General features: G+C 67.7%; 185 protein-coding genes, 1 pseudogene and 1 riboswitch (1 of these 187 running past the window's edge). Of the genes and pseudogenes, 52 read left to right on the top strand and 134 right to left on the bottom strand.

Translation table 11 applies throughout. From position 1 onward, the window contains the following. Nucleotides 1-405: 405 nt before the first annotated feature. From H8S61_RS14010 to H8S61_RS13980, 7 genes are all read left to right on the top strand, one after another. Nucleotides 406-1,488 carry a DMT family transporter gene (locus H8S61_RS14010; RefSeq protein WP_160942996.1) on the top strand — a complete coding sequence of 361 codons (1,083 nt, stop codon included), beginning with the start codon at nt 406-408 and terminating at the stop codon, nt 1,486-1,488. A gap of 34 nt (nt 1,489-1,522) precedes the next feature. Continuing rightward, entirely contained in the window at nt 1,523-2,083 is a 561-nt protein-coding gene (locus tag H8S61_RS14005; RefSeq protein WP_154334121.1) for a hypothetical protein, read from the top strand. A 70-nt stretch (nt 2,084-2,153) separates the two neighbouring features. After that, a complete protein-coding gene (locus H8S61_RS14000) occupies nt 2,154-2,984 on the top strand; it encodes a creatininase (protein WP_160942998.1) in 831 nt (276 codons plus the stop codon). After that, complete coding sequence (locus H8S61_RS13995; RefSeq protein ID WP_186939401.1) at nt 2,974-4,782, top strand: BCCT family transporter; 1,809 nt, start codon at nt 2,974-2,976, stop codon at nt 4,780-4,782. The genes H8S61_RS14000 and H8S61_RS13995 overlap by 11 nt, the downstream gene beginning before the upstream one ends. After that, entirely contained in the window at nt 4,779-6,086 is a 1,308-nt protein-coding gene (locus H8S61_RS13990) for an MFS transporter (RefSeq protein WP_186939400.1), read from the top strand. The genes H8S61_RS13995 and H8S61_RS13990 overlap by 4 nt, the downstream gene beginning before the upstream one ends. A 119-nt stretch (nt 6,087-6,205) precedes the next feature. Beyond that, entirely contained in the window at nt 6,206-6,469 is a 264-nt protein-coding gene (locus tag H8S61_RS13985; RefSeq protein WP_186939399.1) for a hypothetical protein, read from the top strand. Between the two features lie 89 nt (nt 6,470-6,558). Further along, nucleotides 6,559-7,770 carry a putative ABC transporter permease gene (locus tag H8S61_RS13980; protein ID WP_186939398.1) on the top strand — a complete coding sequence of 404 codons (1,212 nt, stop codon included), beginning with the start codon at nt 6,559-6,561 and terminating at the stop codon, nt 7,768-7,770. 41 nt (nt 7,771-7,811) lie between these two features. Here the strand turns inward: H8S61_RS13980 and crcB are convergent, their stop codons facing one another. Further along, on the bottom strand, nt 7,812-8,207 hold the full coding sequence (crcB, locus tag H8S61_RS13975; protein WP_186939397.1) for a fluoride efflux transporter CrcB: 396 nt from the start codon (nt 8,205-8,207) through the stop codon (nt 7,812-7,814). A gap of 285 nt (nt 8,208-8,492) precedes the next feature. Next, nucleotides 8,493-8,912 (bottom strand): hypothetical protein, encoded by a 420-nt coding sequence (locus H8S61_RS13970; RefSeq protein ID WP_160943003.1) that lies wholly within the window; start codon nt 8,910-8,912, stop codon nt 8,493-8,495. A gap of 315 nt (nt 8,913-9,227) precedes the next feature. On the opposite strand from H8S61_RS13970, the gene H8S61_RS13965 reads away from it, so the two are divergent. Beyond that, nucleotides 9,228-10,676, top strand: a complete 1,449-nt coding sequence (locus H8S61_RS13965) for a putative DNA modification/repair radical SAM protein (protein WP_186939396.1) — start codon at nt 9,228-9,230, stop codon at nt 10,674-10,676. Continuing rightward, nucleotides 10,673-11,518 (top strand): TIGR03915 family putative DNA repair protein, encoded by an 846-nt coding sequence (locus H8S61_RS13960; protein WP_160943005.1) that lies wholly within the window; start codon nt 10,673-10,675, stop codon nt 11,516-11,518. The genes H8S61_RS13965 and H8S61_RS13960 overlap by 4 nt, the downstream gene beginning before the upstream one ends. A gap of 17 nt (nt 11,519-11,535) precedes the next feature. Here the strand turns inward: H8S61_RS13960 and H8S61_RS13955 are convergent, their stop codons facing one another. From H8S61_RS13955 to H8S61_RS13885, 15 genes are all read right to left on the bottom strand, one after another. Further along, a complete protein-coding gene (locus H8S61_RS13955) occupies nt 11,536-12,495 on the bottom strand; it encodes a radical SAM protein (RefSeq protein ID WP_186939395.1) in 960 nt (319 codons plus the stop codon). Nucleotides 12,496-12,499: 4 nt separating this feature from the next. After that, nucleotides 12,500-13,480, bottom strand: coding sequence for an NAD(P)-binding domain-containing protein (locus H8S61_RS13950; protein WP_160943007.1), 981 nt, complete (start codon nt 13,478-13,480; stop codon nt 12,500-12,502). A gap of 67 nt (nt 13,481-13,547) precedes the next feature. Continuing rightward, the gene (locus H8S61_RS13945; RefSeq protein ID WP_154334133.1) at nt 13,548-14,477 is read right to left on the bottom strand and encodes a DegV family protein; all 930 of its coding nucleotides are present in this window, start codon (nt 14,475-14,477) and stop codon (nt 13,548-13,550) included. 57 nt (nt 14,478-14,534) lie between these two features. Further along, nucleotides 14,535-15,437, bottom strand: coding sequence for a DegV family protein (locus H8S61_RS13940; protein ID WP_160943009.1), 903 nt, complete (start codon nt 15,435-15,437; stop codon nt 14,535-14,537). Nucleotides 15,438-15,496: 59 nt separating this feature from the next. Next, the gene (locus tag H8S61_RS13935) at nt 15,497-16,957 is read right to left on the bottom strand and encodes a nicotinate phosphoribosyltransferase (protein WP_186939394.1); all 1,461 of its coding nucleotides are present in this window, start codon (nt 16,955-16,957) and stop codon (nt 15,497-15,499) included. Between the two features lie 39 nt (nt 16,958-16,996). Next, nucleotides 16,997-18,580, bottom strand: a complete 1,584-nt coding sequence (locus H8S61_RS13930; protein WP_186939393.1) for a PSP1 domain-containing protein — start codon at nt 18,578-18,580, stop codon at nt 16,997-16,999. Further along, a complete protein-coding gene (holB, locus tag H8S61_RS13925; RefSeq protein WP_186939392.1) occupies nt 18,558-19,709 on the bottom strand; it encodes a DNA polymerase III subunit delta' in 1,152 nt (383 codons plus the stop codon). The genes H8S61_RS13930 and holB overlap by 23 nt, the downstream gene beginning before the upstream one ends. Before the next feature lie 4 nt (nt 19,710-19,713). Continuing rightward, nucleotides 19,714-20,445, bottom strand: a complete 732-nt coding sequence (tmk, locus tag H8S61_RS13920; protein ID WP_186939391.1) for a dTMP kinase — start codon at nt 20,443-20,445, stop codon at nt 19,714-19,716. A gap of 37 nt (nt 20,446-20,482) precedes the next feature. Then, nucleotides 20,483-21,028 (bottom strand): fumarate hydratase C-terminal domain-containing protein, encoded by a 546-nt coding sequence (locus H8S61_RS13915; protein WP_186939390.1) that lies wholly within the window; start codon nt 21,026-21,028, stop codon nt 20,483-20,485. Continuing rightward, a complete protein-coding gene (locus H8S61_RS13910) occupies nt 21,015-22,064 on the bottom strand; it encodes a fumarate hydratase (protein ID WP_255466622.1) in 1,050 nt (349 codons plus the stop codon). Before H8S61_RS13910 ends, H8S61_RS13915 begins: the two co-directional genes overlap by 14 nt. A 157-nt stretch (nt 22,065-22,221) precedes the next feature. Continuing rightward, a complete protein-coding gene (locus tag H8S61_RS13905; RefSeq protein WP_255466621.1) occupies nt 22,222-23,403 on the bottom strand; it encodes a winged helix DNA-binding domain-containing protein in 1,182 nt (393 codons plus the stop codon). 4 nt (nt 23,404-23,407) lie between these two features. After that, complete coding sequence (locus H8S61_RS13900; protein ID WP_186939389.1) at nt 23,408-24,202, bottom strand: nitroreductase family protein; 795 nt, start codon at nt 24,200-24,202, stop codon at nt 23,408-23,410. 105 nt (nt 24,203-24,307) lie between these two features. Continuing rightward, nucleotides 24,308-25,225, bottom strand: a complete 918-nt coding sequence (gene mdh / locus H8S61_RS13895) for a malate dehydrogenase (protein ID WP_160943016.1) — start codon at nt 25,223-25,225, stop codon at nt 24,308-24,310. A gap of 121 nt (nt 25,226-25,346) precedes the next feature. Then, nucleotides 25,347-27,878 (bottom strand): DNA topoisomerase I, encoded by a 2,532-nt coding sequence (locus H8S61_RS13890; protein ID WP_186939388.1) that lies wholly within the window; start codon nt 27,876-27,878, stop codon nt 25,347-25,349. Nucleotides 27,879-28,136: 258 nt separating this feature from the next. Beyond that, complete coding sequence (locus tag H8S61_RS13885) at nt 28,137-29,651, bottom strand: response regulator transcription factor (protein WP_186939387.1); 1,515 nt, start codon at nt 29,649-29,651, stop codon at nt 28,137-28,139. 257 nt (nt 29,652-29,908) lie between these two features. Between H8S61_RS13885 and H8S61_RS13880 the strand changes: the two genes are divergently transcribed. Then, nucleotides 29,909-31,789: an FAD-dependent oxidoreductase gene (locus tag H8S61_RS13880; protein WP_186939386.1), complete on the top strand. Its 1,881-nt coding sequence runs from the start codon at nt 29,909-29,911 to the stop codon at nt 31,787-31,789. Between the two features lie 94 nt (nt 31,790-31,883). Here the strand turns inward: H8S61_RS13880 and H8S61_RS13875 are convergent, their stop codons facing one another. Together H8S61_RS13875 and H8S61_RS13870 are read right to left on the bottom strand one after the other, a co-directional pair. After that, nucleotides 31,884-32,156 (bottom strand): helix-turn-helix domain-containing protein, encoded by a 273-nt coding sequence (locus H8S61_RS13875; RefSeq protein ID WP_160943020.1) that lies wholly within the window; start codon nt 32,154-32,156, stop codon nt 31,884-31,886. Next, nucleotides 32,153-32,503 carry a type II toxin-antitoxin system RelE/ParE family toxin gene (locus H8S61_RS13870; RefSeq protein ID WP_186939385.1) on the bottom strand — a complete coding sequence of 117 codons (351 nt, stop codon included), beginning with the start codon at nt 32,501-32,503 and terminating at the stop codon, nt 32,153-32,155. Before H8S61_RS13870 ends, H8S61_RS13875 begins: the two co-directional genes overlap by 4 nt. 491 nt (nt 32,504-32,994) lie before the next feature. Here H8S61_RS13870 and H8S61_RS13865 point away from each other — a divergent pair, with 491 nt between their 5' ends. Next, nucleotides 32,995-33,462, top strand: coding sequence for a hypothetical protein (locus tag H8S61_RS13865; RefSeq protein ID WP_186939384.1), 468 nt, complete (start codon nt 32,995-32,997; stop codon nt 33,460-33,462). Between the two features lie 290 nt (nt 33,463-33,752). Here the strand turns inward: H8S61_RS13865 and H8S61_RS13860 are convergent, their stop codons facing one another. From H8S61_RS13860 to H8S61_RS13835, 6 genes are all read right to left on the bottom strand, one after another. Continuing rightward, a complete protein-coding gene (locus tag H8S61_RS13860; protein WP_160943023.1) occupies nt 33,753-34,415 on the bottom strand; it encodes an amino acid ABC transporter permease in 663 nt (220 codons plus the stop codon). Beyond that, on the bottom strand, nt 34,415-36,121 hold the full coding sequence (locus H8S61_RS13855) for an ABC transporter permease subunit (protein ID WP_186939383.1): 1,707 nt from the start codon (nt 36,119-36,121) through the stop codon (nt 34,415-34,417). The genes H8S61_RS13860 and H8S61_RS13855 overlap by 1 nt, the downstream gene beginning before the upstream one ends. Then, nucleotides 36,114-36,938: a transporter substrate-binding domain-containing protein gene (locus tag H8S61_RS13850; RefSeq protein ID WP_186939382.1), complete on the bottom strand. Its 825-nt coding sequence runs from the start codon at nt 36,936-36,938 to the stop codon at nt 36,114-36,116. The genes H8S61_RS13855 and H8S61_RS13850 overlap by 8 nt, the downstream gene beginning before the upstream one ends. A gap of 7 nt (nt 36,939-36,945) precedes the next feature. Then, complete coding sequence (locus tag H8S61_RS13845; protein ID WP_160943026.1) at nt 36,946-37,677, bottom strand: amino acid ABC transporter ATP-binding protein; 732 nt, start codon at nt 37,675-37,677, stop codon at nt 36,946-36,948. Nucleotides 37,678-37,896: 219 nt separating this feature from the next. Continuing rightward, complete coding sequence (locus H8S61_RS13840; protein ID WP_186939381.1) at nt 37,897-39,069, bottom strand: ABC transporter permease; 1,173 nt, start codon at nt 39,067-39,069, stop codon at nt 37,897-37,899. After that, the gene (locus H8S61_RS13835; protein WP_160943030.1) at nt 39,066-39,842 is read right to left on the bottom strand and encodes an ABC transporter ATP-binding protein; all 777 of its coding nucleotides are present in this window, start codon (nt 39,840-39,842) and stop codon (nt 39,066-39,068) included. Before H8S61_RS13835 ends, H8S61_RS13840 begins: the two co-directional genes overlap by 4 nt. 341 nt (nt 39,843-40,183) lie before the next feature. On the opposite strand from H8S61_RS13835, the gene H8S61_RS17765 reads away from it, so the two are divergent. Continuing rightward, nucleotides 40,184-42,166: a transporter substrate-binding domain-containing diguanylate cyclase gene (locus tag H8S61_RS17765; protein WP_366458479.1), complete on the top strand. Its 1,983-nt coding sequence runs from the start codon at nt 40,184-40,186 to the stop codon at nt 42,164-42,166. 25 nt (nt 42,167-42,191) lie between these two features. On the opposite strand, the gene H8S61_RS13825 is transcribed toward H8S61_RS17765, so the two are convergent. Further along, entirely contained in the window at nt 42,192-43,538 is a 1,347-nt protein-coding gene (locus H8S61_RS13825) for a DUF1385 domain-containing protein (RefSeq protein WP_186939379.1), read from the bottom strand. Between the two features lies 1 nt (nt 43,539). Continuing rightward, the gene (thyX, locus tag H8S61_RS13820; protein ID WP_154334154.1) at nt 43,540-44,220 is read right to left on the bottom strand and encodes an FAD-dependent thymidylate synthase; all 681 of its coding nucleotides are present in this window, start codon (nt 44,218-44,220) and stop codon (nt 43,540-43,542) included. Nucleotides 44,221-44,332: 112 nt separating this feature from the next. Between thyX and H8S61_RS13815 the strand changes: the two genes are divergently transcribed. After that, a complete protein-coding gene (locus H8S61_RS13815; protein ID WP_186939378.1) occupies nt 44,333-45,241 on the top strand; it encodes a class I SAM-dependent methyltransferase in 909 nt (302 codons plus the stop codon). A 42-nt stretch (nt 45,242-45,283) separates the two neighbouring features. Here the strand turns inward: H8S61_RS13815 and H8S61_RS13810 are convergent, their stop codons facing one another. Beyond that, nucleotides 45,284-45,973, bottom strand: coding sequence for a flavin reductase (locus H8S61_RS13810; RefSeq protein ID WP_160943034.1), 690 nt, complete (start codon nt 45,971-45,973; stop codon nt 45,284-45,286). Between the two features lie 105 nt (nt 45,974-46,078). Then, nucleotides 46,079-46,834, bottom strand: a complete 756-nt coding sequence (locus tag H8S61_RS13805; protein ID WP_186939377.1) for a P-loop NTPase family protein — start codon at nt 46,832-46,834, stop codon at nt 46,079-46,081. A gap of 115 nt (nt 46,835-46,949) precedes the next feature. Between H8S61_RS13805 and H8S61_RS13800 the strand changes: the two genes are divergently transcribed. From H8S61_RS13800 to H8S61_RS13780, 5 genes are all read left to right on the top strand, one after another. Then, the gene (locus H8S61_RS13800; protein WP_160943036.1) at nt 46,950-47,783 is read left to right on the top strand and encodes a DUF364 domain-containing protein; all 834 of its coding nucleotides are present in this window, start codon (nt 46,950-46,952) and stop codon (nt 47,781-47,783) included. Nucleotides 47,784-47,980: 197 nt separating this feature from the next. After that, nucleotides 47,981-49,087, top strand: a complete 1,107-nt coding sequence (locus tag H8S61_RS13795; protein ID WP_186939376.1) for a FecCD family ABC transporter permease — start codon at nt 47,981-47,983, stop codon at nt 49,085-49,087. After that, nucleotides 49,084-49,866, top strand: a complete 783-nt coding sequence (locus H8S61_RS13790) for an ABC transporter ATP-binding protein (RefSeq protein WP_160943038.1) — start codon at nt 49,084-49,086, stop codon at nt 49,864-49,866. Before H8S61_RS13795 ends, H8S61_RS13790 begins: the two co-directional genes overlap by 4 nt. 36 nt (nt 49,867-49,902) lie before the next feature. Further along, nucleotides 49,903-51,051, top strand: a complete 1,149-nt coding sequence (locus H8S61_RS13785) for an ABC transporter substrate-binding protein (RefSeq protein ID WP_186939375.1) — start codon at nt 49,903-49,905, stop codon at nt 51,049-51,051. Nucleotides 51,052-51,147: 96 nt separating this feature from the next. Next, nucleotides 51,148-52,362 (top strand): molybdopterin molybdotransferase MoeA, encoded by a 1,215-nt coding sequence (locus tag H8S61_RS13780; protein ID WP_186939374.1) that lies wholly within the window; start codon nt 51,148-51,150, stop codon nt 52,360-52,362. A gap of 107 nt (nt 52,363-52,469) precedes the next feature. Here H8S61_RS13780 and rpmE read toward each other — a convergent pair whose 3' ends face one another. From rpmE to H8S61_RS13750, 6 genes are all read right to left on the bottom strand, one after another. Beyond that, nucleotides 52,470-52,934, bottom strand: coding sequence for a 50S ribosomal protein L31 (rpmE, locus tag H8S61_RS13775; protein WP_154334162.1), 465 nt, complete (start codon nt 52,932-52,934; stop codon nt 52,470-52,472). A 116-nt stretch (nt 52,935-53,050) separates the two neighbouring features. Beyond that, entirely contained in the window at nt 53,051-53,953 is a 903-nt protein-coding gene (gene rhaD / locus H8S61_RS13770; protein ID WP_160943041.1) for a rhamnulose-1-phosphate aldolase, read from the bottom strand. A gap of 24 nt (nt 53,954-53,977) precedes the next feature. Further along, nucleotides 53,978-55,444, bottom strand: coding sequence for a pyruvate kinase (gene pyk, locus H8S61_RS13765; protein ID WP_186939373.1), 1,467 nt, complete (start codon nt 55,442-55,444; stop codon nt 53,978-53,980). 438 nt (nt 55,445-55,882) lie between these two features. Continuing rightward, entirely contained in the window at nt 55,883-56,161 is a 279-nt protein-coding gene (locus tag H8S61_RS13760) for a molybdopterin-binding protein (protein ID WP_160943043.1), read from the bottom strand. A 16-nt stretch (nt 56,162-56,177) separates the two neighbouring features. After that, nucleotides 56,178-56,978 (bottom strand): molybdopterin-dependent oxidoreductase, encoded by an 801-nt coding sequence (locus tag H8S61_RS13755; protein WP_255466620.1) that lies wholly within the window; start codon nt 56,976-56,978, stop codon nt 56,178-56,180. A gap of 13 nt (nt 56,979-56,991) precedes the next feature. Next, complete coding sequence (locus tag H8S61_RS13750) at nt 56,992-58,581, bottom strand: molybdopterin-dependent oxidoreductase (protein WP_186939371.1); 1,590 nt, start codon at nt 58,579-58,581, stop codon at nt 56,992-56,994. Between the two features lie 311 nt (nt 58,582-58,892). Here H8S61_RS13750 and H8S61_RS13745 point away from each other — a divergent pair, with 311 nt between their 5' ends. Then, entirely contained in the window at nt 58,893-59,627 is a 735-nt protein-coding gene (locus H8S61_RS13745; protein WP_186939370.1) for a Crp/Fnr family transcriptional regulator, read from the top strand. Between the two features lie 163 nt (nt 59,628-59,790). Here the strand turns inward: H8S61_RS13745 and H8S61_RS13740 are convergent, their stop codons facing one another. The 10 genes from H8S61_RS13740 to H8S61_RS17760 form a co-directional block, all read right to left on the bottom strand. Next, on the bottom strand, nt 59,791-60,171 hold the full coding sequence (locus H8S61_RS13740; RefSeq protein WP_154334167.1) for a desulfoferrodoxin family protein: 381 nt from the start codon (nt 60,169-60,171) through the stop codon (nt 59,791-59,793). Between the two features lie 179 nt (nt 60,172-60,350). Further along, a complete protein-coding gene (gene lgt / locus H8S61_RS13735; RefSeq protein WP_154334168.1) occupies nt 60,351-61,184 on the bottom strand; it encodes a prolipoprotein diacylglyceryl transferase in 834 nt (277 codons plus the stop codon). A gap of 96 nt (nt 61,185-61,280) precedes the next feature. Further along, nucleotides 61,281-61,499 carry a UDP-N-acetylmuramoylalanyl-D-glutamate--2,6-diaminopimelate ligase gene (locus H8S61_RS13730; RefSeq protein WP_154334169.1) on the bottom strand — a complete coding sequence of 73 codons (219 nt, stop codon included), beginning with the start codon at nt 61,497-61,499 and terminating at the stop codon, nt 61,281-61,283. 111 nt (nt 61,500-61,610) lie between these two features. After that, the gene (gene pdxT / locus H8S61_RS13725) at nt 61,611-62,207 is read right to left on the bottom strand and encodes a pyridoxal 5'-phosphate synthase glutaminase subunit PdxT (RefSeq protein ID WP_186939369.1); all 597 of its coding nucleotides are present in this window, start codon (nt 62,205-62,207) and stop codon (nt 61,611-61,613) included. A gap of 99 nt (nt 62,208-62,306) precedes the next feature. Continuing rightward, a complete protein-coding gene (pdxS, locus tag H8S61_RS13720; RefSeq protein WP_160943048.1) occupies nt 62,307-63,197 on the bottom strand; it encodes a pyridoxal 5'-phosphate synthase lyase subunit PdxS in 891 nt (296 codons plus the stop codon). A 136-nt stretch (nt 63,198-63,333) separates the two neighbouring features. Next, entirely contained in the window at nt 63,334-63,624 is a 291-nt protein-coding gene (locus tag H8S61_RS13715) for a hypothetical protein (protein ID WP_154334172.1), read from the bottom strand. Between the two features lie 40 nt (nt 63,625-63,664). Then, entirely contained in the window at nt 63,665-63,898 is a 234-nt protein-coding gene (locus H8S61_RS13710) for a NifU family protein (protein ID WP_101721966.1), read from the bottom strand. 59 nt (nt 63,899-63,957) lie between these two features. Then, the gene (locus H8S61_RS13705) at nt 63,958-65,448 is read right to left on the bottom strand and encodes an LCP family protein (protein WP_160943049.1); all 1,491 of its coding nucleotides are present in this window, start codon (nt 65,446-65,448) and stop codon (nt 63,958-63,960) included. 9 nt (nt 65,449-65,457) lie between these two features. Continuing rightward, nucleotides 65,458-66,747 carry a UDP-N-acetylglucosamine 1-carboxyvinyltransferase gene (murA, locus tag H8S61_RS13700; RefSeq protein WP_186939368.1) on the bottom strand — a complete coding sequence of 430 codons (1,290 nt, stop codon included), beginning with the start codon at nt 66,745-66,747 and terminating at the stop codon, nt 65,458-65,460. A gap of 186 nt (nt 66,748-66,933) precedes the next feature. Then, on the bottom strand, nt 66,934-68,403 hold the full coding sequence (locus H8S61_RS17760; protein WP_186939367.1) for a helix-turn-helix domain-containing protein: 1,470 nt from the start codon (nt 68,401-68,403) through the stop codon (nt 66,934-66,936). A 435-nt stretch (nt 68,404-68,838) separates the two neighbouring features. Here H8S61_RS17760 and H8S61_RS13690 point away from each other — a divergent pair, with 435 nt between their 5' ends. Further along, the gene (locus tag H8S61_RS13690; protein ID WP_186939366.1) at nt 68,839-70,428 is read left to right on the top strand and encodes an FAD-dependent oxidoreductase; all 1,590 of its coding nucleotides are present in this window, start codon (nt 68,839-68,841) and stop codon (nt 70,426-70,428) included. Between the two features lie 115 nt (nt 70,429-70,543). On the opposite strand, the gene tsf is transcribed toward H8S61_RS13690, so the two are convergent. From tsf to H8S61_RS13670, 4 genes are all read right to left on the bottom strand, one after another. Next, the gene (gene tsf, locus H8S61_RS13685; protein ID WP_101721963.1) at nt 70,544-71,410 is read right to left on the bottom strand and encodes a translation elongation factor Ts; all 867 of its coding nucleotides are present in this window, start codon (nt 71,408-71,410) and stop codon (nt 70,544-70,546) included. A gap of 111 nt (nt 71,411-71,521) precedes the next feature. Beyond that, on the bottom strand, nt 71,522-72,346 hold the full coding sequence (gene rpsB, locus H8S61_RS13680; RefSeq protein ID WP_114526942.1) for a 30S ribosomal protein S2: 825 nt from the start codon (nt 72,344-72,346) through the stop codon (nt 71,522-71,524). A 264-nt stretch (nt 72,347-72,610) separates the two neighbouring features. After that, complete coding sequence (locus tag H8S61_RS13675; protein WP_186939365.1) at nt 72,611-73,396, bottom strand: helix-turn-helix transcriptional regulator; 786 nt, start codon at nt 73,394-73,396, stop codon at nt 72,611-72,613. A 107-nt stretch (nt 73,397-73,503) separates the two neighbouring features. Beyond that, nucleotides 73,504-74,913, bottom strand: a complete 1,410-nt coding sequence (locus tag H8S61_RS13670) for an MFS transporter (protein WP_186939364.1) — start codon at nt 74,911-74,913, stop codon at nt 73,504-73,506. Between the two features lie 704 nt (nt 74,914-75,617). On the opposite strand from H8S61_RS13670, the gene H8S61_RS13665 reads away from it, so the two are divergent. Beyond that, nucleotides 75,618-75,998 (top strand): zinc ribbon domain-containing protein, encoded by a 381-nt coding sequence (locus H8S61_RS13665; protein WP_227100892.1) that lies wholly within the window; start codon nt 75,618-75,620, stop codon nt 75,996-75,998. Beyond that, nucleotides 75,977-76,780, top strand: a complete 804-nt coding sequence (locus tag H8S61_RS13660; RefSeq protein ID WP_186939363.1) for a protein kinase family protein — start codon at nt 75,977-75,979, stop codon at nt 76,778-76,780. The genes H8S61_RS13665 and H8S61_RS13660 overlap by 22 nt, the downstream gene beginning before the upstream one ends. Before the next feature lie 2 nt (nt 76,781-76,782). Here H8S61_RS13660 and H8S61_RS13655 read toward each other — a convergent pair whose 3' ends face one another. Next, a complete protein-coding gene (locus tag H8S61_RS13655) occupies nt 76,783-78,864 on the bottom strand; it encodes a heavy metal translocating P-type ATPase (protein ID WP_186939362.1) in 2,082 nt (693 codons plus the stop codon). 5 nt (nt 78,865-78,869) lie between these two features. Next, nucleotides 78,870-79,148: a DUF6110 family protein gene (locus H8S61_RS13650; protein WP_186939361.1), complete on the bottom strand. Its 279-nt coding sequence runs from the start codon at nt 79,146-79,148 to the stop codon at nt 78,870-78,872. A 146-nt stretch (nt 79,149-79,294) separates the two neighbouring features. Here H8S61_RS13650 and H8S61_RS17840 point away from each other — a divergent pair, with 146 nt between their 5' ends. Together H8S61_RS17840 and yihA are read left to right on the top strand one after the other, a co-directional pair. Further along, complete coding sequence (locus H8S61_RS17840; RefSeq protein ID WP_488174982.1) at nt 79,295-79,375, top strand: DUF6219 family protein; 81 nt, start codon at nt 79,295-79,297, stop codon at nt 79,373-79,375. Nucleotides 79,376-79,483: 108 nt separating this feature from the next. Next, entirely contained in the window at nt 79,484-80,065 is a 582-nt protein-coding gene (yihA, locus tag H8S61_RS13645) for a ribosome biogenesis GTP-binding protein YihA/YsxC (RefSeq protein WP_035586065.1), read from the top strand. A gap of 71 nt (nt 80,066-80,136) precedes the next feature. On the opposite strand, the gene H8S61_RS13640 is transcribed toward yihA, so the two are convergent. From H8S61_RS13640 to H8S61_RS13630, 3 genes are all read right to left on the bottom strand, one after another. Further along, complete coding sequence (locus H8S61_RS13640) at nt 80,137-81,258, bottom strand: coiled-coil domain-containing protein (RefSeq protein WP_186939360.1); 1,122 nt, start codon at nt 81,256-81,258, stop codon at nt 80,137-80,139. A gap of 147 nt (nt 81,259-81,405) precedes the next feature. After that, nucleotides 81,406-81,882 (bottom strand): ribonuclease HI, encoded by a 477-nt coding sequence (gene rnhA, locus H8S61_RS13635; RefSeq protein WP_154334181.1) that lies wholly within the window; start codon nt 81,880-81,882, stop codon nt 81,406-81,408. 70 nt (nt 81,883-81,952) lie between these two features. After that, the gene (locus H8S61_RS13630) at nt 81,953-83,461 is read right to left on the bottom strand and encodes a helix-turn-helix transcriptional regulator (protein WP_160943062.1); all 1,509 of its coding nucleotides are present in this window, start codon (nt 83,459-83,461) and stop codon (nt 81,953-81,955) included. Between the two features lie 345 nt (nt 83,462-83,806). Here H8S61_RS13630 and H8S61_RS13625 point away from each other — a divergent pair, with 345 nt between their 5' ends. After that, on the top strand, nt 83,807-85,606 hold the full coding sequence (locus H8S61_RS13625) for a molybdopterin-dependent oxidoreductase (protein ID WP_160943063.1): 1,800 nt from the start codon (nt 83,807-83,809) through the stop codon (nt 85,604-85,606). A gap of 9 nt (nt 85,607-85,615) precedes the next feature. After that, nucleotides 85,616-86,695, top strand: coding sequence for a molybdopterin-dependent oxidoreductase (locus tag H8S61_RS13620; RefSeq protein ID WP_186939359.1), 1,080 nt, complete (start codon nt 85,616-85,618; stop codon nt 86,693-86,695). A 622-nt stretch (nt 86,696-87,317) separates the two neighbouring features. On the opposite strand, the gene H8S61_RS13615 is transcribed toward H8S61_RS13620, so the two are convergent. From H8S61_RS13615 to gatC, 19 genes are all read right to left on the bottom strand, one after another. Beyond that, nucleotides 87,318-87,836 (bottom strand): methyltransferase family protein, encoded by a 519-nt coding sequence (locus tag H8S61_RS13615; RefSeq protein WP_186939358.1) that lies wholly within the window; start codon nt 87,834-87,836, stop codon nt 87,318-87,320. A gap of 116 nt (nt 87,837-87,952) precedes the next feature. After that, nucleotides 87,953-89,980: a methionine--tRNA ligase gene (locus H8S61_RS13610; protein ID WP_186939357.1), complete on the bottom strand. Its 2,028-nt coding sequence runs from the start codon at nt 89,978-89,980 to the stop codon at nt 87,953-87,955. Further along, nucleotides 89,961-91,016 (bottom strand): signal peptide peptidase SppA, encoded by a 1,056-nt coding sequence (gene sppA / locus H8S61_RS13605; RefSeq protein ID WP_160943067.1) that lies wholly within the window; start codon nt 91,014-91,016, stop codon nt 89,961-89,963. Before sppA ends, H8S61_RS13610 begins: the two co-directional genes overlap by 20 nt. Nucleotides 91,017-91,158: 142 nt before the next feature. After that, nucleotides 91,159-92,817 carry a transcription termination factor Rho gene (gene rho, locus H8S61_RS13600; protein ID WP_160943068.1) on the bottom strand — a complete coding sequence of 553 codons (1,659 nt, stop codon included), beginning with the start codon at nt 92,815-92,817 and terminating at the stop codon, nt 91,159-91,161. Continuing rightward, nucleotides 92,814-93,476: a fructose-6-phosphate aldolase gene (gene fsa / locus H8S61_RS13595; RefSeq protein WP_186939356.1), complete on the bottom strand. Its 663-nt coding sequence runs from the start codon at nt 93,474-93,476 to the stop codon at nt 92,814-92,816. The genes rho and fsa overlap by 4 nt, the downstream gene beginning before the upstream one ends. A gap of 254 nt (nt 93,477-93,730) precedes the next feature. Beyond that, the gene (gene hisI, locus H8S61_RS13590; RefSeq protein ID WP_186939355.1) at nt 93,731-94,048 is read right to left on the bottom strand and encodes a phosphoribosyl-AMP cyclohydrolase; all 318 of its coding nucleotides are present in this window, start codon (nt 94,046-94,048) and stop codon (nt 93,731-93,733) included. Between the two features lie 297 nt (nt 94,049-94,345). Next, entirely contained in the window at nt 94,346-95,110 is a 765-nt protein-coding gene (gene hisF, locus H8S61_RS13585; RefSeq protein ID WP_186939354.1) for an imidazole glycerol phosphate synthase subunit HisF, read from the bottom strand. Then, nucleotides 95,104-95,892 (bottom strand): 1-(5-phosphoribosyl)-5-[(5-phosphoribosylamino)methylideneamino]imidazole-4-carboxamide isomerase, encoded by a 789-nt coding sequence (gene hisA, locus H8S61_RS13580; RefSeq protein ID WP_186939353.1) that lies wholly within the window; start codon nt 95,890-95,892, stop codon nt 95,104-95,106. The genes hisF and hisA overlap by 7 nt, the downstream gene beginning before the upstream one ends. A gap of 5 nt (nt 95,893-95,897) precedes the next feature. Beyond that, the gene (locus H8S61_RS13575) at nt 95,898-96,722 is read right to left on the bottom strand and encodes an imidazole glycerol phosphate synthase subunit HisH (protein ID WP_186939352.1); all 825 of its coding nucleotides are present in this window, start codon (nt 96,720-96,722) and stop codon (nt 95,898-95,900) included. Continuing rightward, nucleotides 96,722-97,315: an imidazoleglycerol-phosphate dehydratase HisB gene (hisB, locus tag H8S61_RS13570; RefSeq protein WP_186939351.1), complete on the bottom strand. Its 594-nt coding sequence runs from the start codon at nt 97,313-97,315 to the stop codon at nt 96,722-96,724. The genes H8S61_RS13575 and hisB overlap by 1 nt, the downstream gene beginning before the upstream one ends. A 200-nt stretch (nt 97,316-97,515) precedes the next feature. After that, nucleotides 97,516-98,607, bottom strand: a complete 1,092-nt coding sequence (hisC, locus tag H8S61_RS13565; protein WP_186939350.1) for a histidinol-phosphate transaminase — start codon at nt 98,605-98,607, stop codon at nt 97,516-97,518. Then, nucleotides 98,600-99,958, bottom strand: coding sequence for a histidinol dehydrogenase (hisD, locus tag H8S61_RS13560; protein ID WP_186939349.1), 1,359 nt, complete (start codon nt 99,956-99,958; stop codon nt 98,600-98,602). Before hisD ends, hisC begins: the two co-directional genes overlap by 8 nt. A 3-nt stretch (nt 99,959-99,961) precedes the next feature. Next, entirely contained in the window at nt 99,962-101,629 is a 1,668-nt protein-coding gene (hisZ, locus tag H8S61_RS13555) for an ATP phosphoribosyltransferase regulatory subunit (protein WP_186939348.1), read from the bottom strand. A gap of 249 nt (nt 101,630-101,878) precedes the next feature. Beyond that, entirely contained in the window at nt 101,879-102,772 is an 894-nt protein-coding gene (locus tag H8S61_RS13550) for a DUF2797 domain-containing protein (RefSeq protein WP_186939347.1), read from the bottom strand. 159 nt (nt 102,773-102,931) lie between these two features. Continuing rightward, nucleotides 102,932-103,216 (bottom strand): holotricin-3, encoded by a 285-nt coding sequence (locus H8S61_RS13545; protein ID WP_154334201.1) that lies wholly within the window; start codon nt 103,214-103,216, stop codon nt 102,932-102,934. Nucleotides 103,217-103,306: 90 nt separating this feature from the next. Further along, nucleotides 103,307-104,821, bottom strand: a complete 1,515-nt coding sequence (locus H8S61_RS13540; RefSeq protein WP_186939346.1) for an alanine/glycine:cation symporter family protein — start codon at nt 104,819-104,821, stop codon at nt 103,307-103,309. Nucleotides 104,822-104,903: 82 nt separating this feature from the next. Next, entirely contained in the window at nt 104,904-106,478 is a 1,575-nt protein-coding gene (gene gatB, locus H8S61_RS13535) for an Asp-tRNA(Asn)/Glu-tRNA(Gln) amidotransferase subunit GatB (protein WP_186939345.1), read from the bottom strand. Nucleotides 106,479-106,480: 2 nt separating this feature from the next. After that, complete coding sequence (gatA, locus tag H8S61_RS13530; RefSeq protein WP_255466619.1) at nt 106,481-108,073, bottom strand: Asp-tRNA(Asn)/Glu-tRNA(Gln) amidotransferase subunit GatA; 1,593 nt, start codon at nt 108,071-108,073, stop codon at nt 106,481-106,483. Continuing rightward, complete coding sequence (gene gatC / locus H8S61_RS13525) at nt 108,073-108,384, bottom strand: Asp-tRNA(Asn)/Glu-tRNA(Gln) amidotransferase subunit GatC (RefSeq protein ID WP_154334204.1); 312 nt, start codon at nt 108,382-108,384, stop codon at nt 108,073-108,075. The genes gatA and gatC overlap by 1 nt, the downstream gene beginning before the upstream one ends. Before the next feature lie 593 nt (nt 108,385-108,977). Between gatC and H8S61_RS13520 the strand changes: the two genes are divergently transcribed. Genes H8S61_RS13520 through H8S61_RS13510 form a run of 3 tightly spaced genes read left to right on the top strand, consistent with a single transcriptional unit; the run spans nt 108,978 to nt 110,963 of the window. Further along, the gene (locus H8S61_RS13520; RefSeq protein ID WP_186939344.1) at nt 108,978-109,292 is read left to right on the top strand and encodes a PadR family transcriptional regulator; all 315 of its coding nucleotides are present in this window, start codon (nt 108,978-108,980) and stop codon (nt 109,290-109,292) included. Next, entirely contained in the window at nt 109,289-109,921 is a 633-nt protein-coding gene (locus H8S61_RS13515) for a DUF1700 domain-containing protein (protein WP_186939343.1), read from the top strand. The genes H8S61_RS13520 and H8S61_RS13515 overlap by 4 nt, the downstream gene beginning before the upstream one ends. Next, entirely contained in the window at nt 109,914-110,963 is a 1,050-nt protein-coding gene (locus tag H8S61_RS13510; RefSeq protein WP_186939342.1) for a DUF4097 domain-containing protein, read from the top strand. The genes H8S61_RS13515 and H8S61_RS13510 overlap by 8 nt, the downstream gene beginning before the upstream one ends. Nucleotides 110,964-111,034: 71 nt before the next feature. On the opposite strand, the gene H8S61_RS13505 is transcribed toward H8S61_RS13510, so the two are convergent. Continuing rightward, on the bottom strand, nt 111,035-111,742 hold the full coding sequence (locus H8S61_RS13505; RefSeq protein WP_186939341.1) for a pirin family protein: 708 nt from the start codon (nt 111,740-111,742) through the stop codon (nt 111,035-111,037). Between the two features lie 922 nt (nt 111,743-112,664). Here H8S61_RS13505 and H8S61_RS13500 point away from each other — a divergent pair. From H8S61_RS13500 to H8S61_RS13470, 7 genes are all read left to right on the top strand, one after another. Further along, nucleotides 112,665-113,489, top strand: a complete 825-nt coding sequence (locus tag H8S61_RS13500; RefSeq protein WP_186939340.1) for a 4Fe-4S dicluster domain-containing protein — start codon at nt 112,665-112,667, stop codon at nt 113,487-113,489. Between the two features lies 1 nt (nt 113,490). After that, entirely contained in the window at nt 113,491-115,707 is a 2,217-nt protein-coding gene (locus H8S61_RS13495) for a molybdopterin-containing oxidoreductase family protein (RefSeq protein ID WP_186939339.1), read from the top strand. A gap of 170 nt (nt 115,708-115,877) precedes the next feature. Further along, nucleotides 115,878-116,543, top strand: coding sequence for a TorD/DmsD family molecular chaperone (locus H8S61_RS13490; RefSeq protein ID WP_186939338.1), 666 nt, complete (start codon nt 115,878-115,880; stop codon nt 116,541-116,543). An 87-nt stretch (nt 116,544-116,630) separates the two neighbouring features. After that, nucleotides 116,631-117,428 carry a 4Fe-4S dicluster domain-containing protein gene (locus H8S61_RS13485; RefSeq protein ID WP_186939337.1) on the top strand — a complete coding sequence of 266 codons (798 nt, stop codon included), beginning with the start codon at nt 116,631-116,633 and terminating at the stop codon, nt 117,426-117,428. An 11-nt stretch (nt 117,429-117,439) separates the two neighbouring features. Next, nucleotides 117,440-118,318, top strand: coding sequence for an NrfD/PsrC family molybdoenzyme membrane anchor subunit (nrfD, locus tag H8S61_RS13480; protein ID WP_186939336.1), 879 nt, complete (start codon nt 117,440-117,442; stop codon nt 118,316-118,318). A 58-nt stretch (nt 118,319-118,376) separates the two neighbouring features. Continuing rightward, a complete protein-coding gene (locus tag H8S61_RS13475) occupies nt 118,377-118,757 on the top strand; it encodes a GntR family transcriptional regulator (RefSeq protein WP_160943091.1) in 381 nt (126 codons plus the stop codon). A 39-nt stretch (nt 118,758-118,796) separates the two neighbouring features. Beyond that, nucleotides 118,797-119,759 (top strand): slipin family protein, encoded by a 963-nt coding sequence (locus tag H8S61_RS13470; protein WP_186939335.1) that lies wholly within the window; start codon nt 118,797-118,799, stop codon nt 119,757-119,759. Nucleotides 119,760-119,906: 147 nt separating this feature from the next. Here H8S61_RS13470 and recQ read toward each other — a convergent pair whose 3' ends face one another. Further along, nucleotides 119,907-121,814, bottom strand: a complete 1,908-nt coding sequence (gene recQ, locus H8S61_RS13465) for a DNA helicase RecQ (RefSeq protein WP_186939334.1) — start codon at nt 121,812-121,814, stop codon at nt 119,907-119,909. Nucleotides 121,815-122,692: 878 nt separating this feature from the next. Continuing rightward, nucleotides 122,693-124,015 carry an amidohydrolase family protein gene (locus H8S61_RS13460; RefSeq protein ID WP_186939333.1) on the bottom strand — a complete coding sequence of 441 codons (1,323 nt, stop codon included), beginning with the start codon at nt 124,013-124,015 and terminating at the stop codon, nt 122,693-122,695. A 157-nt stretch (nt 124,016-124,172) separates the two neighbouring features. On the opposite strand from H8S61_RS13460, the gene H8S61_RS13455 reads away from it, so the two are divergent. After that, the gene (locus tag H8S61_RS13455; RefSeq protein WP_160943095.1) at nt 124,173-125,060 is read left to right on the top strand and encodes a proline iminopeptidase-family hydrolase; all 888 of its coding nucleotides are present in this window, start codon (nt 124,173-124,175) and stop codon (nt 125,058-125,060) included. Here H8S61_RS13455 and H8S61_RS13450 read toward each other — a convergent pair. The 5 genes from H8S61_RS13450 to H8S61_RS13430 all read right to left on the bottom strand — a co-directional run bounded on the left by H8S61_RS13450 (nt 125,044) and on the right by H8S61_RS13430 (nt 129,469). After that, nucleotides 125,044-125,610: a GNAT family N-acetyltransferase gene (locus H8S61_RS13450; RefSeq protein ID WP_186939332.1), complete on the bottom strand. Its 567-nt coding sequence runs from the start codon at nt 125,608-125,610 to the stop codon at nt 125,044-125,046. The genes H8S61_RS13455 and H8S61_RS13450 overlap by 17 nt on opposite strands. Continuing rightward, complete coding sequence (larE, locus tag H8S61_RS13445; protein WP_186939331.1) at nt 125,607-126,239, bottom strand: ATP-dependent sacrificial sulfur transferase LarE; 633 nt, start codon at nt 126,237-126,239, stop codon at nt 125,607-125,609. The genes H8S61_RS13450 and larE overlap by 4 nt, the downstream gene beginning before the upstream one ends. Then, nucleotides 126,236-127,360: an aldo/keto reductase gene (locus H8S61_RS13440; protein ID WP_186939330.1), complete on the bottom strand. Its 1,125-nt coding sequence runs from the start codon at nt 127,358-127,360 to the stop codon at nt 126,236-126,238. Before H8S61_RS13440 ends, larE begins: the two co-directional genes overlap by 4 nt. 30 nt (nt 127,361-127,390) lie before the next feature. Further along, on the bottom strand, nt 127,391-127,882 hold the full coding sequence (locus H8S61_RS13435; protein WP_186939329.1) for a hypothetical protein: 492 nt from the start codon (nt 127,880-127,882) through the stop codon (nt 127,391-127,393). Between the two features lie 201 nt (nt 127,883-128,083). Further along, a complete protein-coding gene (locus tag H8S61_RS13430) occupies nt 128,084-129,469 on the bottom strand; it encodes a hypothetical protein (protein ID WP_186939328.1) in 1,386 nt (461 codons plus the stop codon). 252 nt (nt 129,470-129,721) lie between these two features. Here H8S61_RS13430 and H8S61_RS13425 point away from each other — a divergent pair, with 252 nt between their 5' ends. Continuing rightward, nucleotides 129,722-131,560 (top strand): oleate hydratase, encoded by a 1,839-nt coding sequence (locus H8S61_RS13425; protein ID WP_160943101.1) that lies wholly within the window; start codon nt 129,722-129,724, stop codon nt 131,558-131,560. A 67-nt stretch (nt 131,561-131,627) separates the two neighbouring features. On the opposite strand, the gene ychF is transcribed toward H8S61_RS13425, so the two are convergent. The 6 genes from ychF to H8S61_RS13395 all read right to left on the bottom strand — a co-directional run bounded on the left by ychF (nt 131,628) and on the right by H8S61_RS13395 (nt 138,710). Further along, nucleotides 131,628-132,692, bottom strand: a complete 1,065-nt coding sequence (gene ychF, locus H8S61_RS13420) for a redox-regulated ATPase YchF (protein ID WP_160943102.1) — start codon at nt 132,690-132,692, stop codon at nt 131,628-131,630. A 139-nt stretch (nt 132,693-132,831) separates the two neighbouring features. After that, nucleotides 132,832-134,214 (bottom strand): sodium-dependent transporter, encoded by a 1,383-nt coding sequence (locus H8S61_RS13415; protein ID WP_160943112.1) that lies wholly within the window; start codon nt 134,212-134,214, stop codon nt 132,832-132,834. A 276-nt stretch (nt 134,215-134,490) separates the two neighbouring features. Beyond that, a complete protein-coding gene (locus H8S61_RS13410) occupies nt 134,491-136,026 on the bottom strand; it encodes an ABC transporter ATP-binding protein (protein ID WP_186939327.1) in 1,536 nt (511 codons plus the stop codon). Beyond that, complete coding sequence (locus tag H8S61_RS13405; RefSeq protein ID WP_186939326.1) at nt 136,023-136,892, bottom strand: energy-coupling factor transporter transmembrane component T family protein; 870 nt, start codon at nt 136,890-136,892, stop codon at nt 136,023-136,025. Before H8S61_RS13405 ends, H8S61_RS13410 begins: the two co-directional genes overlap by 4 nt. A 2-nt stretch (nt 136,893-136,894) precedes the next feature. Then, the gene (locus H8S61_RS13400; protein ID WP_186939325.1) at nt 136,895-137,518 is read right to left on the bottom strand and encodes an MptD family putative ECF transporter S component; all 624 of its coding nucleotides are present in this window, start codon (nt 137,516-137,518) and stop codon (nt 136,895-136,897) included. Nucleotides 137,519-137,717: 199 nt separating this feature from the next. Continuing rightward, nucleotides 137,718-138,710, bottom strand: coding sequence for a helix-turn-helix transcriptional regulator (locus H8S61_RS13395; protein WP_186939324.1), 993 nt, complete (start codon nt 138,708-138,710; stop codon nt 137,718-137,720). Nucleotides 138,711-139,063: 353 nt separating this feature from the next. Between H8S61_RS13395 and msrA the strand changes: the two genes are divergently transcribed. The 3 genes from msrA (at nt 139,064) to asnB (ending at nt 143,829) form a co-directional block, all read left to right on the top strand. Further along, a complete protein-coding gene (gene msrA, locus H8S61_RS13390; protein ID WP_436231608.1) occupies nt 139,064-139,717 on the top strand; it encodes a peptide-methionine (S)-S-oxide reductase MsrA in 654 nt (217 codons plus the stop codon). 180 nt (nt 139,718-139,897) lie between these two features. Further along, nucleotides 139,898-141,712, top strand: a complete 1,815-nt coding sequence (locus tag H8S61_RS13385; protein ID WP_186939323.1) for an amidohydrolase — start codon at nt 139,898-139,900, stop codon at nt 141,710-141,712. A gap of 164 nt (nt 141,713-141,876) precedes the next feature. Continuing rightward, the gene (asnB, locus tag H8S61_RS13380) at nt 141,877-143,829 is read left to right on the top strand and encodes an asparagine synthase (glutamine-hydrolyzing) (protein ID WP_186939322.1); all 1,953 of its coding nucleotides are present in this window, start codon (nt 141,877-141,879) and stop codon (nt 143,827-143,829) included. A 31-nt stretch (nt 143,830-143,860) separates the two neighbouring features. Here asnB and H8S61_RS13375 read toward each other — a convergent pair whose 3' ends face one another. The 6 genes and pseudogenes from H8S61_RS13375 to H8S61_RS17755 all read right to left on the bottom strand — a co-directional run. Continuing rightward, nucleotides 143,861-144,778: a hypothetical protein gene (locus H8S61_RS13375; protein ID WP_186939321.1), complete on the bottom strand. Its 918-nt coding sequence runs from the start codon at nt 144,776-144,778 to the stop codon at nt 143,861-143,863. A 41-nt stretch (nt 144,779-144,819) separates the two neighbouring features. Then, nucleotides 144,820-145,662 carry a tRNA pseudouridine(38-40) synthase TruA gene (truA, locus tag H8S61_RS13370; RefSeq protein ID WP_160943126.1) on the bottom strand — a complete coding sequence of 281 codons (843 nt, stop codon included), beginning with the start codon at nt 145,660-145,662 and terminating at the stop codon, nt 144,820-144,822. A 191-nt stretch (nt 145,663-145,853) separates the two neighbouring features. After that, a complete protein-coding gene (gene dnaE, locus H8S61_RS13365; RefSeq protein WP_160943127.1) occupies nt 145,854-149,315 on the bottom strand; it encodes a DNA polymerase III subunit alpha in 3,462 nt (1,153 codons plus the stop codon). A 187-nt stretch (nt 149,316-149,502) separates the two neighbouring features. Next, nucleotides 149,503-150,372, bottom strand: coding sequence for an EFR1 family ferrodoxin (locus H8S61_RS13360; RefSeq protein ID WP_186939320.1), 870 nt, complete (start codon nt 150,370-150,372; stop codon nt 149,503-149,505). A 183-nt stretch (nt 150,373-150,555) separates the two neighbouring features. Next, on the bottom strand, nt 150,556-150,876 hold the full coding sequence (locus H8S61_RS17515) for a TetR-like C-terminal domain-containing protein (RefSeq protein WP_255466618.1): 321 nt from the start codon (nt 150,874-150,876) through the stop codon (nt 150,556-150,558). Nucleotides 150,877-150,934: 58 nt separating this feature from the next. Beyond that, a pseudogene (locus tag H8S61_RS17755) lies at nt 150,935-151,051 on the bottom strand (helix-turn-helix domain-containing protein); the annotation flags it as partial. Between the two features lie 350 nt (nt 151,052-151,401). Here H8S61_RS17755 and H8S61_RS13350 point away from each other — a divergent pair. Then, a complete protein-coding gene (locus H8S61_RS13350) occupies nt 151,402-152,211 on the top strand; it encodes an NAD(P)-dependent alcohol dehydrogenase (RefSeq protein WP_186939318.1) in 810 nt (269 codons plus the stop codon). Here H8S61_RS13350 and H8S61_RS13345 read toward each other — a convergent pair. Both H8S61_RS13345 and H8S61_RS13340 read right to left on the bottom strand, forming a co-directional pair. Further along, entirely contained in the window at nt 152,208-152,675 is a 468-nt protein-coding gene (locus tag H8S61_RS13345) for a hypothetical protein (RefSeq protein ID WP_186939317.1), read from the bottom strand. The genes H8S61_RS13350 and H8S61_RS13345 overlap by 4 nt on opposite strands. 143 nt (nt 152,676-152,818) lie before the next feature. Continuing rightward, nucleotides 152,819-153,694, bottom strand: a complete 876-nt coding sequence (locus tag H8S61_RS13340) for a CPBP family intramembrane glutamic endopeptidase (protein WP_186939316.1) — start codon at nt 153,692-153,694, stop codon at nt 152,819-152,821. A 237-nt stretch (nt 153,695-153,931) separates the two neighbouring features. Between H8S61_RS13340 and H8S61_RS13335 the strand changes: the two genes are divergently transcribed. Continuing rightward, a complete protein-coding gene (locus H8S61_RS13335) occupies nt 153,932-155,311 on the top strand; it encodes an MATE family efflux transporter (protein WP_186939315.1) in 1,380 nt (459 codons plus the stop codon). A gap of 11 nt (nt 155,312-155,322) precedes the next feature. Here the strand turns inward: H8S61_RS13335 and H8S61_RS17510 are convergent, their stop codons facing one another. From H8S61_RS17510 to H8S61_RS13325, 3 genes are read right to left on the bottom strand one after another with little or no spacing between them, the layout of a single operon-like run. Then, nucleotides 155,323-155,457, bottom strand: a complete 135-nt coding sequence (locus H8S61_RS17510; protein ID WP_255466617.1) for a hypothetical protein — start codon at nt 155,455-155,457, stop codon at nt 155,323-155,325. Further along, nucleotides 155,417-156,079 carry a GNAT family N-acetyltransferase gene (locus H8S61_RS13330; protein ID WP_160943134.1) on the bottom strand — a complete coding sequence of 221 codons (663 nt, stop codon included), beginning with the start codon at nt 156,077-156,079 and terminating at the stop codon, nt 155,417-155,419. Before H8S61_RS13330 ends, H8S61_RS17510 begins: the two co-directional genes overlap by 41 nt. Continuing rightward, the gene (locus H8S61_RS13325; RefSeq protein ID WP_186939314.1) at nt 156,076-156,687 is read right to left on the bottom strand and encodes a MarR family winged helix-turn-helix transcriptional regulator; all 612 of its coding nucleotides are present in this window, start codon (nt 156,685-156,687) and stop codon (nt 156,076-156,078) included. Before H8S61_RS13325 ends, H8S61_RS13330 begins: the two co-directional genes overlap by 4 nt. 325 nt (nt 156,688-157,012) lie before the next feature. On the opposite strand from H8S61_RS13325, the gene H8S61_RS17635 reads away from it, so the two are divergent. Continuing rightward, on the top strand, nt 157,013-162,202 hold the full coding sequence (locus H8S61_RS17635) for a Cna B-type domain-containing protein (protein WP_186939313.1): 5,190 nt from the start codon (nt 157,013-157,015) through the stop codon (nt 162,200-162,202). Nucleotides 162,203-162,336: 134 nt separating this feature from the next. Here H8S61_RS17635 and atpC read toward each other — a convergent pair whose 3' ends face one another. The 15 genes from atpC to H8S61_RS13245 all read right to left on the bottom strand — a co-directional run bounded on the left by atpC (nt 162,337) and on the right by H8S61_RS13245 (nt 175,103). After that, complete coding sequence (gene atpC / locus H8S61_RS13315) at nt 162,337-162,747, bottom strand: ATP synthase F1 subunit epsilon (protein WP_186939312.1); 411 nt, start codon at nt 162,745-162,747, stop codon at nt 162,337-162,339. Continuing rightward, the gene (atpD, locus tag H8S61_RS13310; protein WP_160943138.1) at nt 162,747-164,198 is read right to left on the bottom strand and encodes a F0F1 ATP synthase subunit beta; all 1,452 of its coding nucleotides are present in this window, start codon (nt 164,196-164,198) and stop codon (nt 162,747-162,749) included. Before atpD ends, atpC begins: the two co-directional genes overlap by 1 nt. Then, nucleotides 164,199-165,107 (bottom strand): ATP synthase F1 subunit gamma, encoded by a 909-nt coding sequence (gene atpG / locus H8S61_RS13305; protein ID WP_154334243.1) that lies wholly within the window; start codon nt 165,105-165,107, stop codon nt 164,199-164,201. A gap of 12 nt (nt 165,108-165,119) precedes the next feature. Further along, the gene (gene atpA / locus H8S61_RS13300) at nt 165,120-166,688 is read right to left on the bottom strand and encodes a F0F1 ATP synthase subunit alpha (protein WP_160943160.1); all 1,569 of its coding nucleotides are present in this window, start codon (nt 166,686-166,688) and stop codon (nt 165,120-165,122) included. Next, nucleotides 166,688-167,266 carry an ATP synthase F1 subunit delta gene (gene atpH, locus H8S61_RS13295; RefSeq protein ID WP_154334245.1) on the bottom strand — a complete coding sequence of 193 codons (579 nt, stop codon included), beginning with the start codon at nt 167,264-167,266 and terminating at the stop codon, nt 166,688-166,690. The genes atpA and atpH overlap by 1 nt, the downstream gene beginning before the upstream one ends. Continuing rightward, nucleotides 167,256-167,876 (bottom strand): F0F1 ATP synthase subunit B, encoded by a 621-nt coding sequence (gene atpF / locus H8S61_RS13290; RefSeq protein ID WP_160943139.1) that lies wholly within the window; start codon nt 167,874-167,876, stop codon nt 167,256-167,258. The genes atpH and atpF overlap by 11 nt, the downstream gene beginning before the upstream one ends. A 52-nt stretch (nt 167,877-167,928) precedes the next feature. Continuing rightward, nucleotides 167,929-168,147 carry an ATP synthase F0 subunit C gene (gene atpE / locus H8S61_RS13285; protein WP_009304825.1) on the bottom strand — a complete coding sequence of 73 codons (219 nt, stop codon included), beginning with the start codon at nt 168,145-168,147 and terminating at the stop codon, nt 167,929-167,931. A 131-nt stretch (nt 168,148-168,278) separates the two neighbouring features. Further along, nucleotides 168,279-169,064 carry a F0F1 ATP synthase subunit A gene (atpB, locus tag H8S61_RS13280; RefSeq protein ID WP_160943140.1) on the bottom strand — a complete coding sequence of 262 codons (786 nt, stop codon included), beginning with the start codon at nt 169,062-169,064 and terminating at the stop codon, nt 168,279-168,281. Nucleotides 169,065-169,083: 19 nt separating this feature from the next. Beyond that, complete coding sequence (locus H8S61_RS13275) at nt 169,084-169,365, bottom strand: hypothetical protein (protein ID WP_154334246.1); 282 nt, start codon at nt 169,363-169,365, stop codon at nt 169,084-169,086. 252 nt (nt 169,366-169,617) lie between these two features. Continuing rightward, nucleotides 169,618-170,091 carry a deoxycytidylate deaminase gene (locus H8S61_RS13270; protein WP_154334247.1) on the bottom strand — a complete coding sequence of 158 codons (474 nt, stop codon included), beginning with the start codon at nt 170,089-170,091 and terminating at the stop codon, nt 169,618-169,620. A gap of 101 nt (nt 170,092-170,192) precedes the next feature. Then, nucleotides 170,193-170,828: a uracil phosphoribosyltransferase gene (gene upp / locus H8S61_RS13265; protein ID WP_154334248.1), complete on the bottom strand. Its 636-nt coding sequence runs from the start codon at nt 170,826-170,828 to the stop codon at nt 170,193-170,195. 41 nt (nt 170,829-170,869) lie between these two features. Further along, nucleotides 170,870-172,126: a serine hydroxymethyltransferase gene (glyA, locus tag H8S61_RS13260; RefSeq protein WP_160943143.1), complete on the bottom strand. Its 1,257-nt coding sequence runs from the start codon at nt 172,124-172,126 to the stop codon at nt 170,870-170,872. Between the two features lie 74 nt (nt 172,127-172,200). Further along, on the bottom strand, nt 172,201-172,641 hold the full coding sequence (gene rpiB, locus H8S61_RS13255) for a ribose 5-phosphate isomerase B (protein ID WP_154334250.1): 441 nt from the start codon (nt 172,639-172,641) through the stop codon (nt 172,201-172,203). Between the two features lie 15 nt (nt 172,642-172,656). Further along, nucleotides 172,657-174,144, bottom strand: a complete 1,488-nt coding sequence (gene glpK, locus H8S61_RS13250) for a glycerol kinase GlpK (protein WP_186939309.1) — start codon at nt 174,142-174,144, stop codon at nt 172,657-172,659. Then, nucleotides 174,126-175,103 carry an alpha/beta hydrolase gene (locus H8S61_RS13245; protein ID WP_160943145.1) on the bottom strand — a complete coding sequence of 326 codons (978 nt, stop codon included), beginning with the start codon at nt 175,101-175,103 and terminating at the stop codon, nt 174,126-174,128. Before H8S61_RS13245 ends, glpK begins: the two co-directional genes overlap by 19 nt. A 219-nt stretch (nt 175,104-175,322) precedes the next feature. On the opposite strand from H8S61_RS13245, the gene H8S61_RS13240 reads away from it, so the two are divergent. From H8S61_RS13240 to H8S61_RS13230, 3 genes are all read left to right on the top strand, one after another. After that, nucleotides 175,323-176,912: an FAD-dependent oxidoreductase gene (locus tag H8S61_RS13240; protein ID WP_186939308.1), complete on the top strand. Its 1,590-nt coding sequence runs from the start codon at nt 175,323-175,325 to the stop codon at nt 176,910-176,912. Between the two features lie 121 nt (nt 176,913-177,033). Then, nucleotides 177,034-178,413: a helix-turn-helix transcriptional regulator gene (locus H8S61_RS13235; RefSeq protein WP_186939307.1), complete on the top strand. Its 1,380-nt coding sequence runs from the start codon at nt 177,034-177,036 to the stop codon at nt 178,411-178,413. Between the two features lie 160 nt (nt 178,414-178,573). Beyond that, nucleotides 178,574-179,731 carry an ABC transporter substrate-binding protein gene (locus tag H8S61_RS13230; protein WP_186939306.1) on the top strand — a complete coding sequence of 386 codons (1,158 nt, stop codon included), beginning with the start codon at nt 178,574-178,576 and terminating at the stop codon, nt 179,729-179,731. 179 nt (nt 179,732-179,910) lie between these two features. Here H8S61_RS13230 and H8S61_RS13225 read toward each other — a convergent pair whose 3' ends face one another. The 12 genes from H8S61_RS13225 to H8S61_RS13170 all read right to left on the bottom strand — a co-directional run bounded on the left by H8S61_RS13225 (nt 179,911) and on the right by H8S61_RS13170 (nt 193,889). Next, a complete protein-coding gene (locus H8S61_RS13225; protein ID WP_186939305.1) occupies nt 179,911-181,056 on the bottom strand; it encodes an ABC transporter ATP-binding protein in 1,146 nt (381 codons plus the stop codon). After that, nucleotides 181,053-182,105 (bottom strand): FecCD family ABC transporter permease, encoded by a 1,053-nt coding sequence (locus H8S61_RS13220; protein ID WP_366458426.1) that lies wholly within the window; start codon nt 182,103-182,105, stop codon nt 181,053-181,055. The genes H8S61_RS13225 and H8S61_RS13220 overlap by 4 nt, the downstream gene beginning before the upstream one ends. Beyond that, entirely contained in the window at nt 182,105-182,647 is a 543-nt protein-coding gene (locus tag H8S61_RS13215; RefSeq protein WP_186939304.1) for an FmdE family protein, read from the bottom strand. Before H8S61_RS13215 ends, H8S61_RS13220 begins: the two co-directional genes overlap by 1 nt. 660 nt (nt 182,648-183,307) lie before the next feature. Continuing rightward, the gene (locus tag H8S61_RS13210; protein WP_186939303.1) at nt 183,308-183,916 is read right to left on the bottom strand and encodes an L-threonylcarbamoyladenylate synthase; all 609 of its coding nucleotides are present in this window, start codon (nt 183,914-183,916) and stop codon (nt 183,308-183,310) included. Between the two features lie 75 nt (nt 183,917-183,991). Beyond that, complete coding sequence (locus tag H8S61_RS13205; RefSeq protein ID WP_186939302.1) at nt 183,992-184,699, bottom strand: ECF transporter S component; 708 nt, start codon at nt 184,697-184,699, stop codon at nt 183,992-183,994. Next, nucleotides 184,696-186,165 (bottom strand): ABC transporter ATP-binding protein, encoded by a 1,470-nt coding sequence (locus tag H8S61_RS13200; protein WP_186939301.1) that lies wholly within the window; start codon nt 186,163-186,165, stop codon nt 184,696-184,698. The genes H8S61_RS13205 and H8S61_RS13200 overlap by 4 nt, the downstream gene beginning before the upstream one ends. Beyond that, nucleotides 186,153-187,028 (bottom strand): energy-coupling factor transporter transmembrane component T, encoded by an 876-nt coding sequence (locus H8S61_RS13195; protein WP_186939300.1) that lies wholly within the window; start codon nt 187,026-187,028, stop codon nt 186,153-186,155. Before H8S61_RS13195 ends, H8S61_RS13200 begins: the two co-directional genes overlap by 13 nt. A 141-nt stretch (nt 187,029-187,169) precedes the next feature. Next, a complete protein-coding gene (locus tag H8S61_RS13190; RefSeq protein ID WP_186939299.1) occupies nt 187,170-188,063 on the bottom strand; it encodes a DUF4430 domain-containing protein in 894 nt (297 codons plus the stop codon). Between the two features lie 12 nt (nt 188,064-188,075). Continuing rightward, nucleotides 188,076-190,115: a prenyltransferase/squalene oxidase repeat-containing protein gene (locus H8S61_RS17750; protein ID WP_186939298.1), complete on the bottom strand. Its 2,040-nt coding sequence runs from the start codon at nt 190,113-190,115 to the stop codon at nt 188,076-188,078. A gap of 135 nt (nt 190,116-190,250) precedes the next feature. Beyond that, a riboswitch (adenosylcobalamin (AdoCbl) riboswitch) is annotated at nt 190,251-190,395 on the bottom strand. A 77-nt stretch (nt 190,396-190,472) separates the two neighbouring features. Then, nucleotides 190,473-191,666, bottom strand: a complete 1,194-nt coding sequence (locus H8S61_RS13180; protein ID WP_186939297.1) for an ABC transporter permease — start codon at nt 191,664-191,666, stop codon at nt 190,473-190,475. Beyond that, nucleotides 191,663-192,367, bottom strand: coding sequence for an ABC transporter ATP-binding protein (locus tag H8S61_RS13175; protein ID WP_015760354.1), 705 nt, complete (start codon nt 192,365-192,367; stop codon nt 191,663-191,665). The genes H8S61_RS13180 and H8S61_RS13175 overlap by 4 nt, the downstream gene beginning before the upstream one ends. 4 nt (nt 192,368-192,371) lie before the next feature. After that, nucleotides 192,372-193,889, bottom strand: a complete 1,518-nt coding sequence (locus tag H8S61_RS13170; protein WP_186939296.1) for an efflux RND transporter periplasmic adaptor subunit — start codon at nt 193,887-193,889, stop codon at nt 192,372-192,374. Nucleotides 193,890-194,107: 218 nt separating this feature from the next. Between H8S61_RS13170 and H8S61_RS13165 the strand changes: the two genes are divergently transcribed. Continuing rightward, complete coding sequence (locus H8S61_RS13165) at nt 194,108-194,506, top strand: MGMT family protein (protein WP_015760352.1); 399 nt, start codon at nt 194,108-194,110, stop codon at nt 194,504-194,506. Nucleotides 194,507-194,508: 2 nt separating this feature from the next. Further along, on the top strand, nt 194,509-195,027 hold the full coding sequence (locus H8S61_RS13160; RefSeq protein WP_186939295.1) for a cob(I)yrinic acid a,c-diamide adenosyltransferase: 519 nt from the start codon (nt 194,509-194,511) through the stop codon (nt 195,025-195,027). On the opposite strand, the gene H8S61_RS13155 is transcribed toward H8S61_RS13160, so the two are convergent. The 8 genes from H8S61_RS13155 to H8S61_RS13120 all read right to left on the bottom strand — a co-directional run bounded on the left by H8S61_RS13155 (nt 195,024) and on the right by H8S61_RS13120 (nt 207,694). Further along, nucleotides 195,024-196,739, bottom strand: coding sequence for an NAD(P)/FAD-dependent oxidoreductase (locus H8S61_RS13155; RefSeq protein WP_186939294.1), 1,716 nt, complete (start codon nt 196,737-196,739; stop codon nt 195,024-195,026). The two genes, H8S61_RS13160 and H8S61_RS13155, sit on opposite strands and share 4 nt — an antisense overlap. Next, nucleotides 196,732-198,027 carry an aminoacetone oxidase family FAD-binding enzyme gene (locus H8S61_RS13150; RefSeq protein WP_255466615.1) on the bottom strand — a complete coding sequence of 432 codons (1,296 nt, stop codon included), beginning with the start codon at nt 198,025-198,027 and terminating at the stop codon, nt 196,732-196,734. Before H8S61_RS13150 ends, H8S61_RS13155 begins: the two co-directional genes overlap by 8 nt. Before the next feature lie 290 nt (nt 198,028-198,317). Then, the gene (locus tag H8S61_RS13145) at nt 198,318-199,733 is read right to left on the bottom strand and encodes an alanine/glycine:cation symporter family protein (protein WP_015760346.1); all 1,416 of its coding nucleotides are present in this window, start codon (nt 199,731-199,733) and stop codon (nt 198,318-198,320) included. A gap of 207 nt (nt 199,734-199,940) precedes the next feature. Next, entirely contained in the window at nt 199,941-201,470 is a 1,530-nt protein-coding gene (locus tag H8S61_RS13140) for a helix-turn-helix transcriptional regulator (protein WP_186939293.1), read from the bottom strand. 129 nt (nt 201,471-201,599) lie between these two features. Continuing rightward, nucleotides 201,600-202,673, bottom strand: coding sequence for a molybdopterin-dependent oxidoreductase (locus H8S61_RS13135; protein ID WP_186939292.1), 1,074 nt, complete (start codon nt 202,671-202,673; stop codon nt 201,600-201,602). 8 nt (nt 202,674-202,681) lie between these two features. After that, nucleotides 202,682-204,481 (bottom strand): molybdopterin-dependent oxidoreductase, encoded by a 1,800-nt coding sequence (locus H8S61_RS13130; RefSeq protein WP_186939291.1) that lies wholly within the window; start codon nt 204,479-204,481, stop codon nt 202,682-202,684. Nucleotides 204,482-204,727: 246 nt separating this feature from the next. Continuing rightward, the gene (locus H8S61_RS13125) at nt 204,728-205,327 is read right to left on the bottom strand and encodes a 4Fe-4S dicluster domain-containing protein (protein WP_015760342.1); all 600 of its coding nucleotides are present in this window, start codon (nt 205,325-205,327) and stop codon (nt 204,728-204,730) included. A gap of 3 nt (nt 205,328-205,330) precedes the next feature. Next, a complete protein-coding gene (locus tag H8S61_RS13120; RefSeq protein WP_186939290.1) occupies nt 205,331-207,694 on the bottom strand; it encodes a molybdopterin-containing oxidoreductase family protein in 2,364 nt (787 codons plus the stop codon). A 282-nt stretch (nt 207,695-207,976) separates the two neighbouring features. Here H8S61_RS13120 and H8S61_RS13115 point away from each other — a divergent pair, with 282 nt between their 5' ends. Together H8S61_RS13115 and H8S61_RS13110 are read left to right on the top strand one after the other, a co-directional pair. Continuing rightward, a complete protein-coding gene (locus H8S61_RS13115) occupies nt 207,977-209,671 on the top strand; it encodes an ATP-binding protein (protein ID WP_255466614.1) in 1,695 nt (564 codons plus the stop codon). Beyond that, complete coding sequence (locus H8S61_RS13110; protein ID WP_015760339.1) at nt 209,646-210,353, top strand: response regulator transcription factor; 708 nt, start codon at nt 209,646-209,648, stop codon at nt 210,351-210,353. The genes H8S61_RS13115 and H8S61_RS13110 overlap by 26 nt, the downstream gene beginning before the upstream one ends. Nucleotides 210,354-210,591: 238 nt before the next feature. On the opposite strand, the gene H8S61_RS13105 is transcribed toward H8S61_RS13110, so the two are convergent. Further along, the gene (locus H8S61_RS13105) at nt 210,592-212,124 is read right to left on the bottom strand and encodes a helix-turn-helix transcriptional regulator (RefSeq protein WP_186939288.1); all 1,533 of its coding nucleotides are present in this window, start codon (nt 212,122-212,124) and stop codon (nt 210,592-210,594) included. 237 nt (nt 212,125-212,361) lie between these two features. Here H8S61_RS13105 and H8S61_RS13100 point away from each other — a divergent pair, with 237 nt between their 5' ends. Beyond that, nucleotides 212,362-212,902, top strand: partial view of a 4Fe-4S dicluster domain-containing protein gene (locus H8S61_RS13100; protein ID WP_114538447.1) — the 5' portion only. Its footprint extends 254 nt past the window's final position; 541 of the gene's 795 nt are visible here — the first part of the coding sequence; its start codon is at nt 212,362-212,364; its stop codon lies beyond the right edge, outside the window.

Below are 212,902 nucleotides of genomic sequence, written 5' to 3'. Positions count from 1 at the left end.
TTCGGCGGCGGCCTGCACTGCTCCACGGCCGACGTGTTCCGCGAGGGCGAGTGCCTCGACTACTTCCCGAACCGCGTCGCCGACCCGACCCTCATCCATCCCGAGATGTGGAACGACTAGTTCGCCCTCAACCGTGAGCGCCTGCGCGCCAGGGGACACCGCGCGCAGGCGACACCGTTCGAGATCCGGCCCCGGAGAGCCCCGTCCTGACGCGCGAGCGGCACTCCTTGTTCGAGGTTTTCCGGGAGTCGGGCAGCCTTTCCCTATACGATACTTCAACACCCATGCGGCGCCGCAGCGCCCGCGTGATTCGTTGCACCCTCGAGCACGTCCGCAAGCCCGGACCTATAAGGGTTGACGTGTATCCAGGACCCGGACGACACGACGCCGCTCAAGGAGGGATACATGAACGAGCAAGCGAAATACAAGCTCAAGGGCTTCATCTTTATGTTCCTCTCGTCGTCCGCGATGGGCGGCATCGGAGCATTCGGACGCTACATCAACGCACCGGGCGACTTCATCTCGTTCGGCCGCAACCTCATCGGCTTCATCGCGCTCACCGTCATCTTCGTCGTGTTCGCGCGCGGCAACTTCAAGAAGGTGCGCAGCACGAAGCTCTCGCCCGCGATGGTGTTCTCGGGCATCTTCCTGGGCCTGCTGTCGGGCCTCTACGTCATCTCGACGCAGTACACGACGCTCGCGAACGCGTCGTTCCTCATCTACACCGGCCCCATCTACTCCACCATCCTGGCCGCCATCTTCCTCAAGGAGAAGATCAACGTCAAGGGCATCCTCTGCATCGCCGCCGTGGTCGTCGGCATGCTGTTCATCGTGGGCATCATCACGCCGACGGGCCTCACGCTCGACCTCGACCCGAAATGGATGTTCGGCAACATGATCGGCCTCTTGTCCGGCGTGGCCTACGGCCTGTACCTGTTCGTCGGCCGCTACCGCCAGGACTGCGACTCGAACGTGCGCTCCTGGTGGAACTTCTTGTTCGCCTCCGTCACCATCCTCGGCCTCATGGCCGTGGACAGCTTCCTGTCGGGCGGCCTCAAGTACACGGTGAAGGTCAACGGCGTGCAGCAGGTCGACGCGGCCGGGCAGATCATGACGGCCCCGTGGAACATCTTCACCATGGACGCCACGTCCTGGCTCGTGTGGATCGCCGCCGCGCTGATCACCGGCTTCATCGCCTTCCACCTGCTGGCCTACGCCACCAAGATGCTCAAGGCCGGCGAGCTGGCCGCCATCTCCTACCAGGAGACCATCATGGCGTCCGTCCTCGGCTTCTTCATGTTCGGCGAGATCCTCACCCCGCTGCAGCTGGTCGGCGGCGCCCTCATCATCCTCGGCGGCGTCTCGCAGATCTTCTTCTCCACGAAGGCCGCGGCCAAGGAGGGCGACAAGGTGCTGAAGGAGGCCGAGATCCGGGAGACCCTCGAAGCACACATCGACGAGGAATCGGCCAAGGAATCGCTGAGCTAGCCCACACGCCACCGACCCGAGGAGGGTGCGAACCATGAAGATCACATCCAACCTGACCCATATCGCCACCGAGGTGGAGTTCGAGGCCGCCAAGAACGCCGACGAGCTGCAAGCCGCGTTCGCCGCGCAGGGCCTGCCCGGCTTCCCGGCCGAGCTCGACATCGCCGAGCGCACCGAGGACCACGTGCAGATGCTGTCGCTCGACGCGATGCTGCAGTTCGCGCGCGCCGCCAACGCCGGCGCGGTCACCTACGACGTCACCTACTTCCCGCATGCCGACGAGGCCGAGGTCGACTACCAGCTGAACCAGCTGGCGCACGACCTGGAGATCAGCGCCGAGGTCATCCGCGACCTGTGCGCGGCCGAGATCGGCGAGTACCTGGCGCTCGACGCGAAGCGCGACGCGAACGTCCCGGTGCACAGCATCGTGGAGGCCTACGTCGGCGGCACGGCCGTCGCCTGGTACGGCATGAACGACTACCCGCGCCTCAAGCGCGTCATCCTGCGCAAGCTGGCCCAGGGCGGCGCCCAGGCCCGGCGCAACTTCATCCTGCGCGCGAGCAAGGCCCAGGTGGACCTGCTCGAAGACTACTGATCCAAGCGCTGACCCGACACGGCGCCCGCCGCGTGCGGCGGGCGCCTTCCCATTCAAGGAGGGACCCCTTATGAAACCCACTGTGTACATGGAGGAAATGGACGCGTTCACCTACCGCGAGAAGCTGGCGAAGGACGCCGTGGTGTTCATCCCCGTCGGCGCGCTCGAGCAGCACGGCTCGCACATGGCCATGTGCGTGGACGCCGCGCTGACCAAGGCGATGGCCGGAGCCACGGCCGAGGCGCTCGTCGCCGACACGGACGGCGCGCTCGAGGGCATCGTGGCCGCGCCCATCAACTACGGCTACCGCTCCCAGCAGCGCTCGGGCGGCGGCTTCCACCTCACGGGCACCACGTCGCTGTCCGGCACGACGCTCATCGCGCTGGCGAAGGACGTCGTGTTCGGCCTCATCCTGCACGGCGCGCGCAAGATCGTGCTCATGAACGGGCACTACGAGAACTACCAGTTCATCTTCGAGGGCGCCGAGCTGGCGCTGGAGAAGGCACGCGAGAGCGGCATCGACGACGTGAAGATCCAGCTGCTGTCGTACTGGGACTTCGTCGACGAGGAGACCATCGAGGCCCTCTACCCCGACGGCTTCACCGGCTGGGACCTCGAGCACGCCGGCGTCATGGAGACGTCGCTCATGCTGCTGTTCCACCCCGACCTCGTCGACATGGACAAGACGGGCGACGCGCTGTACGACGGCCTGCCCGCCGAGCTGCCGAATTACGACGTGCTGCCCATCGTCCCCGGCTACACGCCGCCTTCGGGCTGCCTGTCCTCGCCCGTGGAATCGTCGCGCGAGAAGGGGGCCATCCTGCGCAACGTGGCGGTGAAGCACATGGTGGAAGCCGTCAAGCACGAGTTCTCCGGCGAGGGAGACTACCATGAGGTCTAAGAGTTCGGACGACGACGCGCGCAGGCACGTCCACCCCATGGAGGTGGAGGACGAGTCGGGCGAGGTGGACCCCGAGCCGAAGGAGGCGCAGGCCGCGCGCCTCGGCCGCACGGTCAAGCACGACTACGTCATCCGCGCCGTGTCCGTGGCCATCGTGGCCGTCGTGCTGGGCATCGCGCTGGTCAGCGCCGACACGTTCATCAACGCGGTGGGCGCGCTGCGCACGTTCGTCACGCAGTACTGCAGCTGGTGGATCGTGCTGTGCGCGTTTTTGTGCTTCGCCGTGTGCGTGCTCGTGGCGGTGACGAAGCTCGGCACGATCAGGCTGGGCGGCAAGGACGCCAAGCCCGCGTTCTCGTACTTCTCCTGGTTCGCGATGCTGTTCGCCACCGGGCAGGGCGTGGGCCTCGTGTTCTGGGCCGTGGCCGAGCCCATCATGATGTACGGCGGGACGCCGTTCAACGCCCCCGATCCCCTGTTCGCCGGCGACACGGCGCTTGCGTGGACGTACTTCCACTGGGCCATCCCCGCGTGGGCCATCTACGCCATCGTGTCGCTGTTCATGTCCTACGCCCGCTACAACATGCACAAGGACACCACGTTCCGCGGCACGGTGGAGGACCTGTTCCCCGCCCGCGCGAAGCGGCCCGTCGGCATCGTCGTGGAGATCCTCGTGGTCATCGCCACCATCTTCGGCCTGACCACGTCGCTGGGGCTGGCGTCCTACCAGTTCAACACCGGCATCCAGCAGATCTTCAACATCCAGACCGGGCAGGCCCTGCAGGTGGCGTTCGTCATCCTGTTCGGCGCCATCGCCACCATGTCGGTGTGGTTCGGCGTGGTGAAGGGCATCAAGAACATCTCGAACGCGAACGCGATCATCTCCATCGTGTTCGTGGCGGCCGTGTTCATCTTCGGCCCGACGCTGTACATCCTCGGCGTGCTGCCCGAGTCGCTCAGCGTGTTCGTCGACCAGTTCATGCTGATGAGCGGGTTCACCGAGGCGACGAACCTCGCCGCGGGCATCGCCTCGTACGGCGACTCCTGGCAGGCGTTCTGGTCGTTCTTCATCTTCTGCTGGTGCTTCGCGTTCGCCACGTTCACGGCGGGCTTCGTGTCCACCATCTCCCGCGGCCGCACGCTGCGCGAGTTCGTGGGCGGCGTGGTGTTCGTGCCCGCGGCCGTCTGCATCGTGTGGACGTGCGTGGTGGGCGGCACCGGCGTGTGGGCGGCGATGTCCGACCCCGGCATCGTGGCGCAGACCACGGCCGACTCCTCGATGGGCCTGTTCCTCACCATCGACAGCATCCCCATGGTCGGCGGGGTGCTGACCGTCGTGGCCACCATCCTCATCGGGGGCTACATCGTGACCTCGGTGGACTCCGGCGTCATGGCGCTGTCGAACTTCGTGTCGCCCGCCGCGCGCCAGAGCCGCGGGTTCAAGGTGGTGCTGGCGCTGTGCATCACGGCGCTCGCCGTGCTGTTCATGGTGACGGCCGGCCAGGACTTCCTCAACACCATCCAGTTCGCCACCATCGCCGGCGGCATCCCGTTCAGCATCGTCGTGCTGCTGATGGGCATCCAGTTCTTCAAGTGGGTCAAGCACGACGAGCAGCTGGTTGAGCGCGGCATGGCCGAGCCGTTCCCCGCGGGGTCGCTCGCGGCCGAGCAGCTGCGGCGGTGGCATGAGGAGAAGGACGCGCGCGACGCCGAGGAAGCCTGGCGCGCGCGGCACGAGGGGCCCGACGCCCTCGACGGCCCCGTCGCCGACGAGCCGATGGCGGAGGGATCGCGATGAGCGCCGAAGCGGCCCGCCCGATGCCGAAGGTGCCGTTCAAGGTGGCCGCCTCGTCGTTTTTGGGCAACTTCATCGAATGGTTCGACTACGCCACCTACACGTACTTCGCCATCACCATCGGCATCGTGTTCTTCCCCGAGTCGGAGGTGAACTCCACGCTGCTCGCGTTCGCGGTGTTCGCGCTGTCGTTCGTGTTCCGCCCGTTGGGAGCCGCGTTCTGGGGCAGCATGGGCGACAAGAAGGGGCGCAAGTGGTCGCTGTCGCTGTCCATCTTCATGATGACGGGCGCGGCGTTCCTCATCGGCTGCCTGCCGTCGTACGAGACGGTGGGCCTGCTGTCCCCCATCCTGCTGCTGTGCCTGCGCAGCATCCAGGGGTTCTCGGCGGCCGGGGAGTACTCGGGCGCGGCGGTGTTCCTGGCCGAGTACGCGCCGGCGAACCACCGCGGCAAGTACTGCTCGCTCGTGCCCGCGTCCACCGCGGCCGGCCTGCTGGCGGGCTCCACCGCGGCGCTCGTCATCAAGCTGCTGCTGCCCGAGGCCGACGTGGTCTCCTGGGGCTGGCGCATCCCGTTTCTGCTGGCCGGCCCCCTCGGGCTCGTGGCGCACTACATCCGCACGAAGCTCGAGGACTCGCCCACCTACCAGGAGATGACCTCGGCGGCCGACCCGGCCAAGGAGGCGCCGCGCCCCACGCGCCTCGTGTTCAAGAAGTACAAGAAGCGCCTCGTGGCCAGCATCGCGGCCACCATGGTGAACTCGGTGGGCTTCTACCTCGTGCTCACCTACCTGCCCACGTACCTGACCAGCTACACGTCGATGGAGGCCTCGGCGGCGCAGCTGGCCACCGACATCGCGCTGGTCACGTACATCTTCATCATCTTCGGAGCCGGGAAGGTGTCGGACATCGTGGGCCGCAAGAAGATGCTGCTGGGCTCGTGCGCGGCGTTCATCGTGCTCAGCATCCCCGCGTTCATGATGCTGGGGACGGCCCAGCTGCCCATCGTCATCGCGGCCGAGCTCATCATGTGCGTGACGCTGTCGTTCAACGACGCGAACATCGCCTGCTACCAGGCCGAGATGTTCCCCACCGAGGTGCGCTACACCGGCGCGGCGCTCGGCTCGAACATCGCCTACGTGGTGTTCGGCGGCACGGCCTCGATGGTGGCCACCGCGCTCATCGACGCCACGGGCAACGGCCTCATGCCCGCGTACTACATGATGGGCATCTGCCTCGTGGCCGGCATCGTGCTGCTGTTCACGGCGCACGAGTACGCCGGCGTCAAGCTGAACGACATCGAGTAGGACGCGGAAGGGGCGCTCGGCGCGTGCCGGGCGCCCCTTCCCTAACGCGCCGCCATCCCTTGCGCTACAACTCGGAGCGGCCTCTGGCGCGCCGCCCGCCCGCATGGTTTCCTGCGGTCATGGCCTTTCGGAAGACATACGTGGAAGTGACGGCGCGCATCGACGTGGACGGGCGCCTCACGCCGCTCGCCATCGTGTGGCGCGACGGGCGCACGTTCGCCGTCGACCGCGTGCACGAGGCCATCCGGCGCGCGTCGCAGCGCGTGGGCGGCACGGGCGTCCGCTACCTCGTGTCGGTGAACGGCCACGAGAAGTACCTCTTCTACGAAGGCCCCCGCTGGTTCGTCGAGGAGATCGCCCCCGACGAGCCCCGCGCCACCTAGCGCCCTTCGTCGTAGTCGCCGCCGTACGCTTCCGCTCTTCCGCTATACTGGTGGGCGACCGTACGAAGCGCCAACGAGGAGACCACCGCATGAGCAAGCACGACCGCGTCGAGGGCACCCTCGACCTCGACGAGAGCACGCCCCCGACCCATCGCAAGATCCCCCTGCCGCTCAAGGTGTTCGGCATCCTGTGCATCGTCAGCGGCGCGGCCATCGTGCCGGTGCTCGTGCTGCTCATCGTCGGGATGGTCATCGCGTTCCAGCAGGGCATGATCACCGGCGAGCTGTCCACGGCCACGCTCGTCATCTTCATCGCCGACGCCGTGCTCATGACGGTGCTGGCCACCATGTTCGTCATCCTCGGCATCCGCCTGCTGCGCGACAAGCGCCGCCGCACGGCGCAGATCGCCGAGGTCATGATCGTCATCCTCATCCTGGTCATCCTCTGCGACATGATGCTCTCCGGCCTCACGCCCGACCTCATCCCCTACGGCGTGGTGCTCGTCGTGCTCATCGCCCTGTCGAGCTACGTGGACCCGTCGCTGGCCGACGAGCGCGAGCTGCAGCGCAAGCTGCGCGACATGGAGACGCGCGAGGCTGCCGAGGACGGCACGCTCGGCCGCGACGAGACCGGCAAGGGCTTCATCGCGCTCAACTTCTTCAACCTGTTCTGGATCTTCGTCGTGTGCTGCGTGCTGGGGCTCATGATCGAGACGGCGTACCACTTCCTCGTGGTGAACCCGGGCCACTACCAGGACCGCGCGGGCCTGCTGTTCGGGCCGTTCTCGCCCATCTACGGCTTCGGCGCCGTGCTCATGACCGTGGCGCTCAACCGCTTCCACGACAAGAACGTCATCCTCATCTTCCTGGTGAGCGCCGTCATCGGAGGCGCGTTCGAGTACCTCACCAGCTGGTTCATGCAGTTCGCCTTCGGCATCGTGGCCTGGGACTACACGGGCACGTTCCTGTCCATCGACGGGCGCACGAACGGCATGTTCATGGCCATGTGGGGCGTGCTGGGCGTGGTGTGGATCAAGCTCCTGCTGCCGTGGATGCTCAAGCTGGTGAACCTCATCCCGTGGAACTGGCGCTACGCGGTGACCACCGTGTGCGCCGTGCTCATGATCGTCGACGGCGGCATGACGCTGCTGTCGCTCGACTGCTGGTACCAGCGCGAGGCGGGCAACCAGCCCGAGACAGCCGTGGCCCAGTTCTTCGCCGACCACTTCGACAACCAGTACATGGAAGAGCGGTTCCAAAGCATGTCGATCGACCCGAGCAACGCCACCCGCGCGAGCTAGGCGGGAGAAGCGGCGCGATCGCGATCGGAGGGAGTCCGCGCCTACGCCTCGGCCGAGCCCGTGAGCGCCGCGCGCACGCCGCGCACCATGAGCCGCCCGAGCGCGACGCCGGCGAGGCACATGAGGACGCTGCCGCAGGCGTACAGCGCGCCCGTGGCGTACTTGCCGCGCTCCAGCAGCGTGAGCGTTTCGAGCGAGAACGCCGAGAACGTGGTGAAGCCGCCGCACACGCCCGTCTTGAGGAACAGCACGGCGTTGTCGGACATGCCGGGCCACACCGTGGCGGCCTCGAACACCGCGCCGATGAGCACCGCGCCCGCGAAGTTGATGATGAACGTCATGAGCGGAAAGTCGCCCTCGACCGGCACGAGGCCCAAAAGATAGCGGCCCACCGACCCGATGAAGCCTCCCATTCCCACGCACAGCACCGCCAACATCGCCCGCTCCTTCGCTCGCCTTCCCACGTCGTGCGGGCATCAGTATACTCCAGGCGCGCCGAAAACGGGTCGCGCGGCGCGCAGAGAGGCGGGGATGGGATGGGGATGAGGGCGCGAGGCGGAACGGGGCGAGGGAGCGGGCATCGCGGCACCGCTCGCCCGCGGCCCGAGCCGCCGCCCCGCGCGAAAAAAGAGGCTCCCCGGATCGTATCCGGGGAGCCTCCGAACCGAGACGAGCCGTGCGGCTCCGGCTCGGTCTAAACCGCCGTGCGGCTTCGGCTCGGCCTACGCCTGCTTCTTAATGGAATGCGCCAGGAAGGTGCACACCGCGATGATGACGATGCTCACGAGCGACGTCCACTGGAACGCGCCCTGCATGATGTTCATGACGATGCCGACGATGCCCAGCACGAGGCCGATGATGCACAGCACGAAGAACAGCCCGATCTTGTGCGGGTTCTTGGCGCCGCGCAGGCCCAGCAGGCCGATGATCAGGTTGATCACGCCGCCGATGATGGTGCCGACGCCGAAGGCGAGCGCCGCGCTCGACATGCTCATGGGGCCGGAGCCCATGTCGATGGATTCGGCGGACATCCCGGGCACCGCCGACCCTGCCGCCATGAACGCACCCAGCAGGATGACGATGATAGCCCAGACGATCAGGATGATGGAGATGATTTTCAGCGTTTTCTGGGAACCGGACACGGTCGCCCCTCTCTGTCGATGATGCGAAGTCTGCCGCGCCTTCCCGCAACGCGGGAACGAGGGCGCGGCGGGCCTCCCACCGTACGAAACGTGCACCCCTGCGCACGCTGCGCGGAGCGTACCGCGCAGCTGAAAGTGTAGCGCTGCGGATGCGGCCGCCCCTATCTCCAACAAGCGATTCAACCACATTTTGAGGAACGGAGGGCGGCGCACGGCAGGTCCTCCCCGCGGTTTTCCCTTGACTTCGAACACTCGTTTGCGTAGTATACGAACATACATTCTCGCGAACATTTGATCTGACGAACGGATGAACGAATGGACCTCGTTGGCAAGCTCGAAATCCTCGCCGATGCCGCGAAATACGACGTGGCGTGCACGTCGTCGGGCATCGACCGCGACGCGCAGAAGAGCAAGCTGGGCAACACGCTGGCCGCCGGATGCTGCCACAGCTTCGCGGCCGACGGGCGCTGCATCACGCTGCTCAAGGTGCTCATGACGAACGTCTGCGTGTACGACTGCGCCTACTGCGTGAACCGCGTGTCGAACGAGGTGCCGCGCGCCGCGTTCAAGCCGCGCGAGCTGGCCGACCTCACCATCGCGTTCTACCGCCGCAACTACATCGAGGGCCTGTTCCTCAGCTCGGGCGTCATCCGCAACCCCGACTACACCACCGAGCTCATGATCCAGACGCTCTCCATCCTGCGCGAAGAGCACGGCTTCCGCGGCTACGTCCACGCGAAGGCGGTGCCCGGCACCTCGCCCGAACTCGTGCAGCAGCTGGGCCATCTGGCCGACCGCATGAGCGTGAACATGGAGCTGCCCTCCCAGAAGAGCCTGCAGCTGCTCGCGCCCGAGAAGGACAAGCAGCGCATCATCGCGCCCATGCGCCAGATCCGCGACAACATCGCCGTGGACAAGGACACCCGCGCGCTCGTGCGCAAGCAGACCACCTACATGAAACAGGTCCGCCCCAAGAAGAAGGAGCGGGCCTTCGTGCCCGCCGGCCAGTCCACGCAGATGATCGTGGGGGCCTCGCCCGAGAGCGACTTCCAGATCCTCAACCTGTCGGCGGCGCTGTACCGCACGCTGTCGCTCAAGCGCGTGTTCTTCAGCGCCTACACGCCCGTGAACGACGACAAGCGCCTGCCCGGCACCGACGCCATCCAGCTCAACCGCGAGCACCGGCTCTACCAGGCCGACTGGCTGCTGCGCTTCTACCGCTTCGACGTGACCGAGATCATCGACGAGGACAACCCGTTCCTCGACCCCGACCTCGACCCGAAGGCGAACTGGGCCATCAACCACCTCGACTTCTTCCCGGTGGAGGTGAACACGGCCCCGCTCGAGGCGCTGCTGCGCGTGCCCGGCATCGGCGTGCGCGGCGCGAACCTCATCGTGCGCGCGCGACGCACCGCGTGCTTGCGCGAGCCGGAGCTGCGCCGTCTGGGCATCGCCTACAAGCGCGCCCGCTTCTTCATCACGTGCAGCGGCGGCTACGCGGGCCAGGGCGTCGACTTCTCCCGCGAGGGGCTGCGCGCGCAGCTGGCCGCGCCCATCAAGGGCGGCAACCACGGCCGCCGCGCCGACAAGACCACGCCGGGGCAGATGAGCCTGTTCGAGAGCGTCGAAACGCCCGAGAAGGCGCGCATCGCCGCCGGCGCGGGGCAGCGGGCGCTCGAGGCGGGGCCCGCCGCCGCGCCGGCGGCCGACGGGACGTACGGATGGCAGCGCGCCCTCGAGATGCCGGAAGCCGTGTGCGCATGAGCCGCGCGACCGCCGCCGACGATCCCCCGTTCGTCTCGGAAGAACCCCTCGTCGACGTCGCGTACGGCTACGACGGCACGCTCGAGGGGCTGCTGTCGGCCGTGTTCGAGGCGTACGCGCGCCGCGAGGACCCGCAGGACGTCGCGCCCGCCTCCGTGCTGCAGCCGCGCCTCGGGCAGACCGTGCGCATCGTCGAGACGGACGAGGAGCGCGCCGTGCGCGTGCGGCGCGGCCTGAGGAGCCGCTGCGGCGATGCCGTCTACGACGCCGTCAAGCACGCCTCGCTCAGCGACCAGCCCGACGCCGGCACCGTCGTCTACCGCTTCATCCGCTACGCGATGGCGCAGAACCGCCCGGGACGCGCGCGCCGCCGCGTGCTGAACGATCTCGCGCATCCCGCCGTCCAGCCGCTCCATCGCCTCGAGCGCTCCGTCCTGAACGAGCGCCACCGCATGCTGCAGTTCCTCCGCTTCGAGCACCTGGAGAACGGCGTCTGGTTCGCGCGCTGCAACCCCGCGGCCTCGGTCATCCCGCTGCTCATGGACTGGTTCAGCGGGCGCTTCAACACGCAGCCGTTCATCATCTTCGACGAGGCGCACAACGTCGCCGGCGTGTACGAGGGCCGCGACTGGTACCTCGTGGAGACGGAGCACGTCGACCTGCCCGACCGCGCGTCCGAGGAGCGCCTCATGCAGCAGGCGTGGAAGCGCTTCTACGACACCGTGGCCGTCGAGGCCCGCTACAACCCCGAGCTGCGCCGCCAGTTCATGCCCAAGCGCTTCTGGAAGAACCTCACCGAGATGCAGGAAGACCTCCCCGGCACCGAAATCTCCCCGCGGTAGCCCTGCGCCTCGCGGCGTCAGCTCCTCCGCGCCCCCGCCGGCCCTCGGACGCCGGTCAGGTCGAACGGGGGGATGAAGCTGTCCTCGGCGGCGCCGCCCTGCTGCCAGAAGTAGTCCTCCACGCCCAGCTCGTCGGCGTAGTCCAGCAGGCGCTCGTACTCCTCGTCGGAAACGCGCCCGGCGAGCTCGGGGCAGCGCCGCAGCGTCGCGGCCGCGCGAGCGTCGCCCGCAGCTGCGGCATCGGCGAGCACGGGCGTGTACTGGTTCATGAGCGACAGCAGCACCGCGTCGCCGAAGCGCTCGTGCACGAGGCGCACGACGCGCTTCGAGTCCTCGAGCGCGCCCGGCAGCATGAGATGGCGCACGATGACGCCGCTCGTCAGGCGCGGCGCGCCGTCCACCTCGTCGAACGCCGGCGCGCCCGCCTCCTCCACCATCGCCTTGAGCGCCTCAAGCGCCGCCGCGGGGTAGTCGGGCACCTGCGAATAGCGGCGCGCCAGCGCGGCATCGGCGTACTTGAAGTCCGTGAGGTACGCGTCCACGACGCCCGCGTTCGCCCGCACGGCGGCGACCGTCTCGTATCCCGACGTGTTCCACACGACGGGCAGCGCGAGCCCGCGGGCGCGCGCCCATGCCACGGCCGCGCGCGCCTCGGGCGCGTAGTGCGTCGGCGTGACGAAGTTGACGTTGAGGGCGCCCTGCTCCTGCAGCTCGAGGCACATCGCGCCCAACCGCTCGACGCTCACCGCCTCGCCCGCCTCCCCCGCGGCGATCACCGCGTTCTGGCAGTACGCGCACCTGAGCGGGCAGTGCGCGAAGAACACCGTGCCGCTGCCGCGCGCGCCGCTGACGGGAGGCTCCTCCCAGAAGTGCAGCGCCGCGCGCGCCACCACGAGGCGGCCGTCCGCCCCGCACGCGCCGCGCTCCCCCGCCGCGCGGTCGGCCCCGCACGAACGCGGGCAGAGGTCGCACCCCATGGCGCTAGTTGGCCGAGTACGCGCCGTAGCCGGGGTAGTCGGGGTAGGAGCCGTGGTCGTGCCCGTGGTCGTGGTCGTGCCCGCAGCCGTCGTCGAGGTCGTCGAAGTCCTCGGACGCGTCGCCGTAGGCCTGCTCGGCGCGGGTCCAGTCGAGGCCCTGCTCGGCGCACGCCTTCTCCTCCCCGTACACGAGCGCCAGCGCCGCGGGCGCCTTGTCGGCGCCGCCGATGACGGCCAGCAGCTCCAGGAGGTGCAGGCACGCCTCGGCCTGCGGCAGGATGAGGTCCACGTCGTCGGCGGCCGTCAGCGCAGCGGACAGCTCGGCCATGAACATCTCCACCGTGTACGTGCCGTCGAAGCGGCCCGTGTTCACCGCGGCCAGCACCTGCTCGGCGACGGGCGTCGCGGCGCCCACGCGCTCCACGGCCTGGTCGAGCGACGCCGACGAGCGGCGTACGGCGCGGTACAGCGCATCGGCCTCCACGGCCGAGATCACCTGCGCCGTGGTCTGCAGCGTGTACGCGGCGCGCGCGAGCTGCGCCGAGCCCGCCCCGCCCGTTTCCTGCACCGTGCCGGCGATCGCCTCGAGCACGGGGCGCGCCTCGTCCACCGCCTCCTCGTCGCCGCCGACGAAGCACACGAGGTTGTCGCGGTCGCCGAACGCGTCCGCGCGCGCCATGTCGACGACCACGAGCGGCGCTTCCACCGACATGAGGTCGCTCACCACGGCCACGGCGTTCAGCTCGCGCGCGAAGCTCGGCGTCGAGGCCGACAGGTCGATGAGCAGCGCGCCCTTCCCCGCCGCCTGCACGAGCCCCTCCTCGTCGAAGTACGCGTCCTCGAGCGCCGTCTGCGACGTGCAGAACGTGATGATGGCCTCGGCATGCGCGAGGTCCTCGGTGCGCGTGCAACCGGCGGCCTCGAGGCGGGCCGTCACCATGGCGCCCACCGTCTCGTTGCCCGAGTATACGAACGAAAGTTCCATCTAAGCACCTTTCCCGATGCGTCTGAGTAGCGTGCGTTGCACAGGGCGCGCGTCGCGCGCGTGCGGGCTATTCGCCGCCCTTGACCTTCTTCGCGATGCGGTCGGCAACCGACAGCTCCTCGCGCTTGTCGTTGCCCCAGAACACCACCGCGATCATGTCCGGCCCCACATGGCTTCCGATGACCGGCCCGATGCTGCTCTCCAAGAACAGGATGCTGTCGTCGGTCTTGCCGAGCGCCTCCTGCAGGCGCGCGGCGTCCTTCGGGCAGTCGGCGTTGCCGATGACCACGCAGCGGCCCGGCCGCGAGTCGGCCTTGCGCTTGTTGTAGTAGTCGGCCAGCTGCTTGATGCCCTTCTTGCGCCCGCGCGCCACGCCCGCCAGCGACAGCTTGCCGTCGGTGGTGATGGTCAGCAGCGGCTTCACGTCCAGCTTGGAACCCGCGTACGCCACCGAGCTGGGGATGCGGCCGCCGCGTCGCAGCGCCTCGAGGTCGTCCACCATGAACTCGGCGTCCACGAAGTAGCGCGCCTCCTCGGCCCAGCGCGCCAGCTCGAGCGCCGTCATGCCGTTGTCGCGCTGGCGCAGCGCCTCGTACACCAGCAGCGCCTCGGCCACCGAGGCCAGGCACGTGTCCACGAGGTACAGCTCGGCGTCGGGATGCTCGGCCATCAGCTGGTCGTGCACGAGCGCGGCTGCGTCGAAGCTGCCCGACAGCCCGCTCGAGAAGCTCAGGAACACGGTGGGCACGCCGCTTTCGATGGCGCGCTCGAACGCGTCGCGGAACACGGGCACGGGCACCTGCGCCGTGGTTGGCTCCTCGCCGTTGCGCATCGCCTGGTAGAAATCGTGCGCCGTCGACGCTTGGTACAGGTCGTCGACGTGCTCCCCGTCGCTCATGACGTAGGGGAACTTGATGAGCTCGACGCCTTCCCGATCAACGACCTCGTACGGCAGGTCGCAGCACGAATCGATGATGAGGTTGCACTGATGCTGCATAACGGTTCTCGCTTTCTGAGCGGTTTGCAAACGGTGTCTGACGATGGGCGCGGACGGCTAGGACGCGCAGGCGCGCGCCTGGGCCGGGCCGGAGAGCTTGCCCGCGAGGGCGTTGGCGCACTCGTAGGCGATGCCCACCGCCGGCCCCACGTGCAGGCCGATGACGGGGCTCACCGGCAGCACGCTCACCGAGCGCCCGATGAGCGGCTCGACGACCTCGCGCGCCCATTCGATGGCCGGCGTCTTGTCGCCGATGTAGTGCACCACGACGTGCTTGAGGCCGTGCTGCTCGATGTCGCTTTTGAACGTGGCCACGATCTTGTCGAGCGCCTTCTTGCGCGTGCGCACCTTCGCGAACGTCGTGGCCTTGCCGTCGCTCACCGTGAGCACGGGCGACAGCTGGATGAGGTTGCCCAGCAGCGCGGCCGCGTTGCCGATGCGCCCGCCCCGCTGCAGGAACGTGAGCGTCTCGGGCGTGAACAGGAAGCGGGTGGACGCGATGCCCTGGAGGGCGGCTGCGGCGCAGCCGGCGAGGTCCTCGCCCGCGTCGCGCGCGGCCACGGCGTCGAACACCGGCCACGCCTCGTCGTAGCCGCACGACGTGGAGTCCACGATGACGTAGGTGAAGTCGATGTTGCGCGCCTTCACGGCGCGGGCGGCCCGCACGGCACCCTCGTAGGTTCCCGACAGCTCCGAGGAGATGAAGATGCCCAGCACCTCGTCGCCCGCGCGCGCCGCCTCTTCGAACAGGCTCTCCAGCACGAGCTGGGACGGCTGGCTGGACGTGGGGATGTCGTCCACCATGTCGTAGATGTCGGCGTAGAACGCATCGAGGTCCATGTCCGCATCGGCGTACTCGGTCCCCTCGCGGTTCACGAACAGGGTGACCACGTCGATGCCGGCCTCGCGCGCCACGTCGGCCGGAATGGAAGCGACCGAATCCGTAAGTATCTTGATCATGACATCCTTCCTTGACATGGGGCGCATGCGCCCTCGAACAAATCGCGTATCCTCGTACCCTACGCGATGCCCCGCAGCTTCACAACCAGATCGCGGCGACGCTCAAAAAGACCATATTCGAGGCCTACCGGGTAGGTGTGCGCGTTCAACATGCGCTTCTGGCTCTCGTCGAGGGTGGCGAGCCCCGCCTGCGCGCGCTCGCGGGCGGCCCACGCGTCGCGCTCGGACGCGTCGAGCACCGTGCGCCCCTCGCGCGCGAGGGGCTTGAGCAGCGTCTCGGAGCACAGCCCCGCGAGATTCTTCTGCCGCAGGTCGTCGGAAGGGTCCACGATGACCTCGCGCTTGCCGTCGCCCGGCGCGTTCACGTCGAACACCATGTCGCCGGCCAAGCGCCCGCTGCCGCAGTAGAAGTAACGGCGCACGTCCAGCACGCCGGGCGTGGTCAGCTTGGCAGCCGATTCGGATATCTTCAGGCGATCGGTCCACGCCGCATCGCCCGGGGCGCGCGTGGCCGACAGCTTGTACACGCCGCCCAGCGTGGGCTGGTCGTAGGCGCAGGCCAGCTTCGTGCCCACGCCCCACGAGGTCACCTGCGCGCCCTCGTCGCGGATGGACTGGATGGTGAACTCGTCCAGGTCGTTCGACAGCACGATGCCGCAGTCGGTCAGGCCGGCCTCGTCCAGCATCGAGCGCGCCATGCGCGCGAGCCACGACAGGTCGCCCGAGTCGATGCGGATGCCGCTCAGGCGCTCGCCGCGCTCGCGCATCTCGAGGCCCACGGTGATGGCGTTTCTGATGCCCTGCTCCACGTCGTAGGTGTCCACGAGCAGCACGCAGTTCTTCGGGAACGCCTCGGCGTAGGCGCGGAACGCCGTGAGCTCGTCGGGGAACGACATGACCCATGAGTGGGCGTGCGTGCCCGACACGGGCAGGTCGAACAGCTTGCCCGCCAGCACGTTGGAGGTGGAGGCGCAGCCGCCGACGATGGCCGCGCGGCTGGCCCACAGGCCGCCGCCCGCGCCCTGGGCGCGGCGCAGGCCGAACTCGGCCACGGGAGCCTGGGCGGCCAGGCACACGCGCGCCGCCTTCGTGGCGATGAGCGTCTCGAAGTTCACGCAGTTCAAAAGCGCCGTCTCGATGAGCTGGCAATCCATGATGGGACCGGTCACGCGCACGAGCGGCTCGTGCGGGAACACCACGGTGCCCTCGAGCACCGCGTCGATGTCCACGCGCAGCTCGAAGCTGCGCAGGTAGTCGAGGAACGCGGGCTTGAACAGCTTGCCGCCGCCGGGGGCGTCGAGCGAGGCGAGGTAGGCCACGTCGTCCTCGGAGAACGCGAACTCGTCCACGAGGTCGGCCAGCTGCGCCATGCCGCATGCGATGGCGTAGCCGCCCTTGAACGGGTAGTCGCGGAAGTACATGTGGAAGCAGGCCTGCGTGTCGCCCTGGCCGCTCTCCCAATAGCCCTGCGCCATCGTGAGCTGGTACAGGTCCGTCAACAACGCGTAGTCGATCCTCATGATCGATGAGCCTCCTCGCAAACGTCGGGTATCCGTCGGTTATTCGCCGCTCGGCGCCGCGCCGCCCGCACCGGGCGCGCCTGCGCCCTCCGGGCCGCCGGCCTTGTGGCTGCGCCGGCGGGCGCGGCGATGCCCGCCGTCTCCCGTGCGATCGGCCTCGGGGCTCGGAGCGCCCGAGCGCTCGGGGCGGGGCGCCTTGTCCTGGCGCGACTGCTGGGGCTTCTGGCCCTGACGCAGGCCCGAGGACTTCTGGCCGGGACGCTGCTTCGAGGGCTGCATGCCCTTCGGCCCCTGCTTCTTCGCACCCTCGCCGCCCTGGCGCTGGCCCTGCTGCTTCTTGCCGCCGCCGTTGCCGTTGCCGCCGCCGTTACCGCCCTGGCCCTGCCCCTGGCGGCGTTTCTGCTGCGGGCCGCCCTGGCCGCCCTTCGGCGCGCCGCCGCCCTGCTGCTTCTGCTTGCGCTTCTGCGCCTCGGCCGCCTCGGGGGCCGCGCCCTCGCCGCCGACCTTCGTCGAGCGCCTCCTGCGCGGCTTGCGCGCGCTCTGTCCCTGCGCGTCGGCCTGCTGCTTGCTGCCGCCGCCGTTCTTCTGGTTGCCGTTGCCGCCGCGCCCGCCGTTCGAGCCGCCGCCGTTGCGCGACTGCTTCTGCCCGCCGCGGCCCGTGCGGCGCACGGAGCCCGGATCGGCCAGCTTGTCCTGCCCGGTCAGCTGCGTGGTGGTGCTGAACAGCGCCGACTCGCTCGCGAACCCGATGGGGTCCTGCGTCGTGGCGTCCTGCCACGCCTCCTCGCCCACGCGGTTCGGGCGGTTCGAGCCCTCCTCGGGCGGGTCGAAGTCGGCCAGCGGCACCTTCACGGGCTTCTCGCCCATGATCTTGAGCGACACGACCTCGCGCGGCACGTCGAGGTCGACCACCTTCGCAGGACCGTCGGGCGTCTCCACCGTAGCGTTCTGCTTCGGCGCGCGGCTCTTGAAGTCCTTGTACGCATCGAACTCGTAGCGCAGGCAGCACATGAGGCGGCCGCACACGCCCGAGATCTTCTGCGGGTTGAGCGAGAGGTCCTGCTCCTTGGCCATGCGGATGGACACGGGGCAGAACTCGCCGCCCAGGCGCTTGCAGCACAGCTCCTGGCCGCAATGCCCCAGGCCGCCCACCATGCGGGCCTCGTCGCGCACGCCGATCTGACGCATGTCGATGCGCACGTGGAAATGCGCGGCCAGCTTGCGCACGAGCTCGCGGAAGTCCACGCGCTCCTCGGCCTCGAAGTAGAAGATGGCCTTGTCGCCCTCGAACAGGTACTCCACCGACACGGGGTGCATGTCGCCGCTCGCCTCGGACGCCATCTCCTTGAAGACGGGCAGGGCCTCGCGCGCCTTGGCCTCCAGGTCGGCCGCACGGGCCTCGTCCTCGTCCGTCGCGATGCGCTTGACGGGCTTGAGCGGGCTTTTCAGCTTCTTGACCTGGGCTTCGTCGGCCTCGAACGCGTCGTGGGCCGCACGGCCGAACTCGGTGCCGCGGGCGGTGGTCACGATCACGCCGTCGCCGGCGCGCACATCAAGATCCCCGGCGTCGAACCAGAGCGTCTTGGGGTTGTAGTACAGGTTAATCGGCGCTATGCGAACCATAGAGCACCTCTCTTATCTCGAACAGCATCGCGTCGATGCACGTTTCCGGTGATACATTATACGAGATCGCCTCGTCGCAGCGGCGCACGGCCTTGAGCGCGGCGGCGGCGCGCGCCTCGTCGGTCGCCTCGGCCGCCTCCATGATGGACGCGCGCGCGTCCACGTTGATCACGAGCTCGGGCGTCTCGGCGCACACGGCCATGACGTCGCGCAGCCACGAGCGCGCGATGGCCGTCAGCTGGCGCAGCGACTCGAAGGTCTTGGCCGTCAGCTGGCGCTTGTTGCGCGCCTCGATCTGGCGGATGGCCGACTTCGCGAGGAAGTCCGCGTTCTCGGCGAGATCCTGCTCCTGCTCGGCGCGCGCCACGTCGAGCGGCGCCTTCACGAGCACCACGAGGTCGCTCGCGAACCCGATGGCGTCCCAATCGTCGGCTTTGCGCAGGTAGCCCAGCACTTCCAGCACGCGGGCGCGGAACGCCAGGCGCTCGTTGGACTTCAGGAACTCCACGGCGCGCGTGATGGAGCCGTCGCAGGCCTCGACGGCCATGCGCGCCTGCTCGCGCGACGCGCCCGTGTTCTGCACGATGATGCCGGCCGCCTCGCTTGCCGGGATGGTGCGGAACGGCACCACCTGGCAGCGCGACAGGATGGTGGGCAGCACGCTCTCGCGCGTGCGCGCGAGCAGGATGAGCACCACGTCGGACGGCGGCTCCTCGAGCGTTTTGAGGAACGCGTTGGCGGCCTGGACGCCCAGCAGGTCCACGCGGTCGAGGATGTAGACCTTCTTGTGCGCCTGGATGGGCGCGAGCGACGTGTCGGACACGATGTCGCGGATCTGCTCGACCAGGTAGCCGCCCGCGCCCTCGGGCGCGAAGTAGCGCACGTCGGGATGCTTCTTGCGCATGATGCGGCGGCAGGCGTCGCACGCGCCGCAGTTGCCGCCGCGCGGGCCGGAGGCGCCCTTCGGGCACAGCACGGCCTGCGCGAACGCGTAGGCGGCCATCGTCTTGTTCGACCCGGCCGGGCCGGTGAACAGGTAGGCGTGGCTCACCTTGTCCTGCGCGACCGTGGCGCGCAGGAACTCGCGCACCTGCGGTTGGCCGAGGATGTTCTCGAACGCGTCGGCCACGGCGTTACGCCTCCACCTGCGAGCGCTTCACGTCGAGGCGCTCGAAGAAGGCAGGGTCGGCGGCGATCTGCGCCATCCAGGGGAACAGGTCGGCCAGCTCGGCGAACACCGCGGCGGCCGTCGCGGACTTGCTGCCGTCGGAGACGACCACGCGCACGCGTTCGGGATCGCGGCGCGCGATCTCCACGAACGCCTCGTTCACGCGGGCGTGGAACTGCTCGCCCGCCTGCTCGAGGCGGTCGGCGCCGCCCCGATGCGTCGCGCGCACGAGGCCCACGTTCGCCGCGCCGCCCGTCGTCATGAGGATGGTGCGGTCGGGATGCACGCCCTGGCAGGCGAATTCGTTGACGCGGTCGACGAACATGCGCGGCAAGCCCCGCCCGCAGGCCTGGTAGGCCACCGTCGAATCGGTGAAGCGATCGCACAGCACCACGGCGCCGCGTTCGAGCGCGGGCGCGATGACCTGCGCCATCAGCTGCGCGCGGGCGGCTTCGTAGATGAGCAGCTCGGCCTCGTCGGACAGGCCGTCGTTCGCCGGGTCGAGCACGACGGCGCGCAGCTGCTCGCCCACCTCGGTGCCGCCGGGCTCGCGCAGGCACAGCACCTCGCGGCCGTGCGCGCGCAGCGCCTCGGACAGGAAGCGGATATGCGTCGTCTTGCCGGCTCCCTCGCCGCCTTCGAACGTGATGAAGATGCCGCGCAGGGCATCGGTCGTATCTGAAAAATCCTGTGTCACGGGTATGGCGTTCCTTTTCTTCTGAAGCGGCCGGGGCTTACACCAGGTCGTACACGTCGCAGCCTCGGACGTCGACGCCGACGAACGCGGGGAACTCCACGACCTCGATGCGACGGAGCGCCTCGGTTCCCAGATCGTCGTACGCCACCGTCTCCGATGATGCCACGCACTTCGCCAGATAGGCCGCGGCCCCGCCGCATGCCACGAAATAAACGGAACCCGTGGCACGGCACGCCTCGCGCACCTCGGCGGAGCGGCGGCCCTTCCCCACCGTTGCCGCGACGCCCGCGCGATGCAGCGCCGGCGCGGCGAAGTCCATGCGGCTGGCCGTGGTGGGGCCCACCGCGCCGAACGGCCGGCCGGCGGCCGCGGGCGTGGGGCCCGCGTAGAAGATGGCCTGGCCCTCCAAGCCGTAGGGCAGCTCTCCGCCCGCGGCCTCGAGCTCGGCCATGAGGCGCACGTGCCCCGCGTCGCGCAGCGTGTACAGCGGCCCGGTGAGCAGGCAGGCGTCGCCCGCCTCGAGCGTCGCGAGCCGCGCGCGGTCGAGCGGCAGCGCCAAGCGGATAGGTTCATCGCCCGCCATAGCGCACCCCCTCGGCCTCAACATGGGCGCAGGCGGGGGTTCGCGCTCCGGCCTCATGGGAGATGCGATCAGCCTGCGTCTCCTCCCCCTGGGCGCGGGCGGCGACGTCCCGGTCGCACGCCGCGTTCCGCGCCGATAGAGGGGACTCGCCGGTCGCCAAAGAGGACGGCCCGCAGCCCGCCCCCTCGCGCAAATCGACCGTGATCCGCCGCATGGCCGAGCAGCCCATGTTGATGGCCAGCGGCAACGCCGCGATGTGGCACGGCGCGGTGGCGACGCGCACGGCGAGCGCCGTCGTGCGGCCGCCGAGGCCGCCGGGGCCCAAGCCCGTGGCGTTCACGGCCTCGAGCAGCTCCTCCTCGAGCGCGCGCAGCTGCGGATCGGCCGCCGGCTCGTCCACGGGCCGCATGAGCGCCCGCTTCGCGAGGCCGGCCACCTTGTCGAACGTGGCGCCGATGCCGACGCCCACCACGAGCGGCGGGCAGGCGTTCGCGGCCTTCTCGCGCACGCAGCGCACGAGCTCGTCCACGATGCCCTGCTTGCCGGCGCCCGGCACGAGCATGACCACGCGGCTCGCGTTGTCCGAGCCGCCGCCCTTCAGCATGAGGTGCAGCCGCGCCGCGCCCGGCTCGTCCACGGGGTGGATGTCGCAGAACGCGGGCGTGTTGTCGCCCGTGTTCGCGCGGTCGAAGACGGCGTCGCGCACCACCGACGTGCGCAGGCGCGCCTCGGCGTAGGCGCGGGCCACCGCGTCGTCCACGTCGGCGAACACGTCGCCGCGCACGGCCACGTCGGGCCCGATCTCGAGGCTCGCCCACACGGTGCCGGTATCCTGGCACAGGGGCACGCCGTCCTCGGCGGCTATCGCCGCGTTCGTCAGCAGCTGGTCGAGCACGGCCGCGCCGCGCGGGTTGTCCTCAACCGCGCGCGCGGCGACGAGACCGGCCTCGATATCGGCCGGCAGCACGCAGGCAAGCTGCGGGATGGCCGCGTACACCGCGTCCGCGACCTGTGATTTCGTGATGATCGTATCCATAACGGAAGATTATACCGCAAGCGAGGGCGCTTGACCCGCCCGTTGGGACATGCTTTCCCTTGGCGCGGGCACGCTCGACGTTCCGTTCCGAAGGCGCACGTTCGCCCCGAACACACGCCTGGAGGCCGTTTTGCGTGTGTTTGGGGCGAACGTGCGCTCAGAACGTCACGCCCAGCAGCGGCTGCTCTCGGAAGGCGGCGTATTCTTCGGCGAGGGAGCGCAACCCGGCTTCGGGGCAGTCGCCCCACAGCGCGAAGGCGACCGTCATGCCCCGCGCCTGCTTCCTGCTCGTCCACGTGCCCACCACCTCGCCGTCGCGCACGACGGCGCCCGGGTTCGCCACCGTCTTCCAGATGCGCCGCTGCAAGACCGGGTCGGCCTGCAGGGTGGCGCGGTCGCGCTGGTCGAGGTACGGGTCGTGGGCGGCGAGCAGCAGCAGGTCGCGCTCCGGCGGCTCCACGGCCGCAAGCGCATCGCGGTCGGCCGCCAGCACCCAGGCTCGCCTGCCGTCGAACGTCACCGGCTCCAGCTCCTCCGCGATGCTTCCCCACATGCGCCGCGCCTGCGCGCCCGAGCAGCCGAGCTGCTTCGCGAGCGCGTCGGGTCCCGTCGGGCCGTAGCAGTGCGCGAACGTGCGCACGAGACGCTCCACCGCATCGTCGGCGGGCTCCAGCGCATGTCCCAGCCAGCGCCGATACGAGGTGAACGTGGGCGCAGCGCCGTCGCGCTCGCCGAACACGACGAGGCCCAGGAACGCGCAGGGACGCAGCAGGAACGAGATCGCCGCCCCGCCCACCGTCTGCTTGTCGGGGCTGCCGTACATCGACGGCGCGCGCCATGCCGCGCGCTTGCCGGCGCCCAGCAGAGGCTCCACCTCGTCCGCCAGCACCTGGTCGAGCGCCACCTTGCCGGTAATCGACCCCTCGTCGAGCCGCGGCATCGCGCGCATCGCCAGATCCAGCGCCTCGTCGAACCCCATGCCCAGCGCGTCGAGGGCGAGCCCGATGCCCTTCGTGTATATCCACGGCTCGCCATCGCGCGGCACGAGCGCCGACAGGAACGCGGCGCTCTCCGACGCGGGGAACACCAGGGGCGCGCCGCGCATGCTCCAGGCCTGCACGAGCGACTTCTCGCCGCACAGCAAGCGCTCGGCGTCCTCTGCGCGACAAGCCGGCGCGCGGTTGAACAGGGCCGCCTCCCAGGCGCCCGGCGGCGAGTTCTGCATCCCGCACGCGCCCGCCAGCGCCACGGCGTCCTCGAGCGCGTACGCGCGATCGAGGTGATGCGCGCGCAGCCGGAACCGACGCACCTGCTCGACACCGACCTCCCCCATGGCCATGGGGCTACTTCACCACGAAGTCGCCCGGCAGGCGCGGCGCCGTGCGCGGGAACGACACGGCCGGGTAGCCCAGCAGCATGCACACCTGCAGCGGCCTGTCCTCCGCCTCGAGGAACGCCTTCGCCGCGGGCAGCTCTTCGGCCGCGCGGCACAGATAGCCGTTGTACAGCACGCCGAGGCCGAGCGAGGCCGCCACCAGCTCCATATTCTGCGCGGCGAGCCCCGCGTCGTCGGCGCGCTCGGCGGCCACGAACACCGCCGCCGGCGCGTTGCGGAAGAGGAAGTCGACGGGCTCGTCGGCGAACCGGCCGCGGCTGAACGGCTTGTACAGCTTCACCCAGCGCGGCTTGTCGGCAGGTGGCAGCGCCAGTAAGCCGTCGATCCCGTCCCACACGATGCCCTTGAACTCGTCGAGCGCGTCCTGCACCACGACGAAACGGCATCCCTGGGCGTTCTTGGCCGTGGCCGTGTAGCGCCCCGCCTGCAGCACGAGCTCGAGCGCCGCGCGCTCCACGGGGCGCGGCCGGTAATCGCGCACGCTGCGGCGCGACTTGATGGCGCGCAGCAGCGTCGCCGCGTCGAGCGTCGCGCTCGCGGGCGAGCTGGGCTCCACGTCGGCCATGTCGTAGCTCGGGATGGACACCGCCTCCGTCGGGCAGACGGCCACGCAGTGCCCGCACAGGATGCAGCGTCCCTTCACGCGCGCCACGCCGTCCTCCACCAGCAAGTTCGTTCCCACGCAGTCCCGAACGCACTTCCCGCACCCGATGCACCGCCCCGCATCGATATCGATCAACATGCACACCTCTCTCGAAAAACGGAAGCGCCCTGCTCGGGCGCTTCACCACTCGCTTGGCGCGGCCTCAGGCTCGCGAACCGGAGAACGCCGCGCCATGAGGGATGCCTACAGGTTCGCCAACCCCGCGCGGACGCTGTCGGCGCTGGCGCGCAGGGCGGCCAGTTCGTCGTCGTTCAGGTCGAATTCCACGACCTCCTCGACGCCGTTCTTGCCGAGGCGCACCGGAACGTTCATGTAGAGGTCCTCGATGCCGTACTGGCCGTCGATGTGCGCGCACACGCTCATGACCTCGTGCGAGTCGGTGAGGATGGCCTCCACCATCTTCGCGATGGACGCGCCGGGCGCGTAGTAGGCGCTGCCGGTCTTGAGGAAGGCCACCACTTCGGCGCCGCCCTTCACGCAGCGCTGCACCACGCCGGCCACCGCCGCTTCGTCCATGAGCTCGGTGATGGGCGTGCCGTCGACCGTGGTGAAGCGCGGCCAGCACACCATGCCCTCGCCGTGCGCGCCCACGGCCCAAGCCGTCACCGCGGCCGGCGGGCAGCCCAGCTGCTCGCACACCGCGAACGCGAGGCGCGAGGAGTCCAGCACGCCGCCCATACCCATGAGGCGGTTCGCCGGCAGGCCGGATTCGCGGAACGCCAGCGTGGTCATGACGTCGAGGGGGTTCGTCACGCAGATGAACACGGCGTTCGGGGACGCCTCCATGGCGGCGCCGATAACCGACTTCATGATGCCGGCGTTCACGCCGAGCAGGTCCTCGCGCGTCATGCCGGGCTTGCGGGCGATGCCGGCGGTGATGACCACCACGTCGGAGTCGCGCGTGTCGGCGTAGTCGTTCGTGCCGGTCACCTTGACCGTGAACTGCTCGACGCTGCGCATGTGCATCATGTCGAGCGCCTTGCCCTGGGGCAGGCCCTCGGCCACGTCGATGAGCACGACGTCGGCCAGGTTCTTCGATGCGATGATGTGGGCCGCGGTCGCGCCGACGTTGCCCGCTCCGACGATGGTTACTTTAGGCATAGGGTTTCGCTCCTCGTTCGTTGATCGTACTTCGCATGATTGTACCGCTGCGAGGCCCGCTTCGTTTTCGCGGCGGGCCTCGCAGCCGGCATCTTCATGCTTTTGTCGTTTTTCGACCGTGCTACTTCTGCGCGGGGGCTTTCTTGGCCGGGGCCTTCTTCGCCGCGGGCTTCCTTGCCGCGGGCTTCTTCGCCGCAGCTCCCTTGGCGTCCTTCGCGTCCTTGGCGTCCTCCTTCTGCTCCTTGCCGGGGCAGTCGAAGTTCGGGCAGAGCTTCCAGGGGCCGCGCGCCGTGGTGACGATCACCATAGGCGCGCCGCAGTGCTCGCACACCTCCTCGGTGGCCGTGAGCGCGCCGTACTGGGGCAGCGGATAGCCCGTGCCGCAGTCGTCGTAGTTCTCGCAGCGGATGAAGCGCTTGAGCGTGCGCGGGTTCTTCTGCGCGATCAGCTTCGCCGCGATGCCCTTCTCCTTGCACGCCGGGCACTCGCCCACCACCACGTCGGGCTCCTTGTTCGTGGCGCAGTGCGGGTCGATGCAGATGGTGCGCGGCTTGGACCGGAACGCGGTCACCTTCACCTGGGGCATGCCGCACGTGGGGCACGGCTCGGGGACGGCCTCCACCTTGCCCTTCGGCAGCGGGTAGGTCACGTCGCAGTCGGGCCAGCCGGAGCAGCCGATGAACATGCTGCGCGTCTTCTGCGAGGCGCGCAGCTGCAGGTCCTTGCCGCACTTCGGGCACGGGCCCACGTAGGCGTCGGCGGCCACGGCGTCGGCGAGGGCCTCCTTGACCTCCTCGGAATGCGGCAGCAGGCTGGCCAGCTGCTCGGACAGGAGGTTGCGGCTCGTGTTCACCACGTCGGTCTTCGTCTTCTGGCCCTCGGCGATGTTATCCATTTCCTCTTCGAGCTCGGCCGTCATCTCGGGATGCGTGATGTGCGGCGCGAACTTGTCGAGGGCGTCGCACACGGCCATGCCCAGCTGGCTGGGCTCGATGGGGTCGTTCACGCAGTACTTCACCGCGTACAAGCGCTCGATGATGGAGTGGCGCGTGGACTTCGTGCCGAGGCCCAGCTTCTCCATCTCCTGGATGAGCTTGCCCTGGCTGTAGCGCGCGGGCGGCTCGGTCTGCTTCTTCGTGCAGGTGGCGCCGCCGAACGCGATCGTCTCGCCCTCGGACAGCGCGGGCAGCTGCTCGTCCTTCTTGAGACCGTAGGGGTAGATGGCGCGGTAGCCCGGCTTCACCAGCACGTCGCCCTTCGCCACGAACGGCTCGGCGTTCACGTCGAGGGTGACCTTCGTGCCCTCGATGACGGCCGCCTCGGACAGCGTCGCCAGGAAGCGGCGCGCGATGAGGTTGTACAGCTTGTAGTCGGCGGGCGCCAGGTCGTCGGGCGTGGCCTTGGCGGTCGGGTAGATGGGCGGGTGGTCCGTCGTCTCCTTCTTGCCGCGCGTGGCCGTCAGCTTGCCCTTCGCCAGCAGCTCCTTGCAGTACGGGGCGTAGGCGGGGTTGCCGGAGATGGCCTTCACCGTGTCCGCGAGGTCGAGCGAGCTCGGATACACGGTGTTGTCCACGCGGGGATAGGAGATGTAGCCGTCCATGTACAGGCTCTCGGCGATGCGCATGGTGCGCGCGGGACTCAGGCCCTCGGCCGAGGCCGCCGCCATGAGCGACGTGGTGTTGAACGGCGCGGGCGGCTGCACCGTACGCTTCTTCTTCTCGACGGACGACACCGTGGCGCTCGTCGCGCCTTCGACGTGGGCCATGACGGCCTGCGCCTCGGCCTCGGCCTTGAAGCGCGCGGTGGCGTGCGGGGCCTCGAACGCGTCGGGGTCGGTGCCGAACGCGCCGCGGATCACCCAGTAGTCCTCGGGGATGAACGCGAGGCGCTCGCGCTCGCGCGCCACGATGAGGGCGAGCGTGGGCGTTTGCACGCGGCCCGACGAGCGCACGTTGCCGTAGCCGGCGAACTTCACGAGCGTCAGGTAGCGCGTGAGCACCGCGCCCCAGATGAGGTCGATGTCCTGGCGCGAGGCGCCGGCGGAAGCGAGGTTCGTGTCGAGCTCGACGAGGTTGTCGAACGCGTGCGTGATCTCCTCTTTCGTGAACGCCGAGTAGCGGGCGCGCGTCACGGGAGCCGTGGGGTTCACTTCCTGGATACAGCTGAGCGCGTCGGAGCCGATGAGCTCGCCCTCGCGGTCGAAGTCGGTCGCGATGATGACCGAGTCGGCCTTCTTCGCGAGGTTCTTCAACGAGCGGATGATCTCCTTCTCCTTGGGCAGCTTGTTGATGGGCGCGTACACGAGGTACGGCAGCGCGTCCATCTTCCAGGTTTTCAGCTCCACGCCGTCCTCGGTGAAGGGCTTCTTCTTTTTGAACGGGGGCTTCGGCAGCGTCGCGGGCAGATCCGCCGGGAGCGTCTCGCCCTCCTCGGTGACGCCTTGCCAGCCGCCGCGCTTCTTGTACACCATCGTCGGCGCGAAATCGGGTTCCAGGATGTGGCCGCGCAGGCCGATGGTCACCCATTCCTCCCCGTCGACGTCGAAGCGGTACACCGGCGTCGAGTACACCTTGTCCGCCTTGGGTTTCTTGACGCCGAGCAAATCGGCGATCTTCTGAGCCGCGTCGTTCTTCTCGGTTACCACCAGCTTCACGCGGTTCCCTCCTGTTCTGTTCCGGCCGCCTCCCGCAGCCTGTCATTCACACGGTTGCCCCACCTATTTATTAACGTGTGCGGGGATGGGCGCGCCGTCAAGCGCGCGTGCGCCGCGCCGTCCGGGCGCAGCAGGTGTTAGCATACACGATTTCGCGCGCAGAGGGCGAAAAATTGAAGAAACCGTATGGCGACGGCGAGCGATCGAGCGGAGCCCGACGGTCGCCCGCCCGCGACGGCGCAAGGCCCCGCGAACCGCCTACGAGGACAACCTGATGGGAAACTCGGCACGCGCGACATCGAGCAGCTCTTGCTGCGAATGGACGTCCATTTTCGCGAAAGCGTTTTTGATGTGCGTGTTCACCGTGTTGAGCGAGATGAACAACGCGTCGCGAATGTACGGGCGATTTCGGCCCGCCAGCAGATGCGCCACGATCTCCTCTTCGCGCGGGGAGAGCTTGTACGCCCCGGCCATTCGGTGCGCCTGCTCGCGCAACGCGGCATCGATCAGATCGGGCGCGTCCTGGTCGGTCGAAATCGACGGGAACGCCATCGGCGGCGAGAGCGGCTCGCCTTCCGTTCCGAAGCGCCTCGCTCGCTCTTCAAGCGCCATGACGCATGCTACGAGGATGCACGCCACGAACGGCAACGAAAGCCATAGCTCCGAATTCCCAACCGAGGCGACCAGCGCCAACCCGAGCCCTTCCCCCACCGCCATGCCGATCCCCAGCCCCACCAAGTAACACGAGAAGAAAAACGGCCCGCTCCCGGAACGCCGATGCGCCGCCTTCGCGAGAAGCAACCAGAAAAAGGCCTGCAAGATGGTCGATGCCACGGAGTTCGCCATAATGGCCCCCTGGTGCCCGATCTCCCCATCCACCGGGACGAGGGCGAACGCGAGCAGCAGAACCGGCAGCATCCAACGCGTCACCAGCGACGAGCTCAAGCAACGCGCTGACGTCAGCGCGAGCACCACGAACACCCCGAACACCACCGTAGGCACCAAAAGCGCCGACAGGAAGTACCAGGCCCCTTGGGTTGCCGGCCCATCGGCGACCACGCGCACCACACCGTATCCGATGCGAAAAACCAGCAGCACCGCCGTGGCCGCGACGACCCCGCGCACACGCAGCAAAGGCTGGTCGCACGCACGCGCGCTCAAGGCACGGAAGCGAGACGGCGACACCGCCGATTCCGGGCATTCCCCGGACGGGCGGCGCAGGAACACCGTCGAAGCCAGCGGCAGCAGCACCAGCAGGGCAAGCGCAGCATCGGGCGGCAGCACGACCAGCAACGCGAACAGCACGCGCGCGACGATGAACGACATGGGAACTGAAAATTCGATCATCGCGTCGTCCTCGTCGGCGATGCGACTCCCCCACACGACGGTCAGCAGAGAGAAGCCCGCGGCGACGGGCACGACGCACAGCACGACGACGAGAGGCTCTACCTGGCCCGCTCGCGAGCACCAGGCCACCAGCAAGCTGCCCGCCCCGCAGAGCAGCGCCGCCGTGGGAGCCGCCCACGAACGCGACCGGAGTGCGCGCGGAGGACGCAGGCCGAACGCCAAGCAACCCGCAATGCCCAGCAACCCGGACAGCAGCATCGACGCGATCCACGGATACTCGGCATCGAGCACGCCGTTCGAACCGCCCCACACCATGGAAGAATAGAACGCACCGTAAATCCAAGCCATGAAGAACGACAGCCCGAACGGGCCCCTGCCGTAGGCTCTCACCAAAGCGCCGATGCTGTCGGATCCCAGCTTCATCATGCATGATTCCTTACGTCGCACCAGGTCAATAGGGGCCATCACCAGGTTTTGGCGAGGGCGCGCCGTCACGCTGCCCCCTCGATTTCACCACGACGCAGCGATGGCGGGCACTGTTGCTGCCGATTATAACAGGGGCGGAGCCGACGCAGAGGGGACGCACCGTGTCACGCACGCCGTCCCGGCAATCGAGCGGGAGGCAAAGCGTCGAAAGCGTCGGATCCCACCGCAAGAAGCAGAAACGAAACCAAGGAGGACTCATGGAAACCACTGTTGAAACCGCTCGGACGGGAAGCCTGACGCGTCGAGGATTTCTGACGGGAGCCGTAGCCGTCAGCGCCGCCTCGGCGCTCGGATTCGCCGGATGCGCGCCCGGCGCGACGAGCGCCACCTCTGCCGAGAGCTCCCCCGCGGACGTGAGAACGTACACGGGTTCCGGCGCGGGACGCATGGGCGACATCATGGTGAAGGTGGGCATTGCCGACAACGTCATCGCGTCCGTGGAGGTCATCAAGCAGCACGAAACGCCGATGATCGCGAACTCGGCCCTTTCGCGCATCCCTCAGCTGGTCGTGCGAAACCAATCGCTCGACATCGACGCCGTCACCGGCGCCACCATCACGAGCTTCGGGCTCAAGGAGGCCATCGGCAACGCGTTGTCGCAGGCGGGACTGAGCGAAAAGGACTTGGCCAAAACCGGCAAGGACGACGGCATCAAAGTGGAGGAGCCCGTCGAAGCCGATATCGCCGTCGTGGGCGGGGGGCTTACCGGCCTCGTTGCCGCCGCGCGAGCGCTGCAGAACGGCAAGCGGGTCGCCTTGTTCGAGGAAACGGCTCACCTGGGCGGATCATCCTGCGTTTCGGACGGGTGGATCACGGGAGCCGACACCATCATGGAGCGCGCGGAGGGAATCGAGGACTCGGCAGACCAGTTCTACGCGTTCCTCACGCAAGGCAGCGAAGATCCGGCTATCGTCCCCTATCCCGAGATCACCCGCACGTACGCCGAAACATCCGGACCCCTCATGGACTGGCTCGACACGTACGTCAACGTGGATTTCGGCGAGCGCAAGGGCGGCTACGGCCTGTACACCCCGCCCGATCAGCCCCGCATATACGGCGTGAACAACGGCGGCGGATCGATGGACATGGCCCTCATCGAGCTGATCCAGAGCGGCATCCGAGAAGGCAACGCCTCCGTCGTTCTGGAAGCGCGAGCCACGAACATCCTCAAGGACGACGGTGCCGTAAGCGGCCTTGAGATCACCTACGCCGACGGCACGGTGAAGGAGTTTCCGTTCAAGGCCGTCATCATGGGGACGGGCGGCTACAGCCACAACCAGGACATGATGCCGTACGCGAATTGCGGCACCTGCTCGCCGTCCACCGCGTCGGGACACGGTTGGGAACTCGCCGAAAACGCTGGAGCCTGCATGTTGCCTCCTTCCATCTACGCGCCGTACGCGGGCGGCATCCCCAACGCGGGGTTCGAGATGCGATACCAAGCGAACCTCAAATTTCCCGGCGCCATTTGGGTGGGCTTGGAAGGCACCCGCATGGCCAACGAGGACGTGCCCCTCTTGGCGAAGGGCGCATGGGGCAAGGCGAGCGACAACGTCGGCTACGTGGTGTTCTCCGACGCGCAGCGCGTTGACGGATTGCGGCCCATCGTGCTCACGAGCTACCTAGAAGGCGAGCTCACGCCGTGGCAAAGCGCCGAGCTGCTGGACAGTCTCGTGGACGAAGGCAAAGTGGCCTGGAAGGCCGACTCGGCGGTCGAGCTGGCGAGAGCGGCGGGAATAGACGAGGCCGCGTTCGCGCAAACGATCGAAACGTACAACGGATACTGCGACGCGGGAAACGATGCCGATTTCGGACGCACGGGGCTGCAGAAGCTCGAAGGCGCGTTGTACGCCCTCAAGACCGTCCCCTATCAGCTGCAATGCACGGGCGGCATCCGCGTGAACGCAGACGCGAACGTGCTGGACGCAAGCGAGCAGCCGATTCCGGGCCTCTATGCCGGCGGCGAGGCCATCGGCATGCGCCAAAGCTCGGCCGGCGGACAGGGCGGCTGCGGTCTGGGCAACGCCGCAACCTGGGGCTACATCGCCGCCGATTCCGCAAGCGCCTACGTGGGCTAGAGATGCGCGAACGCCCGGCCGGCCCCTCCCCGGTCGGGCGTTCGCACCTCGAACGAGCAAGCCCCACCAAGGCGACCGCGCCGCATCCGCCGCGTCAGACGAAGCTGATCCTGAGCTTCTTGCCGAGGCCTTCGGCCACGCGCTGAAGCGTTTCGATCGTGGGGTTGGCGTTGCCGGACTCCAGGCGCGCGAACGCGCTCTGCTTCATGCCGCACCGCTGCGCCAACTCGCGCTGGGTGAGATCCTCCGCAGCCCGCGCCGCGATGATGGCGTCGACGACGTCGTAATACGGCTGCAAGCGCTCGTATTCGGCAGCATATTCCGGGTCTTTCATCTGCTCCGCATGGTATTCGCTGAGCGTGGTCATAAAGGCCGCCTCTCTTCCCAATCCCGTTTATACCTCCGCGCGCGTCCGAGCTCCAACCGCGGCGTTTTATTCGTCTTCTTGATAAAGCCGTTCGTCACGATGATCCTACGCCCTTCATAGAAGAAGTAGAACACCCGAACGATGTCGTTCGCTTGTCCGATCCTCAACTCGAAAAGGCCCTTTCCCACATGCTTGGCGTAGGGTTCGCGCAGCTCGATATTGCGTTGCTCGAGCTTTGTCAAATCGCCGACCATCTTCGATCGCAATTTCGGCCTGAGCGCATCCATGAATTCCCGAACCAGCTCCGAACCGTCCGCCTTACGATAGAACACCACCTGGAAGTCCATAGTCCCCTTCTCCAAGCAATTCCAGTATATAACATTTATGTTATATCGTCAACGCAACTCCGTCCTTTCTATGATAGCGACGCCGTCTTACGCGCAGATGGTGCAGATCACCATGGAAAGTCTTCTCGATCCAGCGCGGTTCCCACGCGCTTCCCACGCGGATCCCACGCGCCGCACCCGCGGATCGCACGCGCATTCGACGCCGGACGCACGCGAATCCAACGCCGATCCCACGCAGCGCGGCAGGGCGGCGGCACGCTCGTCGCGCACGCGTCGCATGCGCACTTCCGGAAATAGGATGGGGATTTCGTCACCGTGCGTTGAAGATGCTGGGGGTGTTTTGTGAAGCGGCCGCAACTCGGGTACCCTTGGACGTACGGGATGAGCCGCCGAATCGCCGCACCGCTGAAACCTCGCCGCACCATGAACGGAGCAGCGGCGGCGTCCCGCCGAACGCACGGCCCGTCGGGCCGACAAACGGGAGGTATGCCATGAAACGAGTTCTGGGCGTGTTCCTCGGGCTGATCGCCCTCGTCATCGTCGGCATCGTGGGCGTGTTCGCCCTCTCGGGCACCGACGCGGGTCCCGTGAGCGACCTCGCCAACGACGCGAAGGCGGCCGCCACGAACGCCGCCATCGACGCCACCGGCCTCAAGGACAAGGCGAAGAGCGCCCTCGAGGACAACAAGGCAAACATCGCCGCCGCAACGGGCCTCAGCGAGAGCCAGGTGGATCAGGCCATCGACGAGCTCAACATCGACGAGTGGCAGGCAGCCTCGCTGCCCTCCTCCGCCACGGCCACCGGCACCATCGACGGCAGCGCCGCCGGCGTGGACGGCACCATCACCACCTACGACGATCCGGGCTACATTTCCATCGAAGCCTACGGCCAAACGGTCACGCTCGCCGTGCCCGAAAGCGCGCAGAACTACCTGCCCTACCTCGCCTACGTGCAATAGCGGCGGCGACCAAGGCAAGCGGCGCGGGACCGAACGGCTCGCTGCGCGACTCGGGTTCCGTTTCGCGCGCTTTTTCAGGGATCCGTCTGCGGCAAAATCGGATTTTTGGCAGTGTTTTCACGTTTTGAACCCCGCGAGAAAACACCCGATCGTTAAGCCGTCGGCAAAATGCCTGGTCGTCTCACCGCCTCCGTGAGAAACTCGTTTTCCATACTGCCAAAAACCCGATTTTTCCGCAGATCGGCCCGCCTCCGCTGTCCGCGCCCGCGGCGCTCCGCCCGGGATGGCGCCTACGCGGTGCGGGCTTCCTTCAACCTGCGCTGGTAGGCGCGCACGATCTGCGACAGCGTGAAGCACACGATGAAGTAGATGAGGGCCATGATGCCGAAGATGGCGAATATCTGCGTCGTGGAGTTGTAGCTGTTCATGAGGATCATGCCGCGGCCCATGAGCTCCTGCAGCGCCATGGCGCCCCACAGGTAGCTCGTGTCCTTGATGGTGGTCACGAACTGCGACAGCAGCGCGGGCACCATGTTGCGCAGCGCCTGCGGCAGGATGATCACCGCGTAGGTCTGCACCGCGGAGAACCCCTGCGACTTGGCGGCCTCGTACTGGCCGTGCGGCACGCTGGCCAGGCCGCCGCGCACGATCTCGGCCACGCTCGCGCTGGTGAACAGCGTGAACGCCAGCACGGCCGCGCCGATGGGCGGCAGCTGCGCCACGAAGAACGTGAACATGATCCACAGCAGCAGCGGCGTGTTCTTGAATATCTCGATGTACACGGTGGCGATGCCCCGCAGCACGCGGGCGTTCGACGTGCGCATGACCGAGATGACGGTGCCGAGCACCACCGAGCAGAGGATGGCCAGGGCGGAGATGAGCAGCGTCATGCCGAGCCCCTGCAGCAGGAAGCGCATGTTGACCCACGTGAACAGGGCGGCGATGTCGCTCATCAGCGCTCCTTTCTCCCTTCGTCGGTCGTGGCGGCCTCTTCGCCGTCGGCGAGCTCGGCGCGCTCCACGTCCATGGAGCGCTCGTCGGTCTCGGCCGCCTCCTCGGCGTCCTCGAGCGCCGCGTCCGCCTCCTCATCGAGGCGCACGTCGTCGGGCTGCACGGTCTGGGGGCCGCCGGTCTCGTCGGCCCGCTCGCGCGCCTCGCGGCGCTCGCGGCGTTCTTCCCGATGCTCTTCGCGACGCTCGCGATGGCTCTCGCGCCCTCCGACGCTCTCGGCCTCGGCGTCGAAATCGGCTTCGTCGTGCGGTGCGCGCACCTGGGCGATGCGCTCATCGGGCTGCTCCAGCTCGCCCGGCAGGTAGTCGTTATCCAAGAAATCCTCCTCTCCCAGCTCCGCGCGGTCGCGGACCTGGTCGCGCGCGGCCTGCGCCTGCACGCTTTCGTCAACGCGACGCCTGACGTCGCTCGTGATACGGTCGCTCGTCACCGTCTCGGCCCGCGAGGCCAGCGCCTCGTCGGCCTCGGGAGAACGGCGGCGCGCCTGCCCGTCGCGCGCGCCTTCGGCGGCGGCGTCGGGCGTCGTGGGCACGGCGGCGCCCATCTGATCGTGATCGCCCTCCACGCCGCGGCGCGCGGCGACGCGGCGCTCGAGGCGCCGGTGCGCCTTCACGCGCCCCGACTTCGTGCGCATGGCGCGCGCGGCCCGCTCCTCGTCGCCGTACTCGTCGGCGATCTCCTGGGCGATCTCGCGCCCGATCTCGTCGGCGATCTCGGCGGCCTGGTTGCCGGTGAAGGTCTGGTCGTACGGGTTCTCCGGCGCCACGCCCGGCTCGAGCGCGTCCTCGGCCAGCGCGTGCAGCGGGTGGCGCGGCGAGGGCGCCACGCGCGCCGGCGCGATGTCCACCGTGCCGTACATGGTCTGCACGCCACCGGCCATCGCGTCGGCCGCCGCGCGGCCGGTGATGTCGTGCGTGCCCGGCGTGACCTCCATCGTGTCCTCGGCCAGCGCCTCGGTGGCGTCGCCCGTGGACACGTGCTTGTGGGCGCGGGTGCGGCGCTCGAGGTACAGCGCCAGGCGCGACAGCGGGAAGCAGATGACGAAGTACAGCAGCGCCGCCACCACGTACACGGGGCCGTAGTAGCTCGTCGCGCCGGCGAACGAGTTCGAGAAGTACATGAGCTCGCCGCCCGCGATGAGCGCGAGCACCGACGTGTTCTTCACCAAGTTGGCGGCCTGCACGGCAAGCGGCGGCATGATGATGCGGATGGCCTGGGGCAATATGATCACGAACATCGACTGCCAGTACGAGAAGCCCTGGCTCTTCGCCGCCTCGAACTGCCCGCGGTGGATGGAGCCGATGCCGGAGCGCACCACCTCGGAGATGTAGCCGCCGTGGTAGATGCCGATGGCCAGCACGCCGATCCAGAACGCGGCCAGCGACAGGCCCAGCAGCGGGAAGATGGCGTAGAACACGAACACCTGCAGCAGCAAGGGCACGTTCTGCACCACCTCGACGTACACGCGGGTGATGCCGCGCAGCACGGGGATGCGCGACACCGACAGCACGCCGAACACGATGCCCAACGCCAGCGCGATGACCAGCGCCAGCACCGAGATGCCCACCGTGGTGCCGAACGCGGCCAGGATGTCGGGCCAGCGCTCGAACAGCGCCTCCCATTTGTAGGGCGCGAAGATATCAAGCATGCGACGCGCCTCCCTCGTCCTCGTCGGCGGGCGTCTCGGTCGAGAGCCCCCACCGCTGCTGGAGCGCGGCCAGCGTGCCGTCGTCCTGCATGCCGGCGATGGCGGCGTCCACCTGGTCGGCCAGCTCGGTGTTCGACTTCTTCGTGGCCACGCCGTACTCCTGGGGCGCGAACTGCGCGTCCAGCAGCATGGTGGAGTTGTCCACGTAACCGTTCAGGATGGAGCGGTCCACCGAGAACGCGTCGACGCGGCCGGTGACCAGCGCGATCTTGATCTCGGGATACGTCGAGTACTCGGCGAAGTTCATGTGGATGCCGATCTCGTCGCCGGCGGCGGTCAGCTTGTCGCGCGTCGTGGCCGACAGCGCCACGCCCACGGTCTTGCCGTCCAGACCCGCCAGGTCGACGATGCCCGACGACTTCTTCACGAGCACGCCGATGTGGTCGGTGTAGTACGGGCGCGAGAAGTTGTAGCTCTTCTTGCGCGCCTCGGTGATGGTGAACGTGGCCAGCGTCGCGTCGAGCGTGCCGTTGTCGAGCATCGCGCCGCGCGTGGTGACGTTCACGCCGGTCACCTTGAGCGCATCGGGGCTGCCCTTGATGCGCTTCGCCAGCTCGCGCGCGATGTCCACTTCCATGCCCTCGATGTTGCCCGTCTCGGGGTTCTGGAAGCCGAAGCCGGGCACGTCGATCTTCGTGCCCACGCGCAGCACGTTGGGGTCTGCCGCGCAGCCGGCGAGGCCGCCCGCCGCCCCGCCGAGCGCGAGCGTCGCCGCGGCCAGCGCCGACGTGCGGATGAATGTCCTTCTCGTGATCATGGCGCGCCTACAAGATCTTCGACAGGAAGCTCTTGACGCGAGCGTTGTCGGTTTCGTCGAACAGGTAGTGCGGCGTGCCCTGATCCACCACGAGGCCGTTCTCCATGAACACGACTTTGTCGGCCGCCTCGCGCGCCAGGCCCATCTCGTGGGTGACCATGACGATGGTCATGTTCGTCTCGGCCAGCGACTTGATGACGTCGAGCACCTCCTGCACCATCTCGGGGTCGAGCGCGCTCGTGGGCTCGTCGAGCAGCATGATCTTGGGGTGCATGTTGAGGGCGCGGGCGATGGCCACGCGCTGCTGCTGGCCGCCGGAGAGCTGGTCGGGGTACTTGTCCATCTTGTCGACGAGCCCCACGCGCTCGAGATAGGCGCGACCGTCGCGCTCGGCTTGCTCGCGCGGCACCTTCAGCACCTTGATGGGAGCGAGCGTCACGTTCTCCAGCACGGTCTTGTGCGGGTAGAGGTTGTAGCTCTGGAACACCATGGCCACGTCGCGGGCGAGCGCGCGGGAGTTCACCTTGCGGTCGGACAGGTTCATGCCCTCGACAACCACGGTGCCCGAGTCGGGCACCTCCAGGCCGTTGATGCAGCGGATGAGCACGCTCTTGCCCGAGCCGGACGGCCCGATGACGACGACCTTCTCGCCCTCGGCCACGTCGAGCGACACGCCTTTGAGCGCCTCGACCGCGCCGAAGTTCTTCCGAATGTCCGTTACCGTGATAGCTTGAGCCACGCTTGACGCCTCCCGTATGGTTCTAGGCCGCGATCTACAAGGGGCGCCGCGGTCGACTGATCGATGTTGGAATGCACCGATCAGTCTAGCATGCACGGCATCTTCCCAGATGACAGGGAGGTTACGAGACTTTGACGATAGCGAAATCGGTCGCTTTCAGCGCGAAACCGGCAGCGCGCCCCGCCTGTCGCGCGACGGCGGGCGGGGCGCGCGAAGGGCCTAGCGGGCGAACATGAGGCGCTCGCTGTCGAACATGCGCTGCAGCACCGCCACGCCCACGGCGGTGTACACGAGGTTGCTGGCCACGCAGGCCACCACGTTGATCGGCTGGAAGTCGAACGAGAAGATGCCGATCATGCACTGCACCGAGTTGTACAGCGGGACGAGGTAGTAGGCGATCTCCGTCTTCGCGTCGCCGAACATGCCGAGGATGCCCACGAGCATGACCACGATCATGAGCGGCGTCAGGAACATCGTGGCCTCCTTCACCGACTTGGCCAGCGTGGACACCACGGTGATCAGCATGACGATGAGGAGCGTCGTCGACAGGATGACGAGCGCCAGCAGCAGGTAGTCAGCCGGGCCGTACACGTTCATGTCCACGGCCCCCTGCATGATGCTGGGCAGCCCCGCGAAGATGCCGAGCGCGCTCGACGCGGCGATGAGCAGGCCGATGACGGTGATGGCCAGCACCTTGCCCAGCGCGATGTCGCGCCGGTTGATGGGCGTGGCCAGCAGCGTCGCCATCGTGCCGCGCTCCTTCTCGCCCGCCACCGACTCGGCCGCGATGGACATGACGCTCGTGAACACGAGGATGAGCAGCAGGAGCGGAACGATGGACACGACGAGCGTACCGGCGATGTCGCGCTCCTGGGCCACGTCGTAGCCGCCCTCGCCCGCGTTGACGTCGAAGCGGTTCGACAGCGACGACTCGTAGGCGTCCAGCATCCCGGCGAACGACGAGTACGCCTGGCTGGAATCGGGGTCGGTGGAGTTGAAGTAGATCTCCACCTGCGGCGCCGGCGCGCCCGACGCGGGGTCGTACGCCGCCACGTCGGCATCGAAGCCGTCGGGGAACACGGCGAAGGCCTTCACGTCGCCCTGCTCGATGCGCTCGCGCATCTCGTCGGCGTCGGGCAGCGCGCTCTCGGGCACCGCGTCGATGCCTGCGGCAGAGGCGAGCGCCTCGATGCTGGCCGGCTCGTTCACCACGGCCACCACGGGCCGCTTGCCGTCGTCGGGGTTGAACATGCCGCCTATGGCGTCGCCCATGAACGTCCACATGAAGAAGATCAGCAGGCCCGGCAGCGCGATGGACACGAACGCCGAGGCCTTGTTGCTGAAGAAGCGCGCCAGTTCCTTGCGCGCGATGGTGAGGGCGCTGCTTTTCACGAGGCCTCACCCACCGTCTCCGCGTACAGGTCGAAGAACGCGTCCTCGAGCGAGCGATCGCCCGCCACCTCCGGCAGCGTGCCCGAGGCCACCATGCGCCCGTCGATGACGATGCCCACGCGGTCGCACACCTTCTCCACGAGGCTGAATATATGCGTGGACAGGAGCACCGTCTTGCCCTCGGCGGCCAGCTCCAGCAGGAAGTCGGTCACGGTCTTGGCCGTGAGCACGTCAAGGCCGTTCGTGGGCTCGTCGAAGATGATGACGCGCGGGTCGTGCACGAGCGAGATGGCCAGCGACGCCTTCTGCTTCATGCCGGTGGACAGGTCGGCCACCTTCGTCTGGGCGAAGCGGTCGATGCCGAACCGCTCGAACAGCGCGCGTTTGCGCTCGTCGCGCACGGAGGCGTCGACGTGGTGCAGCTCGGAGAAGAAGTCGAACAGGTAGTCGGGCGAGAAGGTGTCCTCCAGCTTGAGCTCGCTCGTGAGGAAGCCGATGAGGCTGCGCACGCGCGTGGCGTCGGACACGACGGACGCGCCCTCCACGAACGCGTCGCCCTCGTCGGGCTTCACGAGCGCGGCCAGCATGCGCAGCGTCGTGGTCTTCCCGGCGCCGTTGGGGCCGAGCAGCCCGTAGATCTCGCCGCGGTACACGTCGAACGACAGGCCGTCGACCGCGGTCTTCACGCGCGCGTCGGTGCGCTCGAGCTTGCGTTGCTTGGCGGAAAGCCTGAACGATTTCCGCAGTCCTCGTGCGGATAGGGCAGATTCCATCGGCTCACCTCTCTGAGTCGAATCGGGAACGGTTCCGCATGAGTATAACAGTGAGGGGGGGGGCAAGCATATTTTGAGGATCGGCTCACTGCCGGCTTGCGACGACGTTTGGTATATACTTCTCGAATCGGGGTACGTAGAAGGTTCGCGCAAGACGATGATCCGCCAGGAGGTGCCATGAAACAGGCTTCGGCACGGTTCGCTCCCATAGCGCTTGTCTTCGCGTTCGCTTTCGGCCTGCTGGCAGGGACCGCGCAACCCGCTTTCGCTGAACAGCAGGACTCCCCCCCCCCGCTTCAGAGCATCGCACGGTACGCGTCGCCTGGCCAGACCAACCGGGGCTGACCGAAGTCGACGAAAACGGCGTCTACTCCGGCTACACCTACGAGTATCTTGAACAGATCGCTCAGTTCACCGGCTGGGATTACGAATTCGTGCATGTCGAAGGTGACATCAACACCCAATTAGTCACGTTCCTCGGCATGCTGGAAACCGGCGACGTGGACATCGTGGGAGCCATGAGCTACAGCGACGCCCTCGCGCAACTCTACGATTACGCCATCAATCCCTACGGCACCGCGCACACGTCGTTGCTCGCCTCCGACGACAACTACGACATCACCGACGTGAACATCTATCAGCAACGGAAGCTGCGCGTGGCCTTCCTGGGATCCTCGATGAAGAGCACCGCCGCCGTGCAGGCGTTCTGCGACATGAACGGCATCGAACTCGAGCACGTCGAATGCGGCAGCGCCGACGAGCAGGTCGAAGCCGTCTTATCCGGACGCGCCGACGTGCTCACGGGGGTGGATATAAGCCCCGAGAAAGACATGCACGTCGTGGCATCGCTCACGCCCAACCCCTTCTACTTCGCAACCACCAAGGGAAACCAAGACATCGTCTCCTCCCTCAACGAAGCCATCGTGCAGATCGAGAAGTCCGATCCCACGTTCGGCACCGAGCTGTACGAAAAGCACTTCAACAGCTCCCAGAAGTCGCAGGGTCTCTCGAAGGACCTGCGCGCATTCGTCGCGCAATCCGACACGGTGCGCGTCGGCTACCTGGCGGGCGCGGCCCCCATCCAGGATTTCGACGACGTCACGGGCGAGCCCACCGGCGCGTCCAAAACGGCGCTCGACTTCATCGCAACGTACACGGGGCTCTCCATCGAGTACGTCCCCATCCCAAGCCCGGATGACTGGAGCGCCACGATCGAGCAATACGACCTCGACGTGATCGTCGGCATCGCGCGCGATCCCGAATTCGCCCGAACCCACGGCCTTTCGCTCAGCACCCCGTACCTGTCGTCTTACCAATGCCTCGTCGTGCGCGACGGCGCCGACGCCTCGGACCTCGACGGCCAGCGCCTCGCGGTGTCCAAGGGGGCCGTGGGAAGAGAGGCCGCCGCCGACAACGTCCTGATCTTCGAGACGATAGAAGACTGCATCAAAGCCGTGAGCGCAGGCGACGCCGACTACACCTACGCTGAAGGCTTTACCAGCTCGTACCTCATCAACACCGGGAACCTGAACAACGTCACCTCCCTGGTGAACGCCGACGTATCGAACGATCTCTGCTTTGCGTTTTCCCCCGACGCAGACTCCCTGCTGCTGCGCGCTTTCAACGAGGCCATCCGCGAGATGCCCGCCGGAACCGTCAGCGACAGCGTTTACAGAGAGATCCTGCAGGATGAGCAAATAACGGTCGCTCAATTCGCCGAGGCGTATGCGAAGGAGATCGCCATCGGCGGCGTCCTGGTCATCATCGTCGTCGCGTTGACGGCGCTGTACGTGTGGAGCCGCTCGAAAGCACTCGCCACCACCCGGGCGGAGAAAGAGCGGCTCGAAGCGATTGCCGAGCAGGACGGCCTCACGGGGCTGCTCAGCGTTGGAGCATTGCGGGAACGGGCGCACGAATTGGCCGCGCGCAAGGAGATCGGCGGTTTCGTCGTCATCGACATAGACGACTTCAAGGACATCAACGACACGTACGGGCACAAGGCGGGCGACGAAGCGCTCTGCATGCTCGCGCGCACGCTTGAAGAAGCATTTCGGGAAAACGACGCGATCAGCCGTTTCGGCGGCGACGAATTCGCCGTGTGCCTCAAGGGCCCCCTCAGCAAGGAGGCCCTCAAGCAACTCTGCGAGACGCTGGTCGAGCGCGTTCGCACCAGCTCGATCACCCAGGGGCGCCCCTTCACCGTGAGCGTCGGCGCCTTCCGATCGACGGAGGGCGATGAGGGCTACCTCGACCTGTACGACTGCGCGGACAAAGCCATGTACGAGGCCAAACGCTCGGGCAAGGGACGCTTCGCCATCGCTTGATCGCGCATTCGAAGCGCCCCTCCCCTTACGAAACGGACGGAGAAGGATCCGGGTCGGGCGCGTCGGAGAAGGCGGGCGCGTTGGCGCCGACGGCGGCTTTCGCGTCCTCGGCCTGCTCGCGCTCGAGCACCTTCTGCATGGCGGCGATGGCGCACTCGATCTGGCCGTCGTCGGGCTCGTTCGTAGTGAGGTACTGCATCTGCATGCCCGGCCACAGCACCACCTTCACGAGCGGGTTGTCGGGGTGGCTGCCCGCCCACTTCACGGTGATCTCGTAGGAGATGCCCGCGATGATGGGCATGAGCAGGATGCGCACGAGGATGACGAGCGCGAGCTTCGGCGCGCCGTCGGGCACGCCCCACATCTCGATGAGCCCGTTGATGGGCGTGATGGTGTACACGAAGATGGCGATGACCATGACCATGATGAGGAACGCCGTGCCGCAGCGCACGTGCAGGCGCGGGAAGCTGCGCGCGTTGGCGGCCGTGAGCGGCAGGCCGTGCTCGTAGCAGTGGATGGTCTTGTGCTCGGCGCCGTGGTAGCCGAACATGCGCTTGATCTCCTGCATGCGGCCGATGAGCCACAGGTAGAACACGAACACGGCCACGCGCAGGAGGCCGTCCACGATGTTCCACAGCACGGTGTTCTGGTCGTACTCGCCCACGATGAGGTTCGTGATGAACGCCGGCGCCACGATGAACAGCACCACGCCCAGCACGAGGCCGAGCACCATCGAGACGGCCATCTCCTTCTTGCCGAACTCCACCTCCTCGTCCATGAAGGACTTCTTGGCAGGCTGAGGTTCGGGCTGGGACTCGGACGGAAGCTCGGGCTCGTCGACCACCTCGAGCGTGCGCTGCGCCCCGAGCGCGTCGATCATCGTGTCGGGCCGCCCGAAGTCGTCCTTCCAGGAGAAGGAGGAGCCGGAGGCGTCCGCGCCTCCGTTCCTTGCGCTCGCGGAAAGGGTCGCCTCGCCAGCAAGCTCATCGGCGAGCGCAACAGGGGAAGCTGCGGATTCGTCAGTCTCCGCAGGGGAAGCCGCAGCTCGATCGCTTACAGGCTCCCCCTCCCCCTCTTCCGCGAACGCGTGCAGCGCGGCGATCTCGAGCGCCTTGTACCCCAGCACGAGCGACTCGACGAGCGCGCGGCAGCCGCGCACGAGCGGCCAGTGCATCCAGCCGTTCTTGTTGCGGCCCGAGGCCAGGTCGTGCTCTTCCACGTAGATGTCGCCGCCCGGCTCGCGCACGGCCACCGACCAGTTGTACTTGCCGCGCATCATGATGCCCTCGATGAGCGCCTGGCCGCCGACGTGCGTCTTGAGCGCACCGTCTTCGGAGAACGCGCGCGACAGATCGCTCCTCTGCTCGCCCATGCTAGTCCCTCTTCACGCGCGGGTACGGGTTCCCGCAGGTCATCTTGCCCTCGGGGCAGTTGCCGCGGATGCAGGGCGCGCCCGCGTCCATGAAGATGAACGGCGCCGTGGGCTTGGCCAGCTCCAGCATGCGATGCGCCATGTCGCGGATCTCCCACTGCGCGCGGTTGCAGCAGCGCAGGGAGAAGAAGTGCAGCAGCTCGCGCACGTTCATCGTGATGACGATCTTCGTCTCGGCCGCGTTCGGCAGCAGGTAGCGCGCGTCCTCGGCGGGGATGCCGGCCGCCAGCAGCTTCTCGTACGCCTCGATGGCGGCGGCGATGGCCTCGTCGAACACCGCGTTCGTCTCCTCGCTCGCCCTCACGCTGTCGGGCTTCACCGTGGCCAGGCCGTCCGTGAACTTCACGTAGCGCTGGCTCTGCTGGTTGAAGCTGGCGATGCGGTGGCGCACCAGCTGGTGCGTCAGCGCGCGCGAGACGCCGTCCACCGCGAACGTGTAGCTGGCATGCTCGAGCGTGGACGTGTGACCTGCGCTCATGATGGTGGACAGCACGCTTTTCACGCGCTCCTCCGGCATGGTCTCCATCAGCTCGGCCGCGCCGACGGGCGCGTAGCACAGGCGCGCGGCCGTGGCGATGGCGCGCTCGGGGTCGGGCGTGTGGTACAGAAGTTCAACTTGCATGGGATGAATGCTCCTCGCTTCGAGATAAATTCGGCGGTTCGCGCGCACAGAGGCGTTCTCTTTCGCTAGTATAGTACCCGAAGCCCCCAACCAGCGAAGCGAGAGGCGCGCCATGCCCGAAAACAACACGTCCCAGCCCTTCGTCCCCCAGCTCACCACCCGCGACTGGAACGACGAGTGGAAGCAGCTCCAACAGGCGCGACGCCGGTTCGACGACGCGTCCTACTGGGACAAGCGCGCGTCCACCTTCACCACGAAGGACGCGCCGAACCCCTACGTCGAACGGTTCCTCGAGCTCGCCGGCATCCGCGAGGGCGAGACGGTGTTCGACATGGGCTGCGGCACGGGCGCGCTGTCGGTGCCGCTGGGCAAGCGCGGCACGAAGGTGGTGGCGGCCGATTTCTCGCAGGGCATGCTCGACCAGATGCAGGCCATCCTCGATGCCGAGGACATCCGCACCGTGTTCCCCAAGCGCATGAGCTGGTCGGACGACTGGCCGGCCCACGGCGTGCGCCCCGGCATGGTGGACGTGGCGCTGGCCTCGCGCTCGGTGGCCACGGCCGACCTGCGCGACTCGCTGCTGCGCCTCACCGACGTGGCGCGCCGCCGCGCGTGCGTCACGCTGGCCACGGGCTCGTCGCCGCGCACCGACGAGCGCATCCTCAACGCCATCGGCCTCTCCAGCGTGCTCGGCCGCGACCATCTCTACGCGTTCAACATCCTCGCGAACGAGGGGCTGCGCCCCGAGGTCGCCTACATCGACAGCGAGCGCACGGACACCTTCGACTCCCTCGACGACGCGTTCGGCGTGTTCACCCGCATGGTGGACGACGCCACTGCGGCGTTCATCGGCGCCGAGGAGCGTGCCGCGGCCATCGCCCGGCTGCGCACGTGGCTCGAGGAGAACCTCGTGGCCAACGAGCGCGCGGGCCTGCCCGACAAGAAGGGGCTTCCGGAGAAGCCCCTGCGCCTGCGGGAGCCCCGGACGGTCACCTGGGCCTTCATCGCCTGGAACAAGTAAAACGTCCCGAAGGGGGCAGCCCCTTCGGGACGTTCGCGCGTCCTACAGCTCGATGCGCTCGAACATGTCGGGGCCCACGCTGCACACGGGGCAGGTGAAATCGTCGGGCAGCTCGTCGCCGTACTCGATATGGCCGCACACCTTGCAGCGCCACGCGTACTTCGGCTTCGGAGCCTCCGCATCGCCTGCGGCGCCCGCCGCGGCCGTGGGCGCCGCATCGGGCGCGTCGGGCAGGTAGCTCGAGGCCTTCGGCGGCGTCTTCCCGCCTTTCACCTGGTGGTAGTAGGCGTACGTCATCGGGTCGCCCGCGCACACCTTCGCCGCCTCCTCCACCTCGCCGATGTAGAGGATGTGCGTGCCGAGGTTCACCGCCTGGGTGACGCGCACCGAGAAGCGCGCGACGCACTGCTCGGCCACGTAGGGCACGCCCGCCGCGTCGACGGCCGTCTCGCAGGCGGCGAACTTATCGGTGTCGGCGCTGGAATGGAAGCCGAACGTGCCGATGAGCTCCATCGTCGTCTCCTGCGCCAGGCACGACACGGTGAAGCGGCCGGAGTCCAGGATGACGTCGGTGGTGGCGTTCTCCTTGTTCAGCGCCACGCTCACCTGCAGCGGCGACGACGTGACCTGCTGAAACGTATTGGCGACGCAAGCGGCCTTGCGTTCCCCGTCCGTCGCGCCGATGATGTAGAGCCCGTAGCTCAAACTGAAGAACGCGGTTTGATCGATCATGGTAGGCCTTTCCCCTGCTCTCGTTTACTCTGCTAATAATGATAATCATTCTCATTAAGGAACGCAAGCGATCGGCGCGATCGGGCGACGAGCGGCGCGTGACCCTCACGCCGAGAGGCCGCATGCCGCCCGCACGAGGGCGCGGGCGCGCTCGTCGGGGGCGAGCACCTCCGCGCCGCCCCAGGCGGCGGCGAAGCGCTCCTCGGCGCACGGGCACAGCCAGTCGCGCACCACCGCAAGCGCATGGGGGAAGCCCGACGCGGGCCCCCGCTCCAGCAGCGCCGTCGCCGCGGTCAGGCCGCCGTCGCGCATGAGCTCGAGCCGCCCCAGCTCGTCCACCACGAGCAGCCCGGGTCGCGTCTCGCCCGCCCGGAATGTTTCACGTGAAACATCTGTTTGCGCGAACGAATGTTTCACGTGAAACATTCGCGCAGGGCTCTCGGGGCTCTCGGGGTTCTCGGGGTTCTCGGGGTGCGTGCGGCGCGCATCCCCGCGCGCGAGGGCGTCGAAGTGGGCGTTGACCCGCGCGATGGCGTCGTCGGAGATCTCCCAGGCCAGCTGGGCGGCGGCGCTCTGGCTCGTCGGGTCGAACGACCCCTCCGCCAGCGCGAGGTCGCGGCGCCGGGCGAACGCGACGCGCTCGCCCGCGGGCAGCAGCACGTTGTCGATGCCGAGCTTCTCGAAGCGGCCCTCGCCCGCCAGCCCGCGCTCGCCCGACGCCTCGTGCGGCGCGCGCTCGCGCCACACGCCGGGGGCCAGCACGCCCGCGACGGCCACGCCCTCGCCCGCCAGCTCGTCCGCCAGCGCCCCGAGCCAGCGCGTCTTGCCAATCTGCACGTCCCCCGTCAACAAGAACAGCATCGCCCGGCGCAGCCCCTTTCCTGGTTGTTTATTCTCGAACGTATATTATACTCTATCGCACAGCGAAGAGCGGCGGCGCCGTGGACGGGCGCCGCCCCGAGAAGAGAGGCCCGCCATGGAATCTCCCGAGAACCGCGTCATCAGCTTCCCCGGAACGTACGACGACGCCACGCCGTGGAAGCTGTACAACCGTCTGATCGGGGGCATTCCCGACGATCTCGTCGTGCGCGACTACTGCCTGGGGACGCACTGGTCCTACGTCGAGGCCGACTGCGGCATGGGCGTGAGCTTCACCTGCAAGGGCGGCGCCAAACGCGCCTGCAAGCAGGACCTGCGCGGCGTGCCGCTGCGCGCGATGGCCGAGCTGGCGAAGTCGTGGTGCTTCGAGGAGGCCACGCTGGGCGTGGCGGCGCTCAACGCCTACTACGCGCGCAAGGAGCTGCTCGACCCGCTCGGGGCAACCTACGACGAGCCCGTCGAGCTGCCCGACGGCACCGTCCGCAAGATGGACGCGTTCGAGCTGTACCGCCCGCGCATCGAGCGCTCCGCGGGCAGGCGCGTCACGGTGATCGGCCACTTCCCTCACGTCGACCGCATCGCCGCCTACGCCGACCTCACGGTGCTCGAGCGGAACTGCACCCAGGAGCTCGACACGCCCGACCCCGCGTGCGAGTACGTGCTGCCCGGCACCGACTTCGCCTTCATCACCGGCGTCACCCTCATCAACAAGACCGCGCCGCGCCTGCTGGAGCTCGCGAAGAACGCGACCACCGTGTTCGTGGGCCCCAGCGTGATCATGACGCCCTCCCTGTTCGAGCAGGGCGCCGACGCGCTGGCCGGCAGCGTGGTGGCCGATCCTGAGAAGGCGCGCTTCGCCGTGCAGAACGGCGCCGGCCAGTTCTTCGGCGAGGCGTTGCAGATGACCTTCGTCGCGCGCGAGCGCGCCTAGCCTGCGCTCCCCGTCCGAATACCCGTACGGATGTTTCACGTGAAACATCCGTACGGAATCGCCCTGCGTTGCCGCCTTTATTGTATTCAATTGATAATAATTGTGTTTTAGTATATATTGCTCCCAGTATTATTCTCGATTGCACATCATGGGGGACGAGAGCAATAGAAGCTATTGAAGAAACGTTAGACGAGGGGATGGGAGGTGCTGCTGATGCTTCCAGCATCAGCAGCACCGAGGGGGTACCCCCTCGGACGCGTGACGGCGAGGCGGAGGCCCGATGCGCGTCCCGCCGCAACGCGCGGCGCGGCACGCTCATCCTGATCGCGCTCGGCGTGCTCGTCGTGGTGAGCACGCTCGCCTCGCTCATGCTCGGGCGCTACCCCATCACCCCCATCGAGGCCGTCGGCATGCTGGCCAACCTCGCCTTCCCCATCGACCCGTTCTGGACGTCCCAGCAGGAGACGCTGTTCTTCCAGGTGCGCCTGCCGCGCATCGCGCTCGCGCTCATGGTGGGCTGCAGCCTGGCGGCCGCCGGCGCCGCCTACCAGGGCACCTTCCAGAACCCGCTCGTCTCCCCCGACATCCTCGGCGCCTCGCAGGGCGCCGCGTTCGGCGCCGCGGTGGCCATCCTGCTGGGGCTCGGCTCGCTCAGCATCTCCGTCTTCGCGTTCGCCTGTTCCATCGCCGCCGTGCTGCTGGTGCTGGCCATCGGCACCCGCGCGAAGGGCAACCACCTGCTCATCGTGGTGCTGGCGGGCGTCATGGTCAGCTCGCTGTTCCAGGCGGGCGTCTCGTTCACGAAGCTCATCGCCGACCCCACCGACCAGCTGGCCGCCATCACGTACTGGCTCATGGGCAGCCTCACCGGCGCGAAGTGGAGCGACATGGCCTTTTCCCTGGGCCCCATCGCGATCGGCCTCGCGGTGCTGTTCGCCCTGCGCTGGCGCATCAACGTGCTCACCATGGGCGACGACGAGGCCTCCACCATGGGCGTGAACGCGCGCCGCGTGCGGCTCATCGTCATCATGGCCGCCACGCTCGTCACCGCCGCCAGCGTGTCCATCTCGGGCATGATCGGCTGGGTGGGCCTCGTCATCCCCCACTTCGCGCGCATGATCGTCGGCTGCGACTACCGCAAGCTGCTGCCCGCGAGCATGCTCATGGGGGCCAGCTTCCTGCTCATCGTCGACGACGTGGCGCGCCTCGTGGCCACGTCCGAGATACCCATCGGCATCCTGACCGCCTTCGTCGGAGCGCCGTTCTTCCTGTATCTCATCACCAGGAGGAAGCAGGAGCTGTGAGCATCGACGTCGAACACCTCAACTTCTCGTACGGCAGCCACCACGTGCTGCGCGACCTGAGCTTCCGCATTCCCGACAACACGCTCGTGAACGTGCTGGGGCCCAACGGCGTGGGCAAGTCGACGCTGTTCCGCTGCATCCTGTGCCTCAACAACGGCTGGACGGGAAGCATCCGCGTGAACGGGAAGGACCTGCGCACGATATCCATCCGCGAGCGCGCGAGCGAGATCGCCTACATCCCCCAGTCGCATTCGTCCACCTACGCCTATGACGTGCTCGACGTGGTGCTCATGAGCGCCGGCGGCGGCATCGGGCTGTTCTCCACGCCCAAGCGCATGCACGTCGACCGCGCCTGGGACGCGCTCGAGCGCGTGGGCATCGCGCATCTGGGCCACCGCCCCTACACGCAGATATCGGGCGGCGAACGGCAGCTCGTGCTCATCGCGCGCGCCATCGCGCAGAATGCGCGCACCATCATCATGGACGAGCCCACGAGTGCGCTCGACTACGGCAACACGGTGCGCGTGCTGTCCACCGTGCGTCAGCTCGCCCGCGAGGGCATGAGCATCGTCCAATCGACGCACCAACCCGACCAGGCGTTTTTGTACGCAGACCAGACGCTCGTCATCAACGAGGGCCGCGTGCACGCGTTCGGCGACCCCAAAGACGTCATCACCAAGGAGCTGGTCAGCACCATCTACGACGTGGACGTGGAGGTCAATTCCCTATACGGCGACAAGGTGCGCGTGTGCGTGCCTGTACGCGAGATAGAGCGTTAGAAGCAAGGCAACAGAGGTTGACGAAAGGAAGAATCTATGGGAGGGATTACCGCAAAGAACACGCTGCGGGCACGGCGCCTGCTGGTCGCGGGCATGCTGTGCCTGGGGCTGGCGTTCGCGCTGAACGGATGCTCGCAGGCCCCGTCGCAGGACGCGCCCGCAAGCACGGACGGCGCGGCGCAGACCGATCAGGCGACGCAGAACGAGACGCGCACGTTCACCGACTCGGCCGGGCGCACCGTTGAAGTGCCCGCGCAGATCGACCGCATCGCCCCGGCCGGCCACACCGCCACGCAGATCCTGCTGACGATGGCGCCGGAGAAGATGGTGACCGTCTCGCAGGAGCTCACCGCCGATCAGGCGAAGTACCTGGGCTCCGACTACGCCGAGCTGCCCGTGACCGGCGCCGCCTTCGGCGCGAAGGGCGACCTCAACAAGGAAGCGGTCGCCGCCTCCGGCGCGCAGATCCTCATCGACACCGGCGAGCTCAAGGACGGCATCAAGGAGGACCTCGACACGCTGCAGGAGCAGCTGGGCATCCCCGTGGTGGTCATCGAGACGAAGATGGAAGACTACGGCGCGGCCTACGAGATGCTGGGCGAGCTGCTGGGCATGGAAGACCGCGGCAAGGAGCTGTCCGACTACTGCAAGGCCGCCTACGACGAGACCGTGTCGGTCATGGGCAAGATCCCCGAGTCCGAGCGCGCGAACGTGGCCTACCTGCTGGGCGACAAGGGCACGAACACCATCGCGAAGGACTCCTACCAGGGCCAGGTGGTCGACCTCGTGGCCAACAACGTGGCAGAGCTGGGCGAAGTGTCCGGCAGCGGCGCCGGCGTGGAGATCAGCATGGAGCAGCTGGCGCTGTGGAACCCGCAGGTCATCCTGTTCGCCGAGAACAGCATCTACGACACGGTGGGCTCCGACGCCGCCTTCGCCGACCTCGACGCCGTCAAGTCCGGCACGTACTACGAGGTGCCCAACACGCCGTGGAACTGGCTGAACAGCCCTCCGACGGTGAACCAGGTGCTGGGCATGCAGTGGCTGCCGCGCCTGCTGTACCCCGAACAGTACGATAACGACCTGTACGAGACGGTGGCCGGCTACTTCAAGACGTTCTACGGGTACGACCTGAGCGAATCCGAGTTCGACGAGATCGCCGCGAACGCGCAGCCCAAGGCCTAGCGCCTCGTCCTGCGACCCGATCGCACCCCTGCGGAAAGCCCGGCGCGCGCCGGGCTTTCCTGCTATCATCGTGGAAAACCGACCTAGGAGATGCATATGGGAGAGAAGATCATGGACGGCTTCCCCTCGCGGGAGGAGGCGCTCGCCGACTTCTTCGCCGCATGGGAGCCGGTGCGGCGCGTCGAGCACGTCGCGCTCGACGACGCGGTCGGGCGCGTGCTCGCCGAGGACCTCGTGTCCGCGAACACGCTGCCGGTGGTGCGCGCCTCGTCGTTCGACGGCATCGCGGTGAAATCGGCGGCGTTCGCGAACGGCCTGCCCGACACGAGCGGCTGGAAGCCCGGCGCGGACTACGTGCGCGCCGACACCGGCGACGACTTCCCCGACGCGTTCGACGCCGTGGTGATGATCGAGAAGGCGGCCGTTCAGAAGGACGGCTCGGTGGTGCTCGACGACGACGTGACGGTCGAGCCCGGTTCGGGCGTGCGGGCGTCAGGTTCCACGCTGCGCGCGGGCGAGCCGCTCATGAGCGCCGGCAGCGTCATCCGCCCCACCGACCTAGCCGCACTCGCCATGGGCGGCGCCACGATGGTGCCCGTGCGCGTCAGGCCGCGCGTGGCGTTCATCCCCACGGGCAGCGAGCTCGTGCCCGCCGGCATCAAGCCGCGGCGCGGGCAGAACGTGGACACGAACAGCCTCATGTGCAAGCACCTCCTCATCGAGTACGGCGCCGAGCCCGTGGTGTTCCCCCTCGTGCACGACGATCCCGCCGAGCTCGAGCGCGCCTTCGAGGCGGCGCTCGCCACCGCCGACGTCGTGGTGGTCAACGGGGGCTCGGCCCTCGGCGAGGAGGATTTCAACGTGAGGCTGATCGAGCGGCGCGGGCGGGTGGTGCACCACTACATCGCCGCCGTACCGGGGCGGCCGCTCATGATGGCCGTGGTGGACGGCAAGCCGGTCGTCGACCTCCCCGGCCCCACCATGGCCGCCTACTTCGGCTCCGAATGGTGCCTGCAGGCGATCACGGCGCGCATCCTGGGAATTCCGCCGCACCGCCGCCCCGTCGTGCGGGCGCGGGCGGACGCCGCGAAGACGAGCATCCCCAAGATGGCGAACATCGCCCGCGTGCGCCTGACGCGCGACGACGAGGGCTACGTGGCGCACTTCCTCAACTTCAAAGCCGGAGAGCTGGCCGCGTGCATGACGTCGAATGCCCAGCGCGTCTCGCCCCTCGGCGAAGCGGGATGGGACGAGGGCGACCTCCTCGAGGTGGAGCTGCTGCGCGGCGAGGAGTTCATCGAGGAGGGGTAGTCCAGCCCCGAGCGGCACATCACCACGCGCCCTCACCCCGAAACGCACGAACGCCCGGTCATCGACCGGGCGTTCGTCTTGCTTGCAGCAGAAGCGGCGCAGATGCGCTATTCGGCGGCAGGAGCCTCCTCGACGAGGGCGTCGACGGCGGCGGCTTCCTCAGCCGTAGCCTCGACGGCGGTCTCGGCGGCAGCCTCGACCTCAGCGGCCTTCTTGGCATCGGCCTCGGACTTCTTGGCGAACTCCGCGGCGCGCTTGGCCTTCTCGGCGGCCTTCGCGTCGCGCTCGGCCTTCTTCTTGGCCTCGGCCTCGGCGACGGCAGCGGCACGCGCGGCCTTCTTGGCGGCCTCGCGCTCGGCCACGGATTCCTTCGCCGCGGCACCGAACTTGTCGGCGAAGCGCTGGACGCGTCCACCGGTGTCGACGAAACGCTGCTGGCCGGTGTAGAACGGATGGCACACGTTGCAGATGTCGATCTTCAGCTCAGGCTTCGTCGAACGCGTCGTGAACGTGTTGCCGCAGCTGCACTTGACCGTGCACTCCACGTATTCCGGATGAATACCCTGTTTCATTATGGTTCTCCTTTACGGGCCTTGGTTTCCGACCAAGGCGAAGACAAGCCTTTATACTATAGCACAGCCGCCCGGCGAACGCACGCGATTTCTCAGGAAATCCCTTCCCTCGCCTCCTACAGGAACGCCTCGTTCACCGGGAGGTTGTAGGCGGCGGCGATGCCGCGCAGGCCCTCGTCGGGGATGGCGCTGGCGAACCGGTCGCTGCCGCCGTTCATCGCGCGGGCCTGGGCGTAGATGGTCGCCGCCTTGTCGATGGTGTGCGCCAGCCCGAACGTGGCGTCGAAGTCGGGGCCTGCGCAGAACAGGCCGTGGTGCGCCCACACGCACGCGTCGTACGTGCGCATCGCATCGGCCGTGGCGTCGGCGATCTCGGGGCCGCCCGGCACCATCCACGGCACCACGCCGATGCCCTTCGGGAACGCGATCATGCTCTCCATCAGCATCTTCCACAGCGCGCGCGTGAACGTGCGCGCGTCGAGCGGCAGCACGTTCGTCAGCGCCACCACGTGCGCGGGGTGCGCATGATACAGCACCCGGCCCGCGTTGCCGGCGACCTCCTTGCGCACCGACTGGATGGCCGCATGGCTGGGGAACTCGCTCGTGGGCACGCCGCCGTTCTTGAAGCCCCACACGATGCGCCACGCGTCGCCTGCGGCGTTGACCTCCACGATGCCCGCGCCCGCGTCGGGGTCGAGCGCCACGTTGCGCATGTGCGCGCCCGCAGCCGTCACCAGGAAGAACTCGCCGCCCAGGTTGGCGGCCTGCACGCCCAGCGGCACCCACGAGCTGGGGTTGTCGTAGAAGAACGAGCGGCTGGACGCCACGTCCTCCGGCGTGAGCCGATACGACGCGTTGCCGCCGTTGCTCTCGTGCCAGCCCTGGCCCGCGCCGTCGCTGCATAGGCGCGCGAACCCTTTCACGAACGCCTGCTGCTCCACGGCCACGCCCGAGACGGCGCCCTTCGCCGCCGACACGCCGCGGTCGAGCACTTCCTGCGCGTTATCGAAGAAACCCATGATCAACTCCTTGTCCGTAGTTCGTCAGTCGTCGTTCTCGTCGGTGCGGATCTGCACGACGTACATCACGTTGGTGGCGGCCACCGCGCCGGCGCCCGGCTCGCCGATGGTGGGGCTCGTGGACGGATCGCCCGCCGTGAACACCGCCAGCTGCCCCGGCTGAACGAGCCCGTGCTCGAGCACGGCGTCGTGGGCCTGCTCGATGACGTGGCGCATATCGCCCTGCACGTCGCCGAGCATGGGCGTCACGCCCCAGTTGAGCTGCTGCTGGCGCATGACGCGCGGAAACGGCGTGACCACGTAGATGGGCACCCGCGGCCGCAGGTTCGACATGAGGCGCGCCGTGCGGCCCGACATCGTGGGCGCCACGATGCAGGCGGCCCCCACGTTCTCGGCCGTCTGCACGGCGGCCAGCCCCACGGCCAGCGCCACCCGCGCGCGGTCGCGGCTGCGGTCGGGCGCGCGCTCGTCGAACAGGTAGGGCTCGCTCGACTCGGCGATGCGCGCCATCATGCGCACGGCCTCCACCGGGTAGGCTCCGCTCGCGGTCTCGCCCGACAGCATCACCGCGTCGGTACCGTCGTAGATGGCGTTCGCCACGTCCCCCACCTCGGCGCGCGTGGGGCGCGGGTTGCGTATCATGGAATCGAGCATCTGGGTGGCCGTGATCACCGGCTTCGATGCGCGGTTCGACGCGCGGATGATCTCCTTCTGGATGTGCGGCACCTTGTACGCCGGCACCTCCACGCCCAAATCGCCGCGCGCCACCATCACGCCGTCGGCCGCCTCGATGATGGCCTCGAAGTTCTCCACCGCCTCGGCGCACTCGATCTTCGCGATGAGGCCCACGTCCGCGCCGCCGTGCTCGTCGAGGAAGCGCCGCAGCTGGCGCACGCCCTCGGCGCTGCGCACGAACGACGCCGCCACGAAGTCGACGTCCTGCTCGATGCCGAAGACGAGGTCGGCGCGATCCTGGTCGGTCATCACCGGCAGCGGCACGCTCGTGTCGGGCAGGTTGACGGACTTGCGCTCGCCCAGAAGCCCGCTGTTGCGTACGGTGCAGCGGATGTCGGAGCCCTCGACGGCGTCCACCGCGAGCTCGATGAGCCCGTCGTCCAGCAGGATGGCCCCGCCGGGCTCGACGGCGCGCGCCAGCCCCGCGCAGGTTTGCGCGACCAGCTGGGCCGTGCCCTCCACCGCGCGTTCGGTGAGCACGAGCGGGTCGCCTGCGCGCAGCTCCACGGGCCGTCCGCCCGCCAGCGCGCCCGTGCGGATCTCGGGGCCGCGGGTGTCCAGCAGGATGGCGCACGGCGAGTCGAGGTCGCGGCGCACGCGCTTCAGCAGGTCCATGCGCGCACGATGCTCGTCGTGCGAGCCGTGCGAGAAGTTGAAGCGCGCCACGTCCATGCCGGCGGACAGCAGCTCGCGCAGGGCGGCTTCGTCGTCCACGGCCGGCCCCAGCGTGCAAACGATCTTCGTGCGTCTGGCCATGCTCCTCCTCGATCGCGCCTGTTCCATGATCGCATGATACCGTGAAACCGGTGCGCGCCCGCGCCGCATCGCCCCAATCCGGCGAGTCTGCACACAACCGCAACGCACCGCAGACGGCTCCGATCCGAAGACGCGCCCGCAGGATCGCCTCTTCGATACCTGACCTTCCGCATCATGGACAAAAAGGGCAGTTTTCAAGATAAAGAAAAGTCGGCTTTTTGTCCACCCGACCCGACCCGTTCCGCGCGCAGTATCGCCCAGCCGAGCGAAAGCGACGCACCCGGCGCGATCCGCAAAGCGCTCGCGACCGTCGCGCCGCCCCGAACGGCGACGCGCGCCGAGCCGCTCGCAGGAGGCACCCCGAAACGGCAACGGGCCCCGAAGCATCCTTCGGGGCCCGCCTGCGCCTTTCGAACGCGCGCCCGCACGCGCGTGCGCTTACGCGACGAGGAAGTCGGCCACCGCCGAAGCGGGGCTCGTGCGGCCCTCCTCGTTCATCGACCGCACGCGCAGCCGGTAGCTGCCGGCATGCTCCGGCGTGAACGCGTACGTCCAGTGCACCCAGAGGTCGGCCGACGCGTCGGACACGTCGTGCGTGCACCACGTGCGGCCCCCGTCGAGCGAGAACTGCAGCGCGACGATGCGCGTGCCGTAGTCGTCGGCGTATCCTTCGAACGTGACGGTCTGGCCTACGGCCAGCTCCTGCGGCGCGATCATGGAATCCCCCTTCGCCTTACGAGACGGATGCCGCCAACACGCCCACGTTGGGGCTGTTGGGGTACGTCATGTCCTCGCCCGGGTTCGCGGGCGGCTCCTCCTCGCGCGTCACGCGCACCTCCACCACGTCGCGCACGAAGTAGTTGGCCGGCGTGCGCGTCATCCACAGCTGGTTGTTGCCGCCCACCGAGGCCGACAGGTCCTCGTCGTTGATCTCGTAGGACAGCACGCCGTGGCGGCCCACCACGTAGCTGATGGGCATGGCCAGCTCGGTGCCGTCGCTCGACACGAACGTCACCGTGTTCACGCCGTCGCGCGCTTCGGCGCGGTCGAGCAGGTGCGAGACGGGGATGCCCTTCACGTCGGCGGTGATGATGGCCTTGCCGTCGGCCGGGTTCCCGCCGCAGGTGCACGTCATCACCTGCTTGACGCTGTTCTCGGACGCCAGCTCGTCCACCGGGGCGGTGAACGCATTGTCCACCTCGCCGGTCACCGCGAGCTTCCATTCGAGCGGGTTCGCGACGACGAGGTCGTCGGTGGCGCCGCACAGCGCCGACGTCGCCCGTTGGAACACGTCCTTGATGACGCTGTTCAGCGTGAGCTCGGTCTGGTCGTACGAGAACGTCCCCGCCGCAGCCGATGCGCTGACCAGCGGCGAGGCGACGGCGGTGCCGGCGGGCGCCTCGACGGCCGCCGCGGGAGAAGCGCCCTGGTCGGATGCCGGCGCGCCGTCGGTCGCGAAGGCCGTGCCCGCCCCGCTCAGCGTCAAGGAGGCGATCATCGTGCCGGCCAGCAGGCCTTTCTTGTAATCTTGCATGCTCATCTCCGATCTACTTGACGTTGAACAGGAAGTTGGTGTCGCGCGACGACACGCGCTCGGAGCCGTCGGGCTGCGTCGAGGTGGTGCGCACCTTCAGGAGGTACGACCCCGCCTCGGCCGGCGTGTACGTCATGCGCCAGTACGTCCAGCGCGTCGGGTCGTTGCCGGGCGTCTCGAGCGTCGTCCAGGTCTTGCCGTGGTCGAGCGAGTACTCCACCTTCGCGATGGGCTCGTCGTAAGCGTCGGCGAAGCCCTCGATGGTCAGTTCCTTGCCGGCCTGGCCGTCGAGCACCACGCCGTCGGGGTAGTTGAGGATGGCGCTGTTCGGCTTGCCCTGCATCAGGCCGGTGTGCGGGTCGAGCGGCGTGTCCACGCCCTCCTCGTCCTCGAACTCGGGATCGTTGACGAAGTCGATGGTCATGATGGCCTTGATGTAGGAGGCGGCGGAGTTGCGCGGCACGGCGAGCGTCACCGGGTAGCCCTGGCTCGCGGGCAGCGGCTGGCCGTTGATCTCGGTGACCAGCAGGCAGTCCTCCACGTTGATCGACTCGAACGAGGGTGCCACCATGTTGTAGCCGTCCTCGGACGTCACCTCGATGTTGGTGGTGCCGCCGGCCGGCTTCACGTAGTCGATGACGTCCTTCATGGACACGCCGGTCAGCTCGGCCTGGTAGATCCACGCGTTGGCCGTGGCGTTCTCGATGCAGCCCTGCTTCTGCACGAAGCTCTTGGTGCCGAACTTCTCCTTGAGCTCGGTGACCGTCATCTCGAGGGGGTTCTCCACGTCGCCGCCGATGGTCAGCACCCATGCGTCGGCCACCGCCGGGTCGGTGTCGGTGCGCCACTCGGACGGCTCGTTGTTCAGCGACTCGAAGAACAGCTGGTCGTTGTCGGACACGGTGTCCTGGTCGTAGCTCAAGCCGAGCTTCGCATCGTCGGCCTTCACGTCCGTGATGCCCTTGTACAGGTCGTACTTGGCGTAGTCCCACAGGTTGAACTCGCTGTTCTCGTCGATGTAGTGGCACGAGTCGCAGCTGCCGTTCATGCCCGAGAACTTGGCGTTGCCGTTGTGGATGCCGTGCAGCGTCTCCACGAGCTGGATGTTGCCGAACCCGGCGTTGCGGTGGCAGCCCAGGCAGTTCGCCACCGTCAGCTGCGTGGGATAGCCCATGGCGTACACGTTGTGCTTCGTGGGCAGGCTCATCACCACGTCCTCGATGCTCTCGTGGCACGACAGGCAGCCGCGGTTGTCGGCGTCGAGGTACGTGACGTTCCAGCCCTTCGGGTCGGCCGGCACGGGTTGCGTGGTGAATCCGAACTGGTCGGTGTACTGCGCCGGCTGGTTGTCCTCGGCGTTCTTGGCCACCTTGTCGGCGTACTTCAGCTTCTCGGCGTATTCGGCGTAGTTCTCGAGGTACGTGCCCCCGTCGTCGGCATAGCCGATGTCGTTGCCGATGCGACCCAGATCGTCGGCCGTGATGGGGGCGGGCTTGTCGGCCCCCTGCGTCGACCCGGACCCCTGCGGCGCGCATGCCGCCATGAGCCCGACGGCGGCCACCAGGCACAGCGCCGATGCCGCCAGCTTTCCCTTCTTCTTCATGCGATCCCTCCTTCGTTTCTCGTTCTTCGACGAGCGGTATCCGTCCGCTCGTCCCCCGTGGAAACTCTACGGGAAGACGCGGTTCGACTGTAGGCGCAGGGTATCGGCGCGCACCGTCTTTTTCGCGCAGGGGCGGCCCGCGCGTGCGCGCGGATGGTTATTCCCGACCGGCAATGTTCTGAGACAAGCATTCAACGAGACCGCGCTCCGACGCGCCGGCATCTTTCGATCCGGGCGCGGTTGTGGCACACTACCTCCTGAAAGAAACGCGCCCGACAAGGGGACGGGCCGCACCAAGCAAAGGGGGACCCATGAGGCTGAGAGGTCAGGAGGGACACAACGACGAGACGTCGATCCTGCTCACGTCGTCGCTGCACCGCAAGATGGATTTCGACCGGTACCTCGATCAGGGCACCGTGCTCAAGCTGTTCCGCGAGGAGGAGCACGACGCCACCTGCGAGGCGCCCGACGACCCCTACCTGTTCTACGTGCAGGCCGGGGCGATGGAGGTGGGCCTCAGCCGCGCCGACGGGCGCAAGCTGAGCTACTTCTACGTGCGCGGCGCCGGGGACGCGGCCATCGCGGGGCTGCCGGGCTATATGTCGCTCGGTTCGAGCCGGCTCACGTTCAGGGCGGTGCGCAACACCGTGCTCGTCAGCTTCACGCGCGCCCAGGTGCGCGCCCTCATGCACGCCGACGACGCGTTCTACGACGACGTGATGCACGCGCTGCACATGACGATGGCGCAGCTGGGTCACCGCCTGGACTCCGCGAACCAGCAGTCCACGAGCCGCCGCATGCTGCTGTGGCTGGAGAAGCTGTGCGAGGCGAACGCGCCCGACCCCGACGGCGTGTACCGCATCCCCTGCAACCTCATCGTCGACGAGATATCCGGGTTGCTGGAGATCCACTACGCCACGTGCAACAAGCTGCTGAAATCGCTCAAAGAGCAGGGCATCGCCTGCAAGACGAGAACGCACCTCGAGATTGCGAACCGCGGCGAGGTGCAGAGGCTGCTGCTCGAGGAGAACCCCGTCCTGTACTGACGGGGGGCGGCGCGACCCAGGGGCAGCGAGAAACAAGAACGGATGTTTCACGTGAAACATCCGTCGCAGACCGGCGGCGGAGCGGGCGAACCGCCTGGCCGCGAGACGAAAAAGCGCCCGCCCCGACGATCGGGACGGGCGCCTCGCGCTTCGAAGCGGCTGCCTACACCTCGGCGACCCAGAGGCCGTGGATGTTGCAGTACTCGTACACCTTGAGGGCCTCGTCGCCCTCGGCGATGGCGAAGTCGGCCACGGGGGCGTCCTCGGGCGTGAGCTCGACGATCTGGTAGCCGTTCTTCGTGACGAGGCAGATGAACGTGATGAAGTGCTCCGGGGTCATGGGGTGCAGCGTGCTGCCCACCTCGACGTGCACGTTCGCGCCGTCGACGCGCACGACGGGCACGTGCTTCTCCACCGCGGCATCGGTCGTGTTGGCGGTGAGCTCGGCCATCTGCTCGCCGCAGCACACCAGCGGAACGCCCGAGTCGAACGGCTTGATGGCGATGTTGCCGCAATGCATGCACTTGTAGAACTTGAGATCCATGGTAGGTCCCCCTTCGTCGTCTGGTGAAACTTGCAGTCAATCTGTTCTGTTGCCAGTTTAGCTTCGTCCGGCGTGCAAACCGTTACCGCAGGGGCGGTTGCCGCCGAACCGTAACCAAGCGCGCGCCCGCCCGCGTCGGAGGCCGGTTGGCACGAACACCGCTCGGTTCGCGTTAAATGTTACTCAGATTGTTGCATTTCGGGAAGACCCTCTTGGGGCTTTTTCACGACAAGCGCATAAACGAGCACGCCCACCCCCACGAGGATCAGCGGCACCGACAACAGCTGCCCCATCGTGAGCCAGCCGCCCCACAGGTAGCCCAGCTGCGCGTCGGGCTCGCGCACGAACTCGACGAGGAAGCGGAAGCATCCGTACATGATGAGGAACAGGCCGAGGAACGTGCCGCGCGGACGCGGCGGCGTGCGGCGCGACAGCAGGTACAGCACGGCGAAGATGACGATGCCCTCGAGGAACGCCTCGTAGAGCTGCGACGGGTGGCGCGGCATCGTGCCGGCGGCGCCGCCGAACACCACGCCCCAGGCCGCGTCGGTGGGCGCGCCCCACAGCTCGCCGTTGATGAAGTTCGCGCAGCGGCCGAACAGGAGGCCGAGCGGCGCGCCGATGCAGCCGAGGTCGGCCAGCGTGAGGTACGGGATGTGGGTGAATCTCGCCGCCACGATGCCCGCCAGCAGCGCGCCGATCAGGCCGCCGTGGAAGCTCATGCCGCCCTGGTTGAACGCGAGGATCAGCTCGGGGTGCTGGAAGTAGTACCCCTCGCCGTAGAACAGCACGTAGCCGAGCCGCCCGCCCACGATGACGCCGATGATGACGCAGAACATGATGGTGAGCAGCGAGTCCGCGTCCACGCGCACGCGCCAGCGGCGCGCGACGCGCCAGATGACGAGGCCGGCGAAGACGAAGCCCAGCACGTAGGCGACGCCGTACCAGCGCACGACGAACGGCCCGAACGAGAACAAGATGGGATCGATGGATTGGTAGATGTCGTTGAGCATGTCGTTCCTTCATCGCTCGCGCCGGGCGCGGGCCTCTGATCGTAGTTCGAGCCGCACAGAAAACGGTTCCGCCTGCCTGAGCCGACGGAACCGCGTTTATTCGAGACCCATGCCGGCGCCCACTTCGAGCGCGGCGAACCGCACCTCCTCGCGCAGCTGCGGCGGGATGGGCTGCATGCTGGACACGGTGGCGTCGCAGTGCGGGCAGCGCAGCGTGAACAGCGCCAGATCGGCGCGCACCACCATCATGGACTCGTAGCGACACACGTCCAAACCGACCGCTCCGCATGCGGGACAGGTCACGCCTTTGCTCATCGGTTCACGCTCCTCTCGCTTCGTCGTCCGCCTGCCGTTTCCCTCATTGTAGCAGAACTTCCCAGACGGATATCCACGATTGGAAAGCGCTCCGTCAACGCGGACGGCCCCTCACGACCCCACGACGCGCTCGAGGAAAAACGCGTGCACGCGGTCGTCGTCGGTGAGTTCCGGATGGAACGCGACGGCCAGCGCGCGGCCCTCGCGCACGGCCAGGGGCTCGCCGTCCTCGGCCGTGCTGAGCACCTCCACGCCCGGCCCCCAGTCGGCGAAGCGCGGGGCGCGGATGAACACGCCCTTCACCGGCCCGCCCTCGATGCCCGCCCACGGCACCGTCGTCTCGAACGAGTCGATCTGCCGCCCGTAGGCGTTGCGGCGGATGCGCACGTCCATGAGGGCGAGCGGCTCCTGGTCGGGGCGCGCGCCCTCGATGTCGCGCGCCATGAGGATGGCACCGGCGCACGTGCCGAACACGGCCATGCCGTCCGCATGTGCGGCGCGCAGCGGCCCGTACAGGCCATGGATGGCCAGCAGCTTCGCGATAGCCGTGGACTCGCCGCCCGGGATCACGAGCCCGTCGAGCCCGTCGAGTTCGTCGGGCCAGCGCACGAGGCGCGTGTCGGCCCCCAGCCCGTCGAGCATCCGCCGGTGCTCCCGGAAAGCGCCCTGGAGGGCCAGGACGCCGATCGTCTTTCTCACAGGTTCCATGTGTGCACCTCGCAGGTTGGCGTAGTAAGTCAGCGAGGGGCGCCGAGGCGCCCCGCAGCGTCGAGCGGTTTCGGTGGCCGTCAGGCCATCGAAACGCCCTTACCAGCCTCGGGAGGCCATGAGCTCGTTGTCGGGGATGTCCGAGATCTCGATGCCCACCATGGCCTCGCCCAGGTTGCGCGAGACGCGCGCGATGGCGTCGGGGTCGTCGTAGTTCGTGGTGGCCTCCACGATGGCGCGGGCGCGCTTCGCCGGGTCGCCCGACTTGAAGATGCCGCTGCCCACGAACACGCCGTCGCAGCCCAGCTGCATCATGAGCGCCGCGTCGGCGGGCGTGGCGATGCCGCCGGCGGAGAAGTTCACCACGGGCAGGCATCCGTGCTCGGCCACCCACTTCACCAGCTCGTAGGGTGCCTGCAGGTCCTTCGCGGCCGTGAACAGCTGCTCGTCGCGCAGCCCCTTGATGCGGGCGATGTCGGTGGTGACGGTGCGCATGTGGCGCACGGCCTCCACCACGTTGCCCGTGCCCGGCTCGCCCTTCGTGCGGATCATGGCCGCCCCCTCGGCGATGCGGCGCAGGGCCTCGCCCAGGTTGCGGGCGCCGCACACGAACGGCACGTCGAAGTCCCACTTGTTCACGTGGTACTCGTCGTCGGCCGGCGTGAGCACCTCGCTCTCGTCGATGAAGTCCACGCCGAGGCTCTGCAGCACCTGCGCCTCCACGAAATGCCCGATGCGGCACTTCGCCATGACGGGGATGGACACGGCCTCCACGATGCCCTCGATCATGGTGGGGTCGCTCATGCGAGCCACGCCGCCGTGCGCGCGGATGTCGGCGGGGACGCGCTCGAGCGCCATGACGGCCACCGCGCCCGCGTCCTCGGCGATCTTCGCCTGCTCGGGGTTCACGACGTCCATGATGACGCCGCCCTTCATCATCTCCGCGAACCCGGTCTTCACCTTCAGCGTGCCGTGCGCCTGCTCTGCCATCGTCTCCCTTTCGTCGGTGATCTCGTGTCGTGCTTGGGGTAGCGCGCGGCCGCGCAGATGCCCTGCACGGCCGCGTTTGCGATGCGATTGACGCGCGAGCCCCGCGGGGCCGCGCGCTTTGACCCGGTTCGCTCGGCTAGAGCAAGAACCGGTTCGGGTTGCCCTGGCGCGTGACCTCGCCGGTACGCTCGGCCACGTCGGGACCGTGCTCCAGGAAGTGCTCGCAGAAGCGGCACACCTCCTTGACGGCCGCGTCGTAATCGCGCTCGGGATTCAGCAGCTTGTTGAAATCCTGGCATACCACGTGCGTCGAGCGCGTGCATGCGGCGAAACGGCAGTCGCAGGGGCACGGCTCGCCCGGGATGTTGTGCGGACAGCGCGACATCATCTCCTCGTCGCATCCGCGACGTTCCCAACACTGCGCCATATCCGCCTCCTTCCCCGCTCTCGTCTGAATCAGGTCCGGCTTACAGGTCGGCCGGGACGACCTTCGTCACGCCGGGGACGCGCTCCTTGAGGATGCGCTCCACGCCGTTGGCCAGCGTCATCTGGGACATGGGGCAGCCCTTGCAGGCACCCTGCAGCTCCACCGACACCACGCCGTCCTCGCTCACGTCGACGAGGCGCACGTCGCCGCCGTCGGCCTGCAGGCTGGGGCGGATGAGCTCGAGCACTGCCGCCACATCGTTCTTATCTACCATGACAAAGCTCCTTCGTTGAACTTGAACATCTTGCTATCAGGTGCCGATTCTACCACAGTCTAGGACGTGGGCTTCCAATCCTTGCCGAGAACCACCAACACGTCGGTGTCGAACGTGTAGAAGCCCGATCCGGCCACCGTGCGGCCGATGCCGAGCGACGCCACCACGGTTTCCGCCGCCGCCTCGAACGCGTCGTCGTTGTACACGACGAGCGTCTCGTTGTAGGCGTACGTGTCCATGTTGCCCGTCTCGGTCACGTCGAAGCCGAAGCCCTTGAGCGTGTCCGCCATCTGGGCCGCGCCGCCCGTGATCTCGGCGCCGTTGCGCACGGTGATGGTGAAGCTGCCCGGGTCGACCTGGGGCGTCGCCTGCTCCGTCACGGGCTCGGCGCCGGCTTCCACGAGCTTCATCATGCTCTTCCAGGAGTCGGACGACGCCGCGTACGTGGTCACGTCGTCGCGCGTGGTCTCGTAGCCGGGCACGAGCGCACCGTACACCGTGGAGGCGTCCATGCCGCGCAGCGCATCGGCGATGGACAGCGCGGCCGTCGCCGACAGGTCGGTCTGGAAGGCGCCGCCCACGTTGTCGAGCGTGGTGAGGAAGCCGAGCGACCCGTCGCCCAACAGGCGCAGCGACAGCGCGGTGAGGAACGCGCGCTGGTTCGCGGCCTGGGACTCGAGGCCGTCCGTGAAGTTGCTGGCGCGCAGGAACGTGAGCGCCTTCGCGCCGTCGAGCGTCTGCGTGCCCGGCTGCAGGTAGGCGTCTCCGGCGTTCGGGTCGTCCACCTCCTCGGCCACGTTCACCTCGATGCCGCCGAGGGCGTCCACGAGACGCACGATGGATTCGGCGTCGATCTTCACGTAGTGGGCCACGTCCACGCCGGCGAAGTCGGCCACGGCCGACACGAGCGCGGCGTCGCCCTCCTGCGTCTGGGCCTCGCGCAGCGGATGCGTCTTGCCGTCCTTGAGCGACACCTGCAGCGTGGGCGGGATCGACACGACGGTCACCGTGCGGGACGCTTCGTCGACGCGCACGAGCGCCACGGCGTCGGGGCCGTCCACGGCGTTCGCCGATCCGGGCGCGTCCAGGTCGGCGGCCACCACCGTGTAGAAGGCCGTCGCGTCGGCCTTCGGCGCGACGAGCGCCGAGGAGGCGTCGGAGTCCTTGAGCGCGAGCTTCGCGTCGAGCGACCCGAAGAACGTGGCCACGCCCACGGCGGCGGCGATGCACACCACCACGAGCAGGCAGACCGCGATCGCGAGGATGCGGCGCACGCGCGCCTTGCGCTGTATCTCCTGGGTGAACTCGCGGCGGCTGACGCGGCGAGCGTACTGCGACGAGCTCTCGCCCGACGCGGTGGTGGGCAGGATGGTGTCCACGACGCCGCGCGCCGCCCGCTTCTGCTTGCGAGGGCTGGAGAATCCCACCGATTCGCCGTTCATATGGCGCGACGAGCGCGGCACGTGAGTGCCGACCGTCGCCGACTTCATGCGGTGGGACGTGAGTTTCGAGCGGGCCTGCGTGAAGCCCTGCTTGCGTTTGTTGACCATGGGCGCTCGCTACTGCGACGACCGGGCTTGCTCGGCGTTCGCGCGCACCACGTCGGCGCCGAGGGCGCGCAGCTTGCCCACGTAGTCCTCGTAGCCGCGGTCGATATGGCCGATGTTGTGGACGCGCGTCTCGCCCTCCCCCACGATGCCGGCCAGCACGAGGGCCGCGCCGGCGCGCAGGTCGGTGGACGACACGTCGGCGCCCTGCAGCTCCTTCACGCCGCGCACGAGGGCGTGATGGTCCTCGATGGCGATGTCGGCGCCCATGCGCATGAGCTCGCTGGCGAACATGAAGCGGTTCTCGAACACGTTCTCCGTGATGACGGACATGCCGTCGGCGAACGCGGCCAGCAGCATGAACTGCGCCTGCAGGTCGGTGGGGAACCCGGGGTGCGGCAGCGTCTGGAGGTCGATGGGCTCGAGCGGGCGCGTGCGGCCCACGGTGATCCAGTCGTCGCCCGTCTCCACGTCGCAGCCCATGGCGCGGAACTTCATGAGCGCCACGCGCAGATACGACGGGTCGATGCCGTGCACGGTCACGGGGCCGCCCGTCAGCGCGCCGCCGGCCAGGAAGGTGCCGGCCTCGATGCGGTCGCCCACCGTGGTGTGCTCGCAGGGGTGCATCGAGGCGAGCGGCACGCCCTCCACCTCGATGATGTCCGAGCCGGCACCCGTCACGCGCGCGCCCATGGACGCGAGCATGTTCGCGAGGTCCACGATCTCGGGCTCGCGCGCGGCGTTCTCGATGACCGTGGAGCCCTCGGCCGCCACGGCGGCCATGAGCAGGTTCTCCGTCGCGCCCACGCTGGGGAAGTCGAGCACGACGTGCGAGCCGTGCAGGCCGTTCGGCGTGGTGGCCTCGAGGAAGCCGTGGTCGATGGAGAACTCCACGCCGATGGCCTCGAGGCCCACGAGGTGCATGTCGATCTTGCGCGCGCCGATCTGGCAGCCGCCCGGCATGGCCACGCGGGCGCGTCCGAAGCGGCCGACGAGCGGGCCGAGCACCGAGATGCTCGCGCGCATCTTCGACACCAGCTCGTAGGGCGTCTCGTGCTTGTCGACGGCGGAGGTGTCCACCGTCAGTGTGTGGCCGTCGCGCTCCACCCGCGCGCCCAGGCAGCGCAGCACGTCGGACATGATGCTGATGTCCGAGATGAGCGGGACGTTGTGGATGACGGTTTCGCCCTGCCCCAGCAGGGCGGCGGCGATCAGCTTGAGCGCCGAGTTCTTCGCGCCCGCCACGGCGACGTCGCCGGCGAGCGTGTTGTTGCCTTGTACGATGATGATCTCTTCAGCCATGGAAGCATCCTCCGCGCCCGACGCGATGGGTCCGGGCGTTCTCTCGTCTATAGACACGCACCGCGGTGGATGCGCCCGATTCGTCATCCCTCCATTATAGGAACCGGGAGCCTGCCCGCCCACCCTCATCACAACGAAAGCAGAACGGCTGATGAAGGGCGGGTGCCGGAACAGCCGGAACAGCCGTCACGCCGTCGCGTCGATGAGGTCGATCACTTCCTGGCGCGAATGAACGTCCAGCTTTTTATACACCGTCGCCGTATGGGTATGAACCGTGCTCGGGGAGATGTACAGCACCTCGGACGTTTTCCGCATGCTGTACCCGAGCGATACGCAGAACAGTATCTCCTTCTCGCGCTGCGTCAAGCCGAAGCGCTCCCCGACGCGATCGCACGCTTCGCCCCTCTTCGCCCCGCGATCGGGGCTTTGGCGACTGGGCGAGAACACGATTTTGGCGACGCTGCCGTTGACGAACATGACGCACACGAGCACGAGGCACAGGATCAGGCAGAACCCGAGGAGCAGCGCGTAGCCGACGGCGTACTCGCCAATGAAGGCGAGCGCATCCGGGGCGTACTGCGACAGAAACACCCGGACGGCGTTGATGATGAGGGACGGGACGAACAGCGGGACGAGGTAGCACACGCCGAAAACCGGGAAAGGGTCCAGATCTTCCTGATAGACGATGACCATGAATATGACGAAGAACATGATCTTCGTCATGCGGCGGAAGAGGTACATGACGTCGAAGCAGAAATTCGTCTGCACGGCCAAAACGAACACCGCCATGAAGAAGCTCAGGAACATGAGGGCCAGAAATCCGAGGCAGACATGCCAGAACAACCTGCTTTTGAAGAAGGGCGTCTCTCCCGATTGAACGGCCGCGAGGGCGAGCAGCAGGACCAAGATCAACGGCAATACGTACGTCAAAGGCGATTCGCTCGTTATCACGCGATACCCGGGAACGAAAATCTCGACGTACGAGATCAAGTTGATGGCCAGAACGAACAGCGACAAGGGAACCAGCCAAGCCTTGCGGTCGGCATGCCCCGCGTCCGCCCCGTCGATATCCTTTTCAAGAGGGGCGCCGCCGAAGTCCCTCCTCGTCCTGATGTAGGCGAGGTAGCATGCGCCCGACAATCCCAAACTGGCGATGGGCAGCACCGTCCGGTACTCGCTGTTGTTGAGGTTGCTGGGAGACGCGACGTAGGCAAGCGCCATCGCCGCAAGCACGAGCACGACGACGGCGTTCAAGCTGCGGGAGAACGCCAGCGCGCGGATCTCGTCCACCCACGAGAAGAACACGACGACGAAGCTTGCCGCGAACGTCACCAGGCAGACCATGCACAGGACGATCGAGAGCGCTTCTCCCAGATACCCGAAAAACGATTGCACGAGGAGGAGGCTCGCCGAGCCGGCCACGCCGAACGCCGGTACCGTCCAACGCCCTCGAAAAGAGCGGACGAAACCCTTCCCGACGGTCGACGCGAGCACCGTCAAGCCGACGAGGACCGTAAGGAAAAAGCAATACGCGAGAACTCCGTCGAGGTAGCCCAACGCGCTGAAGTACGATTCTTTGAAGAACCCTTTGGCCACGTACATCCACGCGAACAGGAAACCGAGGATCAGAAGGACGCCGGAACCCCATCCGGGCACAGGACCGGCGGCACCTCCCTCAGGAGCACCGTCCGAACCGGGCGATCGTCGTCCTGCCGATTGCTCGAAAACGCTTCCCCGCTCCCCCGCAGGCTGTCGCGACACCGTTCCATCCCCCATTCGAACCCCCCTTATCGTTCGAATCGCGCGTTCGCATCTTACCATGGTCGCGCGGGCGCGCACCTGAGACGACCCGAAGGACTGGCAGCCCTCGCCGCGCAAGACGTAACGATCACCAGGCCTTATTCATAACTCGACAGTTTTTGTCGAGCAAAACCGACAGAAAGCGTCGAGATGACGAGGGCCGTTTCGCCCCTCGTTGTCGATGACCGGCGCGACGGCCCTCGATACCATGGGAAACGCCTCGACGGGATCGAGACGAGCCCGGCGAGGAGAAGGTACCGGCAAAGCACCACGATTACTAAGGGGAGCATCATGGATCATCTCAATGGCAAGCAGGGCGGAGCGCTCAGCCGACGCACGTTTCTCGCGGGAGCGGGAACGGTGGCGGGCATGGCGGCGCTCGCAGGCATCGCAGGCTGCGCCCCTTCGGCGCCCTCCGGGGGAAAGGCCGAAGACGGCAAACCGAGCGGTTCCTACGCGTTCGCGAAAAAGCAAGCGGACGTCGCCGACGGCGAGCAGCTTTCAACCGACGTGCTGGTCGTCGGGGGCGGCGGAGCGGGCCTGTGCGCCGCGTTGAGCGCCGCCGAGAACGGCGCCCAGGTCATACTGGCGGAAAAGCTCAGCCAGCTCGGAGGGGCGACGATGCTTTCAGGAGGGGCCATCCCCGTCGTGGGAACGAGGCAGCAGGTCGAGGCCGGGGTGCAGGACAGCACGTTCGCGATGGCCACCGACATCCTTCGACCCACGAACTACACGGTCCGCCCCGATCTCGTGCACACCGTAGCCGAGAACGCCAAGGATCTGATCGAATGGACGGAGCGGATGGGCGTCGTGTGGAACCTCGACGAACGAGGACGCTTCGGGCAGACGGCTCGTCGCATGCACATCGCGGAAGGCACCGGCGAGGGGCTCGTAGCCAAGCTCATCGAGCACATGGGAGCGCAGGACGCGATCACGCAGATGCTCTCCTTCGAAATCGAGGGCCTCGTGCTGGACGACTCCGACGCCGTTGCCGGCGCTTACGGAACGCACGACGGGAAAGCGTGCACGATCACCGCCAAGAACGTCGTGCTCGCCACCAGCGGGTTCGCCAACAATCCCGACATGATCGCGCGCTACTGCCCCGAAACCGCGGAAGCCGTCAAAGTCGTGGCAATGGGCGCGACGGGAGAAGGCATCGAATGGGCGGAGGAGCTGGGCGTTGAGCTGCAGTGCATGGGCGCCTATCAGGGACACGCGTTTCGCGGGGTGGACAGCAACACGACCGCCGGCCATCAAGCGCTCGCGACCAACGGCGCGATCATCGTCAATTCCAACGGAGAGCGATTCGTGAACGAGTACGGAGGCTATTCCGACCTCTCCCCCCACGTCCTCGCCCAACCTGGACATATCGGATACCTCTGCTTCACGGACGCGCAGGCGGAGAAGAGCAAGGAGTTCCCCGAGCGGCAAGCGGCAGGTTTCGTGGTTACGGGGGCAACCGCACCCGAGCTTGCCGACGCGCTTGGAATCGAGCCGGCAGCCCTCGAGAGGACGTTCGAAGCGTACCGGCAGGGTATCGAGAAGGGCGAGGACGACTTCAACCGCTCGAGGCTTCCCGAAAGCTTCGACGGCCCCTATCACGCGATGAAGATCACCGGCGAGATACGCCACACGCAGGGCGGCATGCCGACCGACGTCGCGGGTCACGTCGTGCGCCCCGACGAATCCCTGATACCGGGCCTGTACGCGGCAGGCGGCTGCACCGAAGGCTTCTCCTGTCGCGCGGGATCGGTGTACTCGAGCGGCAACGGCTTGATACAGGCGCTCCTCTTCGGCATGATCGCAGGCAGGAACGCCGCGCTCGAGGAAAAAGGGAGCGCGCAGGTTGCCGTCTGGGAAGCCCCGAGCACCGTCGGGTAGATCCATCGGCTTGCGAGAATCCAGCCGCTCGTCAAGCCTTCCCGCGCTGCACCGCAAAAAAAGACCCGGGGCCGAGGCTCCGGGTCTTTTTGCGTGCGCGGTATGCGGAGAAGGCTTACGCCTCTTCGCCGAGCACGAAGCGCTTGAAGTCGACGATCTTGATCTCGCCGCCGAGGTTCTTGGCGACCTCAGCCGCGTACTCGCTGACGGACTGGTCCGGGTTCTTCACGAAGGGCTGCTCGGTCAGCGTGCTCTCCTTGAAGAACTTCTCCAGGCGGCCGGTGGCCATCTTCTCCTGGATGGCCTCGGGCTTGCCGGACTCGGCGGCCTGCGCCATGTAGATGGCCTTCTCGTGCTCGACGATGGCCGGGTCGACGGACTCGCGCGTCGCGGCGACCGGAGCCGCAGCGGCGACCTGCATGGCCACGTCGCGGCCGAACTGCTTGAAGCCGTCGGACGCGGGGTCGATGCCCTCGACGTCGAACTGCACGAGCACGCCGATCTTGCCGCCGCCGTGGATGTAGGACGACACGGCGCCGCCCTCCACCACCGCGAAGCGGGCGAGCTGGATGTTCTCGCCCAGCGTGTGGATGGCGTCGGTCACCACGGCCTCGACCGTCTCGCCTGCGGCGTCGGCGGCCTTGAGGGCCTCGAGGTCGGCCGGCTTGGAGGCCAGGGCGGCCTGGGCGATCTTCTCGGCGTAGGCCTTGAACTTGTCGTTCATGCCCACGAAGTCGGTCTCGCAGTTGAGCTCGACGACGGCGCCGGACGTGGCGTCGTCGGAGACGATGGCCATGACGGTGCCCTCGTTGGTGGCGCGGCCGGCCTTCTTGGCGACGGCGGCGAGACCGCGCGTGCGCAGCACGTCGACGGCCTGGTCGATGTTGCCGTCGGCCTCGACGAGCGCCTTCTTGCACTCCATCATGCCAGCGCCGGTCATCTCACGGAGTTCCTTGACCATGGAAGCGGTAACAGCAGCCACGTTGATCCTTTCTCTCACGATGCCGCGGCCTTGGGACGCGGCGGGGTGTCAAGCGCCGCCGCGCTGGGTGAGCGGGGCGGCGCGTTCAGTGCGGTAGATGCGCGAAGCAGCTTATTCGGCGGCAGGCGCAGCGGCCTCGACGGCGGCCTCGGCGACGGCTTCGACGGCAACCTCGGCGGCAGCGGTCTCGACGGCGGCCTCGGCGACGGCTTCGGCAGCCTCGGCGGGCGCAGCCATGTCGGCAGCGGTCACCGGCACGCCCACGCCGGCGATGACGGCGTCGGCGATGAAGTCGGCCAGCAGGCGGACCGAGCGGATGGCGTCGTCGTTGGCGGGGATGCCGAAATCGACGTCGTCCGGATCGCAGTTCGTATCGAGCGTGCCCACCACGGGGATGTCGAGACGACGGGACTCATGGATGGCGATGGCCTCGCGGTTCGTGTCGATCACGAACACGGCGTCGGGCGTGCGCTTCATGTTGCGGATGCCGTTGAGGTTCGTCTGCAGCTTGGACAGCTCCTTGTGCAGCAGGATCTGCTCCTTCTTGGGCAGCACGGCCATGCGGCCGTCGGCCTCCATGGCCTCCAGCTCCTCCATGCGGTTCACGCGAGAGCGGATGGTCACGAAGTTGGTCAGCATGCCGCCGAGCCAGCGAGCGTTCACGTAGGGCATGCCGCACTTGTTGGCAGCGTCGGCGACGGCCTCCTGGGCCTGCTTCTTCGTGCCCACGAACAGCACGGTGCCGCCCTTCTTGGCCAGCTCGGACACGAACGTGTACGCCTGGTCGAGGCCCACGAGCGTCTGCTTGAGGTCGATGATGTAGATGTCCCCGCGGCTGCCGAAGATGTACGGCTTCATCTTGGGGTTCCAACGGCGCGTCTGATGGCCGAAGTGGCTGCCCGCATCGAGCAGCGAAGTAATGCTGACTTTCGTCATGACTCTCTCCATTCGTTAGTCCTCTGCTTGCGGTCATCCCCGAGATCCGCAGCCTTTTTCAGTTGGCCACTAGCGGATCGGGTCGCGCAAGCATGCGTATTTAGAAACTGCAGAAGTATACCACGCCCCCGAGCGTTTGCAAGCGGAAAGCGCAAAAGGACGCAGTTGTGCGCGGTTGCCCACAACTGCGAGCGGATACGGCGAATTCGCGGCCGGCCGACGGCGGCGCCCACGTTCAAGCCGAAGACGAGCTGTGCAACGAGATCAGGCGTCAGTACGACGCCCTCGAAGGAGGGATTGGATCGTGAAATCGGGGGCGCCGTTGTAGAAGGACACGTCGACGCGGCGATCCATCATGACGGAGTGGACGAGCAGAGCGGCCGCAGCGGCGAAGCAAGCGCACAGCGCCAACGGCACGAACGAGAACATCTGAATCGATTGGAGCATGCCGGGCATGAACATGCCCAAGACGAGCAGCGCGACACCGCCGCCGACGCCGAACAGCTTCCGACGGCGCGCTTCCGCCTTCTCCTCCGGCGTGTAGCAGTCCTCGACCACCGGGTGCTCCTTGCGAAACGCCGCATGGCTGCGATACGCCGGAACGAAAAAGCACAGGCCGAGTGCGATCCCTACGAGGTGGACGACGATGTTCGCCGAAACCGTCGTGCTGTTGTAACCGCCGCCCGTCACGAACATCGCCACCCCGAAGCTCATGACGATCACCGCCACGCCCGCAGCGACATCCCACGCACGGCGGCGCATGTGCTCGTCGTAACCGTCCTTATCGACAGGCATGGCTGCGGAGGCTGGCTCGGCCTCCACGATCGCCTCGTTCGCCGTCGCGCAGTCGGTTAAGTCGCCCCGCACGAGGTCGTCGAGCGAGCACTCGAACAGGTCGCACAGCTTGATGAGCTTGTCCATCTCGGGGTAGCTTTTCTCGGCTTCCCACTTCGCCACAGACTGACGGCTCACGCCGAGCAGCGTCGCAAGCTGCGCCTGGCTCAAATCGCGCGTTCCGCGCAGATGCTGGAGGTTGTCTCGGAAGCTCATAGGATTCTCCTCTCGCTTGCCTTCTCTCTACAGCATGCACCGAAACCGCGGTTCCCTCAACCAACTTTCGGATGCTTTTCACGGTTTTTCTCGACAACCGGAAGTTGTCACCGCTGCTTACCGGCCGATTTGCGCATGGCGCGGGCGTAGAAGAACGCGACGAGCAGCCCCGCCGCCGCGATGACGACGGCTATCGAGAGGGTGTGCTCGAACGCCGCAGCGTACGCCGACGCCTTCGCCGCGCCCGCCGCCGTGTCCCTGAGCACGTCGGCCGAGAGCACGCCGACGAACAGCGACGAGCCGATGGCCGAGGCGATCTGCACGGCCGTGGAGTTGATGGACGCGCCGGCGGAGTACGTCGCGGGCGGCAGCGTGCCGAGCGCCGCGGTCTTGGACGGCGCCACCACGAACCCGGCGCCCGCGTACACGGCCGCCGACGACAGGACGATCAGGATGGCGATCATGCTCTCTGCCGAGAAGAACGCCGCCGCCTGCCCGACAAGCACAAGCACGAGGCCCGCCGGTATGAGCGGCCACGCGCCGTGCCTGTCGAACACCCGGCCGCCCAGGAACGTGAACGCCGCGTTGACCAGCACGGGGCCCAACAGCAGCAGGCCCGCGAAGAACGCCGTGTACCCCAGCGCCCCCTCGTAGTACAGCGGCAGCAGGATGCTCATGGAGAACGACGTCAGCATGCCCACCATGACGAGCAGGATGCCCACGGCGAACCGCAGGTGGACGAGGGGGTGCAGGTCGAGCAGCGGGCTCTCCAACGCGAACTGCCGCCAGGCGAACAGGGCGAGCAGCACCGCGCCGACCGCGAGCGCCGCGAGGGAGGGAGCGAGATCGCGCGTGACCTCGCCCAAGCCGTACAGGAACGCGGCCAACCCGAGCGGCCCGAGCATCACGCTGAGCGCGTCGATGGGAACGCGCTTCGTCGAAGGGCCGCCGTGGATGCGGAAGAAGCCGACCGCGAGCAGCGCGACGGACATGGCGAGCGATACGACGAACATGGCGCGCCAGCCGAACTGCGTGAGCGCGAATCCCGAGGCCGTCGGGCTGATGGCAAGGCCCACGGCGATGACGCCGCTGTTCAGCGCGAGGCGCGTGCCGCGCACCGCGGCCGGCGAGTTCGTCATGATGACGCTCGTCACCGACGGGAAGAACAGGCCCGTGCCCACCGCCTGCACGAGGCGGCTGGCGAACAGCATCGGGAAGTCCTGCGAGAGCAGCGCGCACGCGCTGCCGAGCGCGAGCGCCCCCGCGCCGACGAAGAACACGCGCCTCAGCCCGAGGCGCCTCAGCATGAACGCCGACAGCATGATGGCCGTCGCCGCGACCACCATGTACCCCACGATCACCCAGTTCGCGATGGAGAGCGTGACGCCGAAGTGCTCCGCCAGCTCGGGCAGGGCGACGTTCATCATGCTCTGGCCGAACGAGGCCGTGAACGAGCACGCCAGCAGCACGGGCAGCATGCTCGCCACGCTTCCGCTTCGCTTATTCGCGTTGCCCATCCGACCGCCCTTCCTCGTCCGTTTCCTCGTTGCGCCCGACGCGGCGCGGCGACGGACGCTTCAAGTGTAGCGGCGGGAAAGGCCGGCCCCGGAAGCGTTCCGAACACGCAACGCTCCGGTCATACAGCCGAAGGTCTGCCGTTCAACCACCATTGACGGGTATCTGGCTGCATACCAAGCGGCTCCTACGGGTACGCTCTAGCTTGGTGAAGAGGCTTGCGGACGGGTTGCCCCGAAGCAGAGCACACTGATCAACGGGTGAACGACGGTTCACGTCAATAGTGGCGCGGCACGCGAATCGTCGAGTTCTAACCAATTTTTTCGTTTTGCGTTCGTTTAGGGGTGCGTGTTGTCCCGTTTAGGGGACATGCTGACCCGCAGCGATCGAACACGAATCACGCGACCTGCGGAAACGTAAAAACCACTTTCGAGGATCGGCATCCAAGGACGCTTCGAAGCGCCAAATCGCGCGCAAAACGAAAGAATTGGTTAACAAGGGCGAATTCGCATGCCCGGCTGTCATTGACGGATACCTGGTTGCATTGAGAGCTGGAGCTTGGGGGACGGGCTTGGGGCAAGCGAAGCGGTGCCCCTTGGTTTTTTCCGGGAGTCGGCGGCGGAAGCGGCGGAGCCCGATCGCATCCGGTATCCTGGGGCGCAGCTACCCACCTGATCGAAAGGACCACCCGATGGGGCTCTTCTCCATGAGCGGTCGCAAAAAGCACCGCACCAACCAAGGCAGCGGCTACTATCAACCGCAAGGATTCATGGGCAAGCTCGGCGGCTTCGTGGGCTCGTTCAGCAGCTCGGACCGCAAGCGCTACGGCCACGGCTACCCCCAGCAGAACGCGCAGCCCATCCCCGGCCAGGCGCAGGCCGCGCCCCAAGCGCAGGCGCAGGCTCCGCGTGCCGCCTCGGCCGCAGGCTCGCTTTCCTGCCCGAAGTGCAGCGCGCAGGTGCCGGCGGGCTCCAAGTTCTGCCTCGAATGCGGCGAGAAGCTGGGCGGCGGGTTCTGCGCGCAGTGCGGCGCGACGCTGCCTCCCAGCGCGAAGTTCTGCCCCGAATGCGGCACGCCGCGCGGCTAGCGCGCTTCGCCACCGCGGCCGGCGACCGCAGGCTCGTCGGCCGCACGTTCGGCGCATGGCGGCTCGACGCCGTGCTGGGCCAGGGCCGGTTCGGCACGTGCTTTCGCGCCTCGCGCGCAAGCGGCGAGCCCCGCAGCGCGGCCCTCAAGCTGATCAAACCCGAGCAGGGGTCCCTCGACCGCGACGCCCTCTGGAACGAGGCGAAGGCGCTGTCGCTGTGCGCGCACCCCGCCGTCCCCCGCTGGCTCGGCATCGTGCGCGAGCGCGACGACGCGCGCGACCGCGGGCGCTGCTTCATGGCGCAAAGCCTCATGCCCGGCACCTCCCTCGACCGCCTGCTGTTCCGGCAACGGCGATCGTTCGACCAAGCGGCGATCGCCTCCATCGGCCGCCAGGTCATCGACGCGCTCGCGCACCTGGAGGGCCACGGCGTGACGCACGGCGACGTGCGGCCGGCGAACCTGCTGATCGACGCCGAGGGAACGGTGTCGCTCGTCGACTTCGGGCTGGCCGGCTTCTTCGACCGGAACGCGGCGAGCCCGGCCGCGACCGCATCCGATCGCGCCGGGCTCGCCGACGTGCTGCTGTTCCTGCTGTACGCGAGCCCCGCCGCAGTGCGCAGCAGGCGGCACGCGAAGCTTCCCTGGTTCGACGACCTCGACCTCCCGGCCGCCCAGCGCTCCCTGCTGCTCGACCTGTTCTCGGACGAGCCCGCGCTGCACGGCTTCGCGTCGATCGGCGATGCCTTCGAGGAGGCGTTTGCAGCGCCGCCGACGGCCTGACGCTAGGCGCGGTACGTCCCGCCGTTCCTCACGCTGAGCGCCACCGTGGACGCGTTGTGCAGCAGCGACGAGGTCTGCGGCGTGATGAGGCCGCCGATGCCCGCCGCCAGCAGCGCCGAGTTGATGGCGATGACCTCCTTGAACGATGCGTTCAGGCGCGCGGTCAGCCCCGCGCTCAGCGTCCGCAGCGTCACGAGCGCGCTCAGGTGCCCTCCCGTCAGCGTGATGTCGGCCACCTCCTTCGCCACGGCGGTGCCCTGCCCCATGGCGATGCCCACGTCGGCCAGCGAGAGCGCCGGGGCGTCGTTCACGCCGTCGCCCACCATGACCACCTTGCTCCCCTCCGCCTTCAGCCGCTCCACGAAGGCGTACTTGTCCTCGGGCAGCAGGTTGGCGCGGTACTCCGTCACGCCGGCGGCGTCCGCGATGCGCGCCGCCGTGCGCTCGCCGTCGCCCGTGAGCATGACGACGCGCTTGAACCCGAGCATCCGCAGGTCGGCGATGGCCTCGCGCACCCCGGCCTTCAGCGGGTCCTCGATGCCGATGACGCCGATCAGCTCGCCGTCCACCGCCAGGTACAGCGGCGACAGCCCCTCCGTTCCGTCGGCCACGCGGCGCTTCTGCTCCTCGGTGAGGGACACGCCTTCGTCCTCCACGACGAAATGCTCCGAGCCGATGACCACGCGCTTGCCGTCGAGCGACGACGCGATGCCGTGCGCCACGAGGTACTCCACGTCGGCGTGGCGCTCGCGGTGCCGAAGGTTCTTCTCCGCGGCCGCGCGCACCACGGCGCGGGCCACCGGGTGCGGGAAATGCTCCTCCAGGCAAGCGGCCAGCCGCAGCACCTCGCGACGGTTCCACCCGTCGAGCGCCAGCACGCAGGCCACGTTGGGCGTGGCCTCGGTCAACGTCCCGGTCTTGTCGAACACGATGGTGTCGGCCGCCGCCATGGCCTCGAAGTGCTTCGAGCCCTTCACGGTGAAGCCCGCCTGCGCGCTTTGGCTCATGGCCGCCAGCACGGCGATGGAGCCGGTGAGCTTGAGGGCGCAGGAGTAGTCCACCATGAGCGCCGCCGACGTCTTCACGAGGCTGCGCGTGGTGAGCGCCACGGCGCCCGCCAGCAGGAAGTTCCAGGGCACGATGCGGTCGGCCAGCTGCTCCATGCGCGACTGGGTTTCCGATTTGAAGGATTCCGCCTGCTCCACGAGCGCCACGATGGAGCGCAGCTTCGTCTCGCCCGCGTCCGCCGTCACGCGCACGATGATCTCGCCGTCCTCGACCGCGGTGCCCGAGAACACGTTGTCGCCCACGCCGCGCTCGACCGCCAGCGGCTCGCCGGTGAGGGCGGCCTGGTTCACCATGGCCGTGCCGCGCACCACCTCGCCATCGACGCACACGGGCATGCCGGTGCGCACGGCGATGCAGTCGCCCGGCTTGAGGTCCGACGCCGCCACCTGGATCTCCTGGTCGCCCTCGACGAGCTGCGCGGTTTCCGGGAGGTCGAGCAACGCGTTCACGAGCGCTCCCTCCGACCGCGAGCGCGTGTACTCCTCCAGCGTCTCGCCCAGGTTCAGCAGCAGCATCGTCTCGCCCGCCGTGCGCGGGTCGCGCTTGACGAACGACATGCCGATGGCGGCAGCGTCCAGCACGGGCACGTCGAGCCGCGCCCGCCCGAGCGAGCGGACCGCCGCCGCCAGGAAGCCGCGGTAGCGCCAGGCGGTGACGAGGGCCGCGACGGGCTTCGGCAGGAACCACCGGCGCGCGAAGTACGACCCCACGAGCACCGCGATGTCCATGAGCAGCGACTGGGTGCGTGGCGCCAGTTCGAGCCCGCAGCTCGAACGGGCTTCGGCGATGGCCTCGGCGTCGATGGCGTCCAGGTGATCGAGCACCCGCTGCCGCGCGCCGTCCGCCGCACGGTAGCGCACGGCGATGCTGCCGATGCGAGGGTAGACGTTCGCGCGCTCCACCGCCGGGCACGCGCCCAGCACGCGGTAGAGCGCGTCGAGATCGTCGGCGGGCACGGGACCGACCAGCCGCACGCGCATGCGGCCGGGAACCTCGCTCGCGATGACGTAGTCCATCGCGTCTACTTCGCCGGCTGGTCGTCGGCCTCGACGGCGGGCTCGGCAGGGCGCTCCCCGTCCTTGCCGGCGACGCTGATGTAGGTGGCCTCGGCCACGATATCGTCGACCTCGGCCTTCGCCTGCTCCACGATGTTCTCGTACGTCGCCTTCGCGCGCAGCCCCTGCGCGACGCCCTGCACGTAGCATTTCTTGGCGGTGTTGCTGGTCAGCGCCTTCACGCCCACCGTGCCCAGCAGAAAGCCCGCGCCCACCAGCAGCCCGCTCTTCTTCTTGAATCCCATCGCTTCGCCTCTCTCTCGTTGGTTCCCCATCCGCGCGCTTCGATTTGAAGTTGCACGAATCTAACTTATCAAGGATAATGCGGTTGTCGGATAAAGTCAATCATGGTTAACTAGTATCGTCGACATCGAAGCGAAGGAGGTCGGACATGAAGCAGCATCGATTCTGGGCATGGGCGAGCCTCGCCTGCATGGCGCTGGCGCTGTACACGGGACGCAAGCGCGTCTGACGCATCCCGTGGGGAATGCGAGGGGGTTGCCGGGTTCCGCCCGCATCCCCGGCGCGGTTCGGGTACCATGAGGAGCATGACGAACAGCACGGCCGCAAGGAGCGTCCCATGAACATCAACAACGTGGTATTCGAGCGATCATTCGGCGTATCGTCTCAGCTCACGCCTTCGACCATGCCCGAGATCGCGTTTGCGGGACGCTCGAACGTGGGCAAGTCGTCGCTGCTGAACAAGCTGTTCAACCGCAAAGGGCTGGCGAAGGTGTCGCAGACGCCGGGCAAGACGGCCACCATCAACTTCTTCTCCTGCGACGGCGTGCGCTTCGTCGACCTGCCGGGCTACGGCTACGCGAAGGTGTCGAAGTCGGACAAGAGCCGCTGGTCGGAGCTCATCGAGGGCTACTTCAACCAGGATCGCGACCTCGCGCTCGTGGTGTCGCTCGTGGACATCCGCCACGAGGCGTCCGACCTCGACGTGAACATGATCGGCTTTTTGCAGGAGGCCGAGCTGCCGTTCGCCGTGGTGCTGACGAAGGCCGACAAGCTCAGCCGCCAGCAGCAGATGAAGCAGAAGGCCGCCCTGAAGAAGCAGCTGAAGCTGGGGGCCGACGTGCCGCTCGTGGTGTGCTCGTCGGAGAAGGGCACCGGCATCGACGAGCTGCGCTCGCTCATCAAGAACAGCGCGCGGTAAACGCCGCGCCCCACGCACCCAAAAAGAAGACGGCCCCGCGGGGCCGTCTTCTTTTTGGGTGAACGATGGGGTTACGGGCGGACGATGATCATATCGCCCTGCACCGGACCGATGCTAACAGGTTGACCATACCAGGGAGCATGGATCATCTGGCCGTTGCCGATATAGATGCCACAGTGATCCCAGCTAGTTGCGATATCTCCCGGTTGGGGATCGCTCACCTGCGAGAAGCCCATGTACGTATTCGTGGTTCCCCAGCGAGAGAAGCTACCGGTTACAGCATAGCCAACAAGACCAGAGCAGTCGAACGCATTGGGTCCAACCCCGCCCCAATCATACGGCAGCCCGATGCAACCGTATGCGCGATCGACGATGGCGTTGCCGGTCACCGGGTTGTACGTGGGTCCGGACGGGGTGCTCGGGGCGGGCGAAGGCGAAGGCGAGGGTGAGGGATCGTTGCTCGGAGTATTGCTGCTCGGCGTATCGACGTTCTCCTGCGCTTGGCGCGCAGATGCCTCCACCACCGACTGGGCCTGGGCTTCCTCGGCGGCGGTCTGCGCGGCGCGTTCCTGCTCCAGCAGCTCGGCGGCCTCGGCGCTCAAGCCGTCGTAGGTGGCTTGCATGGCAGACATCGTGGAGGCCGCTTCCTGCTTGGAGCGCAGGGCCTCGTCGGCCTTCTCGGTGGCGACGCGCTGCTGCTCGGCGTAGGTGGCTTCCTGCTCCTGCACCTCGGCGCGCAGGTCCTTCGTCTGCTGCACGAGGTCGGCGTCGTTCTCGTTGAGGGTGTTGAGCATGTCCCAACCCGTCGAGAACTCCTGGAACGTGGTGGCGCCCAACAGCAAGTCGAGGAACGAGCTGCCGCCCGTGCGGTACATGCTGCGCGCGCGGGAGCCCAGGCGATCCTGCAAATCGGCGATCTGGCCGTTGGCCTCGTCGATGCGCACCTGCGCCTCGTCGCGCTTGCCCTCGGCCTCCTGCTGCGCCGCCAACGCCTCGTCGTAGACGATGGCCGCCTGGTTGAGCGTGCTCTGCATGCTGTTGAGCGACGCGAGCGCAGCCTGCGCTTCAGCCTGCTTCTCGCTTGCCGACGGATCGGCGTACGCCAACGAGGGGATCATGAGGGTCGCTGCGAGGGCCGCTGCCACCACTCCCGCGAACACGCCCTTGCGGGCGCGCGTTGCTTGCTGTTGCATGTGGGAACCTCCACCTGCGCTTAGATGCTTGTATACACTGCGAGCCAGTGTACCAGATCGTGCGGTACGCCTACGAAACGGGTTGGAAATCAAACAGGAACATCATACGAACCGCAGGTGGGCAGCACGGTCGCTTCCACCCCTCAACTAACCGTTGAACCCTTCGTCGCGAATGCGCCCCGCCCCGTCGGCCGCGGTCGTGGCCAGCTCGTCGCAGCGCTCGTTCTCGGGATGGCCCGCATGCCCCTTCACCCACACGAACGTCACGTCGTGGGGCTTCTTGGCGGCCAGCAGGCGCTTCCACAGATCGTCGTTCTTCACGGGCTGCTTCTGCGCGTTCTTCCACCCGCGCTTGAGCCAGCCGTCCACCCAGTGCTGGTTGAACGCGTTCACCACGTACTGTGAGTCGGAGTACAGCGTGATGGAGCACGGGCGCTTGAGCACCTCGAGGCCCGCCACCACGGCCATGAGCTCCATGCGGTTGTTCGTGGTGTGCTCGTAGCCCTGCGACAGCTCCTTCTCGTGGACGACGCCCTTCGAATCGGTGAAGCGCAGCACCGTGCCGTAGCCTCCCGGCCCCGGGTTCCCCCGTGCCGCACCGTCGGTGTATATGTCTACGTGCATGAGAAGCGCCTTTCGCGTCCGCCGAACAAAACCGGGAGGGTATCATACCACGAGCCCCTTCCCCCGCGCGTCAGCTCCAGATGAGGTCCATCATCTCCTGGCGGTCGTGGACGCCCATCTTGGCGTAGATGTGGGAGACGTGGGTCTTGACGGTGCTGCCCGACAGCACCAGCTCGTCCTGGATGAAGGCGCGCGTGCGGCCCTGGGCCAGCAGCACGAACACCTCGGTCTCGCGCGGAGACAGGGCGTAGCGCCCCGCCAGCTCGAGGCACGTGTCGGACACCGTCTGCACGAGCGGCGCCGCATCCTCGCCGGAGGAGGCGCCCTTGCGGTTCGGCATGAACCAGACGGCGCACAGCGCGACGGTCACGAAGGCGTACGTGGCCAGCATGACGAGCAGCGTGTCCACGATGGCCGCGCGCCCCAGCAGCAGCACCCAGGCGATGGACGCGCCCGCGTACACGATGCCGGCCGCCCCCATGACGCGGTACGACGGCACGTCGAGCACGTCGAGCGCCGTCACCACCACGGTCCAGAACAAGAGGTGCGCGAACAGCTCGTCGATCTGGATGACCACGGTGAGGAACCCGAGCGACGCGCCGGTGGGGTTCGCCTGGATGGCCACCACGAACAGGCCCACGAGGATGAGCAGCAGCGCGGGCTGGAAGCGGATCGGCAGCGCGGCATCGGCCAGGAGCGCGAGCGCCGCGTACGCGAACACCACGACGCAGGCCGCCGGGATGACCAAGGCGGTGAGCCACGGCAGGGCCGTGGAGATGCTCGCGTTCGTGTCGCCCCACATGCCGAGGTAGCTGACCGAGCGGATGACCGCCAGCACCACCGCCGCGATGGCCAGCAGCACGAACATGGTGCGGCGCTCGGCAGCCGACGTGTGCTTGCGCGTGCGCGGGACGGCCGGCACGCCGAACACCGTGCGCACGCGCACCTCGTCGATCCCCGCTGCGGCGAGCGGCGCATGCTCGGCCCGCTCCTCTTCGGCGCGGTCCGCGCGGTCGCGCGCCATGGCGCAGGCCGTCTCGAACAGCAGCGCCGTGGCCACCGGCATGATGATGGCGATGACCACCTGCACGGTGGGGCTCGCGAACGCGCCGAGCACGAGCAGGATGGGAAGCTTGACCACCAGCCCGCCCGCGATGCTGCCGACGGCGCACACGTAGCCCTGCGTGCGCGCGAGCAGCAGGATGTAGCGCGCGGCCAGCCAGAAGTAGCCCACGCCCGCCACGAACAGGCCGCCCACGGCCAGCGCGCCGGGATCGAAGAACGTCTGATGGAACGACATGCCGAAGCACGCCGTGCCGAACGCCGAGAGCAGCGGCAGCACGAAGCGCAGCATGCCGTCGGCGTGCTTGAGCGCGCGCGGCGCCGCCGCGAACGCCACCGTGCACACGAGGATGCCCGCAAGGAAGAACAGCCGCGGGTTCACCCATGCGTCCATGCCGGCGGTGGACGACATGAAGCCCAGCGTGTGGCCCATCAACGTGCACCACACCAGATTGAGCCCCAGCCCGCACGAAGCGAGCACGCCCACCGGATTGCTATGCAGACCGCGGTTGCCCATGATCAGAGTTTCCCCACGTTTCCCCCAACGTCCGATCGCCCACGCGGCGACCGTCCCCCATTATCGCACTCCCTTCGCGCACCCGCACCCTCAAATATCGGGAGAGCTTCGTCGCCAGGCGAATCACTCCGCCTCACACGGGCATCGCCCAAAGTGTCCGATGCGGAAATCGCCGGGCACGGCGCGAATCGGATACTTGGGTGATGGCGCGCACGGCGGCGGGCATCCTACGATGAACCGGTCCGTCGAAGCGCCGTCCGCGAGGGAGCGAGAGGAGGGGCGAAGCCGAGCAAGCGGGAACGGCCGCGTCGGACGACAGGAACCAAGACGAGGAAAGGGGGATGCATGAGGTTCAACAAGAAGGCCATCATCGTGGCAACCTGCGCGGCCTGCACGCTCGGCCTGGCGGTCGGATGCGCGCCGCAGCAGTCGGAGAACGCGAGCACCGCCGCTCCGTCCGGGGACGGCGCCGCCGCCCCGCAGGAGCAGAATCTCACGCCCGAGCAGCAGGCCGTCATCGACGGCGCCGAGGGCACGACGAACGAGGACATCAACGAAGACTACTATCCCGGCAAGGAGTACCTCGACGGGTTGTGGGACCGCTGGGACCAGGTGGCAACCGAATACGCGCCCGAAGTGAGGACGCTGCCGAACGGCCAGATGGTGCAGCGCACGCCCACCGAGTACGAGGTGGATCCCGACGCCTGGCAGATCCAGGCCGGCTCGAACTCGTACAACACCTACTGGCTCGATGCCGACAACCGCGGCTGCGAATCGTGCCACGCCGACATGAACGCGCTGCTGAAGAACCTGCCCTACGAGCACCCGGTGGCATGGAACGACGAGCTGGACAACAAGACGACGCTGCAGCAGTGCCTGTTCTGCCACTCGTACGCGCCCGGCTACATCTCCAAGCAGTACGAGTTCGGCACGCTCATGCACGGCATCCATTTCGGATCGCGCACGAAGGGCGAGTTCGCCGACCAGTACGACGGCGACTGCATGTCGTGCCACAACGCCACCGAGAACGGCGGCGGCATGGAGCTGTGGGACACCACGAAGTACGATCGCCTGTGGGGCATCAACGACGTCGAGAACGTGCAGGGCACCTTCGCCATCGACCAGGAGAGGACGCAGGATCAGAGCGGCGTGTTCTCGTACGACTGGATGCACGCCTACTACGACAACATGCGTCACGGCGCGGGCGTGAACGGCCTCGACCTCGAGATGCCGCAGAGCCTGTTCGACGAATGGACCATCACGGTGGACGGCAACGTGAACGCCGAGTACACGGCCACGCTGCCCGAGCTCATCAAGGAGGCGGAAGCCGACGGCGCCGTGGTGACGAAGACCTCGAAGATGGTGTGCAACTGGAACCCGGTCGGCGGTGGCGGCGTCACGAACACCGAGATCACCGGCATTCCCGTGAGCTGGCTCGTCGAGAAGGCGGGCGGCTACAAGGACGGCACGACGGGCGTCAAGGCGCTGCGCGCCGACGGCAGCTCCAAGCGCGCCTTCCCCGTGGGCAAGGTGGACTCCGACGAGGCGCTGCTGGTGTACAAGATCGGCGGCGAGTACCTCGACGCGACGCGCGGCTACCCGTGCACGAACTGGGTCGAGGGCGTCGATGCGCAGATCAACTCCAAGCAGGTCGACACCTACCACGTCACCGACGAGGACATCGACTACACCGACAAGTGGGCCGGCAACCCGAACGGGTGGCAGAACGAAGACGACGTTCCCATGAACAAGCCCAACGCCACCATCCTCGGCGTGCCCGACGGCCTGCTCGTGCAGAACGGCCAGCCCTACGAGTTCTCGGGCTACGTGGACGGCTACGACGAGAAGATCGCGAGCGTCGAGTTCTCGATGGATCGCGGCGAGACCTGGACGAAGTACGACCTGGCCGACACCGACCGCAACAAGATGGTGTGGTGGACGTACTCCTACACGCCCGAGCTGGAAGGCGCGTACTGCCTGACCATCCGCGCCACCACCGAGAGCGGCATGGTGAGCTTCGAAACCCAGACCGTGATGTTCAACGCAAAGGACAAGCTGCCCAGCCCCGAGGAGACGACCGTGCTGAAGACCGCGTCGCTCGTCCCCCCGAAGGTCGAAGCGGCAACCGACGAGAAGAGCGAGTAGGAGGACGCCATGGCTTACAACCCCAAGAAGATCGCGGGCGGCGTGGCCGGAGGGGCGCTGCTCATGTTCGGAGCGGCGGGCGCGTTCGGCGCCGCAGCCGGACTGCCGCAGACCGCCGACGCGGACCCGATCGCCACGACGCACACCGTGGGCGACCACGAGGTGACGGCCCAGTGGTTCGACGAAGGCGACGAATCCTTCGTATCCGTGCCCGACGCGCAGGGAACGTTCTCCTTCAACCAGGAGGGCGTCACCCCCAACGACGAGCTGTTCAACGTGTTCGGCGCGGCGCTGACCAGCATGTGCTCGAAGCCCGCCACCGAGTTCGCCGACGTGGAGGGCGGCGTTGCCAACTTCTACGTGAACGTGGGCGGCAACATCAAGAAGAACTTCACCATCGACGTGCGCGACCTGGCCGACGACGCCAGCCAGGAAACGATGATGGCGTGCTCGTGCGCCACCGGCTCCCCCTTCGGCCAGGCGGCCGTCATGGGCGTGCCGCTGTCGGCCGTGGTGGAGATGGCCGACCTCGAGGACGGCGTGAACACCATCACCGCCTACGGCGCGGACGGCTTCGGCCAGCCGCTGCCGCTGCGCTACGCGCTCGAGAAGAACGCGCTGCTCGTGTACCAGGTGAACGGCCAGGAGCTTGAGGCGGCCACCGGGTCGAGCCTGCAGCTGTGGATGCCCGAGACGGTGGCGCGCTACTTCACGCGCGACATCGTGAACATCGAGCTGACGCAGGAGGATGCGGAGCCCGACGTGCAGGTCGTCGACCCGTGCTACCGCAACAAGATCAACATCATGAACTACGCCGACGACTGCGTCTTCAAAGCCGGCGACGAGATCACGTTCGAGGGCGTGGCGGACGATCTGGGAAGCCCCATCGCCGCCATCGAGTTCTCCTTCGACAACGGCCGCACCTGGACGTCGTGCGACACCGACGGCGCCACGGCCGACAAGTGGGTGAACTGGCAGTTCACCACGTCGTTCGAGGAAAAGGGCGACTACCGCATGACCGTGCGCGCGAAGACCGCCGACGGCATGGTGTCCCCGCTCGCGGCGACCCTGCTGTTCGAAGTGGCCTAGAACGCCCCGCGTTCCGCGCCGACCGAAACGCCCGCCCGCATTCCGCAGGCGGGCGTTTTTGGATCACCGATACGCACACGTCGTCGCCCACGGCGCCTGCCCAAGTTTCTGCCCCCGATGCGGCATCCCGAACGACGGCCTCGAGTAATGCTGCATACATTGGCATAGCAAAAGAATCGCACAGCGGGCGCGCAAATCGGCTCGAAGTAACCAATTTTTTCGTTTTGCGTGATTGATGACGCAATTTGATGGCATAAGAAAAAGACGTACTCTCGTAGCAGTCTCTTGACCTGCAGGTTTGCAAAACGGCTTTGAGGCATCCTTCGGTCAGGCTACCGAAATGTGGCCCGGGATCCCTTTTCGGCACGCAAAACGAAAAAATTGACTAGAACTTCGGAATTCTCGCGCCGTGCCCCCCAAGTCTTGCTGTCCCGATGTTGGACAGGATCGCTTTGGGGAAATGGGATAAGGTTGGGCAATGGGGGGGGTCGCTCACGCCGCAAGACCCTTCGACCACGGCGTTGCGTGCGAGCGCCCAGAATGGCAAGCGAGAACGCTTTTCGCTTGGCAACAGGGAAGATAGGACGACTTCCCCGAACGTGAAAGCGGGATGGGCGTTGTGCTATAGGTACCTTCGTACGCGGCGGCAGTAGGCGCGATATTCATCGCCGAACGTCGCCTCGCACTCGCGCTCCTCAGCCTTGATGATGAAGTGGGCTGCCGCCTGGAACACCAGCACGAGCACGAGCAACGCGGGCGATTGCGTGAGCAGCACGCATCCGAGGAAGTACAGGAAGTACGCCACGTACATCGGGTTGCGGGAGATGCGGTAGACGCCCGTCTCCAGCAGGCCGCTCGCCGACGGGCGCGCGAACTGCACCGTCGACGCAACGAGCAGGACGACCCCCGCCCCGTACACGACGAGCCCCGCGCCGAACAGGTACGACGGCTCCAGTTCGATGCCGAGGAAGCACGGGTACACGATGAGGGCGACGTTGGAGATCTGGTACACCCCGTAGGCGATCTTCTCCCGACCCACCAGCGGCGCGAAGTGCGCCGCCCGCGCAAGCGCACCCTTGTCGAGGGCGCCCAGCAAGCCGAACCGAATAAGGAACAGCGGGATCATCAGAAGGAACGCCATGGGACTTCTCCTTCTATCGCACGTGCGTCCCGCGCCGATGCGCAACGAATGAGGCGTGCGATCGGCGCGGAGCACGACGCCCGCATCCCGAAGCTCCTATCGCGCCACGCAAGATGCTACTTGTACTGGCTCGGGTGCTTGGCGAAGAAATCGAAGCGGGGCGGCAGCTCGCGGATGCGGTGGCGCGCCTCGGTGATCTCGCCGGCGCTGCACAGCTCCTCCATGCCCTCGAAGTCGTAGTTCCAGCTGAAGAAGTCGTCGAACTCGAAGCTGAGGTAGTCGCAGATCTTCTCGGCGCCGGCCGGCACCACGGGGTGCATGAGCAGCGTGGCCATGCGCAGCAGGAAGAACGAGTCCACGAGCACCTGGCGACGCAGCTCGTCGTCGCCCGTGTTCTCGGCCTCGCGGATGCCGTCCGACCAGCGCTTGTTCGCCCAGCGGATGAACTCGTCCATGATCGACATGATGGTGTGCAGCTCCACGCGATGCATCGTCTCGTCGTAGGCGCGCAGCACCTCGTGCACCTTCGCCACCACGTCCTCGGACACCTCGCCCAAGGGCATATAGCCCTCGAAGTTCTTCTGTGCCTCGTAGAAGCAGCTGCGGGCCAGACGGTTGAACACGTTCGTCAGCAGCGCGCCCTCCTTGAGCACCGGGTCGGCCACGCGCGGGTCCTCGAGCTCCTCGGGGGTGGCGAGGAACGGCTTGGGCTTGAAGCCCACCGACTTCTGATCGAGGCCGAGCGCCAGGAAGTGCGCGCGCAGCTGCTCGACGGTGTAGTGGTCCAGCAGCTCGTCGGCCGTGGGCGGCTTCACCGACCCCGACGACGAGGCTTTCTTGTCGCCGAACAGGATGTGATGGTTCGCCACGAGCGTGGTCTGGCGGATGGGGTGCTCGGTGACGCCGGGTGCGAGGATGTCGCCGGGACGCAGCGCCTCGATGAGCGCCGGCTGCGCCACACCGTAGAAGTACAGGTTGTCCTGGCCGATGAACTGGTACACCTCGGCGTCCTCCGAGCACCAGTAGTCGCGCCAGCTTCCGCGCGGCAGCCCCATCTTGTCGTTGATCGCCATCGTGAACGACATGGGCGCCCATAGGCTCTCGGGCCAGCACCACACCGTGAGGCCCTCGAGCCCCTCGATGACCGGCGCCTTCACGCCCCACTCGATGTTGCCCGTGATGCGGAACGGCACGAGCGCCTTGCCCGTGCGGAAGCGGATGCCCGCCCGCCCCAGCACCTCGCGCGCCGCGTCGCGGTCGTCGATGGTGGCGAACTCGATCTCGAAGCTCTGCTTGCCCTTATCGGCCTCGCGCAGCTCGTGGGCCGGCAGCTCGCCGGCCACGGCCTCGTAGGCCTCGCGCGCGTCGTTCTTGATGTAGACGACGGGCGGGGCGAGGAATTCCTTGATGGTCTGCGGCACGATGGCGCGCACCTCGGGGTCGGCCTCGAGCGCCGCCACGTGGCCGCGCAGGAAGTCGGCGAACGCGGGCAGGTCGAAGTACCAGTTCTCCACGGGACGCATCTCGGGCGTGGTGCCGGTCAGCGACGACTTCGGCGCGATGAGGTCCTCGGGCGCGTAGCTGTGCCCGAGGTCGCACTCGTCGGCGTAGGCGTGCTCGGACTTGCAGCCCTGCACGGGGCAGCGCCCCGTCACCTGGCGGCCGTTGAGGAACGTGTCGGCTTCCGTATCGTAGAACTGCAGCGTGGCGCGACGCTGCAAATGCCCGTTCTCGTGCAGCTTCTCGATGAACTTCTCGCTGATCAGCTGATGCACGTCGCCCGAGTGCCCCATCCCCGACCCCTCGTAGATGGACAGGCTGATGCCGTAGGACTCCAGCGTGCGCTTCTGCGCCTCGTGGTTGCGCTCGACGTAGTCGGCGATGGAGCCGTCGAACTCCCCCGCCTCCACGAGCTTGCGGTAGCCCTCGTTGATGGGCGAGCCGAAGCAGTCCGTGCCGCTGATGAAGCGCACGTTGGCGGCGCCGATGCGGTCGCGCAGGAAGCGGGCGAAGGCGTCGGCCGGCACGAACACGCCGGCGATGTGGCCGAAGTGCAGCGGCTTGTTGCCGTAGGGCATGCCCGCCGTGACCACGGCGCGCTTGGGCCACGAGATCCGTTCGTTGCTATTGGGCGATGCTGCCATCGTTGTCCAGCTCCTTCAGCGCTCGGGCGATATCGTCGGTGGAGACGTTGCTTTCGGACATGAGATCGAGCAGGCTCGAAAGGCTGCTCGAGGAATCCTGGAGGGTGACCGTGGTGTAATGCGTGGTGTTCGCGAGCTCGGCCGCCTTCGCCACCGCATCGTCCTTCGTGCCGATCTCGTCGGCCAGGCCGTTCTCGACCGCCGTCATGCCGGTGAACGTGAGGCCCGTGGCCAGCGCGCGCACGTCTTCGACGGACATGTCGCGGCCCTCGGCCACGGTCTGGATGAACGTCTCGTTGATCTGGTCGACCTGATCCTGGTAGTAGGCGCGCTCCTCGTCGGTGAGCGGGCGCGTGCCGTAGCTGGAGTCCTTGCTGTCGGCGCTCGTGACGTTGTCCACCGAGATGCCCAGCTTCTCCATGAGGCCCGACAGGTCGGTGATCTGCATGGCCGTGCCGATGGCGCCGATGGCCGTGGTCTTGGCCGTGTAGATGTAGTCGGCCTGCGAGGATATCTCGTAGGCGGCGCTCGCGTTCATGGACGCGCTCGACACCACGACGGGCTTGCCAGAGCGCTCGGAGAACTCGCGCACGTAGTCGGCCATCTCCTCGCCCGCGGTTGCGGTGCCGCCGCCGGAGTTCACGCGCAGCACGATCGCCTTGATGTGGCTGTTCTTCTCGGCACGGTCGAGCTGGGCCTTGAGGCCCTCGGGGCTCGAGGTGGTGCCGTCGTACTGGATGGTGCCGTCGATGTCGATGACGCCCACCGCATCGCCCGTGAGGTAGTCGACGTCGTCGGTTGCGGCGGAGGCGCCGAAGGAGCCGAACGACGAGGACATGACGGACGTGCACGACCACATGCCCAGCGCCAGCAGCGCGAACACGAGCACGACGGCCACGAGGGCCACGATCCACCCACGGCTTTTCTTCGGAGGCTGCTGCACGGCGTAGCCGTACGGAGCGCTCTGCGGAGTCGGTTGCTGCGGCGCGGCTGGCTGCTGCCACACCTGCTGCTGCCAGTTGTTATCTTGAGACATGGTCCCTCCTTGGTTCGTGCATCAGCTCATACTACCGTACGCGTCACGAAACCGCACCCAACGGATGCGGTTCCCTGGTGGTTTCCATTATAAGACCGCGGGCGGCACGCACGTTGACGCCCGGATGACGGATGCCTGAGCCCTAGAACTCGAGCGACCCGTCCGCCTTGGTGTGCTGGGCCTTCTTCGCCGTGCGTACGAGGAACTCCTGGTTCGTCTCGGTCTGCTTGAGCGACTTGATGAGCATGTCCATGGCGCGCTCGGTGCTGTTCGTGTTCGCGAGGATGCGGCGCACGGCCCAGATGAGCGGCGCCTCCTGCGGCTCGAGCAGCAGGTCTTCCTTGCGCGTGCCCGAAGCCACCGGGTCGATGGCCGGGAAGATGCGGCGGTCGGCCAGGTTGCGGTCGAGCTTGAGCTCCATGTTGCCGGTGCCCTTGAACTCCTCGAAGATGACCTCGTCCATCTTCGAGCCCGTGTCCACGAGCGCCGAGGCCAGGATGGTGAGGCTGCCGCCGTGCTCGATGTTGCGCGCGGCGCCCAGGAAGCGCTTGGGCGGGTAGAGCGCCGTGGAATCGACGCCGCCCGACAGGATGCGGCCCGAGGCCGGCTGCGCCAGGTTGTAGGCGCGCGCGAGGCGCGTGAGCGAGTCGAGCAGCACGACGACGTCCTTGCCGCATTCAACGAGGCGCTTCGCGCGCTCGATGACCAGCTCGGACACGGCGATGTGGTTCTCGGTGGGCATATCGAACGTCGAGGAGATGACCTCGCCCTTGATGGAGCGCTCCATGTCGGTGACTTCCTCGGGACGCTCGTCCACGAGCAGGCACATGAGGTGCACTTCGGGGTTGTTCGCGCTGATGGCGGCTGCGATGTCCTTGAGGATGGTGGTCTTGCCCGCCTTCGGGGGGCTGACGATGAGCCCGCGCTGGCCCTTGCCGATGGGCGACACGAGGTCGATGACGCGCGCGGTGACGGTGTTCTTGCCGTGCTCCATGGTGAGGCACTCGTCCGGGTAGACCGGGGTGAGGTCGCCGAAGCGGACGCGGCTTCCCAGCTCTTCGACCGGGGTGCCGTTGACGGCCGTCACCTTCTGGATGGCCGCGTACTTCTCGTTCTCGCGCGCCGGGCGCGTCTGGCCGGTCACGAGGTCGCCCTTGCGCAGGCCGTTGCGGCGGATGGTGGACAGTCCCACGTAGCAGTCCGTCTCGCTGGGCAGGTAGCCCTGCGTGCGCAGGAAGCCGTAGCCGTCGGCGAGGATGTCGAGGATGCCCGACACCTCGATGAAGCCCTCGGCCTTGACGCTGGCGCCGAACACGGCTTCGACGAGCTCGGCCTTCTTGAGGCCCGTCACGTCGAGGTTGAGCTCGGCGGCCTTCTCGCGCAGCTCGGCCACCTTGAGCTTCGCCAGCTCCTCGCGCGACACGCTGGGCTGGACTTCGCGGTTGCCGCCGCGGTTGTTGTCGTGCTGGCGGCGTTGGCGGCGCTGGTTCTGGTTGTTGTTCTGCCGGTTCTGGCCGCCGCCCTGCTTCTGGCGGTTGTTGTTGCCGCCGCTGTTGTTGTTGGGCTTGCCCGCGTTCGAGGCGTTCTGGCGGCGGTTGTTCGAGCCGGAACCTTGTTGCTGCTGTTGCTGCTGCGTCCCGCCGGCCTTCACCGACTTGCGCGGCGTGCGCGTGGCCGACGAGTTGCGGCCCGGCGTGGCCGCGCCTTCCGCCTTGCTTGCCGATTTGGCGTTCACGCTCGTCGAGCGGCGCTTGGCGGGTGCGGCTGCGGGAGCCGTTGAGGTTGCTTCGTTTTCGCTCATGCCTGCTGAACTTTCTCCCAGTCCTTCATGAACGCATCGAGGCCGCGATCCGTCAACGGATGCTGCACGCACTTCTTGAGCGCGGCGAACGGCACCGTGGCGATGTCGGCGCCCATGAGGGCGGCCTGCGTCACGTGGTTCGCGCTGCGCACCGACGCGGCGATGATTTCCACGTCGTGGCCGAAGTCGTAGTTGTTCACGGCAGCCACCACGTCGGCGAGCTGCGCGATGCCGTCCTCGGCGATGTCGTCGAAGCGGCCGACGAAGGGACTGATGTAGCGGGCGCCGGCGCGCGCGGCCATGATGGCCTGCGGCACGCTGAAGCACAGCGTCATGTTGACGGGGATGCCCTCCTCGGAGAGCGCCTTGGTGGCGGCGAGGCCTTCCACCATGGTCGGGATCTTCACGACCACGTTGTCGGCGAGCGCGGCCAGCTCGCGGCCGTCGCGGATGATCTCGTCGCGCGTCATGGCGACGCTTTCGGCCGAGACGGGGCCGTCCACGATGTCGCAGATGCGCTTGATGTGGTTATGGAAATCGTCGAGCTTGCCGCCGGTGCGCGCGTACAGCGTCGGGTTCGTGGTGACGCCGGCGAGCACGCCCCAGCTGGCCGCCTCCTCTATTTCGTTGAGATCGGCGGTGTCCAGAAAAAACTTCACCCAGGTCCTCCTTATACAATGACTATTACCGGTGAAACGCGCGCGACCGCGCGCATGGATTCCGTGATGAGATGCAGATGTGTTGGGTGTGTGCTGAGAGATAAAAGAACTGATCATCATGGTACCGCATGTGTTCGGTTCGTTCAAGCGCAAAGCGGTCGGGTTCGTGGAAATGCGATGGAGGAAGGTCTACGAATCGGTGCGGACGGCCGTTTCGCACCGCGGGCAGGCGCCCGCGGACATCGAGCCGCGAACTACGCGATGGTGCGGAAGAAGCAGGTGCGCTCCCCCGTGTGGCAGACGGGACCCGCCGGATGCACGAGCGCGAGCAGCGTGTCGGCATCGCAGTCGTAGCGCAGCTCGACGAGCTTCTGCACGTTGCCCGACGTGGCGCCCTTATGCCACAGCTCCTGGCGGCTGCGGCTCCAGAACACCGTCTCGCCGCGTTCGAGCGTCAGCTCGAGCGACTCCTCGCTCATCCACGCCATCATGAGCACCTCGAGGGTGTCCGCATCCTGCACGATGCACGGGACGAGCCCGTCGGCGTTGTAGGTCAGTTCGGGCATGTCCATATAGCTTCTCTCCGCTCTCTTACATACGTGCAGCCGGCCGAAGGCGATCTCGTCGACCCGCGATCGTGTCGACAAGGCTTTCGACGCGATTTTCCCTTGTTCGTGGCAGAAATCGGGAGTTTTTCGTCGCTGGAGGGGCCGCGCAAGCGCACCACGCGGGCCGTCGAGTGGCGAACGGCATCGTTTCGCCTGATCAGCAACTGGCACTAGCCACCCCGACGCGAGAGGCGCCTCACCATGCGACGAAAAACTCCCGATTTCTGCCACGAACGGGCCTCGTCGCATGCAGGCGGGCGATCACAGCCTCACGGGGATGCCCTGGGCGCGCATGTGCTCCTTCACCTGGCGGACGGTGAGCTCGCCGAAGTGGAAGACGCTGGCGGCCAGCACGGCGTCGGCCTCGCCCTCGATGACGCCCTGGGCGAAGTGCTCGAGCTTCCCCACCCCGCCCGAGGCGATGACCGGGATGTCCACCACGCGCGCGACTGCCCGGGTGAGCGCGCAGTCGAAGCCGTCGCGGCTGCCGTCGCGGTCCATGCTGGTGAGCAGGATCTCCCCCGCCCCGCGGCGCGCCGCCTCCTGCGCCCAGGCGACCGCGTCGATGCCCGTGGCCGTCCGCCCGCCGTGCACGTACACCTCCCACTTGTTCGGGTTGCCCGCCACCTGCTTCGCGTCGATGGCGCACAGGATGGCCTGCGAGCCGAACGCCGCGGCGGCCTGGGTGATGAGCGACGGCTCCGCCACGGCGGCCGAGTTCACCGACACCTTGTCGGCGCCGGCGGCGATCATCGTGCGGATGTCGGCCACGCTGCGGAAGCCGCCGCCCACGCAGTACGGCAGGTGGAGCTGCTCGCTCGCGCGGCTGGCGAGGTCGACGGTGGTGGCGCGGTCGTCGCTCGTGGCCGTGATGTCGAGGAAGATCACCTCGTCGGCGCGCTCCTCGTCGTAGCGTTGCGCGAGTTCGATGGGGTCGCCCGCGTCGCGCAGGTTCACGAAGTTGACGCCCTTCACCACGCGCCCGTCCTTCACATCCATGCAGGGGATCACGCGTTTCGCTAGCATCGCGCACCGCCGATCCCACAGGGGTCGGCCTGGATGGCGGCGGCTTCGGCGCGGCGCGTGGCCTCGTCGCATGCCCGCACCCCTTCCTCCACCGACAGCGCGCCCTCGTACACGGCGCGCCCCGCGATGACGCCTTCGATGCTGCCGGCCACCTCGCCCAGGCGCACGAGGTCGTCCACGCCGGCCACGCCGCCCGACGCGATCACCGGATGGCCGAACGCCTCCGCCATCGCCGCGTACGCCTCCGCCTCGATGCCGGTCTGCATGCCGTCGCGCGCGATGTCGGTGTACACGAGGTGCCGGAACCCGAGCGCCGACACGTCGCGCGCCAGCTCCTCGGCCGCCACGCCCGCGCCCTCGCGCCAGCCGGCCACGGCCACCTCGCCGCCCTTCGCGTCGATGCCCGCGCACAAGAGCCTGCCGTACTGCGCGATGGCGGCCTCGGCGAAGGCGGGGTCGGCCACGAGCGACGTGCCCAGCACCACGCGCGACACGCCTGCGTCGGCCAGGCGCGCGATGGTGTCGAGCGAGCGCACGCCGCCGCCCACCTCCACCTTGAGCAGGGTCTTCTTCAGGATGCGCTCGATGATGGCGATATTCTCGGGAACGCCTGAGCGGGCGCCGTCGAGGTCCACCACGTGCAGCCACGCAGCGCCCTGCTCCTCGAACAGCTGCGCCTGCACGGCGGGGTCGTCGTGGTACACGGTCACGCGGTCGTAGTCGCCCTTGGCGAGGCGGACGGCCTTGCCGCCCAGGATGTCGATGGCCGGAAGCAGGTACACGGCGTTCACGCCCCTTTCACGATGGACACGAAATTGCGCAGCAGACGCGCGCCGGCGTCCGAGCTTTTCTCGGGATGGAACTGCACGCCGAACGCCGCGTCGCCGTAGCGCACGGCGCTGGGGAACGTCACGCTGTGCGTCGTCTCGCCGATGACGAACGGACCCGACGGCGCGATGAAGCCGTGCGTGAAGTAGAAGTACTCGCCCGGCTCGACGCCCTCGAAGAGGGGCGAAGCGAAGCTCACCGGTCCACCCAAGTCAGCGAGGGTTTCCCCGGTGCCCGAGATCGTGGGGATGGCGGAGGCGAAGCGTACTTCGGTACGCGAGCCTCCGGCATCGCCGCGAGATCGGGTGCCGGGGGAAGCCGCAGCGTCGAGCAGTTCCGCCGGCTGGCAAGCCGGCGGAACGACAGAGTTCCAGCCGACGTGGGGCACCTTGTACGCGCGGCCCTCCGCATCGGCCTTCGGCATCGCGCCCACCACGCCGGGCAGCACGGCCAGGCCGCGGGCGTTGTGCGTGGAGGCCTCGTCGTCCTCGTCGGGCGCGCCTTCGACGCCCTCCTCGAACAGCAGGTGCATCCCCAGGCAGATGCCGAGGAACGGCACGCCGGCCGCGATGCGCTCGCGGATGACGCCCGTCTGCCCGAGCGCCTGCATCGTGGCGGCCGCGTCGGCGAACGCGCCCACGCCCGGCAGCACGACGGCGTCGGCGGCGGCGATGGCGGCGGGATCGCACGCGACGAACGCGTCGCCGCCCGCCGCGTCGATGCCGCGCTCGACGCTCTTCAGGTTGCCCTTGCGGTAGTCGACGATGGCGATGCGCGGGGCCATCACAGGCTGCCCTTCGTGGAAGGCAGGGCGTCGCCGATGCGGGGGTCGCACTCGACGGCCTGGCGCAAAGCGCGCGCGGCGGCCTTGAACGAAGCCTCCACCAGGTGGTGCGCGTTCTCGCCCGCCATGCTGCGCACGTGCAGCGTGATCCCCGAGTTCGCCGCGAAGGCGATGAAGAACTCCTTGGCGAGCGACGCGTCGAACGAGCCCAGCATGACGGGAGGCACGTCCACGGCCCAGTGCAGCTGGCCGCGCCCCGAGATGTCCGCGGCCGCCAGCACGAGTGCCTCGTCCATGGGCAGCGCGAGCGATCCGAACCGCGCGATGCCGCGCTTGTCGCCGAGCGCGCGGGCGACGGCCTGGCCCAGCACGATGCCCGTGTCCTCCACGGTGTGGTGCGCGTCCACCTCGATGTCGCCCTTCGCGCGCACGGTCAGGTCGATCAAGCTGTGCCGCCCGAAGGCCGTCAGCATGTGGTCGAAGAACGGCACGCCCGTCTCGACGTCCGTCGCGCCCGTGCCGTCGAGGTTCACGACGATGCGGATGTCCGTCTCGTTCGTCGTGCGCTCGACTTCGGCGGTTCTCTGGTTCATGGCTGGCCTTTCTTTTCCTTATCGCCGGTCCAATAGCATCAGCGAGGGTTTCCGTGGTGCTCGAGATCGTGGGGAGGGCGAGGACGAAGCGTACTTCGGTACGCGAGTCCTCGGCCTCGCCGCGAGATCGGGTGCCACGGGAAGCCGCCCCCTACGGGGACTAGCTTCGCGTCGCAGCCCTCGGCCCGCTCCGTCGGCCGTCAGGCCGACGGAACCTTCAAGTCGCACTTCCCCATCACCGCGTCGCGCAGGGCCCGCAGGAACGCGTCGTTCTCCTCGGGGGCTCCCACGGTCACGCGCAGGCAGTTCTCCAGATGCGGCGCGCGCGAGAAATCGCGCACGAGCACGCCGCGCTCGTACAGCGCCTCCCACACGAGGGGCGCGTTCTCCACGCGGAACAGCACGTAGTTCGCATCCGACGGGAACGACTTCACGCCGGGAACCATCCTCAGCCCCTCGATCAGGCGGGCGCGCTCCTCGATCACCGCGAGGATGCCGCGCTCGAACTTCGCGCGGTTCGCGTACACCACGCGCGCGACGGCCTGCGAGATGGCGTCCACCGAGTACGGCTGGCGCACCTTGACGAACTCGCGGATGACCTCGGCGTCGCCCAGGATGTAGCCCATGCGCACGCCGGCCAGGCTGAACGCCTTCGAGAACGTGCGCAGGATGACGAGGTTCTTGTGCTGCGCCAGATAGGGGCGCATCGTCTGGCGCGAGAACTCGAAGTAGGCCTCGTCCACCATGACGAGCGCGTCGGTGGCGTCGAGCAGCCGGAGCATGAACGTCTCGCTGGCCAGCTGGCCCGTGGGGTTGTTCGGGCTCGTCACCACGAGATAGTCGATGCCGCCCTCGGCGACGCGCGCCAGCACGGCCTCCTCGTCGACGGAGAAGTCGACGCGGCGCGGCACGTCGACCACCGTCGTGCCCGTGAGGCGGGCGTTGGCGTCGTACACCGAGAACGTGGGCGGCAGGTTGAGGAACGTGCGGCCCGGCCCGCCCCACGCCAACGCGAGGTTGAACAGCAGCTCGTCGCCGCCGTTGCCCACGAGCACCTGGTCGCGGTCGAGGCCGTTCGCCTCGGCGATCATGTCGCGCAGGTCGTTGGCCAGCGGGTCCGGATAGCGGTTGAGGGGCAGGCGCTTCACCTCGCGCATGATGTCGCGGCGGATATCGTCGTCCACGTCGTGCGGGTTCTCGTTCGCGGAGAGGATGGCGGTGGCGGGCAGGTACTTCGGATCGTAGGGCGTCACGCCTGCAAGCTGGGGAGCGGCCGTGCACACGCTACGCATCGGCGATCCCGTCCCCGGCCGCGCGGCCCGCGCCGTCGCCGCCCTCCATCCCATACACGTTGCCCGTGTCCAGCAGGTTCTTGCGCATCTCCACGCTCATGGCGTGCGCCCACAGGCCCTCGTGCCGCGCGATGGTCATCACCATGTCGGCGTCGCGAGCGAGCGCCTGCGACGAGTACTGGATGACGCTCGACTTCTTCACGAACTCGTCCACCGACAGGGGCGAGGCGTAGCGCGCCGTGCCGCCCGTGGGCAGCGTGTGGTTCGGGCCGGCCGCGTAGTCGCCCACGGCCTCGGGCGTCCAGGCGCCCAGGAAGATGGCGCCCGCGTTGCGGATGGCGCCCAACAGGTCGAAGGCGTGGTCGACGTGCAGCTCCAGATGCTCGGGGGCGATGACGTTCACCGTCTCGATCGCCTGGGGCATGCTGTCGCATACCACGATGAGGCCCTGGTCGGCGAGCGAGGCGGCCGTGATCTCGGCACGCGTGGACGTTTTCAGGTGGCGTTCCACCATGCGCTCCACCTCGTCGGCGTAGGCCTCGTCGAAGGCGACCAGGTAGCAGGCGGCCAGCGGGTCGTGTTCGGCCTGCGCCATGAGGTCGATGGCCACGAGCGCCGGGTCGGCCGTGGAATCGGCCACGACGCACACCTCGGACGGGCCGGCGATCATGTCGATGCCGACATCGCCCGACACCACCTTCTTCGCCGCGGCCACGTAGGCGTTGCCGGGGCCGGTGATCTTGGCCACGGGCGCGATGGACTCGGTGCCGTACGCCAGCGCCGCGATGGCCTGCGCCCCGCCCACCGCGTAGATCTCGGTGACGCCGGAGATGCGGCACGCCTCGAGGATGGCCGGATCGAGCGAGCCGTCGGCCGTCGGCGGCGTCACGCACACGATGCGCGGCACGCCGGCCACGGCGGCCGGCAGCGCGTTCATCAGCACCGACGACGGGTACAGCGCGCGCCCGCCCGGCACGTAGATGCCCACGGACTCCAGCGGCTCCACCTTCGAGCCCACGAGCGCGCCGTCCTCGCGCACGGTGAACCAGCTCTGCTGCTTCTGGCGCTCGTGGAAGTCGCGGATCTGCGCGGCGGCCTGGCGCAGGGCGCGCGCCGTCTTGTCGTCCACGTTCGCGATGGCCTCGGCGATGGCGGCCTGGCTCACGCGGAAGTCCTCCACGCGCACGCCGTCGAACTGCTCGGTGTAGGCGCGCAGGGCCTCGTCGCCGCGCTCGCGCACGCCCTCGACGATGGCGGTGGCCGCCGTCAACGCGGCCGCGTTGAACGCGCCGGTGCGCTTGAGATGGGCGTTGGTGAACTGCTCGCCCGGTTGCAGGATGATGCGGCGCATGGGCTACTCCTTTTCCTTGCCGGCTTGGCGCGCGGCGGCTTCCGCGTTCCGCTGCAGCGCTTGGGTCAATTGTACGATACGCGCGTCCGTGCGGAACGCGCAGGTGTTCGAGAAGAAGCGCGCGGTCGACGAAAGGACCTCGTCGACCACCACGAGGTCGTTCTCGCGCAGGGTGGTGCCGGTCGCCGTGATGTCGACGATGCGCTCGGCCATGCCCGTCAAGGGCGCCAGCTCGATGTTCCCGTGCAGCTTCACGATCTCCACCTGGGTGCCCGTCTTCGCGTAGTGGGCGCGCGTGATGTTGGGGTACTTCGTGGCGATGCGCAGCGAGCCCAGGCGACGGTAGTGCTCGTCGGCCGCGTCGGCGGCGCCTGCCGGCTCGGCCACCACGAAGCGGCACGCGCCGTAGCCGAGGTCGACGAGCTCCACGACGTCGGATTCGGCCTCCAGCAGCGAGTCCTTCCCGCAGATGCCGCAGTCGGCGGCGCCGAGCGACACGAACGCGGGCGCGTCGGTGGGGCGCACGATGACGTACTCGACGCCCGGGTTGCGGATGATGAGGGAGCGCCCGGGGTCGGCCAGCCCCGTCACGTCGAGGCCCGCCTCGCCGAGCGCGGCCACCGTGTCGGCGTTGAGCGAGCCCTTCGGCACCGCGATGCGCAGCGGGCGCGCGGAGGGCGCGCCGCCGGCCGCGCAATCGGCGGCCGCAGCTGCCGCCATGGCCTGCTCGAGGGAGAACGCGAAGCCCGCGGCCGGGCGGCTCTCGCCGTACGACCCGATCATGTTGTCGTAGCGGCCGCCGCTGCCGAGCGGGGTGCCCAACTCGGGCGCGTAGGCCTCGAACACGATGCCCGTGTAGTAGTCGAACGAGCTCATCACCGAGAAGTCCACGAGGATGCGGTCGGCCAGGCCCGCCTCGGCCAGCAGGTCGCAGGTGCGGGCGAAGTCGTCGAGGCCGTCCTCGCAACCGAGCGGGGCCACGAGCGCGCGCACCTGCTCCACCGCCTCGCGCCCGCCGCGGATGCGCGGCAGCGCGCGGATGGCCGCCGCGAACACGGGCGGCACGACGGCCGCCTCGCCCGTGAGCCGGTCGACCTCGACGAAGTTCGACGCATGGAACGCGGCCAGCACCTGCTCGGTCCACTGCGCGGGCGCCCCGCTCGCGGCGAGCAGCGCGCGCAGCACGCCCACCGTGGCCAGCGCCAGCTTGCAGCCGCGCGCGCCCGCCAGCTCGAGCGCCTCCACCATGAGCTCCACCACTTCCGCGTCGGCCTGGGGCCCGGCCTCGCCGATGCACTCCACGCCGATCTGCGTCATCTCGCGCGCCTGGGCCTGCATGCGGCCCTCGGCCTCGCGGAACACGCGCTGCATGTAGCGGAAGCGGAACGGCCCCGGCTGGCCCGCGAGACGCGTCGCGCACATGCGCGCCACCTGCAGCGTCACGTCGGGACGCATGGCCAAGAGGTCGCCGCCGGCGTCGAAGAACTTGAAGGGAGAGCCGGGCATGCGGCCTCCCGCGCGCATGACGTCCATGACCTCGAGCGTGGGCGTCTCGATGGGCAGGTAGCCGCGCGCGGCGAAGCACGCCTGCACGTCGCGGGCGATGCGCTCGCGCGTGCACGCCTCGTCGGCAAGCACGTCCCTGAACCCCGCCGGTGTCACGTAATCCATGATCCTCTTCCTTCGCTGGCCTGTTTGTCTCTGGTACTTTATCACAGTAGAGTAGTAAAGCAAGCTGTTTGCAGAATGTTTTGGAGAACCGCTACATTTTACGTCATGGAAGGGGTGCGGGGGCAGCCCCGCGCCACCCGAAACGAGAATGTTTCACGTGAAACATCTGTTCGGGGTAAAACGAGCGTGCGCCGCCCCCGAAGGAGCGGCGCACGATGCGGGAGGGCGCTCGCTCTCGTCCGCCCCGCCTTAGAACAGCGAGAACTGCTGGGGCGCGAAGTCGTAGGAGCACACCACTTCGTCCTTCAACAGCTCGATCTCGTGGGACTCCCATTCCTTGACGGACACGACGTAGTTCGTGCCCTCCTGCTCGAACACGAGCGCGCCGCCCACCATGCCGATGCAGCGGCCGCCGCACTCGCCGTCGTGGCCCTCGGGCACCTGCAGGTCGTGACAGTCGGGCGACGGGCCGCCGAAATAGTGCGGCGACAGGTCCTCGGCCGGCTCCGCGCCCTCGAGGCCGAGGCGCTCCACCGTGGCGTCGAGCACCTCCTTCGCCTCGACGAAGTCGAAGCGCTCGTTCACGAGCAGGTCGACCTTCTTCGACGCGCGCATGGTTTCCAGGATGCCGGGCTGCGCGCACAGCGCCGCCTCCAGCTCGCGTGCGTCGTCGGCGCATCCGAAGCGGCCGACGATGCGGGCCGCGCGGGCACCCTGCTCCAGCAGGCGCTCGATGCCGCGCGTCTCCGACGAGATGCCGGCCTTCACGTACTTCGGCGAGAAGTACGCCAGGTAGGTGAAGTGCGGCGTGAGGTTATAGGCGCGCTGCTGGGCCGAGATGAAGTCGGCGTAGTAGAACGAGGGGTTGAAGCCCGTGGCCTCCTGGCACGCCGGGCACATCGTGTCCTTCGCATCGGGAAGCAGCTCCACGTTGAGCGGGCACACCTCCTTCGTGTAGGACTCGAGATCGAAGCGCCCCACGCAACGCCGCTTGGGCAGCCGACGCAGCGAGAACGTCTTGCCGAGCACGGCGAAGCGGTGCTGCGCACCCCGCTCCACGTCGTTGATCAGCAGGTAGGGACCGGATTCGGCGAAGCCGTGGCCCGCCAGGACGGTCGTGCGACCGTTCGCGAAGTTCGTCATATCGTTATCCTTGTGCAACTCGTACCGAATAGATCACTGTTTTCGACGCGAATGATAGCGCACAAGGGGCATTCGACGCGAGCGCGCGCGGCGAAAGGCGAAAAATCGCACAGAAGCAGCGCGGCCCCTTCTCTGGAAAGGGGCCGCGGTTCGTCTCGCCTACGCCACGCCCGACGCCATGAGCGCCTGGGTGGCCTGGTACATGGTCACCGAGAAGTACACCATGAACGCCACCGCCACCGAGCAGAGGATCTTCGCCACGATGTGCCAGTCGCTCCTCCAGCACAGCACGATGCCCACCGGCCAGAATATGACGAGGAAGAAGACGATCCAGAACGTCTGCTTGTACCACACCTTCTGGTTCGGCTCCTCGATCAGGTCGTTCGCATTCTTGCGCAGGTCGCGCTTCAGCCAGTCGCCCGCGCGACGGTCGTCGTCAGCCATGCCGCTTCCTTTCCTCCCACCGCGCCCCGTGCCCGCGCGTCCGCGTTTCCGTCTATCCTACCACGCCTGTCGAGGGCGTCCGGAGCGTCCTCAGTTCAGCCCGGCGTACTCCACGTCGATCTGGTCGTCGAGGTACTCCTGCACCGGCTGCTTGCCGTACTCCTCGAGGTGCGACAGATGCCAGCACTCGGTGGGCGGCAGCCCCTCGATGTTGTCGGCCACGAACACCGGGTCCTTGCCGGCCTTGCGCTGCGCCGAGTAGTCGTCGAGCACCTTGAGCGCCCACTTGCCCAGCAACATGATGGCGATGAGGTTCACGATGGCCATGAAGCCCATGAAGATGTCGGCCAGGTTCCACGCGAGGTCGAAGCTGTTCACCGCGCCGTAGAAGATGACCGCAAGGCACACGAGGCGGAACACGAGCAACAGCGCCCGGCTGTCGCCCTTGATGAAGCGCAGGTTGTTCTCGGCGTAGAAGTAGTTGCCGATGAGGCTGGAGAACGCGAAGGCGAAGATGGCGAACGTGATGAAGTGGATGCCGATCTCGCCCACCGAGTTGTTCACGGCCATCTGCACGAGCGGCATGCCGTTGAGCGCGGCGGCGGCCTGCGGGTCCTGCACGTAGAACACGAGCACCATCATGGCCGAGCAGGTGCAGATGAGCAGCGTGTCGATGTACACGGACAGGCTCTGCACGAGGCCCTGCTTGCAGGGGTGCGACACCGACGCCGTGGCGGCCGCGTTCGGCGCCGAGCCCATGCCGGCCTCGTTGGAGTACAGGCCGCGCTTGATGCCCAGCATGACCACCGAGCCCGCGAAGCCGCCGAAGATCGACTGGAAGTCGAACGCCGAGGCGAACACCAGCGAGAACACCTGGGGCAGCACGGTGATGTTGGTGACGGTGGTCCACACCGCGATGGCGATGTAGGCGATGGCCATGATGGGCACGATGATGGACGTGATGATGCTGATGCGCTTCGCGCCGCCGAAGATGACGAACGCGGTCATCACCGCCAGCACGATGCCGCAGGCCACGGCCGCGCCGTTCGTGGCGTAGTCGGGGATGTAGTACTCGAGCGACGAGGCCGCGTTGAAGGCCTGCAGCCCGTTGAACCCGAACGCGAAGCACAGGATGAGCAGCACGGCGAACAGGATGCCCAGCCAGCGCTTCCCCAGCGCCTGCTGGATGTAGTACGCGGGGCCGCCGCGGAACTCGCCCTCCTTGCCGCGCACCTTCCACACCTGCGCGAGCGTGGACTCGATGAACGCCGACGCCGCGCCGATGACGGCCATGAGCCCCATCCAGAACACGGCGCCCGGGCCGCCCGTGGCGATGGCGGTGGCCACGCCGGCGATGTTGCCCGTGCCCACGCGCGACGCCGTGGACACCATGAGCGCCTGGAACGACGAGATCGAGCGCTCGCCTTCCACGTGCTTCTTCTCGGTCAGCTGCGTGAACATGTCCTTGATGTAGCGGATCTGCACGGCCTTCGTGCGGATGGTGAAGTACACGCCCACGGCCACCAGCAACAGCAGCAGGATGTACGTGTACAGAAACCCGTCGACCTCGCCCGTCCAGGCGATGAACCATTCGTTGAAGTCCATTCGTCCCCCTTCTCCTTCAAAAGCGGAAGCGCGCCCGAACCGCAGCGCGCCTCCGCGTCTTTACGTACGTGCGCGAACAGCCCTATCCGAGCTTCTTCGCCAGCAGCTCGCTGATGAGCTTCGGGTTGCCCTGGCCGCGCATCTCCTTCATGCACTGGCCCACGAAGAACCCGATGAGGCCCGTCTTGCCGCCCTGGTACTGCGCCACCTTGTCGGGGTTGGCCGCCAGCACCGCGTCGATCACGGCCTCGATGGCGCCCGTGTCCGACACCTGCTTCATGCCGCGCTCCTCCACGATGGCCGCCGGGTCCTTGCCCTCGTCGAGCACGGCCGCGAACACCTCTTTGGCCTGCTTGGACGAGATGACGTCCTCGGCTTGCAGGCGCACGAGCTGAAGCGCGCGGGCCGGGGTGAGCGGCGTGGAGCCCAGGCGGACGCCGTCCGCGGCGTTCAGGTAGGCGGTCACGTCGTTGATGACGAGGTTCGCCACCGGCTTCGCCAGCTTGGCCGCGCCGTCCGCGGCCAGCTCCATGCACGCCTCGAAGAAGTCGGCCGTCTCGCGATGCTCCACGAGATGGCGCGCGTCGTAAGCGCTGAGGCCGAACGCGTCCTCGTAGCGGGCCGCCTTCTGGTCGGGCAGCTCGGGGAGCTTCGCGCGCACCGATTCGATCCACTCGTCGGCGAGGTCGTAGGGCGCGAGGTCCGGGTCGGGGAACAGGCGATAGTCGTCGGCCGTCTCCTTCACGCGCATCACGATGGTGCGCTTGGCCGACGGATCCCAGTGCCGCGTCTCCTGGAAGATCTGGCCGCCCTCCTCGAGCACGTCCGCCTGGCGGCAGATCTCGTAGGCCAGGCCGTCGTGGAGGTTCTTGAAGCTGTTCATGTTCTTGAGCTCGGTCTTCACGCCGAATTCCTTGGCGCCGCGGCGGCGCAGCGACACGTTGCCGTCGCAGCGCATGCTGCCCTCCTCCATCGAGCAGTCGGAGATGCCCAGCGCCAGGTAGATCTGGCGCAGCTTCTGCATGAACAGGCGCGCCTCCTCGGGCGTGCGCAGGTCGGGCTCGGTGACCAGCTCGGTGAGCGGCGTGCCGGCGCGGTTGTAGTCCACCAGCGAGTGCGTGGCCCCGGCGATGCGGCCCTCGCCGCCGCCGATGTGCACCATCTTGCCCGCGTCCTCCTCCATGTGGATGCGCGTGATGCCCACGTGGGCGGTGTAGCCGTCCGCCGTGCGCGTCACGTTGCCGCGGCTCTCACCCACGGCGAGCCCGTCCAGGTCGATGCGCTCCTTCGCGGCCGCGCCGTCCACGTCGAGGTCGAGGTGGCCGCGCATGCAGAACGCCACGGGGCCCTGCGTGGTCTGGTAGTTCTTCGACATGTCGGGGTACATGTACGTTTTGCGGTAGAACATCGAGTGCTTCTCGATGTCGCAGTTCGTGGCCAGGCCCGCCAGCACGATGGACTCGATGGCCGCGCGGTTCGGCACGGGAAGCGCGCCGGGCATGCCGAGGCACACGGGGCACGTGTGCGTGTTCGGCTCGGCGCCGAACTCCAGCTTGCAGCCGCAGAACATCTTGGTGTCGAGCGTCGTCAGCTCGGCGTGGATCTCAAGGCCGATGACGGCCTCCCAATCCTGCAGCACCTCTTCGAGCTTTCTCATGGCTACTCGCCTGCCTTTCCGTCGTCGAGGAGGCCGGGCAGGTCGACCCCCGGCACCGCGTCGGCGGCGTCGGGGATGGTCGCCTGCGCGCCCGCCGGCGCCGCCGCGCCCGGCGCGAACGCCGGCGCCACGGGGGCCGGGCCGTACACCGTTTCCAGCGCGGCGGCCACGCGCAGCATGTTCTCGTCCTTGAACTGCGGCGAGATCAGCTGCACGCCCACGGGCAGCTGCGTCTGCGCGCCCAGGCCCACGGGCAGGCTCATGCCGCCGTTGCCCGCGATGTTGATGGAGATGGTGAACATGTCCGACAGGTACATGTCGGTGGGGTCGCTCACCTCGCCGAACGTGAACGCGGTGCGCGGCGACACGGGCGCGACGATGCAGTCCACCTGCTCGTAGGCGCGCGCGTAGTCCTGCGTGATGAGCGTGCGCACCTGCTGCGCCGGGTAGTAATAGGTGTCGTACACGCCCGCGGACAAGAGGTAGCTGCCCAGCATGATGCGGCGGCGCGCCTCGGGGCCGAAGCCCTTGGCGCGGCTGGCCTCGTACTGGCCGCCGAGGTCCTTGTGACCGGGATCGCAGTAGCCGTAGCGCACCGAGTCGAAGCGCGCGAGGTTGCTGAACGCCTCGCAGGGGCCCAGCACGTAGTAGGCGCTCATCGCGGCCTGGGCGTTCGGCAGCTCCACCTCCACGATGTCGGCGCCGAGCGCGCGCAGGTGCTCGACGGCCTCCTCCACCTTGGCCTTCACCTCGTCGGTGAGGCCGCGGGCCTCCATGAACGCGGGCACCACGCCGATGCGCATGCCGCGCACGCCCTCGGCCAGGTTCGCCGTGAAGTCGACGCCCACGGCCTGGCTCGTGCAGTCGAGCGCGTCGCGGCCGGCGATGGCGTTGAGCGCGTACGCCGCGTCCTCCACCGAGCGCGTGAACGGGCCCACCTGGTCGAGCGAGCTGCCGAACGCCACTACGCCGTAGCGGCTGACCACGCCGTACGTGGGCTTGACGGCCACGGTGCCGCAGAAGCTGCCGGGCTGGCGGATGGAGCCGCCCGTGTCGCTGCCCAGCGTAATGGCAGCCAGACCCGCGCCCACGGCCGACGCGCTGCCGCCCGACGAGCCGCCGGGCACGCGCGCGAGGTCCCACGGGTTGCGGGTGGGGCCGAAGGCGCTCGTCTCCGTGGAGGAGCCGAACGCGAATTCGTCCATGTTGAGCTTGCCGAGCGGGATGCCGCCGGCGTTGATGGTGCGCTCGACGCACGTGGCCGTGTAGGGCGACACATAGTTGGCGAGCATGGTGGACGAGCACGTGGTGTGCGTGCCCTCGAGGTTCATGTTGTCCTTGAACGCCACGGGCACGCCGGCCAGCGGTCCGCACGCGTCGAGCGTGCCGGCGGCCACGGCGGCGTCGAGCGCGGCCGCCTGGTCGAGCGCGCGCCGCTCGGTGGTTTCGAGGAACGCGTGCGTGGCGCCGTCGAGCGCGCGCACGCGCGCGAGCGAGCTCTCGGCGATCTCGCGGGCCGAGAAGTCCTTGGCGGCGAGGCCGGCGCGGATATCGCGCACGCTCATCGCGGCGAACACGGGAGCGGTGGAGGCCATCAGCGATCGCCCCCTTCGCCGAGGATCGACGGGATGAGGAAGCTGCCGTCCTGCTGCTTGGGCGCGTTCTCGAGCGCCTCCTCCTGCGTGAAGGAGGGCGCCTCGGCGTCCTCGCGCATGACGTTGGAAAGGCCGCCGATGGGGTGGAACGTGGGCTCCACGCCCTCGAGGTCGTATTCGGTGATGGGCTTCAGGCTGTCGATGATGGCGTTGAGGTCGACGACCATGCGCGCCACCTCGTCGTCCGGCAGCCCGATGCGCGCGTATTCCGCGATGCCGCGGACGTCGCGCTCGGTGAGATGTTGGGTCATAGGGCCTGCTCTTTCCTTCTCTCGTTTTCACGCATCGGCCCCGCGCGGCACGCCCGGAAACCGAAGGTGGAACAGGTGAAAACATAACGCCGTCCATAATAGCAAACCTTGCGTGCGACGCGGGCGCGCACGCCCGCGCCGCACGATTTTTCTCGAAGGCGACGAAGGCCTTCCGGTGCGAGGCGCCAACGAACAGGAAGACCCGCCTGCAGCAGCTCGTGCGGTTCGCATTGTTTCACGTGAAACATCTGCGAGTTCGGAACAAATGTTTCACGTGAAACATTCGGGAGGCGGTTCGGAAACTGCATCCCCCGTTGACGCGGGCGCGCGATCCTTGATCGACGCGCACCTTGCCGCGCCGACCGCGCGTCGCTTCCGGCGAGAATCGGCGCGAACGCACTCCAACGTCCGCAGCCGCTTCCCTGCGCCAGAGGGCAGACGGAACCTCTGCCGCACCGAAGAGCGAAAACGCCTCTCCCAAAGGCCGGCAGCCCGCCTCCCGCCCCCGCCGCTCGCCTTCCCAACATTTTTCTAAATACCCGTTGACGCCTTATACTATGTGTCATATAGTATAAGGCGAAAGGAGGTATGCGATGGATGCACAATTGAAGCGAGGGTTCCTCGATGTTTGCGTGCTCGCATCGATCAACCGCCAGGACTCGTACGGCTATCAGATCGTCAAAGACGTGCCGCCGAGCCTGCATCTCACGGAATCGACGCTGTACCCCCTGCTCAAACGGCTGGAGTCGGCAGGGATGCTGACGGTGTACGCCATTGAGCACAACGGGCGCCTGCGCAAGTACTATCGCATCACGCCCGCCGGGGTCACGTACCTCGACGAGTTTTTGAAGGAATGGGACGACGTTTTGGACGTCTACGAGTATGTGAAACGAGGTGCCAACCGATGAATAAGACCGAGTTCTTGGATGCGTTGCGGCGCGCGCTCGGCAAGCTGCCGTCTTACGAGGTGGAGCAGTCGATCGCGTTCTACGCCGAGATGATCGACGACCGCATCGAAGACGGCATGGGCGAACAGGAGGCGGTGGCCGCGCTCGGGCCGGTGAACGCCATCGCGGCGCAGATCATCGCCGAGACGCCGCCCATCCCGAAGGCCATCGCGAAGGCGAACACCGGCAGCCGCACGCTCAACATCGTGCTGCTGGCCATCCTCTCCCCCATCTGGGTGACGCTGGCGCTGGCGTTCGTGCTCACGGTGCTCTCCGTCTACCTTGCCATCTGGATGGTCGTCGTGGCGCTCTGGGCCGTCGTGGTCTCCCTGCTGGTGTGCGCGCCCTTCGGCGTGTTCGGCCTCGCGTGGTGCACGGCCATCGGGTACCCGCTCTCGGGCATCTGGATCTTCGGCTGCGGACTGGCCGGCGCCGGCATGGGGCTGTTCTCCTGGTTCGGCGTGCTCGCCGCCAGCAAGGGCCTCATCAACCTCACCCATTCGTTCGCCCGCTGGGTGAAGGGGCTGTTCATCAAGCTGCAGCGCAACGACGCCAGCCCCATCGCACCGGAAGGAGCAGCTCATGTCTAGCGGCAAGAAGACGTTGCTCGTCATCGCGACCATCCTCGTCGTCGGAGGCTTCGCCATCTCCTTCGGCGCGTTCGCGGCGGCCGGGTTCAACATCGAGAACCTCTCGACCGAATCCCGCAACTGGACGTCCACCACGAAGACGCTCGACCCCGAAGCGGAAAGCCCCCACAGTACCATCGTCCTGCGCGACGTGGACGAGGACGTGCGCATCGAGCCGACCGACGGCGACGCCATCGAGGTGACGTACTGGACGAACGAGCGGAAGCACTTCGACGTGACCGACAGCGGCGGCACCGTCACCGTCGAGGGTTCGCGCGACTCGTACATCGGCATCATGATGATCGGGTCGTTCGAGGACCATACCACCGTCGTGAAGGTGCCGCGCAGCTACACGGGCTCGCTCGACATCGACATCATGGGCGGCAACGTGGACGCGGCCGACCTGGACGGCCTGGGCTCCGTCACGGCGAAGACCGCGAGCGGCAGCATCAAGCTCGCGAACCTCGTCGCCAACGACATCGTGACGAGCGCGGCCAGCGGCAACGTGGAAGTGCGGGGCACGCAGTGCTCGTACCTCAGCGCCACCACGATGAGCGGCAACGTGGAGTACTCCGACGTCGAGGCGTCCGAGATCGTGAAGCTCGACACCGCGAGCGGCAAGCAGACGCTGCGGAACGTGAGCACGGTCACGCTCGATGCGCACATGGGCAGCGGCGACATCCAGGCAACGGGCATCGCCGCCGCCGACGCGAAGTTCGACGCCGTCAGCGGCAACGTGAGCGCCTCGTTCACCGGCTCTGACAGCGAGTACGCCATCGAGGCCTCGTCGGTCAGCGGCAACGTGCACTCCCCGGCGGGCAGCGCCACGGCGTCGCGGCACGTGAGCGCCCATACGATGAGCGGGAACGTGACGCTGACGTTCGCGGAAGGCGGCGCGAGCGTCGACAGGGGCGGCACCGGCAGCAGCGACGGCGGCTTGAGCGCGCCGCAAGCCCCGGAGGCTCCTGAAGCGCCCGAGGCCCCTGAGCCCCCGTCCCTCTAGGCGCCCTCCCTGCGCGAACGCGCGACGAAGGCCCGCAGCATCCGCTGCGGGCCTTCTGCATGCGAGCGCGGCTACGCCTCGTCGGCGGCCATGTCGAACAGGATGTAGTGCGACGGCGTCTTCGCACGGATGGTGACCTCGCGCGTGGCGGTGATCTCGGCCGCGTCGCCTTCGGCCAGCTCGTTGCCGTTCACCAAGCCCTCGCCCTCGATCTGGATGAGGTAGGCCTGGCGCGCCGGGTCGAGGTCGTAGTACAGCATCTCGTCCGCCCCGATGGCGCTGACGAGCACCTTCATGTCCTGATGGATGCGGATGGGCGCGAAGCCCTCCTCGCCCGAGGCGATGGGCATCCACTTCCCCACGCGATCCCCCCAGTCGAAGCGGTGGTCGCCGTAGTTCGGCTCCACGTTCTTTTCGTCGGGCAGGATCCATATCTGCAGGAAGCGCAGCGGCTCGTTCGTATCGTTGAACTCGCTGTGCATGATGCCGCTTCCGGCGCTCATGTACTGCACGTCGCCACGCTCGAGCCGGCTGCCGTTGCCCAGGCTGTCGCGGTGGGTGAGCTGACCGTCCACGACGTAGCTGATGATCTCCATGTTGTCGTGCGGATGCGTGTCGAACCCGCCGTGCGGGTCGAACCGGTCGTCGTTGACCACGCGCAGCGCGCCGAACTTGATGTTGTCGGGGTTGTAGTACTCGGCGAACGAGAAATGGAACAGGCTGTGCAGCCATCGGCGGTCGCTGCGGCCCATGTTCTCGTGCTTGATGACCTTGATCATGGCGAATCGCTCCTTCTAGTTGTTGTTGAAGCGATCATAGCGTGCCCCCGTGCGCCACGCGTGGCGATTGCATGTCGCCCGCGTAACGAGATGATGAGGGGCATGCTCAACGGGCGGGCGGCGGGGCGGGAGGGGGCGCGAAGCGCTCATCGCGAAAAACCGCCGCCGAGTCACAAAAATCACCGGCGTGAAGCCCCGCGGAAGCCGAAAGACGGCGTGAAGGAATCCCTCGACAACGAAACACCAGGTCACGAAAAACGCGTGGGCCGTTCTCGTCGCACGATAGCGCCCCGATACACATGAAAAGCTTCACAGCGGTGATTTTTGTGACTTCGAAGCGGTTTCGCACGCAACGATGCCTCGAGCGAGGAGTGCGGGCGGGTGTTTCACGTGAAACATTTGTACGTGCTGCGACTTCGCGCCGGCGGGACGCCCTTCCCTTCGCACGGGATCGCGCTTGCGGGCGAAGGGGCGCGTCCCGCGCCGGCTCGCGATGCGCGCGGCATGCGGTCGGCGCGACGCGGGACGCCGCGCTCCCCGGCGACACCGCGCGCCCAAGACGGGGCACGAGCATGCGAGCTTCCAAGAGCGGGGTCGCTCGAGAACGCGCGAGCCTCCGAAGCCCCTCCCGCCCCCTCCCCGCGCCGCGCGACCCACCTCTCCCCCTCCGCCGCCCCGTGCCGCACGCCGCCTCTCTCCCACGTCGCCGTCCCGCGCTCCACGCCCCACCCCCTCCCTACGCGCTTCAACCTTTATTCCGGCTCCTCTTGATTATTCTAGTATTATAGAATAATATAACGATAGAACAAAGGACATCGCCGCGGAGGCGGGGGAGCGCGAAGGGAGGATCGGGGTTCCACGGTGCCGACGGCACCGACAGCTACGGACGAGAGCAAGGGATCGACGAGGAAAGGGGGACGCCATGACGAAGTACGGCATGGTGATCGATTTGACACGGTGCACGGGATGCCAAACCTGCGTGGTGACGTGCCAGATGAACAACAATCAGAGGCCGGGCGTGCACTGGAGCACGGTCGACACGATCGAGCAGGGGGAATGGCCCGACGGCGACCGCTTCGCCCTGCCCCACGCGTGCATGCACTGCGACGACGCCCCGTGCGTGCACGCCTGCCCCACCGCCGCCAGCTCGCAGCGCGCCGACGGCATCGTCACCGTCAACTACGACGCGTGCCTGGCCTGCGGCGCCTGCGTGATGGTGTGCCCGTACGAGGCGCGCACCATCAGCTTCAAGGACGATTGGTACTTCGGAGCCGCCGAAGCCGCTCCCTACGAGAGCTACGGCACCCCGCATGCGGACGTGGCCGAGAAGTGCATCTTCTGCGCCGAGCGCGTCGACGAGGGCGGCCTGCCCCACTGCGTGGAGGCCTGCCCGATGGCCGCGCGCGTGTTCGGCGACGTGGACGACCCGTCAAGCGAGGTCAGCGCGTACATCAAAGACAACAACGCCGAGAACCTGCGCGGCACGTCGCTGTATTATGTGAAGGGCGACCACGATTTCAGCCTGCGCGAAGCGCTCATGACGAACGTCTCGAACGTGCCCAACATCGTGGCGAGCGAGGCCGAGCCCGCCGGTCCCCAGGGCGAGTTCCAGGGTCCGAACGCCGCGGTGATCGGGGTCGGCGCGGTGGCGGTGGCCGCCGTGGCGGCCGGAGCCGGATTCGCGGCGGGCAACGTCCGCGGCAAGAAGCACGCAGCGAGCACCGTCGAGGGAAAGGAAGGCGAGTAACATGACCACGCCGAACAGCACGATCAACCTCTCGCGCCGCGCCTTCGTCGGCGCCGCCGCCCTCGGAGCCGCCGCGCTCGCCTCGGGCGGCCTGGAAACCGTCGCGCCCGAGCAGGCCTTCGCTGCCGAGGACGCGGGCGAAACCTACGTGTACACGTCCTGCCCCATGTGCAACCAGTCCGTGTTCTGCGGACTGAAGGGCACCGTGCAAAACGGCAAGCTCGTGCGCGTCGAGGGCAACGACCAGCACTCCAAGCCCAAGCCGTGCCTCAAGGGCCTCACCAGCCTGCAGAACGTCTACGACCCGAACCGCCTGCTGTACCCCTTGAAGCGCACGAACCCGAAGAAGGGCCTCGGCGAGGATCCCCAATGGGAGCGCATCACCTGGGACGAGGCGCTGTCCACCATCGCGACCGAGCTCAACAAGGCCAAGGAAACCTACGGCGCGTCGTCGGTGACGTTCCACTCGGGCGACCCGAAGGAGCACCTGCCCGTGTTCTGCCGCGTGGCCGCGCTGTTCGGCACGCCGAACGTGTCGTGGGGCGGCGCGCAGTGCGCGTTCGCCGAGATGCTGGCGGGCATCCTGGACTTCGGCGGGCGCACCGGATCGCTGCCGAACGCCGACACCAAGGTGCACCTGCAGTGGGGCTCCAACATCGCCTGGTCGATGTATCCCCAGCCCACCGCGTACAAGGGCATGCTCGATGCCAAGAAGGCGGGGTGCAAGTACATCGTCATCGACACGCGCCTGACGCCCACCGCCGTGCAGCTGGCCGACATCTACCTGCAGCCGCGCCCCGGCTCCGACGGCGCGCTGGCGCTGGCCATGGGCAACGTCATCGTCGAGGAGGACCTCTACGACCACGACTTCGTCGAGAACTGGACGGAGGGCTTCGACGAGTACAAGGAATACGTGAAGGAGTTCACGCCCGAGAAGGCCGAGGAGATCACCTGGGTGAAGGCCGACGACATCCGCGCCGCCGCGCGCATGTGGGCCGAGGGCGGCCAGGGCACCATGTGGGTGAGCCCCCACTCCACCACGCACCACTCCAACGGCGTGCAGAGCACCCGCGCCATCCACCAGCTGCTCGGCCTCATGGGCTACTGGGATCGCGAGGGCTGCAACAAGCTGGCTCCCGGCATCACCGGCACCGACGACTCGTCCTTCCAGCTCAAGGGCGTGGCGAAGGAGCTGCTCGACCAGCGTGCCGGCGTCGAGCGGTGGCCGGTGTGGTCGGCGACCTCGACGTACTACCAGAACAACGGCCTGCTCGAGTACATCGACGACGGCCTCATCCACGCCGGCGTGTTCCTGGGCACCAACCTCATGAACTTCGCGCAGACCACGCAGATCCAGGAAGCCGTGTCCACCCTCGACTTCGCCGTGGGCATCGACATCCACCTGAACCCGTGGACGCACGACTATATGGACATGGTGCTGCCCACGGCCGTGTGCTGGGAGCGCATCGCCCCGTTCCAGACGCAGCCGACCGGCCTCATCGGCAGCCAAGCCGCCATGGACCCGGCTGGCGAGGCCCGCGAGGACTGGCAGATCCTGCTCGACATCGGCTGCGCGCTCGGCTTCGAGGAGGAGTGCTTCAACGGCGATCTCAAGGCGTGCATGCAGGCCTACCTCGACGCCGGCGGATCGGGCGCCACGGTCGACGACGTGCAGAACGCGCTGCCCGGCGTCTATCCCCTGCCGTCGGCGGGCGAATGGTCGCCCAAGCAGTACGAGCAGAAGGGCTTCGGCACGCCGTCGGGCAAGATGGAGTTCAAGAGCGGCCTGCTGGAGAAGCTCGGCTTCGAGGGCCTCGCGAAGTACGAGGAGCCGCACGTCAGCCCCGTGGCCACGCCCGACCTGTTCGAGCAGTATCCCCTGATCCTGACCACCGGCAACCGCGTGCCCTGGTACGTGCACAGCAAGTACCGCCACACGCCTTGGCTCAACCAGTTCATGCCCGAGCCCATCGTGAACATGAGCCACGAGGACGCCGAAGCCCGCGGCCTCGAAGAGGGCGACATGGTGCGCATCTTCAACCAGCTGGGCGAGGTGCAGTTCAAGGTGCACGTCACCAACATGATGCACCCGGGCAACGTCGAGATCCTCCACGGCTGGGAACAGGCGAACTCGTGCCTGCTCATCGACCGTGTGTTCGACCCGATCTCCGGCTTCCCCACCTTCAAGGACGCCCTCTGCGAGATCGAGAAGATATAGCCTGATCATCCGCTGTTCGGGCCCCGCGCACACCCCTCCCCCGCGCGGGGCCCCGCTTCACCGGCCCGGGCGACGGGAGCCTGTTCCGTGCGGGACTGCAATCGCGCGCGCGAACAGGCTGCCGACGGCCGGGCCCCGCACCTGCCGCCGAGACGGAGGAAGGAACCGCCATGAACGAACAGGTATCGCTCGCGCTGGCCGACCGCGCCGCATCCTACGGGCTGCTCGCGCGGCTGTTCAACCGCGAGGTAGACGAGGAGCTGCTGGAAGGCCTGCGCGCGCTGCCCTTCCCCGACGATACGGGGTCGGCCCCGTGCGACGAGGCGAACCACCTGATGGGATCGTACCTCGCCGCCGCCGACGAGCATACGCGCACCGAGCTGGCCGTGGACTTCGCGCGGCTGTTCGTCGTGCGCCGGCGCTCGACGCGCACCGCGCCCTATCCCAACGAGTCGGTGCACACGTCCGAGGAGCACCTCGTGATGGACCGAGCGCGCGACGAGGTGCGCGCCCTCTACCGCGCCGAGGGGCTGCGGGCGTCCGACGCCGCGCGGCTGGGCGAGGACCATATCGCCCTCGAGCTGGAATTCATGCAGGTGGGGGCGCAACGCGCCGCGGCGGCATACGACGGGGGCGACGGGGAGGAGCTGCGCCGCCTGCTGGACGTGCAGGCCGCGTTCCTCGACGGACACCTGCTGAACTGGGTGCCCTCGTTCGCCGCCACCATGGAACAGGTCGCCCGAACCGGCTTCTACCGCGGCCTGGCGAAGCTGCTGGTCGCCCACCTGCGAGAGGACCGAACGCTCGTGGACGAGGTGCGGAACCTGGACGCCTGAGCGGCGCGCAGCGCGACGTAGGGACGTTGGAACCGACGGGCAACTCCTGCTATGATGCCCCTGAGGGGAAGCAAGGGAGGGGTGAGCGTGACGAGATTCGCAATGGCCTTGGACATGGCGCACTGCACGGGGTGCCAAACCTGCGTCGTGGCGTGCCAGCAGCACAACGCCCTGCGCCCCGGCGTGGCTTGGACCTGGGTCGACACGCTGGAGTGGGGGCGATGGCCCGACGGCGACCGGGCGGCGCTGCCCCACGGCTGCCTCCACTGCGACGACCCCTCGTGCGTGAGCGTGTGCCCCACGGGCGCCAGCGGCAAGCGCGACGACGGCATCGTGGTTGTGGCGTACGACCGCTGCATCGGGTGCGGCGTGTGCCTGACGGCCTGCCCGTACGGCGCGCGCACCATCAACGCGCGCGACGGGTGGCATTTCGGCGCCGCGACGCCCGCGCCCTACGAGAACGCCCCGACGGAGCGCTTGGGCGTGGCGGAGAAGTGCACCCTGTGCGCCGATCGCGTGGATGCGGGGCTGGAGCCCGCGTGCGTGGCCGCCTGCCCCGTGGGCGTGCGCGCGTTCGGGGACCTGGACGACCCGACCGCCGCGCTGCGCGCCTTCATCGAGGGAGCCGGCGCGGCGCGCATCGAAGGGACGGGCATGCTCTACGCCGTCGGCGCCCACGCCCTCGACGTGGAAGAGACGCTCAGAACGCAGTTCCACCGCTCCTCGACCGAGGCCGTCGCCGCTGTCGACCGCACGGGCGAGGGCAACCCCGCCGTGGTAGCGGGCGCCGCCGTCGCCGCCGCGGCGTTGGCGGCAGGCGCGGGCTTGACCGCGAAGAAGAACCGGGACCGACGGGCCGAGCGCGCGTCGTCCCCAGAAGCGTAAGGTGGACGCTCTTGTTCAGCGATTCCATCATCTGGTACCTGTTCCTCGGAGGGGGCGGAGCCGGCGCCGTCACGGTGCTGGCGCTGTGCGACCTCCTGTTCGGGCGCTGGTCGAAGCGCCCCGGGCGCGAACGGCTCGCCTGGACGCAGGAGCTTTCAACGCCGTTCTTCGTGCGCGGCTACCTCTTCGCCGGCGGGGCGCTCGTGCTGGGCACCCTGTGCCTGCTGCTCGACCTCGCGCACCCCGAGCGGTTCCTGTACGTGCTGCTCTACCCCACCGCGTCGGTGCTGACGTTCGGCTCGTACGTGCTGAGCGCCACCGTCGCCTGCACCGTGGCGTTGGGCGCCATCGCGCTGTTCGGCAGCGCGCGCACGCCGCTTGCGCTCATCAAGGCGCTCGAAGTCGCCGCCGTGGCGTGCGGCACGGCCACGATGGTGTACACCGGCGTGCTGCTCGCGCAGATCGGGTTCATCCCGCTGTGGGGCAGCCCGCTGCTGCCCGTGCTGTTCGCCTGCTCGTCGCTGTCGGTGGGCGCGGCCTGCGCGCTGGCCGGGGCGTGGCCCGAAGCCGCCGCGACGGGACGCCTCATGCGGACGCTTTCGCGCGCCGACGCCGCGCTCATCGCCTGCGAGGCGGTCGTGCTGGTCGCGTACCTGGCCCTCGCGGCCGGCGTGCAGGGGCAAGGCGCGGCGGTGGAGGCGCTGCTGCAGGGGCCGGAGGCGTGGGTGTTCTGGATCGGGTTCGTCGGCGTCGGCCTCGTGTTGCCGCTTGCGCTGGACGCCGCGTTCGCGGCCACCGGCGCATCGTCGCTCGTGGCGGTTGCCGTGCCTTTTGTGCTGGTCGGTGGTTTTTTCCTCCGATACTGCATAGTCAACGTACAATTCGTATAGACCATGCACGGCATGATCGGGTTGGTGAACCATGGACGAGGATGAACGAGGTGAGAACGTGGCCCTGATCGAGGTGGACGATGCGAGCGGCATCCCTATATGGGTGCAGGTGCGCAATCGGCTCATGTACCTCATCGACTCCGGCCACTACAAGAACGGCGACCGCCTTCCCACGGTGCGCGCCCTCGCCGCCGACATCAACGTCAACTACCACACGGTCAACAAGGTGTACACGAGCCTCGAGCACGACGGCTACATCAGTTCGAAGCGCGGACGCGGGGCGTTCGTCAGCAAGACCGAGGATGCGGACGGCGAGGCCACGTCGGGGGACGTCATCCTCGTCGAGGGCATCCGCCAGTGCCTCGAGCTGGGCATGACCGTCGACGACGTGGAGAAGCGCTTCGCGAAAGCGCTCGACGGATTCCGAGCCGACGCGTAGAGCGCCGCGCTCGTTTCATCTACCTGCATGGAGGAAGCTATGAACACGAGAACGAGCAAACTTGCGAATCAGGGGCGCACGCTGGGGGAATCGGCGCTCGTCGAGTCGGCCTCCGCGCCGTACCTCCCCTCCAAGGCCACGAAGAACGGCGCCGTGCTGTTCTCCATCGTGCTGGCCGCGGCGGTGTTCGCGGCCCTGCTGCTGGTGGCGTGGTTCGGCCTCGGGCTGATGAACCCGTGGGTGCTGGCCATCGCCGCCCTCGTGGCCGTGGGGCTGGCCATGACCGTCCATATCGCCATGGAGTGGGAGCGCGTGGTCATCTGCCGCTTCGGCGCGTTCAACCGCGTGGCCGGGCCGGGGCTCATCTTCACCATCCCCGTCATCGAGCAGGCGGCGTGCCACGTCGACATGCGCACGGTGTCCACCCCGTTCGGCGCCGAGAAAACGCTCACCTCCGACCTCGTGCCGGTGGACATCGACGCCGTGCTGTTCTGGATGGTATGGGATGCGAAGGCGGCGTGCATCGAGGTGGAGAACTACAGCCAGGCCGTCCTCTACATCGCGCAGACCGCCATGCGCGACGCCATCGGCCGCATGAGCGTGGCCGAGGTTGCGCTGTCGCGCGAGCAGCTGGACAAGGAGCTGAAGACGGTCATCGAGGAGGAGACGGAGCCGTGGGGCATCGCCATCCTGTCGGTGAAGGTGCGCGACATCGTGATTCCCGCCGAGCTGCAGGAGGTCATGTCGCTGGAAGCCCAGGCCGAGCGCGAGAAGAACGCGCGCCTCGTGCTGGCCAGCGCCGAGGAGGACATCTCCGAGATGATCGCGAACGCGAGCGACGTGTACGAGAAGAATGACGCGGCGCTCAAGATCAGGACCATGCACCTGCTGTACGAGAGCATCAAGAAGTCGGGCGGCACCGTGGTGACCGTCCCCTCCTCGTTGAGCGACGGCCTGGGCTCGTCAGTCGAGGACCTGGCGAAGGCGATCAAGGGGAAGTAGGAGGGTTCGTCCTTTCATGGCGCGGCGGAAGATTCGGGAGCAAAGCCTCCCCCGCCGCGCCGATCGCACGTCGCGGCCGTCGCGAATCGGCGCGGGACATGTCCCGCCTCCCGCAAGCCCGCGTCCGCGCCACGGTGCGGGCGCGCCTCACTCCCTCCCCGCGCGCTCCTTTTCGTACTCCGCGATCTCGGACAGGAAATCCTCCCCGTAGCGGGCGAGCTTCGTGGCGCCCACGCCGCTGACCTCCAGGAACTCCTCGTCGGTCGCCGGCTTCTTCGCGCACATGTCGCGCAGCGCCGCATCCGAGAACACGATGTAGGGAGGCTTGCCCGCCTCGTCGGCCAAGCGCTTGCGCAGCGTGCGCAGACGCTCGAACAGCTCGGGATCGGCATCGCCCGCCGGTGCGCCCGACGAGCCGAACACGTGGCCGCCGCCCGCCGAGCCGCGGGTGCGCTCGGGCAATCGCCGTACGCGCTTCATCGACAGGCTGAACCCCTCTTCGGCGGCCTCGCGCGCACGCGGCCCCAACCCCACCACCGGGTACGACCCCTCGGTGATGAGCAGGTAACCGTCCGCCGCCAACAGCTCGATCACTTCCTTCACCTGCGCGGCGGGCGCGTTCACCGTGTTGTAGCACGCGGCCTCGTCGAGGTGCATGTCGAGCAGCTTCGCGTTCTGCGACCCGCGCAGCACGTCCACCACCATGCCCTTGCCGAAGCGCCCGCGCAGCTCCTGCACGCAGCGCATCGCCGCGAGCGCGGTGTCGGTGACGTCCATCGCCTCGAACTCGCCCGCGCAGTTCGAGCAGTTGGCGCACCCCGCGTCGGGCGTCTCCGAGCCGACGGCGCTCGGCGCGCCCGCGTCCTCGCCGAAATAGTCGAGGATGTAGCGGCGCAGGCAGCCCGTGGTATGGCAGTACCCGGTCATGGCCGCCAGCAGGCGGCGACGCGACGCGCGCACGGCGTCGGCCTCCTCGGTCGAGAGCTCCTCGTTGCCCGACTCCTGCTCGATGAAGAAGCGACAGGTGGACACGTCGCCGTCGCTCCAGTACAGAAGGCAGGTGGAAGGCTCGCCATCGCGGCCGGCGCGGCCGGCTTCCTGGTAGTACGCCTCGATGCTGCCGGGCATGTTGTGATGGATCACGTAGCGCACGTTCGACTTGTCGATGCCCATGCCGAACGCGTTGGTGGCCACCATCACGGGCGCGTCGTCGGCGATGAACGCGCGCTGGCTCTCGGTGCGCGCGGACGCCGGCATGCCCGCATGGTAGCGCGCGGCGCGGATACCGGCCTCGAGCAGCGCGGCATGCACCTTGTCGGTATCCTTGCGCGTGGAGCAGTACACGATGCCGCTGTCGTCGGCGTGCTCGAGCGCGTAGGACGCGATGCGCGCGATCTTGCGCTTCGGATCGAGGCGCTCCACGCCGAAGTACAGGTTCGGGCGGTCGAACCCGGTGACCACCTCGTAGGGATCGCGCAGGTCGAGCAGGCGCACGATGTCGGCGCGGACGCGCGCGGTGGCCGTGGCCGTGAACGCCGCCACGACGGGCCGCACGGGCAGCTGCGCGATGAAATCGCCGACGGTCAGGTACGACGGACGGAAGTCCTGGCCCCACTGCGACACGCAGTGCGCCTCGTCCACGGCGACGAGCGGGATGTGCGCCGTTTGCGCGAACTCGACGAACCGCGGGTCGGCCAGGCGCTCGGGTGCGACGTACATGATGTCGTACCGGCCTTCGAGCGCGCGGTGCAGCACCGTGGACTGCTGTCCGGGCGTGAGCGTGGAGTTGAGGAAGGCGCCGCGGATGCCCGCGTCGAGCAGGGCGCGCACCTGGTCGCCCATGAGCGACACGAGCGGGCTCACCACGATCGCAAGGCCGTCCATGACCACACCGGGCACCTGGTAGCACACCGACTTGCCCGCGCCCGTGGGCATGACCGCCAGCGCGTCGCGGCCGGCGAGCACCGCCTCTACCACGCCCTCCTGGCCCGGTCGGAACGCCTCGTAACCGAAGTGCTGTTTGAGCGCTTGGCGCGCCTGCGATAGATCCGTCACTGCTGCTTCCTCCCCGCCGATTCTCGGCCGCGTTTCGTGCTTCCCATGATACCGCATCCTCCTGCGAACCCGTCTTGCGCGCCGACGGGAAGCGTGTATAATGCGGGTTGTCAGCGGTGCCCGTGGGATTGTGAGTTCCGGACGGGTGACGCCGGTTCGTTTCAGGGACGGTTAGGGAATGCTACTCCCGCCGTCCTTTCTGTTGCTTCGACGCCTTCCGCTTTCGCTGCAACCAGTCGCAAACGGCCATTGCACATGACACGATGGAACAAAGTCCTGCGATCAGATTGAAACTATCCATAGGGCTTCACCTCCTTTCGAAGGCATCACCCGCCGGAAACGGACACCGCTGACGAGCATGATTCTAGTCCGTCGGACGCTTCCTGTGAAGCAAAAGTTTTCCCAGTTCATAAGGTATTTTTCACATCAAATCCGCGTTGGATTCGCGTGAGTATCGCGTGGGATTCGCGCTGGATTCGAGCGTGCTGCACGTTGGATCCGCGTTAGATTCGCGTGAGATCCGCGTGCGGTTCGCGCACGATGCGCGTGAGATCGGCGACGAATTCCGCGACCTCTCCCTCCGGTACCATGTTTTTCACGCATCTCGCGACAAAACGCGCCGCATGATCGTGTTCGGACCAGAAAGGGAACGCGCCCGAGAAACGACCCGACATAGCAGCGCTGCACAACCGCCACGCCAAGACGGCGTACCGGCCGCGCTACTCGCTCCTCGGCAGCGCCGCCGATGCCGAGGACGCCTCGAGCTACGCCGCGCAACCGGCACGTCCACGCTCGAGGCGGCCCACGTCCTGCTAGCCGACGCCACGCTCATCGACCGCGGAGGAGCCTGCCTGCCCTTCGTCCCGCCGCGTTGATCGTCAGCCTTCGGCCGCTTCACCCCGGGGCAAAAACCCGTCCAGCTCGGCGTCCAGCTCGGCCAGGTGCTTGACGCGGGGATGCTCGTCGAGGACGCCGCGGGCCATGACCATGCGAACGTCGCGCAGCGCCTCCAGGTTGTCCAGCGGGTTCGCGTCGAGCACGATGAGGTCGGCCGCCTTCCCCACCTCGATGGAGCCCGTCTCGTCGCCCAGCCCGAGAATGCGCGCGTTGCCGAGCGTCGCGGTGTGCAGCGCCAGCTGGCGCGAGGCGCCCACGATGCGCTCGAAGTACACCACCTCGCGCCACATATCGTACTGCGTGATGTAGGGGCACGACGAGTCGGTGCCGATCCCCACGGGAATCCCCGCCGCCAACGCCTGCTTCGCAGCCTGCACGATGCCCTCGTAGACGATGCGGCCGTTCACCTTCTGCACCTCGGTGGAGTGCGTCTTCTCGGGGTCGAGCTCCACGAACGGCAATGCCGGCGAGATGGTGCACGTCAGCGACGAGGCGCGCCCGGCGCCGTTGCGCTTGAACAGGGCCACCAGCTCGTCGTCCAGCGCGGCGCCGTGCTCGATGGTGTCCACGCCGGCCTCGAGGCCCACGCGCACGCCCTCGGCGCTCTCGATGTGCGCGGCGGTGCGCAGGCCCAGCTTCCGCGCCTCGTCGCAGGCGGCCCGCGCGATCTCGGGCGCCATGCGCAGCACGCCCGGCTCGCCCTCCACCTCGGCGTCGAACACGCCGCCCGTGATGAACAGCTTCACCAGGTCGCACTTGCGCGCGAAGCAGGTGCGCACGATATCGCGCGCCTCCTCGGGCGTGGACGCGACGTGCGCGAACAGCCCCGCGCCGTGACCGCCCGGCACCGTGACGCCCACGCCCGACGTGACCAGGCGCGGGCCGGGGTACTTCCCCGCGTCGATGGCGTCGCGCACGTCCACGTCGGCGAACCCGGGGTCGCCCACCGAGCGCACGGTGGTCGCGCCGCTGGCCAGCTGCTGCTGCGCGTGCGCCTTGAGCGTGCGGCGCAGGTACCACCTGCCCAGCGGGTTGCCCACCACCTTGTCGATGAGGTCGCCGGCCGCCCCGGCGCTCGTCGGTTTGCCCGATCCGCACAGGTGCACATGCAGGTTCACCAAGCCCGGCGCCAGGTACGCGCCGGCGAGGTCGATCTCGCGCGCGCCCATCGGCCCCACCGTGGTGGACGCGGGGCCCACGCGGACGATGCGGCCCCCGTCCACGACGACGGTCATGTTGGGCTGCGGCTCCATGCGCTCGGTGCCGTCGAGCACGGTGGCATGCGTGAAAACGTAAGCGGACATGGCAACTCCCTCTCAGCGAACGATACGGCTTTGCTCGACAGTATACGCCGCCGCGCGGCGCACCGTTGCATAATCGCACCGGTGCGCCCATACTGATCGCGTGGACAACGGAGCCGGCGCACCCGCATCGGCCACCGCCGATCGGAAGGAGCTTTTCATGGCGAACATCCGCGAAGAGTACGTGGACTACCGCGGCTTCAAAACCTACTGCAAGATCGTCGGCGAAAACGAGCCGGGCAAGAAAACCCTGCTCATGCTCCACGGAGGCCCCGGCGACTGTCACAACTACCTGCTGCCGTACGCCGACATGGCCGACCGGTACGGCCGCCAGATCGTGTTCTACGACCAGATCGGCTGCGGCAAATCGGCGATCCCCCACCAGGAGGACGACTTCTACGCCTACGATCTCTGGGTGGACGAGTTCTACGCGGTGCGCGAAGCGCTCGGGCTGGACGACATCCACCTGTTCGGCAACTCCTGGGGCGGCATGCTGGGCATGCTCTGCATGATGAAGGACGACGCCGGCGTGAACTCGTTCGTCATCAACTCCTCCCCCGTGCGCATCGCCACCTGGCTCTCCGAGGCGAACCGCCTGATCAAGTACCTGCCCGAGGACATGCAGCGCGCCATCGCCGAAGCCGAGCGCACCGGCGACTACGACACGCCCGAGGCCAAAGCCGCCTACGACGAGTACTACAAGCGCCACGTGGTGGGCCTCTACGAGAAGGACTACCCCGACTACATCAACGACACGTTCGCCGGCGTGGGCGAATGCTACCAGGTCATGCAGGGCGCGAGCGAGTTCGTGGTCACCGGCAAGATGAAGGATTGGGACGTCCGCGAGGGCGTGAAGGGCATCAAGGTGCCGTGCATGGCGCTGTCCGGCACCGACGACGAGGGGACGCCGCTCGTCGTCAAGGAGGGCGTCGACCTCATCCCCGGCTGCGAGTGGACGCTCATCCAAGGCGCACCCCACATCGCGAACGTCACGCATCCTCGGGAATGCCTCGAAGCCGTCGAGGGCTTCGTCAGCCGGTTCGAGTAGCGTCGCCGCGCTCGGCGCGCGCGACGGAGAACACGAGGTGCGGCATGTCCACGCCTCGGTAGCGCTTGACGATGGAACCCTCCGGCTCCATGCCGAGACGGCGCGCCACCCGCTGCGAGGGAAGGTTCGTGTCGCGGATGATCGAGTACACGCGTTCGACGCCCACGGTGTCGAACGCGTGGTCGCGGCAGGCCCGCGCCGCCTCGCAGGCGAAGCCGCGATGCCAGAACGCCCGCTGGAACAGGTAGCCCACTTCCACGACGCGCACGCCGTCGGCATCCTGGTAGGTCAACCCGCATTGGCCGATCATGGCGCCGGTCTCCTTGAGCACGACCGCCCACAGCCCGAAGCCGTCGCGCGCGTAGCGCTCCAGCTGGCGGTCGAGCCACGCCTGCGCCTCGTCGTCCGGCAGCGCGCCCTCGTAGGCGTACATGGCCTCCTCGTCCTGGAGGATGGCGCAGAGGGCGGCGAAGTCGCCTTGGTCCATCTCGCGCAGAACCAGCCGCTCGGTCTCGAGGACGAAGCGCCCGACAGGCCGGCTCGCGCTCACGGCCGCTTCCCGCCCTCGATGCCGAGGCGCGCGGCCGTCTCGGCGAGCGCCTCGGCCGTGATCGTCCGGCCCGCCCCTACGTGCACGGCCACGCACGAGAAACTGGGCTTGTCGGCCGTGAACAGCGCCAGCTCGCGCGACGCGGCGCGCACGGCGTCTTTCGTCATGCCCGCGCGGCGCAGCGGCGACACCACGCCCAGCTCGGCGAGCGCCTGGAAGCCGGGCCGGTTCGCCGGATCGTCCGTGACGTTCGTGCCGTCGGCCAGCACCTCGAAGCCGTCCTGCGCCATGTGGGCGAGGATGGTGGAGAAGATGAACGTCTTGCACCGGTAGCACCGGTCGGGGCCGTTCGCGCATATCCCGCCCTGCGCCAGCACGTCGGCGTCGATCAGCTCGAACTTGGCGCCCAGCTCGCGCGCCAGCCGGCGCGCGTCGTCGATCTCGAAGGCGGGCTGGAATGCCGTCCGCACGCCGTACGCCTTCACGTCGCATCCGGCGCGCAGCGCGGCTGCCAGCAGAAACGACGAGTCGCACCCGCCCGAGAACGCCACGGCCAAGCGCGGCGTGCGCGCGAAAAACGCGTCGAGCGCCTCGACGCCCACGTCCTGCCCGGGACCCGTCGCCGTCATGCGGGCTTCTTCTCGAACAGCTCGGCGGCGCGCCCGAGCTCCTTCACGATCTCGATGTGCTGTGGGCACACGCTCTCGCATGCGCCGCAGCCGATGCACGTCGACGCGGGACCGCCCGACGCGTTCCAGTCGTAGTTCTCCTGCGCGCGGTACGCGTCGTGGTACAGCTCCAGGATGTTGAGCGACGCGAGGGCCGCGGGGATGCGCACGCCCTGCGGGCAGTTCTTCAAGCAGTAGCGGCAGTCGGTGCACGGCACGGTGTCCACCCCGTCGAGGATGGCGCGCACCCGCGCGAGCGCCTCGTCCTCCACCCGGCTCAGCGGCTCGAAGCCGTTCATGATGGCCACGTTCTCGCGCACTTGGTCGGGCGTGGACATGCCCGACAGCACGGTGAGCACGCCCGGCAGCGACGCGGCGAAGCGCAGCGCCCAGGAAGGCAGCGACGCGTCCGGGTTCACGGCGCCCAGCACGTCCGCCGCATCCTGCGGCAGATGCACGAGCGAGCCACCCTTGATGGGCTCCATCACCACGACGGGCAGCCCGTGGGCGCGCGCCACCTCGTAGCACTTGCGCGATTCGATGGTCTCGCTCTCCCAGTCGGCGTAGTTGATCTGCAGCTGCACGAAATCCACCTCGGGATGGGCCTCGAGCACCTCCTCGAGCACGGCCGCCTTGTCGTGCAGGGAGAAGCCCAGGTTGCGGATGAGCCCAGCTTCCTTCTTCTCGTGCAGGAAGTCCCACAGGCCGAAGTCGTCGAACAGGCGCGTGCGCTCCTCGCCCAGGTTGTGCAGCAGGAAGTTGTCGAAGTAGCCCGCCTGAGTCTCGCGCAGCGACTTGTCGAACATGGCGCGCGCGTGGTCGGCGTTTTCCGCGAGCCACGCCGGCAGCTTCGTGGCCACCTGGAACGATTCGCGCGGGTAGCGCTCGACGACGGCCTCGCGCAGCGCCGCCTCCGACCGGCCGTTATGGTAGCCGCGCGCCGTGTCGAAGTAGGTGAAGCCCGCGTCCATGAACAGGTCGACCATCTCCTTGACCTGCTCGACGTCGATCTCCTTGCCGCCGTCGCGCTCGACGACGGGCAGCCTCATGAACCCGAAGCCCAGCTTCCCGATCTCGTCCATCGATTCCTCCCGTTCCCCGATCATGCGCGCCTATGCGCGCTCGGCGTAGATGTCCGCGTTCACGTGCCAGGCGTCATCGTCTCGCACGGTGATGTTCTGCCAATGGAAACGGTCGTCTTCGATGATGACGAACACCCATTTCCGTCGCTCGTCGTCGATGTTCGTCAGGACGATCATGCCGTCCTGCCTCCTCGCCTCGAGCCTGATGATCTTGCCCGTGTAGCCGTAGGCGACGTCCCACGCGCGGGTGGCGGGGTTGTAGACGCGAAGGGACGTGCCGTATTCGGCCAGCGGGTGCGCGAGCTCGGTTCTCGTCCCGCGCGAAGGAAGGATGATCACGTCCTGGATCGCCATGCCCTCAAGCGCCCAGGAGAATATCCACTCGCCCTCGACCGAGCACGACAGGTTGCGATCGACGTAGTCGAGCTTCCAGCTGCCGACGAGCTTGCCGAAATAGTCGTCCTCCTCGGGCAGCTCCGGGCTCCTGCCGCCGCTCGTCAACGCCTCGATAAAGTCGTCCATGCCCGCAACCCCTTCCCGCACAGCTCGTACGCGTCGTTTGCTTCCCCAGTTTAGCATAGAGGCATTCGCACCGGAGCGGCAGGAGCGGGGCCCGACAGGAGCCAGCAGCACCCGCCAAAGAGGAGCAACCAGCCCGAGGACTGGTTGCTCATCATCGCAGCGCGTCTACAGGCCGCCTACGAACACGACCCTTTCGTCGAATCACTTCCGCTTGCCGGCAAGGGCGCGCGCAGCGAAGGCGGCGATTCCGGCGCAAACGACAACCGCCAACCCCAGCATAACGACCCCGGAAACCGAAAGCGGATCACCGGTGGAAGCGAGCGGAGCAGCCGAAGGTACCGGCTTAACCGAAGCAACGGGCGTTGTATCCGCAGGGTCGATCGGGGCGGGATCCTCAGCCAGCTCCCCCACTTCAAGCGCGAACGCGGACAGGCTCGTCACCGTGATAGTGACCATGCCGTCTTTGGCGATAACGCGGTTCGACAGGAGGTGTCCGTCGTTGAGCCGGTGCCACACGGTCACCCAATGCCCGTTAGCCTCTTCGCCGACCGGGAAGGACAGCATAAGGCTGCCGAAGCCCTCGTGAAGGGCAATACCGTCGGCAGACAGATTGACCTCGAACACGCCGGCGAACGCTCCCGACCCCATTGCCGCGACAAGCTCATCGTAGGCCGTGCCCGAGGTGAGCTCGGCCGCGCTCAAAGCGACCGTTGCCCCATCGGGAATATTCGACCCGTTCAAAGTGCCCTGCGCCCTGACTCCCGCATCGCCCGCAACGGGGATCTCGACATCGGCGTTCGAGCCTTTGAACACGGCGCATATGTTCTCATCGGCCTTGACGGGTGCTTGCACATCATACGGTTCGCCGAGGCTCGAACCATCCTTGAGACGATAGTAGCCTTCGAAGACCCGGTCCTCGGTGCCCCCGAGATACTGCTCCGCGTATTTCTGGAACGAAGGGCTGTCGGAAACCGAGTAGTCCCTTCCTGCCGGAATGGCAAGGTTCGTCGGCGGGTAGGAGCTGCTTGAACCGGTGCTGTCCTGTATGGAAACGTCGACTCGGTAGAGAGGGACGGCGTATACGGGCTGAAGGTTCACATCGCCTTCGACAACGGTCGAAGAGGAGAAGATGCCTTCGAGGTTTTTCGATACGTCAGGATCGTTTTCCGGAGCATCGTAGAGGCCGATGCGCCACGGGTAGACGCTTCGCTTCGAAAGATCCGAAGAGTAGGACGCCTTCCAGCCTAGAAAGTTCGCGTCAGCCGTCAGCCCAAAGTAATCCACTTCCGTTTTGCCGGGATTCGGGATGTCCTCCGCAGCAACGGTACCGCCCTTCGCCACCTTGATCGATCCAGCCTCGCCGAAGGTCACCGTGCAGACGGATGCCTCCTCTCCACCCGCAAGCGCAGCCCCGCCGTTGCCTTCGGCGACTGAGGCATTCCCGTTCGCTCGTCCGGTCGGCTCGCCATCGTCCGCAGCGTACGCGAAGGCGCTCATTGCCAGCACCAGAGCCGCAGCGACGAGCAGCGAAGCGCAAAGCCTGGTGGCAAGCACGCCAGTTGTCGTCCTAGTCCCCTTGTAAGCCATCCCGTATCCTCCCTGAAAGACACGTGCATTTTTTTCACAAATCATAATTAGTTTACCCTATCGCTTCGGAATTCTGCAGCGCAACCCCCGATTCAAGAGCGCGTCAAGGAAAAGTGAACGACGTTCTGGAACAGGGTCGCCCCACATGACCCCTTTCATACGAAACTCCATCAGCTCGGTACGTTCTCTACGCCCGAGGGCGCCCCGCATCACAATGGGGCCGTACCCCCACGTCGAGAGATTGGAGAACCCGTGTACTATTCCAGCGGAAACTACGAAGCGTTCGCCCGCCCGGCAAAGCCGGAGGGCATCGAGGACAAATCGGCCTACATCGTCGGCACCGGGCTGGCGGGCTTGACGGCCGCATGCTACCTGATCAGGGACGCCCAGATGGACGGCTCGCGCGTGCACCTGTTCGAGCGCGACGCCGAGCCGGGCGGCGCCTGCGACGGATGGGAGTATCCGCAGATCGGGTTCACCATGCGCGGCGGACGCGAGATGGACAACCACTTCGAGGTGATGTGGGACCTGTTCCGATCCATCCCCTCCATCGAGGACGAGAACATGAGCATCCTCGATTACTACTACCAGCTGAACAAGCGCGACCCCAATTATTCCCTGTGCCGCGCGACGGTCAACCAAGGCGAGGATGCCGATCTCGACAACAAGTTCGGCCTGTCCGACAAGGCGTGCATGGAGATCATGAACCTGTTCTTCACGCCCGAGGAGCAGCTCGACGACAAGGCCATCACCGACTATTTCTCCGACGACGTGCTCGATTCGAACTTCTGGCTGTACTGGCGCACCATGTTCGGCTTCGAGAACTGGCACAGCGCGCTCGAGATGAAGCGCTACATCCAGCGCTTCGTGCACCACGTCGGCGGCCTGCCCGACTTCAGCGCGCTGCGCTTCACCCGGTACAACCAGTTCGAATCCCTCATCTTGCCCATGGTGAACTACCTGAAAGGCCAGGGCGTGCAAATCCACCTGAACACCGAGGTCGTGGACGTCACGTTCTCCAACACCCCGGAGCGCAAAGCAGCCACCGAGGTGCAGACGATATGCGAGGGGGCGGACAAAACCTTCCACCTCACCGACAACGACCTTCTGTTCATCACCAACGGCAGCTGCGTGGCCAACTCGTCCTTCGGCTCGCAGGACGAGCCGGCGCAATTCAACACCGTGCTGGAAAAGGGAACCGGCTTCGACCTGTGGCGGCGCATCGCCCGGCAGGATCCGGCATTCGGACATCCCGAGAAGTTCATCGGCGACCCGGAGAAGTCCAATTGGATGAGCGCCACCGTCACGACGCTCGATGAGAGAATCGTTCCCTACATCGAGAAGATCTGTCGCCGCAACCCGTTCTCAGGCGGCGTCGTAACCGGAGGCATCGTTACCGCCAAAGACTCGAACTGGCTTTTGAGCTGGACGTTCAACAGGCAGCCCCAGTTCCGCGCCCAGCCCGACAACGAGCTGTGCGGATGGATATACGGCCTGTTCACCGACGTGCCCGGCAATTACGTGCAAAAGACCCTGCGCGAATGCACCGGCAAGGAAATCTGCATGGAATGGCTGTACCACCTGGGCGTTCCCGAATCGCAGATCGAAGAGCTCGCCGAGAACAGCGCCAACACGGTTCCGTGCATGATGCCCTACATCACGGCGTTCTTCATGCCGCGCGCCGCTGGCGACCGCCCCGACGTCGTGCCCGAAGGAGCGGTGAACTTCGCGTTCATCGGCCAGTTCGCCGAAACGCCGCGCGACACCATCTTCACTACGGAATACTCCATGCGCACCGGCATGGAGGCGGTCTACACGCTGTGCGGCGTCGACCGCGGCGTGCCCGAAGTGTGGGGCAGCGCGTTCGACATCCGCGACCTGCTGAACGCCACCACGCTCATCAGGGACGGCAAGCCCATCACCGACATGGAGATGAACCCCCTCGAGAAACTGGCCCTGCACGAGGGGATCGAGAAGATCAAGGGCACCGACCTCTACGGGCTGCTGGTCGAGTTCGGCGTGATCCCGCCCGATCGCGACGACGACGCGCCCGCGCCCGCCACCGGAGCCGTATATCCCGGCATGCACTAAACACACCTGCAACGCAACGAACCCCCTGTTCAAAGGGGGTTCGTTGCGTGAGCGACACCGGCAAGCCCTACACGTTGAACTTGAAGTGCATCACGTCGCCGTCTTGGACGACGTACTCCTTGCCCTCCTGGCGCAGCTTGCCGGCGTCGCGGCAGCCCTTCTCGCCGTTCAACTCGGAGTAGTCGGCGAAGGCCGCCGTCTCGGCCTTGATGAAGCCGCGCTCGAAGTCCGAGTGGATGACGCCGGCCGCCTGCGGCGCCTTCGCGCCGATGGGCACGGTCCAGGCGCGCGTCTCGGTCTCGCCGCTCGTGAAGTACGACTGCAGCCCCAGCAGGTGGTACGCCTCCCGGATGAGGCGCGCGAGGCCGCCTTCCTCGAGCCCCATGGCCTCGAGGTACTCCTTCGCCTCGGCCGGATCGAGCTCGGCGAGGTCGGCTTCCACCTTCGCGCTGATGGGCACCGGCGCGCAGCCGTCGATCTCGGGCAGGTCGGCCGTCATCTGGTCCTCGTCGACGTTGGCGATGTAGAGCATCGGCTTCATCGTCAGCAGGTGCAGGTCGTACAGCGCCGCGCGCTCGTCGTCCGAGAGGTCGAGCGTGCGGGCGCGATGCCCCTCGTTCAGCCCCTCGTACACCTTCTTGGCCGCGGCCACCTTCGCCGCGCCCGCCTTGTCGCGCTTGGCTTCCTTCTCCAGACGCGGCAGCGCCTTCTCCAGCGTGCCCATGTCGGCCAAGATCAGCTCGGTCTTGATGGTTTCCACGTCGCTTTGCGGGTCCACCTTGCCGGAGACGTGCACCACGTCGGGATCGCCGAAGAAGCGCACGACCTCGCAGATGGCGTCCGTCTCGCGGATGTTCGCGAGGAACTGGTTGCCGAGGCCCTCGCCCTGGCTGGCGCCCGCGACGAGGCCCGCGATGTCCACGAACTCGACGGTGGCCGGCACGATGCGCGCGGGATGGTCGATCTCGGCCAGACGGTCGAGCCGCGCATCGGGCACGGGCACGACGCCCACGTTGGGCTCGATGGTGGCGAACGGGTAGTTGGCCGCGAGGCCGCCCTTGTTCGTGAGGGCCGTGAACAGCGTGGACTTGCCGACGTTCGGCAGGCCGACGATACCGATGGATAGCGACATGGAACTTCCTTCTCAAGCGATGCAAACGTATCGCCCCATGATAGCAAACTGCGAGCGAAACGCCGACCCGATGCACGTGAAAACGCGGAACGCCCCGCGGTGCGGGGCGTTCCGGTCGATGCTCTATGCGAGCGGCGCGCTAGAAGCTCACGAGGCCGAACGTCTGGGCGACGAACGCCACGAGGATGACCACCACGAGCACCGGCGCGATGTACTTGATGATGACGGTCCAGACCTTCTCCACCTTGAACTCGCTTGAGATCTTCACCTCGTCCACGATGGCCTTCGGCTTGATGATCCAGCCGACGAAGACGCAGGTGAGCAGCGCCACGATGGGCATGATCACCGAGTTCGAGATGAAGTCGAAGAAGTCGAGCAGCGTCGTGCCCGCGCCGAGCGGCTCGATGAACGACAGGCCGTTGTAACCCAGGTTCACGATGATGCCGGCCACCACGACCACGCCGATGACCGTGCACAGCGCCTTCTTGCGCGACCAGCCCGCACCGTCCTGGATGATGGACGTGCACGTCTCGGTGAGCGAGATGGCACTGGTCAGCGCGGCGAACAGCACGAGCAGGAAGAACAGGAAGCCCACGACGGTAGCCGCCCCGCCCATGTCGGCGAACACGCCGGGCAGGATGACGAACATGAGCGACGGGCCGGAGTTCGCCGCCACGGCCTCGCCCGAGCCCATGGCCACGAACGCGGCCGGCACGATCATGAGGCCGGCGAGGAACGACACGCCGATGTCGAAGCCGCCGATGCGCGCCACGCTCTGCGTGAGGCTCGACTTCTTGTCGAGGTAGGAGCCGTACGTGATCATGATGCCCATGGCCAGCGATAAACTGTAGAACATCTGCCCGAGCGCGCCGATGACCAGCTCCGGCGAGAACTTGCTGAAGTCGGGCATGAGGTAGTACAGCGCGCCGTCGATGGCGCCCGGCATGGTGAGCGTGTACACCGCGATGCCCACGGCCATGACGATGAGCGCCGGCATCATGACGAGGTTCGCCTTCTCGATGCCGCCTTTCACGCCCAGCGACACCACGATGAACACGATGGCCATGAACAGGAGCATCCACAGGAAGCTCTCGGTGTTGCTGGTGATGAAGCCCGTGAAGAAGTCGCCGCCGTCGGCCAGCGCCTCGGGGCCGTTGATCAGGTAGGCCGCCGCGTACTTCGTCACCCAGCCGCCGATGATGCAGTAGTACGGCGTGATGATGAAGGGCACGGTGGACGCCAGGATGCCGATGAAGGCGTACTTCTTGCCGAACTGCTTGAACGCGCCGATGGCCGATTGCCCCGTCTTGCGGCCGAGCGCCGTCTCCAGCAACAGCAAGGACACGCCGAAGGTGAACACGAGCACCAGGTAGGTGATCAAGAACGTGCCGCCACCGTACTTGGCGGCGAGGTAGGGAAAGCGCCACATGTTCCCCAGGCCCACGGCCGACGCCGCCGCGGCAAGGATGAACGCCCACTTGCCCGACCACGCCGAGCGCGTGTGCGCGTGTGTTGAAGCCATTCGATTCCTCCGTTGTCGTACTGCTGGTATTCCCCGAACGCCCCGCCCGCGGAACGCGTCCGCGCAGGGCCGGATGCGGGCGCCTCGTCCACGTTGTGCACCTGCGCCGCGATCCAAGGGCACATTATACCGGGAAATGGCAGATCGCCAACAATGTTTTGCCGAAGGGGCCGTTTTGAGAACCGCGGCGCGACCGGCGGGGCCGATTCCGCCGCCGGGACGCCGGCGACGTGCGCCAGGGGGAGGGGCCGAACGCGCCGAGGCGCGCCGCCGCCGTCAGCCGGCACGGCATCCGCCCGGCGCGGCGCCCGCGCGAGCCTCCATCCCGAACAGGCTTCTCATCCGAGGGAGGTTCTCGTCGCTTACGGGCAGGTCGCACGCGATGCGGCCGTCCTCCACGTGGAGCACGCGGGTGCAGCAGGCGCACGCGAGCTCGAAGTCGTGCGTGACCACGAACACGGCGCGGCCCCCGGACGCCAGGTCGCGCACGGTCGCGGCCACCCGGCGCATGCTCTGGCCGTCCAGGCCGCTCGTGGGCTCGTCGAAGAACACGAGCTGTGAGCCGCGCACGAGCGCCGCGCCGATGGTGACGCGCTGCTTCTGCCCGCCCGAAAGCGAGGCGGGATGGCGCTGGCCGAGCCCCGCAAGGCCCAGGCGCTCCAGGGCCTCCGCGGCGCGGGCGTCCGCATCGGCCACGTCCTCGGCGCCGAGGCGCAGCTCGTCGGCCACGCTCTCGGCGAACAGCTGGTAGTCGGCGTCCTGCATGACGAAGCTCGAGAGAGCGCGCAGCTTGCGGGCGCTCCGCGCCGCGCCGCCCACGCGCACCGTGCCCGCGCCGGGCTTGCGCAGGCCGCACAGCACGCTGGCGAGCGTGCTCTTGCCCGCCCCGTTGCGCCCGACGATGGCCACCACCTCGCCCGCGCGCGCCGCGAAGTCCACGCCGCGCAGCACGGGCGCGCCGCGACGGTACGAGAACGCCACGCCCGCAGCCTCGATCAGCGGCGCGTCGCCGCCGTCACCCGCCGACCCGTCTTCCACGCGCCCCTTGCGCCCGCCCGCGGCCGCCGCCCGCTCGGGATACACGCTGCGCAGGCCCAGGCGCGCGGCATCCTCGTCGCCCAAGGAGCGCAGCTCGTCGCCCGACAGCTCGAGGGAGGCCCTGCCCTGCTCCATCACCACGACGCGATCCGCCAGATCGCGCAGGTAGCTCAGCCGATGCTCCGAAACCAGCACGGTGGCCCCCCGCTCCTTCAACCGGCCCAGCAAGCGCGCCAACTGGGCAGCCGCTTCGGGATCGAGGTTGGCCGAGGGCTCGTCCAGCACGTAGAGGCGCGGGCGGAAAGCGCGGGCGGAAGCCAGGGCCACCCGCTGCTTCTCGCCGCTGGACAGCCCGAAGATGCTGCGGTCCAGCAAGCCGGCCACGTCCAGCTCGCAGGCGGTGCGCGCCACGCGATCCAGCAGCTCCTCGCGAGGCATGCCCAGGTTCTCGCAGGTGAACGCCACCTCCGACGTGGCGTCGGTCGTGAAGAACTGGCTGCGGGGATCCTGGAACACGCTGCCCACGCGCGCGACGATCTCGTCGGCGCTCAACGCGGCCGTATCGCGCCCGTCGAGGCGCACCTCGCCCACCAGCTCCCCTTCGAAGAACCGGGGCGCCAGCCCGTTCACAAGGCGCGTTGCCGTGGTCTTGCCGCAGCCCGACCGGCCGCACAGCACCACGAACTCGCCCGGAGCGACCGCCAGGTCGAACCCGCGCAGGCTGGGCTCGGCCGCCGATGCGTAGCGGAACTCCACGTTGCGGATGTCGATCATATGCGGACCTCCCACACCGCCACATTGCCCAAAGCGCTCTGGTCGATTGCCACGATGGCCACCGCGAACAGGGAGAACAGAGCGATGGCCACCCCGTCGCGCGCCCGCAGACGCACGTCGCGCACGCAGCTTCTAACCCCTTCGTGCTCGATCCCGCGCGACACGGCCGCCGCGGCCAGCTCGTCGGCCACCTTCACGCAGCGCATGAGCAGCGGCACCATGACGTACTCCAGCAGCGCGACGGGACGGCGCACGATGCCCGCCACGGAGCAGTCGATGCCGCGCATGCGCATCGTGTCGCGGATGCGGCCGAACTCCAGGCCCAGCGTGGGCAGGTAGCGCATGGTCACCGCAAGCGGGATGGTGACGGCGCGCGGGGCGCGCATGCGCTCGAGCGCCGCGATCAGCTCGCCGGTGCGCGTGGAGCCGACGAACCAGCACGCCAGCAGGAACACGGGCACGAACTTGAGCAGCGTGAAGCCCAGCACCACCACGATGGCCGACAGCCCCGGCACGTGGAGCAGCCCGGTGAGGGCGATGACCGCGTTCAGCGCGAGGTAACCCGCGACGAACCGGACCGCCATGCGCGCGCCGCTGCCCGTCGACGCCAGCACGGCCGCGGCCGCCAGCAGCGCGAGCACGGTCACCTCGCCGCCGGAGACGAGGCACAGCGTGCTCGTTCCCACCACCAGCGCCAGCTTGACGCGCGGATCCAGCGAGGCCGTCCCCCGAGGCGGCCGGTCGAGGCGCGCCCTGACCTCGTCGACGCGCGGGACGGCATTGCCCGCGGGAGCCGCCGCGCTGCGCGGGGCAGCCTCCCCAACGCCTCCCGGCGCCGCGCAGAGCGCCTCCGCCGCGTCCGACACGGCTACGCGCCCACCAAGCCGGCGCGGACGAAGTGCTTCTTGAGGACCCTGCGTCCCAGCAGGCCGCCGAGCAGCGCCACGCCGAAGGCGAGCGCCACCGTCACCAGCAGCATGGGGTCGGAGATGACGGCGTTCAGCGTGTCGCGGTACGCGTCGGGAATGCCGTTCTTGATCATGACCTCGTTGAACATGTCGCGCAAAAGCACGATGGAACCGCTGTATCCGAACGCCTGACCGGCCACCGTGAGCGCGTAGCCCGCCACCATGCGCCGAGCGTCGCGCGGACGGCTTCCCAGGATGGCGAAGTCGGCCACCGCAGCGGCGATCACCATGCACAGCGGTATGAACCAGAAGCAGCCCACCAGGAGCAGCAGCAGGCCGTACACGACGGCCGACACGGTGAACACGCCGCGCTTGGGCACCTTCGCCAGCATGAGCATGTACACGATGCCGTTGGGGATGGCCACGATGATGGGATAGAACGCGTTCGTGACCGGCGACATGCCGCACAGCATGCTGATGACCAGGCAGATGGCGAACGCCACCGCTCCCAGCACGCCGACGAGCACCAGATCCTTCACGGTGAGCTTGCCGTCCGCGGCAGCGGACGATGGGGTTGAGCCCATGGAAACCTCCTCGATTCGATGCGAAACCTCGTAGGTTCCCATTAAAAAGTTAGCCGAAGGTTACTGCTGCCATAATCCGGTGGGATTTCGCTCGAATCCGGTCGATCGGCCGCATCGGGCGCGCGACGCGGTCGATGCGGCCCCGTGCGGCCGCGGCCGCGTCCCTTGCCGCCCCAACGACTCGCCGCGCGCCCGCGCCTCAGCGGCGCCCCGCCGACCGCGCGAGGGCGCTCGGAAGCACGCCGTAGCGCTTGCGGAACGCCGCCGAGAAGTGGCCCAGGTTGCCGTAGCCCACCGCACAGGCGGCCTCGGACACCGTCGACTCCCCTCCGGCCAACAGCAAGCGCGCCGTCTCCAGGCGGCGCTCCACCACGTAGGCGTGCAGGGACATGCCGAACGCCTCCTTGAAGCCGCGCGACAGCTTCGTTTCGCTGACCAGCACCTCCCGCGCAAGCTCGGGGTAGGTGGGCGGGTCCGCCAGACGGGCGTCGAGAATGCGCCGCGCCTGCTCCACGGCGGCGCGATCGGTGCGCGAGAGACGCGCGGAAGGCGTCGGGCGGTCGAGCACCGACTCGGCAAGCAGCGCGGCCAGCAGCTCCAGCAGCTTGCCTTCGGCGTGCATCCGCGCAAGCGGGCCCGAATACGGGCAGTTCGTCATCTCGTGCAGCGCCAGAAGCGAAGCCGGCGTCAACGGCGCCGTGGCCCCCGCGCGCAGGGCGCGCTCCACCCGGGCACGATCGGCGTCGTCGAGCGCCGAGAGCGCCAGGCGGTCGAGCGCCGCGCGGGACAGCTTGACCGCGACGAAATCGTAGGGCACCTTCCTGCGATAGCACACGCGCTCCACGCCCTTCGCGGCCGCAGTGGCCAGCGCCTCGCCGCCGGCCAGCTCGAACGAGCGCGCCTCGCCCCCGCCGAAGCGTTCCCAGCCAACGCCCTGCCCCCTGCAGAAGTACAGATCGACGCTCGTCGGATCCGCAGGGCCCGACCCGTGCAGCGAACGGTCGAACACGTAGCGGTGCTCGGAGACGCAGACGCCGTCGCGCGCGGCCACGGTTCTCATCGTCCCCTCCCCCAACTCCTCGGGCACGGTGAACGCGTAGCCGTCCACGCAGCCGGAAGAAGCGGTCGCCCGCGCATCGTTGACCGAGCGCTCGGCGCACCCGAGACCGCCGTCGCCATCCCTGTTCACCATCGGCGCACCGACCCCTCTTCCACCTCAATTGTTAGCTATGGATTACTTATTATAGCGCATCGAAGCGGTTGACCGCCAGCTACCTGCGCGCCGTGAGGCCGCCGTTCGCCACGTTCGCCGCCGCGCCCTGGCCGCAGCCTGCGGCGGCGCCTCGAGACGACCCCGGCAACGCCGACCCGGATGTTTCACGTGAAACATCCGTTCGTGCGTACAAATGTTTCACGTGAAACATTCGCGATCTCGAATCCCACGCGTCGAATCACGGACGACGGGATGCGGGGCCTCTGATTCCCAGGCCGCAGGAAGCAGCCCCGGAGCAGCCGGACGGTTGAAGGAATTGTCGCTTTTTCACCATCGCATCGTGTATCCCCGGCTCGGCGGGCACCGGAACCGCAGGCTCCCCCTTCGCCAACCTCGGCGACGATCTCTCGTACGCCGAGGCCAAGGCCCTGCCGCTCAAGGAGGCCATCGTCGATCCCGACAACCTGCGTGAGGCGTACTTCGCCGGCGGGTGCTTCTGGGGCGTCGACGCGTACTTTTCGCTCGTTCCCGGCGTGGCCGACACCACGGCAGGCTACGCCAACGGCACGGCCGAACAGCCCTCCTACGAAACGGTGAGCAGCGGAACCACCGGGTTCGCCGAGACGGTGCGCGTGCGCTACGATCCCAACGCCGTGAGCCTGCAAACGCTCGTCGAGCACTACTTCGGCCTCGTCGACCCGCTCAGCGTGAACCGCCAAGGCAACGATTCGGGGAGCCAGTACCGCACCGGCATCTACTACGTCGATGACGACGACCTCCCGACGCTCGACGAGGCGATGGGCCGCGAGGAGGAGCGGGCCGGCCAGCCTCTCGCCGTGGAGCTCGAACCGCTGACCTCCTTCTACGAGGCGGAGGACTACCACCAGGACTACCTCGACAAGAACCCGATCGGCTCCTGCCATGTCGACTTCTCGGGCCTGCGCGCCTTCGCGCAGAGCGGCGGGTCCCCCGACCCGGCCGCCTGACGCAAGCGCGACGGCAGCCGTCGCGGCACGAGCCGCCGCATCAACGCACGGCGCTCGCCACGTTACGGGCGGGATGCGCACCGAGCACCGTTCGTTAGCAGTCGGAACCCGCGCGCGGCGCACGGGAGCGCGGCATCGCATCATAGGATCCGTTGTGCCGTCAACAAGAGAGGATCCTCCATGAACCATCCCGCTTACCTATCCCGCCGCACGTTCCTGGCGGGAAGCACCGTGTTCGCCGCCACGGCCGGGCTCGGCCTGTTCGGCTGCTCGACCGCCGGCACGGACGCGGCTGCGCCGAACGCCGCGTCGAACGCGGACGAGCCCGTGAACGCCTACTACGAGAACGCCGTCATCTACACCGTCGACGGCCAGGACCGCATGGCCGAGGCCCTGGCCGTCCGCGATGGCAAGATCGTGTTCGTCGGCTCGTCGTCCGACGGGCAGCGCTACAAGGACGCCGCGCAGAACGTGGTGGATCTCCAGGGCAGCTTCGTGCTGCCGGGCCTCATCGAGGGCCACATCCATTCGGGGTCGCCCGACTTCTTCGACTTCAGCCTCATCGGCCTCTCGACCGCCGACGAGGAGCTGGCCGCCATCAAGGAGTACGTCGACGCGCACCCCGAGAAGGACACGTACCTCGGCTACGGCTACATGGCCAGCCAGTATCCCGGCGAAGAGCTGGAACGGGGGCCCAAGAAGGAGCGCCTCGACGAGATCAGCCCCGACAAGCCGCTGCTCGTGTACTCGTTCGACGGCCACGGCGCGTGGCTGAACTCGAAGGCGTTCGAATACCTCGGCATCACGCCCGACACGCCCTCCACCCCCGGCGGCTCGATCTACCTGAACGACGACGGCAGCCTGTGGGGCACGCTGGCCGACTCCGCCATGTCGCTGACCTCGAAGTACCCCTTCAACCAGGAGAACGTGGCCGACGGGCTGGCCGCGTTCCTGCAAGGCCTCAACTCGCTGGGCTACACGTCCATCTTCTCGCCGCCCGGCAACGGCTTCTTCCCCGTGCCCTACGAGGGCTACCAGGCGCTCGCCGACCGCGACGAGCTCACCATGCGCGTGCGCGGCGCGGGCATCGTCACCAGCTGGCAGACCGACGAGGACCTGGCCAAGCTCGAGGAGCTGAAGAAGAAGTACGACAGCGACGCGCTCAGGGTGATCGCCGGCAAGATATTCGCCGACGGCGTGATGGACAACGAGTCGGCCCTGCTGTCCGAGCCCTACGCCGACGACCCGTCCAGCTACGGCGAGACCGGCTGGGAGCAGGAGCCGCTCAACCAGGCCGTCGCGACCATCAACCGCGCGGGGCTGCTCGCGCACATCCACGCCATCGGCGACGAGGCCGTGACGATGGGGCTCGACGCCATCGAGTACGCCGAGCAGAACGTGCCGAACGACGACGAGCGCAACGCCATCACCCACCTGCAGCTGGTGAAGGAGGACGACGTCCCGCGCTTCGCCGAGCTTGAGGTGACGGCCGTGGTCGACCCCTACTGGCACTTCAAGGAGCCGCAGTACTGGGAATCGAAGGAAAGCCCGGCGCTCGGCGAACGCGCCGAGAAGATGTACCCGATGAAGTCGTTCGCGGACGCGGGCGCGACGCTCGTCTCCGCTTCCGACTTCCCGGTGACCTCGAACCCCAACCCCTTCTACGCAATGCAGTTCGGCGTGACGCGCAACCTCGTGGACGGCGAGCCCTACGGCGTGCCCGACATCACCGACATGGACGACCCCGCCTATCTGCTGTGGCCCGAGGAGCGCGTGGACATCAAGCGGATGATCCGCAGCTTCACCGCCGACGCCGCCTGGGCGCTGTCGCTCGACGGCGAGACGGGCAGCCTCGAGGAGGGCAAGGCGGCCGACTTCATCGTGGTGGACCAGAACGTCCTCGACGCGAAGCCGCTCGACATCAAGAACACGAAGGTGCTCCAAACCTACCTCCGCGGCGAGCGCGTCTACGACGCCGCAACAGCCGAGCAGTAGGCGCGCGCCCTCTCCTGCTCCTTCCGCGCCCGCGCCTGCGCCCGCACCCTGCGACCGCGCCCTCCAAATCTGCGGTTTTGGCGAGGGGGCGGGCGCGGCACTTGGGGCTTATGCGCCGATTAGGCTATCATGGTGCGCAGACCAAACGAGAAGGAGAACCATCCATGTGCGGTATCTGCGGATTCACCGGGGCGACCGAAGCCGATCTGCCCGCTTTGAAGGCGATGTGCGACATCATGGCGCACCGCGGCCCCGACGGCGAAGGCCAGTACCTCGCCGACGGCGTGGCGCTGGGGCATCGCCGCCTGTCGCTCATCGACCTCGCGAACGGCAACCAGCCCATGGTGCGCGCCACGGGCGCGCATGACTCCGTCGTCACCTCCCCCGCCGTCGAGGGGTCCGCACCCGGGTCGTTCACCGTCGGCGACTACGCCATCGTGTTCAACGGCGAGATCTACAACTACCGCGACCTGCGCGCCGAGCTGGCCGCCGAAGGCTGGACGTTCAAGACCGAGTCCGACACCGAGACGCTGCTCGTGTCGTATCTGGCGTGGGGCAAGCTGCTGCTCGACAAGGTGCGCGGCATGTTCGCGTTCGCCATCTGGGACAAGCAGAACCGCGAGCTGTTCTGCGCGCGCGACTTCTTCGGCATCAAGCCGTTCTACTACACCGTGCAGAACGGCGAGGCCGGCCCGCAGTTCATCTTCGCCTCCGAGATCAAGTGTATCCTCGAGCATCCCGCCTACGAGCGCGAGCTCAACGAGGAGGCCCTCGAGCAGTACCTGTGCTTCCAGTTCTCGGCGCTGCCCGAGACGTTCTTCAAGGGCATCTACAAGCTGGAGCCCGCGCACTGCATGACCGTGCGCGCCGACGGCAGCATCGAGACCGAGCGCTACTGGCGCCCCACCTACGACTTCGACGAGAGCCGCAGCCGCGAGGACACCGTGGAGGCCATCGACGCCGCCATGCGCGAGAGCGTGCGCTACCACAACGTGGCCGACGTGGAGGTGGGCTCGTTCTTGTCCTCGGGCATCGACTCCAGCTACATGGCCGCGTGCCTGGCGAAGGAGAACCCCGACATCAAGACGTTCACCGTGGGCTTCGCCGAGTACGAGGGCGAGCGCGACGAGATCACCTGGGCGCGCGAGCTGGCCGACGAGCTGCGCATCGAGAACAACTCCAAGCACATCGGCGAGGAGGAGTACTGGGCGAGCCTGCCCCGCGTGCAGTGGCACATGGACGAGCCGTCCGCCGACCCGAGCGCCGTGGCGCTGTACTTCGTCGACCAGGAGGCCGCCAAGAAGGTGAAGGCCGTGCTGTCCGGCGAGGGCGCCGACGAGTTCTTCGGCGGCTACCGCATCTACCAGACGCCCTTCGCCAACGCGAAGCTGTCCTGGGCGCCGAAGGGCCTGCTGCGCGGCGCGTCGAAGATGGCGCGCGGCCTGGGCGTGCGCGGCGCGAACTACCTGGAACGCGCCTCTGAGACGGTGGAGGACTGGTACTACACGAACGCGAACGGCGTGGCGTTCTCGCCCGGCGAGCGCGCGCGGCTGCTGCGTCGCCCCGTGGAGGCGTGCACCCCGCAGGAGCTGACCGCGCCCGTGTACGCCGAGGTAGCCGGCCTCGACGAGACGACGCGCATGCAGTACGCCGACCTGTTCTTCTGGCTCGTGGGCGACATCCTGCTGAAGACCGACAAGATGTCGATGGCCCATTCGCTGGAAAGCCGCGTGCCGTTCCTCGACAAAGAGGTGTTCAACGTCTCGCGCACCATCCCCACCCCGCTCAAAGCCGACGACGAGCAGACGAAGATCGCCCTGCGCGAGGCCGCCGAGCGCGCCATCCCGAAGGACTGGGCGCAGAAGGAGAAGCTGGGCTTCCCCGTGCCCGTGGTGGGCTGGCTGCGTCAGGATCGCTACTACGCCCAGATCAAGGAGTGGTTCACCGGCCCCGAGGCGCAGCGGTTCTTCAACGTGGACGAGCTGGTGAAGCTGCTCGACGACCACAAGAGCGGCGCCGCCGACAACACCCGCAAGATCTGGATCGTCTACATGTTCCTCATGTGGTACCGCATCTACTTCGTCGACCGCACCGTCCCCGAAAAACCCGCAGCGTAGCGAAGGGCCCCCGATCGGGGGGCCTTCTCGTTTAGGCGAGCTTCGACGAATCGACGGCGACGAGGTGGCCGTGCTCGTCCTCGAATACGCACAGGCCGCCGTCGCGGCTCTCGTAGAGATTGCGGAAGCGCGCGAAGCGGCGCTTCTTGGCGAGCTTCGGCTGAGGCTTGGCCTGCGGTTCCGGCTGCGGCTCGGGTTCGGGCTCGGGGGTTTGCTCCGGCTGCGGCGCGGGTTCGGGGGCGGCTGCGACGGGCTGCAGGGGCTCGGTGGGATCGTCGGACGTCGCGGGCGCTTCCGAGGCCGCGGGCTCGTCGATCTCGGCGGCGGCCGCCTCCAGCTCGTCCACCGCCTCTTCCAGCCGGGTCGCGGCCGCGATCAGCTCGTCGATCGTCAGCGGCTTGTCGGGCTCGGGCTCCGGCGCCGGCGCGGGTGCCTGCACCGGCTCAGGCGCAGGCTCGCCCGCCGTCGCCGCGTGCGCGGCCTCGGCGAAGTCGTCCTCGTCGGGATCGTTCTTCGCCACGAGATCGCATTCAACCTGCACCTCGGCAGCCTGGAAGTCCGTCTCGCTCGGTTCGTCCGCACGGGGTTCCGGCTCGGCCGGCGAGGGCACCGCCACGGGCGGCAGGGCGCGCTTCTCCACCTGCTCGACCCGTTCCTCGATGGCCGCTTCGGCCAGCCCGCCCTCGAGCACCTCGATGCCCGACGCCATGACCCGCGCCGGCGCCGGCGCGGGTTCGATGCCCAGGCGGGTGTACAGCGAGCGGTTCGACTGGGCGATGGACACGAGCTCGCGCGCCAACGCGACCCGGTCGGCCTCCTCGACGCCCTCCTGCAGGAGCTTGCCTATTTCGAGCACGCGCGTCCACGAGATGGCGTCCATATCCTCTTTGAGGGATACGATCTTGTCCGCCTCGCGCGCCACGCGCTTTTCCGTTGATTTGCCAAACATGATATGCCGCCTTCAGGTTACCGAGCGCTCATTGTAGCACGTCAGTATATGACTCGCCAGAATACGAGCCCCTGAGCTGGGGCGTTTTCTCCCGCAACCCGGCGATCGCAGGCCTCGAGGACTTCACCTACCCAGTCGGCGTCGCGCTGGCCCTTGCCCACCATCACGAGCGTGCCCACGATGGTGCGAACCATGGAGTGCAGAAACGCGTTGCCCACCACCTTGATGGACATGAGGTTCTCGCCCATCACCGTCTCGGGATGGAACGATATCTCGCGCACGTTGCGATGCGTCGGTTTGCCTTCGGCCGACGCCGCCATGCAGAAGCTCTTGAAGTCGTGCTCGCCCAGGAGATGCTGCGCGCCGGCCTCCATGGCCGTCAGGTCGAGGCCGCCGGGCACGAACCACGAGAAGTCCTTCATGAAGATGGGGCTCGTGGAGTCCACGCACAGATGGTAGTGGTACTCGCGCGCCTGCGCGTCGAAGCGCGCCGAGAAGCCCAGCTTCTTCGGCTCCACTTCGCGCACGGTGACGGCGTCGTGCGTGAGCGCGTTGAGCGAGCGCCGCAGACTGGGCAGCGACCGTCCGGCGATGTCGAGGTCGTTCACGTCGAAGCTGACCACCTGGCCGAGGGCGTGCACGCCCGCATCGGTGCGGCCGGCGCACGTCGTTTCGATGTCGCGCCTGAACAGCAGGCGCAGCGCGTCCTCGAGGTCGCCCTGCACGGTGGTCTGCCCCGGCTGGCGGGCGAACCCGCTGAACGGCGCGCCGTTGTACGACAGCGTCAGCGCCAGGGTGTGGTCGCGCACGGGTTTTTCGACAGCGTTCGCGGCTGCCGCTTCGCGCTCGCGCGCGGTGGTGGGTGTGATGGTTTCCGTATTCATAGGCGACATGATAAACGAACCCGGCCCCGCTGCGAAGCGGGGGTCATATCCGCTTGCCAAATTGTTGAATAGGCCACGCACCTTCCCCCTTTTTGACGCGGGGTCCGATCTGCGGGTCATCGGGCGCGTACCGCGCCGATTCGCGACGCATGCAGCGTGCGATCGGCGCGGCTCAAGACGACGTCGCGTCCTTACGAAGCCCTCCACACCTGGGAGCCGAAGAGGTCCTGGATCTCCGAGCGCATGACGGGGCTGCGGGAGTCCACCGACACGGGCAGCTCGGCGCGGTACTTGTGGCCGTCGTTCTGCTGCACGAACAGCACCACGCCGTCGCGCCCCGGGTACGACTTCAAGATGCGGTTGAGGCGCAGCGACTTCGACTGGTCGAAGTCGGACATCGGAACCCGCAGCTCGAGGTGGGACGGACGGGCGTCCGCCTCGTTGAGCTCGATGACCTCCACCTCGAACGCCATGATCTGGTTGCCGCGGTCGTTGGCCTCGAACTTGCCCTTCACCTTCACGATGGCGTCTTCCTGGATGGCCTCGGCGTTCTCGTCGTACTTGAAGCAGATGCACTCCACGTGGCCCGTCGTGTCCTCGAGGGTGAACGTGGCCATCTTCGTGCCGCGCTTCGTCAGCTTCGTCACCACGTTCGAGATCATGCCCACGAACACCGCGGACTTGATCTCCTTCGTGCGCTCGGCCAAGTCTCCGATGGAGAATTTCGTCATGCGCGCGATGGTGCCCTCGTACGGGCGCAGCGGGTGGTCCGAGACGTAGATCTTCATGATCTCCTTCTCGAACGAGAGCAGCTGGCGCTTCGGCCACTCCACGCCGTCCGGCTCCGGGATCTCCTCCTCGAAGCCCGAATCGGGATCGTCGCCGAACAGGTCGAACATCGACACCTGCCCGCGCTCGCGATCCTTCTGGCGCTTCGTCGCGCTTTCGAGCAGCGGCGTCTCGTCGACGAAGTACATGAGCTGCTTGCGCGTGTAGCCCGTCGAGTCGAACGCCCCGCCCTTGATGAGCGCTTCGAGCGTCTTGCGGTTGTAGCACTTCGCATCGAGGCGGTTCACGAAGTCGTGCAGCGACGTGAACGGGCCGTTGGCCTCGCGCTCCTCGATGATGGCCTCGGCCACGTTCGCGCCGACGCCGCGCACGCCCACGAGGCCGAAGCGCACGCCCTCGTCGGTGGGCGTGAACTCGGCGTTGGACGAGTTGATGTCCGGCGGCAGCACGGGGATGCCCGAGTGGTTGCAGCTGGCGATGTAGCGGATCAGGCGGTCGGTGTTGCCCATGTAGGACGACAGCACGGCGGCCATGAAGTCGTTCGGGTAATGCGCCTTCAGGTACGCCGTGCGCATAACCAGGATGGCGTAGGCGGCCGAGTGCGATTTGTTGAACGCGTACTTCGCGAACTTCTCAGCGTCTTCCCAGATCTGCTTCGCGATCTCGAGCGAGTAGCCGTTCTCCACCGCGCCGTCGTTCCAGTCGGCCTGGAGCTGGCGCATGATGTCGAGCTTCTTCTTGCCCATGGCCTTGCGCAGCTTGTCGGCCTTGCCCGCCGAGAAGCCGCTCATCTCCATGGAGATCTGCATGATCTGCTCTTGGTAGACCATGGTGCCGTAGGTCTCCTCCAAAAGCGGGCGCAGGCGATCGTCGTAGTAGTGGACGGGCGTCTTGCCCTGCGCCACCTTCACGTAGTCGTCGACCATGCCGGACTCCAACGGGCCCGGGCGGTTGAGGGCGATCGAGGCGACGACGTCGGAGAAGCGCGTCGGGGGGAGCCGTGCGAACAGGCTGACGTACAGCGCGCCCTCCACCTGGAACAGGCCGTCCATGTTGCCGGACTGCATGAGCTTGAAGGCACCCTCGTCGTCGATGGGGATGTCCTCGGGGATCACCTTCGTGCCGAAGCGCTGCTCGATGTTGCGGCACGCGATGGTGAGCACGTCGAGCGTGCGCAGGCCGAGGAAGTCCATTTTCAGCAGGCCCAGCTCGGGCGTGTAGTGGCCGTCGTACTGGGTGATGATGCCGCCGCCCTTGGTGTCGCGCTTCATGGGCACGTGGTCGCTCATGGGGTCGCGGCAGATGATGGTGGCGCACGCGTGCACGCCCTCGCCGCGCACGTGGCCCTCGATGGACAGCGCGGCGTCGATGACGGCCTTCACGTCCTCCTCGGTCTCGTACGCCTTCTTGAGGTCGGGGTTCGTGGCCAGCGCCTTGTCGATGGTGATGCCCAGCTCGTCGCCGATCATCTTCGTGATCTTGTCGCCGGTGCTGTACGGGTAGTCCAGCACGCGCGCGGCGTCGCGCACGGCGTTCTTGGCCTGCAGGGTGCCGAACGTGATGACCTGGGACACGTGGTCCTCGCCGTACACGTCCTTGATGTGGTTGATCACTTCTTCTCGGCGGCCCTGCTCGAAGTCGACGTCGATATCGGGCATCTCCACGCGCTCGGGCGACAGGAAGCGCTCGAACAGCAGGCCGTTCGACAGCGGATCGAGGGCGGTGATGTCCATGGCGTACGCCACGATGGCGCCTGCGGCCGAGCCACGGCCCGGCCCGACGCCGATGCCCTGGCTGCGCGCCCACTCGATGTACTCCTGCACGATGAGGAAGTACGCCGGGAAGCCCTGCTGGATGATGATGCCCATCTCGTAGTCGGCGCGCTCCTGCGCCTCCTGCGGCACCGGGTCGCCGTAGTGCTTGACCAGGCCCTCCTGGACGCGCCTGCGGAAGTAGCTCTCCTCGGTCTCGCCTTCGGGCAGCGGGAAGCGCGGCAGGATGGAGTCGCGCTCGAGCACCACGTTCACCTTCTCGGCCACTTCCACGGTGTTGTCGCAGGCCTCGGGGAAGTCCTTGAGGGCCTCGCGCATCTCCTCCTCGGTCTTCATGTAGAACTGGTCGTTCTCGAAGCGCATGCGGTTGGCGTCGTTGAACGCCGCGCCCGTGCCGATGCACAGCATGTAGTCCTGGGCGCGCGCGTCCTCGCGCGTGAGGTAGTGGAAGTCGTTCGTGGCGATGGTCTTGAGGCCGGCGGCCTTGGCCACGTCGGTCAGCATGTGGTTGAGCTCGGTCTGCGTGAACCCGGCGTCGGTGCGGATGCCCTGGTTCTGCAGCTCGATGTAGAAGTCGCCCGGCTCGAAGCAGCTCGCGAACTTCTTGGCCCACTCCACCGCCTCGTCCACCTGGCGGTTGTCGAGCAGCTTCGGGATGATGCCGGCGATGCACGCCGACGAGCCGATGATGCCCTTGCCGTACTTCTGCAGCATGCTGAACGTGGTGCGCGGCTTGTAGTAGAAGTTGTCGACGTGCGACTCGCTGACGAGCCTCACGAGGTTGTGGTAGCCCTCGTTCGTCTTGGCCAGCAGGAGGAGGTGGTAGAGCTTGGGCTTCGTGTCCTTGCGCAGCTCCTCGTCGGTGGTGAAGTACACCTCGCAGCCGTAGATGGGCTTGACGCGCTTGCCCGTCTCCTCCTCCACCTTGTCGCACATCTCGCACAGCTGCGGCACGCCCGACATCACGCCGTGGTCCGAGATGGCCACCGCGGGCATGTCGAGGTCGGCGGCCCGCTTCACCATGTCGTAGATGTGCGTGTGGCCGTCGAGCAGGGAATATTCGGTGTGGTTGTGCAGGTGGACGAATGCCATATCTTGTGCCTCTTGTCAGTCATGGATGCGCGTCGTTGTGTCGATGACATTCTACCAGCATCGGCGCTTTCGATGATCGAACAAACGATGGTTTTTGCAAGATCGTCACCCGGCGCCGCTGGAGGTTGAGCACCGTCCCCATCGCCGGAGCTCCCGATGCTGGAGGGCGGCCCTGCGCAAATAAACGCTACCCGAAAAGATACCGTCTGACGCCCTTCCAAAGCGCACCTTTGAGGAGGGGAACGATGCGCTCCTCATCAACAGCCGACGCCGTGCGGTATTCGCTCAAGCGGAAACCATTTTTCAGCACCAGGAAAGACCCGTATCCTGCCGATATCGCTTTTTCTGGACAGCCGTATATGCAGTTGAGGCACATAACGCAGTCGTCCCTAAACCGTGGTAGCCCCTCGACCATGTCAATGTTTTTTCGAGGGCACGTTTGAGCGCACAGACCGCACGAGACGCAGGTGTCGGAAACGGCCAGTTTCTCGCTAAAGCGTATCCTGCCCCAATAGCCTTTCTCCCAATCTCCAATTTTCGAAAAAAGCCTATCGGTCAGAGGAGGGTCTATTCGAAGGACGACCCCCTTCGAGATATCGCGAGCAATCTCATCGCATCGCGAGGGAAGCTTTTCAAGCAGCGCTTTGGCTGCCGGTTCAGGAGTGTACACGATAACGTTGCAGGGCATGACGATCATCGATTCGTAGACGACGGCGTACCCTTTTCGCTCAAGCTCCCGACGGATTCCCAAGCGACATGCGCGATTGGGCGAAACGTCACCGCCTCCCGAAACGGGGACAAGCGCAACCTTCTGCTCTTTCGCACCTTCCAGGTGATCGACGTACTCGTATATCGGCAGCGGGGCGTTAAACGTGTACAGCGGATACATGAGGATCAGCACGTCCCCGTCGATCGCAGGCGTACCGCTTATCGGACCCCGCAACTCTTCGACCCGCACGCCGATGTCGAGTTTTTCGAGCGAGTCTTTCAGGGCGCGGGCGCTTTGGGCAGTGCAGCCCGTTCCCGAGAAGAAGACGATGTTTGCAGAGGCAATCATGGCTTCATTGTAGCAGCTGGCAACGATAAGTCGATTGAGGGGGGGTGCCTGCGCATGCAAGGAAGAAGAGGACATGCCATCAACCGTCTGCCGCCGGATGGCGAACGGTTGCCGCGGACGTGCCGACCTGGCACCGAGAAGGGAGGTCGCCTGCAGACCCCGCTCCAACTACGGGAGGCAACCTCACCCAGCGGCGAGGTGGTCCGCCATGCGGCCGGCGATGAGCGCCAGGTCCTCGGGCGAGCGGGCGCACCCCTCCTCGACCCACTGCTCGAGCATGCTCGACATGCCGCTGGCCATGAACCGGTAGCCGTACTCCAAGCCCGTGCCCTTCCCCGCATCGCCCAGCATGTCGGCGCGGAACCCCGGCCAGAAGCAGCGCGACACGAGGTGCATGAGGTCGTTGCGCTCGAGGAGGGCGAGCAGCCCGGCGCGCTCGCGCCAGAACGAGAAGAACGCCTGCGCGAGATCGGAAAAGCTCCTCCCCTCGTCCAGCGCGTCCATCGCGCGCGGAGAACTCGGCGCCGAGGCCGCGCATGAGCCCCTCCATGACGGCGTCGACCGAATCGAAGTGCCGGTAGAACGTGCGCCGCGAGTACCCCGAGCGCGCCGCGAGCATGGTCACCGTGACCTGCCGGTACGGCACCTCGCCCAGCAGCTCGACCAAGGCCGCCGTCATCTCGGCCCGCGACCGGGCCTTCTGTGGGTTTTCCGTCGACACGGGCGTCACACCTTCCCTCGCATTGCGGCACTTGGGCCGGATTCGTTGACCGAGCACAGCCCCGTCACTATAGTCCGAAGCCGAAAAGGTTACAAGTGTGACATCGAAAGGAAAATGCGACGTGAAGGCAATCGCGTACACGAGGTTCGGGGAACCCGAGGTGCTGCAGGAGCAGGAGGTGGCGCGCCCCGTCCCCGGCGACGGGCAGGTGCTCGTCGAGGTTCGGGCGTCGTCCCTCAACGTGACCGAGATCAAGCAGTTCGCGCAGCAGATCGAGCAGGGAACGCTCTCCCCCCGTCATGAAGGCGATGGGGAAGTTCGCCCTCGGCATCGTCGGCGAGGTCCCGGGCAACGACGTCGCGGGCGTGGTGGTGGAGGTCGGCGCCGGCGCGACCCGGTTCAAGAAGGGCGACGAGGTGTTCGGCTTCCCCGTCCGCGACCGCGGGGCCTGGGCGGAATACGTGTGCGCCGACGAGGGGATGCTGGAGCTCAAGCCCGCGGGCGCGTCCTTCGAGGAGGCGGCCTGCTTGCCCGTCGCCGGAAGCGTCGCGCTGGCGGCCGTCAGGAAGGCGGGCGTGCGCGCGGGGCAGAGCGTGCTGGTGCACGGGGCCTCGGGAGGCGTCGGGCACCTCGCGCTGCAGATAGCGAAGGCCCACGGGGCGTCCGTCGCGGCGGTCTGCGGCACCCGCAACGTCGATCTGGCCTACGAGCTGGGCGCCGACCGGGTCGTCGACTACCGCAAGGACGACGTCGCCCAGGCGGGCGGCGCGTACGACGCCGTGATCGCCGTGAACGGCTACTGCCCCCTGCCGACGATCAAGGGCCTCCTCGTCGACGGAGGCACCTCCGTGTTCGTCGGCGGAGAAGGGCGCGCCATCGTGGACGGTCTGCTGGGGCCGATCCTCTCGATCGGGAGCGGAAGGCGCCTGACCTCGGTCGTCTACGCGTCGATCAGGGGGCAGGGACTGGACTGGCTGGCGAGGGCGCTGGACGGCGGGCAGGTGCGCCCCGTGCTCGACGGCGTCTTCCCCCTGGGCGAGGCCCCGCAGGCCATCAGGAAGGTCGTCGCCGAGCACGCGCGCGGCAAGACGGCCCTCGTCGCGGCCTTCGGCGCCTAGGAGACGCCCGCGAGCACGCCGCCGTACATGCGGTAGCCGACCAGCTTCGACTCGCAGTAGACGCTCTCGATGTTGAGCGCCTGCTTCGCACGGTCGATGAGGTCCTTGACGGCCTGCTCGTCGCCGTGGGTGCTGTCGAAGACGAGCGTGTCGTTCTGGACGACCGTGCCGTCCTCGAGCGCGTAGCCGCCTTCGGCCTCGTACACGGTGTAGCCCGAGCCCGTCTCCACGAACAGCGGCACGAGGAGGTCCTTCGCCTCGGCCACGGTCAGCTCCTGCGCGCCCGTGTCCTTGTCGGTGAGGCCGAAGTACAGGCAGTACACCACTTCCTGCCGATCGGTCACCCCGTTGACGAGCGACGGCGCCTCCGCCGCGCCCTCGGCGGCGCAGCCCGCGCACAGCGCGCCGGCCAGCGCCGCGCCGCACAGGCACGCGCCCAGCTTCTTCCACGATCTCCGCTCCATGCGAGCCCCCTTCTTCTCAAGCTCGCACCATTGTAGGCCGCATCCGACCTTCGACGCGCCCCGCCCCGCCGCCGAAATCGCGCGCAAACCGCCCGATTTCGCACGGGAAACGCCGCCCACGCGGAAACGGCTTTGCCGCGCGCCTAGGCAGCCCGGCGCTCCGCCTCCTGCAGCCGATCGTCCGCGAACGGGCCGCGGCAGGGGACCTCGACCCGACGGAGCATGCGCACGGCGGACACGAGCACGGGCACGTACAGCACGAGGAACACCAGGTACACGACTACCGACGCGAGCCCCGCAGTCGGATCGGCGTTCACGTACTGCGTCGAAACGGTGCCGGCGAACAGGGCCTCGGCCGCCATGGCGAACAGGTCGTTCAAGCCGTGCACGAGCACGACGGTCCAGATGTTCCGCGTCTTGACGAACACCGCGGCCATCAGCAGCCCCACGATGCCGGTCTGCAGGGTTTTGAGCACCGCCTGAGCGAGGCCCAGGGCATCGCTCACCTGGCCGCCGATGACGAACGGCATGACGTGCACGACGCCGAACAGCAGCGACGAGACGACGGCAGCGCCCAGGACGCCGGCACGCGTGCGCCCCATGCGCGCGAGCAGGGCGCCCAGCACGATGCCGCGGAACAGCCCCTCCTCGAACATGCCGACGAAAAAGCAGAGCACGAACGCCGACGCGAGCTGCCAGGGCCAATTCGGAACCAACGCGCTCCCGCTTGCCAAGGCGGTCGCCACAGCCAACGCGCCGGCGGCCAGCGCCAACGCCAGCAGGTATGCCGACTTCCGAAACGCGAAGGCCATGCCCTCGGACGAGGGCTCGATGGCGCCGCGACCGGCGACGATGCCCAACACGGCGAACATGACGACGGACAACCCGACCCGTACGGGCACCATGCCCGCCAAGGTCGCGTCGGAGGGCACGAGCCAGATGCCCGCCAACCCTGCGACGAGGGCGAGCACGGCCACGAGCAGCGGATGCGATCTCATATAGGCGCGAATCGGAGCCATAAGCGTCCTTTCGGAACGACGGAGAGCAACGGCTTTTGACATGAGCAAAGTATACTCGCGCAGCCGAACGATTCCCTGTCGGCACGGGAGCGCGTCGTCAACGTCCTGCGCCGCCGGCCCCGACGGCGATCCCGCGAAGGAGGCCCGCCCCGCAGAAGCGGCGTTTCGCGATTGACGCGAGCAACGCGAATGATTACGCTCTTGCACGGGGTTACCAAGCGTTGGGAATGAAGGATCATGGACGAACCGGAACGCAGCGACAAATCGTTCCTCGGCACCGAGCCGCTGGGGCGGCTCATGGTGCGCCTCGCCGTGCCCACCATCGTGGCGCAGGTCATCAACCTGCTGTACAACATCGTCGACCGCGTCTTCATCGGGCATATCGCGGGCGTGGGGACCGACGCGCTCACCGGCGTGGGCGTGGCCTTCCCGCTCATCATGCTGGTCAGCGCGTTCTCGGCCTTCGCGGGCGCGGGCGGCGCACCGCTGGCGTCCATCGCGCTCGGTCGCAGGGACGTGCAGCACGCGGAGCGCATCCTGCAGAACACCGTCGTGCTGCTGGCCCTGTTCGCCGTGGCGCTGCTCGTCGTCATCTACCCGCTGCGCGACCCGTTGCTGCTCATGTTCGGCGCGAGCGAGGCCACGCTTCCCTACGCCTCGTCCTACCTGGGCATCTACCTGACCGGCACGTTCTTCGTGATGGCGTACCTGGGCCTCAACCCCTTCGTGCTGGCGCAGGGCAACTCCAAGCGCGCGCTCGTGGCCATGGCGTCGGGCGCCGTGCTCAACATCGTGCTGGACCCGGTGTTCATCTTCGTGCTGGGCTGGGGCGTGCAGGGCGCGGCCGCGGCCAGCGTCATCGCCCAGGGCGTGAGCGCCGTCGTCACCGTGGCGTACTTCCGCAGCGCCGGCAGCGCCCTGCGCCTGAGCGCGCGGCTGGCGCGCCCGAGCGCCGCCATCGTGAAGAAGATCCTCGCGCTCGGCGGCGCGCCGTTCTTCATGCAGGCCACCGAGAGCCTCATCATCATCGTGCTCAACTCCACGCTGCAAGCCTACGGCGGCGACCTGCACGTGGCCGCCCTCACCATCCTGCAAAGCATGATGCAGCTGCTGTTCGTCCCCGTCCAAGGGCTCACGCAGGGCGTGCAGCCCATCATCAGCTACAGCTACGGGGCGCAGCTGTTCGACCGCGTGAAACGCGCCTGCAAGCGGCTGATCGGGGCGTCGTTCGCCTTCGAGGGCACCTGCGCGCTGCTCGTCATCCTGTTCCCCGCCGCGGTGGCGGGCGTCTTCACGAGCGACGCCCGGCTCGTGGGGCTCGTGGGCGACGTGGCGCCCGTCTTCTTCGCGGGCATGACGCTGTTCGGCATCCAGATGGCCGTCCAGTCCATCTTCATGGGGCTGGGGCAGAGCGCGCTCGCCCTCGTCGTGGCGTGCGTCCGCAAGATCGTGCTGCTCGTCCCGCTCGCGCTCGTGCTGCCGCATTTCCTGGGCGCCACGGGCGTCTACCTGGCCGAGCCCGTCTCCGACGTGCTGTCCGTCACGCTGTGCGCCACCCTGCTGCTGCTCAACTTCAAGAGGCTGCTCAGCGCGTCCGCGCTCGAGCAGGTCGGCTGAAGCGCGGCGCGCTAGCAGCGGCCGAACAGCTTGCCGAGGCCGCGATGCGGCTTCTCGGCCTTCCGCGCGTCGTCGCGGTCCGCCGCCAGCTCGTGCACGTCCACCTCACCCGAGGCGATGCGCAGCAGCAGCTTCGCGTCGCTCATCGAGTCCGATTCGCGCCGAGGTTCCGATCGCTTCGCCATACGCGGCACCGCCTTCCAACGAGAGCTTGTACTTGTTCGACACGAGGCGGTACCCGTCGCTCTCCGCCATGCGCTGCATCGAGGGGTTGTGGCTTTCGAGGTACAGCGCGTCCACGTTGAGCAGCGTCGCCAGCGACATCCAGATATCGAGCATCTGGCCCATGTAGCCGTGCCCCCGATGCGCGGCCGGCGTGTAGCAGCTCACGATGGTGGCGCTGCGCTCGCCCGCGCCGCACGCCTCGCCCGCCGAGCCGAGCGTGGGCAGCCGGTCGTTCATCTCGAGGCCCGACACCGACGCCACCTCGGCGCGGTCCTCGATGATGCCGAACAGGATGCGCGTGCCGAGGTTCCGCTCGAGGTACGCCTCCGTGGCCCGCCGGAACGCCCCGGCGTCGAAGGAGGGGTCCATGCCCCAGTACTCGAGCGACTGGGCGCACCGCAGATCGCTGATCAGGCCGATGTCCTCGCGGCGTGCGAAGCGGAACGACGAGTTGATCCGGCGCGCCTCCTGCAGCTGGCGGCACGTGCCCGCGCACGCCAGCTCCATCGGGCGGGCGAGCGCCGCATCGACGACGGCCGTCATGCCTGGCCGCCCTCGTCGCCGCACCCTCGACGCCCGCGGCGGTCGCGTCCGCGCGGGCCGAACGCGCCGCCGAGCCCGAACGGGAAGTCCTGCGGGCCGCCGCGCCCCGCGGGGCCGTCGGCGTTGCCGCGCATGAAGGAGAGCACCTCGTCGCGATGGCGGCGCGCCCGCTCGAGCGACTCGCGGCCGTCCTCGCCCATCGACTCCTCGAGCGCGGCGATCAGCCGATCGAGGTAGGCGGCCATCTGCTCCTGCTCCTCGTCGGTGAGGCACGAGAACGCCCCCGTCGGCGCGGCCTCCACCTGGTCGGCGTCGCGCCCCTTCTGGGTCAGCGTGACGAGCATGACGCGCTTGTCCTCCTCGGAGGGGTGGCGCTCCACGTAGCCGCCCTTCTCCAGCTTCGCCAGCATCTCGTTGAGCGACGAGACGCGGATGCCCAGCACGTGCGACAGGTCCTTCGTGCTGATATCGTCCTTGAGCTTGAGCATCGCGAGGATCCTGCCCTGCCCGCAGGAGGGGTCCACCACGGGGCCGGCCTCCGCGCGGACGCGGTGGCGCTGGCGTTGCAGCAGCCATTGCACCACCGTGAGCTTTTCGTACAGTTCCATGCTTCTATTCATAGCGTGCGTCCTTTCTCTGCGCGCCGTTAGTTCAACCGGTACCGTTTGAAAGATAAACCGGTGCCGGCAGAAAGTCAACACCCTTTCAACAGGTACCGGTTGAAACACGCGGTCCCCACAAGCGCCGCCCCCCTTCGTCCCGGCCGCCCCTTCCTACCGCACGGCAACGTTTCACCCGCCGTTTCCTGACGCCCGAGGCCGTTTTCTCACGTCTCGCCTACACCCTCCCAACGCGCCGTTTGCAGGAAAACGATTCGATGAGGGGGCGAATTATACTGCACGGCATCTACCCGCACGTACGCAAGGACACTCTATGAACATGACCACCCGATCCCATCCGGCGGCGCACGCCCGACGACTGCTCGTCGCGCTCGTCATCGCGCTGTCGGCCCTGGCCCTCGTGCTGCTGGCTCCTCCCCCCGCCCACGCGGAGGGATCGAAAGAGCTGGTCGCGCACGGCGGCTACCGTCCCTACACCGAACGATACAACGCCTCGACCGCCGGCGAGAGCCGGCTCACCGAGCTGTACGTGTACGTGAAGGAAGGGGAAACCGTCTCGTTCGGCACGAGCGTCAAAGACGCCGTGGCCCGGTTCACCAACGAGAAGATGGGCACGGATCTCTCCGACGCCGAACTGGCCGCGCTCAACCAGTGCGACATCGTCGTCTGCGACCCCGACTGGGTGCAGGAGCAGAAGGACAGCGCCGGCACCGGCAACTCGCACGCCTACCCCTACTTCCAAGGCGCGCGCGACACGCGCGTCACCACCTACGACGTGAACGGCGCCGCCACCGCCGACAGCGGGACCGCCGGCTACATCGGCAGCGTCGCGCGCGAGACGGGCGGCCCCACCGGCCCCGACGGCGACGGCTACGCGCCCCTCACGTTCACCGCGCAGAAGAGCGGCGTCTACCTGTTCAAGTTCTACTCGCAGTCGCTGTCCAGCCGCAACCCGCAGCCCTACCTCACCACCGACGACCGGGCCTTCACGTCGGCCGCGCAGGCCGGCGGCAGCGTCGCGGCCTGGGACATCACCGTGTCGAACGGCGACGGCGCGCAGAACGGCCGCGTGTTCACGCAGAAGCTGTTCCTCAACATGGGCAACAACTTCGACAAGGCGGGCATCCTCAAGTCGCACATGTTCGCCGTCACCGACGACAACTACCACTACGAGATCGACTTCAACGGCATGGACCCGTTCGGCTTCGTGTTCTTCGCCAACAACCGCGGCCTGCTCGACGGCTCGCTCGACGACCGCGCGGGTACGCGCTCGCTGTACCACTCGGTGCGCTCGCAGAACAACGCGCTGTCCGACCTGGCCGAGCACGGCGTCATCCTCAACAACGCGCCCACGAACGACCTCGACCGCACCTACAAGCTGTTCTTCAACAACCCCACCGACCCCGAGGTGCTGGCCGCGCTCGGCATCGCCACGCCCGACGGCGAGAACGCCATCAGCAACTTCACGTTCACCGGCAACCCCAGCCCCAACCCCGCCGCGCCCGAACTCAAGGCGAACGAGGGCTTCGTGGGCGAGGGCGGCACGTTCTCGTTCGACGTGGGCGACGTGGCGGCCACCTCGTACGAGATCACGCTGAGCTTCGGCGACAACAACACCGTGACGCTGTCGAACACGCTCGTGAAGAACGGCACGAACACCATCGCCTGGGACGGCCTCGACGCGAACGGCGTCAAGGTGCCCGCCGGCACGTACGACCTGAACAACGTCGCCATCAAGCTGAAGGGCGGCGAGGTGCACTTCCCGCTGCTCGACGTGGAGAACAACTACGACGGCGTGAAGATCCACCGCCTGGGAGCCGACGGCACGCCCGTGGACTCCACCGTGTACTACAACAACAGCTCCTCGAACGCCGGCGACGTCACGCCGCCGTGGAGCATGTCGAACTGGGCCGTGGCCGACACGCAGGACCACAGCGTGACGGGCGTGGACACGTCCTCCCAGGGCGCGATGGCCTATCAGAACCGCGCGGGCGACCAGACGGCGCTCGACATCTGGGCCTACCACGACACCCCCATCGTGCTGCAGAACTTCCAGTTCAAGCTCATGGACGTGCCCACGAAGCTCACCGTGCACAAGACGTGGGACCACGGCGCGAACCATGCCGCCCCGCTGCCCTCCTCCATCGACGTGGAGCTCTTGGCCGACGGCACGGTCATCGACACGCAGACGCTCACCGCGCCGACGGTCGGCGGCGAAGACGGGGGTACCTACACCTGGACCGGCCTCGACCCGAACAAGAGCTACACCGTCCGCGAGGCCAACGTGCCCGAGGGCTACCAGCCCTCCGAGGCCATCGCCGGCGACAACGACGAAGGCTGGTCCATCGAGCTGACGAACACCTACACCGGCAACGTGACCACCGTCGAGGTGGAGAAGCAGTGGAGCGGCACGCAGCCCCCCGCCGAGCTCCCCATCTCCGTCGTCGGGCGCGACGCCGCCGACAACGTGCAGTTCCGCCAGGACTTCGTGCTGAACGCCGGCAACAACTGGAAGGCCACCATCGACAACCTCACGCCCGACCAGCAGGCGCTGTGGTTCTCCATCGAGGAGACGCTGCCCGACGGCTACCGCCAGATCGGCGACGCGAACAAGCTCACGCCGAACGGCGACGGCACGTCCACCCTCTCGTTCACCATCACGAACCAGAAGGTGATCGACCTCACCGTAACGAAGGCGTGGGACGATGACGACAACAGCCAGGGCATCCGCCCGACCACCGTGGAGATGCAGCTGCTCAAGGACGGCCAGCCCTTCGGCGACCCGGTGATCCTCAGCGAGGAGAACAACTGGTCCTACACGTGGAAGGACCTCGTCGACGACGGTTCCTATTCCGCGTTCAAGGTGTACGAATCGTCCGACCTGGGCGAGTACACCTCCTCGGCCGACTCCCCCGACAACGCGGCCGACTTCACCGACGGCATGGCGACCGTCACGAACACCCTGCCGCCCACCATGTCGTTCACGGCGATGAAGCTGTGGGTGGGCACCCCGCTCGGAAGCACGCCCGCCAGCATCGACGTGCAGCTGTACCAGAACGGCGAGCCCTACGGCGACCCCGTCGCCCTGAACGGCACCGGCGGCTGGCAGCACACCTGGTTCGGTCTGCCCACGACCGACGCCAACGGCGACGAGGTAACGTACTACGCGCTCGAGACCGCCGTGCCGCCCGACTACGAGGCGAACATCACGAACAACGAGCACGAAGCGGTCATCACGAACACCTACACGGGCGGCGTGGCCTCCATCGTCGTGCAGAAGGAGTGGACGGGCACGCAGACGCCGGCCAGCATCGACGTTCGCGTAACCGGCACGAACGCTGCCGGCCAGCAGCAGTACGACTCGGGCGCGGTGACCCTCACCGCCGAGGGCGGCTGGCGCGCCGAGCTGCCCATCGCCGTCGGCATGCGCACCCTGACCTTCGACGTGTCCGAAGTCGTGCCCGAGGGCTACCGCCAGCTCGACTCGACGAGCAGCCTGTCCGAGGACGGCAAGACCCTCACGTTCACCCTCACGAACGAGAAGCTCATGGATCTCAAGGTGACGAAGGCCTGGGTCGACGGGGGCGACGCGTCGGGACAGCGCCCGGCAAGCGTGCAGATGCAGCTGCTCAAGGACGGCGCGCCCTTCGGCGACCTGGTCACCGTGGGCCCCGACACGAACTGGTCGTACCAGTGGAACGGCCTGGCCGACGACGGCAGCGTCTACACCGTGTACGAGACCACCGACCTGCCCGGCTACACCTCGGACGCGTCGTCCGCCGACAGCGCCGTGGGCTTCGAGAACGGCGAGGCCGTGATCACGAACGCCCTGATACCCACCACCTCGTTCACCGTCGCGAAGGAGTGGGTCAACGACTCCGACACCCCGCTGCCCGGCAGCGTGGACGTGCAGCTGTACCAGAACGGCGAGGCCTACGGCAGCGCCGTCACCCTCACCGAGGCCGGAGGCTGGCGCCACACCTGGACGGGCCTGCCCTCCCAGGGCATGACCTACACGGTCGACGAGGTGACCATGCCGCCGCAGTACACCTCCACCACCATGACCGACGAGAACGGCGCCACCATCACGAACACGTACACGGGCGGCGTGGCGCACGTGCTGGTGAAGAAGGACTGGCTCGGCGGGCAGGCGCCCGCAAGCCTCGACGTGCGCGTGACCGGCACGAACGCCGACGGCGAGCAGAAGTACGACTCGGGCACGGTGACGCTCTCCCCCGACAACGGCTGGAGCGCCGACCTGCCCATCGACGTGGGGATGCGCAACCTCTCGTTCGAGCTGTCCGAAGTGCTGCCCGACGGCTACCGGCAGATCGGCACGAGCACCACGCTGTCCGACGACGGCACCGTGCTCACGTTCTCGCTGCAGAACCAGAAGGTTACCAGCCTGACCGCCACCAAGGCGTGGGAGGACAACGACAACAGCCGCGGCTCCCGCCCGTCCAGCGTCAGCTTCCAGCTGCTCAAGGACGGCGTGCCCTACGGCCCGCACGTCATCGTCGACGCGAGCGGCGCCTGGTCGCACACCTGGACCGACCTGCCCGACGACGGGTCGGTGTACACGGTGTACGAGCCCGACGCCCTGCCGAAGTACGACTCCGACGCGCCCTCCATCGACGACGCGATCGGGTTCCCGGGCGGCAGCGCCACCATCACCAACCGCATCGTCGTGCCCACCACCTCGTTCTCGGTCGAGAAGACGTGGGTGAACGACTCCGACACCCCGCTGCCCGGCAGCGTGGAAGTGCAGCTGTTCCAGAACGGCCGCGCCTGGGGCGACCCGGTCACGTTGACCGAGGCCGACGGATGGCGCCACACCTGGACCGACCTGCCCGACGACGACACGACCTACACCGCCGAGGAGGTTGCCGTGCCTCCCGGATACGCCTCGTCCGTCACCACCGAGGACGGCGTGAGCACCATCACGAACACGTACACCGGCGGCGTGGCGCACATCGTGGTGAAGAAGGCCTGGACCGGCACCGCGACGCTCCCGACAAGCCTCGACGTGCGCGTGACCGGCACCGACAAGGACGGCCAGCAGCGCTACGACTCGGGCACGGTGACCCTCACCGCCGAGGGCGGCTGGCAGACCGAGCTGCCCATCGACGTGGGGATGCGCAACCTCGCGTTCACGGCCACCGAGACGGTGCCCGAAGGCTTCGAGCTGGTCAGCACCGAGAGCGCGCTGTCGGAGGACGGCACGACGCTCACCCTGACGTTGACCAACAAAGCCGACGAGCCGCCCGTCGAGCCGCCCGTCACCCCGGTCGAGCCGAACCCGCCCACCACGCCGGGCACCCCGCAGACGCCCGGCACGCCCGCGACGCCGGGCACGCCCGCCACGCCCACGAGCATCGGCGGCTCCCCCGTCGCCACCGGCGACGCGCTGGGCGGCGCGCTGGCGGCCCTGGCCGCGCTCGCGGCCGCCGCAGCCGGCACGCTGGCGGTAACCGTCCGCCGCCGCAAGACGCGCCGCAACTAGCGCGCCCCGCCCCAGCGCACGCATTCAGACGCAAAAAGCCCCGGTGGATCACCGGGGCTTTTTCGTGAACAGCGGCGTACGGCCGTCGCGTTGCCGGCGGCTGCAAGCCGCATCTCGTCGAGCGCGTTCGAGCCTTACGCCGCCTGAGCGGCCCTCAGCTGAACGTTGCACCACGCCTTGTCGGCAGCGAGCGTCGTCTTGCGGGCTTCCTCCTCGGAAATCCCGGCAAGCTTCTCCTCGATGGCGGCCAGCTGCTCGCGCACCTGCTCGACATCGATCGCGGACACCGGCAGGGCGCGGTCGGCCAGGATGATGACCTTGTCGTCCGTCACCTCGACGTAGCCGCCCTGCAGGGCGTAGCGCGCCACATCTCCGTCAGCGGTCGCCTTCACGCGCGCCTCGCCATCGGCAAGCACGGACACGAGCGGCGCATGGCCCTTCAGGAAGCCCATCTCGCCTTCAACGCCGGGCACGACGACGAGCTCGGCCTCTTCCGAGACCAGCTTCGCCACCGGCGTCACGATGTCGCACATGAACCCAGCCATTATGAAGCCTTCTTCATCTCTTCATACGCAGCGTAGACGTCCTCGATGGAGCCCTTCATGCGGAAGCACTGCTCGGGGATCTCGTCGCACTCGCCGTCGAGAATGGCGGCGAAGGAGCGGATCGTGTCCTCAAGCTTGACGTACTTGCCCGGCAGGCCCGTGAACTGCTCGGCCACGTGGAAGCACTGGCCGAAGAACTGCTGCGCCTTGCGGGCACGGTTCACGATCTTCTTCTGGTCCTCGGACAGTTCGTCCATGCCGAGGATGGCGATGATGTCCTGCAGGTCCTTGTAGTTCTGCAGCAGCTCCTGGATGCCCACGGCCACGCGATAGTGCTCGTCGCCGACGATCTGCGGGTCGAGCGCGCGGGAGGTGGACTCCAGCGGGTCGACGGCCGGGTAGATGCCCAGCTCGGAGATCGAACGGGACAGAACCGTCTTCGCGTCGAGGTGCGTGAACGTCGTGGCCGGCGCGGGGTCGGTCAAGTCGTCGGCGGGCACGTACACGGCCTGCACCGACGTGATGGAGCCGGTGGTCGTCGACGTGATGCGCTCCTGCAGGTCGCCCATCTCGGTGGCCAGCGTCGGCTGGTAACCCACGGCAGACGGCATACGGCCGAGCAGAGCGGACACCTCGGAGCCGGCCTGCGTGAAGCGGAAGATGTTGTCCACGAACAGCAGCACGTCCTGGCCCTGATCGCGGAAGTACTCCGCCTCGGTGAGGCCCGCCAGGCCGACGCGCAGACGCGCTCCCGGAGGCTCGTTCATCTGACCGTACACGAGGCAGGTCTTGTTGATAACGCCCGAGTCGCTCATCTCGAGGTAGAGGTCGGTACCCTCGCGGGTACGCTCGCCCACGCCCGTGAACACCGACGTGCCGCCGTGCTCCTGGGCCAGGTTGTTGATGAGCTCCTGGATGATAACGGTCTTGCCCACGCCGGCGCCGCCGAACAGGCCCGTCTTGCCGCCCTTGACGAAGGGCTCGACGAGGTCGATGGCCTTGATGCCGGTCTCGAAGATCTCGGTCGTCGTGGACAGCTCGTCGTAGTCCGGGGCCGGTCGGTGGATGGGCATGTAGCCCTGCACCTCGGGCATCGGCTTCTCATCGATGGGCTCGCCGATGACGTTCCAGATGCGGCCCAGGGTCTCGGGACCCACGGGCATCATGATCGGATGGCCCGTATCCACCACATCGAGGCCGCGGACGAGACCGTCCGTCGAGCTCATGGACACCGAGCGGACCAGGTTGCCCGGCAGGTGCGTCGCAACCTCGAGCACGAGGTGCAAGTCGCCCGCCAGGGTTTTCGCATCAACCGTCAGCGCGTTGTAAATCGCCGGCAGCTGATCAGGGGGGAACTCGACGTCGACAACGGGACCGACGATACGCACGATGCGTCCGACAGCGCCTTTGCTGGCCTCGATCTCCTCCTTCGTAAGTAATTGTTCAGCCATTTAATCCTCCAAAGCCGCTGCGCCACCGACGATCTCGGAAATCTCCGTCGTGATAGCGCCCTGGCGTACGCGGTTATACAGTCTAGTCAACGTTTCGATCACTTCGGTAGCGTTGTCCGTAGCCGACATCATGGCGTTGCGGCGCGCGCCCTGCTCGGCGGCTGCCGAGTCGATGAGCGCATGGTACAGCGTCGTACGCACATACGCCGGCAGCAAGCGGTCGAGAACGGCCTCGGCACTCGGCTCGAAGATCACGTCGCCCTCAAGCCTCGCATCGCCCTCGGACAGCTGCACGCCGTCGGCGGCAAGCTCGGCCTCGAGCGCAGTGGTGTCGACAGGCAGCACGAGCTCCTCGCGCAGCACCTGCTCGGCAGCGTTCTTCATGTGGTTGTACACGACGACCACTTCGTCGATCGTGCCGTTCTCGTACCCGTCGATGGCATACGCCGCAACGGAAGCGGCCTCCTCCATCGTCGGATCCGCAGAGAGGTCCGCGAACGCGAGCTTCGGCTCCACATTTCGGTAGGTGAAGTACCCGACGGCCTTCTTACCGCAGGCAACGATCTCGACGGACGCGCCTGCGGCCTGCTTTTCCTTCATGAGACGCTCGACGTGCCTGAGCACGTTGCTGTTGAAACCGCCGGCAAGACCGCGGTCCGACACGACCACGACGAACAGCACGTTCTTCACTTCGTCGTGCGTGCGCAACAGTGCGTTTTCGGAGCCACCTACACGCTTGGCAACGTTGGCCAACATTTCAACCATGGAATCGGCATACGGGGTCGCAGCCGTCACGCGCTCTCCAGCGCGACGGACTTTGGCACCCGCCACCATCTGCATGGTACGCGTAATCTGCTTCGTCGAAGAGACGGAGCCGATACGCCTTTCTATGTCGTGAAGGTTGGGCATAGTCTACCTGCCTTAGGAAACCGAAGGCGAGAACTGCAGCTTGAAAGCTTCAATCGCAGCGTTCAGGTCGGTTTCGATGGTGTCGGTAAACTTCTGCGCCTTCTCGAGCGCTTCGACGATCTCCGGCTTGGAAGCGTGGATGAAGTCGAGGAACTCGCCGCGGAAGCGGACGACGTCGGGCACGGGGATGTCGTCGAGGTAGCCATGCGCACCAGCGTAGATGGACATAGCCTGATCCATGACGGGCATCGGCACGTAACGACCCTGCTTCAACAGCTCGGTCATATGGGCACCGCGGTTCAGCTGATCCTGCGTGGACTTGTCCAGGTCGCTGCCGAACTGCGTGAACGCCTGCAGCTCGCGGTAGGACGCGAGGTCGAGGCGCAGCGTGCCGGCAACCTGCTTCATAGCCTTGACCTGCGCGGAGCCGCCGACGCGCGACACCGAGATGCCGACGTTGACCGCGGGGCGCTGGCCCTGGAAGAACAGGTCGGTGGACAGGAAGATCTGACCGTCCGTGATGGAGATGACGTTGGTCGGGATGTAGGCGGACACGTCGCCGGCCTGCGTCTCGATCATGGGCAGCGCCGTGAGCGAGCCCGCACCGTACTCGTCGGACATCTTGACCGCGCGCTCCAGCAAGCGGGAGTGCAGGTAGAAGATGTCGCCCGGGTAGGCTTCGCGTCCCGGCGGGCGGCGCAGCGTCAGCGACATCTGGCGGTAGGCCACGGCCTGCTTGGACAGGTCGTCGTAGATGCACAGCACGTGGCGGCCCGGGTTCTCGGCCGTGGCCGGCTGGCCGTCCTCGCCGTTGTACATGAAGTACTCGCCGATTGCGGCACCCGCCATCGGGGCGATGTACTGCAGCGGCGCGGAGTCGGACGCGGAGGCGTTCACGATGATCGTGTACTCCATCGCGCCATGCTTCTCCAGCGTCTCCACCAGGCCGGCAACCGTGGATGCCTTCTGGCCGATGGCGACGTAGATGCAGATCATATCCTTGCCCTTTTGGTTGATGATGGCATCAACCGCGATGGACGTCTTGCCGGTCTGGCGGTCGCCGATGATCAGCTCGCGCTGGCCGCGACCGATGGGGATCATCGAGTCGATGGCCAGGATGCCGGTTTGCATCGGCTCCTCGACGGGCTGGCGCTGAATGACGCCGGGGGCCTTGAACTCCACCGGGCGCATGCCGTCGGCTTTGATGGGGCCCTTGCCGTCGATCGGCAGGCCGAGCGGGTTCACCACGCGGCCGAGCATCTCTTTGCCCGAGGGGATCTCCACGATACGACCGGTCGTCTTGACCTGATCGTTTTCCTTGATTGCGGTGACGTCACCAAGCAACACGGCGCCGACTTCGTCCTCTTCGAGGTTCTGGGCCATACCGTAGACGGTCTGGCCGTTGGAACCCACGAACTCGAGGAGCTCGCCCGCCATGGCGTCTTTGAGACCGTCGACGCGCGCAATGCCGTCGCCGATCTGGATGACGGTTCCGACTTCGCGAGACTCGACGCTCGTATTGAGGGCATCAAGCTGCTTGCGCAGTGCATCGTCAATAGACTGTGCGGTGATTTCAGTCACTAGCATTCACCTCCATCTGTTGATAGTTTGAGCACGTTGCGAGCGCTTTCCAACTGCGACAGGACGCTGGCGTCGATTCGCTTGCCGTTGGCGCTCATCAATATGCCGCCGAGCAGGGACGGGTCGATGTGCTCGCGCAACACGACGTTCGTTCCCAGGTCGGCCTCAGCTTTCTTCGTAATGACCTCGCGCAGATGATCGTCCAGGTCGACGACGGTCGTGACGTCGACGACGGTGACGTTCAGCTTCTGTTCGAGCTGTTCTCCATAGCTGGCCCATACGCGCGACAGCAACGCGAAGTCCCCGCGCTCGGCCATGACGGCCAGAACGTCGACGAGGACGGGGTTGCATGATGCGAACAGGTTGCGCACCAGCTGACCCCTCTGCTCGGGCGTATAGGAGCTGTCCTCCAAGGCGTCGGAGAGATCCATGTTCGAACGTGCGATGCGCATGATGCGCTCGGCCTGGTCGCGGACCTCGAGCACGGCGTCCTGACCGCCTGCTTCGTATGCGCCGTCCAACAGAACGGACGCATACGTCGCGACCTTCTCTTTGAGAATTTGGCGGTTAGTTGGCATTGAAACTGCCCGCCTCGTTCACGTAGCGCTCGATGATCTTGCGGTGCTCGGCGTCGTCGAGATCCTCGCCGATCAGGCGGGACGCAACGGCGACGGACAGGTCGGCAACCGAGCCCTGGAGCTCGGAGATGGCGGCCTTCTTCTCCGCTTCGATGGCGTTGTGCGCCTTGTCGATCATCGCGGTGGCCTCGGACTGCGCCTTGTCGGTGATGTCGGCCTTCACGGCCTCGCCCGTCTTCTTCGCATCGGCGACGATCTGGGCGGCCTGGGTCTTGGCATCCTCCAACTGGCGTTTGTATTCCTCAAGCACGCGCTCGCTTTCGACGCGAGCCTGCTCGGACTTCTCAAGGGAATCCTTGATGGTCATCTCGCGCTTCTCCAGCATGGCCTCGAACTTCGGCCAACCGAACTTGGCCAGAACGATCCAAAGCAGGATGAAGATCACGAGCATGGGGATGAACTCCGCCATGTCGGGCAGGATGGCGCTCAGGCCGCCCGATGACTCTTCTTCAGCCGCGAACGCGAGCGCAGGGAAAGCAAACGTCATGCCGGCGCCGGCAAGCGCGGCAAGCCCGATGCGGGCCGATGTTTCTTTCGCTTTAGCTTTCACGTACGTTACCTCCTTGTAAGCCTTATACGGCACGGTATCCGAATGAGGCTTGTTACACGATGAAGGTAAGCACGAAGCCGATGAGGCCCAGGGCCTCGGCGAGAGCGGCACCGATGATGAAGTTCGTGAACAGACGACCCTGCAGTTCGGGCTGGCGAGCGGTCGCAACGCAGCAGCCGTAGCAGGCGATGCCGATGCCCAGGCCAGGGCCGATGGTCGACAGGCCGTAGCCCACGAGCTTCAAAGCCGCAAGAGCGAGTGTAATTTCCACAGTTTCCTCCTTTTACCGTTCTCGGGCTTTTCCCGAGAACCATGGACACCTTCTATGTCAACCAGCCGTGGAATAGCCGGCTAAACACCTAACGTTTCCCGCGCTTGGGCGCGAGGGGCCTCGATCGCGACCTAGTGGTCGGACGTGGCCAGGCCGATGTACACCGCGCTGAGGATGGTGAACACGTAGGCCTGCAGGAACGCCACCAGCACTTCCAGCGCGTACATCGCGAACAGGAACAGCATCCACGCGATGGAGACGCCGCCGACGGCAACGCCCGCGCCCTGGATGGCGGAGCCGATGAACACGCTGGTGAGCAGCGCGAAAATGCCGAGGACCATGTGGCCGGCGAACATGTTGCCGTAGAGTCGAACGGCCAGCGTGAGCACGCGCAGCACGGTGGAGAACAGCTCGAGGAACCACACGATGGGAACCATCGGCAGCGGCAGGCCGGCCGGAGCGAACGACTTGAGGTAGCCGCCAAGGCCCTTCGCCTTGATGCCCCAGAAGATGAAGTAGATGAACGAGATGGCCGAGAGCGCCCAGGTGATGCTGATGGACCCCGTGGGGGTCTTGCAGCCCGGGATGAGGCCCACGAAGTTGCTGATCAGGATGAAGAAGAACAGCGTGGCCAGGAACGGCAGGTGCTTCTTGTAGCCGTGGCCGATGGCGCTTTCGCCCATGTCCTTCTTCACGAACTCGTAGCCGTACTCCACCATGTTGGTGAACTTGTTCGTGGGGATGATCGTGAGGCGCTTGCTGGCCGCGAGCACGACGACGAGCGTGATGAGGAAGCAGATGAGCATCCACAGCACGTACTGCGTCATGCCGAACGACCCCGACCCGAACACGAAGGCGGAATCGAAAGAATGCTGCAGGTGGGGTACCTGTTCCGCTAGGGATTCAAGAGGATTCACGTGTCTTTACCTTTCCATCTTACTTCCGCACGAGATTGCTGACGCCGAACCCGATAGCCGCGACGGAAAGAGCCACGACCTCGGCAAGAACAAAGGGCAGGACGAATTCGCGCGCAAGCAGCGCGCAGGCGATAGCCGTAACGAAAAGCACAGCGACGGAGAGCAGCACACCCAAAAGAAGGGCACCGGCGTGCCCCAGGTTGCTGGTATCGGTCACTCGTCTCGTCATGCGCAAACCGGCGAACAGCGGAGCGAACCCCGCGATGCCTGCAAGCGCCCCCAGTACAATAGCTAGTGCCATGTCCCACTTTCTTCTTGACCGTCGAGCGCACACGCGCGCATCCATACCAAGCCACGACGTATGATAACGGAACTTCACGTTTGTCCAACGTCGAGGTTACAAAAAGTTACAAAAATAGGGTGAGTGGAGGAATAAACCGGTCAAAAAACTGCATAAAGCTCGCGTGAACGGTGAGCGAAACCGTATAAAAGGCGGGCGGAGCGCGGGCGGGCGGCCGCGGAGGGCGCCGGGGACGCCTTCGGGCGCCCTCCCCTACAGGTCGAACACGCGCAGCTTCATGCCCGCCTCCTCGAGCATGGACATGGCCAGCTCGTCGGGATACGGGTTCTGGTAGACGATCTCCTCGATGCCGGCGTTGATGAGCATCTTGGCGCACACGACGCACGGCTGCGTGTTGATGTAGATGGACGCGCCCGTGATGTTGATGCCGTAGCGCGCCGCCTGGATGATGGCGTTCTGCTCGGCGTGCAGGCCGCGGCAGATCTCGTGGCGCTGCCCGCTGGGCACACCGAGCTGAGAGCGCAGGCAGCCGGTCTCGGCGCAGTGGCGCATGCCCGTGGGCACGCCGTTGTAGCCGGTGGCCAGGATGCGACGGTCCTTCACGATGACCGCCCCCACGGCGCGGCGCATGCAGGTGGTGCGGGTGGCCACCTCGTTCGCCAGCGTCATGAAGTACTCGTCCCAGCTGGGGCGCTTGTCAAGCAAAGGCTCGGTTGTCGTTTCCATGGGCATCCCGTCTCTCGGTTCAAGCTTCCTACGGCGCGGGGCGGCGCGTGCGGCTCGCGGAACAGAGGCCGGCGCCGTGAAAGGGCGCCGGCCCCGGCGCGCTACTTCGTGCCGAAGATCCTGTCGCCGGCGTCGCCGAGGCCGGGGACGATGTAGGCGTGATCGTTCAGGCACTCGTCGATGGCGCAGGTGTAGATCTGCACGTCGGGATCGGCCGCGAGCACGGCCTCGATGCCGACCGGCGCCGCCACGAGCACGACGAGCTTGACGTTCTTCACGCCCTGCTGGCGCAGGTAGTGGATGGCCGCCGTGGCCGAACCGCCCGTGGCCAGCATCGGGTCCACCACGAGCACGCTGCGCTGGGCGATGCTGTCGGGCAGCTTCGCGTAGTACTCGTGCGGCTCGTGCGTGTCGGGGTCGCGGTACATGCCGAGGTGGCCGACGAACGTGGAGGGCATGAGCTCCTGCAGCCCCTCCACCATGCCGAGGCCGGCGCGCAGGATGGGGACGATGACCATCTTCTTGCCCGCCACCTGCTTGCACGTGGTCTTGCAGATGGGCGTTTCCACCTCGACGTCCTCGAGCGCCAGGTCGCGCGTGGCCTCGTAGCCCTCGAACATGGCCAGCTCGCGCACGAGCGCGCGGAAATCCTTCGAGGACGTGTTCTTGTTGCGCAGCTTGGACAGCTTGTGCTGGACCATCGGATGGTCGACGACGGTGACGCGGTCGTAGTGCATGGGCGAGGCCTTCTTTCTTGCGGTCTGGTTCCTGTTCGGTTCTAGTAGTCGAGCTCGGGGTAGAGCGGGTGGGCGGCCAGCAGGGCGTCGGCCTTGGCGCGCACGTCGGCGAGCTTCGCGTCATCGGCGGCGTTGAACACCGTGGCGGCGATGAGCTGCCCCACCTCGTAGAAGTCGTCGGCCGTGAAGCCGCGCGTGGTGGCGGCGGCGGAGCCCACGCGGATGCCGCTCGTGACGAACGGGCTGCGCGGCTCGTTGGGGATGGAGTTCTTGTTCACCGTGAGGCCCACGCTCTCGAGCAGCCTCTCGGCGTCCTTGCCCGTGACGTCGGCGGCCGTGAGGTCGACGAGGCACAGGTGGTTGTCGGTGCCGCCGGACACGAGGCGCAGGCCGCCGTCCATCATGCCCTGGCCGAGCGTGCGGGCGTTCTCCACCACGTGGTCGATGTACTCTTTGTAGGCGGGCTGCTGGGCCTCGCCGAACGCGATGGCCTTGCCGGCGATGACGTGCATGAGCGGGCCGCCCTGCGCGCCGGGGAACACGGCCTTGTCGATCTTCTTGGCGATGTCCTCGTCGTTGGACAGGATGAAGCCGCCGCGCGGGCCGCGCAGCGTCTTATGGCTCGTGGACGTCACGACGTCGGCGTGCGGCACGGGGCTCGGGTGCGCGCCCGTGGCCACGAGGCCGGCGATGTGGGCCATGTCCACCATGAAGTACGCGCCCACCTCGTGCGCGATGGCGGCCATGCGCTCGAAGTCGATGACGCGCGGGTAGGCGCTCGCGCCGCCCACGAGGAGCTTCGGGCGGACGTCCTTGGCGATGCGCTCCACCTCGTCGTAGTCGATGGTCTCGGTCTCGGGATCGAGGCCGTAGGCGGCGAAGTTGTAGAAGCGCCCCGAGAAGTTCACCGGCGAGCCGTGCGTGAGGTGGCCGCCCTGGTCGAGGCTCATGCCCAGCACCGTGTCGCCCAGCTCGAGCAGCGCGGCGTACGCGCCGAAGTTCGCGTTCGCGCCGCAGTGGGGCTGCACGTTCGCGAAGTTCGCGCCGAACAGCTCGCAGGCGCGGTCGCGCGCGAGGTCCTCCACGAGGTCGACCTTCTCGCAGCCGCCGTAGTAGCGCTTGCCGGGATAGCCCTCGGCGTACTTGTTCGTGAGCACGCTGCCCACGGCCTCCATGACGGCGGGCGACGTGAAGTTCTCCGAGGCGATGAGCTCGATGGAGTCGCGCTCGCGGGCGAGCTCCTGGCGCATCGCGTCGGCGACGGCCGGATCGGTCTGGGGTACGTACTGGAGGGCCATGGGCGGTTCCTTTCGATGAGTACGAAGCGAAGTGATCATGCTAGCACAGGACGGCGGGCGCACGGCCCGCCCGGTTATTCGTTCTCGAGAGCGGCGATCTTCTCCACGCGACCTGCGTGGCGCCCGCCGCCGAAGGCGGTGCTGACGAAGGCGTCGAGGATCTCGCGGTTCGTGGGCTCGTCGACGAAGCGGCCCGACACGGCGACGACGTTCGCGTCGTTGTGCTCGCGCGCGAGGGCGGCGAACAGCGGGCTGGTGACGTTGGCGGCGCGGATGCCGTCGATCTTGTTGGCGGCCACGGCCATGCCGATGCCCGTGCCGCACACGAGCACGCCGCGCTCGGCGGCGCCGTCCACCACGTCGTGCGCGACGAGCGCGGCGTAGTCGGGGTAGTCCACGCGGTCGTCGCAGTCGGGGCCGCGGTCGATCACGTCATGGCCCTGCGAGGCCAGGTAGTCGACGAGCGCCTGCTTCTGCTCGAACCCCGCATGGTCGCTTGCAATGCTGATCTTCATCGATTCGTCCTTTCGTTAGCTCATCGTGCGCTCGACGGCGCGCTTCCAGCCCTCGAGCAGTTTCTCGTGGCGCTCGTCTTCCATGCCGGGCTCGTAGATCGCGTCCGACGAGCGCAGGGCGCGCAGGCTGTCGGCGTCCTTCCAGAACCCGGTTGCCAGGCCCGCGAGGAACGCGGCGCCGAGCGCGGTCGTCTCGGCGTTCTGGGGCCGGCGCAGCGGCGTGCGCAGGATGTCGCTTTGGAACTGCATGAGGAAATCGTTCGCGGACGCGCCGCCGTCCACGTTGAGCACGCTGAGCGGCACGCCGGCGTCGGCCTCCATGGCCACCGCGAGGTCGCGCACCTGGTACGCGAGCGACTCGAGCGCGGCGCGCACGATGTGCGCCCGGCCGGTGCCGCGCGTGAGCCCGTAGATGGCGCCGCGCGCCTCGGCGTCCCAGTACGGCGCGCCCAAACCGGTGAACGCGGGCACCACGTACACGCCGTCGGTGCCGTTCACGCTGCGGGCGATGGCCGAAGTGTCGGCCACGTCGTCGATGATGCCCAGGTCGTCGCGCAGCCACTGCATGAGCGCGCCCGCCATGAACACGCTGCCCTCGAGCGCGTACTCGGGGCCCGCGCCGGGGCCCGACGCGGCGATGGTGGTGACGAGGTTGTGCGTGGAGCGGCACGCCTCGCCGCCCGTGTGCATGAGCAGGAAGCAGCCGGTGCCGTACGTGTTCTTCGCCTGGCCCGGCTCGAAGCAGCACTGCCCGAACAGGGCCGCCTGCTGGTCGCCCGCCACGCCGCAGATGGGCACGTTCGGCACGATGCCGGCGCTGGCGGTGCGGCCGAACTCGCCCGACGAGGGACGCACGTCGGGAAGCATGGACGCGGGGATGCCGAACAGGTCGAGCAGCCAGGGGTCCCATGCGAGCTCGTGGATGTCGAACAGCATGGTGCGGCTGGCGTTCGTCACGTCGGTGGCGTGCACGCGGCCCTGCGTGAGCATCCAGATGAGCCACGTGTCGACGGTGCCGAAGGCCAGCTTGCCGGCCTCGGCGTCGGCGCGGGCGCCCTCCACGTGGTCGAGAATCCACTTGATCTTGCTGGCGGAGAAGTAGGCGTCGGGCACGAGACCCGTCTTGTCGACGATGGTGCGCGCCACCTGCGGATCGGCCGTCAGCTCGTCGATGATGGGCGCCGTGCGGCGGCACTGCCACACGATGGCGTTCATCACGGGCTCCCCCGTTTCGCGGTTCCACACCACGGTGGTCTCGCGCTGGTTCGTGATGCCGATGCTGTCGATGTCCTCCGAGCCGAGGTTGTGCGCCACCAACAGCTCGGTGAGCGCTCCCAGCTGCGACGACAGGATGTCGCGCGGGTCGTGCTCGACCCACCCGGGTTGCGGATAGAGCTGGGGAAACGGGTTCTGCACCGCATCGACGACGCACCCGCGCGCGTCGACGAGCATGGCGCGCGACGAGGTGGTTCCCTGGTCGAGCGCTACGACGTACTTTGGCATGCATGCTCCTCAATCCAATCGACCGTCTCAGTATAAACCTGAGCCCGCCCCGGTTCGTTGAGGATTTCGTGGCGCATGCCCTCGTACAGCTTCACCTCCACATCCTGCACACCGGCGCGGCGCAGCAGGTCGGCCGCCGCCCGCACGCCCTTGCCGCAACCGCCCACCGGGTCCTCGGCGCCGGAGACGAACAGCACGGGCAGGTCCTTCGGCACCTTCGCCGCGCACGACGGCGACACCACCTCGCCCGTCAGGTCGGTGAGCGTGGCGTAGCCGCCGACGGAGAACAGGGCGCCGCACAGCTCGTCGGCGATGTAGGCGTCCACGACGGCCGGGTCGGTGGATATCCAGTCGTGCGGCGTGCGCGGGTTCTCGACCTGCTTGGCGTACGCGCCCACGCCCATGTTGTCCAGGAGCGTGCTGCGGTAGTCGGGCCCCTTCGTCTTCGCGAGGAAGCGCGCCAGCGCGTTGCCGGCCTTCGACAGGACGAGGGGCTGCTGGCCCGTGCCGCAGATGACGGCCGCCGCCACGTCCTCGCCGTAGCGGGCCAAGTAGGCGCGCGTGACGAAGCTGCCCATGGAGTGGCCGAACATGATGTAGGGCGTCTGGCGCGAGTAGCGGGCGGTGACGGTCTTGCGCAGCTCGTGGACGTCCTCGATGAGGATCTCCTTGCCGTCCGGCGGCAGGCAGCCCAGCTCGTCTGCGGAGGCCACGCTCTTGCCGTGGCCGATGTGGTCGGCGGCGCACACCACGAAGCCGCGCCCCACGAGGAAGCGCGCGAACTCGTCGTAGCGCCCCACGTGCTCGACCATGCCGTGGACGATCTGCACGACGCCGCGCGGAGCCGTGCGGCGGCGGCTTCCCCGCGCCTGCGCCTGCTCCCACACGAGGCCTTTGATGGTGGACGTTCCGTCATGGGACAAAAAACCGATCGGCGCGACTGCAACCTCTGTATCCATATGATCCCCTCCCCAGGAGTTTTATCCCATTATACCCGCACGGGGAAGGTTCGGGCGGAAGCGTTACGCGAACGACCCCTGGGGAAGCCTCCGGGAAAAGCGCATGGCCCGAAAAGGGCCATGCGCCTTTCGGCCGGTTTGGCCCTTTCCAGGTCTCGGCAGCGACGCGGCGGCGCGGCACGCTGGGAGCCGCATGTTCCAACGAAACAAGGAGGAGAAATGGAACAAGGGAATGCATCGTTCTACTCGCGTCGTTCGTTCGTGAAGGGGGTGGCCCTCGCGGGCTCGGGCATCGCCGCGCTCGGCGCCCTTTCGGCCTGCGCGCCGAAGACCACGTCCGACGCCGGGCAGGACGCCGGCTCCGCGACGGTCGGGGCCGGCAGCGCCGAGGGCGTGAGCTGGACGTCCGAAGCCGATGTCGTCGTGGTGGGCTTCGGAGGTGCGGGCTCGGCCGCGGCGATCGAGGCCGCGGAAGCGGGGGCGAGCGTCGTGCTGCTCGAGCTCAACTCCCAGGGCGGCGGCTCGACGGCGGCCAACGGCGGCTACATCATGATGGGAGGCACCGATCTGCAGAAGAAGTTCGGGATCGAGGACAGCACGGAGAACTTCTACGCCTACCTGTCCGCCGCGGCGGGCGAGAACGCCGACGACGACGCCATCAGGCTGGTGTGCGAATCGGCGCCCGACCTGTATCGTTGGCTCGTCGAGCACGGCATGGACTTCGAGTCGGGCGTCTGCGACGAGAACCGCAACCTGTCGGCCGACAAGGGCGGCATCAGCCTGATGTACAGCGGCAACGAGCGCGCCCGCGACTTCGCCGCCGTGGCCGCCCCTGCGCCACGCGGGCACTGCCCGCAGCCGGGCTCCACCGGCCAGGACATGTTCGCCGCGCTCAAGGGAGCCGTCGAAGCCGCCGGCGTCGAGGTCATGTACGAGACGCCGGGCGCAAGCCTGCTGACCGACGGCGGCGGCCGCGTCGTGGGCATTGCCGCGAAGGGGCCGAAGGGCGACGTGTTCGTGAAGGCGAAGAAGGGCGTCGTGCTCACCTGCGGGGGCTTCGTGGACAACGAGGCCATGCTGAACGCGAACTACCCGTTCCTCAACAAGCGCGGCCCTCGCCTGACCACGGCGGGCTCCGAGAACGGCTCCGGCATCCTCATGGGGCTCGCTCTCGACGCCGCGACGCGCGGCATGGGGTGCTTCCAGATCGGGTACACGATCGTGACGTTCAGCGAGCCGCTGGCGCGGGGCATCCTCGTGGACGGCACCGGCCGCCGCATCGTCGCCGAAGACGAGTACAACTCGTTCCTCGGGAGGGCCATCATCATGGCCCCCACCTCGAGCTGCTACCTGATCGTCGACGACGCGACCCGCGCCGAAGGGGGCGGCAAGCTGGGAGACCCCCTCGTCAGCTCGAGCGACCTGGGCGAGATCGCCGCCAAAACCGGCATCGACCCCGACGTGCTGCAGCGCACGGTCGCGTTCTACAACGAGTCCGCCGCGCTGGGCAGCGATCGGGAGTTCGGCAAGAAGCAGCAGTTCCTCAAGGCCTTGGACGAGGGGACCCTGCACGTGTTCGCGGCGGGGTCGGAACAGTGCTACACGGCGAGCTGCGGAGGCCTCGCCATCGACCTCGACGCGCACGTGCTGGGCAACGACGGCGAGATCATCCCCGGCCTGTACGCCGCGGGACGCAACGCGGGAACCATCTACGGCTGGTACATGGGCAGCGGCTCGTCCATGCTCGACGTGCTCGTGTTCGGGCGCATCGCGGGACGCAACGCCGCGGCGGAAGCCTCAACGGAATAAGCTGGGCGGCGCGCGCTGCGTAAAGAGCCGGCGCGCTTGGTATAATGGCCGAATCCGCACGCGATAGCCGGGCGGATTCGGCTTTTTCCGTTTCCGATCGCCTCGAGGGAGACCCGCTCGCATGAAGAGCCCGAACAACGCGCCCCTGCTGCTGTCCTCGGTGGGTTTCGGCAACGCGACGCTCTGGTACTTCTTCTCGCATCCCTGGATCGTCGAAGGGCCCCTCGGCTCCACGGCCGGAATCGCCGAGGCGGGCGGCTCCAACACGCTGCCCGTCAGCTTCCTCATCGCCGCGACGCTTGCGATCGGCTACCTGCTGCACAAGCCCCTCGGCACCCGCCGCCTCGTGCGCGGCGCGATGGCGCTCATGCTCGTCTGCGCGCTCGCGATTCCCGCCCTGGCCGCCTGCGCGGCGTGGAACCTGCTGGCGCCCCGCGCGTTCTACCTCGCCTGGACGGCGGCCTCCAGCGTGCTCTTCGGGCTCGCCCACATCCTGTGGATCCATCGGCCGACCGAGCAATCGCTGCGCGAGACCATGGTGTCGCTCTCGCTGGGCCTGGTGTACGCCGGCGTCGCAGCCGCGCTGTTCGCCGGCGGGTCGCATGCGCTCATCGGGTGGTCGATCTGCGCGCCCCTCGCCTCCTGCCTGTCGTTCGCGCTGGCGTACCGCGGCGCGAGCGCCCGCATGCGCAACGGTGCCGAAGCGCAGCCCGCGGACGCCCTCGCGACGGCGAAGCGCATCCCCTTCGTCGCCATCTACGCCGCCATCATGGGGTTCGCCACCACGCAGTTCTTCATCCTCAACGCACCCGCCGCCCAGCAGGAGATCGGCGTGGCGACGGTCCCCCTCGTCGGCATGGTGTTCCTCTTCGCCGGGCTGTTCATGCTGAGGACCATGAACGTCACCTGGTTCCTGTTCCTCAGCGCCGTGTTCTTCGCAACGCTCATCCTGCTGTGGTTCGTGTACCCGGGGCTGACCGAGCCGATCCTCGGCGCGACGAGCTCGCTTCACTGGGTCAGCTTCATCCTCGTCGCCTGCTCGGCCCACGAATCCCGCCTGCTCCCCCAAGCGAGCTCGGCGTCGTCGACGTACGTCATGCTGGCCATCTACTACCTGGCGAGCGGCATGGGCAACGTCGCCATCCACCTCGGCATCGCCTCGCGCGGGCTCATCTGCCTGCTCGCCCTGGCCATCCTGCTTGCCGCCTTCGCGCTGGCGCGCCACGAGCGCGGCCTGTTCGCCTTCGAGGGCGGCATCGCACGCGAGGCTTCGGAGCGCCAGGAGGTGATCGGGCTCCTCGCCGCGCGGCACGACCTCACGCCGCGCGAGACCGACGTCTTCGCGCTGCTCGCCGAGGGCAACTCCCTCAAGCACATCGCCGAGACCCTCGTGCTGTCGGAGAACACCGTGAAGCGCCATCGCTCGAACGTGTACGCGAAGCTGCAGGTGGGATCGCGGCAGGAACTGCTCGACATCGTGCGGCAGAGCACGGCGGCCTGAGGCGGGATGCGGCCGGCCGCGTTGGAGGCGCTGGCCGCATCGCTCGCGCTGGAAGCGCCGTCCGCGCTGCAGGCGCCGTCCACCTGAAAGAGTGTTACGAATCTGAAAAACGTGTTACTATTCCCCCGTACCGTACATCAGGGAAGGGAAAGGACACCGCATGATCCGTAGCAAGCATCGGGGGCGCCTCGCCGTCGCGATGGCGACGACGCTCGCTGCCATCCTGTTCGTCGCAGCGCTCGCAGGATGCAGCACCCCGCAGGACGAAGCCGCGCAAGGCAGCGCCGCGCCGGAGCAGCAAGCTTCCACGCAAACCGTCACCGACATGGTGGGCCGCACCGTCGAGGTGCCGGCCAAGGCCGAGAAGGTCGTCGGCATCGGGTCGAGCTCCCTGCGCCTCATCGCGTATCTGGAAGCCGTCGACACGGTCGTGGGCGTCGAGCAATCCGAGCTCGAGGACAACGTCACCTGCAGCTACCGCCACGTGTACCACGACACGCTCAAAAACCTGCCCGTCATCGGCGACGGCGGCTCGAAGGGCGTCACGCCCAACGAGGAGGCCATCATGCAGGCGGGCCCCGAGGTGATCTTCGCCTCCATCGACAAGGACGCGGCCGATTCGCTGCAGGAGAAGACGGGCATCCCCGTGGTGTGCCTGACGCTGAGCGACATCGTGTTCGACCAGGTGTTCTACGACAACGTGAGCCTGGTGGGCAGCATCGTGGGCAAGCAGGATCGCGCCGACGAGATCGTCGCGTACATGAAGGACACGCAGCAGGACCTCGAGCAGCGCACGTCCGGCATCGCCGACGCCGACAAGAAGACGGCCTACGCCGCCGGCATCAGCTTCCGCGGCGGGCACGGTTTCGCCGGCACCGAGGCGCACTTCCCGCCGTTCGAGGAGACGGGCGTCGAGAACATCGCCGACGTGGCCGGCGCGAGCGGCGCTTTCGACATCGACCTGGAGAAGGTGACCGCCGCCCAGCCCGACTGCATCTTCGTCGAGGGCAGCAACCTCTCCCTCGTCAAGGAGGACTACGACAACAACCCCGGCTACTTCGCCGAGCTCAAGGCGGTGCAGGACCGGCAGACCTACACGCTGATCTCCTACCGCTTCTACGCCACGAACATCGAGCTGGCGCTGGCGAACTGCTATCAGGTGGGCGCCATGGTGTACCCCGACCAGTTCGAGGACGTCGACCCCACCGCGAAGCTCGACGAGATCACCGAGTTCTTCCTGGGCAAGAAGCTCTCCGCCGACCTGGCGGCCGAAGGCTACGAGTTCAAGCAGATCGACCTGACGAACATCGCGGCGTAGCGGCGCGGGAGCGCGGCCGGCACGACCGCGCGCATGCCGTCCCCGATCCGTCGGGACCATGGGAAAGGGGCCGCGAGGCCCCTTTCTCATGCGCGCAGGGCGCGCGGTGTTCGCACTCGGCGTACCCTCCTGAACGCGGGCGCGTCCACGAGCGGTACAGCGCCTCGAGCGCCCTTTGATCAGCCGCGACCATGTGCACGCCTCCTTTCGTCTCGAAGCGTCTCGGACGGCTCGTCCTTCGGGCCGTCCAGCGGAATGGCCACGGGCACGCCGGCCACCTGCTGCACGCAGAACGGCACGTCGTAGGTGGCCGAGAGCGTCTCGTCGGTCACGGCCTCGCGCCCGCCGCAGGCCACCACCGTGCCGTCGCGCACGAGCAGGAAGCGGTCGCAGAAGCGCAGGGCCAGGTTGATGTCGTGAATGACGAGCACGGTGGCCAGCGCCCCCTGCCGCGTGATGGAGCGCACCGTCTCGAGCACTTCCAGCTGGTTCTTCGGGTCGAGGGCACTCGTGGGCTCGTCCAGCAGCAGCACCTCCGGCTCCTGCGCGAGCGCGCGGGCGATGTAGACCTTCTGGCGCTCGCCGCCCGACAGCTCGTCCAGGAAGCGCGTCGAGAACGGCTCCAGGCCCAGCCGGTCGATGGTCTCGGCCACCACCGTGCGATCGTAGTCCGACAGCGCCCAGGTGAGGTGGGGACGCCGCCCGAGCAGCACCTGGTCGTACACGCTCAGGTGCGGGATGCGCTGCTGCTGGGCGACGTAGGCGATGTGCTGCGCGGTCTCGCGGCGGCTGAGCGACGCCAGCGCGCGGCCCTCCACCTCGACCGTGCCGGCCGTGGGCCTGACGATGCCGGCCAGCAGGTTGAGCAGCGTCGACTTGCCCGCGCCGTTGTTGCCGAGGATGGCGGTCACCGTGCCCGTGCGCACCTCCAGGCCGATGTCCTCGAACACGGCCCCGTCCGACGCGGGATAGGCGTACGACAGGCCGCGCGCGGAGAGCACGGCGACGTCCGCCAACGCCGCGTCGTGCTCGTGAAGCGGCGGCTCGCCATTCGGGGTCGCGTGCTCGTCGACCGGGTCGCCCGCCGCGTCGCACCCGTGCGGGACCTCCCCCTCCCCTTCTTCGTGCCGATGGTAATGGTTGTGCACCGTGCCGTCGGCGTGCTCGTGCACGTGGGCGTGCGCATCGAACACCCGGCGGGAAAGCGCCTCGGCCTCGTTGTCGTTGATGGAGGGGCAGAACCGCTCGCTCGGGCCGAAGCATCCCCCGATGGAGCCGGCCACGTCCCTCGTCCTCAGCGGCCGCCCGCCGCCCAGCGCGCTCATCGTTTGTACCCCCGGTACAGCAGGTACAGGAACAGCGGCGCGCCCAAGAACGACGTGATGGCGCCGATGGGCAGGATGATGGGCGATATGACCATGCGCGCGGCCAGGTCGCTCGCCAGCATGATGATGGCGCCCAGCACCAAGGAGGCGGGCAGCAGGAAACGGTAGTCGTCGCCCACGAAGCGGCGCGCGATGTGCGGCGCGATGAGGCCGATGAAGTTGATGAGCCCCACGAACGACACCATGACGGCGGCCATGAGCGAGGCCACCACCACGCCCAGCACGCGCGTGCGCTTCACGTCGACGCCCAGGCCGCCCGCCACATGGCCGCCGTTCTGCAGCGCGTTGTAGTTCCAGCGGTTGGCGAAGAAGTACGCGGCGCATGCGGTTCCCAGCAGCGCCATGAGCCCGATCTGCGACCACGTGGCGCGACCGAGGTCGCCGAACTGCCAGAAGATGACCTTCGTGAGCTCGAGGTCGTCCGAGAAGTACTGGATGATGGTGGACGCGCCGGCCCACAGCGCCGAAAGCGCCACGCCCACCAGGATGATGCTCTCGGGGCTCGAGAACCCCAGCCGCGAGAACAGCAGCACGATCAGGCTGGACGCCATCGCCCCCGCGAACGCGAACAGCGCGATGGTGCCCATGCCCACGTTCGTGGACGAGCCGGCGAACGACGGGATGATCAGCAGGATGGCGACCGTGGCGCCGAAGGCGGCCCCCTGCGAGATGCCCACGGTGGACGCGGAGGCCAACGGGTTCTCCAGCACGCTCTGCAGCGCGGCGCCCGCCAGCGCCAGGCCCGCCCCCGCCACGATGGCGCACACCACCCGCGGCAGGCGGATGGAGCGCACCGTCATGACGTCCTGGGACGAGCCGAATCCGAACAGCGCCTGGGCGCTGTCGAGCAGCCCCATGTCCGACGCGCCGCTCGCGAGGGCCGCGAAGGCGACGAGCACGCACGCTGCGACGAGCGCGGCGATGATCGCCACGTTGCGCCGCTCGATGCCCTTCTGCCTATCGGCTATCCGAACGGCTTGAACGGTCACTAGAACCCTTCCCGCTCGTACGCATCGTAGCAATCGAGGCAGACCAGCTTGCCGTCCTGCACGCGCAGGCCGAACTCGGCGGTCGATTCGCCGCAGGCCGCACACGCCTGAGAGGGGAAGAGGCGCGCCGGCTCGGGCAGCCCGTACGACGGCTTCTCAACCTTGAAGAGCTGCTCGTACGGCGTGGTCAGAAGGTAGTTCTGGTATTCGTCGCGGCCCCTGCCCTCGTTCTTGGCCTCCAGCACGAGACGCACCTGGCGATCGGTGCCGCGCACGAAGAACGAGAACGCCATCTTGCCGCGCAGGCGCGGGATGAGGTTGGACTTGCCGTAGGTGCAGCCCAACAGGACCTGCACCGCGTCGACCCCGCACGCGTCGTTCTCGGTGACGCACACGACCTCCTCGTCGACGGCGGGCAGGTGCGCGGCGTCCAGCCCCAGCTCGGCGATGGCCCCTTCGCAGGCCTTGAAACCGATGGCAAGCCCCGGACACGTGTGTCCGTGGAATTCCGCAACGTCGCGCCACAGCGATTCGTCCAGCATATTCGTCTCCTCCGTGTTCGAAATACTCCCTTTGCGACGCGATAGTAACACAAATCTTGATTTCGTAACACTATCGGGCGGTGCGCGGCGCCCTCGCGCGATGTGCGGGGCGCGCGGATGGGGGCGGTGGGGACGGGGGGATGTGTGGTTGGGAGGTCGGGGGCTGGGGGGGGCGCTCGGGGCTGGGAGGGGTCTGGGGCTAGGGGGCCTCGGGCTCGGGGCTGGGGGCGCGTCCTCGTTGGCACAAAATCGCCGTTATGAACGATTTTCGCGGCATGGTTTCGACATGAACGTTCAAAACCCCAGGTCAGGTTTTTCGCATCGCGAAAAAATCGTTCATAACGGCGATTTTGTGCCAGATGGGTGCGAACGGCACGCGACGGGTGCCCGGACAGGGCGAAGCCTGAGCGGAACGCGGTCTGGCGGGGACGCGGCTTGACGGGACGCGACCCAGCAAGCCGCGACTTGGCAGGCCGCGACCCGGCAGGACGAAGCTTGGCAGGACGAAGCCCGCGGGAACGCAACCCGGCAGAACGCATCCTGGCGGGATGCGGCCTTGCGAGACGCCGATCGGATGCGCGCGGCGGGGATGTCGGGGCGCGGAGCGCTCGTCCGGGGATTCTGGCGCACCCCGAAGCCGCCGCCGCGCTGGTTGGAAGCCTAACCCAGCGCTTGGATGTCCGCCTCGGAGACGGCGCCTTCGCGGAGGATGCGGGGGGCTGCGCCGGTGCAGTCGATGACGGTGGAGGCGACGCCGCTCAAGGCGCCGTCGCCGTCGTCGGGCACCACCACGCCCACGCGCGCGGCCAGATCGGGGTCGAGGGCGTCGAAGGCGCCCGGCGCCTGGAGGCCCGAGATGTTCGCCGACGTGGTGGCCAGCGGGCAGCCGACCGCCTCGATGAGCTCGAGGGCCACTTCGCTGTCGGGCATGCGCAGGCCGATGGAGCCCGCCTGCGAGCGGAAGGCCGCGGGCACGGCCCCGCCGGCTTCCACGACGAGCGTGAGGGGGCCCGGCCAGTACGCGCGCGCGAGCCTTCGGGCCAGGTCGGGCACGTGCGCGCCGTAGCGGTCGAGGTCGTCGACGCCGCCCACGAGCCAGGAGACGGGCTTGCCGCGGTCGCGCTCCTTCAGGTCGTAGAGCGCGTCGGGGCTCGCCGCCGCCTCGACGGACACGCCCAGGCCGTACACCGTCTCGGTGGGAAAGATGACCGGCTCGCCGCGCCTGAGGGCGACGATGGCCTCGTGCTTCGTGCTGGACAGTGCCGACATGGGCGCTCCCTTCTTCGATGATCGGGAGGCATTGTAGCACGCGCGCGCCCGCTGCGCCGCGATCGGCGGCGTCCGTCAGATCAGCGCGTACTTCCTCTTGATGCGCTCGAGCTTTTTCCGCCAGGGAACGTAGAGCGCCGCGAGGAACACGACGGTGGCTACGCCATGCGTCGCGTCGAACGGCAGCGCGGCGCCGAACGCGACGAGCGCGGCCGGCCAGGAGAACGGCTGCACGAAGCCGATGACGTACCACCCGTTCAGCAGCAGGCCGTACAGCAGGGCCGACAGGAAGCCGTAGGCGTATAGCACCGGCAGCCGGTCGAGCCAGCCGCGGTCGGCCAGCACGCCGGCCAGGTAGCCGACGAGGCCCCAGGCATACATCTGCCACGGCGTCCACGGCCCCTGGCCGAAGAAGAAGTTGGACACGAGCGCCGCAAGCGCGCCCACCAGAAAGCCGCTGCGACGGCCGAACACGGCCCCCGCGAGGATGCAGATGGCCGAGACCGGCTTGAAGTCGGGGATGGGCGCGAACAGCACGCGCCCCGCCGCCGCGAGCGCGGCGAGCACCACCGTGGGCATGATCTGCCGCAACGCCGGGCGCGAGGCCTCGAAGCTGGCGAAGAACACGCCCACCGCCGCGAACGCCACGACCACGGTGAGCAGCGCGCCCTGCTCCACCTGGAAGTACGCGCACGCGCCCAGCACGAGGGGCACGGCGACGAGCGCCGGCACCTCGAGCAGCGCGAGGATGCGCGCCGCCGCGCGGGAAGATGGGCGCGTCACGAGCGCTCCTCGCGCCACAGCCGGGAGAACGCATCCTCGGTCGGGCGGTAGAACAGGTTGCCCGCGAAGAACGCGGCGGCCGGCTCGGTGCACACGGCCTCCCCGTCGAACAGCATGGTGGCGGCGTCGGCGACGAGCGCGGCGAACGTCAGGTCGTGCGTGGCGAGGACGACGGTCGCCCCGGCCTGCGCGAGATCGCGCAGGGTGCGGGCGACCAGCAGCTTCGACGGCGCGTCGAGCCCCTTCGTCGGCTCGTCGAGCAGCAGCAGGTCGGGGTCGGTGAGCAGCAGCTTCGCGAACGCGAGCAACTGCTGCTGGCCGCCCGACAGGTCGTAGGGATGGTTGGCGACGCGCGCGTCCAGGCCGAAGCGCGCGAGCGCGGCCTCGACGGCGTCGTCGTCGTAGCCGCAGCCCTCCTGCCACTCGCGCAGCTCCTCGACCACCGTATCACACACGAAGAGGGCCTTCGGATCCTGCGGGAGCAGCGCCTGGCGCGCGGACAGCCTGTTGGCCACGCGCCCCCGCTCGGGCTTCAGCACGCCCGCGGCCGCGCGCAGCAGCGTCGACTTCCCGCAGCCGTTGCCGCCCACGATCGCGTGCACGTCGCCCGCGGCGACGTCGAGGTCGCAGCCGCGAAGCACCCAGGAGGAGTCCCGATCGTAGCGCACGTAGGCATCGCGGAGGGAGATGGCGGGAGGAGCCTCGCGGGCGGCATCGCAACCGGGCGCGAGCCTCCCTGCTTGCGCCGCGCGGAGGACTTCCCGATCCGCGAAACGCCCGCTCGGCGCAAGCAGGGGGCGCATCCGCCCGTCCCGCAGCTCCACCGTGTCCGTCGCGTACTCGGCCATCGCCTCGGGGGCGTGGGTGGCCACGACGACGGTGATGCCCAGCTCGCGGTTCACGCGGAACAGGGCGTGCAGGAAGTTCTTCTCGGCCACGGGGTCGAGCTGGGCGGTGGGCTCGTCGAGCAGCAGCAGGCGCGGCTGCATCGCCAGCGTGCCGGCCAGCGTGGTCATCTGCTTCTGGCCGCCCGACAGCTCGGCGACGGAGCGGCGGAACCACGGCTCGATGCCGAAGAAGTGGGCGACCTCGGCCACGCGGCGGCGCATCTCGTCCTGCCCCACGCCGAGGTTCTCCAGCCCGAACGCCAGCTCGTGCCACACGCTGTCGCACACGATCTGGTTCTCGGGGCTCTGCGCGACGTAGCCCACCGTCGCGGCGGCCTCGCGGGCGTCCAGCTCGTCCACGGGACGCCCGAACGCCCACAGCGCGCCCGCGCGCTCCCCCGCCGGCGCGATGGCCGGCTTGCAGCTGCTCAGCAGCGTGGTCTTGCCGCTGCCCGTGGCGCCCACGAGCAGCTGGAACGCGCCCTCCTCCACCGTCCAATCGAGCGGCCCGATGCTCGCCGTCGATTCGGGGTACCGGAACGCGAAGCCGCGCGCCTCGATCGCCTTCACGCTCGCCATCGCAGATGCTCCTTCGCGGTGATTGCGAGCGGCAGGCACGCGAACAGCGCGTACGGCAGATAGCTCCACCAGGGCGCGAGCCCGCCGATCGTCGGATAGAAACGGAATTCCGCGCATGCCGCCCAGGCGGCGGCCGCGGCCAGCAGCGCGAGCGCGCCCCCGCAGACGAGCGCCGCGGCGTCGAAGCGCCGGAACCGGTAGCGCGCGTAGGTGGTGCGCCGCGCGACGGCCCCCCAGCCGCGCGCCTTCATGGTGCCGGCCGTCTCGAGCGAGTCCTCCATGCTCCAGCCCATGAGCACCGAGGTTCGCCGCAGGTAGCCGCGCAGGGCGGCGAGCCTCCCCGTAGGCTCCTCGGCGGGGCGCGCAGCCGTGCACGCGCGCTCCACGTCGGCGATGCCGTTGCCGCGCCGCACGAACTGCGGCACGAGGCGCGCCGTCATCGACAGCATGAGGCCCACCGTGGGCGCGACGCCGCCGAACAGCGCCATGACCTTGTCCGAGTCGAGCACCTGCGCGGCGTTCGAGAACAGCACGAGCACGCTGGCCAGCATGACGCCCATGCATGCGCCGTACACGAAGCTCTCCAGGTAGAACGCGCGCAGCCCGATGCGGAACAGCTCGGTGGAGCCGGACGCCGAGAACAGCGGGTTCGCCAGCGCGACGACGGCGACGAGGGGCAGCTGCCAGAGGAGCGAGCGGCCCGTCGCCCGCCAACCGCGCAGCACCACGCCGTACGCAAGCGCGCTCGCAAGCGAGACGGCCAGATAGACCGGCTGCATCGCCGTCATGCAGAGCACGAGCATGACGGCGAAGTAGCCGAACGCCACGATGGGGTGGAACAGGTCGAACGCCGTGCGCTTCATGCGAGGCACGCCCCTAGGCGTGCACCGTTTGGAAGATCGAGATCACCACGAGCACGGCGAAGAGTATCGCCAGCGCAGCCATGATCTTGGCCACTTTCGGATTGCTGAACACGGCGCCTCGCTTTCCTCGACCCATACACCTTACAGATCGTTGCCCAAGTCGCAGGTGTATATCCACGTGATATTCTCGCCACCGCTTAGGATATACGAACCGCACCCGTATCCGGGCGACGATCCGTTGACGAAGTACAGCCAGCCGCTTCCCGGGCCGCACGCGAACTCCGCAAGGCCCCCGATGGAGCTGACGTAGCTGCTCGACCCGCCCACCGACGCGCCGGTGGCGCACAGGGCGTCGTAGACCGATGCGCCCTGGTTGAGGGTGACCGTGCCGCCGCCCAACGACGAGGGGTACCCGTACGACGCGGCGCGGGAGCTGTCGATGTACACCGACACCGTGACGGTGCTGGGGGCCGACGGCGCCGGGGCCGGCTCGGGCGCAGGCGCCGGGGCCGGTGCAGCAGCGCCCTCCGACGCGGAAGGCTCGGTGCCCGATGGCGCCTCGCCGGCCGTCGAAGCGGCCGAGCCGTCGGCACCCGCCGCGCCCTCGCCGTCGACGGCGGCGCCCGCTTCCCCGTCCGCACCCTCCGAAGCCTCTTCGGCGGCATCCTTGCGATCGGCCTCGTCGCCCTGCGACGCGTCGTCTCCGTCAGAGGGCGCATCCGTGACGACGCTGGGCATCGGCACCGGATCGGACGGCACAGGGTCGCCGAGCCATCCGGTGGCGAAGCCGGCGCTTGCCGCAACGGCGCACAGGGCGATCGCGGCCGCGGCGACGCCCACGGCAAGCAGCGCCTTGCGCGGTCGGCGACGCGCGGGCTCGGACGCCGCCGGTGCGGACGCCCCGCCCTCCGAAGCCCCCTCCTCGCCGCGAGGCGTGGAGGGGGCGATGCGATCGTCGGGCGATTCGGCCCGCTCACGCGGCTCGAGCGTTTCGACGCCCGAGCCGCCGGTCTTCTCGTTCGAATCTTCGCTCATACTGTCGCGATCCTATCGACGCAACGAGAGCTCGTCGGAAACGCGCATGCGCCGCGTGGCGGCGATGCCCGCCGCGAGCGCGCCGAGCGCGAGCGCGGCAGTGCCGGCCGCGAACGGCGCAGAGCCGTCCCCGGTCTTGGCGAGCGCCTTCTTGTCGGCCGCCGGAGCCCCTGCGGGCTTGACGTCGCCTTCTTCCCGCTCGTCGGCGGGCAGCGCAGCCTGGCCGAGCTTCGCCTGCGTGTAGACGTTGTACGCCGCCCCGGTGTTCTTGAGGCCCTGGTACGCAACAAGCGCCCGGAACCCCTGCTCGGTGGCGAGGTCGTTCGCAGCGCCGTTGTAAACGAATCCGGACAAGTCGGAAGTGGCCTGCGAGAGCAGCGCGCTCAACGGCGTCGCGCCGCTTTCGGTGACCATGGATGCCGCCGGATCCGCGCCCAAGGCGCACAGGGCGACCACGACGCAGGACGTAGAACTGACGTTGATGGGACCATCGGCCGCGTCCCCGGATGCGCGGAAACCGCCGTCCTCGTGCTGCATTGCGCGCAGCGCCTCGAGACCCTTGTCGACCGCCGCTTTGACGGAGGCGTCCGAAACGCGAGAGGCAAGAGCGGTTATCACCATGGCCGTCGTATCGGGATCGTCCCCTTCGGCAGCGCCTTTCCAGGTCCAGCCGCCGGAAGCCTGCTGCGCGCTCAGAAGCTTGGCCACAAGCTCAGCTTCGGTTTCAAGAGCGTTCGCGGGCGCGTCGTACGCACCGCTTTCGTAGGAGAGCAGAGCAAACGCCTGGCCGTTCACATAGGTAGTCGAAATGTCGGACGTCGCCATCGTTTGCACGAGCTCCGCTGCTTCCTCTGTTTTGCCGACGGCCGTGAGCGCCAAGATGAAGCGTTGCAAATTGGTGGTTTCGGGAGAACCGTTCGCTGCTTTCGCATTCGCTACGAGCGTCGCCACATCAACCGACGACACACGACCGGCGGCCGCGAGCTCAAGGGCTTTCCATTCCTCGGACGTACCCGCATAGGAACTGGCGATGGTGCCGAACAGCGTGTTGTACGCAGCGCTGTCTACTGCGACGGCATCGTTGGCAGGCTCATCAGGTTCGGGTTCGGGCTTGGGATCGGGCTTGATCGCCCCCGCCAAGGGGTCGTTGACGGTGTAGATCGCGAGCTGAGGAATCTCCTCGTCGTAGGCGAACGTCGCGTCGGACGTGTAGATGTACTGGTAGCGGCCGTTCTCCTGCAGCTTCGACGTCAGCTGGGCGCTGGCGTAGTTCGCGCTGTCGCCGTCGAACATCGTCGCCCAATAGGCCCACGAGCCGTCGGGCTGCTGGACCGACTTGTTGCCGCGGAACGTCGGGGAGCCCCAGGAGTCGAAGTACGCCTTGTCGTTCCCCTCGGTCTCCTCCGCGCTGGCCGCGGCGGTGAAGCCCGCCTTCGCCAGCAGGTCGGCAACCGTGTCGTCGGAGGTCATGCCGTCGACCTTGCCGTTGTACAGGACGCCGTCCGCGGGGTCGGACGTGTCCACGATGGTGAGCTGCACCGGAAATCCGGAAGCCTCCTCGTCGTAGGCGAACGTCGCGTCGGACGTGTAGATGTACTGGTAGCGGCCGTTCTCCTGCAGCTTCGACGTCAGCTGGGCGCTGGCGTAGTTCGCGCTGTCGCCGTCGAACATCGTCGCCCAATAGGCCCACGAGCCGTCGGGCTGCTGGACCGACTTGTTGCCGCGGAACGTCGGGGAGCCCCAGGAGTCGAAGTACGCCTTGTCGTTCCCCTCGGTCTCCTCCGCGCTGGCCGCGGCGGTGAAGCCCGCCTTCGCCAGCAGGTCGGCAACCGTGTCGTCGGAGGTCATGCCGTCGACCTTGCCGTTGTACAGGACGCCGTCCGCGGGGTCGGACGTGTCCACGATGGTGAGCGCCACCGAGAACGTCCCCGCACCCTCGCTTTCTTCGGCCCAGGCTGCGCTGGGCATGAGGCCCAGGCAGAGCGCGGCGGCCAGCAGGAGGGCCCACGCCCGCCGCATGACCCCCGCAGGGGTGATCGTTTGTTCCTTCACCGTCTTCCTTCTCCTTTCATCGGTCGCTTCGCAGAAGAGAGACAGCAAAACAAAAGGCTGCGCGGCCCTCGCGATTCGAGGGGCCGCGCAGCCCGTATTCGCTACGCAGACAAGCCGAGGGCTTTCTTGCCCTCCGGGTTGCGTTCGCGGTAACTCGCCGCTTGCGCACACACGCTTCTCGGTCGGTATTCTGGCTGATCGGCAAGGCCGAAACACAGTGGCGGTACCGTGCGGGATTCTCACCCGGCTTCCCACGATCCGAGACGTCTTCTTCATGCTTGATGCATTCTACCACCTCTTGGGTCGGCGAACGACGCGAAAGAGGCGCAACCTCCGAGCTTGCCGCCCGCCGGCCGCCTACTGGTAGCGCAGCGACTCCACCGGGTCGAGCTTGGCGGCGCGGCGTGCCGGGTAGTAGCCGAACACAACGCCGATGAGCACGCACACGGCCACGGCGCCGAACACCACGCCCGGCGCGAGCACCGGCGTGACGGCCATGCCGGCCTGCACCGCGCCGATCACCTGCCCCAGGCCCCATGCGGCCAGGAAGCCGAACACGATGCCGAACGCGCCGCCGGCCACGCACAGCATGATGGCCTCGAGCAAGAACTGCTTCGTGACGTCGCGGCGGCGCGCGCCGAGCGACTTGCGCAGGCCGATCTCGCGGATGCGCTCGGTGACGTTCGTCAGCATCATGTTCATGATGCCGATGCCGCCCACGAACAGCGAGATCGACGCCACCGAGCCCATGAGCAGCGAGAACGACGCCATCATCGTCTCCATCTGCTTGATGACGGCGTCGAGCGACGACACGTACACGCTTTCGGCATCCAGGTTGAAGTACTGCGCCACGAAGGCCTGGGTCGTCTCGACGAGGCGGTCCATGTCGGTTCCCTCGCGCGCGAAGCCGACGATCTGCTGGATGCCGCCCGTGTTGCCGATGCGCGTCTCCACCGTGGTGTAGGGCGCGTAGAACGTCCCGCCGCCGCCCATGAACGACGAGGTTTCCATCACGCCGACCACCGTGTAATCGTCGTTGCCGAGGCGCACCGTCTTCCCCACCGCCTCGGTGTCGGGGACGCCGAGCATCTGCACGGCCATCTCGCCGCCGCCTATCACCACGAGGCGCGCCGCGTTCTGCTCCTCGCTTTCGGTGAAGAAACGGCCCGCTTTGAGCTTCGTTCCGTTCGCCGTGAAATAATCGGGGCGGGCGCCGATGACGGTCGCGTAGTTCTTCTGCCCGTCGGCCATCGCGATCTCGGCCGACGCGTACGACGCGCCGGTGATGACCTCGTACTCCGGCATGCCCTGCTCCAGCTTGTCCAGGTCGTCGAACGTGATGCCCTGCGGCGAGTACGCGCTGATGGACACCTGGCGCGCCTGGGAAAGCCCCATCTCGCCCATGAGCATGTTCTGCACGCCCGCGATGAGCGAGGTCATGGCGATGACGGCCGCGATGCCGATGACGATGCCGAGGATGGTGAGGAACGAGCGGCCCTTGTTCGCGGACAGCGCGTGCCAGGTTTCGTAGAACAGGTCGCCGATCTTCATGGGCGCGCCCCTTCCCCGCCGTGCGCCCCCTCGTACAGCCGCCCGTCGCGAATGTGCACCACGCGGTCGGCGTGGGCGGCCACGTCGGGCTCGTGCGTGATGAGCACGATGGTCTTGCCCGCGTCGCGCAGGCGCTTGAACGTGTTCAGCACCATGTCTCCCGTGGCGGTGTCGAGGTTGCCGGTGGGCTCGTCGGCCAGGATGAGCGCCGGGTCGTTCACGAGGGCGCGGGCGATGGCGACGCGCTGCATCTGGCCGCCCGACAGCTCGTTGCTGCGATGGTCGTACAGCCGCTCGTCGAGCGACACGCTGCGCAGCGCCGCATGGGCGCGCAGCTCGCGCTCCTTGCGCGGGCAGGCCGTGTAGATGAGCGGCAGCACCACGTTGCGCAGCACGGTGGCGCGCGGCAGCAGGTTGAACGACTGGAACACGAAGCCGAGGCGCGTGGCGCGGATCTCGGCGAGCTCGTCGTCGCGGTAGTCGGCCACGTCGACGCCCTCGAGCAGGTAGCGCCCGCGCGTGGGCGTGTCGAGGCAGCCCAGCAGGTTCATGAGCGTGGACTTGCCCGAGCCCGACGGGCCCATGATGGCGAGGAACTCGCCCTGCGCGACCGTCAGCGACACGCCGCGCAGGGCGTGCGTGTAGCCCGAAGCGCTCTCGTAGATGCGGTGCAGGTCGACGGCTTCAACCACGTTGGCCATGGCGCTACCCCACCATGACGCTGCCGCCGGCGTCGACCGCGGCCATCCCGCCGTCGCCCGCCATGCCCATGCCGTCCGCCGCGCCGCCCATGCCTCCGCCGACGACCACTTCGTCGCCGGCTTTCACCTGGCCCTTCACGACGGACGTGAGGCCGTCGGACGCGACGACCTCCACCGTGCGCGCGTCCATCTCCTGCGTCTCGGGGTCGGTGAGCACCATCACGAAGCTGCCGCCCGCGCCGTCGGACTGCACGGCCGAGATGGGCACCATGAGCGCGTTCTCGATGGTGGTCGTGGTGATGGTGGCCTTGGCGGTCATGCCGGGCTTGAGGCGCGGGTCGGGCTCGGCGATGAGCAGCTTCACCGCGTACGTGACGGCACCGCCCATGCCGCCGTACATGGCGCCGCCCGACGCATCGCCGGAGCCGGCCGACGTGGTGGCGATGCTCACCACGGTGGCGGGCAGCGTGAGGTCGGGAGCCGCGGTGAACGTGACCTCGGCGGTCTGATCGGCGGTGATCTTCAGGATGTCGATCTCGTTCACGTTGATGGAGACGGTCATCTGCGACAGGTCGGCGATCTGCACGGGCGAGGTCGCGGCGCTCGCCGTGGCCCCGAGCGCCTTGCCGGGCTCGATGTTCACCGCGACGACGCTGCCGGCGATGGAGGCGGTCACCGTGCGCTTGGCGGCGCGCGCGACGGCCTCGTCGTAGGCGCTCTGCGCGTTCTGCAGCGCGAGGTTCGCGTTGCTCAAGCCGAGCTCGGCCGACCTGATGGCGGAGTCGGCGCTGGACTCGTCGAAGGAAGCCTGCTCGCCGGCGAACGACTCGGCCGCCGCTCCCCCGGCCTCCTTGGCGGCCGCGGCGGCGGCTTGCGCCTGGGCTTGGGCGTTCGCGGCGGCCTGCTGGCCGGCGGACTTGGCGTGGTAGGCGTCGTTCACGGCGTTCTGGGCCTGGGCCACGCCGTTCTTGGCCTCCTCGATGCCCTGGGCCGCCTGGTTCACCGCCTTGTCCAGCTCGTCGTTGACCACGGTGAACAGCGTCTGGCCCTCGGCCACCGCGTCGCCTTCGGCCACGAGCACCTCGCCCACGATGCCGTCCACCTCGGGCGTGGCGCTCACCGACGCGACGGGTTGCAGGTTGCCGGACGCCGACACCGTCTCGACGAACGTGCCCTGCTCCACGAAGCCGGTCTGCGGGGCCATGTCCTGCAGCGCCTTGGCCGCCTGGTCGGCCGCGTACCACGCGAACGCGCCGCCCGCGACGGCGAGCACCGCCACGGCCGAGACGGCGCCGATGATGATCTTGCGCTTGCGCTGCTTCTTGCGCTTCGCCTTGAGGTCGTTGAACGCCCGCATGTCGGCGAGCGCCTCGGCGTCGACGAGGTCGGTCGGCCCCGGCAGGCCCTCGATCGGCTCGAACGCGATGCGATCGAAAGCGTTCTGATCGAAGGGGCTCGGTTGAGCGCTCAAAGGCTCGGTGCCGTCCGGAGCGCCCTGACGACGGTTGTTGATCGGACCCATCTACTACCTCCCGTGCGAAAGAAGCGGGGGCGGTTCTCGAGGAACAGCCGTGCATCAATCATAAGTGGAACGATGGGAAAAGTGAAGCCGCAATCCGCGCGCGCTCTTCAGCCGCGCGCCAGATACGCCTCAACGGCCTCGCGCAGCTCGCTCACGCCCGGGCGCGGTTGCCGTATACTGGGGCGAAACGTTGAGCGAATGCGAGGAGCGAAGAGAGCATGGGCGATTTCTCCAACAGGGTGTTCGAGGTGGTGCGGCGCATCCCGCGCGGGAAGGTGGCGTCGTACGGGCAGGTGGGACGGCTGATCGGCGCGCCGCGCTCGGCGCGTTACGTGGGCTACGCGCTCCACGCGAACCCCGACCCCGGCGCCGAGGTCAACAACATCCCGTGCCACCGCGTGGTGTTCAAGGACGGCGGCCTGTGCAAGGGATTCGCGTTCGGCGGCCCCGAGATCCAGCGCGAGATGCTGGAAGCCGAGGGGGTGGCGTTCGCCGACGACACGCACGTGGACATGGACGCCTGCCAGTGGGACGGGCACGCGGACGGCACGGCCGAGGGCGAGCTGCCCACCGCGCCGCCGGAAGACTTCGATTGGGCGCGGGAACTGGGAGAATGACGATGGAGCAAGGATACGTGCAGGTGTACACGGGCGACGGCAAGGGCAAGACCACGGCCGCCGTCGGGCTGGCGATGCGGGCGGCGGCCGCGGGTCTGCGCGTGTACTTCTGCCAGTTCATGAAGTACGGCCCCACCGGCGAGCTCGATGCGTTTCGCCTGTTCGGCGACCGCATCGTGGCGGAGCAGTTCGGCACGGGCGGCGAGTTGAGCGCCCCCGACCCGGAGGACGACGCGCAGGCCGCGCGGCGCGGGCTCGCCGCCGCACGCGAGGCGGTGCTGGGCGGCGCGTTCGACGTCGTGGTGCTCGACGAGGCGAACGTTGCCGACAGCTTGGGGTACTTCGAGCCGGACGCGCTCGTCGACCTGGCGCTCGAGCGGCCCGAAACCGTGGAGCTGGTGGTCACGGGGCGCGGTGCCAGCGGCACGCTCATGGTCGTGGCCGACCTCGTCACCGAGATGCGCGAGGTCAAGCACTACTACGAGGAGGGCGTCATCGCCCGCCGCGGCATCGAGTTCTAGCGGCCGCCCTCGAACGCGCTTGCGAGGGCGCGGGCCACGCGCAGGCCGTCGCAGGCGGCGCTCATGATGCCGCCGGCGTAGCCGGCCCCCTCGCCGCAGGGGTAGAGGCCGCTTTCGGGCGCGTCGTCGGGCGCGCCTTCCACCCGCGCCTGCAGCGCGTCGTCGCGCACGATGCGCACGGGGCTCGAGCTGCGCGTCTCGACGCCGGTCATGACCGCGCCTGCATCCGCGAACCCGCGCAAGCGGCGATCGAGCAGGGGCAGCGCCTCGGCAAGGGCGTCGGCCACGAAACCGGGCAGGCACGCGCGCAGATCGCACCAGGCCACGCCGCGCGCGTACGTCGGGCGCACCGATGCGCCCGCCCCGCTCGCACGTCCGGCCAGGAAGTCCCCCACCGTCTGCGCCGGTGCCTGGTACGCCTCGCCGCCCGCGGAGCGCGCCGCCTCGAAGGCCGCCCGCTCCATGCGCCGCTGCAGCTCGACGCCCGCCAGCGGATCATCGCCCTCGAAGTCCTCGGGACCCACGCCCACGAGCAGCGCCGCGTTCGCGTTCGCCCCGTCGCGCGCGAAGCGGCTCATGCCGTTCACCACGACGCCGCCCTCCTCGCTGGCGGCGCACACCACCTCACCGCCGGGGCACATGCAGAACGTGTACGCGCTGCGGCCGTCCGGCAGGTGCACGGCCAGCTTGTAGTCGGCCGCGCCGAGCGCGGGATGCGCGGCGGCGTCGCCGTACTGCGCACGGTTCACCGCCCCCTGGTCATGCTCGATGCGCACGCCCACCGAGAACGGCTTCTGCTCCATCGCCACGCCCGCCCCGTGCACCGCGGCGAACGTGTCGCGCGCTGAGTGCCCGCAGGCGAGCACCGAGCGACGCGCGTCGACGCGCTCAAGCACGCCCGTGCGCCCGTCGCGCACGTCAACCCCCGCGAGCGCGCCGCCCTCGAAGCGCAGGCCTTCGAGCTGCGCATGGAAGCGCACCTCGCCGCCCGCTTCCTCGATCTGGCGGCGCAGGGTGCGCACGACGTCCACGAGCAGGTCGGTGCCGATGTGCGGCTTCGCCTGCCAGAGGATCTCCCCGGGCGCGCCCGCGTCCACGAACCAGCGCAGCACGTGGCGCGCGAGCGGATTCTTGATGTTCGTCGTGAGCTTGCCGTCCGAGAACGTGCCGGCCCCGCCTTCACCGAACTGGATGTTCGTCTGCGGGTCGAGGTCGCCGCCGGCCTCGAACGCGGCCACCGTCGCCAGGCGCTCGTCCACGTCGCCGCCGCGCTCGAGCACGAGCGGACGCAGCCCCGCACGCGCCAGGTAGAGCGCGCAGAACAGCCCAGCCGGGCCCGCGCCCACCACGATCGGGCGCGGCTCGCCGCCGGCCTCGCGGCCCGCGGCGCACGACGGCACCCGCAGCGGCTCGTAGGGCTCGTGGCGGCGCACCTGCGTCCCGACGACCGCCCCCGCGCCCCCGCGCTCGCCCGCCGCGGCGAGCGCGCGCTCTTCCTCGGCGGCTTCGGCCAGCTCCACGCCGAGCGTCGCCACGAAGTGCACGTCGCGCTTCTTGCGCGCGTCCACGCTGCGCTTCAGCACCCGCACCGCGCGCACGTTGCGCCCCGCGACGCCGAGCGCCGCGGCGGCGGCCGCGCGCACGAGCGCCTCCGCCGCCGCCCCGGGCAGACCCGCGTCCAGCGGCAGCTTCACGTTCGACACCTCAAGCACGGCGCGCTCCTTCCATCAGGCTCTCCGCGGCGGCGCGACCCGCCAGCATGCCGCTCGCCCACGCCCAGTGCAGGTTGTAGCCTCCGCAGGGCGCGTCCACGTCGAGCGCCTCGCCCACCACGTGCAAACCCGGCACCGCGCGCGCCGCGCACGTGCGCGGATCGAACGCCTCCACGAGGAACCCGCCGCGGCGCACCTGGCACTGCCGCGCCTCGCCGACGCCGCGCACCTCGAGCGCGAGCCTCTTGAGCGCGCGGGCGAGCGCCGGCACGTCGCGCTGCGCGAGCGGCTTCTCGGCGTGCAGCCCGGCCGCTTTCAGCACGGCGCGCCCCACCGCCGGCAGCGTCATGCCGCGCAGCACGTCGTCGCCCGTGCCCGCGCCTCCGCGCTCGCGCAGGCGCGCGAGGCGGGCGCGCAGCAGCTCCTCGAGCGGCGCCTCGCCGTGCTGCGGCAGCAGGTCGATGCACAGCGTGTCGCCCGGCTCGGCGAACCGCGACAGGTTGAACACCGCGATGCCCGACACCCCGTAGTCGCGGAACAGCACCTCGCCCCGCTCGCACGCCTTCTCCGCGCCGTCCCGACCGACGAGCGACGCCGCGCAGCGCACGCGGATGTTGTTGAGCGCCTTCACGAGGCGCGCGTCCGTGCGCAGGGGCCCGAGCACCGCGCGCGGCTCCTCCCAGGCGAGGCCTTCTGGCACGAGCGCGCGGGCCGCGTTCCCGCCGGCCGCCACGATCACCGCCTCGGCATGCAGCACCGCGCCGTCGGCGAAGCGCACGTGGAAGCGGTCGCCCTTGCGCGCGGGCGCGTCGAGGCGCACCGCCTCCCGCCCGCACTCCTCGCGCACGCCCGCGTCCGACGCGGCCGCGCGCAGCACCTCGAGCACGCTCGTCGCCTTGTTCGCCAGCGGGTACAGGCGGCCCTCGCCCTCCTCGCGCCAGACGAGCCCGAGGTCGGCGAAGAACGCGTGCACCGGGTCGACGGCGGCATCGGCGGCGGAGCCGGCTGCGTCGCCCGCACGCCGCAGCTCGTCCAGCGCCGCGCCCACGAACGCCGCGTTGCGGTACGCCGCGGCGTCCACCTGCGCGTTCGAGAAGTTGCACCGCCCGTTGCCCGTGGCCAGGATGGAGCGTCCCACCCGCTCGTCGGCCTCGCATACCGCCACGTCGACGCCGTCCGCGCCCACATCCGCACCCACGCGGACGCCGCGCGCCCGCAGTGCGTCGGCCGCGGCCACCGCGGCCGCGAGCCCGGCCGCGCCGCCGCCTATGATCATCAGTTTCTTCATGCCGCCATGATACCGCATCGGACGATTCGCGGGCGCGAATCGGGAGCCATGACAATTTCAACGGCATTTTCGGACGCTGCACCCCGCCACTGCTTCTCCCCACCTGGGGCTTTCTTGCAATCGCACAAGCCCATCGCCCTTTTTCGCACCCGACTGTTGCCACAGCTCCCGTTTTGCGCCCACCGGGTGGCGACGCGCCGTGCCCCCGCCCTCGAACGCAAAAGGGCCCCGGCACCTTTCGATGCCGGGGCCCTCGCCGCACCCTCGCCGCCGCTCTGCGCGCGCGGGCGCTACTTCGATTCAAGCACGGGGATGGGCGTGTCGTCCGTCTCGTCCAGGTTCTTGTCCCACACGTAATGCTTCGTCTCGCGCGCGATGAGGCCCGAAAGCAGCAGCACCACGATGATGTTCGGGATGGCCATGAGCGCGTTCGTGATGTCGGAGATGGTCCACACCAAATCGCCGATGCCGATGGCCCCCAGGAACGCCACCACCACGTACAGCACCTGGTAGGGGCGGATGGCGCGCTTGCCGAACAGGTAGGTGACGCAGCGGTTGCCGTAGTACGACCAGCCGAGGATGGTGGTGTAGGCGAACAGGATCATGCCGATGACCAGGATGGGCGTGCCGATGTAGGGGATCGACGCGAAGGCCGCGCTCGTCAGGTCGGCGCCGGCCGAAACCTGGCCGCTCTCCATGATGCCCGGGTTCGCGATCATCGTGGACACGAGCACGATGCCCGTGAGCGCGCAGATGACGACGGTGTCCCAGAAGGTGCCGGTCATGGACACGAGGGCCTGGCGCGCCGGGTTGCGCGTGGAGGCCGCCGAGGCCACGATGGGCGCCGAGCCCAGGCCCGACTCGTTCGAGAACAGGCCGCGCGCGCAGCCGAACTGCAGCGCCATCATCAGCCCCGAGCCCACCGCGCCGCCGAACGCCGCCTTCGGCGTGAACGCGCACTCGAAGATGAGGCTGATGGCGGGCCACACGTACTCCCAGTTCATGCCGATGATCACGATGCAGCCCCACGCGTAGGCGATGGCCATGAACGGCACGAGCTTCTCGCACACCTTCGAGATGATCTTGATGCCGCCGAAGATGACGATGGACACCATGATGACGATGGCCAGGCCGATGCCCCAGGTGGGCACGCCGGGAGCGTTGGACGTGATGATCCCGGTCATGGCGCTGGACTGCACGGCCGAGCCGATGCCGAACGAGGCGACGGCGGCGAACAGGGCGAACGCCCCGGCCCCCAGCAAGCCCCACCACGGCGTCTTGCCGTCCTTCTCGAACGCGCGTCGCCATGCGTACATCGCGCCGCCCAGCATGTTGCCGTTGTGGTCCTTCACGCGGTACTTCACGGCGGCGAACGTCTCGGAGTACTTCGTGGCCATGCCGAACACGCCGGTGAGCCACATCCACAGCACCGCGCCCGGGCCGCCGGCCAGGATGGCGGTGCCCACGCCCACGATGTTGCCGGTGCCGATGGTGGCCGACAGCGCCGTGGTCAGCGCGCCGAACTGGCTGATGTCGCCCGGCGCATCCGGGTCCTTCGTCACCGACAGCTTGATGGCCGTCGGCAGCTTGCGCTGGATGAACCGGGTGCGGATCGTCAGGTACAGATGCGAACCCAACAGCAGCACGATCATCGGCGGGCCCCATACGAAGGCGTCGATATCGCTGATCATCTGGACGATGTCCATGCACGTCCCCTCTCTCGTCTTTGCCAGTACGCCCCGTTGCGAGAAAAGAGCCGGTCCCGAAGCAGGTTCCGAACGCCGTCGACACGCGACAAAAGCCGTTTCGGCAGGGGCACTTTCGCACGCTAAAGTATTCGGATTATAGCCACGTGGAACCTTACGGTTCGTTAACAAACGGAAAATCCTCCGCGAGCGGCGTCGATGCGCGCCCTAGGCGTCGATGCCGCCCTTCGTCTCGCCGAACAGGAGGTCCATCATCTCCTGGCGGCCGCTCACGCCCAGCTTCGCGTAGATGTGGGACATGTGGGTTTTCACCGTGCTCTCGGCCAGCACGAGCTCCTCCTGCACGAACGAGCAGGTGCGCCCCTGGGCCAGCAGCATGAACACCTCGGTCTCGCGCGGCGACAGCGCGTAGGCGGCGGCAACCTCCTGGCAGCGCGCGACGATGGACCGGGTCAGGCGGCTGGCCGCGTCGTCGGCGGCCCCGTCGGCAGCCGCGTCGTCGGCGGCGGCCCCGTCCCGTCCACGGCCGCGCACGAGCGAGGCCAGCCACGAGCGGTTCATCACGAGCGCCACCACCACGAGGATGACGACCGTCTCCACCACGGCGCTGCCGCGCAGGAACACCACCCACACCACCGAGGCCGCGGCGTACGCGAGCCCCGCGATGCCGACGATGCGGTTCTCGGGCAGCGGCAGCAGCGTGCACGCGGCCGCGACGGCCGACCAGAACAGCAGGTGGGCGAACGGGTCGTTCAGCTGCACGATGCTGTCGAGCAGCACCGACGGCACGTCGCCCAGCTGGGCGCGCACCACCACGACGAACAGGCCCGCGATGACCACGAGGATGGGCGGCTGGAAGCGCACCGACGCGGGCTGCTTCGCCATGAGCAGCAGGGCGAGCCACGCGAACGCCGCCAGGCACACGGTGAGCACCGAGATGGCGGGGATGCGCCCGAGCGCGTCGAAGTAGGTGGTGTTCGAGTCGCCCCACACGCCCGAGGGGCCGAAGATGCGCACCATCGCCAGCAGCACGCCCACGATGACGAGCACCGCCGCCATGTCGCCCGCCGCCTGGCGCTGCCGCGCGCTCGGCTCGGCACCGCCGGCCGCGCCGGGAGCCGGGGACGGCCCCGTCGCGGGCTCCGCGCCCGCCGCGCGGGCCGCGCCCTGCCGCGCGCCCGCCGCGCGGGCCGCCTCGAAGCACGCCGCCGCCAAGCACGGCAGCGCGATGGCCACGACCACCTGCTGGGCAGGATCGATGAAGCCGTCCAGCGCCAAGCTCATGAGCTGGCGCAACGGGAACGCGGCAACGATGCACCACACCACGCACGCGAACCCCTGCGTCGTGGCCAGCAGGATGACGAAGCGCGACGCGAACCAGAAGTAGCCGAGCCCCGCCAGCACGAGCCCGCACGTGGCCAGGATGGTGGGGCTGAAGAAGTCCTGATGGAACGACAGCGCGAAGCAGCCCGTGCCCACCGCGGCCATCACCGGCATGACGAAGGCGAGGCTGCCCTCGTGCGCGGCCACCCAGCGCGGGGCCGCCGTCAGCACCGCGGCGACGACGAGGATGCCCGTCAGCCAGAACGTGCGGGCGTTCACCCACTCGGCCAGGCCGAGCGAGGACAGCAGGAAGCCGGGCGTGTGCCCCATGAGCGTGCACCACAAAAGGATGAGCGACAGCCCCGCCGCCGACGCCGCCCCGCATGCGTTCACGATACCCCGCCGATGCTCCATGCCGCAGCGCTCCCCCTTCGCGTCCCCCCTGCGTTTCTGCACGCAGTATAGCGCATCGGCGGGAGCACGCGTTGGACGGAGCCGCAAGATGCCGGCTCCGTCCACGGGAGGGTGCTGCATATCGTCGGGCTACCGCACCGCGAAGGCGAGGCTGGCGGACAGCGGCGACACCACGTCGTCGGCCGTGCGGGCGCGCACGGTCATCTCGTAGTCGCCCTTCTCCTCGAACGAGGCGGTGAACTGCCAGTTCACCCACTTGTCGGCCGTGGCGCCGTCGGTGTCGCACGCCGTCCAGGTGCGCCCGCCGTCGAAGGAGAACTCGATGGCGGCGATGGGGCTTCCGCAGTCGTCGGCCACGCCCTCGAACGTGATCTCGTCGCCCGCCTCGAACGCGCAGCCGTCGGCGGAGTTCTTGATCTCGATCTTGTTGCGGTACATGGGATCGACCGAGGCCACCTCGGGCACCGCGTCCTCGCGCGTGAGCTCGATGCTGGCGATGTTGCGCGTGAAGTAGCGCGCCACCGTCTCGGGCATCCACAGCTGCAGGCTCGAGCCCTCCGACGCCTTCAGCTCCTCGCCGTTCACCTGGTACACGAGCAGCGCGTTCTTGTCGAGCGCGTACTGCAGCGGCAGCGGCTCGCCGTAGCCGTCCGCGCCGTAGGCCGTCACGGTGTTCACGCCGTCCTCGAGGTCGGCCATGCCCACCACCGACGCCAGCGGCACGCCGATGACAGCCGCCTGGCCGAAGGGCGACCCCGTGGCGCACGAGCAGCCCATGAGCGCCTCCTGCTCCTCGTCGTCGAGCTCGGAAAGGTCCACCGTGAAGCTCTCCTTCACGTGCCCGCCCACGTTCACGAAGTAGGTGGCCACGCCGTCCTGCTCGGCGGCGAGCTCGGGCGCGGGCTTGGAGCACATCGACAGGATGGCGGTTCCGAACACGTTGAACAGCTCGTCGTTGGGCGTGACGCCCTCCTGATTGAACGTGAACGACCCCTGCACGTCCGCGACGCGCACGTAGTCGGATTCCTCGCCCAGCCACTGGGCGCGGATGTCGTGGTCGGCCACCGTGTGGGTGGCGCCGACGGGCCGGGAGCCCCCGTCCGCAGCCGCGGGCTGCTGGGCGGCAAGGGCCGCGCCGGCGCCGGATGCGAGCAGCACCGCGCCCGCCACGCCGGCCATGATCTTCTGAGCTGGCTTGTTCATGAGCGCTCCTACTCCTTTCCTTCGGCCGCTTCGGCAGCCGCCGTCTTCGGGGCGACGAGCGACGGGGTATCGATGACGACCGTCTCGTCGGCGGCGGGCATCGCGTCCTTCGCGTTCACCATGACCGTTTGGATCTGCGGGCTCACGAGGCCGCTTTCCGTGGTGGCGCGCAGCTGCAGGCAGTAGGCGCTCTCCTCCTGGGGCGTCCAGGTGAAGTCGAACCAGACGAGCTTGTTGACGTCGGTATCGCCCAGGTCGTGCTTCGTCCACGTTTTGCCGAAGTCCATCGAGAACTCGACGCTCGCGATCTTCTCGTCGTAGGCGTCCACGTAGCCGTGGAACGTGTAGGGCTGGCCGTTCTGGATGACGAGGCCCTCGGGCACGCCCAGCACGGTGGCGTTGGGCTTGTTCGTCCAGTTCCCGTCGGCGTCGATCCAACCGTTCGGGTTGCCGTCGTGATGCTCGAACTCGTACACGTGATCGTCGAAGTCGGGGGCGTCGGTGACCACCTTGTACTCGTTCATCTGCTTGGAGTTCACTTCGGGGTCGACGCCCTCGCACCAGTTCGTGCACGGGAAGCCGTTGGCCGCGGTCAGCTGCTCGCCGTTGATCTTGTACACGAGGAACGCCTCGCCGCCGTCCACCTTGTCGAGCGGCATGGCGCGCTTGGACGAGCCGTCGGCGCGCATGACGCGCACGCCGTTGATGTCGGCGTTGTCGGCGTAACCGCCCGCGCGCTCGATGAGCCAGCTCACGGGTATGCCGGTGATCTCCACGTTGCTCACCGATCCGGCGCCGGTGCCGTTCCAGTTGCACACTTCCTTCGACACCTTCGTCACGGTGACGCCGGCCGCCTCGGCCTCTTTCACGAGATCGGGCAGAAGCGCGGTGTAGGGGCTGTTCACCTCGCCGTCCACCGTGATGGGCCAGCTGTCGAACAGGCTCTGGGGCATGGGCGTGTCGGCGTACTCGGCGCCGGAGCGCATGCGGTCGTACAGGCGGTTCCAGGCGTCCATGTTGAACATGTCCTCCTGCGCCATCGTGGCTTCCTGGTCGATGGAGAAGTCGCCCTCGACGTTCTCGACCTTCGTCACGCCGCGCAGGCGCTCGAACTTGGTCTGGTCCCACAGCGCCATGCCCTCGCCATCGTTGGTGGCGTCGTGGCAGGAGTAGCAGTTTCCCTTGTACTCGTCCTCGAACTGGCCGTCGGCCTCCAAGCCGTAATGGATGTTGTGGATGAGCGTGCCGAACTCGTACTGCGTGGGGATGTAGCCCGGCGAGTACGTGTGGCAGAACAGGCACTGGTCCACCGTCATCTCGGCGTCGAGCGCCGGGCTGTTCGGCGAGGGGTGCATGGTCTGCGCGAGGTGCTGCAGCGTCGCGTCGAGGTCGGCGTGGCAGCTGTTGCAGCCGCGGTTGTCGTTGTTCAGCCGGTAGATGTTGTACGGCGTCTTGCCCTGACGGGCGCGCTCGGCGAGCTCGCTCGGGGTGCGCTGCACGATCTGGCCGCTCGGCAGCGTGCGCAGCTCGGGCGCCCACTGGTCCACGTTGGCGTCCCACATGTCGTGCATGCCGTCGAGGTAGTCCTTGCCCGGGTAGGCGTCGAGCGAGATGCCGTCGTATACCGTGCCCTCCTCGCCGTCGATGATCGACTGCTGCTCGTCGGTGTACTCGTGCCCCTCCGCTTGCGGGGTTTGCTGGTCGCTCGTCGCAAGCGCCTCGTTCGTTTGGGGAGCGCAGCCGGCGATGCCGACCGTCCCCAACAAGGCGCACACGGCGACCAGCGCGATCTTGCGTTGTGCGTGCATCGGTCTCCTTCCTCTCCTGTTCTCGTCCGCGCGGCGGCCGAACGTCCGGCCGGCTCCCCCGCGCGAAGAGCATGGTAGGGAAACGGAGGCGGCGCGCGCCATCGTCGAAGCGAACCATCTTGGGTTCAGGGGGCATCGTACGATCCGGAGGATGCCGCCGAACAGGCAAAACGGCCCCGCCAGTGCGGGGCCGTTCGCAGAAACCCTGCGCGCCGGGAGGGAGAGGGCGCGCGGAGCCGGAGGGGTTTACGCCTTCTTCGCGGTCTTGGACGCGGCCAGCTCGGCGGCGCGCGCCTCCACGGCGGTGTCGTCGGGCTCGGCGGAAAGCGCCGGATCGACGGTGATCACGAAGTTCGGCTTCGTCTCCACCGCGTCGTCCGACACGATGTCGGCCTGATGCGCCTTCTCGAGGTCGGCCATCTCGCCCACCGCGAGGTTCATGCCGGGGCACGCCGCCACGCAGGCGGGCAGCTCGCCGCGCTCCTGCCGGTCCGTGCACATGTCGCACTTGTACGTCTTGCTCTCCTGCTCGTCGTAGCACGGCGCATGGTACGGGCACGCCTCGATGCACGTCTTGCAGCCGATGCACAGGTCGTGGTTCTGCTGCACGATGCCATTCTCCAGCTTCGTGTAGGCCTGCACGGGGCAGTTCGCCACGCACGCGGGCTCGTCGCAGTGGTTGCACGACAGGGACAAAAACGACAGCGCCCGCGGGTCGTCCTGCTTGATCTCCGTGACATGGCGCAGCAGCACGCCTTGGTCAAGCTGCTTCTCGCTCTTGCAGGCGATGGAGCATGTCTTGCATCCGTAGCAGTTCTTGTTGTTCATCCAGAATCCGAGCGCCATGGCTTACGCCTCCTTCTTCACGTCGACGAGGGTCTGGTTGCAGCAGTGGGTGCCGCCGAGCGTCTTCCACTTGTCGTTGGTGACGTAGCTCGACGAGCCGCCCTGCTGCTCCCACCAGCCGTTCTGCAAGCCCACCACGCCGGCCTTGATGCGGTCGTTCACCTCGGCCACGCCGCGATGCTCGCCGCGGTCGTTGAACACGACCACCGCGTCCCCGTCGGCGATGCCGCGCGCCTCGGCGTCCGCCTCGTTCAGCAGGACGACCGGCTTCCGATCGCACACCTCGTCCATCCACTCCAGGTTGTTGAACGTGGAGTGCACGCTGCGGTACGTCTTGCGCTGCACGCTGAACAGCGGGTACTTCGCCGCCAGCTCATCGCCGTTGCGCGCGTCTTCCTCGGAGCGGACGTAGCTGCAGATGGGGTTGAAGCCCTCCTTCTTCCAGGCGCCCACCCAGAACTCGGCTTTCTTCGACGCGGTGAAGAACACGCCGTCCTTGTAGGGGATGTAATCCTTGCCCACCACGTCGACGGCCTTCTTCTCCACGAGCTCGTCGTAGGTGACGCCCGTGGGCTCCAGCACGTTGGAGATGAGGTCCTTCATGGGCACGTCGAACGCGTCGCCGAAGCCGAAGCGGCGGGCCAGCTCGGCGAAGATCTCGAGGTCGCTCTTCGACTCGCCCGGGCCGTCCACCGCCTTCTCCATGAGCTGGATCCAGTGGCTGCGCGCGTTGGCCAGCACGCCCTCGGTCTCGAAGATGCCGGTGCACGGCAGCACGAGGTTTGAGTACAGCGCCGTGGACGTGAGGTACTGGTCCACCGTCACCACGAACGGGATCTTCTCGAGCGCCTTCTTCACCATGCCCGTGTTGGGCCACTGCGTCATGGGGTTGCCCGTCATCGACCACAGCACGTTCACCTTCACGGGATCCTCGTTCAGGACGGCCTCGCCGAACGTGAAGCGCGGGATGGCCGCCACCTCCTCGGTGGCCTTCGGCACCTCGAGCGGGTTGCCCGTGGCCACCTCGTTCATGCCGCCCGCGTCGCTCACGCCGTCGCCGACGTGCCCCACCTGGCCGCAGAACGCCGCCAGGTACGCGCCCACGGCCGTGGCGTACGTGCCGTTCTCGGTGCGCATGAAGCCGCCCATGTTCTGCACGATCATCGCGTGCTCGGCGCCCGCGTACTCCTTCGCGATGCGCTCGATGTCCGCCGCGGGAACGCCGCACTCCTCCTCGGCCGCCGCGAGATCCCACGCGGACGCCTCGGCCACGATCAGCTCGAACTCGGTTTGGTAGGCGTCGGCCGCGTCGGTGCCGTCCAACGTGAGGGCCGCCTCGATGCCGCTCTGGTCGTGCGGCACCACCTCGCCGCTCTTCTTGTCGAACACGACGAACGACGCGGGGTCGTCGGCGTTCTTCAGCACGGGCTCGCCCGTCGCGCGGTCCACGAGGCACGGCGCGCACGTGTGCGCGAGCAGGAACTCCTCGTCGTAGAGCCGCTCGTCCACGATGACCTTGAGCATGGCCAGGCCGAGCGCCGCGTCGGTGCCGGGCCAGGGCTGCAGCCAGTCGGTGGCCTTGGCGGCCGACTCCGTGTAGATGGGGTCGATCACCACGAGCTTGCCGCCGTTCTCCACCACGTGCTCGAAACGCTGGAAGTAGCCCTGCTTCGAGATGGCGGGGTTGTTGCCCCACACCACGACGTAGGTGCTGTTCTCGATCTGGTTGCGGCAGTCGAGGAAGCGCTTGCCGTAGATGGGCACGATGGCCGCCGTGGTGCCCGCGCAGCACAGCGAGCCCACCGTGGTCGACGCGCCGCCCAGGTGCCCGAAGAACGCGTTGGCCACCGGGCCGTGCATGGCGCCGAAGTTGCCGGAGCCGGTGACGTAGCAGATGGACTTGTTGCCGTCGGTCGCGATGGCGTCCTTGAACTTCTGCTCGATGAGATCGAACGCCTCGTCCCAGCTGATCTCCTTGAACTGGCCGCTGCCCTTCTCGCCGTCCAGCAGAAGCGGCATGGTCAGGCGGTCGGGGTCGTTCACCATCTGCGAGCGGCTGATGCCGCGCGCGCAGGCCGCGCAGTCGTTCAGCTCGGACGACTCCACCTTCACCAGCTTGCCGTCCACCACGTAGCCTTTCAGGTTGTGGTGCTGGCACTCGGGCGGACAGGTGGAATAGAACACCTGCGCGTCGGCGTAGGGGTCCGGCGCCGCACCCTCGGCATCGGCGCCGGCGCCGGCCTCCGTGTCGGCCTTCGGGCTGCATCCGGAAAGCCCCAACGCTGCGGCGGCGCCCGTCGTGGCGGCGGCCGCGACGAACGTCCGTCGCGACAGCGACGGCAGTGCCTGATCCGCGGATTTCCTCATCTCGCGCTCCTCTCCTCGTCCTGATTCCCAAACAGCGGCGGAACTTGGATCCCCCGTTCCTCCGCGTACCCCATTTTCCCCAGGTGGGCGCATCGGTTCAATATCCTGCGGAAGAACTTTCCGTTAAGAAAGTCCTACCAGATATTAAAAAAGTATTATCATCCGCGACTTTCCGCCGCGCGCGCCCGCGTTTGTCGGATAATTACGAGGGTAGCACGGTCGCGCGTACCGGGCGACGGGCAAGGGGGCCCGCCGTCGATGCGCGCCTCAGGGGGAATCGCCATGCCGTTCAAACGAGGTATCCGCTTCAAGTTCGCGGTGTTCATCGGCGCCTTCATCGTGGCCCTCATGGCCGTCGACGCGCTGTGGAACGTCCAGCTGCAACAGCAGCAGGCCGAGAACGAGGCGCGCGAGAAGGCCGAGGTGCTGGCCGACGAGATGCACGCGATGTGGGACTTCATCGACATCAACCAGAACACCATCAACCGCACCGAGGACGGCGCCTTCCGCACGAAGGCCCTCGTGTGCGTGGTCACCGCCAAGTCGGTGAGCACGCTGTTCACCATGAACACCGACTACAAGATCCAGTACACGAGCCCCACCCCGCGCCAGGCGGCGAACGCGCCCGACGAGTTCGAGCAGCGGGCGTTCGAGGCCTTCGGCGCCGATGCGGCCCTCGAGGCGTACTACGACGTGGGCTACGACGCCGAGGGGCGACGCGTGTTCCGCTACGCCGAGCCGCTGTACGTGACCGAGACGTGCCTCGAATGCCACGGCGAGCCCGTCGGCGAGCTCGACCAGTTCGGCTACGAGAAGGAGGGCATGCAGGTGGGCGACATCGGCGGCGCCGTGTCCATCACCGAGCCCATGGACATCTACGCCGACGGCATGCGCACGAGCGTGCTGCAGCAGGTGTTCATGGTGCTGCTCGTGCTCGTGTTGGCCTGCGTGGGCATCTACTTCGCCGTGAGCAAGCTCGTGCTGCACCCGCTCGACGCGCTCGGGCGCGCCGCGAAGCAGATCGGCGCGGGCGACTTCTCCTACCAGCTGGAGGCGCGCACCGTGGGCGGCCCCGACGAGCTCACCGAGTTCGCCGACGACTTCGACAAGATGGCCCGCCAGCTGGAACGGCTCTACACCGACCTCGAAAGCGAGGTGCGCAGCCAAACCGACAAGCTCTCGGCGCTCAACGACCTGCTGCTGTACCAGAAGGTCGAGCTCAAGAAGGCGCTCGACCGCCTCAGCGAGGAAACCGCCTACAAAAACGAGTTCTTCGCCATCATGAGCCACGAGCTGCGCACGCCGCTCACGTCCATCCTCGCGTTCGCGCGCATCCTGCGCGGGGTCGACTCGCTCGACGCCAAGACGCGCAGCGCCGTGGAGGAAATCGAGGCGAACGCCACGCTGCTGCTCAACATGGTGAACAACATCCTGACCATCTCGAAGGCCGAGGCGCACAAGAACGAGCTGGTGGTGGAGCCGGTCGACTTCGTGGACCTGCTGGGGTTCATCAGGAAGTCGCTCGAGCCCGTGGCGAAGAACAAGGGCATCGCCCTGACCGCGAAGACCGACGCCGACGTGCCCGTGTCGATGGCCGACTGGGAGAAGCTGCGGCGCATCGTCGAGAACCTCGTGGACAACGCCATCAAGTACACCCACGTCGGCGGTCGCGTGGACGTGCGCGCGACGTTCGACGGCGCCTGCATCGTCGTGTCCGTCGCCGACGACGGCATGGGCATCGACGAAGCCGACCAGGAGGGCATCTTCGAGCGCTACCGCCAGGCCGGCCAGTCGCCCAACCGCCGCTACCGCGGCACGGGCCTCGGCCTGGCCGTGGTGAAGGAGCTGGCCGAGCTGCACGGGGGCAGCGTGTCGGTGGCGTCGGCCCGCAAGCTCGGCAGCACGTTCACCGTGCGCATCCCCTACGTTGCCGTGGATACGGAGGAATACGATGAAGAAGATCCTGCTGATCGATGACGAGAACAGCATCGCGCGCCTCGTGGGCAGCATGGCGGGCGACGCGGGCTACGCGTTCGCTTACGCCGAAGACGGCGCGGAGGGCCTCGTCGTCGCCGAGCGGGAGGCGCCCGACCTCGTCATCATGGACGTGATGATGCCCCGGATGGACGGCTTCACCACCTGCCGCCTCATGCGCGAGCGCGGCATCACCTGCCCCGTCATCTTCCTCTCCGCGAAGGGCGACATCGTGGACAAGGGCGTGGGCTTCCAGGCCGGCGGCGACGACTACATGGTGAAGCCGTTCGATCCGCGCGAGCTGCTCATGCACATCGAGGCCCACCTGCGCCGCGCGAGCATGGCGGCCGCGCCCGTCGCGCCGCGCGGCGACATCCTGCACGCGGGGCGCTTCGTGCTCGACCGCGGGCAGTTCCGCGTCACGAAGGACGGCGAGCGCCTGTCGCTCACGCCCAAGGAGTTCAAGATATTCTTCGCGCTGGCCTCGAGCCCCGGCCTCGTGCTGTCGAAGGAGCAGCTCGTGGAGGCGGCCTGGGGCAAGGAGTTCGTCGGCGAGACGTCGAGCATCACCGTGTTCATCAAAAAGCTGCGCGAGAAGGTGGAGGACGACCCGTCCGACCCGCGCGTCATCCAGACCGTCTGGGGCATCGGCTACCGCTTCGAGCCCGAAGGCCGCGAGGGCTAGGGAGCGGCGCGGGAAGCGGCAGCCGGTCGCGAGCGCGGGCGTCGTTCGGCGCGGGAATTCGCTCGAAGTAACCAATTTTTGCGTTTTGCGTACCCGAAGGGGCTGGGCGGCGGGGAAATCGAAAAGGGTCGTCAGCGCAGCGGCTTCCCGACCTGCGGTTATGCGAAACGCCTCGAAAGGCCACCGAGCCGGGAGGCGCGCAGAAGGGCGCCGAAGCCCCTCGACGGCGCGCAAAACGTCAAAATTGGTTAAGATCCGGGAATTTCCGTGCCGCGACGTCGGCGCCGAGTTCGCCTAACGCGCCGACGGCCTCGGCGGCCTCGATGATGTCGAGGAGCTCCTGGCGGTTGTGGATGTCGAGCTTCTGGTAGAGGTGCATACGGTGCGTCTGCACGGTGCTGCGCGACAGGAACAGCTTCTTCTCGATGTGCGCCGAATCGCGCCCCTGCGCGATGAGCAGGGCGATCTCCGTCTCGCGCGGCGAAAGCTGGTACGTCTGCGCCACCGAGAGGCACTTCGCCTTGAAGGGCGTCTTGTGCTTGAACGGCACGATCTGCACGAGCGCGTTCGCGTCGGCCTCGGTGAACACGACCGCGTAGCCCACCGCCACCGCGAGCACGGCCGCGAACACGATGAGATGCACGTTGTCCATGGTGAGGTGCTGCACGAACACCGAGCTGAACAGCGCGCCGCCGAACGACCCGAGCGACCAGAAGCCGTACACGAGCCCGAAGAAACCGGGGGCGTACGCCGAGCGATCGCGGAACGCCGACGCGGCGATCACCCAGATGAGCAGGAACACGAGCTGGTACATGATGACGCTGCACGTGTAGCCGGCGATAGCCGCCTGCCCCGCCAGCACGATGGGCAGCAAGAGGATGCTGGCCAGCCCCAAGAGGAATATCATGCGGTACAGATGCCCGAACTGGAAGCGTTCGCGGTACGCCAGCAGCGCGTAGGCGAACGCGACGGCCGCCACCACGACGACGAACGCCGCGGCGTGGTAGGCCACCGCGAACGGCGAGCTCGTCACCTGCGTGCGCATGAACGCGTCGAACTCGCTGCGGAACAGGTGGTCGATCACGCCCCACGCGAACACGATGGCCGCCAGCTTCACGAGCATCCGCACCGACGCGCCGCGGCCCTCACGCGGGGCGGGGGCCGCGCTCGGCGGCCGCCCGTCCGCACGCTCGCGCTGCCCGGCCCGCAGGCAGACCGTCGACACGAGCGGCAGCGCGATGGAGGTCGCGATGACCGTGTAGATGTTCGCGATCGAGATGATGGCATTGATGGCGCAGGTCAGCACTTGCGAAAGGAACAGCGTGAGGAACATGCTCTGCACCGAGAGCCTGCCGAACAGCTGCATCCAGAACAGGTAGAGCACCACCGACAGCGCGCCCGCCACCGCGATGACCACGTCGCCCGTCACCGTGACGGAGTTCCGCGTGACGAGCGGCAGCACGAACACCGCGCCCATGAGCGCCATGGCCACGCCGAGCGCAAGCGGTCTCACCGTGCGCTCGAGCACCGCGAACAGGCGCCGGCCGCCCAGGAACAGCACGAGGCACGCCAGCACGGCCGCCACGAGCGACGGCATGCAGGCGCCGTGCGGCGGCTTGTTCACGAGCGCGTTCATCACGTTGTCCGGCGTCGCCGCCGTGAGCAGCGTGGGCGACCACGACACCGCGCAGCCGAACCCCACGGCGAGCGTCACGTTGGCGCGCGTGACCGCGCTCGACCACGCGTCTTTCAGAGCAGTGCGATTCCCCATGGAAGCCCCCTCGTATCCCCTACGATCTCCCGCGTTCCATTCTACCCCATGGGCATGCACCCGAACAGCGTGCCGTCACCTGGGAAAACGAAAGATCATATAACGGAACCGATGCGGTTTCGAAGGCTCATCCACCGCTTCCGATACCCCTTTCCCCAGCACTTTGCCAGAGTATCCCCAACGGTCCTGCGCCGCGACGGGCGCAGGGCACGGGGACATCGAGGAGAGGAGTCACGTATGACGACATGGGGAATGCTCATCGACCTCAAGCGCTGCGCGGGATGCGGGGCATGCGTCGTAGCATGCCAGCTGCAGAACAACCAGGGCCCGGGCGTATCCTGGGTGAAGCTCGACACGGTGGAATGGGGCGAGGCCGCCGGCGAGGCGGGGCGCGCGTACCTGCCGCACGCCTGCATGCACTGCGAGAACCCCGAATGCGTGTCGGTCTGCCCCACCGGCGCCAGCCAGAAGCTCGACGACGGCGTGGTGATCGTGGATTACGACGCGTGCATCACCTGCGGTTACTGTATGTCGGCGTGCCCGTACGGCGCGCGCGTGCTCAACGAGGGCAAGGGCAACTACTTCGGCGAGTACGCCCAGGCGCCCTACGAGGCCTACGGCGTCCAGCGCTCGCGCGTGGTCGAGAAGTGCATCTTCTGCCGTGAGCGCGCGGAGGAGGGGCTGCCCGTCGCCTGCGTGCTCAACTGCCCGGCGCACGCGCGCTTCTTCGGCGATCTCGACGACCCCGAGAGCGACGTCAGCAAGCGCATCGCCCAGG

It is taken from the genome of Eggerthella hominis (assembly GCF_014287365.1).
Lineage (GTDB): Bacteria > Actinomycetota > Coriobacteriia > Coriobacteriales > Eggerthellaceae > Eggerthella > Eggerthella guodeyinii.
This window is presented reverse-complemented; position numbering and strand designations above follow the sequence as displayed.

What these genes read in the sequence shown, in the direction of transcription:
- H8S61_RS13795 (WP_186939376.1), top strand. Translation starts at nt 47,981, where the DNA reads ATGGGAGGTGCTGCTGATGCTTCCAGCATCAGCAGCACCGAGGGGGTA.
- hisI (WP_186939355.1), bottom strand. Translation starts at nt 94,048, where the DNA reads ATGGACATGCCCGAACTGACCTACAACGCCGACGGGCTCGTCCCGTGC.
- H8S61_RS13835 (WP_160943030.1), bottom strand. Translation starts at nt 39,842, where the DNA reads ATGGAATCTGCCCTATCCGCACGAGGACTGCGGAAATCGTTCAGGCTT.
- H8S61_RS13965 (WP_186939396.1), top strand. Translation starts at nt 9,228, where the DNA reads ATGGACCTCGTTGGCAAGCTCGAAATCCTCGCCGATGCCGCGAAATAC.
- H8S61_RS13615 (WP_186939358.1), bottom strand. Translation starts at nt 87,836, where the DNA reads ATGGCGTTCCTTCTGATGATCCCGCTGTTCCTTATTCGGTTCGGCTTG.
- H8S61_RS13745 (WP_186939370.1), top strand. Translation starts at nt 58,893, where the DNA reads ATGAGGCTGAGAGGTCAGGAGGGACACAACGACGAGACGTCGATCCTG.
- lgt (WP_154334168.1), bottom strand. Translation starts at nt 61,184, where the DNA reads ATGCTCAACGACATCTACCAATCCATCGATCCCATCTTGTTCTCGTTC.
- H8S61_RS13165 (WP_015760352.1), top strand. Translation starts at nt 194,108, where the DNA reads ATGGGCGATTTCTCCAACAGGGTGTTCGAGGTGGTGCGGCGCATCCCG.
- H8S61_RS13160 (WP_186939295.1), top strand. Translation starts at nt 194,509, where the DNA reads ATGGAGCAAGGATACGTGCAGGTGTACACGGGCGACGGCAAGGGCAAG.
- H8S61_RS13400 (WP_186939325.1), bottom strand. Translation starts at nt 137,518, where the DNA reads ATGGGCTCAACCCCATCGTCCGCTGCCGCGGACGGCAAGCTCACCGTG.
- H8S61_RS13675 (WP_186939365.1), bottom strand. Translation starts at nt 73,396, where the DNA reads ATGAGCTTCCGAGACAACCTCCAGCATCTGCGCGGAACGCGCGATTTG.
- H8S61_RS13515 (WP_186939343.1), top strand. Translation starts at nt 109,289, where the DNA reads ATGAATAAGACCGAGTTCTTGGATGCGTTGCGGCGCGCGCTCGGCAAG.
- H8S61_RS13500 (WP_186939340.1), top strand. Translation starts at nt 112,665, where the DNA reads ATGACGAAGTACGGCATGGTGATCGATTTGACACGGTGCACGGGATGC.
- glyA (WP_160943143.1), bottom strand. Translation starts at nt 172,126, where the DNA reads ATGGCCCTCCAGTACGTACCCCAGACCGATCCGGCCGTCGCCGACGCG.
- H8S61_RS13170 (WP_186939296.1), bottom strand. Translation starts at nt 193,889, where the DNA reads ATGGGTCCGATCAACAACCGTCGTCAGGGCGCTCCGGACGGCACCGAG.
- H8S61_RS14005 (WP_154334121.1), top strand. Translation starts at nt 1,523, where the DNA reads ATGAAGATCACATCCAACCTGACCCATATCGCCACCGAGGTGGAGTTC.
- H8S61_RS13230 (WP_186939306.1), top strand. Translation starts at nt 178,574, where the DNA reads ATGATCCGTAGCAAGCATCGGGGGCGCCTCGCCGTCGCGATGGCGACG.
- H8S61_RS13660 (WP_186939363.1), top strand. Translation starts at nt 75,977, where the DNA reads ATGCGGCACGCCGCGCGGCTAGCGCGCTTCGCCACCGCGGCCGGCGAC.
- thyX (WP_154334154.1), bottom strand. Translation starts at nt 44,220, where the DNA reads ATGCAAGTTGAACTTCTGTACCACACGCCCGACCCCGAGCGCGCCATC.
- H8S61_RS13865 (WP_186939384.1), top strand. Translation starts at nt 32,995, where the DNA reads ATGAAACGAGTTCTGGGCGTGTTCCTCGGGCTGATCGCCCTCGTCATC.
- H8S61_RS13360 (WP_186939320.1), bottom strand. Translation starts at nt 150,372, where the DNA reads ATGATTGCCTCTGCAAACATCGTCTTCTTCTCGGGAACGGGCTGCACT.
- H8S61_RS13470 (WP_186939335.1), top strand. Translation starts at nt 118,797, where the DNA reads ATGAACACGAGAACGAGCAAACTTGCGAATCAGGGGCGCACGCTGGGG.
- H8S61_RS13110 (WP_015760339.1), top strand. Translation starts at nt 209,646, where the DNA reads ATGAAGAAGATCCTGCTGATCGATGACGAGAACAGCATCGCGCGCCTC.
- H8S61_RS13375 (WP_186939321.1), bottom strand. Translation starts at nt 144,778, where the DNA reads ATGTTTGGCAAATCAACGGAAAAGCGCGTGGCGCGCGAGGCGGACAAG.
- truA (WP_160943126.1), bottom strand. Translation starts at nt 145,662, where the DNA reads ATGAATACGGAAACCATCACACCCACCACCGCGCGCGAGCGCGAAGCG.
- H8S61_RS13960 (WP_160943005.1), top strand. Translation starts at nt 10,673, where the DNA reads ATGAGCCGCGCGACCGCCGCCGACGATCCCCCGTTCGTCTCGGAAGAA.
- glpK (WP_186939309.1), bottom strand. Translation starts at nt 174,144, where the DNA reads ATGCCAAAGTACGTCGTAGCGCTCGACCAGGGAACCACCTCGTCGCGC.
- H8S61_RS13455 (WP_160943095.1), top strand. Translation starts at nt 124,173, where the DNA reads ATGGCGAACATCCGCGAAGAGTACGTGGACTACCGCGGCTTCAAAACC.
- H8S61_RS13200 (WP_186939301.1), bottom strand. Translation starts at nt 186,165, where the DNA reads ATGGCGAGCGTGAAGGCGATCGAGGCGCGCGGCTTCGCGTTCCGGTAC.
- H8S61_RS13710 (WP_101721966.1), bottom strand. Translation starts at nt 63,898, where the DNA reads ATGGTAGATAAGAACGATGTGGCGGCAGTGCTCGAGCTCATCCGCCCC.
- H8S61_RS13785 (WP_186939375.1), top strand. Translation starts at nt 49,903, where the DNA reads ATGGGAGGGATTACCGCAAAGAACACGCTGCGGGCACGGCGCCTGCTG.
- H8S61_RS13705 (WP_160943049.1), bottom strand. Translation starts at nt 65,448, where the DNA reads ATGGTCAACAAACGCAAGCAGGGCTTCACGCAGGCCCGCTCGAAACTC.
- H8S61_RS13800 (WP_160943036.1), top strand. Translation starts at nt 46,950, where the DNA reads ATGGAATCTCCCGAGAACCGCGTCATCAGCTTCCCCGGAACGTACGAC.
- gatB (WP_186939345.1), bottom strand. Translation starts at nt 106,478, where the DNA reads ATGAGAAAGCTCGAAGAGGTGCTGCAGGATTGGGAGGCCGTCATCGGC.
- H8S61_RS13950 (WP_160943007.1), bottom strand. Translation starts at nt 13,480, where the DNA reads ATGGAACTTTCGTTCGTATACTCGGGCAACGAGACGGTGGGCGCCATG.
- H8S61_RS13755 (WP_255466620.1), bottom strand. Translation starts at nt 56,978, where the DNA reads ATGCAAGATTACAAGAAAGGCCTGCTGGCCGGCACGATGATCGCCTCC.
- hisF (WP_186939354.1), bottom strand. Translation starts at nt 95,110, where the DNA reads ATGCTAGCGAAACGCGTGATCCCCTGCATGGATGTGAAGGACGGGCGC.
- H8S61_RS13880 (WP_186939386.1), top strand. Translation starts at nt 29,909, where the DNA reads ATGGAAACCACTGTTGAAACCGCTCGGACGGGAAGCCTGACGCGTCGA.
- H8S61_RS13655 (WP_186939362.1), bottom strand. Translation starts at nt 78,864, where the DNA reads ATGGACTACGTCATCGCGAGCGAGGTTCCCGGCCGCATGCGCGTGCGG.
- H8S61_RS13340 (WP_186939316.1), bottom strand. Translation starts at nt 153,694, where the DNA reads ATGGCTCCGATTCGCGCCTATATGAGATCGCATCCGCTGCTCGTGGCC.
- H8S61_RS13610 (WP_186939357.1), bottom strand. Translation starts at nt 89,980, where the DNA reads ATGGCAGCATCGCCCAATAGCAACGAACGGATCTCGTGGCCCAAGCGC.
- H8S61_RS13345 (WP_186939317.1), bottom strand. Translation starts at nt 152,675, where the DNA reads ATGGAGCGGAGATCGTGGAAGAAGCTGGGCGCGTGCCTGTGCGGCGCG.
- H8S61_RS13730 (WP_154334169.1), bottom strand. Translation starts at nt 61,499, where the DNA reads ATGAGCAAAGGCGTGACCTGTCCCGCATGCGGAGCGGTCGGTTTGGAC.
- H8S61_RS13985 (WP_186939399.1), top strand. Translation starts at nt 6,206, where the DNA reads ATGGCCTTTCGGAAGACATACGTGGAAGTGACGGCGCGCATCGACGTG.
- H8S61_RS13125 (WP_015760342.1), bottom strand. Translation starts at nt 205,327, where the DNA reads ATGGCGCTCGGATTCTGGATGAACAACAAGAACTGCTACGGATGCAAG.
- H8S61_RS13145 (WP_015760346.1), bottom strand. Translation starts at nt 199,733, where the DNA reads ATGGACATCGTCCAGATGATCAGCGATATCGACGCCTTCGTATGGGGC.
- H8S61_RS13805 (WP_186939377.1), bottom strand. Translation starts at nt 46,834, where the DNA reads ATGCTGTTCTTGTTGACGGGGGACGTGCAGATTGGCAAGACGCGCTGG.
- hisC (WP_186939350.1), bottom strand. Translation starts at nt 98,607, where the DNA reads ATGCGTAGCGTGTGCACGGCCGCTCCCCAGCTTGCAGGCGTGACGCCC.
- H8S61_RS13625 (WP_160943063.1), top strand. Translation starts at nt 83,807, where the DNA reads ATGAGGTTCAACAAGAAGGCCATCATCGTGGCAACCTGCGCGGCCTGC.
- rhaD (WP_160943041.1), bottom strand. Translation starts at nt 53,953, where the DNA reads ATGGGTTTCTTCGATAACGCGCAGGAAGTGCTCGACCGCGGCGTGTCG.
- ychF (WP_160943102.1), bottom strand. Translation starts at nt 132,692, where the DNA reads ATGTCGCTATCCATCGGTATCGTCGGCCTGCCGAACGTCGGCAAGTCC.
- H8S61_RS13240 (WP_186939308.1), top strand. Translation starts at nt 175,323, where the DNA reads ATGGAACAAGGGAATGCATCGTTCTACTCGCGTCGTTCGTTCGTGAAG.
- murA (WP_186939368.1), bottom strand. Translation starts at nt 66,747, where the DNA reads ATGGCTGAAGAGATCATCATCGTACAAGGCAACAACACGCTCGCCGGC.
- hisD (WP_186939349.1), bottom strand. Translation starts at nt 99,958, where the DNA reads ATGCGCCGCATCATCCTGCAACCGGGCGAGCAGTTCACCAACGCCCAT.
- H8S61_RS13175 (WP_015760354.1), bottom strand. Translation starts at nt 192,367, where the DNA reads ATGGCCAACGTGGTTGAAGCCGTCGACCTGCACCGCATCTACGAGAGC.
- H8S61_RS13135 (WP_186939292.1), bottom strand. Translation starts at nt 202,673, where the DNA reads ATGAACAAGCCAGCTCAGAAGATCATGGCCGGCGTGGCGGGCGCGGTG.
- crcB (WP_186939397.1), bottom strand. Translation starts at nt 8,207, where the DNA reads ATGTTGGCGGTGCTGTGCGTGGGAATGGGAGGCTTCATCGGGTCGGTG.
- H8S61_RS13930 (WP_186939393.1), bottom strand. Translation starts at nt 18,580, where the DNA reads ATGGTTCGCATAGCGCCGATTAACCTGTACTACAACCCCAAGACGCTC.
- H8S61_RS13575 (WP_186939352.1), bottom strand. Translation starts at nt 96,722, where the DNA reads ATGGCCCCGCGCATCGCCATCGTCGACTACCGCAAGGGCAACCTGAAG.
- H8S61_RS13490 (WP_186939338.1), top strand. Translation starts at nt 115,878, where the DNA reads ATGAACGAACAGGTATCGCTCGCGCTGGCCGACCGCGCCGCATCCTAC.
- H8S61_RS13810 (WP_160943034.1), bottom strand. Translation starts at nt 45,973, where the DNA reads ATGATCGATCAAACCGCGTTCTTCAGTTTGAGCTACGGGCTCTACATC.
- H8S61_RS13850 (WP_186939382.1), bottom strand. Translation starts at nt 36,938, where the DNA reads ATGATCACGAGAAGGACATTCATCCGCACGTCGGCGCTGGCCGCGGCG.
- H8S61_RS13935 (WP_186939394.1), bottom strand. Translation starts at nt 16,957, where the DNA reads ATGAGGATCGACTACGCGTTGTTGACGGACCTGTACCAGCTCACGATG.
- H8S61_RS14010 (WP_160942996.1), top strand. Translation starts at nt 406, where the DNA reads ATGAACGAGCAAGCGAAATACAAGCTCAAGGGCTTCATCTTTATGTTC.
- H8S61_RS13335 (WP_186939315.1), top strand. Translation starts at nt 153,932, where the DNA reads ATGGACGAACCGGAACGCAGCGACAAATCGTTCCTCGGCACCGAGCCG.
- H8S61_RS13225 (WP_186939305.1), bottom strand. Translation starts at nt 181,056, where the DNA reads ATGAGCGCGCTGGGCGGCGGGCGGCCGCTGAGGACGAGGGACGTGGCC.
- H8S61_RS13385 (WP_186939323.1), top strand. Translation starts at nt 139,898, where the DNA reads ATGAACCATCCCGCTTACCTATCCCGCCGCACGTTCCTGGCGGGAAGC.
- pyk (WP_186939373.1), bottom strand. Translation starts at nt 55,444, where the DNA reads ATGGCCAGACGCACGAAGATCGTTTGCACGCTGGGGCCGGCCGTGGAC.
- H8S61_RS13630 (WP_160943062.1), bottom strand. Translation starts at nt 83,461, where the DNA reads ATGGGCAACCGCGGTCTGCATAGCAATCCGGTGGGCGTGCTCGCTTCG.
- H8S61_RS13190 (WP_186939299.1), bottom strand. Translation starts at nt 188,063, where the DNA reads ATGAGCGAAGATTCGAACGAGAAGACCGGCGGCTCGGGCGTCGAAACG.
- H8S61_RS13545 (WP_154334201.1), bottom strand. Translation starts at nt 103,216, where the DNA reads ATGGCTGACGACGACCGTCGCGCGGGCGACTGGCTGAAGCGCGACCTG.
- sppA (WP_160943067.1), bottom strand. Translation starts at nt 91,016, where the DNA reads ATGTCTCAAGATAACAACTGGCAGCAGCAGGTGTGGCAGCAGCCAGCC.
- H8S61_RS13875 (WP_160943020.1), bottom strand. Translation starts at nt 32,156, where the DNA reads ATGACCACGCTCAGCGAATACCATGCGGAGCAGATGAAAGACCCGGAA.
- upp (WP_154334248.1), bottom strand. Translation starts at nt 170,828, where the DNA reads ATGCACTACGACCGCGTCACCGTCGTCGACCATCCGATGGTCCAGCAC.
- H8S61_RS13350 (WP_186939318.1), top strand. Translation starts at nt 151,402, where the DNA reads ATGGGGAAGTTCGCCCTCGGCATCGTCGGCGAGGTCCCGGGCAACGAC.
- H8S61_RS17840 (WP_488174982.1), top strand. Translation starts at nt 79,295, where the DNA reads ATGAAGCAGCATCGATTCTGGGCATGGGCGAGCCTCGCCTGCATGGCG.
- H8S61_RS17510 (WP_255466617.1), bottom strand. Translation starts at nt 155,457, where the DNA reads ATGAGCGACGCGAAGCTGCTGCTGCGCATCGCCTCGGGTGAGGTGGAC.
- H8S61_RS13990 (WP_186939400.1), top strand. Translation starts at nt 4,779, where the DNA reads ATGAGCGCCGAAGCGGCCCGCCCGATGCCGAAGGTGCCGTTCAAGGTG.
- hisZ (WP_186939348.1), bottom strand. Translation starts at nt 101,629, where the DNA reads ATGGATTACGTGACACCGGCGGGGTTCAGGGACGTGCTTGCCGACGAG.
- H8S61_RS13620 (WP_186939359.1), top strand. Translation starts at nt 85,616, where the DNA reads ATGGCTTACAACCCCAAGAAGATCGCGGGCGGCGTGGCCGGAGGGGCG.
- mdh (WP_160943016.1), bottom strand. Translation starts at nt 25,225, where the DNA reads ATGCCTAAAGTAACCATCGTCGGAGCGGGCAACGTCGGCGCGACCGCG.
- hisB (WP_186939351.1), bottom strand. Translation starts at nt 97,315, where the DNA reads ATGAACCAGAGAACCGCCGAAGTCGAGCGCACGACGAACGAGACGGAC.
- H8S61_RS13690 (WP_186939366.1), top strand. Translation starts at nt 68,839, where the DNA reads ATGGATCATCTCAATGGCAAGCAGGGCGGAGCGCTCAGCCGACGCACG.
- H8S61_RS13740 (WP_154334167.1), bottom strand. Translation starts at nt 60,171, where the DNA reads ATGGATCTCAAGTTCTACAAGTGCATGCATTGCGGCAACATCGCCATC.
- H8S61_RS13955 (WP_186939395.1), bottom strand. Translation starts at nt 12,495, where the DNA reads ATGGGGTGCGACCTCTGCCCGCGTTCGTGCGGGGCCGACCGCGCGGCG.
- H8S61_RS13910 (WP_255466622.1), bottom strand. Translation starts at nt 22,064, where the DNA reads ATGGATACGATCATCACGAAATCACAGGTCGCGGACGCGGTGTACGCG.
- H8S61_RS13760 (WP_160943043.1), bottom strand. Translation starts at nt 56,161, where the DNA reads ATGATCGCGCCGCAGGAGCTGGCCGTAGGCCAGACCGTCACGTTCGAA.
- H8S61_RS13330 (WP_160943134.1), bottom strand. Translation starts at nt 156,079, where the DNA reads ATGACGGCCGTCGTCGATGCGGCGCTCGCCCGCCCGATGGAGCTGGCG.
- gatA (WP_255466619.1), bottom strand. Translation starts at nt 108,073, where the DNA reads ATGGCCTCCACCGCTCCCGTGTTCGCCGCGATGAGCGTGCGCGATATC.
- H8S61_RS13440 (WP_186939330.1), bottom strand. Translation starts at nt 127,360, where the DNA reads ATGGACGAGATCGGGAAGCTGGGCTTCGGGTTCATGAGGCTGCCCGTC.
- H8S61_RS13210 (WP_186939303.1), bottom strand. Translation starts at nt 183,916, where the DNA reads ATGTCGGCACTGTCCAGCACGAAGCACGAGGCCATCGTCGCCCTCAGG.
- H8S61_RS13180 (WP_186939297.1), bottom strand. Translation starts at nt 191,666, where the DNA reads ATGAAGATCGGCGACCTGTTCTACGAAACCTGGCACGCGCTGTCCGCG.
- H8S61_RS13275 (WP_154334246.1), bottom strand. Translation starts at nt 169,365, where the DNA reads ATGGCACTAGCTATTGTACTGGGGGCGCTTGCAGGCATCGCGGGGTTC.
- H8S61_RS17635 (WP_186939313.1), top strand. Translation starts at nt 157,013, where the DNA reads ATGAACATGACCACCCGATCCCATCCGGCGGCGCACGCCCGACGACTG.
- atpD (WP_160943138.1), bottom strand. Translation starts at nt 164,198, where the DNA reads ATGGCTGAACAATTACTTACGAAGGAGGAGATCGAGGCCAGCAAAGGC.
- atpC (WP_186939312.1), bottom strand. Translation starts at nt 162,747, where the DNA reads ATGGCTGGGTTCATGTGCGACATCGTGACGCCGGTGGCGAAGCTGGTC.
- H8S61_RS13415 (WP_160943112.1), bottom strand. Translation starts at nt 134,214, where the DNA reads ATGGCTTCAACACACGCGCACACGCGCTCGGCGTGGTCGGGCAAGTGG.
- rpiB (WP_154334250.1), bottom strand. Translation starts at nt 172,641, where the DNA reads ATGAAGATCAGCATTGCAAGCGACCATGCGGGGTTCGAGCAGAAGCAG.
- rho (WP_160943068.1), bottom strand. Translation starts at nt 92,817, where the DNA reads ATGAGCGAAAACGAAGCAACCTCAACGGCTCCCGCAGCCGCACCCGCC.
- H8S61_RS13540 (WP_186939346.1), bottom strand. Translation starts at nt 104,821, where the DNA reads ATGGACTTCAACGAATGGTTCATCGCCTGGACGGGCGAGGTCGACGGG.
- H8S61_RS17515 (WP_255466618.1), bottom strand. Translation starts at nt 150,876, where the DNA reads ATGGACGCGCTGGACGAGGGGAGGAGCTTTTCCGATCTCGCGCAGGCG.
- rpmE (WP_154334162.1), bottom strand. Translation starts at nt 52,934, where the DNA reads ATGAAACAGGGTATTCATCCGGAATACGTGGAGTGCACGGTCAAGTGC.
- H8S61_RS13270 (WP_154334247.1), bottom strand. Translation starts at nt 170,091, where the DNA reads ATGGAAACGACAACCGAGCCTTTGCTTGACAAGCGCCCCAGCTGGGAC.
- H8S61_RS13140 (WP_186939293.1), bottom strand. Translation starts at nt 201,470, where the DNA reads ATGGAGCATCGGCGGGGTATCGTGAACGCATGCGGGGCGGCGTCGGCG.
- yihA (WP_035586065.1), top strand. Translation starts at nt 79,484, where the DNA reads ATGAACATCAACAACGTGGTATTCGAGCGATCATTCGGCGTATCGTCT.
- H8S61_RS13980 (WP_186939398.1), top strand. Translation starts at nt 6,559, where the DNA reads ATGAGCAAGCACGACCGCGTCGAGGGCACCCTCGACCTCGACGAGAGC.
- H8S61_RS13900 (WP_186939389.1), bottom strand. Translation starts at nt 24,202, where the DNA reads ATGTTGATCGATATCGATGCGGGGCGGTGCATCGGGTGCGGGAAGTGC.
- H8S61_RS14000 (WP_160942998.1), top strand. Translation starts at nt 2,154, where the DNA reads ATGAAACCCACTGTGTACATGGAGGAAATGGACGCGTTCACCTACCGC.
- H8S61_RS13235 (WP_186939307.1), top strand. Translation starts at nt 177,034, where the DNA reads ATGAAGAGCCCGAACAACGCGCCCCTGCTGCTGTCCTCGGTGGGTTTC.
- H8S61_RS13825 (WP_186939379.1), bottom strand. Translation starts at nt 43,538, where the DNA reads ATGGGCGAGCAGAGGAGCGATCTGTCGCGCGCGTTCTCCGAAGACGGT.
- atpG (WP_154334243.1), bottom strand. Translation starts at nt 165,107, where the DNA reads ATGCCCAACCTTCACGACATAGAAAGGCGTATCGGCTCCGTCTCTTCG.
- H8S61_RS13905 (WP_255466621.1), bottom strand. Translation starts at nt 23,403, where the DNA reads ATGGCCATGGGGGAGGTCGGTGTCGAGCAGGTGCGTCGGTTCCGGCTG.
- H8S61_RS13460 (WP_186939333.1), bottom strand. Translation starts at nt 124,015, where the DNA reads ATGTCCGCTTACGTTTTCACGCATGCCACCGTGCTCGACGGCACCGAG.
- H8S61_RS13780 (WP_186939374.1), top strand. Translation starts at nt 51,148, where the DNA reads ATGGGAGAGAAGATCATGGACGGCTTCCCCTCGCGGGAGGAGGCGCTC.
- H8S61_RS13995 (WP_186939401.1), top strand. Translation starts at nt 2,974, where the DNA reads ATGAGGTCTAAGAGTTCGGACGACGACGCGCGCAGGCACGTCCACCCC.
- H8S61_RS13245 (WP_160943145.1), bottom strand. Translation starts at nt 175,103, where the DNA reads ATGGATACAGAGGTTGCAGTCGCGCCGATCGGTTTTTTGTCCCATGAC.
- H8S61_RS13215 (WP_186939304.1), bottom strand. Translation starts at nt 182,647, where the DNA reads ATGCTGGACGAATCGCTGTGGCGCGACGTTGCGGAATTCCACGGACAC.
- H8S61_RS13410 (WP_186939327.1), bottom strand. Translation starts at nt 136,026, where the DNA reads ATGATCGACATCCGCAACGTGGAGTTCCGCTACGCATCGGCGGCCGAG.
- H8S61_RS13195 (WP_186939300.1), bottom strand. Translation starts at nt 187,028, where the DNA reads ATGAAGCGCACGGCGTTCGACCTGTTCCACCCCATCGTGGCGTTCGGC.
- asnB (WP_186939322.1), top strand. Translation starts at nt 141,877, where the DNA reads ATGTGCGGTATCTGCGGATTCACCGGGGCGACCGAAGCCGATCTGCCC.
- H8S61_RS13670 (WP_186939364.1), bottom strand. Translation starts at nt 74,913, where the DNA reads ATGGGCAACGCGAATAAGCGAAGCGGAAGCGTGGCGAGCATGCTGCCC.
- H8S61_RS13105 (WP_186939288.1), bottom strand. Translation starts at nt 212,124, where the DNA reads ATGGGGAATCGCACTGCTCTGAAAGACGCGTGGTCGAGCGCGGTCACG.
- H8S61_RS13115 (WP_255466614.1), top strand. Translation starts at nt 207,977, where the DNA reads ATGCCGTTCAAACGAGGTATCCGCTTCAAGTTCGCGGTGTTCATCGGC.
- pdxT (WP_186939369.1), bottom strand. Translation starts at nt 62,207, where the DNA reads ATGGAACCTGTGAGAAAGACGATCGGCGTCCTGGCCCTCCAGGGCGCT.
- H8S61_RS13430 (WP_186939328.1), bottom strand. Translation starts at nt 129,469, where the DNA reads ATGGCTTACAAGGGGACTAGGACGACAACTGGCGTGCTTGCCACCAGG.
- H8S61_RS13640 (WP_186939360.1), bottom strand. Translation starts at nt 81,258, where the DNA reads ATGCAACAGCAAGCAACGCGCGCCCGCAAGGGCGTGTTCGCGGGAGTG.
- H8S61_RS13495 (WP_186939339.1), top strand. Translation starts at nt 113,491, where the DNA reads ATGACCACGCCGAACAGCACGATCAACCTCTCGCGCCGCGCCTTCGTC.
- H8S61_RS13915 (WP_186939390.1), bottom strand. Translation starts at nt 21,028, where the DNA reads ATGGCGGGCGATGAACCTATCCGCTTGGCGCTGCCGCTCGACCGCGCG.
- H8S61_RS13885 (WP_186939387.1), bottom strand. Translation starts at nt 29,651, where the DNA reads ATGATGAAGCTGGGATCCGACAGCATCGGCGCTTTGGTGAGAGCCTAC.
- H8S61_RS13150 (WP_255466615.1), bottom strand. Translation starts at nt 198,027, where the DNA reads ATGAAGAAACTGATGATCATAGGCGGCGGCGCGGCCGGGCTCGCGGCC.
- pdxS (WP_160943048.1), bottom strand. Translation starts at nt 63,197, where the DNA reads ATGGCAGAGCAGGCGCACGGCACGCTGAAGGTGAAGACCGGGTTCGCG.
- H8S61_RS13130 (WP_186939291.1), bottom strand. Translation starts at nt 204,481, where the DNA reads ATGCACGCACAACGCAAGATCGCGCTGGTCGCCGTGTGCGCCTTGTTG.
- H8S61_RS13650 (WP_186939361.1), bottom strand. Translation starts at nt 79,148, where the DNA reads ATGGGATTCAAGAAGAAGAGCGGGCTGCTGGTGGGCGCGGGCTTTCTG.
- H8S61_RS13520 (WP_186939344.1), top strand. Translation starts at nt 108,978, where the DNA reads ATGGATGCACAATTGAAGCGAGGGTTCCTCGATGTTTGCGTGCTCGCA.
- H8S61_RS13505 (WP_186939341.1), bottom strand. Translation starts at nt 111,742, where the DNA reads ATGATCAAGGTCATCAAGCACGAGAACATGGGCCGCAGCGACCGCCGA.
- H8S61_RS13665 (WP_227100892.1), top strand. Translation starts at nt 75,618, where the DNA reads ATGAGCGGTCGCAAAAAGCACCGCACCAACCAAGGCAGCGGCTACTAT.
- H8S61_RS13870 (WP_186939385.1), bottom strand. Translation starts at nt 32,503, where the DNA reads ATGGACTTCCAGGTGGTGTTCTATCGTAAGGCGGACGGTTCGGAGCTG.
- larE (WP_186939331.1), bottom strand. Translation starts at nt 126,239, where the DNA reads ATGACGGCGACGGGTCCCGGGCAGGACGTGGGCGTCGAGGCGCTCGAC.
- rpsB (WP_114526942.1), bottom strand. Translation starts at nt 72,346, where the DNA reads ATGACGAAAGTCAGCATTACTTCGCTGCTCGATGCGGGCAGCCACTTC.
- H8S61_RS13435 (WP_186939329.1), bottom strand. Translation starts at nt 127,882, where the DNA reads ATGGACGACTTTATCGAGGCGTTGACGAGCGGCGGCAGGAGCCCGGAG.
- H8S61_RS13855 (WP_186939383.1), bottom strand. Translation starts at nt 36,121, where the DNA reads ATGCTTGATATCTTCGCGCCCTACAAATGGGAGGCGCTGTTCGAGCGC.
- H8S61_RS13750 (WP_186939371.1), bottom strand. Translation starts at nt 58,581, where the DNA reads ATGAAGAAGAAGGGAAAGCTGGCGGCATCGGCGCTGTGCCTGGTGGCC.
- H8S61_RS13940 (WP_160943009.1), bottom strand. Translation starts at nt 15,437, where the DNA reads ATGATCAAGATACTTACGGATTCGGTCGCTTCCATTCCGGCCGACGTG.
- H8S61_RS13815 (WP_186939378.1), top strand. Translation starts at nt 44,333, where the DNA reads ATGCCCGAAAACAACACGTCCCAGCCCTTCGTCCCCCAGCTCACCACC.
- H8S61_RS13510 (WP_186939342.1), top strand. Translation starts at nt 109,914, where the DNA reads ATGTCTAGCGGCAAGAAGACGTTGCTCGTCATCGCGACCATCCTCGTC.
- H8S61_RS13395 (WP_186939324.1), bottom strand. Translation starts at nt 138,710, where the DNA reads ATGGTGAACAGGGATGGCGACGGCGGTCTCGGGTGCGCCGAGCGCTCG.
- atpH (WP_154334245.1), bottom strand. Translation starts at nt 167,266, where the DNA reads ATGCCAACTAACCGCCAAATTCTCAAAGAGAAGGTCGCGACGTATGCG.
- rnhA (WP_154334181.1), bottom strand. Translation starts at nt 81,882, where the DNA reads ATGCACGTAGACATATACACCGACGGTGCGGCACGGGGGAACCCGGGG.
- gatC (WP_154334204.1), bottom strand. Translation starts at nt 108,384, where the DNA reads ATGACCCAACATCTCACCGAGCGCGACGTCCGCGGCATCGCGGAATAC.
- H8S61_RS13715 (WP_154334172.1), bottom strand. Translation starts at nt 63,624, where the DNA reads ATGGCGCAGTGTTGGGAACGTCGCGGATGCGACGAGGAGATGATGTCG.
- H8S61_RS13550 (WP_186939347.1), bottom strand. Translation starts at nt 102,772, where the DNA reads ATGACGAACTTCGCGAACGGTCGCACGACCGTCCTGGCGGGCCACGGC.
- H8S61_RS13325 (WP_186939314.1), bottom strand. Translation starts at nt 156,687, where the DNA reads ATGGAACTGTACGAAAAGCTCACGGTGGTGCAATGGCTGCTGCAACGC.
- H8S61_RS13120 (WP_186939290.1), bottom strand. Translation starts at nt 207,694, where the DNA reads ATGAGGAAATCCGCGGATCAGGCACTGCCGTCGCTGTCGCGACGGACG.
- H8S61_RS13945 (WP_154334133.1), bottom strand. Translation starts at nt 14,477, where the DNA reads ATGCAGCATCAGTGCAACCTCATCATCGATTCGTGCTGCGACCTGCCG.
- dnaE (WP_160943127.1), bottom strand. Translation starts at nt 149,315, where the DNA reads ATGGCATTCGTCCACCTGCACAACCACACCGAATATTCCCTGCTCGAC.
- H8S61_RS13860 (WP_160943023.1), bottom strand. Translation starts at nt 34,415, where the DNA reads ATGAGCGACATCGCCGCCCTGTTCACGTGGGTCAACATGCGCTTCCTG.